179 protein-coding genes, 3 tRNA genes and 6 pseudogenes (2 of these 188 cut by a window edge) are annotated in these 230,686 nt (G+C 62.0%); 87 read left to right on the top strand and 101 right to left on the bottom strand.

Translation table 11 applies throughout. The annotated features are described in order from the left end of the window. Nucleotides 1–3,477 carry the 5' portion of a hypothetical protein gene (locus ABEG21_RS01835; protein ID WP_347555587.1) on the bottom strand. It extends 399 nt beyond the left edge of the window, so the window shows 3,477 of its 3,876 coding nt (coding positions 1–3,477); it begins with the start codon at nucleotides 3,475–3,477; its stop codon lies off the left edge, out of view. Nucleotides 3,478–3,746: 269 nt separating this feature from the next. Between ABEG21_RS01835 and dapF the strand changes: the two genes are divergently transcribed. The 7 genes from dapF (at nucleotide 3,747) to hslU (ending at nucleotide 11,086) form a co-directional block, all read left to right on the top strand. Continuing rightward, entirely contained in the window at nucleotides 3,747–4,712 is a 966-nt protein-coding gene (gene dapF / locus ABEG21_RS01830) for a diaminopimelate epimerase (protein ID WP_347555586.1), read from the top strand. Nucleotides 4,713–4,741: 29 nt separating this feature from the next. Beyond that, nucleotides 4,742–5,794 carry a DUF484 family protein gene (locus ABEG21_RS01825; protein WP_347555585.1) on the top strand — a complete coding sequence of 351 codons (1,053 nt, stop codon included), beginning with the start codon at nucleotides 4,742–4,744 and terminating at the stop codon, nucleotides 5,792–5,794. Nucleotides 5,795–5,912: 118 nt separating this feature from the next. Further along, complete coding sequence (locus ABEG21_RS01820; protein WP_347556577.1) at nucleotides 5,913–6,956, top strand: tyrosine recombinase XerC; 1,044 nt, start codon at nucleotides 5,913–5,915, stop codon at nucleotides 6,954–6,956. A gap of 127 nt (nucleotides 6,957–7,083) precedes the next feature. Continuing rightward, complete coding sequence (locus tag ABEG21_RS01815) at nucleotides 7,084–8,160, top strand: GTP-binding protein (protein WP_347555584.1); 1,077 nt, start codon at nucleotides 7,084–7,086, stop codon at nucleotides 8,158–8,160. Between the two features lie 292 nt (nucleotides 8,161–8,452). Continuing rightward, nucleotides 8,453–8,872, top strand: coding sequence for an RNA polymerase-binding protein DksA (gene dksA / locus ABEG21_RS01810; protein WP_347555583.1), 420 nt, complete (start codon nucleotides 8,453–8,455; stop codon nucleotides 8,870–8,872). Nucleotides 8,873–9,182: 310 nt separating this feature from the next. Continuing rightward, nucleotides 9,183–9,731, top strand: a complete 549-nt coding sequence (gene hslV, locus ABEG21_RS01805) for an ATP-dependent protease subunit HslV (protein ID WP_347555582.1) — start codon at nucleotides 9,183–9,185, stop codon at nucleotides 9,729–9,731. A gap of 14 nt (nucleotides 9,732–9,745) precedes the next feature. Next, a complete protein-coding gene (hslU, locus tag ABEG21_RS01800) occupies nucleotides 9,746–11,086 on the top strand; it encodes an ATP-dependent protease ATPase subunit HslU (protein WP_347555581.1) in 1,341 nt (446 codons plus the stop codon). 124 nt (nucleotides 11,087–11,210) lie between these two features. Here the strand turns inward: hslU and ABEG21_RS01795 are convergent, their stop codons facing one another. Next, entirely contained in the window at nucleotides 11,211–11,753 is a 543-nt protein-coding gene (locus tag ABEG21_RS01795; RefSeq protein WP_347555580.1) for a response regulator transcription factor, read from the bottom strand. Further along, the gene (locus ABEG21_RS01790; RefSeq protein ID WP_347555579.1) at nucleotides 11,746–13,068 is read right to left on the bottom strand and encodes an ATP-binding protein; all 1,323 of its coding nucleotides are present in this window, start codon (nucleotides 13,066–13,068) and stop codon (nucleotides 11,746–11,748) included. The genes ABEG21_RS01795 and ABEG21_RS01790 overlap by 8 nt, the downstream gene beginning before the upstream one ends. 166 nt (nucleotides 13,069–13,234) lie before the next feature. On the opposite strand from ABEG21_RS01790, the gene argB reads away from it, so the two are divergent. Beyond that, the gene (argB, locus tag ABEG21_RS01785) at nucleotides 13,235–14,134 is read left to right on the top strand and encodes an acetylglutamate kinase (RefSeq protein WP_347555578.1); all 900 of its coding nucleotides are present in this window, start codon (nucleotides 13,235–13,237) and stop codon (nucleotides 14,132–14,134) included. Between the two features lie 113 nt (nucleotides 14,135–14,247). Beyond that, nucleotides 14,248–15,057: a pyrimidine 5'-nucleotidase gene (locus ABEG21_RS01780; RefSeq protein WP_347556576.1), complete on the top strand. Its 810-nt coding sequence runs from the start codon at nucleotides 14,248–14,250 to the stop codon at nucleotides 15,055–15,057. Nucleotides 15,058–15,091: 34 nt separating this feature from the next. Here the strand turns inward: ABEG21_RS01780 and ABEG21_RS01775 are convergent, their stop codons facing one another. Beyond that, nucleotides 15,092–16,645, bottom strand: a complete 1,554-nt coding sequence (locus ABEG21_RS01775; RefSeq protein WP_347555577.1) for a methyl-accepting chemotaxis protein — start codon at nucleotides 16,643–16,645, stop codon at nucleotides 15,092–15,094. 439 nt (nucleotides 16,646–17,084) lie between these two features. Here ABEG21_RS01775 and ABEG21_RS01770 point away from each other — a divergent pair, with 439 nt between their 5' ends. From ABEG21_RS01770 to ABEG21_RS01755, 4 genes are all read left to right on the top strand, one after another. After that, entirely contained in the window at nucleotides 17,085–18,332 is a 1,248-nt protein-coding gene (locus ABEG21_RS01770; protein WP_347555576.1) for a homoserine O-acetyltransferase, read from the top strand. Between the two features lie 101 nt (nucleotides 18,333–18,433). Then, a complete protein-coding gene (metW, locus tag ABEG21_RS01765; RefSeq protein ID WP_347556575.1) occupies nucleotides 18,434–19,051 on the top strand; it encodes a methionine biosynthesis protein MetW in 618 nt (205 codons plus the stop codon). Nucleotides 19,052–19,063: 12 nt separating this feature from the next. Beyond that, nucleotides 19,064–20,338, top strand: coding sequence for an AmpG family muropeptide MFS transporter (locus tag ABEG21_RS01760; RefSeq protein ID WP_347555575.1), 1,275 nt, complete (start codon nucleotides 19,064–19,066; stop codon nucleotides 20,336–20,338). Then, entirely contained in the window at nucleotides 20,335–21,711 is a 1,377-nt protein-coding gene (locus ABEG21_RS01755; protein WP_347555574.1) for a M48 family metalloprotease, read from the top strand. The genes ABEG21_RS01760 and ABEG21_RS01755 overlap by 4 nt, the downstream gene beginning before the upstream one ends. A 102-nt stretch (nucleotides 21,712–21,813) precedes the next feature. Here the strand turns inward: ABEG21_RS01755 and ABEG21_RS01750 are convergent, their stop codons facing one another. The 4 genes from ABEG21_RS01750 to gatC form a co-directional block, all read right to left on the bottom strand. Beyond that, nucleotides 21,814–22,590 carry an exodeoxyribonuclease III gene (locus ABEG21_RS01750; protein WP_347555573.1) on the bottom strand — a complete coding sequence of 259 codons (777 nt, stop codon included), beginning with the start codon at nucleotides 22,588–22,590 and terminating at the stop codon, nucleotides 21,814–21,816. A gap of 119 nt (nucleotides 22,591–22,709) precedes the next feature. Further along, nucleotides 22,710–24,197, bottom strand: coding sequence for an Asp-tRNA(Asn)/Glu-tRNA(Gln) amidotransferase subunit GatB (gene gatB, locus ABEG21_RS01745; protein ID WP_347555572.1), 1,488 nt, complete (start codon nucleotides 24,195–24,197; stop codon nucleotides 22,710–22,712). A gap of 4 nt (nucleotides 24,198–24,201) precedes the next feature. Next, nucleotides 24,202–25,710: an Asp-tRNA(Asn)/Glu-tRNA(Gln) amidotransferase subunit GatA gene (gatA, locus tag ABEG21_RS01740; protein ID WP_347555571.1), complete on the bottom strand. Its 1,509-nt coding sequence runs from the start codon at nucleotides 25,708–25,710 to the stop codon at nucleotides 24,202–24,204. 99 nt (nucleotides 25,711–25,809) lie between these two features. Further along, complete coding sequence (gene gatC / locus ABEG21_RS01735) at nucleotides 25,810–26,109, bottom strand: Asp-tRNA(Asn)/Glu-tRNA(Gln) amidotransferase subunit GatC (RefSeq protein ID WP_347555570.1); 300 nt, start codon at nucleotides 26,107–26,109, stop codon at nucleotides 25,810–25,812. Between the two features lie 606 nt (nucleotides 26,110–26,715). Here gatC and ABEG21_RS01730 point away from each other — a divergent pair. The 5 genes from ABEG21_RS01730 (at nucleotide 26,716) to rodA (ending at nucleotide 32,860) form a co-directional block, all read left to right on the top strand. Next, nucleotides 26,716–27,759, top strand: coding sequence for a rod shape-determining protein (locus ABEG21_RS01730; protein WP_024903450.1), 1,044 nt, complete (start codon nucleotides 26,716–26,718; stop codon nucleotides 27,757–27,759). A gap of 73 nt (nucleotides 27,760–27,832) precedes the next feature. Further along, nucleotides 27,833–28,969: a rod shape-determining protein MreC gene (gene mreC, locus ABEG21_RS01725; protein WP_347555569.1), complete on the top strand. Its 1,137-nt coding sequence runs from the start codon at nucleotides 27,833–27,835 to the stop codon at nucleotides 28,967–28,969. Next, the gene (gene mreD / locus ABEG21_RS01720; RefSeq protein ID WP_347555568.1) at nucleotides 28,966–29,478 is read left to right on the top strand and encodes a rod shape-determining protein MreD; all 513 of its coding nucleotides are present in this window, start codon (nucleotides 28,966–28,968) and stop codon (nucleotides 29,476–29,478) included. The genes mreC and mreD overlap by 4 nt, the downstream gene beginning before the upstream one ends. A 12-nt stretch (nucleotides 29,479–29,490) precedes the next feature. Continuing rightward, nucleotides 29,491–31,662, top strand: coding sequence for a penicillin-binding protein 2 (gene mrdA, locus ABEG21_RS01715; RefSeq protein WP_347555567.1), 2,172 nt, complete (start codon nucleotides 29,491–29,493; stop codon nucleotides 31,660–31,662). A gap of 49 nt (nucleotides 31,663–31,711) precedes the next feature. Next, nucleotides 31,712–32,860, top strand: a complete 1,149-nt coding sequence (gene rodA / locus ABEG21_RS01710) for a rod shape-determining protein RodA (protein ID WP_347555566.1) — start codon at nucleotides 31,712–31,714, stop codon at nucleotides 32,858–32,860. A 50-nt stretch (nucleotides 32,861–32,910) separates the two neighbouring features. On the opposite strand, the gene ABEG21_RS01705 is transcribed toward rodA, so the two are convergent. The 5 genes from ABEG21_RS01705 to ABEG21_RS01685 all read right to left on the bottom strand — a co-directional run bounded on the left by ABEG21_RS01705 (nucleotide 32,911) and on the right by ABEG21_RS01685 (nucleotide 35,916). Continuing rightward, complete coding sequence (locus tag ABEG21_RS01705) at nucleotides 32,911–33,405, bottom strand: DUF3005 domain-containing protein (RefSeq protein WP_347555565.1); 495 nt, start codon at nucleotides 33,403–33,405, stop codon at nucleotides 32,911–32,913. Continuing rightward, a complete protein-coding gene (locus tag ABEG21_RS01700) occupies nucleotides 33,405–33,692 on the bottom strand; it encodes a hypothetical protein (RefSeq protein ID WP_347555564.1) in 288 nt (95 codons plus the stop codon). The genes ABEG21_RS01705 and ABEG21_RS01700 overlap by 1 nt, the downstream gene beginning before the upstream one ends. A gap of 183 nt (nucleotides 33,693–33,875) precedes the next feature. Then, a complete protein-coding gene (gene queD / locus ABEG21_RS01695; RefSeq protein ID WP_347555563.1) occupies nucleotides 33,876–34,331 on the bottom strand; it encodes a 6-carboxytetrahydropterin synthase QueD in 456 nt (151 codons plus the stop codon). A 35-nt stretch (nucleotides 34,332–34,366) separates the two neighbouring features. Continuing rightward, nucleotides 34,367–34,999 carry a 7-carboxy-7-deazaguanine synthase gene (gene queE, locus ABEG21_RS01690; RefSeq protein WP_347555562.1) on the bottom strand — a complete coding sequence of 211 codons (633 nt, stop codon included), beginning with the start codon at nucleotides 34,997–34,999 and terminating at the stop codon, nucleotides 34,367–34,369. After that, on the bottom strand, nucleotides 34,996–35,916 hold the full coding sequence (locus ABEG21_RS01685) for a 7-cyano-7-deazaguanine synthase (RefSeq protein WP_347555561.1): 921 nt from the start codon (nucleotides 35,914–35,916) through the stop codon (nucleotides 34,996–34,998). The genes queE and ABEG21_RS01685 overlap by 4 nt, the downstream gene beginning before the upstream one ends. 346 nt (nucleotides 35,917–36,262) lie before the next feature. Here ABEG21_RS01685 and surE point away from each other — a divergent pair, with 346 nt between their 5' ends. From surE to ABEG21_RS01655, 6 genes and pseudogenes are all read left to right on the top strand, one after another. Then, nucleotides 36,263–37,156, top strand: coding sequence for a 5'/3'-nucleotidase SurE (gene surE, locus ABEG21_RS01680; protein ID WP_347555560.1), 894 nt, complete (start codon nucleotides 36,263–36,265; stop codon nucleotides 37,154–37,156). Continuing rightward, entirely contained in the window at nucleotides 37,153–38,397 is a 1,245-nt protein-coding gene (gene argE / locus ABEG21_RS01675; RefSeq protein WP_347555559.1) for an acetylornithine deacetylase, read from the top strand. The genes surE and argE overlap by 4 nt, the downstream gene beginning before the upstream one ends. Before the next feature lie 117 nt (nucleotides 38,398–38,514). Next, nucleotides 38,515–39,033 (top strand): DUF4123 domain-containing protein, encoded by a 519-nt coding sequence (locus tag ABEG21_RS01670; protein ID WP_347555558.1) that lies wholly within the window; start codon nucleotides 38,515–38,517, stop codon nucleotides 39,031–39,033. Nucleotides 39,034–39,045: 12 nt separating this feature from the next. Then, entirely contained in the window at nucleotides 39,046–40,056 is a 1,011-nt protein-coding gene (locus tag ABEG21_RS01665) for a capsular polysaccharide synthesis protein (protein ID WP_347555557.1), read from the top strand. 86 nt (nucleotides 40,057–40,142) lie between these two features. Beyond that, nucleotides 40,143–41,009, top strand: a pseudogene (locus ABEG21_RS01660) (PAS domain S-box protein); the annotation flags it as partial. A 39-nt stretch (nucleotides 41,010–41,048) separates the two neighbouring features. Continuing rightward, nucleotides 41,049–43,070: an ATP-binding protein gene (locus tag ABEG21_RS01655; protein ID WP_347556574.1), complete on the top strand. Its 2,022-nt coding sequence runs from the start codon at nucleotides 41,049–41,051 to the stop codon at nucleotides 43,068–43,070. Nucleotides 43,071–43,165: 95 nt separating this feature from the next. On the opposite strand, the gene ABEG21_RS01650 is transcribed toward ABEG21_RS01655, so the two are convergent. The 9 genes from ABEG21_RS01650 to def all read right to left on the bottom strand — a co-directional run bounded on the left by ABEG21_RS01650 (nucleotide 43,166) and on the right by def (nucleotide 53,027). After that, nucleotides 43,166–43,241, bottom strand: a tRNA-Phe gene (locus ABEG21_RS01650). Nucleotides 43,242–43,358: 117 nt separating this feature from the next. Then, nucleotides 43,359–44,165, bottom strand: a complete 807-nt coding sequence (locus ABEG21_RS01645) for a response regulator (RefSeq protein ID WP_347555556.1) — start codon at nucleotides 44,163–44,165, stop codon at nucleotides 43,359–43,361. Beyond that, the gene (locus ABEG21_RS01640; RefSeq protein WP_347555555.1) at nucleotides 44,166–46,775 is read right to left on the bottom strand and encodes a PAS domain-containing sensor histidine kinase; all 2,610 of its coding nucleotides are present in this window, start codon (nucleotides 46,773–46,775) and stop codon (nucleotides 44,166–44,168) included. Next, complete coding sequence (locus tag ABEG21_RS01635) at nucleotides 46,765–47,322, bottom strand: DUF4390 domain-containing protein (protein WP_347556573.1); 558 nt, start codon at nucleotides 47,320–47,322, stop codon at nucleotides 46,765–46,767. The genes ABEG21_RS01640 and ABEG21_RS01635 overlap by 11 nt, the downstream gene beginning before the upstream one ends. 200 nt (nucleotides 47,323–47,522) lie before the next feature. Further along, nucleotides 47,523–48,971 carry a 16S rRNA (cytosine(967)-C(5))-methyltransferase RsmB gene (gene rsmB / locus ABEG21_RS01630; RefSeq protein WP_347556572.1) on the bottom strand — a complete coding sequence of 483 codons (1,449 nt, stop codon included), beginning with the start codon at nucleotides 48,969–48,971 and terminating at the stop codon, nucleotides 47,523–47,525. Between the two features lie 516 nt (nucleotides 48,972–49,487). After that, a complete protein-coding gene (gene htpX, locus ABEG21_RS01625) occupies nucleotides 49,488–50,348 on the bottom strand; it encodes a zinc metalloprotease HtpX (protein ID WP_347555554.1) in 861 nt (286 codons plus the stop codon). A gap of 188 nt (nucleotides 50,349–50,536) precedes the next feature. After that, the gene (locus tag ABEG21_RS01620) at nucleotides 50,537–51,259 is read right to left on the bottom strand and encodes a LysE family translocator (protein ID WP_347555553.1); all 723 of its coding nucleotides are present in this window, start codon (nucleotides 51,257–51,259) and stop codon (nucleotides 50,537–50,539) included. Between the two features lie 111 nt (nucleotides 51,260–51,370). Beyond that, nucleotides 51,371–52,390, bottom strand: coding sequence for a methionyl-tRNA formyltransferase (fmt, locus tag ABEG21_RS01615; RefSeq protein WP_347556571.1), 1,020 nt, complete (start codon nucleotides 52,388–52,390; stop codon nucleotides 51,371–51,373). Between the two features lie 133 nt (nucleotides 52,391–52,523). Beyond that, nucleotides 52,524–53,027: a peptide deformylase gene (gene def / locus ABEG21_RS01610; protein ID WP_347555552.1), complete on the bottom strand. Its 504-nt coding sequence runs from the start codon at nucleotides 53,025–53,027 to the stop codon at nucleotides 52,524–52,526. A 314-nt stretch (nucleotides 53,028–53,341) separates the two neighbouring features. Here def and ABEG21_RS01605 point away from each other — a divergent pair, with 314 nt between their 5' ends. The 3 genes from ABEG21_RS01605 to ABEG21_RS01595 all read left to right on the top strand — a co-directional run bounded on the left by ABEG21_RS01605 (nucleotide 53,342) and on the right by ABEG21_RS01595 (nucleotide 58,451). Beyond that, the gene (locus tag ABEG21_RS01605; RefSeq protein WP_347555551.1) at nucleotides 53,342–55,153 is read left to right on the top strand and encodes a DNA-processing protein DprA; all 1,812 of its coding nucleotides are present in this window, start codon (nucleotides 53,342–53,344) and stop codon (nucleotides 55,151–55,153) included. Continuing rightward, the gene (locus tag ABEG21_RS01600) at nucleotides 55,140–55,502 is read left to right on the top strand and encodes a thioredoxin family protein (RefSeq protein WP_347556570.1); all 363 of its coding nucleotides are present in this window, start codon (nucleotides 55,140–55,142) and stop codon (nucleotides 55,500–55,502) included. The genes ABEG21_RS01605 and ABEG21_RS01600 overlap by 14 nt, the downstream gene beginning before the upstream one ends. 234 nt (nucleotides 55,503–55,736) lie before the next feature. Further along, a complete protein-coding gene (locus tag ABEG21_RS01595; protein WP_347555550.1) occupies nucleotides 55,737–58,451 on the top strand; it encodes a DNA topoisomerase III in 2,715 nt (904 codons plus the stop codon). Between the two features lie 110 nt (nucleotides 58,452–58,561). Here the strand turns inward: ABEG21_RS01595 and ABEG21_RS01590 are convergent, their stop codons facing one another. After that, complete coding sequence (locus ABEG21_RS01590; RefSeq protein WP_347555549.1) at nucleotides 58,562–59,599, bottom strand: LysR family transcriptional regulator; 1,038 nt, start codon at nucleotides 59,597–59,599, stop codon at nucleotides 58,562–58,564. Between the two features lie 579 nt (nucleotides 59,600–60,178). Between ABEG21_RS01590 and ABEG21_RS01585 the strand changes: the two genes are divergently transcribed. Continuing rightward, the gene (locus ABEG21_RS01585; RefSeq protein ID WP_347555548.1) at nucleotides 60,179–61,186 is read left to right on the top strand and encodes a D-2-hydroxyacid dehydrogenase family protein; all 1,008 of its coding nucleotides are present in this window, start codon (nucleotides 60,179–60,181) and stop codon (nucleotides 61,184–61,186) included. A 30-nt stretch (nucleotides 61,187–61,216) separates the two neighbouring features. On the opposite strand, the gene ABEG21_RS01580 is transcribed toward ABEG21_RS01585, so the two are convergent. Beyond that, nucleotides 61,217–61,723 carry an OsmC family protein gene (locus ABEG21_RS01580; protein ID WP_347555547.1) on the bottom strand — a complete coding sequence of 169 codons (507 nt, stop codon included), beginning with the start codon at nucleotides 61,721–61,723 and terminating at the stop codon, nucleotides 61,217–61,219. Nucleotides 61,724–61,849: 126 nt separating this feature from the next. On the opposite strand from ABEG21_RS01580, the gene ABEG21_RS01575 reads away from it, so the two are divergent. From ABEG21_RS01575 to ABEG21_RS01555, 5 genes are all read left to right on the top strand, one after another. Continuing rightward, nucleotides 61,850–61,925 (top strand) — tRNA-Lys (locus ABEG21_RS01575). 164 nt (nucleotides 61,926–62,089) lie between these two features. Next, entirely contained in the window at nucleotides 62,090–63,169 is a 1,080-nt protein-coding gene (locus ABEG21_RS01570) for a site-specific integrase (protein WP_347555546.1), read from the top strand. Between the two features lie 201 nt (nucleotides 63,170–63,370). Further along, the gene (locus ABEG21_RS01565) at nucleotides 63,371–64,759 is read left to right on the top strand and encodes an ATP-binding protein (RefSeq protein ID WP_347555545.1); all 1,389 of its coding nucleotides are present in this window, start codon (nucleotides 63,371–63,373) and stop codon (nucleotides 64,757–64,759) included. Continuing rightward, nucleotides 64,756–65,703, top strand: a complete 948-nt coding sequence (locus ABEG21_RS01560) for an O-methyltransferase (protein WP_347555544.1) — start codon at nucleotides 64,756–64,758, stop codon at nucleotides 65,701–65,703. Before ABEG21_RS01565 ends, ABEG21_RS01560 begins: the two co-directional genes overlap by 4 nt. 60 nt (nucleotides 65,704–65,763) lie before the next feature. Continuing rightward, nucleotides 65,764–66,837, top strand: coding sequence for a DNA cytosine methyltransferase (locus ABEG21_RS01555; RefSeq protein WP_347555543.1), 1,074 nt, complete (start codon nucleotides 65,764–65,766; stop codon nucleotides 66,835–66,837). An 894-nt stretch (nucleotides 66,838–67,731) separates the two neighbouring features. Here ABEG21_RS01555 and ABEG21_RS01550 read toward each other — a convergent pair. Further along, nucleotides 67,732–68,803, bottom strand: a pseudogene (locus ABEG21_RS01550) (IS3 family transposase). A gap of 173 nt (nucleotides 68,804–68,976) precedes the next feature. Then, nucleotides 68,977–69,501 (bottom strand): DUF2501 domain-containing protein, encoded by a 525-nt coding sequence (locus ABEG21_RS01545; RefSeq protein WP_347555542.1) that lies wholly within the window; start codon nucleotides 69,499–69,501, stop codon nucleotides 68,977–68,979. Between the two features lie 240 nt (nucleotides 69,502–69,741). Between ABEG21_RS01545 and ABEG21_RS01540 the strand changes: the two genes are divergently transcribed. Both ABEG21_RS01540 and ABEG21_RS01535 read left to right on the top strand, forming a co-directional pair. After that, entirely contained in the window at nucleotides 69,742–70,986 is a 1,245-nt protein-coding gene (locus ABEG21_RS01540; protein WP_347555541.1) for a cation:proton antiporter, read from the top strand. A gap of 21 nt (nucleotides 70,987–71,007) precedes the next feature. Beyond that, nucleotides 71,008–71,748: an aspartate/glutamate racemase family protein gene (locus ABEG21_RS01535; RefSeq protein ID WP_347555540.1), complete on the top strand. Its 741-nt coding sequence runs from the start codon at nucleotides 71,008–71,010 to the stop codon at nucleotides 71,746–71,748. On the opposite strand, the gene ABEG21_RS01530 is transcribed toward ABEG21_RS01535, so the two are convergent. The 4 genes from ABEG21_RS01530 to ABEG21_RS01515 all read right to left on the bottom strand — a co-directional run bounded on the left by ABEG21_RS01530 (nucleotide 71,736) and on the right by ABEG21_RS01515 (nucleotide 78,597). Continuing rightward, nucleotides 71,736–72,857 (bottom strand): porin, encoded by a 1,122-nt coding sequence (locus tag ABEG21_RS01530; RefSeq protein WP_347555539.1) that lies wholly within the window; start codon nucleotides 72,855–72,857, stop codon nucleotides 71,736–71,738. The two genes, ABEG21_RS01535 and ABEG21_RS01530, sit on opposite strands and share 13 nt — an antisense overlap. A gap of 97 nt (nucleotides 72,858–72,954) precedes the next feature. Continuing rightward, the gene (locus ABEG21_RS01525; protein ID WP_347556569.1) at nucleotides 72,955–74,022 is read right to left on the bottom strand and encodes a HoxN/HupN/NixA family nickel/cobalt transporter; all 1,068 of its coding nucleotides are present in this window, start codon (nucleotides 74,020–74,022) and stop codon (nucleotides 72,955–72,957) included. A 137-nt stretch (nucleotides 74,023–74,159) separates the two neighbouring features. Beyond that, complete coding sequence (locus ABEG21_RS01520; protein ID WP_347555538.1) at nucleotides 74,160–77,801, bottom strand: hypothetical protein; 3,642 nt, start codon at nucleotides 77,799–77,801, stop codon at nucleotides 74,160–74,162. Between the two features lie 292 nt (nucleotides 77,802–78,093). Beyond that, the gene (locus tag ABEG21_RS01515; protein ID WP_347555537.1) at nucleotides 78,094–78,597 is read right to left on the bottom strand and encodes an Hsp20 family protein; all 504 of its coding nucleotides are present in this window, start codon (nucleotides 78,595–78,597) and stop codon (nucleotides 78,094–78,096) included. 395 nt (nucleotides 78,598–78,992) lie between these two features. On the opposite strand from ABEG21_RS01515, the gene ABEG21_RS01510 reads away from it, so the two are divergent. After that, the gene (locus tag ABEG21_RS01510; RefSeq protein WP_347555536.1) at nucleotides 78,993–79,496 is read left to right on the top strand and encodes a hypothetical protein; all 504 of its coding nucleotides are present in this window, start codon (nucleotides 78,993–78,995) and stop codon (nucleotides 79,494–79,496) included. Nucleotides 79,497–79,586: 90 nt separating this feature from the next. Here the strand turns inward: ABEG21_RS01510 and ABEG21_RS01505 are convergent, their stop codons facing one another. Further along, nucleotides 79,587–80,264: a DUF6314 family protein gene (locus ABEG21_RS01505; RefSeq protein WP_347555535.1), complete on the bottom strand. Its 678-nt coding sequence runs from the start codon at nucleotides 80,262–80,264 to the stop codon at nucleotides 79,587–79,589. A gap of 132 nt (nucleotides 80,265–80,396) precedes the next feature. On the opposite strand from ABEG21_RS01505, the gene ABEG21_RS01500 reads away from it, so the two are divergent. Further along, complete coding sequence (locus ABEG21_RS01500) at nucleotides 80,397–81,431, top strand: hypothetical protein (protein WP_347555534.1); 1,035 nt, start codon at nucleotides 80,397–80,399, stop codon at nucleotides 81,429–81,431. 67 nt (nucleotides 81,432–81,498) lie between these two features. On the opposite strand, the gene ABEG21_RS01495 is transcribed toward ABEG21_RS01500, so the two are convergent. Both ABEG21_RS01495 and ABEG21_RS01490 read right to left on the bottom strand, forming a co-directional pair. After that, nucleotides 81,499–82,944: an ATP-binding protein gene (locus tag ABEG21_RS01495; protein WP_347555533.1), complete on the bottom strand. Its 1,446-nt coding sequence runs from the start codon at nucleotides 82,942–82,944 to the stop codon at nucleotides 81,499–81,501. A 52-nt stretch (nucleotides 82,945–82,996) separates the two neighbouring features. Then, a complete protein-coding gene (locus ABEG21_RS01490; protein WP_347555532.1) occupies nucleotides 82,997–83,719 on the bottom strand; it encodes a response regulator in 723 nt (240 codons plus the stop codon). Between the two features lie 223 nt (nucleotides 83,720–83,942). Between ABEG21_RS01490 and ABEG21_RS01485 the strand changes: the two genes are divergently transcribed. Continuing rightward, nucleotides 83,943–84,674 carry a response regulator gene (locus ABEG21_RS01485; protein WP_347555531.1) on the top strand — a complete coding sequence of 244 codons (732 nt, stop codon included), beginning with the start codon at nucleotides 83,943–83,945 and terminating at the stop codon, nucleotides 84,672–84,674. Between the two features lie 9 nt (nucleotides 84,675–84,683). Here ABEG21_RS01485 and ABEG21_RS01480 read toward each other — a convergent pair whose 3' ends face one another. Both ABEG21_RS01480 and ABEG21_RS01475 read right to left on the bottom strand, forming a co-directional pair. Beyond that, nucleotides 84,684–85,397, bottom strand: coding sequence for a flagellar basal body L-ring protein FlgH (locus ABEG21_RS01480; protein ID WP_347555530.1), 714 nt, complete (start codon nucleotides 85,395–85,397; stop codon nucleotides 84,684–84,686). A 135-nt stretch (nucleotides 85,398–85,532) separates the two neighbouring features. Continuing rightward, nucleotides 85,533–85,724 (bottom strand): DUF6726 family protein, encoded by a 192-nt coding sequence (locus ABEG21_RS01475; protein WP_347555529.1) that lies wholly within the window; start codon nucleotides 85,722–85,724, stop codon nucleotides 85,533–85,535. A gap of 615 nt (nucleotides 85,725–86,339) precedes the next feature. Here ABEG21_RS01475 and ABEG21_RS01470 point away from each other — a divergent pair. After that, the gene (locus ABEG21_RS01470; protein WP_347555528.1) at nucleotides 86,340–86,978 is read left to right on the top strand and encodes a peroxiredoxin; all 639 of its coding nucleotides are present in this window, start codon (nucleotides 86,340–86,342) and stop codon (nucleotides 86,976–86,978) included. Between the two features lie 100 nt (nucleotides 86,979–87,078). On the opposite strand, the gene ABEG21_RS01465 is transcribed toward ABEG21_RS01470, so the two are convergent. Further along, nucleotides 87,079–88,053, bottom strand: a complete 975-nt coding sequence (locus tag ABEG21_RS01465) for an MDR family oxidoreductase (protein ID WP_347556568.1) — start codon at nucleotides 88,051–88,053, stop codon at nucleotides 87,079–87,081. 233 nt (nucleotides 88,054–88,286) lie between these two features. Here ABEG21_RS01465 and ABEG21_RS01460 point away from each other — a divergent pair, with 233 nt between their 5' ends. The 7 genes from ABEG21_RS01460 to ABEG21_RS01430 all read left to right on the top strand — a co-directional run bounded on the left by ABEG21_RS01460 (nucleotide 88,287) and on the right by ABEG21_RS01430 (nucleotide 96,451). Further along, nucleotides 88,287–89,072 carry a queuosine precursor transporter gene (locus ABEG21_RS01460; RefSeq protein ID WP_347555527.1) on the top strand — a complete coding sequence of 262 codons (786 nt, stop codon included), beginning with the start codon at nucleotides 88,287–88,289 and terminating at the stop codon, nucleotides 89,070–89,072. Between the two features lie 111 nt (nucleotides 89,073–89,183). Then, nucleotides 89,184–90,179: a DnaJ C-terminal domain-containing protein gene (locus tag ABEG21_RS01455; protein ID WP_347555525.1), complete on the top strand. Its 996-nt coding sequence runs from the start codon at nucleotides 89,184–89,186 to the stop codon at nucleotides 90,177–90,179. A gap of 51 nt (nucleotides 90,180–90,230) precedes the next feature. Next, nucleotides 90,231–90,506: an acylphosphatase gene (locus ABEG21_RS01450; RefSeq protein ID WP_347555524.1), complete on the top strand. Its 276-nt coding sequence runs from the start codon at nucleotides 90,231–90,233 to the stop codon at nucleotides 90,504–90,506. Nucleotides 90,507–90,979: 473 nt separating this feature from the next. Then, entirely contained in the window at nucleotides 90,980–92,143 is a 1,164-nt protein-coding gene (locus ABEG21_RS01445; RefSeq protein ID WP_347555523.1) for a glycosyltransferase family 9 protein, read from the top strand. A 200-nt stretch (nucleotides 92,144–92,343) separates the two neighbouring features. Then, complete coding sequence (locus ABEG21_RS01440) at nucleotides 92,344–94,041, top strand: Na+/H+ antiporter (RefSeq protein WP_347555522.1); 1,698 nt, start codon at nucleotides 92,344–92,346, stop codon at nucleotides 94,039–94,041. A 110-nt stretch (nucleotides 94,042–94,151) separates the two neighbouring features. After that, nucleotides 94,152–95,150 carry a glycosyltransferase gene (locus ABEG21_RS01435; protein ID WP_347555521.1) on the top strand — a complete coding sequence of 333 codons (999 nt, stop codon included), beginning with the start codon at nucleotides 94,152–94,154 and terminating at the stop codon, nucleotides 95,148–95,150. Next, nucleotides 95,147–96,451, top strand: coding sequence for a hypothetical protein (locus ABEG21_RS01430; RefSeq protein WP_347555520.1), 1,305 nt, complete (start codon nucleotides 95,147–95,149; stop codon nucleotides 96,449–96,451). Before ABEG21_RS01435 ends, ABEG21_RS01430 begins: the two co-directional genes overlap by 4 nt. Here ABEG21_RS01430 and ABEG21_RS01425 read toward each other — a convergent pair whose 3' ends face one another. Further along, entirely contained in the window at nucleotides 96,452–97,006 is a 555-nt protein-coding gene (locus ABEG21_RS01425; RefSeq protein WP_347555519.1) for a YggT family protein, read from the bottom strand. Between the two features lie 166 nt (nucleotides 97,007–97,172). Continuing rightward, nucleotides 97,173–97,793 (bottom strand): 2'-5' RNA ligase family protein, encoded by a 621-nt coding sequence (locus ABEG21_RS01420; protein WP_347555518.1) that lies wholly within the window; start codon nucleotides 97,791–97,793, stop codon nucleotides 97,173–97,175. A 286-nt stretch (nucleotides 97,794–98,079) separates the two neighbouring features. Here ABEG21_RS01420 and cysT point away from each other — a divergent pair, with 286 nt between their 5' ends. The 3 genes from cysT to ABEG21_RS01405 all read left to right on the top strand — a co-directional run bounded on the left by cysT (nucleotide 98,080) and on the right by ABEG21_RS01405 (nucleotide 101,326). After that, on the top strand, nucleotides 98,080–99,090 hold the full coding sequence (gene cysT / locus ABEG21_RS01415) for a sulfate ABC transporter permease subunit CysT (RefSeq protein WP_347555517.1): 1,011 nt from the start codon (nucleotides 98,080–98,082) through the stop codon (nucleotides 99,088–99,090). 74 nt (nucleotides 99,091–99,164) lie between these two features. Then, nucleotides 99,165–100,133 (top strand): sulfate ABC transporter permease subunit CysW, encoded by a 969-nt coding sequence (gene cysW / locus ABEG21_RS01410; protein ID WP_347556567.1) that lies wholly within the window; start codon nucleotides 99,165–99,167, stop codon nucleotides 100,131–100,133. Nucleotides 100,134–100,141: 8 nt separating this feature from the next. Then, complete coding sequence (locus ABEG21_RS01405) at nucleotides 100,142–101,326, top strand: sulfate ABC transporter ATP-binding protein (protein ID WP_347555516.1); 1,185 nt, start codon at nucleotides 100,142–100,144, stop codon at nucleotides 101,324–101,326. 100 nt (nucleotides 101,327–101,426) lie between these two features. On the opposite strand, the pseudogene ABEG21_RS01400 reads toward ABEG21_RS01405, so the two are convergent. The 4 genes and pseudogenes from ABEG21_RS01400 to ABEG21_RS01385 form a co-directional block, all read right to left on the bottom strand. After that, nucleotides 101,427–102,548 (bottom strand): annotated as a pseudogene (locus ABEG21_RS01400) (phosphotransferase); the annotation flags it as partial. A gap of 165 nt (nucleotides 102,549–102,713) precedes the next feature. Next, nucleotides 102,714–103,253: pseudogene (gene pnuC, locus ABEG21_RS01395) on the bottom strand (nicotinamide riboside transporter PnuC); the annotation flags it as partial. A gap of 40 nt (nucleotides 103,254–103,293) precedes the next feature. Then, entirely contained in the window at nucleotides 103,294–105,486 is a 2,193-nt protein-coding gene (locus tag ABEG21_RS01390; protein WP_347556566.1) for a TonB-dependent siderophore receptor, read from the bottom strand. A 181-nt stretch (nucleotides 105,487–105,667) separates the two neighbouring features. Then, nucleotides 105,668–106,612 carry an AEC family transporter gene (locus ABEG21_RS01385; protein WP_347555515.1) on the bottom strand — a complete coding sequence of 315 codons (945 nt, stop codon included), beginning with the start codon at nucleotides 106,610–106,612 and terminating at the stop codon, nucleotides 105,668–105,670. A gap of 108 nt (nucleotides 106,613–106,720) precedes the next feature. Here ABEG21_RS01385 and ABEG21_RS01380 point away from each other — a divergent pair, with 108 nt between their 5' ends. The 4 genes from ABEG21_RS01380 to ABEG21_RS01365 all read left to right on the top strand — a co-directional run bounded on the left by ABEG21_RS01380 (nucleotide 106,721) and on the right by ABEG21_RS01365 (nucleotide 111,532). Next, nucleotides 106,721–107,647 (top strand): LysR family transcriptional regulator, encoded by a 927-nt coding sequence (locus tag ABEG21_RS01380; protein ID WP_347555514.1) that lies wholly within the window; start codon nucleotides 106,721–106,723, stop codon nucleotides 107,645–107,647. A gap of 321 nt (nucleotides 107,648–107,968) precedes the next feature. After that, a complete protein-coding gene (locus ABEG21_RS01375) occupies nucleotides 107,969–108,937 on the top strand; it encodes a glycosyltransferase family 2 protein (RefSeq protein WP_347555513.1) in 969 nt (322 codons plus the stop codon). Between the two features lie 127 nt (nucleotides 108,938–109,064). Then, nucleotides 109,065–110,669 carry a hypothetical protein gene (locus tag ABEG21_RS01370; RefSeq protein ID WP_347555512.1) on the top strand — a complete coding sequence of 535 codons (1,605 nt, stop codon included), beginning with the start codon at nucleotides 109,065–109,067 and terminating at the stop codon, nucleotides 110,667–110,669. Between the two features lie 146 nt (nucleotides 110,670–110,815). Next, entirely contained in the window at nucleotides 110,816–111,532 is a 717-nt protein-coding gene (locus ABEG21_RS01365) for an SDR family NAD(P)-dependent oxidoreductase (protein WP_347556565.1), read from the top strand. A 31-nt stretch (nucleotides 111,533–111,563) separates the two neighbouring features. Here the strand turns inward: ABEG21_RS01365 and ABEG21_RS01360 are convergent, their stop codons facing one another. After that, nucleotides 111,564–112,235, bottom strand: coding sequence for an SDR family oxidoreductase (locus ABEG21_RS01360; protein WP_347555511.1), 672 nt, complete (start codon nucleotides 112,233–112,235; stop codon nucleotides 111,564–111,566). Between the two features lie 110 nt (nucleotides 112,236–112,345). On the opposite strand from ABEG21_RS01360, the gene ABEG21_RS01355 reads away from it, so the two are divergent. Then, a complete protein-coding gene (locus ABEG21_RS01355) occupies nucleotides 112,346–113,233 on the top strand; it encodes a LysR family transcriptional regulator (RefSeq protein ID WP_347555510.1) in 888 nt (295 codons plus the stop codon). Between the two features lie 15 nt (nucleotides 113,234–113,248). Here ABEG21_RS01355 and betA read toward each other — a convergent pair whose 3' ends face one another. The 3 genes from betA to betI form a co-directional block, all read right to left on the bottom strand. Continuing rightward, nucleotides 113,249–114,934, bottom strand: coding sequence for a choline dehydrogenase (gene betA, locus ABEG21_RS01350; protein ID WP_347555509.1), 1,686 nt, complete (start codon nucleotides 114,932–114,934; stop codon nucleotides 113,249–113,251). Nucleotides 114,935–114,952: 18 nt separating this feature from the next. After that, nucleotides 114,953–116,422, bottom strand: coding sequence for a betaine-aldehyde dehydrogenase (gene betB, locus ABEG21_RS01345; protein WP_347555508.1), 1,470 nt, complete (start codon nucleotides 116,420–116,422; stop codon nucleotides 114,953–114,955). 282 nt (nucleotides 116,423–116,704) lie between these two features. Continuing rightward, the gene (gene betI, locus ABEG21_RS01340) at nucleotides 116,705–117,295 is read right to left on the bottom strand and encodes a transcriptional regulator BetI (RefSeq protein ID WP_347555507.1); all 591 of its coding nucleotides are present in this window, start codon (nucleotides 117,293–117,295) and stop codon (nucleotides 116,705–116,707) included. 270 nt (nucleotides 117,296–117,565) lie between these two features. On the opposite strand from betI, the gene ABEG21_RS01335 reads away from it, so the two are divergent. The 3 genes from ABEG21_RS01335 to ABEG21_RS01325 all read left to right on the top strand — a co-directional run bounded on the left by ABEG21_RS01335 (nucleotide 117,566) and on the right by ABEG21_RS01325 (nucleotide 120,076). After that, nucleotides 117,566–118,036, top strand: a complete 471-nt coding sequence (locus ABEG21_RS01335) for a YbaK/prolyl-tRNA synthetase associated domain-containing protein (protein ID WP_347556564.1) — start codon at nucleotides 117,566–117,568, stop codon at nucleotides 118,034–118,036. Between the two features lie 361 nt (nucleotides 118,037–118,397). Continuing rightward, nucleotides 118,398–118,715 carry a helix-turn-helix transcriptional regulator gene (locus ABEG21_RS01330; protein ID WP_347555506.1) on the top strand — a complete coding sequence of 106 codons (318 nt, stop codon included), beginning with the start codon at nucleotides 118,398–118,400 and terminating at the stop codon, nucleotides 118,713–118,715. 101 nt (nucleotides 118,716–118,816) lie between these two features. Further along, nucleotides 118,817–120,076 carry a HipA domain-containing protein gene (locus ABEG21_RS01325; protein ID WP_347555505.1) on the top strand — a complete coding sequence of 420 codons (1,260 nt, stop codon included), beginning with the start codon at nucleotides 118,817–118,819 and terminating at the stop codon, nucleotides 120,074–120,076. A 614-nt stretch (nucleotides 120,077–120,690) separates the two neighbouring features. Here the strand turns inward: ABEG21_RS01325 and ABEG21_RS01320 are convergent. The 7 genes from ABEG21_RS01320 to ABEG21_RS01290 all read right to left on the bottom strand — a co-directional run bounded on the left by ABEG21_RS01320 (nucleotide 120,691) and on the right by ABEG21_RS01290 (nucleotide 130,592). Continuing rightward, nucleotides 120,691–122,520, bottom strand: coding sequence for an AAA family ATPase (locus ABEG21_RS01320; protein ID WP_347555504.1), 1,830 nt, complete (start codon nucleotides 122,518–122,520; stop codon nucleotides 120,691–120,693). 587 nt (nucleotides 122,521–123,107) lie between these two features. Further along, on the bottom strand, nucleotides 123,108–125,324 hold the full coding sequence (locus ABEG21_RS01315) for a xanthine dehydrogenase family protein molybdopterin-binding subunit (protein ID WP_347555503.1): 2,217 nt from the start codon (nucleotides 125,322–125,324) through the stop codon (nucleotides 123,108–123,110). Then, entirely contained in the window at nucleotides 125,321–126,325 is a 1,005-nt protein-coding gene (locus ABEG21_RS01310; protein ID WP_347555502.1) for a xanthine dehydrogenase family protein subunit M, read from the bottom strand. The genes ABEG21_RS01315 and ABEG21_RS01310 overlap by 4 nt, the downstream gene beginning before the upstream one ends. 9 nt (nucleotides 126,326–126,334) lie before the next feature. Next, nucleotides 126,335–127,009, bottom strand: coding sequence for a 2Fe-2S iron-sulfur cluster-binding protein (locus tag ABEG21_RS01305; RefSeq protein WP_347556563.1), 675 nt, complete (start codon nucleotides 127,007–127,009; stop codon nucleotides 126,335–126,337). 440 nt (nucleotides 127,010–127,449) lie between these two features. Continuing rightward, entirely contained in the window at nucleotides 127,450–128,343 is an 894-nt protein-coding gene (locus ABEG21_RS01300; RefSeq protein WP_347555501.1) for a CocE/NonD family hydrolase, read from the bottom strand. A 531-nt stretch (nucleotides 128,344–128,874) separates the two neighbouring features. Continuing rightward, nucleotides 128,875–129,360, bottom strand: a complete 486-nt coding sequence (locus ABEG21_RS01295) for a DUF2778 domain-containing protein (protein WP_347555500.1) — start codon at nucleotides 129,358–129,360, stop codon at nucleotides 128,875–128,877. Nucleotides 129,361–129,569: 209 nt separating this feature from the next. Then, a complete protein-coding gene (locus tag ABEG21_RS01290; protein WP_347555499.1) occupies nucleotides 129,570–130,592 on the bottom strand; it encodes a LacI family DNA-binding transcriptional regulator in 1,023 nt (340 codons plus the stop codon). 216 nt (nucleotides 130,593–130,808) lie between these two features. On the opposite strand from ABEG21_RS01290, the gene ABEG21_RS01285 reads away from it, so the two are divergent. The 5 genes from ABEG21_RS01285 (at nucleotide 130,809) to ABEG21_RS01265 (ending at nucleotide 137,366) form a co-directional block, all read left to right on the top strand. Then, on the top strand, nucleotides 130,809–132,035 hold the full coding sequence (locus ABEG21_RS01285; RefSeq protein ID WP_347555498.1) for an ATP-binding cassette domain-containing protein: 1,227 nt from the start codon (nucleotides 130,809–130,811) through the stop codon (nucleotides 132,033–132,035). Between the two features lie 8 nt (nucleotides 132,036–132,043). After that, entirely contained in the window at nucleotides 132,044–134,023 is a 1,980-nt protein-coding gene (locus ABEG21_RS01280) for a beta-galactosidase (RefSeq protein ID WP_347555497.1), read from the top strand. 301 nt (nucleotides 134,024–134,324) lie between these two features. Beyond that, nucleotides 134,325–135,542, top strand: a complete 1,218-nt coding sequence (locus ABEG21_RS01275; RefSeq protein ID WP_347556562.1) for an ABC transporter substrate-binding protein — start codon at nucleotides 134,325–134,327, stop codon at nucleotides 135,540–135,542. A 39-nt stretch (nucleotides 135,543–135,581) separates the two neighbouring features. Beyond that, nucleotides 135,582–136,484, top strand: coding sequence for a sugar ABC transporter permease (locus ABEG21_RS01270; protein WP_347556561.1), 903 nt, complete (start codon nucleotides 135,582–135,584; stop codon nucleotides 136,482–136,484). 30 nt (nucleotides 136,485–136,514) lie between these two features. After that, nucleotides 136,515–137,366 (top strand): carbohydrate ABC transporter permease, encoded by an 852-nt coding sequence (locus ABEG21_RS01265; RefSeq protein ID WP_347555496.1) that lies wholly within the window; start codon nucleotides 136,515–136,517, stop codon nucleotides 137,364–137,366. A gap of 67 nt (nucleotides 137,367–137,433) precedes the next feature. Here ABEG21_RS01265 and ABEG21_RS01260 read toward each other — a convergent pair whose 3' ends face one another. The 10 genes from ABEG21_RS01260 to ABEG21_RS01215 form a co-directional block, all read right to left on the bottom strand. Beyond that, a complete protein-coding gene (locus tag ABEG21_RS01260; RefSeq protein ID WP_347555495.1) occupies nucleotides 137,434–139,068 on the bottom strand; it encodes an FGGY-family carbohydrate kinase in 1,635 nt (544 codons plus the stop codon). A gap of 4 nt (nucleotides 139,069–139,072) precedes the next feature. Further along, entirely contained in the window at nucleotides 139,073–139,801 is a 729-nt protein-coding gene (locus ABEG21_RS01255; protein ID WP_347555494.1) for an SDR family oxidoreductase, read from the bottom strand. A gap of 24 nt (nucleotides 139,802–139,825) precedes the next feature. Further along, nucleotides 139,826–141,079 carry a sugar ABC transporter permease gene (locus ABEG21_RS01250; RefSeq protein WP_347555493.1) on the bottom strand — a complete coding sequence of 418 codons (1,254 nt, stop codon included), beginning with the start codon at nucleotides 141,077–141,079 and terminating at the stop codon, nucleotides 139,826–139,828. 2 nt (nucleotides 141,080–141,081) lie between these two features. Beyond that, nucleotides 141,082–141,909 (bottom strand): ATP-binding cassette domain-containing protein, encoded by an 828-nt coding sequence (locus ABEG21_RS01245; RefSeq protein WP_347556560.1) that lies wholly within the window; start codon nucleotides 141,907–141,909, stop codon nucleotides 141,082–141,084. An 82-nt stretch (nucleotides 141,910–141,991) separates the two neighbouring features. Continuing rightward, nucleotides 141,992–143,056: a sugar ABC transporter substrate-binding protein gene (locus ABEG21_RS01240; protein ID WP_347555492.1), complete on the bottom strand. Its 1,065-nt coding sequence runs from the start codon at nucleotides 143,054–143,056 to the stop codon at nucleotides 141,992–141,994. 850 nt (nucleotides 143,057–143,906) lie between these two features. Continuing rightward, nucleotides 143,907–143,982 (bottom strand) — tRNA-Ala (locus ABEG21_RS01235). 55 nt (nucleotides 143,983–144,037) lie between these two features. Continuing rightward, nucleotides 144,038–144,388: a c-type cytochrome gene (locus ABEG21_RS01230; protein ID WP_347555491.1), complete on the bottom strand. Its 351-nt coding sequence runs from the start codon at nucleotides 144,386–144,388 to the stop codon at nucleotides 144,038–144,040. Between the two features lie 136 nt (nucleotides 144,389–144,524). After that, complete coding sequence (locus ABEG21_RS01225; RefSeq protein ID WP_347555490.1) at nucleotides 144,525–145,385, bottom strand: BON domain-containing protein; 861 nt, start codon at nucleotides 145,383–145,385, stop codon at nucleotides 144,525–144,527. Nucleotides 145,386–145,448: 63 nt separating this feature from the next. Further along, the gene (locus ABEG21_RS01220) at nucleotides 145,449–146,036 is read right to left on the bottom strand and encodes an SIS domain-containing protein (RefSeq protein ID WP_347555489.1); all 588 of its coding nucleotides are present in this window, start codon (nucleotides 146,034–146,036) and stop codon (nucleotides 145,449–145,451) included. Nucleotides 146,037–146,475: 439 nt separating this feature from the next. Further along, nucleotides 146,476–146,895: a YraN family protein gene (locus tag ABEG21_RS01215; protein WP_347555488.1), complete on the bottom strand. Its 420-nt coding sequence runs from the start codon at nucleotides 146,893–146,895 to the stop codon at nucleotides 146,476–146,478. Nucleotides 146,896–147,113: 218 nt separating this feature from the next. Here ABEG21_RS01215 and rsmI point away from each other — a divergent pair, with 218 nt between their 5' ends. Continuing rightward, the gene (rsmI, locus tag ABEG21_RS01210) at nucleotides 147,114–148,040 is read left to right on the top strand and encodes a 16S rRNA (cytidine(1402)-2'-O)-methyltransferase (protein WP_347556559.1); all 927 of its coding nucleotides are present in this window, start codon (nucleotides 147,114–147,116) and stop codon (nucleotides 148,038–148,040) included. 111 nt (nucleotides 148,041–148,151) lie between these two features. On the opposite strand, the gene ABEG21_RS01205 is transcribed toward rsmI, so the two are convergent. Further along, nucleotides 148,152–148,727, bottom strand: coding sequence for a septal ring lytic transglycosylase RlpA family protein (locus ABEG21_RS01205; protein WP_347556558.1), 576 nt, complete (start codon nucleotides 148,725–148,727; stop codon nucleotides 148,152–148,154). 1,393 nt (nucleotides 148,728–150,120) lie between these two features. On the opposite strand from ABEG21_RS01205, the gene ABEG21_RS01200 reads away from it, so the two are divergent. After that, the gene (locus tag ABEG21_RS01200; RefSeq protein WP_347555487.1) at nucleotides 150,121–150,771 is read left to right on the top strand and encodes an exonuclease; all 651 of its coding nucleotides are present in this window, start codon (nucleotides 150,121–150,123) and stop codon (nucleotides 150,769–150,771) included. Nucleotides 150,772–150,798: 27 nt separating this feature from the next. Beyond that, complete coding sequence (locus ABEG21_RS01195) at nucleotides 150,799–152,238, top strand: dienelactone hydrolase family protein (RefSeq protein ID WP_347555486.1); 1,440 nt, start codon at nucleotides 150,799–150,801, stop codon at nucleotides 152,236–152,238. Between the two features lie 3 nt (nucleotides 152,239–152,241). On the opposite strand, the gene ABEG21_RS01190 is transcribed toward ABEG21_RS01195, so the two are convergent. Further along, nucleotides 152,242–152,835 (bottom strand): DUF4337 domain-containing protein, encoded by a 594-nt coding sequence (locus ABEG21_RS01190; protein ID WP_347555485.1) that lies wholly within the window; start codon nucleotides 152,833–152,835, stop codon nucleotides 152,242–152,244. 285 nt (nucleotides 152,836–153,120) lie between these two features. Here ABEG21_RS01190 and ABEG21_RS01185 point away from each other — a divergent pair, with 285 nt between their 5' ends. The 3 genes from ABEG21_RS01185 to ABEG21_RS01175 all read left to right on the top strand — a co-directional run bounded on the left by ABEG21_RS01185 (nucleotide 153,121) and on the right by ABEG21_RS01175 (nucleotide 157,143). Continuing rightward, complete coding sequence (locus ABEG21_RS01185; RefSeq protein ID WP_347555484.1) at nucleotides 153,121–154,119, top strand: glycosyltransferase family 9 protein; 999 nt, start codon at nucleotides 153,121–153,123, stop codon at nucleotides 154,117–154,119. A 114-nt stretch (nucleotides 154,120–154,233) separates the two neighbouring features. Continuing rightward, complete coding sequence (locus tag ABEG21_RS01180) at nucleotides 154,234–155,766, top strand: FAD-binding oxidoreductase (protein ID WP_347555483.1); 1,533 nt, start codon at nucleotides 154,234–154,236, stop codon at nucleotides 155,764–155,766. A gap of 90 nt (nucleotides 155,767–155,856) precedes the next feature. Beyond that, nucleotides 155,857–157,143 (top strand): aspartate carbamoyltransferase, encoded by a 1,287-nt coding sequence (locus ABEG21_RS01175; protein WP_347555482.1) that lies wholly within the window; start codon nucleotides 155,857–155,859, stop codon nucleotides 157,141–157,143. Nucleotides 157,144–157,165: 22 nt separating this feature from the next. On the opposite strand, the gene ABEG21_RS01170 is transcribed toward ABEG21_RS01175, so the two are convergent. The 3 genes from ABEG21_RS01170 to ABEG21_RS01160 form a co-directional block, all read right to left on the bottom strand. Beyond that, nucleotides 157,166–158,569 carry an amidase gene (locus ABEG21_RS01170; RefSeq protein ID WP_347555481.1) on the bottom strand — a complete coding sequence of 468 codons (1,404 nt, stop codon included), beginning with the start codon at nucleotides 158,567–158,569 and terminating at the stop codon, nucleotides 157,166–157,168. A gap of 226 nt (nucleotides 158,570–158,795) precedes the next feature. Then, the gene (locus ABEG21_RS01165; protein ID WP_347555480.1) at nucleotides 158,796–159,017 is read right to left on the bottom strand and encodes a hypothetical protein; all 222 of its coding nucleotides are present in this window, start codon (nucleotides 159,015–159,017) and stop codon (nucleotides 158,796–158,798) included. Nucleotides 159,018–159,020: 3 nt separating this feature from the next. Continuing rightward, nucleotides 159,021–159,296, bottom strand: a complete 276-nt coding sequence (locus tag ABEG21_RS01160; protein ID WP_347555479.1) for a hypothetical protein — start codon at nucleotides 159,294–159,296, stop codon at nucleotides 159,021–159,023. Nucleotides 159,297–160,490: 1,194 nt separating this feature from the next. Between ABEG21_RS01160 and ABEG21_RS01155 the strand changes: the two genes are divergently transcribed. The 3 genes from ABEG21_RS01155 to ABEG21_RS01145 all read left to right on the top strand — a co-directional run bounded on the left by ABEG21_RS01155 (nucleotide 160,491) and on the right by ABEG21_RS01145 (nucleotide 164,324). Further along, nucleotides 160,491–161,393 carry a phytanoyl-CoA dioxygenase family protein gene (locus ABEG21_RS01155; RefSeq protein ID WP_347555478.1) on the top strand — a complete coding sequence of 301 codons (903 nt, stop codon included), beginning with the start codon at nucleotides 160,491–160,493 and terminating at the stop codon, nucleotides 161,391–161,393. Between the two features lie 202 nt (nucleotides 161,394–161,595). Further along, complete coding sequence (locus ABEG21_RS01150) at nucleotides 161,596–163,056, top strand: glycosyltransferase family 4 protein (RefSeq protein ID WP_347555477.1); 1,461 nt, start codon at nucleotides 161,596–161,598, stop codon at nucleotides 163,054–163,056. Beyond that, entirely contained in the window at nucleotides 163,053–164,324 is a 1,272-nt protein-coding gene (locus tag ABEG21_RS01145) for an acyltransferase (protein WP_347555476.1), read from the top strand. Before ABEG21_RS01150 ends, ABEG21_RS01145 begins: the two co-directional genes overlap by 4 nt. Before the next feature lie 154 nt (nucleotides 164,325–164,478). Here ABEG21_RS01145 and rfbC read toward each other — a convergent pair whose 3' ends face one another. The 20 genes and pseudogenes from rfbC to ABEG21_RS01045 all read right to left on the bottom strand — a co-directional run bounded on the left by rfbC (nucleotide 164,479) and on the right by ABEG21_RS01045 (nucleotide 191,924). After that, nucleotides 164,479–165,036 carry a dTDP-4-dehydrorhamnose 3,5-epimerase gene (rfbC, locus tag ABEG21_RS01140; protein WP_347555475.1) on the bottom strand — a complete coding sequence of 186 codons (558 nt, stop codon included), beginning with the start codon at nucleotides 165,034–165,036 and terminating at the stop codon, nucleotides 164,479–164,481. Nucleotide 165,037: 1 nt separating this feature from the next. Next, nucleotides 165,038–165,916, bottom strand: a complete 879-nt coding sequence (gene rfbA / locus ABEG21_RS01135; protein ID WP_347555474.1) for a glucose-1-phosphate thymidylyltransferase RfbA — start codon at nucleotides 165,914–165,916, stop codon at nucleotides 165,038–165,040. A 137-nt stretch (nucleotides 165,917–166,053) separates the two neighbouring features. Further along, a complete protein-coding gene (rfbB, locus tag ABEG21_RS01130; protein ID WP_347555473.1) occupies nucleotides 166,054–167,115 on the bottom strand; it encodes a dTDP-glucose 4,6-dehydratase in 1,062 nt (353 codons plus the stop codon). Nucleotides 167,116–167,198: 83 nt separating this feature from the next. Beyond that, nucleotides 167,199–168,257 (bottom strand): glycosyltransferase, encoded by a 1,059-nt coding sequence (locus ABEG21_RS01125; RefSeq protein ID WP_347555472.1) that lies wholly within the window; start codon nucleotides 168,255–168,257, stop codon nucleotides 167,199–167,201. 105 nt (nucleotides 168,258–168,362) lie between these two features. Then, nucleotides 168,363–169,832: a flippase gene (locus ABEG21_RS01120; RefSeq protein ID WP_347555471.1), complete on the bottom strand. Its 1,470-nt coding sequence runs from the start codon at nucleotides 169,830–169,832 to the stop codon at nucleotides 168,363–168,365. Between the two features lie 83 nt (nucleotides 169,833–169,915). Then, on the bottom strand, nucleotides 169,916–172,318 hold the full coding sequence (locus ABEG21_RS01115) for a hypothetical protein (RefSeq protein ID WP_347555470.1): 2,403 nt from the start codon (nucleotides 172,316–172,318) through the stop codon (nucleotides 169,916–169,918). 58 nt (nucleotides 172,319–172,376) lie between these two features. Then, nucleotides 172,377–173,144: a hypothetical protein gene (locus ABEG21_RS01110; protein WP_347555469.1), complete on the bottom strand. Its 768-nt coding sequence runs from the start codon at nucleotides 173,142–173,144 to the stop codon at nucleotides 172,377–172,379. Continuing rightward, on the bottom strand, nucleotides 173,141–174,376 hold the full coding sequence (locus ABEG21_RS01105) for a glycosyltransferase family 4 protein (RefSeq protein ID WP_347555468.1): 1,236 nt from the start codon (nucleotides 174,374–174,376) through the stop codon (nucleotides 173,141–173,143). Before ABEG21_RS01105 ends, ABEG21_RS01110 begins: the two co-directional genes overlap by 4 nt. Before the next feature lie 227 nt (nucleotides 174,377–174,603). Then, nucleotides 174,604–175,767, bottom strand: a pseudogene (locus ABEG21_RS01100) (glycosyltransferase family 4 protein); the annotation flags it as partial. After that, the gene (locus tag ABEG21_RS01095) at nucleotides 175,713–176,693 is read right to left on the bottom strand and encodes a glycosyltransferase family 2 protein (protein ID WP_347555467.1); all 981 of its coding nucleotides are present in this window, start codon (nucleotides 176,691–176,693) and stop codon (nucleotides 175,713–175,715) included. The gene ABEG21_RS01095 and the pseudogene ABEG21_RS01100, both read right to left, overlap by 55 nt. Nucleotides 176,694–176,751: 58 nt before the next feature. After that, nucleotides 176,752–177,888 (bottom strand): glycosyltransferase family 4 protein, encoded by a 1,137-nt coding sequence (locus ABEG21_RS01090; RefSeq protein WP_347555466.1) that lies wholly within the window; start codon nucleotides 177,886–177,888, stop codon nucleotides 176,752–176,754. Between the two features lie 213 nt (nucleotides 177,889–178,101). After that, on the bottom strand, nucleotides 178,102–179,253 hold the full coding sequence (locus tag ABEG21_RS01085) for a glycosyltransferase family 4 protein (protein ID WP_347555465.1): 1,152 nt from the start codon (nucleotides 179,251–179,253) through the stop codon (nucleotides 178,102–178,104). Next, complete coding sequence (locus tag ABEG21_RS01080) at nucleotides 179,250–180,947, bottom strand: glucose-6-phosphate isomerase (RefSeq protein ID WP_347555464.1); 1,698 nt, start codon at nucleotides 180,945–180,947, stop codon at nucleotides 179,250–179,252. Before ABEG21_RS01080 ends, ABEG21_RS01085 begins: the two co-directional genes overlap by 4 nt. An 8-nt stretch (nucleotides 180,948–180,955) precedes the next feature. Then, nucleotides 180,956–183,157, bottom strand: a complete 2,202-nt coding sequence (locus ABEG21_RS01075) for a polysaccharide biosynthesis tyrosine autokinase (RefSeq protein ID WP_347556557.1) — start codon at nucleotides 183,155–183,157, stop codon at nucleotides 180,956–180,958. Between the two features lie 195 nt (nucleotides 183,158–183,352). Then, nucleotides 183,353–184,540 (bottom strand): polysaccharide biosynthesis/export family protein, encoded by a 1,188-nt coding sequence (locus tag ABEG21_RS01070; RefSeq protein WP_347555463.1) that lies wholly within the window; start codon nucleotides 184,538–184,540, stop codon nucleotides 183,353–183,355. After that, complete coding sequence (locus ABEG21_RS01065; RefSeq protein ID WP_347555462.1) at nucleotides 184,534–184,974, bottom strand: low molecular weight protein-tyrosine-phosphatase; 441 nt, start codon at nucleotides 184,972–184,974, stop codon at nucleotides 184,534–184,536. Before ABEG21_RS01065 ends, ABEG21_RS01070 begins: the two co-directional genes overlap by 7 nt. A 19-nt stretch (nucleotides 184,975–184,993) precedes the next feature. Then, a complete protein-coding gene (locus ABEG21_RS01060) occupies nucleotides 184,994–186,415 on the bottom strand; it encodes a UDP-glucose/GDP-mannose dehydrogenase family protein (protein WP_347555461.1) in 1,422 nt (473 codons plus the stop codon). Between the two features lie 146 nt (nucleotides 186,416–186,561). Then, the gene (locus tag ABEG21_RS01055) at nucleotides 186,562–188,007 is read right to left on the bottom strand and encodes an undecaprenyl-phosphate glucose phosphotransferase (protein WP_347555460.1); all 1,446 of its coding nucleotides are present in this window, start codon (nucleotides 188,005–188,007) and stop codon (nucleotides 186,562–186,564) included. Nucleotides 188,008–188,061: 54 nt separating this feature from the next. Then, on the bottom strand, nucleotides 188,062–191,163 hold the full coding sequence (locus ABEG21_RS01050) for a YjbH domain-containing protein (protein WP_347555459.1): 3,102 nt from the start codon (nucleotides 191,161–191,163) through the stop codon (nucleotides 188,062–188,064). A 119-nt stretch (nucleotides 191,164–191,282) separates the two neighbouring features. Continuing rightward, nucleotides 191,283–191,924, bottom strand: coding sequence for a hypothetical protein (locus ABEG21_RS01045; RefSeq protein ID WP_347555458.1), 642 nt, complete (start codon nucleotides 191,922–191,924; stop codon nucleotides 191,283–191,285). A 1,268-nt stretch (nucleotides 191,925–193,192) separates the two neighbouring features. Between ABEG21_RS01045 and ABEG21_RS01040 the strand changes: the two genes are divergently transcribed. After that, a complete protein-coding gene (locus ABEG21_RS01040; protein ID WP_347555457.1) occupies nucleotides 193,193–194,695 on the top strand; it encodes a mannose-1-phosphate guanylyltransferase/mannose-6-phosphate isomerase in 1,503 nt (500 codons plus the stop codon). Nucleotides 194,696–194,855: 160 nt separating this feature from the next. On the opposite strand, the gene ABEG21_RS01035 is transcribed toward ABEG21_RS01040, so the two are convergent. Both ABEG21_RS01035 and ABEG21_RS01030 read right to left on the bottom strand, forming a co-directional pair. Then, a complete protein-coding gene (locus tag ABEG21_RS01035) occupies nucleotides 194,856–196,160 on the bottom strand; it encodes a cation diffusion facilitator family transporter (protein ID WP_347555456.1) in 1,305 nt (434 codons plus the stop codon). A gap of 353 nt (nucleotides 196,161–196,513) precedes the next feature. Next, nucleotides 196,514–196,831, bottom strand: a complete 318-nt coding sequence (locus ABEG21_RS01030) for an H-NS histone family protein (RefSeq protein ID WP_347555455.1) — start codon at nucleotides 196,829–196,831, stop codon at nucleotides 196,514–196,516. Between the two features lie 485 nt (nucleotides 196,832–197,316). On the opposite strand from ABEG21_RS01030, the gene ABEG21_RS01025 reads away from it, so the two are divergent. Further along, complete coding sequence (locus tag ABEG21_RS01025; protein WP_347555454.1) at nucleotides 197,317–197,691, top strand: DUF883 domain-containing protein; 375 nt, start codon at nucleotides 197,317–197,319, stop codon at nucleotides 197,689–197,691. Between the two features lie 198 nt (nucleotides 197,692–197,889). Here the strand turns inward: ABEG21_RS01025 and ABEG21_RS01020 are convergent, their stop codons facing one another. Next, a complete protein-coding gene (locus ABEG21_RS01020; protein ID WP_347555453.1) occupies nucleotides 197,890–199,047 on the bottom strand; it encodes a branched-chain amino acid ABC transporter substrate-binding protein in 1,158 nt (385 codons plus the stop codon). Nucleotides 199,048–199,721: 674 nt separating this feature from the next. Then, nucleotides 199,722–200,900, bottom strand: coding sequence for a response regulator transcription factor (locus tag ABEG21_RS01015; protein WP_347555452.1), 1,179 nt, complete (start codon nucleotides 200,898–200,900; stop codon nucleotides 199,722–199,724). Nucleotides 200,901–201,040: 140 nt separating this feature from the next. Between ABEG21_RS01015 and ABEG21_RS01010 the strand changes: the two genes are divergently transcribed. Continuing rightward, nucleotides 201,041–203,146, top strand: a complete 2,106-nt coding sequence (locus tag ABEG21_RS01010) for an ATP-binding protein (RefSeq protein ID WP_347555451.1) — start codon at nucleotides 201,041–201,043, stop codon at nucleotides 203,144–203,146. 58 nt (nucleotides 203,147–203,204) lie between these two features. Here the strand turns inward: ABEG21_RS01010 and ABEG21_RS01005 are convergent, their stop codons facing one another. After that, nucleotides 203,205–203,834: a response regulator transcription factor gene (locus tag ABEG21_RS01005; RefSeq protein ID WP_347555450.1), complete on the bottom strand. Its 630-nt coding sequence runs from the start codon at nucleotides 203,832–203,834 to the stop codon at nucleotides 203,205–203,207. A gap of 474 nt (nucleotides 203,835–204,308) precedes the next feature. Between ABEG21_RS01005 and ABEG21_RS01000 the strand changes: the two genes are divergently transcribed. From ABEG21_RS01000 to ABEG21_RS00985, 4 genes are all read left to right on the top strand, one after another. Beyond that, entirely contained in the window at nucleotides 204,309–205,055 is a 747-nt protein-coding gene (locus ABEG21_RS01000) for a hypothetical protein (protein ID WP_347555449.1), read from the top strand. Between the two features lie 32 nt (nucleotides 205,056–205,087). After that, on the top strand, nucleotides 205,088–205,888 hold the full coding sequence (locus ABEG21_RS00995; protein WP_347555448.1) for an endonuclease/exonuclease/phosphatase family protein: 801 nt from the start codon (nucleotides 205,088–205,090) through the stop codon (nucleotides 205,886–205,888). A gap of 201 nt (nucleotides 205,889–206,089) precedes the next feature. Continuing rightward, nucleotides 206,090–206,860, top strand: a complete 771-nt coding sequence (locus tag ABEG21_RS00990; protein WP_347555447.1) for a ferredoxin--NADP reductase — start codon at nucleotides 206,090–206,092, stop codon at nucleotides 206,858–206,860. 524 nt (nucleotides 206,861–207,384) lie between these two features. Continuing rightward, nucleotides 207,385–208,449: a glycosyltransferase family 4 protein gene (locus ABEG21_RS00985; protein ID WP_347555446.1), complete on the top strand. Its 1,065-nt coding sequence runs from the start codon at nucleotides 207,385–207,387 to the stop codon at nucleotides 208,447–208,449. 118 nt (nucleotides 208,450–208,567) lie between these two features. Here ABEG21_RS00985 and ABEG21_RS00980 read toward each other — a convergent pair whose 3' ends face one another. Further along, nucleotides 208,568–209,011 (bottom strand): MarR family transcriptional regulator, encoded by a 444-nt coding sequence (locus ABEG21_RS00980; RefSeq protein ID WP_347555445.1) that lies wholly within the window; start codon nucleotides 209,009–209,011, stop codon nucleotides 208,568–208,570. Nucleotides 209,012–209,493: 482 nt separating this feature from the next. Here ABEG21_RS00980 and ABEG21_RS00975 point away from each other — a divergent pair, with 482 nt between their 5' ends. Further along, nucleotides 209,494–209,802, top strand: a complete 309-nt coding sequence (locus ABEG21_RS00975; RefSeq protein WP_347555444.1) for a hypothetical protein — start codon at nucleotides 209,494–209,496, stop codon at nucleotides 209,800–209,802. A gap of 66 nt (nucleotides 209,803–209,868) precedes the next feature. Here ABEG21_RS00975 and ABEG21_RS00970 read toward each other — a convergent pair whose 3' ends face one another. Both ABEG21_RS00970 and ABEG21_RS00965 read right to left on the bottom strand, forming a co-directional pair. Further along, entirely contained in the window at nucleotides 209,869–211,161 is a 1,293-nt protein-coding gene (locus ABEG21_RS00970) for a hypothetical protein (RefSeq protein ID WP_347555443.1), read from the bottom strand. Between the two features lie 487 nt (nucleotides 211,162–211,648). Then, a pseudogene (locus ABEG21_RS00965) lies at nucleotides 211,649–213,124 on the bottom strand (NADH-quinone oxidoreductase subunit M); the annotation flags it as partial. A gap of 568 nt (nucleotides 213,125–213,692) precedes the next feature. On the opposite strand from ABEG21_RS00965, the gene ABEG21_RS00960 reads away from it, so the two are divergent. Further along, nucleotides 213,693–214,547, top strand: a complete 855-nt coding sequence (locus tag ABEG21_RS00960; RefSeq protein ID WP_347555442.1) for a GntR family transcriptional regulator — start codon at nucleotides 213,693–213,695, stop codon at nucleotides 214,545–214,547. Nucleotides 214,548–214,572: 25 nt separating this feature from the next. Here ABEG21_RS00960 and ABEG21_RS00955 read toward each other — a convergent pair whose 3' ends face one another. Beyond that, complete coding sequence (locus tag ABEG21_RS00955; RefSeq protein ID WP_347555441.1) at nucleotides 214,573–216,498, bottom strand: tannase/feruloyl esterase family alpha/beta hydrolase; 1,926 nt, start codon at nucleotides 216,496–216,498, stop codon at nucleotides 214,573–214,575. 490 nt (nucleotides 216,499–216,988) lie between these two features. On the opposite strand from ABEG21_RS00955, the gene ABEG21_RS00950 reads away from it, so the two are divergent. The 5 genes from ABEG21_RS00950 to ABEG21_RS00930 all read left to right on the top strand — a co-directional run bounded on the left by ABEG21_RS00950 (nucleotide 216,989) and on the right by ABEG21_RS00930 (nucleotide 222,438). Beyond that, a complete protein-coding gene (locus ABEG21_RS00950) occupies nucleotides 216,989–217,327 on the top strand; it encodes a putative holin (protein WP_347555440.1) in 339 nt (112 codons plus the stop codon). Between the two features lie 248 nt (nucleotides 217,328–217,575). Continuing rightward, nucleotides 217,576–218,553 (top strand): DUF3034 family protein, encoded by a 978-nt coding sequence (locus tag ABEG21_RS00945; protein ID WP_347555439.1) that lies wholly within the window; start codon nucleotides 217,576–217,578, stop codon nucleotides 218,551–218,553. Nucleotides 218,554–218,555: 2 nt separating this feature from the next. Further along, entirely contained in the window at nucleotides 218,556–219,038 is a 483-nt protein-coding gene (locus ABEG21_RS00940; RefSeq protein ID WP_347555438.1) for a group 1 truncated hemoglobin, read from the top strand. Between the two features lie 81 nt (nucleotides 219,039–219,119). After that, complete coding sequence (locus ABEG21_RS00935; protein ID WP_347555437.1) at nucleotides 219,120–219,836, top strand: methylamine utilization protein; 717 nt, start codon at nucleotides 219,120–219,122, stop codon at nucleotides 219,834–219,836. 43 nt (nucleotides 219,837–219,879) lie between these two features. Then, nucleotides 219,880–222,438 (top strand): EAL domain-containing protein, encoded by a 2,559-nt coding sequence (locus ABEG21_RS00930; protein ID WP_347555436.1) that lies wholly within the window; start codon nucleotides 219,880–219,882, stop codon nucleotides 222,436–222,438. A 146-nt stretch (nucleotides 222,439–222,584) separates the two neighbouring features. On the opposite strand, the gene ABEG21_RS00925 is transcribed toward ABEG21_RS00930, so the two are convergent. Beyond that, nucleotides 222,585–223,424, bottom strand: coding sequence for an oxidoreductase (locus tag ABEG21_RS00925; protein WP_347555435.1), 840 nt, complete (start codon nucleotides 223,422–223,424; stop codon nucleotides 222,585–222,587). A gap of 9 nt (nucleotides 223,425–223,433) precedes the next feature. Next, a complete protein-coding gene (locus tag ABEG21_RS00920; RefSeq protein WP_347555434.1) occupies nucleotides 223,434–224,576 on the bottom strand; it encodes a porin in 1,143 nt (380 codons plus the stop codon). A 572-nt stretch (nucleotides 224,577–225,148) separates the two neighbouring features. Here ABEG21_RS00920 and ABEG21_RS00915 point away from each other — a divergent pair. Further along, a complete protein-coding gene (locus ABEG21_RS00915) occupies nucleotides 225,149–226,045 on the top strand; it encodes a transcriptional regulator (protein WP_347555433.1) in 897 nt (298 codons plus the stop codon). Nucleotides 226,046–226,691: 646 nt separating this feature from the next. Next, nucleotides 226,692–228,221: a methyl-accepting chemotaxis protein gene (locus tag ABEG21_RS00910; protein ID WP_347555432.1), complete on the top strand. Its 1,530-nt coding sequence runs from the start codon at nucleotides 226,692–226,694 to the stop codon at nucleotides 228,219–228,221. Between the two features lie 49 nt (nucleotides 228,222–228,270). Here the strand turns inward: ABEG21_RS00910 and ABEG21_RS00905 are convergent, their stop codons facing one another. Together ABEG21_RS00905 and ABEG21_RS00900 are read right to left on the bottom strand one after the other, a co-directional pair. Then, nucleotides 228,271–229,569: a cytochrome c gene (locus tag ABEG21_RS00905; RefSeq protein ID WP_347555431.1), complete on the bottom strand. Its 1,299-nt coding sequence runs from the start codon at nucleotides 229,567–229,569 to the stop codon at nucleotides 228,271–228,273. Between the two features lie 12 nt (nucleotides 229,570–229,581). Further along, nucleotides 229,582–230,686, bottom strand: the 3' portion of a protein-coding gene (locus ABEG21_RS00900; protein ID WP_347555430.1) for a GMC family oxidoreductase. 668 nt of this gene lie beyond the right edge of the window; the window shows 1,105 of its 1,773 coding nt (coding positions 669–1,773); its start codon lies off the right edge, out of view; the stop codon is at nucleotides 229,582–229,584.

Raw genomic sequence — 230,686 nt, 5'->3', positions numbered from 1 at the left:
AGCGGCGCTTGCCGTCGTCCCACCGTCTGCCGCCACGACCGGCAGACGCGGGATATCCAGCAACGCCAAGGCGGCCCGCCCCGCCATGGTCAGCGTGCGGCGATCGATACCGAGCGCGGCCGTACCATTTCGCGACACGGGCATGATCTCCTCCGCCAGTCGCCGTAACAGCGTCTGGCGTCCGACGTCGACCGTCGGACTCGCCGCAGCCGCGGCGAGATCGGCACCGAGCGCGGCGGCCGAGGTGCCCGCAGGCAAGCGGCCGCTGACGGCCCAGCCTGCAAACAACTCCCAACTGGCCGGGACGCTGGTGAGCGCGCGCATGCCGTCCGGCTCACGTCGTGGCCGCCCCGCCGCATTGTGCGGCCGCTGCGGCAGCACCGCGCGCACCTGAAACTGCGGGCTGTCCTTCAGCTCGAATCCCGCCTCCTGTAAATTCGGCAGCAGTTCGTTACGCACCATATCGGCAGACGTCGCGCCGCTGAGATCCAGCAGCTTGCCGGTCGCCCAGGCATCGATCAACAGTACGGATTCCTTATTAGTTAAAAGCCAATCGTAAAACTCGGCCTCGGAAAACGTCGGCCGCGTGTGCTGCACCTGCACGTCACGAGATGCCAGATCGACGAAGGCTCTCAAGGTCACCGGGCGTTCCGCATAGACGAGCATCACGTGCGTGCCTTTGACGCCGCGCCGGTCATATAGCGCTAGTTCCATCAAATGGCTGCGCAACTTCGGTTTGATATTGATCAAGCCACTCAGGACGACGTCGGCGATTTCATTGCAATAGCCACTGAGACAGGGCCACATATCGCCGGCCGCCTCTTTGTAGGCGACGCGGATCATGTGCGCCACTTCCCGCTGCTTTTCCATCAAGGTCATGCCGTACCATTGTTTCGCCGACGGATACAGATCACGCAGACGATGCCGCAGGCTCAGCACCTTGGGCACCATCGCGGCGCGTATCTCCGGCTCCATACGGTTGACGGCCACCATCGATGTGGCGCGCAATCGTTCGAAGGTCAAACGCAGCCCATGTCGTAGTCTATTGCGAGGGCGGAGCGATTCACCGGGATGCCGACGCGTGAAGAACGGGAAGCGCTTGAGGTTTTCGGCATAGTGCCCGAATAGCGCGAACTCCCGTTCGAGCCCGGTTTCCCGCGAGGCGTATAGGGGGAAGGGCGGACTGCTCCCCGACTCGTCGGTGTTGCCGGAAGAGACGGAAGTTTCGCGAGAATCGGATACCGAATCGTCGAACTCGTCGACATCGGCCGAATCGCCTCTTTCCAGCGGCGAGGACGGGGACAGCCCGCTCGGCTCCGATAACGGCGCCCTGCCCGCCTGCAGCGCCTGCGTGCCCGAAGTCATGCCGGCCTCTTCTTCCCGCGCCGCCGCGCCTCCTGGCTCGCTTGGCTCGATCGCTTCGATCGCGCTTCCGCGTGCTTCGACATCGCCCTCCAGTTGCTCCGCCATCTGCCGATAACCGACCGCCAGCATGTCCTCATAGCCGCTGTGTCGTCTGCCGACCAGCGCCGTCCACCGATGCCGCCGTGCATCGAAATCCACCAGCGCGCGGCGCGGCGCGGCGTCCGGACCGATATCGCCGGGCTCGGTCACATAGAACTCTCGGAGCCGCAGATCGTACCGCAAGCGGTAGTACCCGTATTCGCCTTCGATCCATCGGCTGCCGTCACTTGACGTGATGATCTGCATCGCATCCGATCCCACCACCATGTCCGGCAAGGGGCGCGCGAAATCGGAGATCACGTGCTCGCCGTCGATGCGCCGCAGGGAGGCCTCCACCCGCATGCCATCGATCTCGACAAACTTCCGCCCATGATGTCGGATATAGCCATCGACGCCGACCGCCGCATCATGCACGTCCGGCACGTCCTCCCAATGCGGCCGGACCACGGTCAATCGGAGGCCCCGTGCCCGCAACGGCAAGGGCGGCAGCCGATGCGCGGCGCCGCCGGCGCCCATCGGCCGATGGTGATTGTCCACGACCCACCAGAGGCCGGGGAGCAACTCCCGCACCGCCAGCGCATGACCGTCGAGATAGACATAGGTATGCCCCTCCACGACGAAGCGCTCGCCATCCGCGCGGCCGGTCACATCGATGCGGCTCGCCGCGTATTCCGCCAGGGCAAAGGTTTCCCATTGCGGCTGCGGCCCGCTTGTACGCCGCACCGGTACGGTTTGTACCTTGGTCCACTGCAAGGAGGCGGGGCGTATCACCGACGCGATCTGCTGCATCGCGGCGTCTTCGGCATCAAGTGGCGCCGGCGCGATGACCGGCGGCGCAGCGCCGCGCGGGATCTCCTCGACGCTCCCGACCGGGGACGGCCCTGCTGCGGCTTGTTCGATCGGGCTGGTGCCACCCGCGGCCGCCCGATCGAGCGCCCCGTCTGCGCGCGGATCGGCATCGACGCCGTCCGCGGGCGCGCCCGACAATACGTCACCGGGCTCCTGATAGAACAAATCCAGCGAGGTCAATGCGGTCTCTTCGAGATCGAAATCGACATCGCGCGCGGCTGGCAAGGGTGCCATCTTCGATGCATCGGGGCCCGATCGGGCAAAGCCGCCCCCAGGGAAGGGATCCACGGCGCTTTCACGCGCTTTTGCCGCCTCCGGCAGCGCGGTCTCGCGCGCGTGCAACGGCACCGCCATACGCTCGATGGACACCAGACTGCGGCTCAAGATATTGATGTCCAATACGTCGTTGGGCGTCATCGGCTTTCCTTCGAGCAGATTCGCCGCGATACCGAACATCTTGCAAATACTCTGCAGATAAAACACCGAGGGCGCCATCCCGGACACGCGGTCCGCCACAACCGCCGTGTCGCGCAGCGTTTCGCGGCGCTCCGCGGTGAAAGCGGGGTTATCCGACGCGGCGAAAAGGTCATCGGCCAACTGGCTCGCATGGCTGAACGGCGCGCTGCAACTGCTCAAGGCACGCGTCGCCTCCGCCAGCGTGTGATGCGTGCGAACGCGCCATTGGCGCGGCACGGGCTCCGAGACCACCTCCGGGACGCTATCGTCGTCGGCACGAGGATGCCCATCGGGCTGCAGTGCGGGCTGAGGTGCCGCCTCTCGCGACGCCCCCAGTCCGCGACGGCTCCGCGCAAGAAACGCGGCCACGACCGGCAGGCTATCGGGCGGCCTCCCCGCATGTTCCGCGCTCGGCACGCCGGGGGCGGAACCGGGCGCGGGACTGGAAGCAGACCTCGACGCCTGCGATGCCAGCGGAATGCCCGCGCCCACGTCAGCGCACGCCATCGCGCGCGGCGCGATACTCCATCCTTCACGCTCGGCCGTCTGCAAGGCATCGTGCCATTGTCGCGACGCCGCGCGCGTGGCGTCCGCGCGATAAGCCGCCGGATCTTCGGCGTGCGGCCCGCCAGGATAGGCGGGCCGCGCGTTCGAACGAACAGACATCGGACCGACACAGGAGGCTGCTGCGTTCGCGATTTCATTCATGGCGATTATCCGCGTTGGCGAGTGGTCAATGTAAAGCGCGACGCCCGGCGCGGACATGGCCGACACAACGGTTTGACCGGGCGGGCGAGGTTTGCGAACAACGCTGCACCCTTTTCGCGCGCCACGCGGTTTGGCGTACAATCTGCCGATACGGCTATGCATTTAGTCGGTCTGGCGTATCGCCCGATGGCGCTGCTGCCCGCCTGATGGGCGGCAAAAACGCCGGACCGGTCGCGCCCTTTCCCTCGCCCCCTTTTCGCCTCACCATCGTGAAACTGCCTTTCAGCAAGATGCACGGCGCCGGAAACGATTTCGTCGTTTTCGACGCGACCCGCGCCCCCCTCTCTCTCAGCGGTGCACAGATTCGCGCGATCTCGGACCGACATTTCGGCGTGGGCGCGGACCAGGTCCTGTTTGTCGAACAGCCGACCATTGCCGGCGTGGACTTCCGTTATCGCATTTTCAATAGCGACGGCGGCGAAGTGGAACATTGCGGCAACGGCGCCCGTTGTTTCTATCGCTTCGTGAAGGACCACGGGCTGACCGACAAGGACCAGATCCGCGTGCAGGTGCAACGCGGCGTGATCGCGTTGACGATGCGCGAGAATGGCGACGTGGTGGTGGACATGGGCTCGCCGGAACGCCATCCGGCCGAGGTGCCGTTCGAAATTCGTGACTTGCTGGCACGTCCGTCCGTTCATGACGTGCTGTGGCCGCTGGATATCAATGGCCGCGAAGTGGAGGTGTCGGTCGTTTCGATGGGCAATCCGCATGCGGTGCAGGTGGTCCACAATGTCGAAACCTTCCCGGTCGACATAGACGGTCCGACCATCGAGTCGCATCCGCGCTTCCCGGCGCGCGTCAACGCCGGCTTCATGGAAGTCGTCGATCGCCAGTCGATCCGCCTGCGCGTCTACGAGCGCGGCGCGGGCGAAACGCTGGCCTGCGGCACCGGCGCGTGCGCCGCCGTGGTCGCGGGGATTTCCCGCGGTCTGCTGGATAGCCCGGTGACCGTCCATACCCATGGCGGCCAATTGACGATTACCTGGGAAGGCCCGAACGTGCAGGACGCGCATGTCTTCATGGCGGGTCCGGCCATCACCGTTTTCCAGGGCGAGATCGACGTCGACGCCGTCGTCTCCGCGCCGCATGTCGCCACGCCCGCCGCGCCGGCAGCGGTCGAACCCGCCGCCGATGCTTCATCGGAGGAAGCCACCGCCTCCTCCGAGCGCTGATTTACGTCTCCGTCGAACCTGGTATGCCGATGAACGAATCCGACGTCACCGATTTCCTGCTGGCCAATCCGCAATTTCTCGAGCGACACCCGGACGTGCTGGCACGCCAGCAATTGGGCAATCCACACGGCGGACGGGTGGTCTCGCTCGCACAGCGTCAGATCGAGATCGTCCGTGAAAAGAACCGGCAGCTGGAACGACGCTTGAACGAGCTGGTCCGCTACGGCCACGAAAACGACGGGTATGCGACGCGGCTGGACCGCCTCGCCTGCCAACTGCTGCTCGCCAACGATCCCCACACCTTGCCGGAGATTGTCCGAGACGGGCTGCGCAGCGGCTTCGACGTGCCGTCGGTCGCCGTGCGGATCTGGCCGATATTTTCGTCCAAGACCGCGTCGGGGCATACCGCGGCCGACAATGGCGCGCGGGGCACGCCGGCCGCATGGCCGACCGCTGGCGCTGGCGCTGGCGCGGCGCCGGATGCCGGCGAAGACGGCACCGTCACGGGCTATAGCAGCTTCCATATGCCCACGGGCTGGTCGGCGCCGGTGGACAACACGATTCGCGCGTTCGCCAGCGGGCTCGGCAAGCCGTATTGCGGCAAGAATACCGGCTTCGCAGCCGCCGCCTGGCTGGATGCGATCGCCCCGAGCGCGCCGTCGTCGGCGCCTGCCGTCCCTTCCACGAACGCCTATCTGCAATCGATCGCCACGGGCAGTGGCGGCCTGCCCACGGACGATACACCGCCCCCCTCCGGCGGCGATCGCCAGACGCCTTCCGTTTCGATCGTGCGCAGTATCGCGCCGCCGGGTAGGTCTGTTGCCGACGGCCGCGCCGACGCGGACGCGACGACGACACCCGCCGAGCCGACGCTGGCCCCGGGCGGTATCGCATCGATTGCGATGATCCCGCTGCGCGCGCCGAATTCGGATGGCTATGTCGATCCGGACGCGGAAGCGTTCGGCTTGATCGTGCTGGGCTCCGCGGACCCGCAACGCTTCCATTCCGCGATGGCCACCGACCTGCTGTCCCGCATCGGCGCCCTTGCAGGCGCCGCGCTCAGCCGTGTCAGCGTCCGCTGATCCCGCGGTGGAAAAGGCCAACGTCATCGACACGACCGACGTCGGCACAACGCCCGAAAGCCCGGAGGTGCCGTTCGTCGCGGCCGATCCGCACGACCGACTGGCCCTGCAGACCTATATGACGATGTTGGCGCGCGAGCGCCAATACTCGGCCCACACGCTGCGCGGCTATCAACACGAACTCACGCAACTCGCCACGCTGGCCGCGGGAAGGCTGTTGAGCACGCTGAGCGCGATCGATATTCGCGGGGCCGTTTCTCGCGCGCATGCGGGCGGGATGCACCCCCGCTCGATCGCCCACCGGCTGTCCGTATGGCGGGGCTTTTATAAATGGCGGGCACTGGACGGCGATCTCAAAACCAATCCGGTGGACGGTATCCGCGCGCCCAAGCAGGCGCGCACATTGCCGAAAGCCTTGTCCGCCGACGATGCCGCGCGCCTGATGCAGGCAGTGCCGGCGCCTGCACGGCGGCACCGTGACGGCGCCGATAGCGACATCGGCGCAGACGCCGAAGACGAAACGATCGCATCCGCCGCCCCGTCGAAGCCCGCCTCTGCCTCCGCCGTGGCGGCATCGGCCGACGGCCAGCCGCTCCCGTCCACGGAAGACCCGGTGACGCAGGCGCGTGACCGGGCCATGCTGGAATTGCTGTATTCGTCGGGATTGCGGCTGGCGGAACTGATCAGCCTCGATCACCACTACATGGAGCGGAAAGACTATCGTTCGATCAGTTGGCTGGATTTGCCGCAGGCGGAAGTGATCGTCACCGGCAAGGGCGGCAAGCGGCGCGGCGTCCCGGTGGGCCGCAAGGCGATGGACGCCCTGCGCGACTGGATGACGATCCGGGGGCAATGGATCAAGGACGATTCCGACGCGTTGTTTCTGTCAGCGCGCGGGCAACGCGTCTCGCCGACGTTGGTGCGACGCGTCGTCAAAGCGGTCGCGCTGCGCGCGGGCATTCCGACGAACGTCCATCCGCACGTGCTGCGGCACTCCTTCGCCACCCACTTGCTACAGTCCAGCGGGGACCTGCGGGCGGTCCAAGAAATGCTCGGCCACGCGAGCATCGCCGCAACGCAGGTGTATACGTCACTTGATTTTCAGTATTTAGCCAAGATATATGACGCCGCACACCCCCGCGCCCGCAAAAAACCAGACTGAAAGTCCGGTCTGGGGGGCGGGCAGACGCTTAGGCGCATTTTGTGCTTCAATGGGCGATTCGCCGCGTGCGGGCGCTCCGCAACGCGATGCGCAGTCAAACTGTATCGATTAGAGGCAACGCATCATCATGAATCAGATTCCCGTCACCATCCTGACCGGTTTCCTGGGTAGCGGCAAGACGACGCTGCTGAATCGCATCCTGCACGATGCGCACGGTATGAAAATCGCCGTCATCGAGAACGAATTCGGCGAAGAAAATATCGACAACGATATTCTCGTGCGCGACGAAGGCGAGGAGATCGTCCAGATGAGCAATGGCTGCATCTGCTGCACGATCCGCGGCGATCTGTCCAATGCATTGACCGACCTCGCGGAACGCCGCAAGGCGAAAGCCATCCATTTCGACCGCGTTGTCATTGAGACCACCGGCCTGGCGAATCCGGGTCCGGTCGCCCAAACCTTCTTCATGGACGACAAGGTCGCCGAGCATTTCCTGCTCGACGCCGTCATCACGCTGGTGGACGCGAAGCACGCGAGCCAGCAGCTGGACGCGCACGAAGTGGTGCAGCGTCAGGTCGGTTTTGCCGATCGTCTGTTCATCACGAAGGCCGACCTCGCGGACGCCGATGCGCTTCACGCGCTGAAGCACCGCCTGGTGCAGATGAATCCGCGCGCACCGATCGCCGAAGTCAATTTTGGCGAGGCGTCGATCAAGCAGGTGTTCGACCTGCGCGGCTTCAATCTGAATGACAAGCTTGAAATCGATCCGGCCTTCCTGGAAGAGGACGATCACGATCACGACGCCTGCGACCATGATCACGGCCATTGCGAACATGATCACGACCATGCGCACGACGGCGGCCACGATCACGGCCATGCGCATCATCATCACCATGCGCACCACGACGACAAGATCAAGAGCTTCGCGTTCCGCAGCGACAAGGCGTTCGATCCGCGCAAGCTGGAGGATTTCCTGGGCGGCGTGCTGCAGATCTACGGCGAGCAGCTGCTGCGCTACAAGGGCGTGCTGTGGATGAAGGGCGTCGACCGTCGCGTCGTGTTTCAGGGTGTGCACCAAATGATGGGGACAGATCTGGCCACGCGCTGGCTGCCGTCTGAAAAGAAGCATTCCAAGATGGTTTTCATCGGTATAGACTTGCCGCAGGATTTGATTACGGACGGTTTGGAACGCTGCTTGGTGTAAAGCAGTACGCTAAATGAGTGCTTAGTGTACGAAGCACGCGCACTGTCGGCATTTGCTGCGGCGGCGTGGCGAAACGAAGGCTCACTCACAGGCCCGTCCGGGCGCGCTATGTCGCTGAATCAAAAAAGATAATGCGCCCGGAACGTTAATTCACTGGAGTGCGTCGGTGTTTCAGTTACAATACTTCGCCGCTTGAATCGACGCAGAACGCGACCCCATAGCGCCACCCGGATCTGCACAGCCGTTTTGCAGGAGTCGGGAGCCCTCTCCCGCCACGAAGACAGTACGCCAGATGACGACGACACCAATCTTGACTGAAGAAGAAATCCTTGCAGCAAATGACAAGGATTATATGAACGATGCGCAACTCGCGTTCTTCCGGGATCGGCTCGAGAAATTGCAGGCGGAAATCCTCCATAACGCCGGCCAGACCACCGAAAACCTCCGTGAGACCGTGATCGTGCCTGATCCGGCCGACCGCGCGACGATCGAGGAAGAGCATGCGCTGGAACTGCGTACGCGCGATCGGGAACGCAAGCTGCTGAAGAAGGTTCAGCAGTCGCTGGCACGGATCGAAAGCGGCGAATACGGTTGGTGCGAAGAAACCGGCGAGCCGATTGGCGTACCGCGCCTGATCGCCCGCCCGACGGCCACGCTGTCGCTGGAAGCACAGCAACGCCGCGAACTGCGCCAGAAGCTGTTCGGCGACTGATTCGACAAACACCCCGAGATGGGTCCACCGCGCCCTCATTCGCGGTGCCCATCCCGGGGGCGTTCCCGCATCCGCTTCGCGCATTTTCCCGCCTGCCCGCGTCGCTCCGACGTGGCGTTGTCACGCCTAGGCCGCCCACACGGGCAGCCTTCCTGCCTCACCCTGTTCCCCCCTCTGTCGCGGCAATTTCGTTTTTCACCTTGATTTCTGCCGGTACGCGCTCATATAACGACGAATGGCGCCCGCGCTTTGTCGGCCTGTGCGCGTCGGCCCCGTTTCCAGCGGGCGCCCTGACTTCTAGAGGAATCGTATGGAGCAATATCACGGCACGACCATCGTCTCGGTCCGTAGCAAGGACGGCAAATCGGTCGCCCTGGGCGGCGATGGCCAGGTGACGCTCGGCAATATCGTGATGAAGGGCTCCGCGCGGAAAGTGCGCCGGATCTATCACGGCAAGGTGCTGGTCGGCTTCGCCGGCGGGACCGCCGATGCTTTCTCGCTATTGGACCGCTTCGAAGCCAAGCTCGAAAAGCATCAGGGCCACCTGACCCGGGCCGCCGTCGAGTTGGCGAAAGACTGGCGCACCGACCGGATGCTGCGCCGTCTCGAAGCGATGCTGATCGCGGCCGATGCGGAAGCCACGCTGGTGATCACCGGCAATGGCGATGTGCTCGACCCCGAGGGCGGCATTTGCGCGATCGGCTCGGGCGGCAGTTATGCCCAGGCCGCCGCCACCGCGTTGGCCGAGAACACCGAGATGGACCCGAGCGAAATCGTCGAAAAATCGCTGAAGATCGCGGGTGATATGTGTATCTACACGAATCACAGCCGCATCATCGAGACGATCGGTTTGGAATGATTTCAGGATAAGACATGAGCAATATGACCCCTCCCGAGATCGTCTCGGAACTCGACAAGCACATCATCGGCCAACACAAGGCGAAGCGCGCCGTAGCGGTGGCCTTGCGCAATCGCTGGCGCCGTCAGCAGGTGGACGAGCAGCTGCGCCACGAAATCACGCCGAAGAACATCCTGATGATCGGCCCGACCGGCGTCGGCAAGACAGAAATCGCACGACGCCTCGCCAAGCTGGCAGATGCGCCATTCATCAAGATCGAGGCAACCAAGTTCACCGAAGTCGGCTATGTCGGCCGCGATGTGGACAGCATCATCCGCGACCTGGCGGAAATCGCGATCAAGCAGACGCGCGAATCGGAAATGCGCAAGGTCCGCGCGAAGGCGGAAGACGCCGCCGAGGATCGGATCCTGGATCTGTTGCTGCCGAATACCCGCACCGCCTATTCGGCGGAAAACGAGACGCAGGGAAGCACCGATACCGCGACGCGCCAGACCTTCCGCAAGCGTCTGCGCGAGGGGCAGTTGGACGACAAGGAAGTCGAGCTCGATATCGAAGCGCCCACGCCGTCGATGGACATCATGGGCCCGCCCGGCATGGAGGAAATGACCGAGCAGATTCGCGGCATGTTCGCCAATATCGGCAACGGCAAGAAGACGCGTCGCAAGGTCAAGATCAAGGAAGCCTATAAGCTGCTGATCGACGAAGAGGCAGGACGCTTGTTGAATCAGGACGACGTCAAGACGAAGGCAATCTCGAATATCGAGCAGAACGGCATCGTCTTCCTCGACGAGATCGACAAGATTGCCGCGCGCAGTGAAGGCGGCGGTGGCGGCGAAGTCTCGCGCCAAGGCGTGCAGCGCGACCTGTTGCCGTTGGTGGAAGGCACGACCGTGAATACGAAATACGGGATGGTCAAGACCGATCACATCCTGTTCATCTGCAGCGGCGCCTTCCATCTAGCCAAGCCGAGCGATCTGATTCCGGAACTGCAAGGGCGCCTGCCGATTCGCGTCGAGCTGGATTCGCTGTCGGTCGACGATTTCGAATCGATTCTGGTCAGCACCGATGCCAGCCTGACGAAGCAATATCAGGCCTTGCTGCAGACCGAAGGCGTAACGCTCAGCTTTACAAAGGAAGGGATTCGTCGGATGGCCGAGATCGCCTTCTCCGTCAACGAGAAGACCGAAAACATCGGCGCGCGCCGACTCTATACAGTGATGGAAAAGCTGTTGGAGGAAGTCTCGTTCACCGCGGGTACCACCGGCGATGGCGCGGTCGAAGTCGACGCCGCCTATGTCGATGCCGCGCTGGGCGAAGTGGCCGGTAACGAAGACCTGTCCCGCTACGTGCTGTAAGTCAGGCACTAGCGACAAAGGGCAGCGAGGGACGATTTCTCCGTTACTCGCTGCCCTTTGTCATTTTTGCGACGCAATCTACGCCAGCACGCCAGTGCGGCGCGCCGGCCGCCTGGCCCAACCGTCAGCGCCCCACCGGACGCTTGCCGAGCTTGCGCTGCAGCGTGCGGCGGTGCATGTTCAATGCCCGCGCCGTGGCCGAGATATTGCCTTCGTGTTCGGCCAGCACGCGCTGGATATGTTCCCATTCGAGACGCGCGACCGACAAGGGCGCCGGATTTTCCAGCGCCGCATCGGCCTGCTCCAGCGTCGCGTTTTCATTCATCGCGGCGAGGATCGTTTCGACGTTCGCCGGCTTCGACACGTAGTTGTCCGCACCGTCCTTGACCGCCTGCACGGCGGTGGCGATGCTCGCATAGCCGGTCAACACCAGGATCAAGGCATCGGGCTGCAGTTCGCGCAGCTTGGACACCAGCGTCAGGCCCGAATCCTGGCCCAAATGCAGGTCGACCGTGATACGACCGAAGTCCATCTCGTCGGCGATCTCGAGCGCACGCGCCGCGTCGTTCGCCTGGTGGACGGTATAGCCACGGCGCGTCAGTGAACGGCCAAGAATATCGGCGAACGTCGTATCGTCGTCGATGATCAGGAAGTTCTGGTTACTCATCTGGAGCCTCGGCCCGCATTGCGGGCAATGTCAAAATCGCGCGGGTACCGCGCTCTGGCGCATCGCCGATATCAATCGTGCCATTCAAACGCGCCGCCGTCACGAACGCCAGATACAATCCGACGCCCGCGCCGCCCTGGGTGCTGCGCACCGGGGTCGCGCCGATCTGGCCACGTAGCGCGGCGGGAATCCCGGGGCCATGATCGGACACGGTAAAAGCGATCGTCGCCGCGCGGGCGCCGCTCGACGCCGCGATGGACGACGCGCCCCGATCTTCCGGATAACCGAAATCCTGGACCGCGAACGTCACATGGCGCTGGCTGGCGCGTGCCGCATTGTCGAGCAGAATCGTCAGAATCTGTCCCACGGCGACGGTATCCTCGATCACCGTCGCCTCGGACCCCAGAGAGCCCGTTTCCAGACCCGCCTGCGGATGACGCAGGCGCCACTGTTCGATAAAGCTCTCCAGCCAGGGCTTCAGGCGTCGGCGATTCGGCGATGCCGCACGCGACTGTAGCCGCTTCAACGCTTCCTTGCAAAGCGTGATCTGCTGCTCGAGTACCGTGAAATCGCCGCGATACGGCGCCAAGGACTGATCGGCGGCCGCACTCTCCCGCAACTCCTCGGATAACAACGCAATTGTCGAGAGCGGCGTGCCCATTTCATGCGCGATACTCGCGGCCTGGGCGCCCAATGCGACGACTCGCTCGTCCCGGAGTAGACGTTGCTGCGCCTCGGCCAATGCCGCTTCCCTGCGACGCAATGCCCGCGACATCCGCGCAACGAACCAGGCGATCAAGGCCACACTGATCAGGAAGTTGATCAGATTGCCGGTGCGGTAGAGGTCGAACAACGCACTGGCGCGATGGCCTCCCGGTAGCGCGCGCACTTCCAGCGGCCAGGAGTAGACGGTCAGCAACAGATAGCCGAGCACCGCGAGGCCGGCTAGCACCAGCGCGGAACGCAGCGGCAGCACCGCCGCGCCGATCGCCAAGGCGGGCAGATACAGCGAAAAGAAGGGGTTCATCGTGCCGCCGGACATGATCAGCAGCGCCGTCAGTGCGCCCAGATCCACGCACAGCTGGCCGAACAGTTCGCCGTTGCTTTCGCCGCCCGGCCGCGCGATGCGCATCAGTGTCGCGGCGTTGAAGGCGATTTCGAGCAAGATGACGGCGGCCATCGGCAACAGCGGCAGCTGGATGTTCAGCCCCACGTCGGCCACGATGATGGCGAGCGCTTGTCCTGTAATTGCAACACAACGGAGCCAGAATAAATGGCTCAGGTTCAAATGCCCGGTTTGTGTAATGTCGTTCATGGGCAGGAGTGTAGCGCGTTCCTGTACAATTCCGCGTTAGCAATGCGTAAATGCATCGGCAGCGCACCGCTGGCTCCACAGCGGCTAAAACCGTCGTCACCGCCGCCAGCCCATAAGACCCTCGCGGCGATGTTTCTGCACCTCGTTTTCGGATTTTCAGGCCGCCATGCCCGACTCCCTCGATATCTCGCAACTTGCCCCGTCGCTCAAAGCCGAACTGCTTTCGGAGGCGTTGCCTTATATCCGCCAGTATCACGGCAAGACCGTCGTGATCAAATACGGCGGCAATGCCATGACCGAAGAGCGCCTGAAGCAAGGCTTCGCGCGCGATGTGGTTTTGCTGAAACTCGTGGGTATCAACCCGGTGATCGTCCATGGTGGCGGCCCGCAGATCGACCACGCGTTGAAGAAAATCGGTAAGCAAGGCACGTTCATCCAAGGGATGCGTGTCACCGACGATGAGACGATGGAAGTGGTCGAGTGGGTGCTCGGCGGCGAAGTCCAACAGGACATCGTCATGCTGATCAATCACTTCGGCGGCCAGGCCGTGGGCTTGACCGGCAAGGACGGCGGCCTGATCCATGCGCGCAAGATGATGATCCCGGACCGCGATCAACCGGGCAATTTCCTCGATATCGGCCATGTCGGCGAAGTCGAGGCGATCAATCCGGCTGTGGTCAAGGCGCTGCAGGACGACGCCTTCATCCCGGTGATCTCGCCTATCGGCTTTGACCGCAACGGCCAGTCTTACAACATCAATGCCGACCTCGTGGCCGGCAAGCTCGCCGTCGTCCTCAATGCCGAGAAGCTGGTGATGATGACGAATATCCCGGGCGTGATGGACAAGGCAGGCACGCTGCTGACCGATCTGACGGCGCGCGAGATCGATGCGCTGTTCGAAGACGGCACGATCTCGGGCGGCATGATGCCGAAGATCGCGTCGGCGCTGGATGCGGCAAAGAGCGGCGTGCACTCGGTGCACATCGTCGACGGCCGTATCGAGCACTCGGTGCTGCTCGAAATTCTGACCGAACAGCCGTTCGGCACGATGATCCGTTCCTACTGATGACGCCGCGCCGCCTCGGGCGGCCGCAGCCCCGTGCGCGCGGCGCCCAGCCGCTGCACGACGTCACCGCGCCCGTCTCGCCCCGCGCGCCCGCTTTCCGACGGGTCCGCCGGATGCGTGGCAGTCATGGGACGATCGGACGTCGGCGCACGGGACCGGTCTGGCTGTTCGATCTCGACAATACCCTCCATCACGCGTCGCACGCGATCTTCCCGCATATCAATCGGGAAATGACCGCCTATATCGAACGGACGCTGTCCGTCGATCGCGACACGGCGAACCGCCTCAGAGTGGTCTATACGCGTCGCTATGGCGCGGCTTTGCTCGGTCTGGTGCGACGCCACGGGATCGATGCGCACGCCTTCCTGCGCGAGGTACATCCGTCTGATTCGCTGTCCGAGATGGTGCGTGGCGAACGCGGCCTGCGACGCACCTTGTCGCAATTGCCGGGGCGCAAGGTGGTGCTGACCAACGGCCCGTCGGACTATGCGCATACGATTCTCGATGCACTGGGGATTCGGGGGTATTTCGAGCGGGTCATCGCCATCGAAGACATGCGGCGCGGCAGCCATTGGCAGGCCAAGCCGGAGCGCACGGTGATGCGACGCGTGCTGCGAAAGGTCGGCGTGCCGCTCGCGCAGGCGTCCCGCGCGACCTTGGTCGAGGATACGCATGGCCATCTGAAACGCTATCGCCGCCTGGGCATTCGCACCGTGTGGATCACCGGCTTCATTCCGGTGCGGAACACGGCAGCGCGACAGGCGTCGCAGGCAGCATTGACGGCGTCGAGCACGGAACGCGCGGCGCCGGCCAGCGATCCCTTGCTGCGCCAGCAACTCGTGGCGCCGCCGAGAATCACCGCCAGCCGCCCGCATTACGTCGATCACCGCGTGCGGACGCTGTCCAAGCTGCCGCGACGGTAAGGCGACCACGCGGGCGCGGATGCCTGCGTGACGATCACGGCAGTTTGAAGATATCCACGGCCTCACGCAGCACGCGCGCCTGCGATTCCATCGATTGCGTGGCGGCGGACGCTTCCTCGACGAGCGCCGCGTTCTGCTGCGTGACTTCGTCCATTTGCGTCACGGCCTGGGCGACCTGATCGATGCCCTTGCTCTGCTCCTGCGACGCCGTCGCGATTTCTTCCATGATATGGGTGACGCGGGAGATGCTCTCCGCGATCTCGCCCATCTTGGCGCTGGCGTCCCCCACGAGGCGACTGCCGACCTGGGTCTTTTGCACCGACGCGTCGATCAAGGTTTTGATTTCCTTCGCGGCGCTCGACGACCGTTGCGCCAAGGTCCGCACCTCGCCCGCCACCACCGCGAAGCCACGCCCCTCCTCGCCTGCCCGAGCCGCTTCGACCGCCGCGTTCAAGGCCAGGATATTCGTCTGAAACGCAATGCCTTCGATGATGGCGATGATGTCGGCGACCTTGCTCGCGCTGCCGTCGATGTCCTGCATCGTGCTGGTGACCTGGCCGACGATCTGACTCCCCTCCGTCGAGTTGCCACGTGCCGTGGCCGCCAGGGCGTTCGCCGCCGACGCATTCTCCGCGTTCTGCTTCACCGTCTCGGTCAGCTCGGCCATGCTCGCCGCCGTTTGTTCGAGCGCGGCGGCCTGCTGTTCAGTACGCGACGACAGATCCAGATTGCCCGCGGCAATTTCCGTGGCGGCGCTGGCAATCCCTTCCGCCGACCGCCGGACCGTGGCCACCGTGCCCGCCAGCATCTGCTTCATATCGGCCAATGCGCGCAGCAGCCGGCCCATTTCGTCGTCCGAGCTGACGTCCACCGGCCGGCGCAGATCGCCCTGCGCCACTTCAGAGAAATGCTGGATCGCCGAGCCGAGCGGCCGCATGATCGCCGACAGCAGATTGCGCACGGTGATCAAACCCGCCACGATCGCCACCAGAATGCCGATATAGATAAGCGCGCGGAACGTCGTGTAACGCTGCGACGCCTCGTCGTACAGACGCGCCGACTCCGACGACTGATAGGCCTTCAATTTGTCGTTGGCCTGACGATATGGGCTGTAGGCGTCGCCCACGACGCTGGCGGCGGCGAGAACATCGACCGGACTGCCCCCGGCGCGGATCAGGCTGCGCCACGCATCGATCTTCGCGAACAAGATGTCACGGTTACTGGCAACGGCATCCGCCAGTTGCTTCTCGTCGGCGTTGCTGGGAAGCGCCGTGTATTTGGCCCACGCGGCGGTCGTATTGTTTTGGAATTCGCTGGCGCGGGTCACCACGGCCTCCACGGCCTGCTTGTCGTCCGGCTTGGCGCCGAGCGTCATCGCGGCTCGGTCGAGCGTGGTCCGAATTTGCAGCGTGTTGGCTTCTGCCAGACTGAGGGCCTGCGTACCGGCCATGCGATTCGTGTAGATCTGATTCAGGCTGTCGACGGCGCGCCCCATGCCGTATTGCCCGAGTAGGCCAAGTATGGCAATCAGCAGCACCAGAAACGCGATGGTCGCGATGAGACGGGTCCGAATGGAGAGCGAGCGCATGAGGCGGGGGTCCGGTTACAGGGCAATGACTGATGTCTCCTTGGATAACGGCCCCGCCGGGAGCGTGCTGAAGGGCCCCGCCTGTTTTATTTGCGACAGTACGTCGCGGCTCGCCGCGATTCGCGCGCCACGAAGCGCGCCTTCCGTGAACGCCGGTGCTATACTGGCGTCCTTTCTGACGCGCCGATTTGCTGACTCGATTGCGGGCGCGCGAGCCTGTGCCGGAATGTCCCTGACGCGGGTGCCGTCTGGTTTTGCGAGCGTCCTCGCGAAGCCGGCGCACCCTCCCTGAGAGACAATCCGGCGCGGGTTCACTATAAATCCGGCTAAAGCGGTCGTCAGCGTAAGTTGTCTCGGTGCTCGGCGAGGAAGGTTGCCCCTCCCACCATGCTTCCGATGACGCGCTCATGCCGACCGTTTCGCCACCCTTGGTGGATTCATGAAATCGCTCGGCTTCGTTACACCGGTCACGTTGCACTTCGACCAACCGCTCGCCCTCGACAGTGGGCAAACGCTCCCCGCCTACGACCTGATGGTCGAAACCTACGGCACGTTGAATGCCGACCGGTCGAATGCGGTGCTGATCTGTCACGCGCTCAATGCCTCGCATCATGTCGCCGGCATCCATGCGGACACGCAGGAAGTGGGCTGGTGGGACAATATGATCGGGCCCGGCAAGCCGCTCGACACGGACCGCTTCTTCGTCATCGGCGTCAATAATCTGGGATCCTGTTTCGGCTCGACCGGGCCGATGAGTCCGGACCCGGAGACTGGCGCCCCCTACGGCGGCCGTTTCCCGCTGGTGACCGTCGAGGACTGGGTCCGCACTCAGGCGCGCGTCGCCGACCACTACGGCATCGCGCGCTTTGCCGCGGTAATGGGCGGCAGCTTGGGCGGCATGCAGGCACTTGCATGGAGCCTGCTCTATCCCGATCGGCTCGGCCACTGCATCGTCATCGCGTCGACGCCGAAGTTATCGGCTCAGAACATCGCGTTCAACGAGGTCGCACGCTCGGCGATCCGCTCCGACCCGGATTTCCACGGCGGCCATTACTACGCCCACGACGTCAAACCGCGCGGCGGCCTACGCGTCGCACGGATGATCGGCCACATCACCTATTTGTCCGACGACGACATGGCCAGCAAGTTCGGCCGCGCCTTGCGTCGGGCCGAAGACCAGGGCCAATCGCCGCTGGCGGCCGTTGCCGCGGCGGCGGCGGAAATCGATCCGGCCGCCGCCAGCGAAGAGAGCGCTGCCGCCATCGCGGCCACGGTAGCGGCCTCGACGGCCGCCTATCGCTATAGCTTCGATGTCGAATTCGAGGTGGAATCCTATCTGCGCTATCAAGGCAATAAATTCGCCGAATATTTCGACGCCAACACCTATCTGCTGATCACGCGCGCGCTCGATTATTTCGATCCGGCCAAGGCGTATGGCGGCGATCTGACCGCGGCGCTGGAGAAAACCTGCGCGAAGTTCCTGATCGCCTCCTTCACGACGGACTGGCGTTTTGCGCCGGCCCGCTCGCGTGAGCTCGTGCGTGCGCTGCTGAAGTTGAAGCGGGACGTCAGCTATGCCGAAATCGACGCACCGCACGGGCACGATGCCTTCCTGCTAAGCGACGCCCGTTACCACAATCTGATTCGCGCACGCTTCGGCCGGATCGCCGAGGAGATCCAGGCATGAGCACCGCTTTCCCCGATAGCCGCACGCCACACGCCGTCGAATCCGCCGAGCCCGCGCAGGCGTCGGTTGCCGCCACCCGCGCACCGCGTCAGCCGGCCGTGCTGCATGCGCAGTCGGCGTCGCTGGCCGACCACCTGTCGGGCCGCGAGGATTTCCGCGCCATTGCACGGTGGGTCGAGCCCGGCGCCAGCGTCCTCGACCTGGGCTGCGGCGACGGTGCGCTGCTCGCGCTGCTGTCGGACGAACTGGACGTGCAAGGCTATGGCATCGAGATCGACGATGCCGGCGTCCTGTCCTGTGCGCAGAAAGGCGTGAACGTCATCCAGCAGAACCTGGAAGACGGCCTGAAACTGTTCGACGACCGCAGCTTCGATTTCGCTGTCCTGTCGCAAACCTTGCAGACGATCCACGAAACGACGGCGATTCTGCGCGAGACGGTGCGCGTGGCCAAGCAGGCGATCGTCTCCTTCCCGAACTTCGGCTATTGGCCGCATCGGCTATCGGTGTTGCGCGGCCGCATGCCGGTTTCCACGTCCCTGCCTTATCAATGGCACAACACGCCGAACGTCCGTGTGCTGACCATCGCCGACTTCGAAGCGCTGGCACCCGACGTTGGCATACGCATTCGCGAACGTGTGGTGCTGCGCGAGGGCCAGCCGATCCGTTGGGGTGCAAACTGGCGTGGTAGTCTTGCGGTTTATCGGGTTGAAAAGCGCTGACAAGACTGACTGATGCACACACCAACGGAGGAGCCGGCTGCGGGAGGCTGGCGCGTTTATCTGAACACGCGGATGCTGGTCTGCGCGTTCCTCGGCTTCTCGTCGGGTCTGCCGCTGTATGTGCTGATCACCTTGGTGCAAGCGTGGTTGCGCACCTCGGGCGTGGATCTGAAGCAGATCGGGCTATTCGCGCTGATCGGCATCCCCTACACCTGGAAATTTCTCTGGGCACCGTTGCTGGACCGTTTTTCGCCCGCCTTGGGGCGCTGGCGGCCGGGCCGACGACGCGGCTGGATGTTCATCGCCCAAATCATGGTGGCACTGGGCATCGCGGCAATGGGGTTCCTGCAACCGCAGTTGTCCTTGGGCAGCGTGGCCACGCTCGCCTTCGCCCTCGCCTTCTTCAGCGCCAGCGCCGATATTTCGATCGACGCCTACCGCCGCGAATTGCTTTCCGATGCGCAACAGGGGCTCGGCACGGCGATTCACGTCAATGCCTACAAGATCGCGGCGCTGATTCCGGGGTCGCTTTCCCTGGTGCTCGCCGATCATCTGCCGTGGTCCTCGGTTTTCGCGATCACCGCCGCCTTCATGCTGCCCGGCATCATCCTGTCGCTCTTCGCGCCCGCGGCGACGGTGAGCGGCCCGGCGCCGCGCTCGCTCAGCGATGCGGTGGTGCTGCCGTTCCGGGAATTTGTCGCCCGCAGCGGCTGGCGATATGCGATCTTAATTCTTGCCTTCATCTTCCTGTATAAACTCGGCGACAGTATGACGACTGCGCTGGCGACGCCGTTCTATCTGGATCTGGGTTTTACAAAGACCCAGATCGGACTGGTGGCCAAGGTCAGCAGCCTGTGGGCAAGCGTCGCCGGAGGTATCCTTGGAGGGATATGGTTGGTGCGTCTGGGGATCGCGCGCGGACTATGGGTCTTCGGCATCGCGCAGATCGCCTCGACGCTGACTTTCGCCTGGCTGGCATCACGTGGCGCGGATGCGACGACGTTCGATCTCGGCTGGGCGATCGCGGCCGAATCGTTTGGCGCAGGCTTGGGAACGGCGGCGTTCACCGCATTTATCGCGACGACGACCGATCCCCGCTACACGGCCACGCAGTTTGCCCTGTTCACCAGTCTGGCATCGGTCCCGCGGGTTTTTATCAATGCGGGAACCGGCTGGATTGTCGACCGATTGGGATGGTTTGATTTTTATCTGTTATGCGCCGTGCTGGCCCTTCCCGGCATGGCGTTGTTACTGAAAGTAGCGCCCTGGAACACGCGAACACGATGACGCCTCACGAAAGGACCCGCCTGGCCGCGCTAGTTGCCGTCTCGGCGGTGTCTGCCCTCTCGCTTACGCTGACGTTCATCGCCGGTCATGCCGGCGCGAGCGCGCCGATGGGCGCCGGTAAAGACGCCGTGCGGATCAATCCGCTCGAAGCGTCGGCGGCGCAGGAGGGGACGCTTTCGGCCGGAGATCCGGCCGCGCCGGTGCCGGGGTCGAGTGCGTTGGATGTCGGGGCGGTATCGAGTCCAGCCGGTCCGATCGCCGGTTCGGCCGGCGGCCCTTTGACGTTCCGCGCCATGGTGCCGTCCGATTGGCTGGAAATCCAGGGGGAGCTGGCCTACGAACATGCGCTGGCCATCGCCGCGCAACAGGGCCAATGGCTCCCGGACGACGACCCCAAGGTCGTGCAGGCGCGTGCGATTCTGGCCAAGCTGGAACCGTTCGCGATGAAGTGGAACGATCGGGCGAAGGGGTGGAAGTGGGAGCTCAGCGTCATCCACTCGCCGGACCTTGATGCCGTCTGTCTGCCGGGCGGCAAGGTGCTGATCAACGATGGACTGATTGATCGCCTCGGATTAAACGAGAATGAAACGGCGCTGCTGATCGCCCATTTGATCGCGCATGCGCTGCGCGAACACGCGCGCTCGAAAATCGGTGAGCAGATCGGCAGGAACGAGGGCGGCGCGGCCGGCAACGGCGTGGCCGTGGCCGCGGATGGCGCGGAGCCGCCGGCAGCATCGTCGTCCTTGCTCGGGTCGCAGGGACTCGCGCAAGCGGACACCCGACCGAGCACGGTCGGGACCGGCGCCAATCGAAACGCTTCCGCATCGGCCACCGACAGCGCGCGACGCGCCGTACCGGGTACGCCGATCGTGGGAGCGCCGGGCGCGGCGCCGGTCAATGGCCTGGCCTTGGCCGGCACGAACCTGAACGTCGTCTCGGCGCTGCTGAATCTGCGCTACGAGGCCGCCGATGAAACGGAAGCCGATGTCATCGGCGCCGATATGGCGTCGCGGGCCGGATTCGATCCGCGCGCCGGACTATCGCTGTGGGAAAAGGTCGATACGATGGCACGCTGGAAGCCGACGCTGCCCTTCGTGCTCGAACATCCAATCAGCGAGAAGCGTCTTGCCGATTTGAAGAAACGGCAAAAAGACATGTTGCCGCTGTACGCGCGATCGCTCGACCTGACGGTCGACGATCTGCCGCCGTACAAACCCGGTCGCTGGAACCCCCCGCGTCTGCAGCGCGCGCGGGACGACGATGCGGAATCGACTGCGCCGCAGCGCGAAGTGCGCAAGAAGGAGCCGGAACACACGACGCCGCTGTCTTTCCTGTCCAGCCTGCCGCACCGACTCGCCGAACTGTTCAAATAAGCGGGCCGGGCGTCCCGGGCCGCCTCCATGGCCCGATGCGGCGCCCGACGCACGCAGCAGATCGCGCCGCGTACGGCTCGCCGTGCAGCGCGTATCGCCGGCTTATTTAAGGGCGTAGTCGTAATCGATCGTCAGCGGCGCGTGGTCGCTGAACTTGATGTCCTTGAACACCTCGACGCGCTTTGCCGTGGCGGCCACGCCCGGCGTCGTCAAGTGATAATCGATACGCCAGCCGACGTTCTTCGCGTAGGCCTGTCCGCGCTGACTCCACCAGGTGTATTGTTCCGGCCGGTCATCCAGCGTACGGAAGACATCGACATAGCCGACCTCGTCGAACAAGGTGGTCAGCCAGGCACGTTCCTCGGGCAGGAATCCGGAATTCTTCAGATTGCCCTTCCAGTTCTTGATGTCGATTTCCTTGTGCGCGATGTTCACGTCGCCGCACAAGATCACCTCGCGCCCTTCGGCCTTCAGCGCCGCCAGATGCGGCATGAACACGTCCATGAAGCGGAATTTCGCCTGCTGCCGCTCCTCGGAACTCGAGCCCGACGGCACATACACCGAGATCACCGACAGCTTGCCGTAACGCACCTCGACATAGCGCCCTTCCGCATCGAATTCCTCGCTGCCGAAGCCGATGATGAATTCGTCGGGCTTGTGTCGCGTGTACAGCCCCGCGCCGCTATAGCCCTTCTTCACCGCATGCTGGAAATAGCCGGTGTAGTCGTGCGGCGCCAGCAGTTCCGGCGTCATGTCGTCCTGCGCGCACTTCAATTCCTGCACGCAGACGATGTCCGCGTCCTGCTTGCCCATCCATTCGAAGAAACCTTTCTTCGCCGCCGAACGTACTCCGTTCAGGTTCGCCGAAATCACCCGCATCGTGCGCCGCCTTTGATTGTCACTTTCCGTTGAACCGCTCTACACGCGCCGGACCGCACCGCGCAACCGCCGCCGTCAATGCCCCTGCTTTAGACGCAATTGACGGCGCCAGCATGCGCTCAGCCTTGCAGCTTCTTGCGCAGCAGATCGTTGACCTGCGCCGGGTTCGCCTTGCCCTTGGTCGCCTTCATCGCCTGACCGACCAAGGCATTGAACGCCTTTTCCTTGCCAGCGCGGAACTCTTCGACCGACTTCGCATTGGCCGCGAGTACCTCGTCGATGATCGCGTCCAAGGCGCCGGTATCGGAAATCTGCTTCAGGCCTTTCTCGTCGATGATGCGATCCGCCGCCTGTTCGTCGGTTGCGCGCGACTCCCACATCAACAGGAAGACTTCCTTCGCTAGCTTGTTCGACAACGTACCGTCGGCAATCCGCGCGATCAGCAGCGCGAACTGCCCCGGCGTCAGCGGCGCCTGCGCCACATCCAGGCCGTCGCGATTCAGTTGCGACGCCAACTCACCGACGACCCAGTTCGCCGCGGTTTTGGCCTGTGCCTCGCCGGCCTTTGCGACGATCGCCTCATAGTAGGCGGCCAATGCGCGCGACACGGTCAGTGTGATCGCGTCTTGCTTCGACAGGCCGTACTGCGTGATGAAGCGCGTCTGCATCGCTTCCGGCAACTCCGGCAACTCGCCACGCACGCGCTCGACCCAGGCCGACTCGATGACCAGCGGCATCAGATCCGGATCCGGGAAGTAGCGATAATCCTGCGCGTCTTCCTTGCTGCGCATCGACCGCGTCTCGCGACGATCCGGATCGTAGAGGCGCGTTTCCTGCACGACGGTACCGCCGTCCTCGATCAGCTCGACCTGGCGCGTGATTTCGTATTCGATCGCCTCTTCCAGGAAGCGGAACGAATTCAGGTTCTTGATCTCGGCACGGGTGCCGAATTCCTTTTGCCCAACGGGACGCACGGACACGTTTGCATCGCAGCGGAACGAGCCTTCCTGCATATTGCCGTCGCAGACGCCCAGCCAGACCACCAGCGTGTGCAGCGCCTTGGCGTAGGCGACCGCCTCGGCCGAACTCCGCATCACCGGCTCGGTGACGATTTCCAGCAGCGGCGTGCCGGCACGGTTCAGATCGATACCGGTCATCCCGGCAAAGTCTTCATGCAGGCTCTTGCCCGCGTCTTCTTCCAGATGCGCGCGGGTCAGCTCGACCGTCTTCTCGTACGGGGCGGCGTCCTTCGCCGCGCCCGGCACCAGCACCGTCAGGCTCCCGCCCACCACCACCGGAATCTCGAACTGGCTGATCTGATAGCCCTTCGGCAAGTCCGGATAGAAGTAGTTCTTTCGCGCGAAAATGCTGCGCGGCGACACGGTGGCACCAATCGCCAGACCGAAGCGGATGGCGCGCTCGACAGCGCCGCGGTTCGGCACCGGCAAGGTGCCGGGCAAGGCGAGGTCCACCGGCGCGGCCTGCGTGTTCGGCGCGGCGCCGAACGACGTCGGCGCGCCGGAGAAGATCTTCGACGCAGTCGACAACTGCGCGTGGGTTTCCAAGCCGATGACGACTTCCCAGCCCGGATGTTTTTGATGGGCCATGTTCTTATACTCCCGCCGGCGCGCGCAGATGCCAATCGGTGGCGCGCTGGAACGCGTGCGCCACCTGGAGCATCCGCGCTTCGTCAAAATAGTTTCCGATGATCTGCAGCCCCACCGGCAGACCGCCCGCACCGAAACCGGCCGGCACGCTCATGCCCGGCAAGCCCGCCAGGCTCGTCGACAAGGTGTAGACGTCCGCCAGATACATCGCCAAGGGATCGTCGGTCTTCTCGCCCAGCTTCCAGGCGACGCTGGGCGATACCGGCCCCATGATCACATCGCATTGCGTGAAGGCCTGCTGGAAGTCCTGCGCGATGATGCGGCGAATCTTCTGCGCCTGCAGATAGTAAGCATCGTAATAGCCATGCGACAGCACATAGGCGCCCGTCAAAATACGACGCTGCACTTCGTCGCCGAACCCTTCGGTACGCGACTTTTTGTACATGTCGGCGAGGTCCTTGTACGTGGCCGCGCGATGCCCGTAACGCACGCCGTCGAAACGCGACAGGTTCGACGAGGCCTCGGCCGGCGCCAGCACGTAATAGACCGGAATCGACAACTGCGTCTTCGGCAGCGACACCTCGACCAGCGTGGCGCCGAGCTTCTTGTACTCGTCCAGCGCAGCGTCGATCGCCTGGCGCACGTCCGCATGCAGGCCGTCACCGAAGTATTCGGTCGGCAGGCCAATCCGCAAACCGGCAAGCGGCGCGCCGCGCGCCGCATCCGACGCACTTGCCGATGCGTTCCACGGCTTGCCGAGATGGGCGGTGAAGTCCTCGGCATCGCGCTCGAGACTGGTCGCGTCACGCGGATCGGCGCCGGCCATGACGTTCAGCAGCAGAGCGCAGTCTTCCGCCGAGCGTGCCATCGGACCCGCCTGATCCAGCGACGACGCGAACGCGATCATGCCGTAACGCGACACGCGGCCGTAGGTCGGCTTGATGCCGGTGATGCCGGTCAAGGCCGCCGGTTGGCGAATCGAGCCGCCCGTGTCCGTCCCAGTAGCCGCAGGCGCCAGACGCGCCGCCACCGCCACCGCGGAGCCACCGGACGATCCGCCCGGCACCGTCTGCGTGTCCCAGGGATTGCGCGCCGGGCCGAAGAACGAATTCTCGTTCGACGATCCCATCGCGAATTCGTCCATATTCGTCTTGCCCAGACAGACCGCGCCGGCCTCGGCCAAACGCGCGACGACCGTCGCATCGAACGGGCTGCGGTACGTTTCCAGCATTCGCGAACCGGCCGTCGACGGCCATTCGCGCGTCACGAACACGTCCTTGTGCGCGAGCGGGATGCCCAGCAGCGCCGCGCCGCTCGAATTGCCCTCGCCATTCGCCAGACGCGCATCGGCCGCGCGTGCGGCCGCCAGCGTTGCCTCGCGATCGACGCTGATGAAGGCATTCAATGCCGCCGCCGCCTCGATACGCGTCAGATGAAGCTCCGCCAATTCCACGGCGGAGGTGTCGCGCGCATCCAGTGCGGCGCGTAATTCGGTCAGGCTTTTGTCATGCATCTCAGGGAGTTTCCCGAATAATTCGCTCGATCGGATCTCAAACAGCCTTTTGTCCGCCATCGGGACAAGGCCGGCGGGGGCCTGTGCCGCGTGAACCGTTTACTCGATCACGCGGGGCACCAGATACAGCCCGTCCTCGGTCTTCGGCGCCGAGCGCTGATTCGCCTCGCGGTCGATGGTTTCGCTGGCGGCATCGTCGCGCAGGCGCAGCGCGATGTCCTGGATCGCTTCGATCGGGTGCGCGAGCGGTGCCACGCCGGTCGTATCCACCGCCTGCATCTGCTCGACCAGGGCGAAGAATTCGTTCAGCTGCGCCACCATCCGCTCACGCGCATCGGGAGCCAGTTCGAGCCGCGCAAGGTGCTCGATCCGTTGTACATCGGTCAGGGTCAGGGACATTCGCTAGGAGCGGTTGCAAAAACACGGAAAAAGGGCGAAAAAGGCGCAAAAACGCGGCATGCCGCGTAGCGCAGCCATCGCGCGGAAGCGCCGAATCCGCGAGAATCGGCACGAAACCTGCACTGCATCCAGCCGACATCGACGCCGCTCGGAAAGGGACATCAGGCGACGCTGTCCGGTCGGCACCGGATTTTCGGACGATCGGCCGAAAATCCGCGCTAAAACAAAGGACTGAACACGTCTTCGGTCACGTTTGGTAACACCGTTTTTGGTGCAGGCACCCGCGAATTATAAGGTATCATTACGCCTCAGCCCAATCTGGGTTGATCGTCCGCCGTCGCGCTGCCGGCCGCTTGGCCTTTGAGTTAGGCATGCCTACGCATGCGGCATGGTAATCGAGGCAGAGGTGGCCTGGCTGAGGCCAATGCCTGAGCCAAGACCAACGCCGCGGCCGACCAAAGCAAATTCCTCCAGGCAGCTTCGCGCGCGGAAATTTGCGTGCCGCCTTGTCGTTTCGGCATTCGAAACCGGGCGGCCGCGTGCTTGGCTGTTATTTTTTCGCTGCCCCGGCTGCCCGCCGCGTGGCGCTAAGCGACAGGATCCTGAATGTTCGGTTTTTTCCGCAGCTACTTTTCCAACGATCTCGCCATCGATCTGGGTACGGCCAATACGCTGATTTACATGCGCGGCAAAGGCATCGTTCTCGATGAGCCGTCCGTCGTCGCCATCCGCACCGAAGGCGGTCCGAATGGCAAGAAGACGATCCAGGCGGTCGGCAAGGAAGCCAAGCAAATGCTTGGCAAGGTGCCGGGCAATATCGAGGCGATTCGCCCGATGAAAGACGGCGTCATCGCCGATTTCACCGTCACGGAGCAGATGATCAAGCAGTTCATCAAGATGGCACATCAGTCGCGGATGCTGCGACCGTCGCCGGCGATGATTGTCTGCGTTCCGTGCGGCTCCACGCAGGTGGAGCGTCGTGCGATCAAGGAAGCCGCGCATGGCGCTGGCGCCTCGCAGGTGTACCTGATCGAGGAACCGATGGCCGCTGCGATCGGCGCCGGTCTGCCGGTCTCCGAAGCCACCGGCTCGATGGTCGTCGACATCGGCGGCGGCACGACCGAAGTGGGCGTGATCTCGCTGGGCGGCATCGTCTACAAGGGCTCGGTTCGCGTCGGTGGCGACAAGTTCGACGAGGCGATCGTCAATTACATCCGTCGCAACTACGGCATGTTGATCGGCGAACAGACCGCTGAAGCGATCAAGAAGGAAATCGGCTCGGCTTTCCCGGGTTCCGAAGTCAAGGAAATGGAAGTCAAGGGGCGTAATCTGTCGGAAGGGATTCCGCGCAGCTTCACGATCTCGAGCAACGAAATCCTTGAAGCGCTGACGGATCCGCTGAACCAGATCGTCTCGTCAGTGAAGATCGCGCTGGAACAGACACCGCCGGAACTGGGTGCCGACATCGCCGAACGCGGCATGATGCTGACCGGCGGCGGCGCCCTGTTGCGCGATCTGGACCGTCTGCTTGCCGAGGAAACCGGCCTGCCGGTTCTGGTTGCCGAAGATCCGCTGACCTGCGTGGTGCGCGGCTCCGGCATGGCGCTCGAGCGTGTGGACAAGGTCCGCAGCATTTTCTCCTACGAGTAAGCCTCACGGCGGCGCGGCGCTGCCCGCCCGGCAGCGTAGCCCTTTCGCATTTTTCTAGGCCGGGACGCCGTTTATGGATCACAGTCCACCGCCGCTCTTCAGGCAAGGCCCTTCCGCGCTGGTTCGCCTCATCGTCTGCGTGGCGATGTGCATCGGCCTGCTGGTCACCGATGCGCACTTCCACACGCTGACGCTGTTCCGCCAAGTCATCGCGACCGCCTTGTATCCGCTGCAACGCGCCGCGTTGGCGCCGCGCGACATGCTGACCGATGCGCTATCATTTGCCGTGTCAAATGAGTCCTTGCGCGCCCAGGTTTCGCAACTGCAGGCGCGCAATCTGCAATTGGGTCTGGCGGCGTCGCGCGCGGCCGAAATGCAGGTGGAAAACTCGCATCTGCGCAGCCTGCTGCAATTAGCGCAGCGGGCGCCCATCGCGCCGATTCCGGCGGAAATCCAATACGACACCCGAGACCCGTTCTCGCAGAAGGTCATCATCGATCATGGCCTGCAGGCCGGTGTCGAGAACGGTGCGCCGGTGATCACCGAAGACGGCTTGATGGGACAGGTCACGCGGATCTTCCCGCTGCAATCGGAAGTCACGCTGCTGACCGACCGCGACCAGGCCGTGCCGGTGCAGATCGTTCGCACCGGTGTGCGCAGCGTGGTCTATGGCAGCGCCGACACCGGCCTGCTCGATATGCGCTTCGTACCCTCGGGCGCCGACGTGAAGGTGGGCGACGAGCTGGTCACCAGCGGACTCGACGGACTGTATCCGCCGGGCTTGCCGGTCGCGCGGATCGTGCGCGTGGAAAAGCAGTCTGATTCGGCATTCGCGAAAGTCATGGCGGCGCCGATTGCGAAGATCCGCGGCGTGCGGCAGCTGTTGGTGTTGCATTATCGCGAGGCGCTGCCGCCCAATCCGGTGGAAGCGGAAAAGGCCGAGCAGGCGAAGAATGGGAAGGGCGCGAAGAAAGGCAAGGGCGCCGGCAACGTCAAAGCGGCAGCCGATGCGACAAGCGGCGCCTCCGGCGCCACCGCCGCGAGCGGTGCATCGGAAGCCGCCGCGGCGATGACGCCGGCGGAGGCGACTGCCGCCGCGCTGGCCGCGTCCGGGCGCCCGGCCAGCACGGTCGGTGCCTCCGAGGCGGCAGCGGGATCGAAGGACACCGCAAAAACGGCCGCCGCCGGCAAGACGAACCGTAGACGATGAATCCTCCGCAATACATTCTGCAGCCGGTCCGCCCCTGGTTCATCGTTGTCAGTCTGGTGGTCTCGCTGTTCCTGAACATGATGCCCTGGGGACGCCTGCCGGGCGTCCCCGACTTCCTCGCGCTGACGCTGCTGTACTGGAACATCCGCGCGCCGCGCCGCGTGGGGATCGGCTCGGCTTTCCTGCTCGGCATTCTGATGGATGTCAACGACGCGGGTCTGGTCGGCGAGCATGCCCTGGCCTACACGGTGATGTCCTATACCGCGATCATCCTGCATCGCCGGATTCTGGCTTATCCGTTGTGGTCCCAGACTATTTATATCCTGCCGCTGCTGCTGGGCGTCGAGTTGCTGCCCTTCATCGCCCGCTGGGTGGTGACCGGCGACCTCCCGGCCTGGGGCTATTTGAGCAACGGCCTGGTGGGCGCGCTGATCTGGCCGATCGTGAGCATCCTGTTGATCGCGCCGCAAAAGCGCGCGGTCGATCCGGACGACACCCGGCCGATCTGACGGAATAGCGGGATGACCGACTTTCATAACGCCGAAACCGAAGCCCGACGTTTCCGCCTGCGCATCTTTGCCGCGGCGGCCTTCGTGCTGATCTGTTTCGGCCTGCTCGCCAGCCGTTTCTTCTATCTGCAGGTGATGCGCTATCCGCATTACGCGCTGCAGGCGCGGGAGAACCGGATCTCGGTCGCGCCGATCGTGCCGAATCGCGGCATCATCACCGATCGTAACGGCGTGATCCTGGCGCGCAACTATTCCGCCTATACGCTCGAAATCACCGCCTCGAAACTCGACCGCCCGCTGCCCGAGGTCATCGACGAACTCGCCGCATTCGAGCCGATCGATGCGCGTGCGCGGCGACGCTTCCGCAAGCTGCAGGAAGACTCGAAGAATTTCGAGAGCCTGCCGATCCTGTCGCGCCTCAGCGACGACGACGTCGCGCGCTTCGTCGCCCAGCGCTACCGCTTCCCCGGCGTGGAAGTGCGCGCGCGGCTATTCCGGCAATATCCGCTTGGTCCCACGGCGGCACACGTGATCGGTTATATCGGCCGGATCTCGCAACGCGATCAGGAACGGATCGAACAGCGCAGCGAGGAAAACGACAGCGATCCCGATCACTACGATTCGCGTCTGGACGCGAACAACTATCGCGGCACCGACTATATCGGCAAGATCGGCGTCGAACAGAGTTACGAGACGCAGCTGCATGGCACCACCGGCTTCGAGGAAGTCGAGGTGACCGCCGGCGGCCGGCCGGTGCGCACGCTGTCGCGCACGCCGGCCAAGCCGGGCGACAATCTCGTGTTGTCGCTCGATATCGGCTTGCAGCAAGTGGCCGAGCAGGCCTTCGCGGGACGGCGCGGCGCGCTGGTGGCGATCGAGCCGAAGACCGGCGATATCCTGGCCTTCGTGTCCGCGCCCAGTTTCGATCCGAATCTGTTTGTCGACGGCATCGACCAGCAAAACTGGGACGAGCTGAACAACTCGCCGGACCATCCTCTGCTGGATCGCCCCTTGCGCGGGACCTATCCGCCCGGCTCGACATACAAGCCCTTCATGGCGCTGGCGGCGCTCGCGCTGCACAAGCGCACGCCTGACTGGGGCTTCCAGGATCCCGGCTTCTATATGCTGGGCGGCCATAAGTTTCGTAACGACGTGATCACGGGCCAGGGCTGGGTGAATCTGCGCCGCGCGCTGGTGGTGTCGAACGACACCTACTTCTTCATGCTGGCCCATGATCTTGGCGTCAATGCGATCGCCAATTTCATGCGGCCGTGGGGCTTCGGCCAGAAGACCGGCATCGATATCCAGGGCGAGGCCACCGGCGTGCTGCCGTCCACCGACTGGAAGATGAAGGCCTATAAAAAGCCGGCGCAGCAACGCTGGTATGACGGCGAGACGGTGAGTCTGGGCATCGGCCAGGGCTATAACTCGTACACGATCCTGCAGATCGCGCATGCCGTCTCGACGCTGGCGAACAACGGCGTGCTGATGAAGCCACACCTGGTCAAGGAGATCGAAGATCCGATCACGCACCAGGTGACGCTGACGGTCCCGACATCGAGCGGCAAGATCGATCTGCCGCAATCGGACTTCGACATCGTCAAGAGCGCGCTGGAAGGCGTCGTAACAGAGGGCACCGCCAAAGACGTGTTCAAGGGCGCGCCCTACACCGCGGCGGCAAAGACCGGCACGGCGCAGGTGTTCACCGTGGCGCAGGATTCGAAGTACAAGGCGCATATGATCCCGGAACGGCTGCGCGACCACGCGCTGTTCGTCGCCTATGCGCCAGCCAAAAATCCGCAGATCGCCCTTGCGCTGATCGTCGAGAACGGCGGCTGGGGCGCGCAAACCGCCGGGCCGGTTGCCCGCAAGGTGCTGGACTACTATATGGTTGATCGCTTCAAGCCGGGCGCCGAAGCGGCCGCGGTGATCGCGGCGGCTTCCGCGACGGTCGGCGGGACCACGCCAGTGATCGGCGGCCAGGAAGAATCGCCGGCCGCGGCCGCCTTGCCGGCATCGCTGGCGGCGACGTCGGCGGCGTTCAACCTTAACGCGGCATCGGATGCCGCGGCGCTGTCCGCCGCGTCCGCAGCCGGCGAACATGGCGCCGCCCAGCGACCGAACGAACCGCCGCCGGCGCCGCCGAAGCCGGCGGAACAGAAACCCGAAGGCGTTGCCGACTGAGCAATGTCACGGCGAGGCTTGCGCCTTGCCCACCGTGAGGATTCCGCGCATGTCCCCCGAAGTCCGCGCCTGGTTTGAACGCGGTTGGCGTTCCCTGATGGCTTTCGACAAGCCGTTGGCGCTATTCGTCTTCCTGCTCGTCTGCACCGGCCTGGTGACCTTGTACAGCGCCAGCATCGACGTGCCGTCGCGCGTCACCGATCAGGTGCGCAACGTCCTGCTGACCTTCATCCTGATGTGGGCGATCGCACACGTGCCGCCGCAGACGATGATGCGCTTCGCCGTGCCGCTGTATTCGTTCGGCGTCGCCCTGCTGGTCGCCGTCGCCTTGTTCGGCCTGACGCGTAAAGGCGCGCGACGCTGGCTCAATGTCGGCGTGGTGATTCAGCCGTCGGAATTGATGAAAATCGGCATGCCGCTGATGCTGGCCTGGTACTACCAGTTACGTGAAGGCGCAATCCGCTGGTGGGATCATGGCGTCGCCTTGATCTTGCTGGCGTTGCCGGTCGCGCTGATTGCGAAACAGCCGGATCTGGGAACGGCTATGCTGGTGTTCGCCGCCGGCCTTTTCGTTATCTATTTCGCGGGCTTGAGCTGGAAGCTGATTCTGCCGGTGATGCTGGTGGGCGTGATCGCCATCGGCGCCGTGCTGGTCAACGAGGAGCGCATCTGCCAGCCGGGCGTGAACTGGCCGATGATGCACGACTATCAGAAGCACCGCGTCTGCACGCTGCTGGACCCTACCTCCGATCCGCTCGGACGGGGCTTCCATACGATTCAGGCGGTGATTGCCATCGGCTCCGGCGGTCCCCGTGGCGAGGGCTGGCTCAAGGGCACGCAGGCGCACCTGGAGTTCATTCCGGAAAAGCACACCGACTTCATCTTCGCCGTCTATTCCGAAGAATTCGGCTTGCTGGGCGGCATCTTGCTGCTGACGATGTACACGCTGCTGATCGTGCGCAGCTTGATCGTCGCCTCGCGTGGGGCAACGATGTTCGGGCGTCTGCTCGCCGGCGCCTTGTCGCTGACCTTCTTTACCTATGCCTTCGTCAATATCGGCATGGTCAGCGGCATCCTGCCAGTGGTCGGCGTGCCGCTGCCCTTCATGAGTTACGGCGGGACGGCATTGGTCACGCTGGGGATTGCCGTCGGCATGGTGATGAGCGTGGCAAACCAGCGGAAAAATATCCGGCGCTAAGACGGCACCCTGCGTGCCGGCAAAGCATCCTGGCGCGCCGCCGCTCGGCCTCAGTCGGCGCCAGCCGACCCCTTACCTGGCTCGATGCGGATGTGATGCCCGACCCGCGTATGGTTGGCGGGGGTGTGCTCCTTGTGCTTGATATCGCTCTCGACCGGATCGGTATCGGAATCGTCGCCGGCGGTCTCGTATAAGCCCGCCTGCTCGACAAACCCCACATCCACGACGCGACTGCCAGGCTCCGCCAGCACTTGAGGGCGCGCACCGTATGGCCGGCTATCGATACCCGCCAGCCCGGACGGCGGCGTCACCACCGCGTTCGACAACGTCGCATTCGAAACCACTTCGTTGTCGTTCAATCGATCGAGGCCGCCGCCCGCGCCGGGCGCTGCGCCCTCAGCCTGGCGACGCGCGTCGCGGGCCTTGCCATCGGTATCGACGGTGCTGTCGCTGCCGACATCGTTATCCACATCGACGCCGCGCGGCGTCAGATCCTCCGGGAGCGCCCCCGGCACGCGCGACGGATTGGGCTCGGCGGGGCGCATCAGCTGCTCCGTGGCGAGCCTTTCCCCGCCGTTTTCTCTTCATCGTGACGTGGCTTGCCCTTCTCCTCGCCACCACTGCCGATCTTGGTCACTCCGCCCGTCGAGGGGGCATCGCTGGCCGGGAAGGTCTCTTCCAGGTCCTTATCCAGACGATGGTCCGCATCCAAGCGGTCGCGGTCCGGGTTCTCGTGCTTGTGCGGGTCTGGGGTATGGCTGGTAGCGCGCAGAGACGGTGTCGTATTGCGAGCGTCGGCCTGCTTCGTCGATTGCGTCGTCGAGTAGGTCATGATTGCCTCCTTGGGTTAGCACAAGATAGCAAGCACGGCGCATGCCCGAGACCGATGGAATCGCCGCGAACGCGGCGGCGCCCCATCGCCGGGATCCGGGCCCGTCAGCGACGGCGATCCGAAAACACGCAATGGAACCGGTTTTTTGTCGGTATTGCGTCGTCGATGTCGCGGAAAAGCGGTTTAGCCTTCGAGCGACGGACCGGCATCGGCCCAGCAGTTTGGCGTTTCATAGAGGCGCACGCGGATCAGACGCAGCGCGCGACCGTAGTGGCCGTCGTACACGGGCGCGAGCGTTTCGTACGCCCACTGCGCCAGATTTTCCACCGTCGGAATCCGGTCGATCACCACCGTTTTATGCCCTGGCAGCGTTTCGAGGAAGCGCATGACCGCTTCGTCGCCTTGATAGACGAGGAAAGCGTGGTCCCAACGGTCGACCAGATGTTCGTTTGCCAGCGACTTGACGTCGGCAAAGTCCATCACCATCCCGCATTCGGGCGATCCGGCCTCCTCGACCACGTCTCCTTGGAGCGTCAATTCGAGGACGTAACGGTGCCCGTGCAAGTTGCGGCACTGGCTGCGATGATCCGGAATGCGATGACCGGCATCGAATTCCAGACGGCGTGTAATTCGTATCACGATCTGTTTCCGTTCATGTCCTGGGCAAAGAGCGCTCAGGCGATATTCAAGTATTTGTGCGTTTGCATCGACAGCCACCATTTCGGATGTCGCTTGCACCAATCGATGGCCAGGCGCGTATTGATATCGCGCGACGGACCATCCATCGGTTGGACAAGGAAATAGCGGAAGTCCAGCGTGGCGTAGTAGTCGAGCGCTTGATTCTGCTGCGGGATCACGACCTTCAGCTCGTCGCCGCGCGTAACGACCAAGGTCGATCCCATCTTCGGGCTGACGCAGACCCAATCGATCCCCTCCGGCACCGGCAGCGTGCCATTGGTTTCGATCGCGATCGTGAATCCGGCCTCATGCAAGGCCGCGATCAGCGGCGCGTCCAGTTGCAGCAGCGGCTCACCGCCCGTGCAGACGATGAAACGGTGCGCCGCATCGTCGGGCCAGAGACTGAGCACCTGCGCCACCAGCTCGGCCGGCGTCCGGTACTTGCCACCGTTCTCGCCATCGGTGCCGACGAAATCGGTATCGCAAAACTGGCAGACCGCATCGGCGCGATCGGCTTCGCGACCGGTCCATAGATTGCAGCCGGAAAAACGGCAGAACACCGCGGGACGGCCGGCGTTCGCGCCCTCGCCCTGCAAGGTGTAGAAAATCTCTTTGACCGAATACGTCATTTTTTGGCCTCTGTTACGGCCGATGCCTGCGGTGCCGACGGATCCTGCGATTCGCCCCGATACGCGGCATACCCATTCGCGCGCAGATGGCAGGCCGGGCATGCGCCGCAGCCATAGCCCCAGGGATGGAAATGCGTCCGATCGCCGACGTAGCAGGTATGCGTATGATCGCGCACCAGATCGACCAGGGTCGCGCCGCCCATTTGCTCCGCCAGCCCCCATGTAGCTGCCTTATCGAGCCACATCAGCGGCGTTTGCAGCACCATCCGGCGGTCCATGCCCAGATTCAAGGCCACTTGCAGCGCCTTCAAGGTGTCGTCGCGACAGTCCGGATAGCCCGAATAATCGGTCTCGCACATGCCGCCCACCAGCACGCGCAGCCCGCGCCGATAAGCGACGGTCGCCGCCACGGTCAGGAACAGCAGATTGCGCCCCGGGACGAAGGTGTTTGGCAAACCGTCGTCGCGCATGGCGATCTCGATCTCGCGCGTCATCGCGGTGTCGCTGATCTGTCCGAGCAGCGACAGATCGATCATGTGGTCGGCGCCCAGGCGGCCGGACCACGCGGCGAACGGCGCGTCGGCGCCCAAGGCGTCTTGGGCGAGCGCGCCGTCCGCGACATCGGACAGGGCGGCGTCCGCGCGATCTTCCCGCACCCCCGCCGCGAGCAATTGCGCGCGAAACGCGTCGCGGCAGGTCAGCTCGATCTTATGGCGTTGACCATAGTCGAAGCCGATCGTCTCGACCCGCGCGAATCGCTGCAACGCCCACGCCAGACACGTGGCCGAGTCCTGGCCGCCCGAAAACAGCACCAGGGCGCCTTCGCCGACAAGGCCGTCGGTGCCGCGGACGGGGCGCGTGGCCGACGTAGGCGCAGCGGACGGGCGCGGGGCGGGAGCAGTCTCGGTGTTCGGCATGGGTATCGGTGTGCGTGCAGTCCAGGACCCGATCCGCCGCGGCGGAAAATCAGCAAACGCAGGCAGAGGCAGGCGAAAACGGGCCCGGCAATGTCGCCGCGAATCGACGGGCGATACGGGACGTTCGAGAGGCGTGGAGCGGGAAGCGAACCCATAATTATAGGGAAATCCTGGCTGATTTCAAATGTTTAGCGCGCGATGGCGGACGGATGGCCGCGCCGCTGCGGTAAAATGCCGACACAACGCTCCGGACACGGCGCGGGAATGCGGCTGATCACCCGTGCACGACCTGACGTTGCGCTGTATCGCTTCTTGCATCGTCCCTCTTCCCGATAAGGCTGGTCCCATGCCCGATACGTCAGTCCCCTCCCCCTCCTCCCCCGTCGTCGCCAGGCAATCCGACCCGGCAAACGCGCGCGCCCCGTCGCCGGCGCCTCGCCTGAAGTGCGTGCTGCTGACGAACGACGACGGCATCGACGCGCCGGGCCTGGAAGTCATGGCCGAGATCGCCGCGCAAATCGCCGAAGAAGTCTGGATCGTGGCGCCGGAGACGGATCAGAGCGGCACCTCCCATTCGGTCAGTCTGCACGGACCGCTACGCGCCATCCCACGCGGCGAACGGCGCTTCGGCGTGACGGGCACGCCAGGGGATTGCGTCGTCATGGCGCAGGCGCTGATGGGCGATGCCACACCGGACCTGGTGCTATCGGGCGTCAATCGCGGCGGCAATCTGGGCGTGGAGACGGTGTTTTCCGGGACCGTCGGCGCGGCGATGACGGCGACGCTGCTGGGCCAGCGCGCCATCGCCATGAGCCAGACCTATCGGCAACCGAACCCGCTGAATTGGGAAACGGCGCGGCAATTGGGCGCCGATGTCGTCCGTCGACTGCTGGCCTCGCCGGTGCAGCCGGGCGTCTGTCTGAACGTCAATTTTCCTGCCGTGCCGCCGGAACAGGCGAAGGGCATTCGTCTAACGCGCCAGGGCGCCGGCCTGGTGCGCAGCATGGAAGTGGACGCGAAGCAGGATCCGCGCGGCGTGCCGTATTACTGGCTGCGCTTCCGCCGCGACGGCGCGGACGCGATTCCCGATAGCGAGACGGCGGCCGTGCTCGACGGCTATGTCTCGGTCACGCCGCTGCGCTTCGAACGCACCGATAGCGCGGCGCTCGATCAACTGCGCCATGCGTTTGCCGAAGGGCAGACGTCCGGTTTCAACGATAACGCCTCGGTACCGCAATGAGCCTCTCTCAGCACGCTTCCCTCGATCACGCCGACACGGCAATGTCGGCCGCGGTTGGCACCGGCGAGATCGCCGACCGCGCAAAGCAGATCCTGCGCGATCTGATCGCGTTTCCCACCGTCAGCCGACAGCCGAATCTCGATCTGATCGAGTACATCCGCTCCTATCTCGACGATCACGGCATCGTCAGTCGCCTCGTGCATCACGCCGACGGGACGCGTGCGAATCTGTACGCGACGATCGGCCCGAGCGACCGCGGCGGCATCTGCCTCTCCGGGCACGCCGATGTCGTCCCGGTGACGGGTCAGCCCTGGACCAGCGATCCTTTCAAGATGGTCGAACGCGATGGCTTGCTGGTGGGGCGTGGCACCGCCGACATGAAGGGTTATATCGCCTGCGTGCTGGCCTGCGTGCCCTTCTTCAAACGCACGCTGAAAGCGATCCCGCTGCATATCGCCGTCAGCTATGACGAGGAGATCGGCTGCGTCGGCATCCGCGATCTGCTCGCGCAATTGGCCGAGGACGACGCGAAACCGATCGGCTGCGTCATCGGCGAACCCACCAGCATGCAAGTGGCAATGGCGCATAAAGGCAAGCACAGCTATCGCTGCGGCGTGCGCGGACTCGCCGGCCATTCGTCCCAGCCCGAGAAGGGCGTCAACGCCATCGAATACGCGGCGGAGCTGGTCGCGCATCTGCGCGGCATCGGCAGCGGCATCCGGCGCGACGGTCCGTTCGACGACGCCTTCTCGCCGCCCTATTCGACGATCCAGACTGGCACGATCCGCGGCGGCGTGGCGGTCAACGTCGTGCCGGATCAATGCGACTTCGATTTCGAGATTCGTTATCTGCCGCAGGATAGTGCCGATACGCACGTCGCCGCCTTGAAAGCCTACGCACTGAAGCAGGTGCTCGCCGAGATGCAGGCGACCTACGATGGCGCCGATATCGCCTTCACGCAGATGTCGGCCTACCCCGGCCTGCGCAACGACGACGATGCGCCTGCGCGACACCTGAAGACATTGTGTTCGCACGCATTGGGTTTGGCGGACCTGGCCGATCACACGGTCGCGTTCGGCACCGAGGGCGGGCTGTACCAGGAGATCGGCGTGCCGACGCTGATTTGCGGCCCCGGCTCGATCGACCAGGCCCACAAGGCCGACGAGTTCATCGCGGTCTCGCAATTGGAAGCCTGTTGCCTGTTTCTGCAACGGCTGGCAAGCGGGCTGGCGCAGGACTGACGGTGTGCTACATTGGAAGGATAAGGCTTTAAACATGCCGCATCCTCCGTCGCGCCAAGGTGAGGCGGTGCATACCGTACCGCCCTGCCCCTCTTGCCTGCCCACGACTCTCGAGACATGCTAGACGCGATAAATCAGCGCCTGTTCGACCTGTATTCCCGCGAGCCTCGCGCGTTTTGCCTGTACGCGCTGGTGGCCGGTACCAGCGTGCAGGAAGTGACCGGCAGCGTGCCGGCACATGATGCGGGGAGCGTCGCCTTATTTGATCGCACGGTCGATACGACGATCGCCGATGCCGGTCCTTGGCTGCTGAAGATCGATCAGGTGTCGGCCCCCAATCTGGCGCTGTTGCAGCAACTGGGCGAGACGGCCATCGGCATGGTCTGGCTGATCAGCGTCCGCGCATTCGACGACTTGCTGGAAGACCTGACCTCGCGCCTCGACGTCGCGCTGCCGGACGGCTCCATTTCCCTTTTGCGATACTACGATCCCACCTGCTTGCTGGATCTGGCGAAGTCCTTGCTGCCGAACCAACGCGCGGAGTTCTTCGCGCCGGCGCATGAATGGCTGGTCTACCGCGATGGCGCACTGACCGTGGTGCATGCCGTGGAAACGCCGCCCACCGATCACAGCTGAGAGGCTCGGACGATGTCGACGGCTCAGCCCCCTCAGCCGCCCTCGGCGCGCGTTGCCGGCGCGACGACCGTCAACACGCCGGCGTCCGCGGCCAGCGCGCAGACGGTGCCGCTGCTGCTCTGGTCGTCCGAGCGCGATAACGCCCCGCCGCGCGCGCCGCGACCGATTCCGCCGCTGTTCTGGACCTATTGGGACGACGCAGCATTGCCGCTCGTCGTGCGTGCTTGCTTGACCAGCTGGCGCGACCATCACCCCGAGGCACGAATCACCGTCCTGCGCCCGGATGCCTTGCCTGCCGACATGGCGTCACCGCCGCCGGGCTTTGCGCGATGGACGCCGCAAGTGCAGTCCGACTGGGTAAGGCTGGCGGTGCTGGCGCGCTTTGGCGGCGTCTGGATGGATGCGAGCACCGTGCTACACGCGCCCCTGCACTTCATCGACGTGCTGGCCGCACGGCATCAGCCTGATCTGATCGGTTATTACAATCGGGAGCGTACGCAGGATGCGGCGTTTCCGATGCTGGAAAACTGGTTTCTCGCCGCGCCTCGCGAGAGCGCTTTCATCCGGCACTGGTTCGCCACCTTCGATCGAATACTGCAGGCGGAAGGTCAGGCTGACGTGGCCGCGCTGGTATCGGACGACCTGCCGTTGAACGCGCTATTGCAAGGTTTCAGTTACGCGGCGGACTACTTCGCCTGCCATGCTGCAGCGCAATATGCGTTACGCCAGGCGGTGGGCCACGCCGATGTCGATGTCGCGGCCGACGCGAATACCCACGCCGACCATCGCGCCGATTATCGCCTGGCGCTGATGCCGGCGGAACTCGATGCTTTCCTGGAGGCGCATTCGCGAGGCTGGGCGCCGGAACGCGTCAGCGCCTGGCTTTGCGAGACGACGGAGGGACGTCAGCCCGTCGCCGCGCGCCTGACGAAGCTGATCGGGCTGTTATGGCGTCCGTTGGAGGCACGTTTGCAACGCGGCGAGGTGCATCCGGCCTCCATCATCGGTCAGTTGTTGCGATGACCCACCGCCGCGCGCATTGCCCAGTACACTTGATAAGTCGACGCACTCGTCGCTCAGGCGCCTTGCCTGAAATACTATTCACATAAATGACAGACGCAATCGATTTCGAGGCGCGACGCCTTGCCGCTCTCGCACGCTACGACGTGTTGGACACCCCACGCGAACAGGCCTTCGACGAAATCGCGAGCGTCGCCGCGGCGATCTGCCGGACCCCGATGGCCGTGGTGAACTTCATCGCCGACGGGCGCCAATTCTTCAAGGCGGAAGTCGGACTCGGAGTCCGCAGCACGCCCCTCGAAAGTTCCTTCTGCGCCAAAGCACTGCTCGAAGAGGACTTCCTGACCGTCTCCGACGCCACGCAGGATCCGCGCTTCGACTGCAATCCGCTGGTGATCGGCGACCCGCACCTGCGCTTCTACGCCGGCGCGCTGCTGAAAACTCCCGATGGCCTGCCGATCGGCACGCTCTGTGTACTCGATCAGACACCGCACACGCTCGACGCGGTCCAGGAGCAAGCACTGCGCACGCTGGCGCGACAGACCATGGCGGCGCTTGAGCTGCGTCGCGCGGCCTTGTCGGCAACAGTCGAACAGGCACGGCACCGTGCGATCGTCGACAGTGCCAGCGACTACGCGATCATCGTCACCGACATCGCGGGGCGGATCACCGACTGGAGCGCCGGCGCGACATCGGTCTTCGACTGGAGCGAGGACGAGATGATCGGCGCGCCGCTCGCGACGATTTTCACAGAGGAGGACCGGGCATCGGGCGCGCCGGAGCGCGAGATGGCTGAGGCGATCGGCTCGGGACATAGCAAGGGCGAGCGTTGGCATATCAAGCGCGGCGGCGATCGATTCTGGGCCAGCGGTGAGATCTCGCCGCTGCGCGACAGCGCCGGACAGCATCGCGGCTATGTCAAAGTGCTGCGCGACCGGACCACCGAACATACCGCGGCACGCGCGCTCGACGTCGCCGAAACGCGCTACCGGACGCTGTTCGATTCGATCGACGAAGGCTTCTGCATCATCGAGTTCTTCGACGGCCCGCATGGCCCGCTGACCGACTACAAGCATATCGAAGTCAATGCCGGCTATGAGCGGCATACCGGTCTGGGCGGCGTGCTCGGCAAGACCTTGCGGCAGATCGATCCCGTCGAAGCCGACCGATGGATCGAGCTCTACGGCAGCGTCCTGCACACCGGTCGCCCGATCCGTTTCGAGCGGTACTTCAAAACGGCCGGACGGCATATCGAGGTCTCCGCCGTGCGCGTCGAGCCGCAAAGCGCGCGGCAAGTATCGGTGCTGTTCCGCGACATCTCGGCGCGCAAGGCCTCGGAGGAAGCGCTGCGGGCCAGCGAGGCGATTGCCCGCGAGAATATCGAACGGGTCAAGCTGGCGCTCTCCGCCGGCGCGATCATCGGCACCTGGTTCTGGGATCTCCCGAACGATCGCTTCAGCGTGGACGAAGCGTTCGCCCATGCTTTCGGCTTGGACCCCGCCCTTGGTCGCACTGGACTCAGCCAGGCGCAGATCACCGCGAGAGTACACCCTGACGACATCGATGGCCTGGAAAAAGCGATCGAAAAGGCGATCCGCCAGGGTGGCCCGTATGCGCATCAATATCGCGTCAAACGGCGCGACGACGAGCAATATCACTGGATCGAAGCCAATGGCCGCGTCGATCATGGTCCCGACGGGACACCGTTGCGCTTCCCCGGCGTCTTGCTCGATGTTGGCGAAAGACGTGCCGTGGAGGAGGAGCGCGATCGCGCCGCCGCCTCGTTGCGCGCGTTGAATGAAACGCTGGAGCAGCGTGTGGCCGAGCGCACGGCCGAGCTGATGCACGCGGAAGAACAACTGCGGCAGTCGCAGAAAATGGAAGCTGTCGGGCATTTGACCGGCGGCCTCGCGCACGACTTCAACAATCTGCTTGCAGGCATTTCGGGCTCCTTGCAGATGCTGCAGATCCGCTTGAGCCAGGGTCGCGTCGCCGACGTCGACAAATACGTCGTCGCGGCACAGGGCGCGGTACGACGCGCGGCGGCTTTGACACATCGGCTGCTGGCCTTCTCGCGCCGGCAGACACTCGACCCGAGGCCGACCGACGTCAACGCGCTGGTCAACGGCATGACCGATCTGATTCAACGGACGGTCGGGCCCGGCATCGCCATCGAAGCCGTGGGCGCCACCGCCCTGTGGCCGGCGCTGGTCGATGCCGGTCAGCTTGAAAACGCGCTGCTGAACCTCTGCATCAATGCACGCGATGCCATGCCGAACGGCGGGCGGATCACGATCGAGACCGCCAATAAATGGCTCGATCGCAACGCGGCACAGACGCACGACATGCCCGAAGGCCAGTACCTGTCACTCTGCGTGACCGATACCGGCACCGGCATGACGCCCGATGTCATGGCCAAGGCCTTCGACCCCTTCTTCACGACCAAACCGATCGGCCAGGGCACCGGCCTGGGCTTGTCGATGATCTATGGATTCGCGAAACAGTCTGGCGGCCAGGTACGGATCTATTCGGAAGTCGGCCAGGGCACGACCGTCTGCATCTATCTGCCGCGACTGTACGGCGACGTCGTGGAAGATGCCGTCGTCTCGACGGACGAGCCGATCGAAGGCGCGGAAGCGGGCGAGACGGTGTTGATCGTCGACGATGAGCCGAGCATCCGCATGTTGATCACCGATGTCCTCGACGATCTGGGCTATACGGTGATCGAAGCGGCAGACAGCGCGTCCGGGCTGAAGCTGCTGCAATCGAATGTTCGCATCGATCTTCTGGTCAGCGATGTCGGTCTGCCGGGCGGTATGAACGGCCGTCAGATGGCCGACGCGGGACGCCAGACGCGGCCCGACCTGCAAGTGTTGTTCATTACCGGGTATGCGGAGAACTCGGTGATCGGCAACGGCCACCTCGAGCCGGGCATGCAAGTCATGACCAAACCGTTCACCGTCGAAGCCCTGGCCGCGCGCATCCGCGAAATGGTGGGAACGAGCGCGAAGGGCTGAGCCTGCACAGATTGCACCGCCAAAACAAAAACGGCGGCTCCGAAAGGAGTCGCCGTTTTGTCTTTTGCCCGTTAAAAGCAGCATCAGAAATTCTGTGGTGGCCTGGGGCGGAATCGAACCACCGACACGCGGATTTTCAATCCGCTGCTCTACCAACTGAGCTACCAGGCCACGAGAGAAAAGATTATATGCGCAACACTGAGAATCGTCAAGGACTTTCGACGGACTATTTCACTTAGCGGCGGCCGACGTGCTTTACGTCGGGTCTGCCACCAAAGAACGGTCGGCTCAGTCCTGGTTGCCGCTCTTGTTGCGCGACAGGTCCACGCCGAGATGGCGCATCTTGCGATACAAGTGCGTGCGTTCCAGCCCGGTCTTTTCCGCCACGCGCGTCATGCTGCCGTTTTCGCGCGCCAGATGATATTCGAAATACGCCCGTTCGAACGCGTCGCGCGCCTCACGTAGCGGAATATCGAATGTCATCGCCGCCAGCCGCGTCTGCTGCGGCGTCAGCGGCTCGCCGTGCAACAGCGGTGCGCCCGCCGAGATGCCGTTACCGCCAACAGGCGCCGGTGCCGCGCTACCCGACAGCGTATGGCTCGCGCCATTGCTCGACAACGAAGACGTTGCCGGCGTTGGCGCCGCGGGCGCATAAGACGGCGTCGCCGCGGCAAAGGACGGTACAGCGGGCGCCGCCGCAGGGGCCGCAACCGGCGCGGGCGCCGGCGCTGCACCACGGGCCAAGCCCTGCTCCACCGCCTTCAGCAGCTTCTGCAGCGCGATCGGCTTTTCGAGGAAGTTCAGCGCACCAATCTTCGTCGCTTCCACCGCCGTATCGATCGTTGCATGACCAGACATCATGATGACCGGCATCGTCAACTGCCCTTGCGCCGCCCACTCTTTCAGCAACGTCACGCCGTCCGTATCGGGCATCCAGATGTCCAGCAGCACGAGGTCCGGCGCAGACTTTTGCCGATACAAACGTGCTTGCTGTGCATTCTCGGCTTGCTCCACCGCATGACCTTCGTCACCGAGAATCTCCGAGAGCAACTCCCGGATACCCATTTCGTCATCCACTACCAGAATGGTTGCCATTTACCCTACCTTTGTATGCGCAATTGCTTTCGCCTGCGATGCATGCCCATCCTCACTACCTTGCTGCCCATGATGCTTGGGGTCAGTCGCGGCATCCTCCAGTTGCAGGAACAGGATCGACACCTGAGCACCTGCCACACCGTCTTGCCCCATCCGACCGCGATTGCGAATATCGATACGGCCGCCATGCTCGTCGACGATCTTCTTGACCATCGCCAGGCCCAGACCCGTGCCCTTCGCCTTCGTCGTGACATACGGTTCGAACGCACGGGTCAGAATACGGGCGGGAAAACCGGGGCCGTTATCCGAGACTGCAAGTCGTACGGCCATCCTGCGTTTGCCATCCTCGTCCGCATCACCATATTCTACCGGTCGCGTCTCGATCGTGACTTGCGGTCGCGTCACATCGGCCACCGCATCCTGCGCGTTCTGCAATAGATTATGAATCACTTGCCGAAGCTGCGTTGCATCGCCCTTTATAGCAGGCAACTGCTCCAAAGACACGGCGATCGTTCCTTTGCCGTCATCGACGCCATATAGCGTCATTACTTCGGCAACCAGATCGTTCAATTGAAGCGGTTGCAACACTGCCGGTGGCGTACGGGCGTATTCCCGGAAGTCGTCCACCATCCGCTTCATCGCGGCGACCTGATTCACGATCGTCGTGGCACCGCGCTTCAGGACATCGGCATCGGCCTGCTCCAGCTTCGGCGACAGCTTCATCTGCAAGCGCTCGGCCGACAATTGAATAGGGGTCAGCGGATTCTTGATCTCATGCGCCAGACGCCGGGCGACCTCACCCCATGCCACCGAACGCTGCGCCGAGATGACATCGGAGATATCGTCGAACACGACGACATAGCCGGCGGTCGCCGCATTGCCCAGTGCGCTCAATAGCCGCGTACCGCGGACCAGCAGCGTCAACGGCTCGCTCTCGCCGGCGACCGGTATCGCGAACTGCTGCTGCCAGTGTCCGACCGGCCCGCGCGGGTCCATGCCGACGCGTGGTCGATCCGTTCCGGCGGCCATCGATAACGCCGCGGCCGTCGCGTCCGGGGTCAGGCCGTCGACTTCACCTGCCTGCAGATGCGGCGCATCGGCATCGCGCATTGCCGTATCGCCATCGTGTCCATGGTGTCCGTCGTCGCGCTCGACCGCGACGCGATCGGCCGCTTCACGATCGGCAAACGCCTTGCGCACCATGATGCCGAAATCGGAGAGACCTTCGATCTCGAATAGTGTCTTGCGCAGTTGTTCCTGGAACGGCTTACGGAAGATCCGATCCGCCCCGGGGTTCGCCGTCGTCAAGCGGAACTGCCAATCGAATACGAACACGCCCGCGGTCAAATTGGCCAGGATACTTTCGAGATAGGCCTTCGACTCTTCCAACGCGAGACGATTGGCTTCCACGGCGCCCTGCGCCTCGGACAGCTGTCGCGTCATTGCATTGAACATCTGCGTGAGGAAGCCCAGCTCATCGTTCGATTTGATCTCGCGTTTGGGCGTGTAGTCGCCGCGCGCCACTTCCTCGGTTCCCCGGGCGAGCAGGAACAGCGGGCGCGCCAGCTGATTCCCCAATACCAGCGCCAACATGATGCCGATGAAGGTGGCGAGGAACAGCGCCAAGGTCAGCGTTCCGATATACATCTTGCGCAGCCCGGTACGGCCCAGCGCTTTTTCCTGATATTCGCGGTAGGCCCGCTGCACCGCTTCGGCATTGCGCGCCAGAGAGGGAGAGACCGGTTGGATCAATTGCAGATAGCGTTCGTCGCCTTGCGCCTGATGCTGGTAATACGGGATGCGCATCAGTACGCGCATCCGCAGCACGCCCTTCTCGCTCACGGCATCGATATCGCCTTCGGTCGCGGCGTAGACCTTGCCGCTGGCCACCACCGCCAGCATCTGTTGGTTCGGAAGTTCATCGACGCGCGGCGGCTGGATGGTCTGGTTCGCTTCGGCCAGAATCCGCAGATTGGGCTGCTGCGTGTAATGCAGGGAGAGCGGCTGCGACAACTGCAGCTGCTGCGTAAGCATCGGCGTCGACGTCGACATCGGCACGCTGCGGGAGATCACCTGCGCCTGCTGGATCGCGAACTGATCGCGCAGGCGCAGCAGCGTCAGCGTCGTATTCGATTCACCGGCCGATGCCAACTGATCCGCCATCGTGCGACCCTTCGCCTGAAGGTCGCTGAGGGAGTTGTCCAACATCCCGCGTCCCAGGGCGAGGCCGGAATCCAGCGCCGTCTCGACGTTGACGTCGAACCAGGATTCGATACTGCGCGACGCGAATTGCAACGACACCAGATAGATGATTCCGCCCGGAAGCACCCCGACCAAGGCGAAAAAGATCGCGATCTTCGCCAAAAGCCGGGTGCCGAACTTGCCTTGCCGCAGACGCACGACGATCAGGCCGACCAGCGCCGCCGTCACGACGAGGAACACGAAAGCGACCGCGACGTTGGCCGTGTAGAGCCAGGAATAGTAGCGATCGAAAAATTCGGTGTTCGCGCTCGCCAGCGCCAGCAGCACGAGCAGCAACGTGGCCGTCAACGCAACCGTCGTGACCAGGACCCGGACCAGCACCGCACGGAGATCGACGCTACTTTTCATGGTCGGCCGTACTGAAATCGAAGCGTGACCAGTCCGAGGACAGGTTCCAGTCGCTGTTGTTCACCGCGTCGATCTGGAAAGGCTTCGGCATCTGCGAGATATCCAGTTCCATCTTGACCGCGGCGACGTAATGCTCGCCCGGCGAGATAGCCCGTGGGTCGATTACACGCCAGGCAACCACATGCTTGATAACGGAGAGCGCCTGGTCCAAGGTCGGCAGCGACAGGTACAGGCTGCCGCCGGTGGTGGAGACCCGGTATTCGCGCGTCAGCGGTTGGAACGACAGTCGCACGGTCTGCGTGACGTTGATCGCTTGATCGTCGAACCAATACCAGCGCGGGCGCGTCAACGTGAACTCGGTACGGAAATACAGCGGAATGCCCTTGCTGACCGCATCCGACAGGCTATTGTTCAACGTGAAATCGAAGCGCGCATCGAGGTTCCAGCCATCGGTCGCCTCGGCTTGCAGCGAGGCGCGCTGGACGGAGATGCCGGCCGCATGCGCCGATGCCGGCACGACCACGGTGAAACCGAGCACCCATACCATCGACGCGGACGCGAGAAACGGCACGGCGCGACCCAGCCAGCGCCGACGCGCGAACGACATCGCCACCGGGTCCGGACGTGACGATGCCGGCGCCGTTGTCGGCACCGAAGCGCCGGATTGCGCGGTAGGCGAGCGCGCGGGCAGTGCCGCGAGGGCAGCCCAAGCGCCGCGCGCTTGACGAAGGAGAACGCGGAAAAAAGTCACCGTTTTCGAAAACGAGCGTAGAAAAAACCGTCATGATCCGCGTCGGCCCCGGATGCCGCGACATGCGGCGTCAACTGCCCGGGGGCATCCAATCGTACCGCATCTTGGCAGGCGCCTTCAAACCAACGTGCCTGCTCCTCGCCTTCCTCCGGGAAAATCGAACACGTGACATAGAGCAACTCGCCGCCCGATGCCACGGTCTTCCATAATGCGTTCAGGATGCGACGCTGCGTCTGGACCAGGGCCGCGATATCGGTCGAGCGACGCAACCAGCGAATATCCGGATGCCGACGCACGATCCCCGATGCCGAACATGGCACATCGGCCAAGACGCGATCGAAGGGCTCGCCATCCCACCAATCGTCGAGACGGGCGGCATCCCCGATACGGACATCGGCCTGAAGCCCAAGCCGTTGCAGATTCTCGGTGATGCGTGGCGCGCGACTCGCATCGCTTTCCAGCGCGACCAACGAAATGTCGGCCAACTCCAGCAGATGACCGGTCTTGCCGCCCGGTGCCGCGCAAGCATCCAGTACACGCATCCCGTCTTTGACATCCAGCAGCAGCGCCGCTTGCTGTGCCCCTGCATCCTGCACGGAAACAATCCCTTGCGCAAAGCCTGGCAAACGGCCAACCGGCAATGCCCGCGCCAAACGCACCCCACACGGTTCCACGGTGAACGCGGGTATGCCGGCTTCGGTCAGCGTATGGAGATACGTTTCCGGTGTCGCATGGCGTGCATTGACGCGAAGGGTCATCGGCGCGGCTTTGTTTCCAGCCTCGAGGATGGCCTCCCACTTAGTCGGCCAGGCGCGTCGCACCGCATCGATCCACCATTCCGGATAGCGCCATCGGGCGACCGGCTGATTCGCTAGGCGCTGCAGAAGGGACTCTGCCTCGCGAAGGAAGGTGCGCAACACGGCATTGACCATCCCGCGCGCAAAAAGCGTGTCCTCCGCAGCCGCGGCCGCGCGAACCGCCTGATCGACGACGGTATGCGCGGCATAGGGCGCGGCGCGAAGCGCGGGAGCGGCGTGCGGCGCCGCATCGGCTTCCGTCGCGCTCTGCGACGCGTCGCTCGTCGACGTCGGCGTACTGGTCTCGACGGCGGCGACCAATAAGGTCAGCGCACACGTTAGTAGATCTCGCACCGATGGCGCAGGCGGTTTCGAGACCATCTCGGCAATCAAGGCGTCGGTGAGACCCAAAGCGCGGATGGACCGATACGCGATGTCCTGCGATGCCCCGCGCCAATCGCCTGTCGCGTGCTCGGTCGATGCGCTCGATCGTGCCGACACATCGCCCCGGGCCTGAAATGCCGCCTGGAGCGCTGCGGGCAAGGCGACGCCCTGCCGTACGGCACCTACCGCACTGGCGGCGACATCGAGCGCGAATGCCAGCGAATCTGCCGGCAAGCCTTGCGCGTGAACTTGCCGCACTTCCATCTGCGGCACCGCGGCGGGAGCATGGGGGCGTTTGGACGCAGGCGATTGCGCCGCAGCGCGCGGCTTGCCTGCGGCGTTTGGCTTACCTGAGACACTCGGCTTGCCAGCGGCGCTCGGCTTACGAAAAGGAGGCGACACGCCAGAAACGTTCGGCTTGCTCGTGGCATGCGAATCGCCGCTCCTGGCGGATTGACCGGCTGCAGGGGCAGCGCCAGCCCCACGCGGCGGCGCGGTCGTTGCGCCAGGCCTACGCGGGCCACCGGGCCGTCCTTGGCTTGACGTGCCAGGCTTGGACGACCGGCTAGGGCCGCCGCGATCTGCTTTGTTTGCGTCGGCGAGCCGGTCGGACCGGACACCAAGCGTCTTACGTGCAGGTCGTGGCGAGGCGGGAGAACGTTCGGTCATCGGGAGCCGCGATCTATGATGCTGAAACCGCGCATTCTACTCCGGTCCCCGACACCCGTACCCCCGACCTGCTGAGACCACGTCGCCAGTCCGAGTTATCGACCAGCGATCTCAGGCGGGATATTGACCCGTCTGCGCCATATGCATCAACTTCGCGACCCGCTCTTCGGTCGCGGGATGCGTCGAGAAAAGCTTCGCTACGGAGCTACCGGACAGCGGATTCATGATCATCATTTGTGCCGTCGCCGGATGCGCTTCGGCGGTCTGGAACGGCACGCCACTAGCGTAGTGATGGATCTTTTCGAGCGCCGATGCCAACGCCGTCGGATCGCCGGAAATTTCCGCACCGCCCCGGTCGGCCTCGAATTCACGGGCACGTGAGATGGCCATTTGAATCAACGACGCCGCGATCGGCGCGAGGATGGCCACCGCGATCGAGGCGATCGGGTTCGCCGGCCGCCCCTGTTCGTCCCGCCCCCCGAAGAACATCGCGAAATTGGCCAACGCCGAGATCGCGCCCGCCATCGTCGCGGAAATCGTCGAAATCAGGATGTCCCGATGCTTCACGTGCGCCAACTCATGCGCCATGACCCCGCGCATCTCCCGCTCGGATAGCACGCGCAGGATGCCCGTGGTCGCCGCTACCGCCGCATGCTCGGGATTACGCCCGGTGGCGAAGGCGTTTGGCGCATCCTCGTTAATCAGATAGACGCGGGGCATCGGCAGCTGTGCGCGACTCGCCAGCTCGCGGACCATCCGATAGAACTGCGGGGCCGTCGATTCATCGACCTCCTGGGCGTTGTACATGCGCAACACCATGGAGTCCGAGAACCAATATGAGAAGAAATTCATCCCCAAGGCAATCACGACGGCAATCGCCATGCCGCGCTGCCCGCCGATCAAGCCGCCCACCACGACGAATAGCGCCGTGATGCCCGCCATCAATGCGGCCGTCTTCACCCAGTTGAACATGGTTCCGCTCCGAAATTCACGCCCCGCGGGCGCTCGCTGCCGTGTCGGCAGGACAGGCACAAACCTGCCTATCACCGACATCCGGCTCCGTCATTGTAAGGTTATTGTTAGATATGGACGAAACGGAAAATTTCAATCCTGCCGATCGCGCGACCGGGAGCAGATGAACGGCGTCGGCCTGGGACTGCTCAGCGCGTGACCAATGCCAGGCGCACGCCCAATCCAACAAATAGGCTGCCGACGGCGCGATCGACCCAGCGCTTGATTTGCGGATTTGCCTCGACGCGACGCGTCAAACTGCCGGCCACGACCGCCAGCCCCGTATTCCACACCAGCGATATCGAAATAAAGACGAGGCCGAGCGCCAGAAAGGCAAGACGCTTGTCGCCCAGCCCTGGCTCGACAAACTGGGGGAAGAAGGCGACGAAGAACAGCACGACCTTCGGATTCAACAGATTCGTCACGAAGCCTTGCCAGAAAAGTCGCCGCACCGAGACAGCCGCGCCGCGGTCGGCAACCGCCGGCGAGGCAGGGGACGTCGCACCGACGCTCATCAGTTCGGCCGCGCCGCGGCGCGTATCGGCGGTCGGCGACGCCGATGTGGTCGCGCTAGCTCGCGCGGCCTGACGCGTGATCAACATGCGGATGCCCAACCAGATCAAGTAGGCCGCACCGACCCACTTGACGATTGTGAAGGCTTGCACCGATGCCGCTAGCAACGCCGCGAGTCCCAGCACCGTCAGCGACAGATGGACACAGCAACCGGTGATGATCCCGAGCGCGGACGCCAGCCCGGCGCGCTGGCCGTCGCTGACGCTCCGCGCGACGATGAAAGCGGAGTCCGGCCCCGGCGTCACCGACAAGGCGATGCATGAAAGAACAAACAATGAGAAATGGGTGATGCCGAACATGAAACCTCCACGGACGCAGCGCAAAGCCGGCTGGTCAATGCAATTCTACGACGTGCCCGACGGCGCGGCAATTCAGCCATTCGGCTGACTACCGTGACGTGGCAGCGTCGCTTACGATGGGTCGACTTCGAATCGCTGACCGATGGAGATTGGAAACCCCGTGAGAAATTCGCGAATTCCCAAGCGTTTGCCGCCGGGCTTCTGGCAGGCCAGCAATCGCAGCGCCTGTTGGGCACCGCACGCAACGACCACCCCTGAGGCGTCCGACTGTAGGACGGTGCCCGGCAGTGCGGTTGCGCTTTCGGCGGGGCGCGCCGCAGGTTCGGCGGACCACACTTTCAGCGTCGCCCCATCGCGTACCGTAGAGGCGCCCGGAAAGGGATCAAAGGCAAGGATCTGGCGGGTCAGCGCATGAGCGTCCTTCCGCCAATCCAGGGCACTTTCCGTCTTCGCGATCTTCTCGGCGTAGGTCACCCCCGCCTCGGGCTGGGGCGTCGCCGCCAAGTGTCCGTCCCGCTCCAACGCGATCAAGGCCGCGACAATGGCGGCCGCACCGGCGTCGGCCAAGGCATCGTGGAGCAGCGCGGTCGTGGTACGCGGCCCGATCGGCACAGTGACGCCCGAGATCATCGCGCCGGTATCGAGCCCCGCGTCCATCTGCATCAATGTGACGCCGGTCTCGGCATCGCCCGCTTCGATCGCGCGCTGAATGGGCGCCGCGCCGCGCCATCGCGGCAGCAGCGAGGCGTGAATATTGATGCAGCCATGCGGCGGCAGGTCCAATACCCATTGCGGGAGGATCAAGCCGTAGGCCGCAACCACCATGACATCGTGCGGCGTCTCGCGCAGCAGTGCTTCGGCAGACGCGGCTTCGTCGGGATAACGGCCATCGAGTCGCAACGACGTCGGCTGCGCCACTGGCACGCCACGCGCCAGTGCTTCGCGCTTCACGGCGCTGGGACTCAACTTCATGCCGCGTCCGGCGGGACGATCCGGCTGCGTCAACACGAGCGGCACGACAAAGCCCGCGTCGCAAATGGCAGCCAGCGCTTGCGCCGCGAATTCGGGCGTCCCGGCAAAGATCACGCGCAACGCACGCGTGCCGGCCGCAACGGCGCCACCCAAGGCCATTGCCTTCGGAGAGCCGGACGTCGGCACTTGACCGACATCCCCTGAAGCGAGGGAAGGAGACGTTTGAGACATGGAACAGGCATCCGGGCAACGTAAAACGGGCACATCGCCCAGGGAACACGCGAGCGTGACGTCAGGCGTTCGCGGCCTGCTTCTTCAACTTGGTGCGAACCCGATTCTGCTTCATCGGCGACAGATACTCGACAAAGACCTTGCCGAGCAGGTGATCCATCTCGTGCTGGATGCAAATGGCCAGGAGACCTTCTGCTTCGATCTCACGCAATTGGCCGTTTTCGTCCAACGCCTTCACGCGCACGCGTTCCGCACGCTCGACATTGTCATAGATGCCGGGAACGGACAGACAACCCTCTTCGTTCAGTTTGCGTTCGTCGCTCGCCCAAACAATTTCGGGATTGATCAGCACGAGGAGGTCGTCACGCGCCTCGGAGACGTCGATCGTAATGACCCGCTCGTGCACGTCGATCTGCGTCGCCGCCAAGCCGACGCCCGGCGCGTCGTACATCGTCTCGGCCATATCGCGGGCGAGAGTCTTGATCCGGTCGTCGACGACCGCAACCGGCTTCGCCACTTTGTGCAGTCGCTTGTCCGGGTATTTCAATATATTCAACAACGCCATGATGTCATCTGCCTCAGCAACGCCTTCACCGGCCGGTCTATCGACTCCGTATTGGACGGTCTGTGGCCCCGCGTCAACTATCGCGTTATTCAGACCTTGATACAGACCGCGGTGCGCGCTTTTTGCTCGCCTTTCGAATCATTCAGTTTACCATGCCGCCCGTCGCATTCATGCAACAGGCCTAGGGGGGACGCGGTCTGCGAGCATCATGCCGCCCAGCATCCCCCGGTCCCGTGGCGCAAAGGAAACACGACACCGCTAAAGCGAAATCGACATCGCCGAAAAGCCATCAGTGTCACCAAGGGGCGATCCTGATGCGCAGAGAACCACGATCACCCTCGGCCCCGAATCGAACGGATCCGGCATTCGGGAATGGCTGGCGTCCGGACTCGCTCGAATGCACGCGAATCCCTCGCATCGACACAGACCAGACCGCAATCGCGCCCCACGATGCGGTCGCCCATCACACGAGCGACGTTCAGCTCGCCGCCTGGCTCGATGTCGCGGCGCTCACGCTGCAACATCGGCGCGCATTTGCGGTGGACTGCCGTCGACTACTGGCACTGCCCGGCGAAAAAGCTCCGGAACCGCCCGATGACGACAGCGCACGTGGAACGGGCGAAGCGGGTGACAGCAGTGCACAGGCGATCGCTTTACGCTGCGCCGCGGCCGCGGATTTCGCGCGGGAATGGCTTGCACGGAACGGACTACCCTCATCGTATCGACGCGAACCGCCAATGGATCTCCTCTCGGAGGCGCAGGAGCAGGGACAGTACGGTAAGACCCGCGTGGCGGCGCTACGCGAGTGGTTGCGTGTGCCGAATCGGCATCTATTGACCTTGCTGGACCACCATTACCCCACGCGCCTACGCCATTTGGACGATCCGCCGCCAGTGCTCTATCTACAAGGGGCGATCGAATGGGTGCATCGCCCGATGCTCGCGATCGTCGGCAGTCGACGCGCAACCGCCCAAGGATATGAATCGGCCGCTTTCCTCGCTGCCGAGCTGGCCGGGCGCGGCTGGTCGATCGTTTCTGGACTGGCGGACGGGATCGATGCCGCCGCGCATCGGGCGGCCTTGTCCCGCAGGTCGCATCGCCCCACGCAGGACCGAACGGCCCTCGGCCAGCCCGCGATTCCGAACGGGTGTCCGCCCTTCGATACCCGCTCAGACGAACCCGCGTCGCGGGACGCGAGCACCATCGCGGTGATCGGGACAGGGATCGATCAGACCTACCCCGCATCGAATACGGCCTTACGGGATGCCATCGCCCGACACGGGGCGATCCTGTCGGAATGGCCGCTGGGCACGCCGCCGAAAGCCGCGCATTTTCCGCAGCGCAATCGGCTGATCGCCGCATTGGCGCAGGGTGTCGTGGTCGTCGAGGCGGCGCTGCGGTCTGGCTCCCTGATCACGGCGCGGCTGGCGAACGAACTGGGCCGCGAGGTCTTCGCCCTCCCAGGGTCGATCTTTTCCCCGCAAGCGCGAGGATGCCATGCGCTGATTAAGGACGGAGCGACGCTCGTAGAGACCGTCGACGATATCCTCGACGGTCTGCCGCCGCACGCCGCAGCGGACAGCCAACCGGGCAACACCCTGGCGACCTCAGCCTCGGACGCCGCACCAGCACCAGCACCAGCACCCGCCTCCGGCACGGCGGCCACGTCCCTCGTGCCGGCGCGCGCGACGACACGGCTCGGCGCATCGACCGTGCCGGCATCCGTCGCGCAAGCGCGTCCGCCCCACGCCGCGCACGTCCATGCGCCCCCTGATGCGCCAGAGGAAGAACTGGTCCTCGTCGCATTGGGACACGACGCCGTCGCCCTCGATGTGGTCTGCGCACGCACGGGCCTGCCCGCCAGCACGGTAGCCGCGCGCCTCGCCGCCTATGAGATCGATGGCCTGGTCTCCAGCGTCGGCGGACGCTTCACGCGCCTGCAGGCTCGGGTACCGCGCACGATGCCGAGGAACGTGCTGAAATCAACGTTGAGCGAGGAGTACGCCCGAGGAACGGTCAAGGGGCCAATTCGGGCGTCCACGGGAAACGTGGTAGAGTCGGCGGCAGATTCCGCCCCACGAGAGACCGAGGCAGACGAGCGTGTTATTCGACCTGGACAACCCTGACGACGAGTCGTCGATCCGCAAGCGGCTCGACGACGGCGCGGCCTTAGTGGCCTGCCTTTGCGCGCAATGGTGTGGTTCGTGCCGAGAATACCGCGATGTGTTCACGGAACTGGCACGCCAGTTCCCGCAGTATTGTTTCTTGTGGGTCGACGTAGAGAACCAGGCGGACCGCGTGGATGTATTCGATGTGGAGAATTTCCCCACGATCGTGATTGAAGACGCGGTCACGACGCGTTTCGCCGGAACGCTGCTGCCGCAACGCGGTATCCTCGAACGGCTATTGAACGAAGTGCCGCAGTTGCCGGGAAATGGCGCCGAGCCGCTGTTGCGCGCCGCCCTGGAAGCCTGAAAACGGGCGCCGGCGGCGCGACGCGGCGGGCCTCCCGGCGCGGTCTCCGGCCGCGACGACCGGCCCGCGGTTTAGGCACAAGTCGCAAAGAAGATGCAGTGGCGACTGTTTTGGTCACCGCTGCTTATGTTATAAAGCGTCGAAATGGTGTGACCCCATGCCGTCGCGGTACCGGTATCCTGCGTCCCGGCGCAGCCTCCCCGGGTCAGCCCTGTATACAGAATAGCGTCCATCATGTCCAAAGCTCTGATCATTGCCGAGAAACCATCCGTCGCGAACGACATCGCTCGCGCGCTAGGCGGCTTCACGAAGCATGATGAGTATTTCGAGTCCGATGACTTCGTCCTGTCGTCGGCCGTCGGCCATTTGCTCGAAATTGCCGCGCCCGAGGAATACGACGTCAAACGCGGCAAATGGAGCTTCGCGCACCTGCCGGTGATTCCGCCCCACTTCGATCTGAATCCGATCGCCAAGACCGAATCGCGACTCAAGGTGCTGTCGCGATTGATCCGGCGCAAGGACGTGGACCGCCTGATCAATGCCTGTGACGCGGGGCGGGAAGGCGAACTGATCTTCCGCTACATCGCGCAACACGCGAAGGCGAAGCAGCCGGTTCAACGACTCTGGCTGCAGTCGATGACACAAGGCGCGATCCGCGACGGCTTTGCCCGCCTGCGCACCGACGAAGACATGATGCCGTTGGCCGATGCCGCACGCTGCCGATCCGAAGCGGACTGGCTCGTCGGCATCAACGGCACCCGCGCCATGACCGCCTTCAACAGCAAGGGCGGTGGCTTCTTCCTGACCACCGTCGGTCGCGTGCAGACGCCGACGCTGTCGATCGTCGCGGAGCGCGAGGAAAAAATTCGCCGCTTCGTGCCGCGCGACTATTGGGAAGTGCACGCGGAATTTGTCTGCGCCGCCGGCTTCTACCAAGGCCGCTGGTTCGATCCGAAATTCAAGAAAGACGAATTCGACCCGGAACAACGCGATTCGCGACTCTGGAACCTCGCCGCGGCGGAATCGGTGGTGGCCGCCTGCCGCGAGCGCACCGGCACCGTCACGGAAGAATCCAAGCCGTCGACCCAAATGTCGCCGGCGCTGTTCGACCTGACCACGCTGCAACGGGAGGCCAACGGTCGCTTCGGCTTTTCGGCGAAGAATACGCTGGGGCTGGCGCAGGCACTGTATGAGCGTCACAAGGTCCTGACCTATCCGCGTACCGATGCGCGCGCGCTGCCGGAAGACTATATTCCGACGGTCAAGACGACGCTCGAGATGCTGAAGGAGGACAACAACTACCTGACGCACGCACGCAAGATCCTGGACCAAAGCTGGGTGAAGCCGAACAAGCGGATTTTCGACAACTCGAAAATCAGCGATCACTTCGCCATCATCCCGACCACGCAGCCGCCGAAGAATCTGTCCGAGCCGGAGCAGAAGCTGTACGACCTCGTGGTCAAGCGCTTCCTCGCCGTCTTCTTCCCGGCAGCCGAGTTCCAAGTCACGACGCGTGTCACCGAAGTCGCCGGTCACCGCTTCAAGACCGAGGGCAAGGTGCTCGTCTCGCCGGGCTGGCTGTCGATCTACGGCCGCGAAGCGCAGAGCGACGACGCGAACCTGGTCCCAGTGGCAAAAGACGAGAAGGTCAAGACCGACTCCGTCACCGCGCAAGGCCTGGTGACCAAGCCGCCGGCTCGTTACAACGAAGCAACGCTGCTGTCGGCGATGGAGGGCGCGGGAAAACTCGTGACCGACGACGATCTGCGCGAAGCGATGGCAGGCAAGGGTCTCGGCACGCCGGCCACGCGCGCGGCGATCATCGAAGGCTTGCTCGCGGAAAAGTACCTGATCCGCGAAGGGCGCGAGTTGATCCCCACCGCCAAGGCATTCCAGCTGACGACGCTGCTGCGCGGCCTCGATGTCAAGGAATTGACGCAGCCTGAGCTGACCGGCGAATGGGAACACAAGCTCTCGCAGATCGAAGGCGGCCAACTGAAGCGCGACGCGTTCATGCTTGAAATCGCGCAGATGACGCAGACCATCGTCAAGCGGGCAAAGGAATACGACTCGGACACCATTCCGGGCGATTACGCGACGCTGTCGACGCCGTGTCCGCATTGCGGCGGCGTCGTGAAGGAAAACTATCGCCGCTTCGCGTGTACGAAGTGCGAGTTCTCGATTTCCAAGATTCCGGGCGGCCGACAGTTCGAGATCGAGGAAGCCGAGGAACTGTTACGCGAAAAGCAGATCGGACCGTTGTCGGGCTTCCGCAGCAAAATGGGCCGCCCCTTCTCCGCTATCTTGAAATTGGCGGAAGACAGCGAGACGAAGAACTACAAGCTCGAATTCGACTTCGGCCAGGACAATGGCGAAGATGGTGGCGAACCGCCGGACTTCTCCGATCAGGAACCGGTAGGCGCCTGCCCGAAATGCGCAAGCCGTGTCTTCGAGCATGGCATGAGCTATGTTTGCGAGAAGTACGTCGCTCAGCCACGCGCATGCGATTTCCGCTCGGGCAAGGTCATTCTGCAACAGGAAATGACGCGCGATCAAATGGCGAAGCTACTGGGGCCGGACGGTCGAACCGATCTGCTGACGAACTTCAAGTCGTCCCGGACGGGGCGTAACTTCAAGGCCTTCCTGGTACGGCAGAAGGACGGTTCGGTCGGCTTCGAGTTTGAAAAGAAGGATCCGGCGGCCAAGAAGGGCGCGGCACGCAAGACGTCGGCAGGCGCAGCAGCGTCGGCAGAGAACGACGGAGAGGAAGGCGCGGTAGCGGCAGGATCAGCGGCAGCGAAAAAAGCACCGGCCAAGAAAGCAGCAGCGAAGAAGGCCGTAGCCAAGAAAGCGCCGGCGAAGAAAGCCGCCGCCAAGAAGGTCGCCGCGACAAAGACGGTGGCAGCCAAGCGCGCAACGAAGTCGGCGGCAACCAGCGACGTCGAGTAAGCGCCCGAATCATCGACGGCCCGAAAGGTCGTCGATGGTTCACAGATGCGTCCCGAAGACACGGCGCATCTGATGAAGACCCGGAACAAGCAGGGCCTTGATGCAATGCTTTACTGCGTGGAAGCCGCTTCCACGTGCATACGCAGCGCATTGAAGCTACTGCTCCCGGCGATCGTCGACGCAACCGCGGCAGCATTATCGGCGCCCGTGAGCGACGCCGGTAACGCCTGCAGCGGCGCGCCCCACTTCTCCGACGGCGGCGCCTCTTCGAAGTGTGCAACCAGATGATCGATGAACGTCCGCAACTTGGCGGGCATATATCGACGGCTCGGGTAGACGACATGAATGTCGATGGGGGCCAGTTGATAGTCCGTCAGCAATGGCATCAACGAGCCTGCAGCCAAATCGCGCCCGATCAGATAGCTCGGCAACACGGCAATGCCCAATCCACGCAAAGCGAACTGGCGCAGCATCTCATAATTATTCGCGAGTAAAACGCTGGCGGGACGCACACGCGTTTCCCCATCCGGTCCCTGGAAGACGTATTCATCCTCGGAGACCGACGGGTTCAACGTCACGCAGGCGCGACCGGCCAGCGTCGACGGATGCTCAACCTGGCCGTGATGCGCCAGATAATCCGGCGAGGCACATACGACCAGCGAGCCCGTCGTCAAACGTCGGCTGACGACACTGGCGCTACGAATATTGCGAGCGATCGCGATGCCGACGTCGAAACCCTCTTCCACCAGGTCCACACTGCGATCGACCAAGGTCACGTCCGGCACGACACGCGGATAGCGCCCCGTGTAGTCGGTCAGCACCTGACCCAGGTTGTGAATCCCAAAAACCACCGGTGCCACCAGTCGCAACGTACCGACCGGCTCCTGCGTGCGCTCGAGCACCATCTGCTCAGCGTCGTCGAGTTCTTCGAGAATTTGTTTCGCGCGTTCCAGATAGACTTGCCCGGCTTCCGTCAGGGACAAGCTCCGCGTCGTGCGGTTCATGAGGCGCGTACCCAGGCGTCCTTCTAAGTCCGCCACGTGGCGAGTCACCACCGCGTTGGACATGTCGAGCTGGGTCGCCGCCCGCGCGAAGCTGCCTAGATCGGCAACTTTGACAAACACGCGCATTGACTGCAATTGATCCATAACCACTCCGATTCAGCGTTGCGCAACGGATGCGTACGCGACGTATCCCGACGATGAATCGGAATACAAAGCGAATTGTCCTCCTTCGCGGCAAACTTTGCTTGATTTAACAAGCGACGGCCCGACACGACAAGCACCCGGTAAATCTTTCGTAACATTTCGTGCGTTTTTTGCATCGTATTGGGCGCACCATGGCATAGGCCGGAAGTGCCCCATCGACGACGCCAAAGTGGGACGAATACACGCCACCCGCTTTGACCATTCGCACGTCTTACGCCGGCAAGCGATGTGTTTGGGTCGCAAGCTTCGCGCCAACGCGGGTTTGTCCACCAACAGGTGATCGACCCTGGCCGACGGTAACGTCCACGCGCGAGAATTCGGTGGATTAGGGGCATTTCCGCGAGAAAAGACAGCGTGATCCAGTACTTTCAGCCCCTTTTACGCGCCTTGCGACACACTGCCATATCGCAACTTCATGTAAAAGAAGTTGAATGGATTGCAAATATCGGCATCAATTACGCATTCTTTGATCTGACAAACAGCGCCGCCACAGCGGCCCGACTATTAGGAGACTTAGTCTTGAAAATTGCGATCCTCGACGATTATCAGGACGCCGTGCGCAAACTCGACGCATTTGCTTTGTTGGCCGACCACACGGTTTCGGTCTACAACAACAGTGTGCGTGGAGTGGGACATCTGGCCAGCCGTCTGGCGGATAGCGAGGCCCTGGTATTGATTCGCGAACGTACGAAGATCACGAAGCTGCTGTTGGACAAGTTGCCGAAGTTGAAGGTCATCGCACAGACTGGACGGGTTGGCAGCCATATCGATCTGGAGGCTTGCACGGAGCGCGGTATCGCCGTGCTGGAAGGCAAGGGCTCGCCCACCGCGCCGGCGGAATTGACCTGGGCGCTGATCATGGCCGCGCAACGCCGGATCCCGCTGTACATCGCGAATCTCAAACAAGGTGCGTGGCAGCAGTCGGGACTGCGCGCCGCATCGATGCCACCCAATTTCGGCATCGGCCGCGTACTGAAAGGACAGACGCTCGGTATTTGGGGATACGGCAAGATCGGGCAACTTCTGGCCGGCTATGGTCGCGCGTTTGGGATGAACGTGCTTGTGTGGGGCCGTGAGCACTCACAGAGCGCGGCGCGTGCGGATGGCTTCGACGTTGCCTCGACAAAGGAAGCCCTGTTCGAACAGGCCGACGTCTTGACCGTCCATCTGCGCTTGAACGACGAGACGCAAGGCGTCATCTCGCTCGATGACTTGTCGCTGATGAAGCCCGATTCACTCTTTGTGAACACGAGCCGTGCAGAGTTGCTCGAAGAGAACGCGCTGATCACGGCGCTGCAACGCGGACGTCCCGGCATGGTAGCGGTTGACGTATTCGAATCGGAGCCGATCCTGCAAGGCAATGTCCTGATGCGGATGGAGAATGCGATCTGCACGCCGCATATCGGCTATGTCGAACGGCAAAGCTATGAGCTTTACTTCGACTATGCCTTCCGCGCCCTGCTCGACTTCGAACAAGGCGGGAGCGCAAACATCGTGAATCCCGACGCGCTGATGCGGCGCCGTTGATCAGGCATCGCACGACGGATCATCGCGTTATCAGACGGTCGATATCTCGATGACCGGTTCGCAGCGCACCGGGAAGTTCACCGAGTTCGCCAGAAAGCAGGCGTGATGCGCATCGTCATGAAGTGCCGCCGCAAGTGCAACATCGCCGCCTGCGCCAATCGTCACACGCGGCCGCAACGTTACGTCGGTGAAGCGACCGGGTTGGCGCAGCGAGCCTTCGTCCATTGCGCCCTCGGCATCATCGACATAGCCCGTGACGACGATGCCCTTGACGGCCGCGAAGTGTAGATACCAGAGCATGTGGCAACTGGCCAGCGAGGCGAGAAACAGATCTTCGGGATTGTGGCGCGCCGGGTTGCCGCGAAAGGCGGGATCGCTCGAACCCTCGATTGCCGCCTTGCCCGCCACGCGAATCAGATGATCGCGCGTATAGGCATCGTACGACGACGTCCCGCTTCCTTGGTCGCCGGTCCAAATGATTTGAGTGCGATAAGAATGGATGGTCATCGTCCGCTCGCAGAGGTGGGGAAATGCCATTGTCGCGCGATCGTTCGCTGCCGCGTTGCAGAAATCGCACAAGCGATGAAAACCTCGGCTCGCTGAAAATTTTTTGCGGAAGGACTTGCACACCTCGAAAATCATGTGCATAATCTCGCTTCTGTTGGGGCGTTAGCTCAGTTGGTAGAGCAGCGGACTCTTAATCCGTAGGTCGAGTGTTCGAGTCACTCACGCCCCACCAACCGAATTCAGCTGTAGAAAATCAAGCACTTACGCGAAAGCGTCGGTGCTTTTTTTTCGTCTGACGTGGGCGCGTGCGAATTCAAAAACTGGCCTTTGCCGGAAATCTGCCGGAGTTCGAGAATCCAGACCAAGCGAAATCAATCTTTCGAATGGAGTCTAGGAATGGCGTATATCAGCCAACGAGGCGCGTACTGGCGCGCTGAAATTCGACGGCGTGGGCACAAGCCGTTGTATCGGTCATTCGATACGAAGCATCTAGCACAGCAATGGGCCCGAAAAATAGAGTCCGAGATGGACAGTGGTGTGTTTATTGACCGAATCGAAGCGGAGCGGACAACCCTCCGCTCCGCGCTAGAAAGATACCGACGCGAGATAGTTCCCGAAAAGCGGCATCAATATCAAGAAAATCAGCGCATCGCTCGCTGGATTGATAATCCACTATCGCATCGTACATTGGCCAACCTACGCGGCTCTGATTTTGCCAAATATCGTGATGCTCGACGAGCCGATGGGAAAGCAGAAAATACGATTCGACTTGAACTTCAAGTGATAAGCCACCTTTTCGAAATAGCTCGGAAAGAGTGGGGAATGGAGGGTTTGTTAAATCCTCTATCAAACATACGCAAACCGTCAGGAAGTCAAACACGCGATCGTCGGCTGCGGCCTGGCGAGTTCGAGAAACTGTACGCCGCCTTGGCTTCGAGCACAAACGCATGGTCGGCACCCGCCTTCGAGCTTGCAATCGCCACAAGCCTCCGCCAAGGCAGCCTCTTCAGTATCCAATGGGAATGGCTAGATCTAAATAACCGTATACTGAGATTTCCGCCGGAAGCGCGTGGAGCAGATAACAAGAGCGTTCCCGCAGTGCTACCTTTGTCGAGGAGAGCCGTCGATGTCTTCCGTTATCTAGCAGCATTAGCCGAAGGACAAGAACGCCGACTGCATAGATCACAGTTTGGCCCCGCCGACGTTACGCCTCAATCGCTTCGTGGCAGGGTATTCAGAGCAACGACAAATGCAGTAGTGTGCGTATGGAAACGCGTGATTAAGGCAGCTAGCGCTGATGACCCGGAGCTATCGAGCCTGCGATGGCACGATCTCCGCCATGAAGCAGCATCCCGCTTTTTTGAAAAGGGCTTGCATCCGATGGAGGTCGCTTCGATTACGGGCCACCGGAGTATGCAAATGCTCAAACGCTACACTCATCTCAGACCGGAAAGCTTACTTGCTCGCTTGGACTGAACACAATCGATGCCCCTGGCCTTCGGATCAACGGATCCAAAGGCCGCGCTAAAGCATCTCCGCACTGGGCTTGAGGCTATCGAGCTCGAAGGGAGCGACCGCTATGAGCGCACCACGCGCATTCGATAAAGTACCAAACGAAAAATTTTTTGACAGCAGCAGTCAATGTAAAATGAAAGGCGACCAAAATTTCCGAAAAATATGCCGACTCAAGCCACCCCGACAGAAAAGGCAAATGCCAACCCCTCAAAGAGCTTTTTCATAAAGATGCTCACGAGGGACATCGATCTCGTCGACTGCGTACTAGATTTATTAGATAACTCAGTCGATGGCATCAGTGAGTTAGCTCGAAGAGGGGGGGTGACTCTTGACGCATCGAAGCCTCTCGAAGGATATAGGGTTGATATAACTTTCGATAGAGAGCATTTCCGAATTAGCGATCATTCTGGCGGCATCCCCATAAATATTGCCAGGGAATATGCTTTTAGATTTGGCCGCCCGGATGACGCCCCTGATCTAAACGATTCCTCTATAGGCCTTTATGGGATCGGCATGAAAAGGGCCTTCTTCAAAATGGGGAATCTTGTAAAAATCTCCAGCAGCACCGGCTCTGAATCTTTTAAACTCGATTTAGATGTGGAAGAGTGGCGCCGTGATGGGCAACTAGTTTTTGAGGCGGAAAAACCAGAAGGTGCCGATGCTCCAATATTAGATTGGTCCTTCGAACTTTCAGATATAAAACGGAATACTACTGATGTTCCTGTAGGGACCGTAATTGAGATACGCGATCTTTACGAAACAGTTTGGCGGCAATTCGACAATCCTATTTTCCGCGAACGAATGATAAAAATCATTTCTCGGGATTATGCCTTTATTTTAAGCAAAGGTCTGACCGTTTCGGTAAATGGAACCTCTATCGCGGCAATGATGCCTTCGTTCCGAACGAGCGACGCTATTTCTCCATTTCAACATGTTGAGGAGATAGACGGTGTACGTATTGAAGTAACGGCGGGTCTCGCTGACCCTCCACCTGACGACACTTCTGCGACTGCTCGCACACCGGACGTCGCAGTTTACGGATGGTATGTAGTTTGTAATGAGCGAGTAGTCGTCAGCGCAGACAAAAGTGCTGAAACCGGTTGGGGACTCAAGCCCGTACCTGCGTGGCACCCACAATTCATTGGATTTATGGGGGTCATTCGCTTTGAAAGTAGCGATCCTCGTAAACTTCCTTGGAAGACAACAAAGCGTGATGTTGAATCGAGTAACGTCTTTTTTCAACGCATGTTGCCCACAATGATGCGCGCAACCAAACGAATTACTGACTACACAAATGCACGGCGCGCGGAAGCTAAGCGCCTGAAACGGATCGAAAAAGCAGCTCCAGTGAAACCAGTGGAGAAAGTCTCGGTCAACAAAGCCGCCGTACTCCCCTCGATAACCGTAAGCGACGTCGTTATGGTCGAGTACGCTCGGGAAAAGAAAGATGTTGACGCAGCAGCCGAGGCGCTGGGTATTGTTGGATCTTCGCCGGCCGAAGTCGGGATCAGAACATTTGAGTATTTTCTATCGAGGGAGGTCGCTCGATGAGTAAGCGGTCCTTCGAATCCATAAACTACATGCTTCGTCCGAACAAAAATGTCGAACGAAAATTGATCGCGTCTACTCTATTAAGAATTCAGGCGGAATTCTCAATACGAGATTATCGATACGTTGGATTCGGCTCTATGTGGTTTAGCGACTTTATTCTTATGCACAAAATCGTTGGCATATCAGATATGGTGACGATTGAAGGCGAAATCAGTCGTAGTAAGAGAGTTGAATTTAACAAACCTTTTGGATGTATCAATGTCAAGATGGGGAAGGCGGAGACCGTGCTGGGTGACGTAATTGATGAAAAAAATAGCGTGGTTTGGCTCGATTATGATGGTCCACTGAAAAGCGCTTTGACTGGCGACCTGGAAATAGCGATTGGTGCAATGTCACCTGGAAGCATATTTCTTGTCTCGGTGAACGCAATGGTCGATCAACTCAAAGGGCATATTGTCGATGAAAGTCCTTTATCGCCTGCAGAATATTTAGCAGAAATATGCGATTCAGATTCCATGCTAAGCCAGGCCTCACGCTTGACGCGAAATGATTTTCCTTCTTTGGTTGCCGAAATTCTTCATGATCGCGTCAAGGCGACTATATTATCGTTAAAACCAGGTTGCGAATACCAACCTATCTGGACGTTTTCGTATGCGGATGAGGCGCAAATGCTGACGATCGGGGGAATGATCGTCGACAAGTCATCGGCAGAGCGTCTGGCCCGTACGAATGTATTCGATCTACCTTATGCTTCTCGCGACGCAATATTTGAGGTTTCGATCCCAGTCCTTACAGAAAAGGAGAAACGAGCTCTTGATCGACATTTACCAAGTGAAAATAAGATATTGGCAAAAAATCTCGATTTCGAATTAAAGCAAAAAGAAATAGATGCTTATCAGGCATTTTACCTAGAATATCCAGTCTTTAATGAACTTGTCGCATAAAAATATTCCCACCAAGTTGCAAAACATCAGCTTACCCCTTAACAGAGATTTAAATAAGTAATGGCGTTAGTCGATCTATTTTGCGGATCAGGAGGTTTTTCTCTTGGTGCACATCGCGCCGGATTCGAGGTGTCTGCGGCTTTTGATATTGATTCGATCCTAACATCATCATTTCAAAAGAATTTTCCTGGAACACGCCTAGCGCTAGCCGATGTATCGACCCTGACCGGCGAGCAAGTCAAAGCAATTGCGGGCAACGACATTGAGGGGATTTTCGGAGGCCCCCCATGCCAAGGCTTTAGTGAAATTGGACGAAAAGACGTAAATGATCCGCGACGGAAGTTACTAGGTCATTTTTTCCGGCTGGTGGCCGAATTACAACCAAGATTTTTTGTAATGGAGAATGTTCGTGGACTTGCCCATAGCGACGCCCGCGAGGTTTTAGAGGCAGCGTTAAATTTTGTCACGAACGACTATCAGATCCTAGGCCCTCTCATTTTAGATGCTGCTGATTTTGGTGCCGCGACTCGGAGACAGCGTCTTTTTGTAATTGGCGTGCGAAATGACCTGAAAACAGCAATAACTTTGGCAGATATCGAGGCATGGATGCGCCCAGCGGCTACCGTAGAAGCAGCATTATCTGATTTGTCGGGCGCCATTTATGTTGGCGACACTGACGGACTAGATACGTGGAGAATCGCGAAGAAAGGACCACCGCACGCCTACGCTCGTACCCTTCGATCTTTGACGGGACAGTTCACAAGCCACCGCATCGTGCAACATAAAGCCGAGATCTCCGCCCGATTTGCCAAAGTCCCTCCCGGAGGAACAGATGCTATCGGCAGACACCCTCGCTTATCGTGGCACGGGCAATGCCCAACACTCCGAGCGGGCACAGGTTCGGATCGGGGATCGTATCAAGCAGTTAGGCCATTGCATCCCGAAGAGCCTCGGGTAATTACGGTACGCGAAGCCGCACGGCTTCAAGGCTTCCCTGACGATCATGAATTTCATCCGACGACATGGCATAGCTTTCGAATGATCGGCAACAGCGTATCTCCAGTTATCGCAGAGGCAATATTTGGTGTGATAGCAGCGAAACTGGGGCGACTGGGGCGGAAACTAGTTGCCTGAAAGACGGTAGATTGCGTGCCTATGGAGCACCGCTCGTGGTCAATGTCACATACGGATACATCCCCGATTTCACCGTGCGGCGTGTAGCACATGCGGTAAGCGATCACCTCCGTCTGTTCATCGAAAAAATTGTCACGACACACGCGACACAGCTTTTCCGTAGAGAAAGCCCGGTGTCTTCAGCTTTGGCGTTTTCTGGGATAGTCACCTCGGCTATAAAAAGACCATACCATATAGCACAGAAAGGTTATGGCTTGAGAAGTCCCGAAAGAATATCGAATGCGATCAGTCAAATATATAAGCTTTTACACAACCCACTTACTACCGTCCCAGTCTGCGCTTTAAGGCCAAAGCAGAGCGCTCATTTTCCAAGATAGCACGTCTCGCGTGGTCGGGATTTGTTGCTTGTTCAATAGCGGTAATCTCCGACGTTAAGCGAGCCATTTGCATGGAAACAGAGTCACGCCACGACTCCCACACCAAAGCGCAATCTAAAAAAGGTACGTCACGCGACATGTTCTCGCCGCTCCGCGAGATATAGGCAAAAACGTCATCAAGAGCAACATTCGATCTATCGGTAGACTCTCTAACCTCCTCGATCAACGCAAACCATTGGCTTCCTGCGGACATGCTCCCCCTTTCGATTTTGATTGGCTTCAACGCAAGTCTTTACCTAAAACTACTTCTCCACACCCCATCGATCTAAGTTCGCGTTAACAACAGCAGCAACCTTACTCCTGTGCTCGGTTAGCTCCCGTACCAGCTCTTTCGCAAAAACGTCTGTCAGCGGATCACAATGGTATCGGCCCTCATTCATTTTTCGTACGAGTTGATTGAGATTTCTCCCGATTGAAGGGTAATCCCCCCATATTTAAAGCGAGGCGGAAGTAGCGGCTATGCTGCGGCCGCGAGCCGCTGTTTCGGTGTGAATCCACCGAGGCCCATGTTCGGCCGTTCGTGATTGTACTTCCACATCCATTCTGTCGCGAAGTGCTGAACGTGGGCGAGGTCCTTCCAATAATATTGAGAGAGCCATTCGTCGCGCACCGTTCGATTGAAGCGCTCCACATAGGCGTTTTGTTGCGGGTGGCCAGGCTGAATGTAATTCAAGGCAATGCCGCGCTTCTGCGCCCATGCAGTGATGACATCACTCAAATATTCCGGCCCGTTGTCACACCTGATCGCCAGCGGTTTGCCGCGCCATTCGATGATCTGATTGAGCGCTCGGATGACCCGCACTGATAGCAGCGAGAAGTTAATCTCAATGCCAAGCGCCTCACGATTAAAGTCGTCAATCACGTTAAAAAGCCGAATGCTTCGGCCGTCGGAAAGTCCATCGACCAGACCGCATTGGGCGTCAACGGTACGACAAGCCGATCAGGAACCTCCCGCACCAAGCGCTTGCGCGGTTTGATGCGTAGGTTCAATTCGAGTTCGCGATAGATGCGATAAACGCGCTTATGGTTCCACTCGAAGCCTTTGACGTTACGCAAATACAGGAAGCAAAGCCCGAACCCCCATGTCCTGTTGTTGTCCGTCAATCGCATCAGCCAATCGGCGATTTGCTCGTTCTCAACGTCGCGCTTGGGCTCGTAGCGATAGCACGTCTGGCTCACACCAAACGTCTCGCATGCAAGCCGAATCGATACACCTCGTCGCGCCACAGCATCCTTGGCCATCTCCCGGCGAGCAGATGGCCTCAATCTTTTTTTGCGAGTGCCTCCGAGATGATCTCAGCCTTGATCTTCTCTTCCACATACATCTTGCGCAGCCGGACATTCTCCGCCTCCAGCTCCTTCATACGGGCCATCAGCGACACGTCCATGCCGCCGTACTTCCCACGCCAGTTGTAGAAAGTGGCCGTGCTGCCCCCCAGTTCCCGGCAGATCTCCGGCACCGCAACCCCAGCCTCGGCACGTTTGAGCGCATCCATGATCTGGCTGTCTGTGAACTTCGACTTCTTCATGCTGTAGAACTCCCTTTGCTGGAATATTCTACTTTCACTCTCGCTTGCCGGGTGGGGGTATTACCCCCCGAACGCCCGCCACATCGCGCAATACCGAGGCAGAGAAATGCAAGCCGGCAAGACGGTGACGCGTGCCACGTGACGCGATACACACCCCACGCCATATCACGCCATCAAATAAACGACTTCGCGTGCTGCAGCACGTAGTCGCAAGCTTTGTGCTTCACATTGCCCTTCACATTATCGAGATTCAACGACGTGCCATTGCTGCCTTGCAATAGCCCGGCAGCGCCTTCCCGATAACCGTTATCTTTCTGCGCCGAGCCGTTGTTAAGTCCGACCTTGCTCAGCAGCTTGTCCTTCACGTTCTGCGCGTTCGACGCGCTCAGATAATTGTTTTTCACGCAGTAGGCCAAGACGCCGGCTGCATTGCTGCCGGTGCTGCCGCTCATCGCGGGGAGCGCCATCCCGCCCAAGGCGCCGGACAAGGCGCTGCCGCTGTTGGCCGCGCCGCCGCCGGACGTCGCGGCACCGGCCTGCTGACCGCCGCCCAATCGCTGTTGGGCCTGCCCCTTCAAGTTATCCAGAAAGTTCTGCGCGTGTGCCGGACTCGGCAGAAGTGCCGCGCTCGCCGCCGTCACGGCAATCGCGAACGCCGGACGCGCGCGGAACGCGAAAGAGAAAAGGCTTCTCGTCATCTCGATATCCTCCTTTGGTACAGGTCAGTGCGCACATCGCGACGTTGGGAACGATCGCATGGCACCACTTCATTCTCCCATACGCCGATTCCCCAGCCGCTGATGCCGTCGGATTCCTCGGCCCGCGAAGCGAACCCGCTCCCCCACGCCCCTATCGCAGCAGGCATATTTGTCGCCATGGTATAACTTGTCACTTCAATTCACTTTGGCACCGCCGCGTGCCACGCTGGCGCTTACCCCATGCCATCCGTACTGCCGTTTCTCTACGACATCGCGCTGTTTATCGGGTTACCCTGGGTCATCTGGATGGCGCTACGCCGCACGATTCCCCTGGCGGTCGTGCCCATCCTGCTCGGCCTGATTCTCGCCACGGCGCGCGTACCACTGAAATCCATCGGGCTGCCCTCCGCATTGGGCGACGAAATCGGCTTCATCGGCGTCATCCTGCTCGCCTTTACGGCCGGTCTCGAAACACGCCACCCGCCCGTCATCACCAGTAAGGACGGCCGCAGCAAGACGGTCCCCATGCCGACGCTGAAGCCGCTACGCATCGTGAGCGCCGCCGCCCTGGCACTGGCGCTGCCGTTCGCGGCCGGCGCCTTGATCAGCCGCTTCCGTCTGCTCGATAACGTCGCATGGCTGCCCCCGCACGGCGCCAACTGGGTCAGCGCAAGCGCCATCGGCCTTTGCATCGCTGTCAGCGCGCTGCCGGTTCTGGTCGGCCTGCTCCGCGAGCTGACGCCAGAAGAACAGCCGCTGGGCTTTGTCGCCCTCAGCGTGGCCCTGATCGACGACGCGGTGCTATGGCTGGGACTGGCCGCCATCCAGTTAGCCGCCGACGTCGGCACCAATCTGCACTGGGGCAGTACGCAAGCGCTAGCGATCGCGTGCCTGATCCTGTTAGGCGCGATGGGCTGGCTCGCGGAGCGTTACGAGAAGCCAGTTCATCCGCTGCTCGCATGGACCATCGCTGCCGTATTTCTCGTCGGCGGCGCCTGGTGCAGCGCCCGGCTCGGGATTCACGAATTGATCGGCGCCTTCGCGGCGGGGGCTTTGCTGCCGCCGCGCTGGATGCGGCGGATTCACATCGAACGCCTGGGCCAGATCAGCCTGATCGCGATGGCACCGCTGTTCTTTGGACATAGCGGCTTCAACGTCGACGGCCGCGTGATGGGCTGGGCCGCGATCGGCGCGGCGCTGCTGTTGCTGGTGGTGTCGGCTGTCTCGAAAATGGGCGCGCTGCTGATCCTGCCGCCGGTCGCGGGCCTCGCGCCGCGAGAACGTTGGGGCATCGGTACGCTACTGCAATGCAAGGGCTTGATGGAAATCGTTGCGGCAACCGTGCTGCATAAGCAGGGCCTGCTGTCGGAGTTCGCCTATGCGGCGTTGGTCACGCTCGCCGTTATCTCAACCACGCTGACGAGCCCGCTGTTCCGGCTGCTGATGCGCAAGCGAACGGCGCCCCACGGCCGGGTAGCGTCGTAACGCGTTCCAGGATGCGCTGATATGAAAATCAATGTCGTGAATCCGAACACCAGTGCGTCGATGACGCAGACGATTGCCGACGGCGCGCGGCGCAAGGCGGCGCCCGGCACCACGTTACGCGTGGTCAACCCCGATGCCGGCCCCCCATCGATCGAAGGCTGGTACGACGATGCGATGGCGATACCGGGCCTGCTCACCGAGCTGAAACGCGGCGAAGCGGAAGGCGCGCAGGCGCACGTCATTGCCTGCTTCGGCGACCCGGGGCTGTATGCCGCCCGGGAATGCGTGCGGGGACCCGTTCTCGGCATTGCCGAGGCGGCGATGCATGTGGCAAGCCTCGTTGCGCCCAGCTTCACGATCGTTACCACGCTGAGCCGCGTCCGCGATATGACCTGGCATCTGGTGGATCGGTACGGCATGCGCGGTTTCTGCCGTAATGTGCGGGCGATCGATGTCGCCGTGCTGGCCCTGGACGAACCCGGCTCCGACGCCCGCGAAAAAGTATTGCAGTCATGCCGCGACGCGCTGGAGGAAGATCATGCGGAGGCCATCGTGCTGGGCTGCGCGGGCATGGTCGATTTCTGCGCCGAGCTGGAACAATCGCTCGGCGTACCGGTCATCGATGGCGTCACCGCCGCGGTCAAACTCGCCGAAGCATTGGTCGGCCTGGGCGTGCATACCTCCAAACGCAGCGGCTTTGCGTTCCCGCTGCCCAAGGCCTATAGCGGCACGATGGCGCCGCACAGTCCTCAGAAATCATGACGCACGCCAGTGGCGAGAAGCCATTGATGGCGGCCCGAGGACGCATCGAAACCGTTCAGGATCGCCCGCTGCCCCGCCGATGCCCGCTGTCCGACCCATTCGATATAGACATTCGTCCTTGGTGACAGCGTGTAGATCGCCTGCGTGCCACCCTGCCACCAATACGCCTTTCCGGCCCGGGTATAGGCCAGCATTGCCGTCAACTGCAAGGCGCTGTTGGCCTGATAGCCGGCGCTCCATTCGATATTCGTGAAGCCGATGGACGGCGCCGGCGCGCTGCCCTCGGCATCCGCATCGGCGACGCCGGTATAGACGGCACGCGAGAACGCCAGCGCTGTCGTGACCTCACCAATGTCGTATCGGATGCCGATACCGAAGGTCCGCTGACGCCCGGCACTGGCGTTGCCATAGTTCGGCACGATACTGTCGCCCTCGCGCGTCGGCATCAAAGGCAACGGCTGCGCGGCATAGGCACCCGATGCATTGCGGCCCAGGCCGTCCACCTGGAGATACGCCCCGCCGATCTGGAAACGACCAATCGCGTAACGGGCGCCCACACTAAACGCACGGTTCCGTGCCATGCCGCCAGCGGTATTCGAGAACGCGACCTTGCCGCCGAACGTAAAGCCATCGATCTCGGGACTGGTGTACTTGATCGCGTTCGATGCCAGGTAGGAGTTGTTCGCGTTGTCGTTATCGAAAGGACGCGAGAACGCCGTGCCGCCGCTATTGCCGGTCAGCGTAAAGGGCGCGAAATAGTCGAAGAGCGAATCGTATTGATAGCCCACCGTGATCGCGCCGAACCGCTCGCTGACAAGGCCCAGATATTTGTGATGGTCGTTGATCGCGGAGCCGTCGGTCGACGAGAAGCCCTGCTCCAGCGCGAACACGGCGCGCAAGCCGCCGCCCAAGGGCTCGCTGCCGCGCAGACCGATGTAGGAACCGTCGATGACGCCCTGCGTCAGGCGTAACGCGGATTTTCCGGCGGGTTGATGCAGATAGCCGAAACCGGTATCGATTTCGCCGTACAAGGCCATGCCATGGCTCGTCGACGTATCATCGTCCGGCGCCGCGAAGGCGGCCGTGGCCTCGAAGCCCAATACGCTCAAGGCAATCTGCGTTAGCGCGGCGCGGCGACTTCGAGTGGTTCGCCTGGGGCGTATGCCAAAATGACTTCGACAGGAGAACGGAATAATCCTTTTCTCGTTAGTCTGATTCAGCGCCTCCCGCGCCCAGCCTGTCCAATTTCGCATAACCACACCATCTGTAGACCAACATCGACAACAACCAACCGCCGACGAAGAGTGCGACGGTCGCATAACCCAACATTCCGAGATGATCGCCGAGCGACGCCATGGCATCCCAGAAACGTCCTTTCAGACCCAGCTTGTCGCCGATCAGCGACATCGCTTCGATACCGCCGATAAACAGTGCCACCGCCACCGAAAGCGCGGTGACGGTCAAGTTGTAGTAGAGCTTGCGTATCGGGCGCACGAAGGCCCAGCCGTAGGCGCGCACCATGAGCAGCCCGTCGGTCGTGTCCACCAGGGTCATCCCGGCGAGGAACAGCGCGGGAAAAACCATGATCGACCACGTGGACAGGCCCTGCGTGGCGCCGTTCGCCGAGAGCCCGAGCAGCCCGACTTCGGTGGCCGTGTCGAAACCGAGGCCGAACAGAAAGCCGAGTGGATACATATGCCAACTGCGCGTGACGAGCCGGAAGGCCGGGCGCAAAAGGCGCGCCAACAGCCCTCGGCCGGCCAACACCTCGTCGATTTCCGCCTCGCGGTACGGCAGGCCACGGCGGGCGCGCCGGAAAGCGCGCCACACCGATCGCAAGATCACCAGATTCATCAGTGCGATGACGATCAGGAAGATCGCCGACACCGTCGTGCCGACGGCGCCGCCGATATCACGCCAATAGGCAACTCTCACATCATCGAAAAAAGCGCCGCGCATGGCATGGATCGTCAACGCGATCAGCGCGGAAGCCAGCACCACGATCGTCGAATGACCGAGCGAAAACATCAGTCCGACGGTGGCGGGCCTGCTGCCGTCCTGCATCAGCTTGCGCGTGACGTTGTCGATCGCGGCAATGTGATCCGCATCGACAGCGTGCCGCAGACCGAAAGCGTAGGCAAGGGCACTGGTCGTAAGAAGCAGCGGATGCGCATGAAACGCGGCAACGGCCCACAGCCACGCAGCGATATTGCCCCCCACGAGCAACAGGTAGACCCCGCACACCTTGCGGCGGAACGCGCCATCCGGCGACATCGAGGGCCGGGGCGCGGACGACAGGCGTGAAAGCGATTTGAACATTGCCACGAGCGTGACCTTTTCCCGTTTTTTGCACGGCGTCGTCGACGCCAGATGCCATACCAAAAAAAAGGATCATACAACGTTCGAATAGATCAGACCCGCGGGGGATCCGCCGGCCGCGCATGGCGGCGCGTCGGGTCGAGCCGCTCCTGCGCGGAAAAGGACGCCGCCTCCGAAAACAATTCGCGCTCGCCGGCCGCGCTGGTGGTCGTATTCCACTGCAGCGCGAAATTGACGCCCGGCGAGCGGGATTGCCGCGAGCGCTCCTTCCCCTTCTCCTCGATCGGAATCCACGAGTCGGGATCGTCCACCAGCGCGTTGATCGCATCCTGGAAAGCATTGTGCGCTTCCTGTGCGGCGATGAATCGCGGGTCCGGCGGCGCGCGCCGCTGCAGCCGCCCGTTTGCCGGACGCTGCGTGCCTTTCTCGATCGCAAGCGCTTCGGCCAACGCTTGCGTCGCCATCGCCGACAAACCGTCGATCTCCTCGGCCTTGTCCCGTCGCAGCCGCCAGCGGTGGAAATGGGTCTGGTTCGGCAGACTGTTTTTGACGACGTCGGCCAGATGCTGCTCGAAGCGACGGGCCGCCTGCGTGTGCGCGATATCCGGCGGCGTCCCCGGCGCGGCCTGACTCGCGTAGTAGGAGATCCATCGGGCCCGTTGCCGTTTCATCGCCATACAGTATGTTTTCACATCGGTATATTCGAGATCGACGAGGCAGGCGCGACTGACCAGTCGGCCGTTTTCCCGCACCAACTGCACCTTGGCCTGACGCGACCGATCCCGATACGCCACGTTGAGCGAGGGCGCATCCAGCGACACCACGCCAATACCAATCGCCTCGCCGGTGCCGCCGCTCGCTTCCGATGTGCCGCCGATCACGCCGCCCAGCCGCCCGATCAGCCGGTGGCCACTGCCAATGCGGTGTTGCGTGACCTGCATCCGTCCGCTGTGCTCGTCGCCGTGCAACCAGCGCCGCGACGTGTACTCGTAGGCCGCGCCCGCATTTGTCCCCAGCCGCAGCCAGGACGCAGGACCGAACATCCGGAACGATGGACTGATGTCGACGGAGACACCGTGCTTTTCCTGCCCGCTGCGACCATCGACCCAGCCAAGCGAGATGTCCGGATCGTCGATGACATGTCCGGCCAGGCGATTCCACGACGCATGCGCATCGCTGCCCGCGTCCGCCGCCGCGCCGTCGAGCGGCGCTTGCCCGTTCAGCCGCAACGATTCGTCGAAAAGATGCGAAACGAGCTGTTCGGCTTTCTGTAGCATTGGCGCGTCGTTATACCGATTGCCGTTCGCATCGACGCGTCGCGCCACGCGCAGCATCGCGCCGCGCGGACGCTGACGCGCGTCCGAATGCGCGGTGCCCTGCACCGTCACACCGGCGCGAAACTGCGCGAGCCCCACGTCGACATCGTATCCCACCAACACGCCGGCAGCGGCATGCGTCGTCGTCGTATCTGTCGTCCCGATAAACACGTCGACGCCCTGCGTGTTACGCGCCATCTCGACGACGGCTTCACGTTGACGGCTCGCCCGAAGATCCAGGCGCGGCGAAACGGGGATGCCGACGAGGCCCAGCGCGGTAGACACATTCGCCGATAAGCCCCGCGTACTGAAGCCGACGCGATGCCCATCCGCGAGCCGTAACCGAGAACTCGAAGGCAAGGCGCGCGCAACCGCCTGCAAGGTCCGGCGCGCCAGACTCACCGGATCGTCGGCGGTCAGCATCTGATGTTCGTCGGCAGCCTGTGCGTTCGCATCGGCCGCGTTCGCATTGCCTGCGTCGATCGCAGGCCTTGCGATACCGAGCGGAACCGGCGGCGCCGCCATCTCGCCCGGATGCGCGAGCGTGCGCACGCGCGTCAGCGCATCCTGAAATGCCGGCGTCGCGTGCGTGCCGGCGCGATCGGCCCAGTCCTGCAATGTCGCGATGGCCGCATCCGCCGGCATCGCCGGCAATGCGCGACGCGCCTCCACCGCCACCGCTTCCGGCAACGTCGCGATGACGGCGTCGATACCGGCCTTCAGGGCTTCGTGTTCGACCTTGATCGCTTTGCGCGGCACCCCTTGCGTCCCGAAACGCGGCAACGCCGACAACGGCGAGCGTCTTTTGCCGAACAGGCGCGGGATAAAGTTTTTCGATTGCGATTGCGCCGCGCGTGGAATCGTTTTTGCCGTGAACTTATGCAGACGGCCACGCGTCAGTGCGTAGTCGCTGCCGGGCCCGTCCTCTCGAAAACCATGTTGCCAAGCGACGAAATCGCCAACGGCATCCGGATGCAGCAGCGCCGCACTGCCGTTCGCGCGCAGCATCGCCAAGGCGGCTTCGCCACTGCGCCACGCCAGCGGCGCTTCGCGCCAACGCGCCATATCGGGATGCGCCGGATCGCCGATGCCCGCGGCGCGATGTCGCGCGATCACGGCGGCCGGAGAGGGATCCGGACGCGGTCCCGCTGCTGCCGGATCGAGGATACCGCCCGCGCGGCGCGCGGTGCCGTCCGCTCGCGCAGCACGCAAGGGCAATGCGTCCTCGGGCTCCAACCGTTCGGCCACCTGCAGCATGATCCGTTGCGCATCGCGACGATGCGCCTGCGCGGTCGGTACATCGATCAAGTCACCCAGCGGATTGCGCGCGCGCCGTTCACCCCGTAATTGCATCAATGCATCGAAGCCGGGCGTCGTCTGCGCCATGGCACGCGCGACGCGCCAGGCAGCGGCCGCGTCGGGCGTCGCGGCAGGCATCCGCGAGGGGTCCTCGAAGTCGAGGTTTCGCACCGCCTCCAGCACGGCGGCGGCCTCCTCCGCATCGGCGATGCCCAGACGGTGCAACGTCTGCACCGTCAACACGCCAGACTCCCGCGCAATCGGCGACGACGGCGGACCGAGTGCTCGCAACACATGACGAAGCCGCTCGCTCGCCGCTCGGTCGGCTTGCAACTGATCGAGGTCCGGCAACGTCGCCGCCAACGCGCCGCCGTCGGCACGGCGCGCATTGTGCGCCTCGCCGTGCGCGCGCGGCGGCAGTGCCAGCGTGATCCAACGCGTCCACGCGTCGGCACTGTGCAAGGCCGCGATGGCATGTGCCGGCGAACGATCCGGCAGCGCATCGCGTGGACCGAGCGCGATCTGCTCCGAAGCGGCACCCGTTGCCGCGTCAGGTTCATCGCGAGGCGATGGCTGTATCGCGCGCTGCACGGCGGACGCGAGGCGCTTGGGAGACAGCGTGGTGGCGAGCGATGGCCGACGATCGGTCTTCTGCTTGTCCGACACGCCGCCGATCCATTCGCTCTGGACCGCAACGGCGCGCGCCTTCTGCGCCAGCTTGTCCATTTTCTTATCGGGCGAGACGGCGTCTTGCAGCGCCTCCGCGCGCAATTGCGCCTGTCTTTGCAGACTCGCGTCGGCGCCTTCCCGCACGTCGTTGGCGGATACGCTGCCTTCGTTGAAATTGGCCGGATCGAGCGGTCGCCCGTTTCGCGACGAATGAAACAAGGCCGTGTTGACCTCGATCGATCGCGACAGGAATCGGGCCGGACGGGAATCCGCGATGCGTTTCTTCCCTCGCATCAAACGTCCGAGCGGCGATCCTTCATCCGGGCGCTGTAACGGCGGCACAGCAGTCGCCGCGGGACGTGCCGCGCGTTGCGGTACGACACCCCGTGCTTCGTCCTGGGCATCATCGGGCGGCATTGCCGTGCTACCGATTGCTGGCCGTGTTCTCATTACTGCGTCCTGTGCTTCCTCGGCCCCTCACGTTGACAACCGAATGTGACAGCACGAAGACGTACGCGAAGTGATGTCGCGTCATGCGAAACAGCGGTTCGACACAACACGCTGCGAGGCATTGCTTGCCAGGCATCTCGCAAATGACGACGCCCCCGTTTGCGACAAGGCAAACGGGGGCGTTTCCGAGACAGCGGACCGCGGACGATGCTAGCCGATCGCCATTGCGAATCGCTTCATCGAGCGAAGGGATTCAGGCAAAAGCGAGGCGACGCATCCCTCGCATGATGCCTTACGCGACGCGTGTGGCAACCGGTGCCGTCGACAGCGTGTCGGCAGGTGCCGCAGCGGTTGCGGCAGCATCGATCAAACGCGAACCGGCACCGATTTCGATACGACGCGGCTTCAGCGCTTCCGGAATTTCACGAACCAGATCGACACGCAGCAAGCCATTATCCAAACTTGCGCCGGTCACTTTCACATGATCCGACAACTTGAAGCGATGTTCGAAATCGCGTTCGGCAATGCCGCGATGCAAGAACGTGCGTTGCGTGTTTTCGGCACGGCGACGGCCGGTGATCTTCAGCGTGTTGCGTTCCGTTTCGATATCCAGATCACTGCGATCGAAACCGGCAACAGCCATCGAGATGCGGTATTGATTTTCTTCCACCAGTTCGATGTTGTACGGCGGATAGCTCGGCGACGCATCGCCACGGGAAGCATCATCGAGTACACGAGCGAATTCGTCGAAACCGATCACCGAACGAAACAGCGGAGCGAAGTCACAAGTACGCATGGTCATATCCTTTGAGAAGCAAGCGATAAAGTGGGGCAGGCCTCCGATGAGCACCTGCCTGTTACCGATATGCGCCTCGTCCAACGCTTTTCAAGAGTGCGTCTCGCGAATTTTTTCGATGCACGCGTCAACGTCGTTTTCATTTTCTTTGCGTGCTTCTGCTTTCGTTATGTCATGCGCGTTGCGCCTACGCTTCATTACCGTATTTTTCTTCACGCCAAGAACGCAAAGCCCTGATTGTGAAAGGACCTCTATATTTCCAGTGTCAAATTCAAACACTGCGTTCCATAAAAGAAAATTTCGATTGACAGACACGAGAGACACGATCAGGAAACATTGACAGTAACGGTAAAGAAGGCAACACTTCGCGGGTTTATCAACGAGGAGAAGAAAAAATGCCGAAGGGAATCAAGGCCACGCCGCTGGCTAAATTGGAAGCCACCGCTCTGAAGTTGGGCGAAGCAGCAAAGAAGGCCTTGGCGAAGACTGCCGAAGCGCGCAAGGATGCAGCGGAAAAAGTCGCGCTGTATGAAAAGGCAGTGAAGGCAGCCGTGAAGGAAGCCCAGGCAGTGATCAAGGCTGCACCGGCAGCACCGGTTGCTAAGAAGGCCGTTGCAAAGAAAGCAGCAACGAAGACTCCGGCGAAGAAGGCTGTTGCAAAGAAGGTCGTGGCGAAGAAGGCAGTCGCCAAGAAGGCAGCGCCGAAGCAAGCGGCAGTGAAGCCGGTTGCAAAGAAGGCCGCAACGAAGGCTGTCGTGAAGAAGGCTGCAGTGCTGCGTCGCGCCGCGAAGGCACCGGCAGCACCGGTCGTCGCGAAGAAGACCCGCGCACCGCGCAAGACCGCTGCTACGGCACCGGTCGCTGCACCGGCAGCAGCCGACGCATCGGCACAAGCGTAATTCATGCTTGTGTGTTTCAAGACGCGCGTTGTCGGCGCGTCGTCCGGTATGGTCATCGTGACCGGTGACCATACCGGAAGCAGACACGCTTCACGCCTCGATACGATCTAATATCGAGACGATCGCGTAGTCCTTCTTCGGTCCGCGTACGCGGGTCCGTTGCACGATGCGATGCCACAACGGCGATGCATTGTCGCCCTCCCGACTTTCCGCTTCATCCCCACGCTGTTTAATACGATCCCATGCAACGGCTTCCGCTCCAGGACGCGTATGCACCTTGCCGTTCCCATCGATCGTCTTATCGACAGACGTCATCGCACCATGCAACGTTTCGAATCGATATCGCACACGGTAACGATCGGCGCCACACAGATGCAGATCCTCTCCCTCGGCCGCGTCGCGTTCGCTTAGCGCGGGCCAGGGCAGTTGCACGAAGGGCAAGCCCGCGGACGGACCGTCGGCAAAATCGATCGCCAACTGCTGCTGTGATTCGCCAACCTCGCACCGATAGAGATAACGTCGCTTCGATTGCAATAGCGCGCCATGCCGCAGACGCAATACGCCCGTTTCTTCATAGTGCAACGCGATCGCGCTTTCCGCGGGATCCAGGCGCACCTCGCCAGTCAATCGCGCCTCCACGTGCGGCCATCCCGCCGCATCGGGCTGCGACGGCGCTGCCCAGACGAGAACGCAACGACGCAGGCGCCATCGCCCACGCAGCGCTGCGAACCAGGCCGGCGCCGTCGTTTCTTCGTTCCGATCGCTCATCTCTTTTCACCAGGTAAGAATTCGTAAGGACTCGACGTTCCGCTGTCCTTGCTCGGTATTTTGCCCGACACGAGATACGCGATCATCGCAACACTGACGAAGACCCCTATTTCGGGCGGACGGCACACGGCAATGAATGCAAAGGAGTATCGGCACCCCGCGGACGCGCAAGCATCCAGCGCGGCCCCCCAATCGATGGCCTCGGCGCGCGTCAGGCACGGACGCGTGCGTCGCGGACGCCTGGGCGCTTGGACGACGATCGCCGCAGCGGCGGCGGCCATGTCGTTGACGTCGGGCTGCGCCTGGACGCTGGTGTCGGCGGCGGATGCTGTCGGTTCGGTGACACAGGCCGGCTTCGCGGTGGCATCGCGCGTCTCTTCGCCGACCTACGTCACCGGCACACCGCTGCCCGTCAAGCACGTCTGTATCGAAATCAACAATCAGGTGAACCTGGCGGATCTCGTGCCGGCCTTGCGCGTCGCGCTGGCCTCGCGCGGGGTGACCTCGATGGTCTATAACGCGGGCAACGCCCCACCGGATTGCGAGTCGCGGCTGACCTATACGGCGTCGATGGACTACGGCCAGCGCGAATTCAGCGACGGTTATACCCGTTATCTGTCGACTATCGATCTGCGGCTGGTCCATGGCAACGAAATCGTCGTCGCGCATTACCAGACGGAAGGCTTGAACATCGATCGTTTCGCGACCACGTCGACGAAGATGCGTGGCTTGGTGCGTCAGATGGTCGTCCCGGTGCAAGACACCCAGATGGCCGCCGTCCCCTTGCAGCGTAGCAGCGGCTATACGATTTCGACGAATGGCGCGGCCAGCTATTCGAGCGCGGAAGTGATGGCGGTGCCGATGCAGGATCCGGGCGCGCAGCCGCTGCCGGCACCGGCGCAAGCGATGCCGCCGATCCAGGCGAATCCGTACAGCGCGATGCAGACGCCGGCCCCCGCCTCTCCGGCAAACGGCTATGTCTCGCCGTACACCGGCGCGCGGACGGCACCGGCAGGCAACGCGCCGGCCTATGCCGCCACGCAACCGGCGCAGGCGCCGTTCGCAGGCGATGCGCCAATGCCAGCGCCTGCCACCGCCCCCGCCAATCCGTACGGCACGCCGTCCACGGCATGGAAGCCCAAGGGCATCACGGCGACGTCGCCTTAAAGTCAGGGGCGCGCCGCCGCTCGTGGTGGCGCACCTTCTCTCGGGCGTACCCTCTAGCGGCGTTGCGTCAAACGGTGGCCGACGTCCGGTCGACCGAGGCATCGACAGGCAACAACACGCTGACCACCAGGCCGCCGTCCGGCGCATTGTGAATCCGATAGTGTCCGCGCCGCTTGCGCGCGAGCCGCGCGACGATGGCCAGTCCCAGACCGCAATGACCGTCGCCGCTGCGCGCCGGGTCCAACCGCGCGAAAGGCTTGCCCGCTTCCTCGATCAGCGCCTCGGGAATGCCGGGGCCATGGTCGCGCACTTCGAAGATCCAGTCCTCCCCTTCACGCCGCGTACGCAACTCGACCGGCGCGCCGCCATGCTCGAGCGCGTTATCCACCAGATTACTGGCAAGACGATCGATCAAGGTACGCGGCAACGTGAACGCCGGGCCCGCCGCCAGATGCTGGACGAACAGGGACTCCTCGCCAGTCTCGGGTGCCGAAAACTGCGCGCGGATAAAGGCATCGACGCTGATATCGGGGCCATCGGCCGGTTCCGAGCCGGCGAATTCGAGGAATTGCTGGACGATATGCGTTAACGAATCCACGTCGCGCGTGAACTGCAGACGCGCCTCGTCGTCGGCAAGCACGCTGGCGCGCAGCTTCATCCGCGTCAGCGGCGCCTTCAGATCGTGGGCGATCCCCGCCAGCATCAGGATCTTCTCATCCTCGTTCTGGCTGATCTGCTGCATCATGTGATTGACGGCGTGAATCAGCTCCCGCACTTCGCGCGGGCCTTTCTCGTTGACCAAGGCGGGGCGCTCGCCCTTGCCGAAGCGCCGCGCGACCTGCGCGACGCGGGCCATCGGCCGCTGCATCTGCCAGGCGGCGCCGATCGACAGCAGTACCGCCGCGATCAACATTGCCGCGGATTCGAGCAGGATCGGCGGCGACGGCGGCGGATCGAGCGTCAGCACGATCCAATTCGGTGGCGTCGCGTCGTCGCCGCCTGCCGGCGCATCGCTCGACGCCGCGTACCGTACCCACAAACGATAATGCGGCGGCGTGGACTGCATGGCGACGGTCGTGTTCGGCGGCAATACCGCACGTAACTCGCGCATCAAATGGCCCATCGGCCCAGGCATATCGGGCCGCCAGCTGTCATCGCGCGGGCGCGCCGAATCGGGCAGCAGATCGACGCCATTCACCGGGGATGTCACGCGATGGCGCGCCGCCTCGTTCTGCGAGGCCTGGATCACCATCGACAGTCCGCGTGCATAGCCGTTTGCCTGATTGTGCGGCCGCTGGATCGTCAACACGGCAAACCAGCCGGCCTGCACCGCAAACAAAACGAGGATCGCGAAAATGGCCATGCGGCCAAACAGCGTATCGAAGGGGCGCGCGCGACGCGCACCCGACTCGTCCGATGCCGCGTCGCCGGCGCCGCCCGCACGCGCCGTGACGTCGGCGGCACGGGCAGCGGCCTGACGCGCGTTTTTCAATAGCGTTAACGGATCCGCCACGATCCCATCCTGGCGGCAAGCCCGCGACGGCGGGCAGAAACGAGCGGACCGCTCATGTCGCTTCGATATTCGGGACAAAGACATAGCCCTTGCCGCGAACCGTCTGCAAATGGCGCGGATTCGACGGATCCTCTTCGATCAATCGACGCAGCCGCCATACCGGCACGTCGAAGCCGCGATCACGAAAGCTCAGCGCTTCACCGCGTAACAGATGATGCAAATATTCCCGACCCAGCACCTTGTACGGATGACGAACAAAGACATTCAGCAAGGCGAGTTCGCTGTCACGCAGCGGCAGCGGCTTGCCATTGGCGAAGAGGCGTCGCGTCTGGCTGTCGAAGCGGAATCGGCCAAAGGCAAACACTTCGGCCGATTCGGTCCGGCCTGCCGAGTGCGAAATCGGATTGGCGACTTCGCGGCGCAGCACGGAGTCGATGCGCGCCATCAATTCGCGCGGCTCGAAGGGCTTGACGATGTAGTCGTCGGCGCCCAATTCCAGGCCAGCTACGCGGTCGCCGACGCTGTCCCGCGCGGTGACCATGATCACGGGGATATCGTCGCCGCCCTCGCGCAGTTCGGCGAGCGTCTGCAGCCCGTCGATGCCGGGCATCATGACGTCGAGCACGATGATCGACGGGCGGCTTTCAGCCAGCCGGGCACGCAGACCGTCGCCGTCGGGCAAAGTGGCCACGGCATAGCCGCGGGGCGCGAGATAGCGGCTTAGCAAATCGCGCACGGCCGGATCGTCGTCAACAATAAGTACGGAAGTTTCCATGGTGCGATTCTAACGGGCAGCGGGTTTCCGAGCGAAAACACCCCCTCTTTTCAATATTACTCTCGCTTACGGCAAGCTGAACGTTCGGCGTGGATTCCCCGTGGCAAGGCGCGCATACCCGGTCCCGGCATCGCCTGCGCACGCCACGCCGATCGCAAGATTCGGAAAGACACTGATTGTCACGGGGCTCGCGCTTGCGCCTGCCGACTATTAGAATTGCGAGATGAACAATCATGTGCTCATCGTCGACGACGATCCGGTCGTGCGGGATCTGATCCGCGAATTCCTGCAACAGCGCGGGTTCGCGGTTTCGGTGCTGCATCACGGTGCGGGACTGCGCCGCCGCATCGAACAGGAACGCCCGGCCATCGTCGTGCTGGATGTCATGATGCCCGACATGGACGGCATCACGGCGCTGCGCGAACTGCGCGCGTCGGGCGACGACATCCCGGTCATTTTCCTGTCGGCACGCTCCGACGCCATCGATCGGATCATCGGCCTGGAGCTGGGGGCCGACGACTACCTGCCCAAGCCTTTCGATCCGCAGGAATTGACCGCACGCATCAAGACGATTCTACGCCGCCGCGGCGCGGCCACGCCGGGCTTGCCGGAAAGCCGGCCGCCCTATCGTTTCGGTCCCTTCGAGGTGGATTTCGCGGCGCGGGAACTACGCCGGGATGGCGAGCGGCTGCCGCTATGCGAGAGCGAATTCGCCACGCTGCAGGTGTTCGTGCGGCACGCGATGACGGTGCTGAAACGGTCGCGCCTCAGCGAATTGCTGCATGGGCAATCCGATGGCGTGCGCGACCGGAATCTGGACGTGTCGATCTGGCGTCTACGGCGCGTGATCGAAAGCGATCCGTCCGAGCCCAGCTATATCCAGACGGTCTGGGGCAAAGGGTATATCTTCGTGCCGGACCGCGAACTCGGTGCGGCCGAGCATCTGCCGCACTAAGGGTCGGGTTTAGTAGTTCGCCGCCTGGTTCTGCAGCCAGCCGGTATGGCTATTGGTGCGCAACGCGCCGCTGCCCTGCTGTTCGATCCGCGCATTGGCGACACGCGCGGACGACACGGTGTTACCCGGCTGAATGTCGATCGGGTTGACGATGCCGGAGAAGCGAACGAGCTGATTGTCATTGGCCGTCGCGATCATCCGGTCACCGGCGACCATCAAATTGCCGCTCGGCAGCACCGAAATCACCGAGACCGACAAGGTGCCGTTCAAGGTACCGCCGCCCGTGATCGAGCCCTTGCTGTTGAACTTCGAATTCGCGGTACCGACGTTGAAGATCTTGGCCAGCGTAATGGCGATCCCCGTGGTCCGGTTGTCGGCGACCTTGGCCGTGATATCGCTGCTGCGATTCAGGTCCATCTGCGCCGTATTCGATGTCTGGAAGTTCTCCTCCAGCTTCACCGTCAACAGATCACCGACGTGGCGCGCACGCGGTGACTCGTACAAGGCCATCGCGGTGCCCGGCTGATAAATGCCGCCCTGCTCCGCCAACTGCGTCTGCGGCGTCATCAAAGGCGGATAAGTCGGCACCTTGACGATCGACTGCGGCCCGGCACATGCCGACAAGGCCGCCGTCACGATCAAGGCCGACGCCGGGAGCGCAACTGCGCCTGCCGCACGACGGGAACGGAGAGAAAGGGAGCGAAGGGAACGTGGCGTCATCATGCACTTGGGTCGAAAGTCGCGCGGCGTCCGCGCAATCGCCTCGTTCCGCGAGGTCGTATCGCTGGCGTTATCGTACGGAGGTCGCGGCCGAACATCCTGCCGCCCACCTGCCACACGACAACCGGGATGGCGTGCTTAGTCGATCGCTGCGGCGCAACCATCGAACGGCACTGCCGCCGCATGGCCCACGCCCGGAACGATCTTCACCGTGGCCGCTACCGCGCGGCAGGGAAAGGCGAGCAAACCGCATCCCCCGACCTGCGACAACGTCACACCCACGAACACCCACAGTACAGCGCGCGATAAAAAACGCGGAACAAGTTTCATCACAGTCGAGCCAAAGACAGTTCTACCCAAGCCGGAAAACGTTCCGGCACGCAAGACGGCCATCCATGCCACCGTCCCATCCCACGAATTGCACGCCGCAGCATCCTGCAGCCGTGCAACCCGCGCTGCGCTCTTCGAGCTGCTCAGCCCGCTAGAGTCGCATCATGCCGCCGCCCGGCCACCCCCGATCACCTGAGGATACGGTAGATTTCGCCATTCCTTACGAATCCTTACCCGAAATCTTCCCGTGCAACACGATCGCATCAATTTCCCTTCGGAATCATCGACTTGCACGCACCGCTCACAACACGAGAAACGCCGAAATGACGCCATTCCGGTGCCGTTTTGCCACAATGACAGACTCTCGGGCGCTTTGACACGTTAACGGCGATTCGTAAGGAAACTTTCAGGCTTTTCTCAAGCGGAGAATCCACGCGGGAAGGAATGCTTATGACAATTGCCACCTAGCCGGCCACGGCGATCTGATAGCATGATTCGCCGTGGTACCGCGCCAGCATGCGGCCTGCCGACCTAGCCGGTCCCGTCGGGCACGCGCGTGAGCCGGTGCCGACCCGGCCCCGATTTGCAATATTCGACACAAACCTGGAGTGCGATATGAGTCTTTTTCTCGGTGACACCGCCCCCGATTTCGAACAGGATTCGTCCATCGGCAAGCTCAAGTTTCACGAATGGGCGGGCGATTCCTGGGTGATCCTGTTCTCCCATCCGGCCGATTTCACGCCGGTCTGCACGACCGAACTGGGCCTGACGGCCAAGCTGAAGCCGGAACTGGACAAGCGCAACGTCAAGGCGCTCGCCCTGTCGGTCGACAGCGCGGACTCGCACACGGACTGGATCAAGGACATCGAGGACACGCAGAAGACCGTCGTCGGCTTCCCGATCGTGGCCGACCACGACCGAAAGGTGGCATCGCTGTACGGCATGATTCACCCGAACCAGTCAGCAACCGCCACGGTGCGCTCGGTCTTCATCGTCGATCCGAAGAAGAAGATTCGCCTGACGCTGACCTATCCGATGAGCACGGGCCGTAACTTCGACGAAATCGTGCGCGTCATCGATGCGCTGCAATTGACCGACGGCTATAGCGTGGCCACCCCTGGCAACTGGCGCGATGGCGACGACGTGATCATCCCGCTGACGATCAAGGACGAAGCGGAATTGAAGCAGAAATTCCCGAAGGGCTATAAGGCCGAGCGGCCTTATCTGCGCGTGACGCCGCAACCGAACAAATAAGGTTCGGTGTCGCGGGAAGGGACCGTTCGGTCATCCTCCTCCGCGTGTCGCGCAACCCGCCACGGGTTGCAAGCAGTCGATGCGGCTGCCTGGGAATGGATCAGCGGTTGACGTCCACGACCAGGCGGCCGCGCACTTTTCCCGCCAGCAGATCATCGGCGGCGCCGATGGCCGCTTCCAGCCCGATCACCCGCGTCATCGTATCCAGCACCGCGGGATCGAGGTCTTCCGCCAGCCGTTGCCAGGCCCGCTGCCGCTTCTCGCGCGGCTGATAGACACTGTTGATCCCGGTCAGCGTCACGCCCCGCAGGATAAACGGCGCGACCGTCGAGGGAAAATCCATTCCCTGCGCCAGACCACAGGCGGTCACGATGCCGTTTTGGCGCGTGGCGGCACAGGCGTTCGCCAGCGTATGACTGCCGACGCAATCGACCACGGCCGCCCAGCGTTCTTTCGTCAACGGTTTGCCGGGCGCGGACAGCGTCGCGCGATCGATGATCTCGCCGGCGCCGAGATGCTTCAGATAGGCCCGTTCCTCCGGTCGCCCGGTGGATGCCACCGTCGAATAGCCGCGCTTGTGCAGCAACGCCAGCGCGATACTGCCGACGCCGCCGTTGGCACCGGTCACCAGAATGTCGCCATCGCCCGGCTTCACCCCATGCGCCTCGATCGCCAGGACACACAGCATCGCCGTATAGCCGGCGGTCCCGATCGACATGGCCTGGCGCGTATCGAACGCCAGCGGCAGCGGTATCAGCCAATCGCCTTGCACGCGGGCGCGTTGCGCCAGTCCGCCCCAATGCGTCTCGCCGATACCCCAGCCATTGACGATCACTTCCTCGCCCGGGCGGTAGCGCCCGTCTTCGCTCGTTTCGACAACGCCGGCCAGATCGATGCCCGGCACCATCGGGAATTGCCGCACAACCGCGCCCTTGCCGGTGATGGCCAGCGCATCCTTATAGTTCAGCGTGGCGTGGTCGATGCGCACCGTCACATCGCCGGGCGGCAATTGCGCGTCGTGCAATTGGCAGAAGCGTGCTTTCGCGCCCTGCTCCACGAATAAGGCGTTGAACACGCTGGACGTCTGGGACGGGTGTGACATCGACAACTCTCCTCGAAGGCGGGCGTTGCAACAGGAATCGACTTTGCGCCGCGCAAGCCTGCAGGATAAACGGATTGACCGTTCCGTGCCCCCGTCGGAAAAACCCGCGACGACGTATTTCGACTTCAGGCACAATGGCCAACCAACCGGGCCCCATCGCCCGGCATCCTGCATCGACCCTGCCCAGACTCCGTATCCGGCCTGCCATGCACACGCCCCCTCTTCCGACTTCGGACCCCGTAGACGACGCTGACAACGCAAAGCACGCGCGCCTCGTCGACGATGCGCCGGCGCGCCCCCGCTTTCGTTACTACGACCTGTTCCTCGGCGCCTTCGTCACCGTGCTGATCTGTTCCAATCTGATCGGCGCGGGCAAGGTCGCGGTGATCGATCTGCCGGGTCTCGGTCTCGTGTCCTACAGCGCGGGCGTCCTGTTCTTCCCGATTTCCTATGCCTTCGGCGATATCATGACCGAGGTCTACGGCTATGCGTATGACCGACGCGCGGTCTGGACCGGATTCGGGGCGCTGATCTTCATGGCCGTCATGTCGGCCATCGTGCTGGCGCTGCCGGCCGCGAATTCCGACTATATGCATGGCTATCAGCAGCATCTGGAAGGGGTGTTCGGCAATACGCCGCGCATCGTCGTCGGCTCGATCGTCGCGTTCTGGACCGGCAGCCTGGTGAATGCCTATGTGTTGGCCAAGATGAAAATCCTGACCGGCGGGCGCTTGCTCTGGCTCAGAACGATCGGCTCGACGGCGGTCGGCGAGGCCTTCGACTCGTCGCTGTTCTACGTGATCGCCTTCTACGGCATCTGGCCGACCAGCCAGGTCTGGCACGTCGCCTTGGCGCAATATCTGCTGAAGACCACCTGGGAAGTGCTGGCGACGCCGCTGACGTACTGGATCGTCGGCTGGCTCAAGCGCGTCGAGCGCCACGATCACTACGATCGCGACACGAACTTCACGCCGTTTCGCCTGCGTCCCTGAGCGCTGCCCTGGAAATCTGCGATCCCGCCCCCATATGCGCTCAGGATGCAGGACCTAACAGGCACGGCCGGGGGCAAACCCGGCACTTAACACAGCGGACGACGTAAGCGGATGAAGTACAAGGACTACTACGCCATCCTCGGGCTGAAACGCGCGGCGTCGGCGGACGATATCAAGGCCGCGTACCGGAAATTGGCCCGGCAATTCCACCCCGACGTCAACAAGGCGTCGGATGCCGAGGCGCGCTTCAAGGAAGTAGGCGAGGCCTATCAGGTCCTGAAGGACCCGGAAAAGCGCGCCGCCTACGACCAGATGGGCAGCAACTGGCGCAATGGCCAGGATTTCCAGCCGCCGCCCAACTGGGGCAGCGGTTTCGACTTCGGACGGCGCGGCGCCGACAGCGGCGGCACGGGCGGCGGCCAGCACGGGGAATTCGGCGAATTCAGCGATTTCTTCGAATCGATGTTCGGCGGCGCCACGCGTCGTGGACCCGGCGCGGGTTCGACCGGCCCGGGCGCCTCGCGTCGCCGTGGCGGATCGGCGCCCGGACAGGACCATCACGCCAAAGTCAGCATCGATCTGGAAGATTCCTATCGCGGCGCGAGCCGCACGATCACATTGCGCATTCCCGCGGTGGATGCGCTCGGCCGCGCGTCCACACAGGAACGGACACTCGATGTCACGATCCCGAAAGGCGTGAAGGAAGGCCAGCACCTGCGACTGACCGGCCAGGGCGCACCGGCGCCGGGCAGCGGCAAACCAGGCGATCTCTACCTGGAACTGTCCTTCGCGCCGCATCGGCTGTACAAGGTAGATGGGCGCGATGTGTCGCTCGAGTTGCCGCTGGCGCCGTGGGAAGCGGCGCTCGGCGCCACCGTGTCGGTGCCGACGCCGGATGGCTCGGTGCAACTGACGATCCCGGCGAACACCGCCGCCGGACGCAAACTGCGCTTGAAGGGCAAAGGCATACCGGGCACGACGCCTGGGGATCTGTATGTGCAGGTTCAGATCGCCCTGCCTCCCGCCGGCACGAATGCAGCGCGCAATGCCTACCTTGCGATGGAGCAGGCGATGCACTTCGATCCGCGCGCGCACTGGACCGTTTGAGTACTCTGACGCGTCTGTCGTTCTTCATCGACGGCAGCGCTTTCTATACGCATGGATATTGAAACCTATACGATTCGGATCACCGGCCGCGTGCAAGGCGTCGGCTATCGCGCGGCCACCGTGCGCCGCGCCCATTTGATCGGCGTGCGCGGCTGGGTCCGCAACGTCGGCGACGGATCCGTCGAAGGCATCATCCAGGGCTCGGTCGATCAGGTCGACCGCATGTTGGAATGGCTGCGGCAAGGACCGCCGATGGCAAGGGTGGAATCGGTCGAAAGCGATCGCATCCCTGACGACCGTCGCTTCGGTCATTTCGAACAACGCTGAAACAGCGGCACGGCGCGCCGCGCCACGCGACCGGCCTCCCCACGCGCCGGCACGTTTCCTATAAAGTCCCGACGCGCTTCTCTCCGCGCCTTTCATCGTTCAGGCAAACATTCACGATTGACGGTATATTATTGGATCGTTGTCATGGCCTGCATGTCTGGCGCACTGCTCGGAGCGGGCGTGATGCAGCGCCACGAAAATATCGCTGATATATATGCGATATGTGCTGGATCCATCGTCTCATGTACGACGCGCCGGTCACCGGATCGGTCAGCCAAGTCCATGTCTACACGAGCAAATCGGAGAGTGCCTTGAGTACGATCTGCCGCGAGTCGCCCCAGAATAATGCCGCACGACGTGAAGGCCTGCGTACGCATGGCGTTCGCGTGCCGCGCGGCGACCTGTCCGGGGATGCATCGCGCGCCGCAGGTTCGGCAGCGTGCCCCCGGCGGCGTGGAGAGGGGGTGCGGTAGATGTCGTTCAGCGCAAATCGCACGTTTGCTTTCGTGATGTCGCCTCGACTTGGCGACGCGCTGCTGTCGATGGTCGTGGTGAACAACCTGACCCGGCACGGCTTTCAGATAAAAGTGTTCAGCAACCAGATCCACGCCTTGCGTGACTGGTTTCCCGGTTTCGATATCGCGCCGGGCCTGGCAACGCACGAAGCGTCGGCCGCGCTGTCTCCGTACGACGTCATCCTGCACGCCTACCATGCCGACAAAGTCTTGCCGGCCGGTGACCCGCACCCAAATATCGTCGTGATGGACGACTGGCCGACTTATCGGCAGGTTCGGAACATGGTCGACATTCAGCTCGACGTCTGTCGCGTCCATTTCGGACTGGCCGATGTCGTGCGGGAAAACGGCATGACGCTGTCGCCGCTGTCGCGCCAGAAGGCGGCCCCGGCGCCGACCTCGCTCGCGATGGACCCGGCGCTCGTCGGCATCCCGACCCAGACCACCGCCGCGCCCCCGCTTTCGGCATCGACGTCCTACGGCGCCGCAACGGCGACGCTGACGCCACGCAGCGATATGCGCCGTGTGGTGATTCATCCGGTTGCGAGCGATACGCAAAAGAGCTGGCGACCGAAGCGCTTCGTCGCGCTGGCTTTGCAGCTGCGGGCGCGCGGCTTCGATCCGGAATTCCTGCTGCCGCAATCGGCGATGGAAAACTGGCGCTGGCTGCAGTCCTACGGTTTGCGCGCGTGCGCCTATCCCAGCCTGAGCCTCGTCGCCGAGCGGATCGTGACGGCGGGCTGGGTGATCGGCAACGATTCCGGCATCGGTCACCTGGCATCCTGCCTCGGCGTGCCGGCCGTGTCGTTGGCGATGCGGCCGAAGATCGCCGTCCGCTGGCAACCGGGTTGGGCGCCGTCGGAGATGGTGCTGCCGCTGCCGATCGTGCCGGGCCGCTTCCTGAAAGAAAAATGCTGGAAGTACCTGGTGTCGCCGGCGCGGGTGCTGCGCGCCTTCGATACGCTGCGGCGTCGCTGCGGCATGCCGATGCCGCTGCACAATTCGCAACATGGCGGCGGGTACGCGACCTACACCGGCGGGAGCGCGCCGCGCGGCGTCGGCCCGATCGCCCATCCCGGCACTGGCGCCGAGACGAGCGCGGACGTGCGACACGCCGGCTGACACGATCGGTATTTTCGGTCGTCACCATCGCGTTGCAATGTTGCCGTAAACTAGAGAGCTGTCGGAGAGGTATTCCCGACGCTGCCCCGACGGGCAGACGATCTCTGCCGGCCCCCCGCCCTGCATGCTTTTTTCAACCCGCACTGACTGGTTCGCTCCAGCCGGATGCGACGCTTTTGCGAGATGCCGATCCTCCGCTGATGCAAACCGTTTTCACTGTCCTCATCCTTTTGCTGGCGGTCGCGCTGTCCGGTACCGCCGCACGCCTGATTCGCTTCCCGGTCCCGCTGCCGCTGATCCAGATCGCCATCGGCAGCGCCTTGGCCTGGAAGCGCCTCGACCTGCACGTCACCTTCGTGCCGGAAGTGTTTCTGCTGCTCTTCATTCCGCCGCTGCTGTTCGCCGATGGCTGGCGCATGCCGAAGCGCGAGCTGTTCCAGCATCGACGCCCCATTCTGATGCTGGCACTCGGCTTGGTGTTCTTCACCGTGGGCGGCCTCGGCTATTTCATCCATTGGCTGGTGCCGGTGGTGCCCTTGCCCGTTTCGTTCGCGCTCGCCGCCGTCTTGTCCCCGACCGATGCGGTGGCGCTGTCGGGCATCATTCCGCGCGGTCGCCTGCCGCTGCAGTTGAAACACATCCTCGAAGGCGAGGCGCTGCTGAACGATGCATCGGGTCTGGTGGCCTTCAAGTTCGCGGTGGCCGCCACGCTGACCGGCACCTTCTCGATGTGGCAGGCCTCGATCAGTTTCGTCGTGATCGCCTTGGGTGGGCTGGCGATGGGGGTCGCCTTGACCTGGCCTTTCAACTGGCTGCGCCAGAAGATTGCCCGCCTGTCCGACGACGACGACCCGGGCGTGCAGATCATTCTGATCCTGTTGCTGCCGTTTGCCGCCTACCTGCTGGCGGAACACCTGGGGCTGTCGGGCATTCTGGCGGCCGTGGCGGCCGGCATGGCGATGAACTTCACGACCGATCTCAGCACCGAAAGCGTCGCCACGCGGATGCGCGGCGCCAGCGTCTGGGCCATGATCGAACTGATCTTCAACGGCTTCGTTTTCATCCTGCTCGGCCTGCAGTTTCCGTCGATCATCGGCAGCGCGCTGCTGGAAGCGCATCGGCTGCATAACGGCGAGCTGGCCGCGCTGGTCGGCCACGTGCTGGCAATCGCCTCGGCGATGTTGGTATTGCGCATGGTATGGGTGTGGTCGTTACGCTGGCTGTCGAGCCGGCGCATTGCACGAATGGGTATCGACAACGCGATTCCGGGCTTGCGCATCGCGGCCATCACGTCGCTGGCCGGGGTGCGCGGCGCGGTGACGCTGGCCGGTGTGCTGTCGATTCCGCTGACGATGAACGATGGCACGCCCTTCCCCGCCCGCGATCTCGTCGTCTTTCTGGCGGCCGGCGTCATCATTTTCTCGCTGGTGGTCGCCACGATCGGGCTGCCTTTGGCGCTTGGCCGACTGAAGGACCTGGGCGGCGAACGCGAGAAGCGGGAAGAACGGGAGGCGCGGGCAGCGGCCAGCGCCGAAGCCCTGAAGGCGATCGACGCCGAATATGAGCGGATGCGCACCCTGCGCGCCGAACGCGGTGACGAAGATGACGGTCTCGCGGCCGATATCGCCTCGCAAGTCTCCGCCGTCTACAAGCGACCGCTCCATACGCACGCCGAGGGCGGTGACATCGACGAATCGCTGCGCGATCGCGCGCGTCGCTCGGAGAAGATTGCGCGCCGCATGCACATTGCCGCGCTGCGCGCGGAACGCAGCGAATTCTTCCGGCGCCAGGCCAGCAACGCGATCAACGACGAGACCTTGCAACGACTGCTGCGGGAAACCGATCTCGCCGAATCGGCCGTCATGCTGCGCGGCGGGCGCGGCACCAGCGCACACTGAGGCAGGCCAGGCTGGCTGACAGACTGTAAACTGCCTGCCAGGGCAGGCATAAAAATTGCAATATCCGGCAACCAAACGTTATTCAGTCTCTGAGCGACGGAGTTGCCGCAATGCCAGCCGAATCGGACGATTCACGCCAACACACGACTTTGTCGGACGACGCCCCGTCCGCGATAGCGCCCGCCTCCGCGGACGTCGCGCGGGTCTTTGTCGGTTGCGATCCGAACAATTGCGACCTGGAACAAATGATGGTGCTGGAGTACAGCCTGCGCCGTCATGCGTCGATTCCGGTCGAGATTCACTGGATGCAATTATCGCGGGACCCCGCCAGCCCGTGGTATTCCGAGCCTGAAAAGGGCCTTGGTTGGCGGACGGACCTTTGGGTAACGCCTTTTTCGGGTTTCCGCTGGGCGATTCCGGCACTCTGCAACTATCAAGGTCGCGCGATCTACATGGACGCCGACATGGTCGTCCTACGCGATATTGCCGACCTGTGGCGCACGCCGCTCGCACCGGGACAGGCCCTCGCCGCGACCAAGCGGAAGAAGAAAAGCTGGCGTTATTGCGTCATGGTCTGGGATTGTGCCGAGGCGAAGACGCACCTGCCGTCGCTGGAAGCGCTGCGCGGCGCACCCGGCGCGCACGCCGACCTTATTCATTTTTTCAACGACCATCCGGAATTTACACACCGGCTGCATCCCGATGAAAACAACGTCGACGGCGAAAATCGGCCGTTGAAAGACATTCGTATCCTGCATTACTCGGATATCGGCACCCAATTCACGCACAAATACGCCTTTCCCCGTCTGGCCGCGGAAGGCGCCCGGCATTGGTTCGACGGCGATGTGCTGGCGCATCCGCGGACCGATCTTCAGGCTGTGTTCGATCAATATTACGCCGATGCGCTCGCCGCCGGCTATACGCTCGAGGCGTACCGAAACGCCCATCCCTTCGGACGGATCGTCAAGGCCAGTCAGGCCCACTACACCGGCAATAAGCGCACGCGACGGATGTCGCTCTGGTCGCGGATCAAATGGCGCTTGCGCGGCGGCAGCGTGCCGACGCATGCCGCCGGCGCGCTGTCCACGTCGCAGGAGATCGGCAAATGATCGGTGCCCATTTCGCCCGCCCCTTTGGTAAAGGCCGCCAAAACGCGCCTGCGGAAGCAACCGTCAGCCCGCGCGCGGCAGCACATCGACCGTCGCAGACGCCCCAGGCTCAAGCAACCGACCGCGCCGCCGATGTTCCCTATGCCCAAGGGCGCAGCCGCCTGGACCGTGCGTGGCGACGCGTCTACGCCGCCGTACTGAAAACAGTATTCCGGGCGACGCATTCCGCCGAGCAACGCCACAGCGAACGGCTCTGGCCGCATGCGCGGGTGATCCGGGATGATGCGGGGCGCGTCACGCGCTTCGTCGTGCACGGTCGGGATTTCCCGCTCGCGAATGCCGATGCCTCGATCCGCCAGGGCGCCGGAGCCGCGGGCGCGCAAGGCGAAACGAACGTCCCCGGCCAGCCCACGCTGCCGCCGCTCCACCTGATCGCCTGCGGCCCGTCGGTTGCCCAGATCGACTACCCGGCGTTGACCGCCGCCACGCCGACACACAAGCGAATAGGCGTCAACGGCGCGGTGGCGTTGACGCGGCAGTACGGCATGCAGTTCGACTACTACTGCATCACCGATAACGGCTTCATCCGGCATCGCGAAGATCTGGTCGCGCATCTGATCGCGCAGGATCTGGTCTTGTTCACGACCCCGATCTGCCTGTGGACCATCCTGCAGCGCTTCCCCCAATCGGCATTCCGCTGCCGCGTGTTCCTGATGGAGCGCGTCGGCCAGCAGGCCCTGCGTCCGAAGGAATGCTATGCCGATGTGGTGGCGCGCTCGAACGGGACGATGGCGCACTTCGATACGGCGATGCCGCTCGGCTTCAGTCATGACATCGCCCGAGGCGTCTTTCCCGGTGGTACCGTCGCCTTCGAGGCGTTACAGGTGGCCGCGTGGTTGGGGCACGGCGATGTCTATCTGCATGGGCTCGATCTGGGGAATGCCGCGGAAAAGCCGCGCTTCTACGAGAGCCCGGAAGACAAGCTGCCGACGATGATTCATCGACAGTTAGAAGGCGAAATCCTGCCCTCGTTCCAGCATGCCGCGCCTATTTTGCGGGCCAAGCGGGTGAGGGTGACGAATTTGTCGATGGAAAGCGCACTGGACCGCTCGGTGTTCCCGAAGGTCGATTGGCGCATGCTGCCGTGCATGTTGGCCTACGCCACGATCGCGCGGGCACACCGCCGGACGGAACCGGAGCGGAAGCCGGATGCGGCTGAATCGGAGCAATCAGCGCAATCGGCACGCGGCAGCAGCCCGAGCCGACGCGGCGACTGGCACCACCACTCCGCCGCCGCGTGATCAATAACCGAGGCTCATCCCGAGGCGGCTGATCACCATCAGCAGGATCTGCGTGATCACGAACAAGGCCAGCGGCGACAGATCCATGCCGCCGATCAGCGGCAGCACGCGACGCAGCGGGTTCAGGAACGGCGCGGTCAGGATGTCGAGCAACACCATCGTCGGCGCGCGCGGATTGAGCCAGGACATCAACGCCATCAACAGCGTCGCCCACATCACCAGCGTGACCGCCCACTTCAGCGTGGTCAGCAAGGCAAACGCAAGCACCATCGGGAACAAACTGCCCGGATCGCCGCCCGCCACCAGGACCACCAGCAGCAGGTAGACAAGCGCGGTCAGCCAGGCCGCCAGCAGGCAGGCCCAATCGATACCACCGGTGCCCGGCAGCACGCGCCGCAACGGCACGACCAACCAATCGGTGATTTGAAACACGCCCTGCGAAACCGGGTTGCGGGGCGGCATCCGCACTGCCTGCATCCATGCGCGCAACAACAAGGCTGCGCCGAACAGCGTAAAAACGATGTCGATGAGAAAACGGGCGATATCGCCGAACATGCTGACTCCTGAATCCATTCAATGGTGACGCACGCCGAGCGAGGGAAACCGCGCCACAGAAGCCGCGGCCCGGACCCGTTGCCGGATCGATCGGCCGTACCGACGCGCCACGGGATTGTCGCACGACACAAGGGCCGTCGACACGACACGCCAAGACTGTTGTTTGTTATCCCGGCTGGCCCGACAGCGCGTCGCGCGGCACGTCCAGCGGTGAACGGGCTAGCTCGACGTAGCGATGACGGCCACCGGTCGGTTCGGATGCCATTAGCGCAATGCGCTTATAGGACCAGTCCACCGGCGCTAAAGAGAGCGAAGCGACGGCACCACCGAGATCGGACGGCGTCGCATCGCGCAGCAGACTGACGTGCGGGCGAAACGGCTCGTCCTTGATCGGCAGGCCCGCCACGGTGATGCGCTCGACCAGATCGCGCTGCAACGCCAGCAGGTCAGTCAGGCCGCTGGCGTCCTGTGCCGCGGCAACGTCTTCCTCCGAGCGTCCACTCCCGACACCGACGCCATCGCCGATGCCGGCCCAGACGATCCGGCGGCGGGCAAACGCGCCGAAACGGGCAAACTGCAAGGTCCCGGGCGGCACGCTGTAGGCCGTCGTCATCGCCGCCAGCATCGGCAGCCGATCCGTCGGTACCTGTCCGAGGAACAGCAAGGTCAAATGCAGCGATTCGGTCGGCAGGCGTCGGCCGCCGCAGCGGCGCTGGACCTGCAACGCCCGCCGCGCCAGCGTTTCACGGACGTTATCATCGGGCAACAAGGCAAAAAATAAGCGCATCTGCTGTCTCCACTGAGACTCGATGCTGCCCTGCCGCCCCTTGCCTCGTCAAGCCGGGCGCCATGGCGGTCCATCGACGGCGGGCTCCGCGACCATATGCTCATAACGAAAAAGTCGAACCGATTCAGTCCGTTTCACGCCATTCGACCTGTTTTGCGCCAAAGCGGGTCTTTATAATGGCCCGTTTGTTCCCAGACATTTGCCGGGACGGCATGACCTCGCGCCGGCGTATCCTGCTGTTTTCTCCGGCATCATTCAACGCAGCGAAGCCGCAACGCTCGACCGTATGGCCTTATCCGCATCCCGATCCGCTCCTCGCGGCGCGCACGCCGTCTTTTCCGACGTGCCTGCTGCTGCCCACGCCGCCGTTGCGCATGGCGCCCCGTCCGAGACGTCTCGCGGCGATGGCGGCGCGCGACCGCCGTCCGCACCGATCGCGCCACCGCCGCCGGCGCCGGGCAAGCCGCGCAAATCACGGCGCGTGCTGCCGGGCTTCGGCCTGACGCTGGGCTTCAGCCTGTTCTATCTGTGCCTGATGGTCTTCGTGCCGTTGTCCGCCTTGTTCTTCCGGACGGCGGGACTGGGCTGGGACGACTTCGTCACCGCCGTCGCGGCGCCGCGCGTGCTGGCGACCTATCGCGTCACGTTCGGCTGTGCGCTGATCGCGGCACTGATCAATCTGGTATTCGGTCTGCTGATCGCCTGGGTGCTGGTGCGCTACCGTTTCCCGGGCAAGCGCATCGTCGACGCGCTAGTGGACCTGCCGTTCGCGTTGCCGACCGCCGTCGCTGGCATCGCGCTGACCGCGATCCTGTCGAACAACGGCTGGCTGGGCCAATATCTGGCGATGGTCGGCATCCACCTGGCCTATAACCCGGCCGGCATCGTCGTGGCACTGACCTTCATCAGCCTGCCGTTCGTCGTTCGTACCGTGCAACCGGTGCTGGAAGACAGCGAGGCCGAACTCGAAGAGGCGGCGGCCAGCTTGGGCGCGACGCGTTGGCAGATCTTCTCGAAGGTGATCCTGCCTGCGATTTCGCCGGCGCTGCTGACCGGTTTTGCAATGGCCTTCGCGCGTGCGGTCGGCGAGTACGGCTCGGTGGTCTTCATTGCCGGCAATATGCCGATGGTGTCCGAGATCACGCCCTTGCTGATCATGGTCAAGCTCGAGCAATTCGATTACGCCGGCGCCTCGGCCGTTGCGGTCGTCTTGATGATCACCTCCTTCATCCTGCTGCTGGCCATCAACGGACTCCAAGCCTGGCAACGTCGCCTGCTCGCGGGAGGCCGTAAATGAGCGCGTCCTCGACCAGCCGGCCACAACGGCCCGCCAGCCCGCCCGGCGCGCCCACGCCGCGCAACCAGCAGCACATGTCGCAAACCGCACGTATTCGGCGTGGCACCGAGGAAGCGCCGTGGGTGCGTCGTCTGTTGATCGGCATCGCGCTGCTGTTCGTCGCGCTATTTCTGGTATTGCCGCTGCTCACCGTCTTTGTCGAGGCGTTGCGTAAGGGCGTGGGCGCCTATCTCAGCGCGTTGACCGATCCCGACGCGTGGTCCGCGATCAAATTGACGCTGCTCGCCGCCGCCATCAGCGTGCCGATGAATGTCGTGTTCGGCGTTGCGGCAGCCTGGGCGCTTGCAAAGTTCGAGTTTCGCGGCAAGGCCGTGCTGATCACCTTGATCGATCTGCCGTTCTCGGTATCGCCAGTGGTGGCGGGCCTGTCCTACGTACTCGTGCTGGGGGCGCAGGGCTGGCTCGGCCCCTGGCTGATGGACCACAATATCCAGATCGTCTTTGCCGTGCCGGGCGTGGTGCTGGCCACCGCCTTCGTGACCCTGCCGTTGGTGGCGCGCGAACTGATTCCGTTGATGCAGGCACAGGGCAGCGACGAGGAACAGGCGGCCATCGTATTGGGCGCCAGCGGCTGGCAGACGTTCTGGCACGTGACCTTGCCGAATATCAAATGGGGCCTGCTGTATGGCGTGATTCTGGCCAACGCCCGCGCCATGGGTGAGTTCGGCGCCGTGTCCGTGGTCTCGGGCCATTTGCGCGGCGAGACGATCACGATCCCGCTGCAGGTCGAGATTCTGTATAACCAATTCCAGATTCAAGCCGGCTTCGCGGTGGCATCGCTGCTCGCGTTGCTGGCGCTCGTCACGCTGCTGATCAAGTCCGCGGTGGAATGGCGCCACGAACGCGAGATGAAGCGGCTGGCCGATCTGCCCAGCGAGCATCCGGGCACCGATGTCGTCGTCGATGCCCACGCCAATGTGAGTGGGGCGGCCGCGCACGGCGCCGCTGCTTCCGATGTTTCCCGCGCCAATCGGCGTGCCTGAGGTTTCCGATGAGTATCGAAGTTCAACACGTGAACAAGCGCTTCGGCGATTTCCAAGCGCTGAACGACGTCAACCTGCATATCGCGCAAGGCGAGCTGATTGCGCTTCTCGGGCCGTCCGGATGCGGCAAGACCACGTTGCTGCGCATCATCGCGGGACTGGAAACGCCCGATAGCGGGCAGATCCTGTTTTCCGGCGAGGACAGCACCGACGTCCACGTCCGCGAGCGCCAGGTAGGTTTTGTGTTCCAGCACTATGCCTTGTTCCGGCATATGACCGTTTTCGACAACGTCGCGTTCGGCTTGAAGATCCGTCCGCGCAGCGAGCGGCCATCGAAAGCCGATATCCGCGAGAAAGTGCATGCGTTGTTGAAGCTGGTGCAACTGGATTGGCTGGCCGATCGCTATCCGTCGCAATTGTCCGGCGGTCAGCGACAGCGTATCGCCCTTGCCCGCGCGCTGGCCGTGGAGCCGAAGGTCTTGCTGCTCGACGAACCGTTCGGCGCGCTCGATGCCAAGGTCCGCAAGGAGCTGCGCCGCTGGCTGCGACGCCTGCACGAAGAACTCAACGTCACCAGCATCTTCGTCACGCACGATCAGGAAGAAGCGCTGGAAGTAGCCGATCGCGTGGTGGTGATCAATCGCGGCCGTATCGAACAAAGCGGCTCGCCGCTGGATGTGTGGCAGCGGCCCGCCAGCCCCTTCGTCTATGGCTTCCTCGGCGATGCGAATCGCTTCCAGGGCACGGCGCGCGACGGTGAGATCCAGTTGGGCGAATATACCTTCCACGCGCCATCGTCATTGCACGCTGCCGCGGGTGACAGCGCGTCGGCACCGGCTTCGGCGGCCCTGCCCGCGACCGGCGAAGCGGATGCCTTTATCCGACCGCACGATTTCGTCATCTCGCGTCCGTCCCCCGGCCATCATGGCATTTCGGCGCTCTTCAGCCGCGCCGTGGTGATCGGCGCGGTGGCCAAGCTCGAATTGCTCGCGCGGGCGGAGACGGTTGGAATGGCACCGACGGCGGGCGCCGGTGCCGGCATCGCCGTCATCGAAGCGCAATTGCCGGCCCAGCAGTTCCTCGATCTCCAGTTGCAGGAAAACGAGGAAGTGCTGCTGTCGCCGCGCCGCGCACGGGTCTTCGTTGGCGACAGGACCATCGATATCGGCAGCCCCGCAACGGCTGAGAGCTAAGCGCGCGCGAGGCTGGCGACGCGTCGGCCCCCGGCGCTCAGCTGCCTGCGGGTCCGCGCCAGGCGCGCAGATGGGCCAGTACAGCGGCACCGTACGGCGTGCCGAACCAGCGCGTGTGCCCGAGCAGATAGTCGTCGTAGGCAACGGCAGCGGCTTCGGCAAGGCCGAGCACGCCAGCGAAATAGCCCACTTCGGACAGCGCGAATTCCGTATGAACGATCGGCAATAGCGCGACTATCGCGGCAAGATCCGCCTCGGTCAACGGCGTCACGCGGTGATAGCCGCCCAACAATGCATCGATCTGGTCCAGATGAACCGGTCGCGCATCGGACTGCACCAGCCATTCGATCGTATTGCGCTCGATCGCCAGCGCCAGATCCATCACCGCACAGGTCCGGTCCGCGAGACCGAAGTCGAGCACCGTCCCGACATCGGGGACGGACGATCCCGGCGCCCCGCTGCCGCTGACGCTGCCGCCCTTCGACCACAACAGGTTCGACGCATGCCAGTCGCCGTGCGTCCACAACGGGGTCAGGCCAGGCGCGGCCGGCGCGCCCTCGGCTTCCAATAGCGGGACGAACTGCGTGTGCCAAGGACCGATCGCCGCGACGATCTCCTCGCGCCAGGGCCGCATCGCCAAGGCCTGCTGCAACAAGGGTTGGGCGGCGACCCAATTCTCCAGTGCCGGCAGCAAGGCCGACGCGCCGATCACCTGGTAACTCGACAGCAGCAGACGCGGCGGACGAGCCGGCGCATCATAGCCGCGTGCCGCACGATGCAGGCGCGCCAGCGCGGCGCCCGCCGCAAACGCATGCTCGACGCGCGCGAACGGCTCCCAGGACATGACGTCGCGATACAGATCCTCGCCATCGCCGACGCCATGGACCTCGTAGGTCCATTCACCGATCTGGATCGCCGTGCGTCCCAGGCGATCGCCCAGGACCTGCACCACCGGAAAACCTTGGCGATGCAGGTGGGCGATGAAGCGATGCTCCTCCGCCAACGCCGCCACGTCCCGCAGCCGCTCGTGATGACGCTTTACGAACACCGTTTCCCCGGTGGTCAGCGTAACGAGCGCCGCCGCCGCGAAGGGGCGCGGGCTATGCCAGGAGATGACGTCGATTTCACCGGCGATCCGGTAAGACGACAACACGCTCGCCAGTTCGCTGACGATCATCAGCGGCCAGTCGCGCTCGGCCTGCTGCCCGTGGACGCCAAATTGGCCAGACTGGCCGAAGGGGCGCCCGGTAGGGCCAGCCGGTTCGGCGGCGGCTTCCCCGACGAGGTTCGGGGCCCGACCGGCCGCCGCACGTCCGACGGCACGCGTGCCGCTCGGCGACGGTGCCGATGGGACATGCGCGCCGCGCATCAGCACGCGTCGCCAACTGCGCCACCCGATCACGGCCAAAACGACGAAACCGGCATAGAGCAACGCGGTGGGATAGAGGTCTTTGTAGAGGAACATACCCACATAGATCAGGTCGAGCACGACCCAGAGACGCCAGGAAGCGATGAAACGGCGCGCGGTCCAATACTGCGCGACCAGACTGAAAGCGGACAATGGCGCATCCAACCACGGCACGGCGGCGTTCGTCCAGACCGACATGATCAGTCCGAGCACGGCGCTGCCCGCGGCGCCGATACCCAAGCCGGACAACAGCAGACCCCAGCTCGGAACGCGGACATCGACACGATTGTCGTCGACCTGAGCGCCGTCCCGATGGCGCCACTGCCACCAGCCGTAGAGCTGCATGGCGGCAAAGGCGCCCTGCAGCAACATATCCGAATACAGCCTGGCGTCGCGGAAGATCCAGGCATACAGCGCGACCGACAGCAGGCCGACCGGCCAGCACGCCCGATGACGACGCGCGGTCAACCAGACTGCCAGCGCGCTGACCAGCACGCCGGCGATTTCAATTGGTGACATCGTGATCCCTACTCTTGCCTGCCCGAGACGGCGGCGGTCCTCAGAAATCGTACGTCAAGGACAACCGTGCCGTACGCGGGGCGCCCAGGAACAGATAGGCATCGCCCTGTTGTTCGCCCGCATCCTGCCAATAATACTTGTTGAACAGGTTGTCGACGGCAAGCCTGATCGTCGTTCGATGTCCGCCGATACGAGTCTCATACCGTGCGCCTACATTGAACACGAAATAGGCGGGCACGCTAGCCGTGCCTTCTTCGTTCGCCGTCTTGCTGCCGCTGAACACCACGCCGCCCAGCAGATGCAGGCCCGGAAGCGGATGCACCGCGTAATCGCCATAGATCGTGGCGCGCAGTGCCGGCACATTGATGACCTGATGGCCTTCGTAATCGGCGGTGCCGGTCCCCGAGGCCCGCGCGCGGATCGCGGCCAGACTGCCGTTCAGCGTCAGGTCGCGGCTCGCACGGCCCGAGACGTTCAGCTCGACGCCGGTATTGCGCTGCGTGCCGTGCTGAACGAAGGTGTAGCCGGCGGCGCTGTCGTCGGGTGCCGCGAATTCGAACGGTTTGTTGATCGTAAAGACCGAGAGGCCCACGCTCAAGGCCTCACGCCAATCGTATTTGACGCCGCCTTCGAACTGCGTCGACATCAGCGGCGGCAGGAAAGCATAGGCATTCGTCGCACGGAACGGCGCCTGGGAGCCCAGGGACAAGGCCCTGCTATACGACGCATACACGGACACCGGCGTGATCGGTTTGTAGACCACCGCCAGTTGCGGCAGGAAGGTCGTGCGGTCCGTATGCGTGGCCGCCGTATCGATATCGCTCCAGCTACGCTGTCGCAGGAACACCTCCCGACCGCCGCCCAGCACTTGCCAATGCGGGCCGATCGACACTTTGTCGGTCGCGAACACGCCGTATTGCCAGGCATCCAGTTGCGGATAGGACGGACCGGCCTGATTCGGCGACGGATCGAACGTCAGGTCCGGGCCATAGATATTCTCGCTGCCGACATAGTCGTTGACCGCCGTCGACATGCTGACGATGCGCCGCTGGATATCGATGCCGACCGATAGATCATGCCGAACCGGCCCGGTATTGACGCTGCCGACCAAGGCGCTGCGGACTTCGTCATTGCGCCGGTATTCGCCGGGACTGCGGAAATCGTAGACATCGAAATCGCCGTTCGTGCCGAAGAAATACGGCGACGACCCGTCGCTGTTGCCATAGGCGAAGGCGACGTTATCGTCGATCATCGTCCGGCTGCGGCTGACGGCGACATAGGCGCGCCAGTCGTCGTTGAACTGGTAGTCGAAGCGACCATTCAGGTTCAGCGCATCGGTGGTCGTCGGCTTGGCCCACGGCTGGGTGCCGAGCAACTTGCTCGTCGAGGCCGCGGACGGCACGACGGTGCCGCCGAGCAACTGATAGCCCGACACCGATTTCTGCGTCAATTGCTGAAACTCGGCATCCAGCTGCAGGCTGGCGCGCGGCGTCAGATTCCAATCCAGTGCGACCGAGCCGAAGGTGCGGCGGCCGTTGGCGCCGTCCACATAGGAGTGCGTGTTTTCTTGCGCCGCATTGACGCGGAAGCCGAACGCATTGTCCTGCCCGAACCGCCGTCCTAGGTCGACGGCGGCAGACGTCGATCCGCGACTGTCCGTGCCGACGGTGACGCTCTGGACGTTCTCCGGGCGCTTGGTGACGAAATTAACGATGCCGCCCGGCGCGACCACGCCGCTTTCGATCCCGGCCAGACCGTTGAGCACCTCGACGCGCTCCTTGTTTTCGAGACCGAATTGCTGCTCGCCGGACGCGGCCATGCCATTGACCTTGATCGCGCTGGCGAGGTCGATCGGAAAACCGCGGATCGTGAAGTCCTCGTAATAGCCCACGGGCGCGTAGGCATTGCCGACCGAGGCGTCGTTGCGCAGCACGTCGCTGAGCCGCTTGGCCTGCTGGTCCGCGATCAGCGCCGAGGTCATGACGGTCACCGATGCCGGCGTATCCCGTAAAGGCGCGTCATCGCTGCCGGTAATCGAGGACGTCCGCGCGCGGTAGCGATCCGCCGTCGTAGCGCTGCCGGCGCCGGGCGCGGTCACCGTCACCGCGGGCAGCGCTTTATCGCTAGCGGTGGTGGCCGCAGGCGTGGCAGCGTCCGATGGCGCGGAGGCGGAAGCCGGCGCGGCAGCGGGCCTGGCATCGACCACCGCCTGGGCCAGCACGATATGCGGCATTGCCGTCAAGGAGAGGCCCACCATCGTCGGTACGACCGGCACCCCCGCCAGCGATACCAAAAACACAGCCGCGCGCGTCTTTTTCATCTGTCCCACATATTTTCGAACCGTGGCGCATAGTAACGGCAGCCGGACGATCCGTAAATTCCGCGACAGCTTCGCTGCAGTGCAATATGTGGCGTCAGTGCGGCACGTGCCCCATCGCCACGAGCAAGACCGTCAAAGTCAGCAGGGAGCACACGGTGGTAAGCAGAATCACCTGGGACGTCACCACCGCTTCGCGTTTGTAGAATTCGGCGAGCATGAAGGGCCCGGTGCCAGTGGGCAATGCCGCCAGCATGACCGTGATGCCGAGGAGATCGCCGGACATGCCGAACCAATGCCCGGCGATCCACCAGGTCAGCAGCGGCTGGCCGATCAGTTTCAGCGCCACGAGAATGACGGTGGTGGGACGCAGGCGCCCGGAGGGCCGGTCCTCGGCCAGGAACAGGCCCAGGCTGATCAGCGCGCAGGGGCTTGCCGCGTCGCCCAGCAGCTTCAGGAACATCTCCGCGCTCTGCGGCACGCTCAGATGCACGGCGGCCACCAGCCCGCCGGCGATCGGCGAAACGATCAGCGGATTCTTGGCCAGCGACTTCACGACCTTCCACGCCAATTTAAGCGGCTGACGCTCCGTTTGCACGCCGATCTCGATCAGGACGATCGCGCCGGCGAACAACACGCAGGCGACGATAATCGTCGCGATCGTCGCCAGCATATGACTTTGGGCCCCGTACAGCACCATGCCGAGCGGGAAACCGATATAGCCGGTATTGGGATAGGCGGCGGCGATCGCGTCGATACTGGCATCGGCGAGATGCCGGCCAGCCCGCATCCGCCAGATCAGCACCACCAGAAAGATCGCCACGGCGACGAGCGCGAAGGCGGCGATAAACGCCGGCTGGTCCATTTGCGTCCAGGTGGCGTGCGCCATCACATCGAACAGCAAGGCCGGCAGCGCCAGCCAGACCACAACCTTATTCAGCTCCGACGCCGCGGTGGGCCCCATGATCCGGCGTTTTCGGCACAGGAAGCCCGCCAGTATCAGCGCGAAGATCGGCAGCAGTATTTCAACGGTAGTCAACATCGGGGCGCGCGGCAAGAGCTTGGAATATTAGGACAGCCGCGAGCATAATCCGCTGAATTGATACAATCCAATATCGATTTCCTTTCACTTTGATACCTTTTTCGCATCATGATCGACGTGAAGCCGCTGCGGTATTTCGTGGCCCTGGCCGAGACGCGCCACTTCGGCCGGGCGGCCGCGGCGCTGCATCTATCGCAACCACCGCTGAGCCGCCAGATCGCGGCGCTGGAAACCACGCTCGGCGTGACCTTGTTCGATCGCGAACCGCGCAACGTGACCCTGACGGCTGCCGGCGAACGGTTTTATCAAGACGCCGTCGCGATCCTGGCATCGATCGAACAGGCCGCGAAAAATGCGCGGGCGGCGGCCCGCGGCGACCTCGGCGCGCTGTCGATCGGCTTCACCATGTGCGCGTCATACAGCGTCATGCCCCGTTTTGCGCGCGCGTTCGGTGCCGCGCATCCGGATGTCTCGCTCCGCCTGCGCGAAGTGGTATCGAACGATCTGGCCGCACAGGTGCTCTCCGGTCAGATCGATGCGGCCATCATGTTCCAACAGGTCTTGCCCGACAGTCTGGTCGCACGCGTGGTCGTCGACGAGCCGCTCTGCGTCGCGCTCGGACGAAACCATCCGCTTGCCAGCAGCGCATGCGGCACCAATCCGGCGCCGTCGCTGAAGATCGCGCAACTGGCCGGCGAGCCCTTCGTATTGGCCGCGACGGAAGTCGCGCCGCGGTTGCGCGATACGATCGTCACGCATTGCCGCGCCGGCGGCTTCGAACCGACGGTGCGCTTCGAGGTCCAGTTGCAGCAAACGGTGCTGAGTCTCGTCGATGAGGATGTCGGTGTCGCACTCGTGCCGGACTCGATGCGCAAGGCAGCCTTGCCCGGGGTGGTTTTTCGGGCGCTTGCCGACGCACCGACGATCGAGCAGATCCTCGTCTGGTCGCCGACCAATCGCAACCCTTGCCTCGCTCCGTTTCTTGCGCTCGACGGCATGCCACGCGCCATCGTTTCGGGTGATAATCGGCCCTGACGCATTCCGGCATGATCCGTCGTGAAACGGTCGTTTAAAAAGACCCGTCGACAGAGACCGACGCCGATCCCGTCGTCCTGCCTGCGCCCGTTTGCGGCGCAACCATTCAGCATCCCGAATTTTGATCCGTCGTATGCTGAATTGCGCCGAAGTGTGTAAGCTGTCTCAGCCACTTTACAGATTTGTCTCGTCGGTCGCGTAAAGTGCGACGTTTTCGTCCGTCGGACGGCTCACTGCTCCGCTTCTCCTCTGTGACCCATGGGTGACAACGCGATGACCACGCCTTCTTTCCTGCCGCCTGGAGTGGCCCCGCAGCTCCTGATGCCCCGGGAGCTTGATCCCATTCACAAGCCATTGCTGTCGCTGGTCGTACCGTTCTATAACGAAGGCGAAGTAATCGATGCTTTTTTCGCCGCAGTATTGCCGCAACTGGAAGCGCTGAGCGAATTTCGTTTCGAGATTGTCTGCATCAACGACGGCAGCCGCGACACGACGCTGCAGCAACTGCTCACGTATGCCGCAGCGGATCCACGCGTGGTGGTCATCGATCTGACGCGCAATTTCGGCAAGGAATCCGCACTGTCCGCCGGTCTCGACGAAGCGCACGGCGATGTCATCGTGCCATTCGATGCCGACCTGCAGGATCCGCCGAACGTGATCCCGCTGATGATCGAGAAATGGCGCGAAGGATATGACGTCGTCGTCGCGAAGCGTGCCGACCGCAGCACCGATTCGATGATGAAGCGCAAGACGGCCGCGATGTTCTACCGCTTGCACAATCACTTGTCGGACGTGCCGATCCCGGAGAACGTCGGCGACTTCCGCTTGATTTCGCGCGTGGTCGTAGATGCATTGACGCAATTGCCCGAGACACGGCGCTTCATGAAAGGCCTGTTCGCATGGGTCGGCTATCCCACCGCGACGGTGGAATACGCGCGCGAGGCACGGGTGGCCGGCGACAGCAAGTTCTCGGGGTGGCGTCTGTGGAATTTCGCCCTGGAGGGTTTCACCAGTTTCAGCACGCTGCCCTTGCGCGTGTGGACGTATCTCGGCGTCGTCTTCGCCATCTTTGCGTTTTTGTATGCGTTTTTCTTGATAGCACGCACCGTGGTATTCGGTGTGGCAGTGCCTGGTTATGCGTCCATTCTCACCGTCGTACTGATGCTCGGTGGCATGCAACTGATCGGCATTGGTGTGTTGGGCGAGTACGTTGGACGGATTTACTTCGAATCTAAACGCCGGCCAATCTACCTCGTCAAACGACGCTATGAACAACGTCCACGCGGCTGATGCGCAAAACGCGCAATCTCTAGGGTCCCGTTCACTCCAGGCGCAAATGCCCGCGCCGGCGGAGGGTCCGACGGACATTCCCCCTCTATCGACAAGTCGAACGGAAAGCGCCGTACCGCTGCCGCGCGTGCACAGTCGGCAATTCACCGCCGCGGTGTGGGCGATCGTCGCCCTCGCCGTGGCGATGCGCTTGCCGGAGCTTTCCAGTCGTTCCTTCTGGACCGACGAAGCCTATAGCTTCTGGTTCTCCAGCCTGAGCTGGCACGACCTCTGGCATACGACGCCGCAATACGAGACGCATCCGCCGTTTTACTACTCGATCCTGAAACTGTGGATGGGCGTCGTCGGCAGCAGCGAGGCGGCGATGCGAACCTTGTCCGTAATCGCCAGCGTCGCGACCATCGCCCTGGCCGCGAATGCGCCCCGCTGGATCAAGCCCGGCGCCCGCGCCGAATATATCGGCCTGATCGCAGGCGGGCTGCTCGCGATCAACGCCGGCAGCATCGAGTACGCGCAACAGGCGCGCCCCTATGCGTTACAGGGCCTCAGTTGCGCCGGCATGTTGCTGCTCTCCTGCCTTTACCTCCAGCGCCTGTTCGCGTTCCGCGGGGAGCTGAACGCCGAGGCGGTGGCGAGCAGCGCATGGTCGCCCGAATTGGCGCCTGTCGCGAACCACCGGCCCAGTACGCTGACGATCTGGCTGGGCCTGGGCGTCTGTGCCGGCATCACGTTGTGGCTCCACAATACGAGCCCGGTCATCATCATGGCCGATTGGCTGGCCATGGGCTTAGTCATCGTGCTGTACGGAAAGGGTCAGCGCATCGCGCTCCTGTGGGCCGTCGTCAAACCGCTGCTCCTGGCGCTGCTGATTTGGGCGCCGTGCGTGCCGATCCTTCTGGAAGAGTCGCGCACGGTCCATTCCGCATTCTGGGCGGAGATCTCGCCGGCAATGCTCGCCTGGCCGTTGACGCTGACGACCGGTGGCCGCCTGGCCTCGATACCGGTGCTGCTCCTGCTGGTCTACGGCGCCGTGCGGCTATATCGGGCCGAACGCGCATGGGGGCCACTGGTATTGCATGCGGTCATCGCGATCTTCCTGCCAATGACGCTGCTATTCGTAGTGTCCTATCTGTTCAAGCCGATCTTCGTCACGCGTACGATGGCGTGGATGATGACGCCGATGATCGTGCTGACGGCTGTCGGCATCGCCTTCGTCTCGACGGTCGCATGGCGGCGCCATCTGGTGCTTGCCGTCGTCGTGATCCTGTCCTTGTTGGGCGCGCGATCCTATTTCGTGAAGCCGACCGAAAATCTGCGCAAGGTCGAACAGACGCTGATGCAGCAAGTGCGCAAAGACGATGTGCTGCTGATCTATCCGAACGAGGTGGCGGTCGGCTTGAACTATTACACGCATCGCTTCCACGATGCACTGTCGGCCATCCAGATTCCGGCGGACTACCCGGCCCTGAATATGCCGCGCGACTATCTGAGCAGCAACAAGGGCGAGCCTGCGGTGATTGCGTCGGACATCCCGCGTATCAAGGCGTTGATCAGCGGACATGAAACGGTCTGGTTCGCGCGTCGCACCGCCGTCGAACGCGGTCATCCCGACCTCGTGCGCTCCGCGCTGGAGGCTGATCGTGGACAGCCGGTCACGAGCTGGAATTTCGGCAGTATCGAGCTGCTGCGTTTCGATGCCAATAAGAACGACGTCGCGGGGATTGCCCGCTAGGCAGCGTGCGGACGTAATCGACGGTGCGGCGACATCCGCGCCGCTGACAGCGCGTCTCGTGCAACGATAAGATGCATCTGGTGCGTCTGGCGCCCTCCGAGCGCTTGCGTTAGGCTTGATTGATCCCCTCTATCGAAGGAGTCATGATGCCAAGCACGCTCGAAAATAATGCAGTCGGAACCGTCCTCCTCGTCGGCGCCTCGCGCGGCATCGGCCATGCCATGGCCGCCGAGTTCCTGAAACAAGGCTGGAACGTGATCGGAACGGTGCGCGGCACGCATCGGACCGGTCTGCACGACTTGGCCGAAACGCACGCCGGACGCGTCGAAATCGCCTCGCTCGACATCACGCGCGAAGAGGAGATCGCGGCGCTGCGCGCGCGCTTCTCCGGACGTCGCGTCGAGATGCTGTTCGTCAATGCGGGAACCACGAACGCCAATCCCGACGACACTGTCGCGAACGTGTCGACGGAAGACTTCACGCACACGATGATCACCAATGCGTTAAGCCCGATGCGCGTGATCGAAAGCCTGCGGCATGTCGTGACCGCCGACGGACTGATCGGCATCATGTCCTCGGGTCAAGGCAGCATCGCGAACAACACGAATGGCATGCGCGATATTTATCGCGCCACGAAGGCCGCGCTGAATATGTTCATGCGGAGCTATGCCGCGCGTCACGCAGACGATCCGCACGCCTTGGTCTTGATGGCGCCGGGATGGATCCGCACGGAACTGGGCGGCCCCAGCGCCGCCTTCACGTTGGAAGAGACCGTCCCCGATATCGTGGGCACGCTGCTGTCGCAACAAGGCAAGCCGGGCCTGCGATACCTGGATCGCGAAGGAAAGACCGTACCCTGGTGAAGAGATGGCAGGTTGGGCGAGAAACCCGGACTTAGTTGATGAGGCCGCCGCCTTCTATATCGATCACGGCACCGGTCATGAAGCCGTTATCGATCGCAAGCAGATAACCGGCTGCCATATCTTCCGGACGACCGGCGCGGCCCACGGGCAGGCTCGCGGCGGCGCGTTCGAACATCGCGTCCCGCGCACTCGGATCCATGCCGTGGTGCGACTCGGTGTCGGTCAGTCCGGGGCTGACGATATTGACGCGGAGCGGCGCCAGTTCCCGCGCCAGCATTTTCGCGGTCGCTTCGAGCGCCGCATTCATCGCCGTCTTCACAAAGGTTCCGGGCACCGTGCGGCGCGCCAGGAAACCCGATGTCAGCGTGATGGTCCCACCCGGCCGAATGGTTTTTGCGGCCGCCTGCACCACGGCGATACTCCCCCAGAATTTGACGTCGAACGCCGCCTTGGCGGCCTGCAGGTCGAGGTCGACGATCTTGCCACCCGGCGCTTGCGAACCGGAGGTGATCACGAGGTGGTCGATCGGGCCCAATGCCGCGAAATAGCGCGCCATCGCATTGGCATCCTTGACGTCCAGACCGCTGCGGCGGCTGGCGCTGACTACCTTGCCCGGACGCTCGCTCAGTGCTTGCGCGACGGCGCGACCAATACCGCTGGTGCCGCCTACGACGAGGGAGACGGTGTCGTCGGTGAAATGCATGAAAGGACCTCGCTAGTTTTTTGAGAAAAAGGATGGGATCGATTTTATGCCTTGCGGAATACCCTGATAATTGCTCTAATTCCTGAAACTTATTTCGGGTAATTCGAAAAGTGTACGACAACCTTCGCGTCTTTCTCACCATCCTCGAAAGGGGTGGCCTCTCCGCTGCCGGGCGCGAACTGGGGCTGTCGCCCGCGTCGGTATCGGAAAGGTTGGTGGCGTTGGAGAAACATTACGGCGCCAGCTTGTTGACGCGGACGACGCGCTCGATCAGCGTGACCGATGAGGGGCGGATCGTTGCCGAAGGCGCGCGCCGCCTGCTTGCGGAAGCGGAAGAACTGGAGAGCCGGGTCAGGTTCGGTACCGAAAAGATCTCCGGCCCGATCCGATTGACCGCCCCGGTCGATCTCGGGCAGACCCGTATCGTCCCGATCCTCGACCGCTTCCTGGGCGAGCATCCTGATGTCACCATCGACTTGAATTTGACGGACAGCTTTGTCGATTTGGTCGGGCAAGGCGTCGATTTCGCGGTGCGATACGGCACGCATCCCGATAGCAACTTAAAAGCGAAGGTCATCGGTGAAAATCGCCGGTTGATTTGCGCGTCCCCGGATTACCTCCGGCGACACGGCATCCCAGAACATCCCGATGCACTGCGCGATCACGAATGCATTCGGATGCGCTTCGCATTCGGGCTCGACCACATCTGGTCGTTCCACGTCGATGGGCAGCCTTACGACGTCACGGTTGACGGGCAGCGTGCGGCCAATAACGGCCAACTGATCAAACGATGGGCGCTGCAGGGATTCGGCTTGTGCAAGAAGTCCGTCTGGGACGTGCAGGACGACTTGGCGATGGGCAGATTGATCGAGGTCTTGAAGGCGTTCGCGGTGGAACGCACCGCTCTACATATCGTGTATCCGCCGGCACGCGTACAGCCTCGCCGCGTCAGAGCACTGATCGACAGAATCGCGATGGACCTGAATACGGGACAGTGATTTTAGTACGCCGCGTCAGACCGTCCGGGCAGGCGCCCCGCTCGCCTTGAAATAAGGCGCATCGCTCGGCGCCAACGGCACGCGCCCACGGATGAGATCGGCGATCTTCTCCGCGATCATGATCGTCGGTGCATTCAAATTACCGGTCACCACTTGCGGCATGATCGAGGCATCGACAACCCGCAACCCCTCCACGCCATGCACACGCCCGTGCCCATCGACCACCGCCAGAGGATCACTCGCGTCGCCCATCTTGTTCGTACAGGAAGGGTGATAGGCCGTCTCGGCGTGCTCGCGCACAAAGTTATCGAGATCGGCATCACTGACCCGATGCTTGCCCGGGGAAATCTCGGCCCCGCTGTAAGGCGCGAGCGCCGGTTGTCGGAAGATATCGCGCGTGATGCGGATAGCCGCGCGAAACTCGCGCCAGTCCTGCTCGTGTGACATGTAGTTGAACAAGATGCTTGGATGCTCACGCGGGTCGCGCGATGTGAGATGAACGCGTCCACGGCTAGGCGAACGCATCGATCCTACGTGCATCTGGAAACTGTGCGTCTTGATCGGGTTCGATCCGTTGTAGTGAATCGCGACGGGCAGAAAGTGATACTGCAAATTCGGCCAGGCGAAGTCGTCGTGGCTACGGATAAAGCCGCCCGCTTCGAAGTGGTTGCTTGCACCTATTCCTTTTCCCGCAAAGAGCCAGGTCGCGCCGATCTTCGGCTGATTCCACCATTTCAATGCGGGTGCGAGCGATACCGCTTGCTTGCACGCGTACTGCAGATACATCTCTAAATGGTCCTGCAAGTTCGCGCCCACGCCCGGCATGTCACGGACGACGGGAATATCGAACGACCGCAGCAAGGCGGCCGGCCCGACACCGGAGCGCTGCAGAATCTGCGGCGAGGCGATGGCCCCGCTGCACAACAACACTTCGCGACGCGCATACGCCATGTGCGCTTGCCGTGCATTACCGACATACCATTTCACGCCTTCGGCCCGTGTCCCGTCGAACACGATGACATCGGTCAGCGCATGGGTAACGATATCGAGATTGGGGCGGTTGCGTGCCGGATCCAGATAGCCGCGCGCCGTGCTGCTACGACGCCCCGTCGGCGTGACCGAGCGATCCATCGGGCCGAAGCCTTCCTGTTGAAAGCCGTTCAAATCATCGGTTTTGGGATAGCCCGCCTGCACGCCGGCTTCGACCATCGCGTCGAACAGCGGGCTGCGATCGGTCTTCGGCGTCGTCACCGATAAGGGACCATCGCCGCCGTGATAGGCATTCGGGCCGATATCGCGGCGCTCCGCTTTACGGAAGTACGGCAGGCAATGCGCGTAATCCCATTGCTCGAGTCCTTTCGTCTCGGCCCAATGATCGTAGTCCATCGCATTGCCGCGGATGTAGCACATCCCGTTGATCAGGGACGACCCACCCAGCCCCTTGCCGCGCCCGCAGTCCATGACGCGATGGTTCATGAACGGTTCGGGATCCGTTTTATATCCCCAGTTATAGCGCCTTCCTTGCAAGGGATAAGCCAATGCCGCCGGCATCTGCGTTCTAAAGTCCATCCGATAGTCCGGGCCACCGGCTTCGAGCAGCAGCACGGTCACATCGGCATCCTCGGTCAGCCGCGCCGCCAAGGTGTTGCCGGCCGAACCGGCACCGATGACGATGTAGTCGTATTCTCGCTTTTGAGACATGGTGTTTTCGAGATCCGATCAGAACACGCTGTGGAAGGCACCCAGCTCCACCTGGATCGATTTCAATCGCGTGTAGTGGTGCAACGACGCGAGCCCGTTCTCTCGTCCGATGCCAGATTGCTTGACGCCGCCCACCGGCATTTGCGCAGGCGACTCGCCCCAGGTATTGATCCAGCAAATGCCGGCCGCCAGGCGATGCGCGACGTCGTGCGCGGCGGCCACATTCGGCGTGACCACGCCGGCGGCCAGACCGAAGGGCGTGTCGTTGGCCCGCGTGATCGCCTCCTCGACGGTGTCATACGGCAGGATGCTCATGACCGGACCGAAGATTTCCTCGCGGACATGGGTCATGTCGTCGCGACAGTCGGTGAAAACGGTCGGCATTACATAGGCCCCCTTGGCCCGCGCGACACTCCGGTCCCGATCTCCACCGATCAATAGACGGGCGCCCTCGCGTTTTCCCATTTCGATATAGGACAGCACTTTCTCGCGATGCGCGAAGCTCGTCAGCGGGCCGAAATTGGTTTCCGGCGCCATGGGATCGCCAATACGAATGCGCGCGACGCGCGTTACGACCGCTTCTTCGAACGCCGTCTGCATCGATCTAGGAACGAAGACGCGGGTGGCGTTCGTGCAGACCTGTCCCGAACTGAAGAAATTCGCCATGACGGCGATATCGGCCGCTAGCGCAATATCGGCATCCGGCAGAATCAGCAACGGCGACTTGCCTCCCAGCTCCATCGTGACGTCCTTGAGCGAGGATCGGGCTGCCGTGGACATCACCGTCTTGCCGGTTTCCACACCGCCGGTGAAGGAGACTTTCTGGACGACCGGATGCGCGGTCAGCCAGGCGCCGACGTCGGCGCCAGGGCCCTGCAACACGTTGAACACGCCATCGGGTAGACCGGCCTCGGTATAGATCTCCGCCAATTTCAGCGCGGACAAGGGCGTGACCTCGGACGGCTTGAAGATCATCGCATTGCCCGCGGCCAAGGCCGGCGCCGACTTCCACAACGCGATCTGAATCGGGTAGTTCCAGGCACCAATGCCGACCACGACGCCGAGCGGTTCACGCCGCGTATAAAAGAACGCCGTATCGCGCAGCGGTTGCTGGATGCCCTCCTGCACGTCGCAAAGGCCGGCATAGTATTCGAGCACGTCGGCGCCGGTGACGATATCGACCGCCCGTGTTTCCGAGATAGCTTTGCCGGTGTCGCGCGTTTCCAGTGCCGCCAATGCCTCGTTCCGATCGCGCAGCAGATCCACGGCCCGGCGCAGGACGCGTCCACGTTGCACCCCCGTGAGTGCGGCCCATTGCCGTTGACCCCGCACGGCGCTGGTCACGGCCGCCTCGACATCCGCACGCGACGCACACGCCACGCGCCCGATCACACTGCCGTCGGCCGGGTTGATCGTCTCGAAATAATGATCGGCGGCGGCCGCTGCATAGCGGCCGTCGATATACGACTGAAAAGTGGGCGTGGACATGACGGACTCGTCGAGCGGCTTGTCAGGCCTGAAGGATTGTTGATTGAACGTTCAATCAACATAGATTACCATTTTACGCCCCGAGCCGGAAAGCGCGAACGAGTCGAACGTCGTTTATGCGACGTGTCAGGGGGCGCCTACGGCTTCGTCCGAGGCGGCAGACGGGTGTCGGTTGCAGGGACGTGTACGCAGATCCGACGTCGAGAAACCGTCGGCGGGGCATGAAAACGGGGGGGAACAGAAGCAGAGTAGAAGCGCGCGGCAGCGGGTAGCGCGCGGCAATTACGTACCGTGTCGACCTAGCAAGGCGTCGACGTACTCCTGCGTGATGCGTAGCGCCAGCTTCGTATTGATCGGCCCGCCGGACAGGGCCCCGCGCAGCCATAGGCCGTCGATCAGCGCGGCGAGCCCGGTCGCAGCCCGTCGCGCGTCGAGACGCGGCATCACGCGAGCGAATTCCGCCGTCAGGTTCGACAGCAATCGACGCGTATTGACCCGTTGCAGTCGGCGCAGGGACGGATCGTGCATGCTTTGCGACCAGAACGACAGCCAGGTCTTCATGACCGGGCCGTTGATCTGCGAATCATCGAAGTTCGCCGACACGATCGCCCGCAAGCGCTGTTGCGGTTCGTCGGGCGCCTCGGCACGGCAGCGAGCCATCGCTTCGGACAGGTCGCGCAACACGTAGCGCATCGTAGTCTCCAGCAGACCGCTCTTGTCGCCAAAGTAGTGGCTGACAATGCCGACCGAGAGACTCGCCCGCTGCGCGACGGACGCCAGTGTCGTGCTGCTTAGACCGACTTCGTCGATCGATCGCAGCGTCGCTTCGATCAACTGCTTACGGCGGACTTCACGGATGTCGAGGTTGGGCATGAGGGCGATGTGGAGCGATGTTTCGTCGCGATGTTGAACAGTTTATCAATAAAACATTTCGCGTATTAAGGCTGTTCCGACGACATCGCATTCGCAGCCCATGCATAAGCGTGACGCGCGTTGGCGATATGCGTTGGCACATTCCACTGTCGCACTACCTTCGGAGATGCACCGTATGATGCGTATTGATGGCAAATACGATGTATGGAAGGCCATGCGCCCCACCGTTGCTATCGACGCTGCACGAGCCTATCTTCGCGAGACCGCCCCATGATATTTGCAAAGCTTGTTGCCCTGCTCGAACATGAGCATGCCCAATTCCGCATCATCGACCATCCTGCGGAAGGACGCTCCGACCTCGTCGCGGCGATTCGCGGAACAGCCCCCGGGCAGGGCGCGAAAGCAATGCTATGTAAAAGCAAGCACGACGACGGCACGTTGATACTGGCTATCTTGCCCGGCGACAAAAAGTTGGATTTTAAGAAAGTCGCCGCCGCCGTCGATATCAGAAAGGCGACGCTCGCGTCACCCGATGAAGCCCAACGTGAAACAGGCTGCGCAATCGGCGCGATTCCGCCCTTCACGTTTTCACCGCATATCCGCTTGGTCGTAGACGCCGAGCTGGTAGAGCAATTTCAAGAAATCGCGTTCAACGCCGGGCGCCTCGACAAATCGATCGTCCTGAATTCAAGCGACTACCTGCGGATCGCACGGCCCCTTCTTACGTCGTTATGCGTTTGAGTTGCGGCATGGGGCGGTTTTGAGATGGGAAGGATTACTCCGTTGGCCTGAGCGGTCATTCGTAGGTATTTCCGGGACCGTCCGGAATAGAACGAGAGAGGGCCGCTGTTGCGTATTCGGCCTGTACATGCCTGACCATTGCGTCGAGCGCGGCTCGGAGTGATTTCGCGCTCGTTGGATCGGTTGAGCAACGTGCGTCGACTCGCCCTGGAACGCCAGTCGACAAACGAAGGCTGGATGCATCATATAAATTACAAAAGTGATCTATATGTAAATTGTATGTGTTTATTGGCGCGAATATCTTCAATTTTGTATCATTAAATTTACAGAAATCAACTTCTTGTCTACTATATGATTCACCATGGTCAAGAAATCGCAACCCACCTTTCCGTCCGTCGCGATGCAGCTCAAAGCGCTGGGTGAACGTATTCGCCTGGCGCGAATGCGCCGTGAGCTCACGGGCGAACAATTCGCGGAGCGGGTGGGCGTTTCGCGCCCCACAATGCTACGTGTGGAAGCCGGTGAGCCAACGATCGCTGTGGGCACCTATATGCGCGCACTTCGCGTCCTGGGTCTGGACGGTGACATCGATTTACTCGCCCGTGACGACGAGCTCGGTCGAAAGTTGCAAGACTTGAAGCTGAAGCGACCGCGCCCAAGAGGTCCGCAGGCAAAATAATTTTGCTTGATAGGAATCCGCGCATTTTCTAACGGCGAGATTACGGCTGCCTTCCTCTACGCTAAGCTGCTTCTCCCGGCAGTTGACGCATAGGAGCCACGATGTCCAGAAAAAAGCAGCGCTTGCGCTACGAAGTGCATTTAGACGCACCCGAGCTGGGCGCATGTCAACGCGTCGGGACGCTATTCCCGCATGAGGCGATGACGCAATTGGCGCCGGCTTTTGAATACGATCCGAGCTGGCTCGAAAGCAAAAACAAGTTCATGCTGGATCCTCGGCTGGATCTTTGGCGCGGCGAGCAACATCCGCCATCCGGCGCCTCGGCGTTTGGCATCTTTATGGATTCCGCGCCGGACCGTTGGGGGCGCGTATTGATGGAGCGGCGCGAAGCACTGTCTGCAAAAAATGCGATTCCACCAAGGAAAATACGCGCGCTGCAAGATTTCGACTTTCTACTCGGTGTGTACGACGAGACCCGCATGGGCGGCCTACGCTTTCGCCTGCCGGAAGGTCCATTTCTTGACGACAGTGAAAACTCAGTGCCCCCAGTAACCAGGCTAAAAGAGTTAGCGCATGTCAGTCGCCTCGTCGACGGAGGCAACGAAAATATGCCCGAGTACGAAAAGTGGCTCGCGATGTTAATCGCGCCTGGGAGTTCCTTGGGCGGCGCTCGACCCAAAGCAAACTTTCGTGACGAGGACGGCAGTCTTTGGATTGCGAAGTTTCCGGCTAAGGACGACCGATACGACGTCGGTGCGTGGGAATACTTGATGCACGTATTGGGGAGAAAAGCCATGATCGAACTTCCCCAAGCACGGTGCCATAAGTTATCGAATGACTACACAACCTTCTGTGCTTCCCGATTTGATCGAGCCGGTGCCGGCCGGAGAATGTATGCATCGGCGATGACTTTACTGGAGCGCCGCGACGGCGACACAGGCGCCAGCTATATCGAGCTCGCCGAATTCATCTCTGGCAATGGCGCTCAAGGGTACATCGATACAGATCTCAAACAGCTCTTTCGTCGCATCGTGTTCAATGTCTTAGTTGGCAATCGCGACGATCACTTACGCAATCACGGTTTTATACGCGAACCGTCAGGCTGGCGATTATCCCCAGCATTCGATATCAACCCAAACCGCAGCAAGGGTGAGCACGCGATAACGATCGATGGATATGATGCTTCGCCAAATATCCAAGCGGTAATGGCAACGGCCGAGTTATATCGGCTGACAAAATTGGAAGCGGCAAGCATCAAAGCGGAAACGATAAAGGCCATCGTTGATTGGCGCAGCGACGCCGAGCGACTCGGCTTGTCCAGCCTCGAGATCCGGCAGATGGAAAGCGTCATCCAAGCCTGAATTAACACCGCACATACCGAAAGCGTTCACCACGGTAGCTTATTCATGATCAGCTCAAGTGAATCCGGGTTGCGGAGATGCAGATAACAGTGTGTCGAGGACGTGCAATAGTAACGTGAGACAATTTATCTCATCTCAGCGAGCTGATTTTTATCTACTTTATTTTTACTTCGCAGTACGAATCGATTTATCGGCATCGAGAAAATTTGAGCATGCAGGAATCGCACTGGCAGCGGCGTTGCAAAGCCTCTGCTTCTGCGTCAACGCAGACCGACGCGGCGGCTAGGACATGGACCCCTGAATCTCGGTGGTGACTTTTTTTGTTCCCTGGGTTTTTGATGCGGCCTCCTGCGCTTGGCCGCGAGAAACTCAGATTCGGCCGAGGCCGGCATTCGGCGCCGACTCCGCCGATGACCGCAGCGCGCGGCAGAGCGGACGTTATCGAATGTGAGTAAGCAACGTTGGCATGACGGTCGGATATCGACCCGTTCCGGAAAGTCGATTTCAAGAATTGGCTGCGCTAAACCGGACTTCGCGCCTATGCAAGTAAAAGCCAACTTCGCATAGAAATAGACGCAGCCTATCACTGCCATAGCGATGCAAACTCGGATACGTCATGGGGCAGGTTGGACTAAATCTGGACGAATCCAATCTGCGGATCTTGGAAGACCAACGAACAGGGCGAGTTTTTCAATAATCGGCTCGAACTTTATGAAATCGTTAAATTTTCCACGATGACATATATAGTCGCAAAGCACAACCTTGTTTAATTTTTTTATCGTAATTTCATCGTCGGATGTGTTTTTGGACTTGGAGGTCACGTAAAACTGATCCTCGAATACGTCAGGCGGGAGCAAATTTTCAATGCCACCGCTTCGAATCGTATTATCTGCGTTGCGGGGTAAGCTTATTACAAGGAGGTTTTTTTGGCTGTGGTCCTTCCCCGGTTTATCGCAGTCATAGATCAGCGCCAAAGGCACAGATACTAGATTCGGGTTACTTTTGAAGAGTTTCACCGCGTTATCTAACGATCCATAACCGCCATTTTTTGCCGCACCACCTTCCTTTGTTCCGATCCAGTCGAAGACGACATTCTCAGCAAATTCAGAAAAGCCGAGAATCTCTGCTGCGCGCTTTAGGTAAAGAGGGTCGGTCTCACCTTCGCAGATTATCGTGGACTGCTTGTCAGCACCGACTGCTTCCTGCATCTGCGTTTCGAATGCTTTGGTTTCGGCAAAATATTCAAACGACTTCTGGAATTCGCTAAATCGCTCGCAGCTGATTGTCAAGCCAGAAGGCAGATCAATCAAGCTAAATCCTTGAGATCCGAATTCGCGATCCATTCCGATTGCAAACAGCGGAGCATGGGAAGTGGCAACGAACTGGACTTGCGGGAATAGTCTCATCAATCGCGGCAAGACGTTTCGTTGAAGATCCGAATGCAGATGCGCATCAATCTCGTCAATGATCGAGATTCCTGTAATATCGCTTAGTAGAATACCTGGCCTGCCCATATCCGCGTACCTGAGGATATTCAGAAAGATCGTCGCTAGCGCAGCTTGACCGGTAGATAGTGAGTCGAGACTTTTCAAAAAAATAGCGCCGCCCGCGTCTCTGAGGAATAGTTTGGAGGACGCCGCACCTCGCCCGCCGCGCGTTAAATATACAGGCTGGTCTAGTATTACGCTCAGAATATTGTTAATGGCGGCAAGCGTCCCTTGCTGCACTCGCGGAGCCAGATATTCGAACAATTCGGCATGCGATCTCGCGAGAAGCTGCAGTGCGTGCGGCGCATCTATTGCTTGATCAAGCACTACATCCGCGAGCCAAGGTTTCAGGCGTCCGAATGAACTTGCTAGAACAAGAGGTCTGGACAATTCGGCGCTAATTCGCTGGGCGAATTTCACTTCTTCAGGCTGGTCGGAACGTAGGCTTTGCCACCAAGCATCCTCATTGCGATTGACTGGGAAGAACGTAAATGATTCGTTGCTGAATATGTTTTTCAGTTGCGTAGCGTCCCCGATCACCTCTTTGTTTTGTACTGCGTCCCAGAGGGGAAATGGGGTGATTACTCGTAGCCTCTCCAGAGCTGCCTCTTCGGGTACCGCTCCAGATTTTGCTCTATAAAAGTAGCTATTTTCTGCCTGGGAGAATCTGGCCGCTGACACCTCAAATTGCTGATTTGAAGTGGTCGTCGCGCCCCCGAGCATGCGGAAAAAATACCGTTGTCCAGATTTATTGTTTGGAAGTATGTCCTGAAAGCCAGCTTGAACTTGAAGCTCAAGGATTGCATCTGCAATCGTGGAAAGCAAATTCGTCTTGCCAGCTCCGTTACGGCCTACGATGACAAGTGGCTTTGGTGTTCCATCTGCATTGAACTGCGGTTCTAGATCGAGCTTCTGCGTGGGTCCGCTGTTAAATATCAATAAATTTTTCAGATACATGAAGTTTGCTCGTATTTTCTAAAGGGGCGACATCTTCAACGGCTTGCGCTTAGTACTTTAATCGAATGAACAAAAGAATTGAACATCGGCGGCCATCAGCGGCTCGGAACTTTTTCTCGTTCGACTGGCTTTACAGTTTTTTGCCACTGGCGAAGGAATGCGCCAACGCCTCGTGATAGCTTCCGTCAACCCAGGCGTGCCAACTCGAGAGGCGTGCATCACAACATCGGGTTTCCACGGATCCGTGCCGACGCATAGCCGGGTAGCGGTTAGCCTATTCGGAAGCGCACAGTCACGACCGACCGGTTCTGGCCGATAGCCGACACTAGATCGAACCCCCAATCTCTCCGCCCGGCTATGTCAGCTTTGTGACTCGTTTCGGTCATTCGCTGCCAGGACGCCGATCGGCCGATTTGACCGAAACCCCGGCGTTAACAGCCCCCTCTCGACACCGCAACATCGCCCGAACCAGGCGCACGTCAGCGAGCGCGCAACTATCAAAAAAAGCCCGCACTCAGCATCCGTTCAGACAACACGCCAACCAGTAGCAGGCAGCAAAGCGCACGCCGACTCACACGCCCCCACCCTCACCCCATCACCTTATCCAACGTTATCGGCAGATCCCGCACGCGCACACCGGTCGCGTGATACACGGCGTTCGCGATCGCTGCAGACACCCCCGTGATACCAATCTCGCCGATACCGCGTACGCCCAGCGGATTGATTTGCGGGTCGCCGTGGCTGAGCATCGTGAGGTCGATCTCCTGGACATCGGCATTCACCGGCACGTGATATTCCGCGAGGTTCGCATTCGTATAGCGGCCAAAGCGCTCGTCGAGTTCGCTTGCCTCGGTCAATGCCGCGCCGATGCCCCAGACGATGCCGCCCATCAACTGACTGTGCGCGGTTTTCTCGTTCAATATCGTACCGACGTCATACACGCCCACCACCCGCGCGACGCGCACAGTGCCGAAGTCCGGATCCACGCGCACCTCCGCGAACACCGCGCCGAAGGAGTGAAACGCGTACTCTTTCTTCTCGCCCCCGGGCGCAACGTTGGCGGTCGCCTCGATCGGCTTGCCTTCGTTGCGCGCGACCACCGCAGCAGCCGGCTCGCGCTTGTTAGCATCGGACGTGCTGACCAGCCAACCGTTCTCGACAGTGACATCGCTCGGCGTCACCCCATGCAAAGGCGAGCCGCTATCGCCCACCGCTCGTGCAATCAAGGCATCCCGTGCGGCCAATCCCGCGGCACGGACGGCGGGCGAAACGCTGGCAGCCGATTGCGAGCCGCCCGACGAGGGCGCGTGCGGCAGGTGCGAATCGCCCAATTGGAATTGCACCTTGCTCACCGGAAAGCCCAAGGCGTCGGCGGCGACCTGGGCCATCACCGTGTACGTGCCCGTGCCGAGCTCCTGCGTGCCCGACGCAGCCACCGCCGTGCCGTCCGGCAGAATCCGCACCAACGCCGATGCGCCACTTCGATTCGCAGGATAGGTGGCCGTTGCCATGCCCTGCCCGATCAACACATTGCCGTCGCGCATCGACCGAGGCGCTGCGACACGGCGTGACCAACCGAACCGTTCCGCCCCTACCCGATAACACTCGTCCAGGTGCTTCGACGACCAGGGCAGATGCAGTTGCGGTTCCATCGGCGCGTCATTGTGTCGGCGCAGCGCCAAAGGATCCATCGACAGGCGATACGCCACTTCGTCCATCGCCGATTCCAGCGCAAAGGTGCCGGTGGCCTCGCCCGGCGCACGCGTAAACGTCGGGGTGCCGACGTCGAGTTTTACCAGCTTGTGTGTCGTCGCCTGGTTCGGCACCTGATACAGCATCCGCGATGCAATAGCCGATGTCTCGGTCCAGTCCTCGAACGTCGAGGTCACCGATACCGTGTCGTGCCGCATACCCGTCAGCGTGCCATCCGGCTGCGCGGCAACCTGCATATGTTGACGCGTCGGAGGACGATTACCGATGGGGCCGAACATCTGCGGCCGCTCCAATACGAGTCGTACCGGACGTCCGACCTGACGCGCGGCCATCGCGGCAAGCACGGTGTGCGACCACGCAGACCCCTTGCAACCGAAACCACCGCCCACGAAGGGACAAACCACGCGCACGTTCTTGACGGGAATCCCCAATGTGATTGCTACCGCGTTTTGCGTCGCGGAGATCCCTTGCGTGCTGTCGTACAGCGTCAAGTCCGGGCCATCCCAACGCGCCATCGTCGCGTGCGGCTCCATCGGATTGTGATGCTCGTACGGCGTGGTATAGACGGCGTCGAGATGCGCACTTCCCTGCGCAAGTCCGGCAGTCACATCGCCGCGCTGCGAGTTCACCGGACGGCCCAGCATCACCGGCGGCGGGTAGGCATGCGCCATCGCTTCGTCGAACGACGTATCCGGCTTATCGGCACGGTAGACAATGGCCCGCTGCAACGTATGCGCGGCATCGGTCGCGCGCTCCAGAGTTTCGGCGACGACCACGGCAACCGGCTCGTTGGCATAGCGTACGCGGTCGTCCTGCAGCAAGGTCAGCCGACGGACGGCGGGCGGCTGCGCGTCGGGCACGCCACCGTTCGGCAAACGCATCGCCGTCAGATGCGTCATGACAAACAGCACCCCGGGCATCGCCTCGATGCCGCGCGTATCGATCGACGCGATCGTGCCGCGGGCGATGGTACTGGTGACCAGTACCGCGTACGCCATTTTGGGTTCGACAACATCGCCGGAGTATTTTGCTTGCCCGGTGACTTTTGCATAACCGTCGACACGATCGATCGGCTGGCCCATGGCGATCATGCGACACCTCCCGCCGTTTTTACCGCGCGGACGATGGCGCGTTGCGCGAGGGCTATCTTGAAACGGTTTCCGGGATAGGCGCGCGCATCGCGTACCGCAAGTGCGGCCGCTTGCGTCAACACGTCATCGTTCAACGGTTTGCCGATCAGTGCCTCTTCGGTCGCCGTGGCACGCCACGGTTTTGCGGCCACGCCGCCCAGCGCGATACGCGCTTCGCGTATCAAAATACTGCCATCGCCGCTGCGTTCGGTCCTCAGCCCGACCGCGACCGATACCAAGGCGAAGGCATAACTGGTGCGATCGCGAATCTTCAAATACGTGGCGTGATCGGCAAAACGGGGGGCGGGCAGATCGATGGCGGTAATCAGTTCGCCGGAAGCGAGAGTGTTGTCATGCTCCGGCGTATTGCCGGGTAGACGATGAAATTGCGCGAACGGGATGGTGCGTTCGCCCGCCGGTCCTTGCACTTGCACCCGCGCCTCGAGCGCCGCCAGCGCGACGGCCATGTCCGACGGGTGCGTGGCAATGCACTGCTCGCTCGCCCCCAGGATGGCATGGATCCGATTGTGCCCTTCCAGCGCCGCGCATCCGCTACCGGGCGTGCGCTTATTGCATTGCGTGAAGCCGACGTCGTAGAAGTAGTAGCAGCGCGTGCGCTGCATCAGATTACCGCCCATCGTTGCCATATTGCGCAACTGGGCCGATGCGCCGGCGAGAATGGCCTCGCTCAACAAGGGATAGCGTTGGCGGATGAGCGGATGATTCGCCGCATCGCTGTTGCGCACCAGAGTGCCGATGCGCAAACCGCCATCCGGCAATTCGACGACGGTGCCGAGGCCCGGGACGTGATTGATATCGAGCAGGATTTTCGGTGTTGCCACGCCACCCTTCATCAAGTCCAGCAGGTTCGTCCCGCCGGCAATGAAGGTCGTGCCGGCACGACGCCCGCCCTCTAGCGCGGCAGGCAAGTCGCGCGCGCGTTCATATCCGATGGCTTGCATCTGACGCTCCTAGCTTTGCCGGATGGCGATGGTACGGATCGCGGCAACAATATTGGGATAGGCGCCGCAACGGCAGAGATTGCCGCTCATGCGTTCGCGGATTTCGGCATCGGACACGGCGTTTGTGGGCTGACGGACATCGGGCGTCACGGCGCTTGCGTCCCCCGCGCGTAGTTCGCTCAGCAACGCACTTGCGGAACATAGCTGGCCTGGCGTGCAGAAGCCGCACTGAAACGCATCGTTTTCGATAAAGGCCTGCTGGATCGGGCTGGGGATATGCTCGTGTGCCAGTCCTTCTACCGTCGTGATGTTTTCACCATCGTGCATGACTGCGAGACTCAAGCAGGAATTGACCCGGCGCCCGTCGGCGATCACCGTGCACGCGCCGCATTGACCGCGATCGCAACCCTTCTTCGTTCCGGTCAAGCCGGCATATTCGCGTAGCGCATCGAGCAAGGTCACGCGCGCTTCGACATGCAGTGCGTAAGGCCGTCCGTTCAGGTTCAGCGTAATGGCGTGCGGCGCGAGGTACGTTGCCGGGATCGGCGGGGCGAGTGGGGCGTTCCCTGTTGCTCCGCTCGGACCGCTCGCCGCGGTGGTGCCATCCGGCGCCTTATCGGTCGCCGAACGGGCGTCGGCGTGTTGCGCCAGCGGCAACGTGGACGACGCGCCCACGACTGCCATCACCGATGTTTGTAGAAAGCGACGCCTGGATCCATCGGGCTTGAACGGCGTACTCGGCGCATCGCTTGGTGCCGAATCGGCGTTCGGCAACGGCGCCTCGGAAGTCTTGTCGCATGACATGCTGCGCGCTCCTCGAATGCGTCGATCTGCCGACGCGGGCGTGGTAGTAGGGCTTATGTAATTTTGAGATCGCGTCCTGGATCGCTGTTCACCATAGCATGCGTTTTAAGCGGATTGCGAGACGGCGAATCGTAATCTCGCGGCGAAGCGCCAACTGTGATCGTCACGTTCGCGGCGCATGAGGCGAAGGGATGATTGTGCTTTCGGGTTAGCCCTTAGCCGGCGTCGCAACTCGCGGAGCGACGAACGCAAGCGAACGCGACTCCCTTACAAAAGCCTTTACGAGATGCATTGATTGGCACGTTCGCAAGACCGCGCGCTCACTGCTCGATCGGACTGACAAACACCTTTGCTTCGATCGCGGCCTTGACCGCTTTCGCATCGTCGAAAATCACTGCGGAGGGAAGGCCGATCTGGTCGAAGAATTGCCAGAGCGGTTTTTTCCAGGCGTAATAGCCATCTGGGCTGAAGAAGTAATGCGAGTTGCCCTTGGCAAACATCCCTTCATCCACGTAGGCCGAATTCGGGTTTCCCGCGTGGTAGGCGGCGAAGAACTGCTTGGAGAGTGTGCCATCGCCCCAATAGCCGTCGTTGTCGCCATAGAAGAAGATGGTTGGAACCGTCGAGTCCGCGCCATACGCTTTGTAGGTATCGACCAGCCCGCGCTCCCAACCACCGCAACTCTCGTTGCGGCTGCCGCCGGCAAAGTTGACGATCCCGAGGACGCCAGGCAAGTTACGCTCGCCTAATGCAACGGACGTGATGCCGCCTTGTGACTGACCGAAGACAACGATCTTTTTGCTATCGATTTCCGGGCGTTGACGCACATAATCGATCGCAGCCTGGATGCTGTCCGCCCACGTCCGCGCGAGGTATGTCACGTCACAGGTACTTCGGTAGCCTCCGGTCGATTTACCCAGCCCCTCACGATTCGGCACCAACACAGCGTAACCGCGCGCGAGAAAGACGCGTGCCTGCCATTTGAATGTGGCATCGGGCTGCATCGATCCCGGCGACTTGCCGTGGTTGATGACAACCAGCGGGAACGGGCCGTTACCTGGCGGCAAATAGAGATAGGTCGAGAGATGGACGGTGAAGATCCCGTGCTTCATCGGCACGTTGAAATGCTCGAAGCGGACAACGTCATCGGCCGCGTGGGCAGCGGAGAGGGTGAGGAATGCCGAAAGAAAAACGATCAGTAAACGATGCAGCATGATTCCCCGTTTTATTCTTTTTGTACTCCGTGAACGGTAAGCGCGTCGTCACGCGTCGCGGGAATTATAATTTGGAAATTAAAGACTTTTAAGATGCCAAACTTCTTATCAAACGTTGAGGAATCCGTCCGACGAAACACTGGAGAAAGACATCCCCGAAAGCTATGCGGAGCGCGAACACGGAGAGCGCTGTGTCGGCCGCCGAATATTAACCCGTTTAGCGTCTGCCTCCGATGGCACGCCCCCCGTTAGCGTTTCTCGTTATACGCTTTGCTCGGAGACGATTCGTAACCCAGACAGCAAGGCCGACTGCGATCCAGCAAAGGCAGAGATAGAGCAGTACGACGATTGTTTCCAGATCGTCCGTGTTGGCCAATTCGTCATGGCCAACGATGTGCAAGCCCCAACGTATCGCTATATCGATCGGGTAGGGCAAATTAATCGTCCACAGATTGATCGTCCAGCTGAGGCACCAGCCACCCACGATTGTCACGATGACGTTCAATAACCAAAGCGAAACACGGCCCGCTCTCATTGCACGACTACCGTGGCGTACGCCTTCAACGGGGAGCCAGGAACAGGAATACCAGGTTTCTGTGCCCGCAGAAAATCTGCCAACCTGTTGAATGTCGCTGGATCGACGACGGTAATGCACCCTTCGCTTAGCTTCATGCGGCCCATCGGATGCAGCCGGAAACTGCCGCGCCATACGCCGTTGACGAATGTGGAATCCCCAGACGCTGGATTCCACAACATAAACCACTTCGTGTGATCCGTCGTACCGACGCCGTACTTGGACCAGAGGTCATAGAGGAATCCAAGTACACCGCCGGATTGGCGATCAACAAGGTAGTACCGCCCTCTTGGTAGTGGGCCGATGCTGGCGATAGCGGTCGCGGCAGGGTTATCCCTTCCGCTTTTCTGCCCCGAGAAAGCAGCCACTGCCCCAAAGCCAGGGCAATTAAAGATCGATGTTGCCTTCCCGTTCAGCGCAAACGTACACTGCAGACCGGACATACGCAGCCCCCAAACCATAACGATACAGAGAAGTATCATAGTGCAGATTTGCTGAATATACACATGCCGTGACTGGATCGGACATTGCCTTCAATTTTCAGTCGCTCGGGCAAATCATCGACCAAATAAGCAAAATCCGAGTCGAGCGCAACGCGCCCTGGGAATCATCGCGAATCGTTCGGCATCGCTGCATACACGCAATGCAATCGTCAGACTGAACGTGTCGCACAAGGCCCTGTCGTATCGCGCGGCATCAATACTGGTGGTGGCGCGACACGCATCTTGTTCGGTATCGCGTCGCCGAACAGCACCAGTTCGCTCAGTAACGCGACAGCAAGATCCGCTGCCGCGACCGTCGGGATCGCGACACTCGTCAACGCCGGGCGCGACTCTCGCGCAAGTTGAATGTCGGTGATGCCGATTATCGAGATATCGCGCGGCACGGACAGGCCCATGTCCGTCGCGGCCGAAATAGCGCCCAGCGCCGGCAAATCATTGGTCGCAAAAATCGCCGTCGGACGCGGTTCCGCACGCAACAATGCCTGCGCCGCGACGTACCCACCTTGTATCGAATCGACGGTAAACATCACATCGCTATCCGACAACGGAACGCCCGCAGTGCGCATTGCGGCTTGAAATCCCTCGAAGCGCGCCGCGTGAATACCGGTGACTTCGCTGCCCACGATCGCGCTTATGCGCCGATGCCCGAGTGTTAGCAAATGGTCTGTCGCAAGCACCGCAGCGGCAAAAAAATCGACGGCGACGCAGGGAAGCTCCGGCGGTTGATCCGGCCGCTCCCACATGCATAGCACGACCGGTGCCGCATGCTTCTCTCCTCGTAACGACGCCACGTCCAGCCGGCTATTCATGACCAGCATGCCTTGCGCGAGCGTCCCGGAAATCTGGTTGAAATACGCACGCCCGATCTCCGGATCTTCGTCCGTATTACAAATGAGCAGAAACTGCCCCTGTCGCCGCGCCGCGCGCTCGGCAGCCAAAGCAAATTCGGGATAAAACGGATTGGCAATGCTAGTCACCATCAACGCGATCGTCGGCGGACGACCTTCCGCCAACGCGCGCGCCATCAAGTGAGGGCGATAGCCCACGCGCTGAATCGTATCGAGCACACGGGCGCGTGTCTCCTCCCCCACCTTGCCCCTGCCTCGAAGGACATTCGAGACGGTTGCGGCGGTTACTCCGGCGAGCCGCGCCACTTCTGCAAGCGTTGCCATAGTCATCTCTCAATTCAACGAAGATCCACAACTTCCTGTTTGCAAATTCGCAGGGAACGAGCTAAATTCATCCAAAAGCAGGACATAAAAGCATTCGGAGACGACGATCCAAGGTGTACCGGATTACCCTTAAGGGTAAAGACGTAAACATCTAGAGTCGTTAGGTTAAGCGCTTAACCTCGTCAGTTCTCCGGATTTAAACACGGAGACGGCAGCATGGCGAGTATCGCGTTGCAATCTGTTCAAAAATCCTACGGCGAGAACGCGCCCGTGATTCGCGATGTCGATCTGGAAATCGCCGAACACGAGTTCTGCGTCTTCCTGGGACCATCCGGTTGCGGCAAGTCCACGCTCCTCCGGATGATCGCCGGACTGGAAGATGTCAGCGACGGCACGGTGCGGATCGATGGGAAAGTCGTCAACGACATTCCCGCGGCGCAACGCGGTGTAGCGATGGTGTTTCAGAGCTATGCCCTGTTCCCCCACATGACCGTGTATCAAAACATGGCATTTGGCCTGACCCTGGCGAAGACACCGAAGGCGGTGATCCATAGCAAGGTCACGGAAGCAGCGCGCATCTTGCAACTCGAACCCTTGCTCGACCGCTTGCCGAAAGCGCTTTCTGGCGGACAGCGACAACGGGTGGCAATCGGTCGGGCCATCGTACGCAATCCCGGCGTCTTCTTATTCGATGAACCGCTGTCGAACCTCGACGCGACGTTGCGCGGGCAGACTCGTATTGAAATTGCGCGACTCCATAAGCAATTCACCAACGCCAGTGTCGTGTACGTCACGCACGATCAGGTAGAAGCCATGACGCTTGCCGACAAGATCGTACTGCTACACGCAGGCGCGGATACGGCGGCGTTCGGCAGCATCGCGCAGGTTGGCTCACCGCTCGATCTGTATCACCGCCCGCGTAGCCGCTTCGTCGCCGGATTTATCGGTTCACCACGGATGAATTTTCTGTCCGCTCACGTCAGCGAGCTTGGCACCGACTATGTCGTGGTCGCGCTGGACGGCGCCCCTGAGCGCCTCCGCGTCGAATTCACATCGGAAAGACATCCGCAGGCCGATAGCGCCTCCGGGCCGCGCCATGCCGCCGCCAACGCGGCCACGCCGTTGCACATCGGACAGCACGTGACGCTAGGCATTCGCCCGGAACATCTGCATCCAGTTCTCGACGATGCGCAACCGGCGGTTGATCGTCCCCGCGACACGAACCGAATCGATCGGGTCATGACGCTGGTCGAACAGCTCGGCGAACACTGCTATCTCCATCTGGAGAATGCCGACAGTACTGCGCTCATCGCCAAAGGTCCCGCCAACTGGTCGAAGGGTCGGGGCAATCGCTGCACATTCACGGTAACGCCGGACGCGTGCCATTTATTTGGGGACGACGGTCTTGCCGTGGCCCTCACCCCCGCTCATCAATTCGCGTAGGAGCCTCCATGCATATCGGCGTTTGCTATTACCCGGAACATTGGCCCGAGTCGATGTGGCGTGACGATGCGGCACGCATGAAAGCGCTGGGCATCGATCGCGTGCGTATCGCGGAATTCGCGTGGAGTCGAATCGAGCCGGCGCCAGGGGAGTATGACTGGGGATGGCTCGACCGGGCGGTGGACGTGCTCGGTGAGGCTGGCTTGGACGTCGTCATGTGTACGCCCACGGCGACGCCGCCGAAATGGCTGATCGACCAGCATCCGGACATTCTGGCGATCGGCGCCGACGGTCGACCCCGCGCGTTTGGCTCGCGTCGCCACTATGATTTCTCTTCCCCCGCGTATCACAAGGCCGCCGCCAAAATCTGTCTGGCCGTAGCAAAGCGCTATGGCAACCACCCAGCGGTGGCGTTTTGGCAAACCGATAACGAATACGGCTGCCACCACACCGTGGTGAATTACTCACCGGCTGCGAGCGAGGGTTTTCGTCGCTGGTTGAAGCTGCGCTACGGCGACATCCAGACCTTGAACCGCGCCTGGGGCACGGTGTTCTGGAGCATGGAATATCGCGACTTCGACGAAATCGATCCTCCCATAGGGACCGTTACCGAAGCCCATCCCTCGCATCGACTCGACTACCGCCGCTTCGCATCCGATGAAGTCGTGCGCTTCAATCGCATGCAGGTCGACATCATCCGCCAAACGTCGCCGGATCGACCGATCGCACACAATTTCATGCAACTCTTCACCGAGTTCGATCACTACCGCGTTGCCGACGATCTCGATATCGCAACGTGGGACAGCTATCCGCTGGGTGCTTTAGAGGAGCAATGGTTCGATCCCGAGATAAAAGCAAGATGGCTGCGAACCGGTCATCCCGATCTGGCCGCATTCAACCACGATGTCTATCGCGGCATGAGCAAACTGCCATTCTGGGTCATGGAACAGCAACCCGGTCCGGTCAACTGGGCAAATTGGAATCCCGCTCCACTACCGGGCATGGTTCGCCTATGGAGTTGGGAAGCCTTCGCCCACGGTGCAGGATGTGTCTCTTATTTCCGTTGGCGGCAGGCTCCGTTCGCGCAAGAGCAAATGCATGCGGGCTTGAATACGCCGGACAATCGTCTCGACATCGGGGGCAATGAGGCCCGACAGGTTGCCGAGGAAATCCGTGCCGTGCAGCGCCACTTGGAGAACGCCGGTAGCACGAAACATTCGCGCGCCAAGCGCGTCGCCATGGTCTGGGACTACACGTCCAAATGGGTTTTTGAGATACATCCGCAAGGGCAGGACTTTCATTACCCGCGCTTCGCATTCGAGTACTACAGCGCATTGCGCAGTCTCGGACTGGATGTCGATATCGTACCGGTGGATGCCAAGCTCGACGGCTATCCGATGATCGTCATACCGCCGTTGCCCATCGTACCGGACGACCTTGCCGTGCAACTGAAACGACTGGCCGCCACGTCGACTCAGATCGTCATCGGTCCGCGTACCGGGTCTAAAACCCAGAGCTTGACGATCCCTGCGGAACTGCCACCGGGGAATCTGCGCGCCCTCTTACCCATTCGCGTATGGCGTGTCGAATCGATCCGACCCAACGTAACCGAGACAGTGGACGGGGGAACGGCCCGACACTGGCGAGACTTCGTCGAGGCAGGCGCGGACGTCGATGTCGACGCACGCTTTTCCGACGGCCTTCCCGCAGTGCTCCGGCACGGCAACATACGCTATCTGGCAAGCCTCTTCGATGCGCCGCTGACGCAGTCAGTGTTTCAACAAGCGGCTGCCGCGGCTGGCCTCGATACGACGCCCTTGCCCGAAGGGGTGCGTATCAGCCATTGGGGCCCGCTGACGTACGTCGTCAACTATGGCGCTACGCCGTATGACATTCCGCTCGCCGACAAGGCTGGCATTGACATCGTTATTGGCGAGCGCTGCGTGGCACCGCAACAGCTTGCCGTCTTTCGTCGAACAGCAGCCTAGCCCCGCCTGCGCGTTCGACATGTCGGCGATATAGGCGGGGTGCAGGCAGATAGCAGTAAAGGCATCCGTATTCAGTAGAAATATTCGATAAAAAACAGGATATCTGGAGACAAGCAAGATGAACTTACCCCTCATGTATCGCCATGACGCTTCAGGCGGTGCGGATCGCGCCGTCGCAGCCCCTGTGTCTGTCGCAACCGCGCGCATCACGCCACGCCCTGCAGCGCTTCGCCTCGGCAATCTCTTTTCGCTGATCGGCAACCGCTTTTCCGCACGCAAGGTGGTTGGCGCAGCGACCCTGATGATAGGCGCCAGCATCTTGAATTTCGGGATAGCGCCCGCCGCCCAAGCGTCGACCCTGACAATCAATGTCGCATTCAAAGGCGCCAGTCAACGCGCCGTCTGGCAACACGTGTTCGACGAGTTTAAAACGGCCCATCCTGGCATTGACTTGAAAGTCTCGTTCGTCGATGAGGAAGCGTACAAAGTGCAGCTTCCAGGATGGCTGTCGACCACGCCGCCCGATGTCGTCACTTGGCACAACGGCGAGAGAATGGCCTATTACGCGCAACGTAATCTGTTCGATGATCTGAGCGCGGATTGGGCGAAGAACAATTGGAACACGATGTACGCGTCCACCAAGGACGCATCGTCGTACAAGGGGAAGCAATACGCGGCGCCCACCGTGTACTACTCATGGGGCATGTTCTATCGTAAGGACCTGTTCGCGAAAGCCGGCATCACGAGCGAGCCGAAGACCTGGGATGCGTTTCTCGACGCCTGCAAGAAATTACAGGCAGCCGGCATCACCCCCATCGCCGTCGCGGGCCGGGATGCCTGGACGCTTGCCGGCTGGTTCGACTACCTCGATCTCCGCATCAACGGCAATGCCTTCCATCAACAGTTGATGTCGGGGAACATCCCTTACACCGATGCCCGCGTAAAAAAGGTGTATGCGGCGTGGAAGCAATTGATCGACGCGAAGCTCTTTATCGACAACTCGCTTTCTTACGACCTCGATTCCGTTCAGCCTTTCCTGTATCAAGGCAAGGCGGCAATGATGTTGATGGGCACCTTTATCGCGGCCGGCTTTCCGGCCAGCGTGAAATCCGAGATGGGCTACTTCCAATTCCCCATCATCGATCCGAACGTGCCGACGGCGGAAGATGGGCCGGTTGAATCTCTCCACATTCCGTCAAAAGCGAAGAACAAGGCCGACGCCCACACCTTCCTCGCTTTCGTGGAAACACCCAAGATTGGTGCCGAACTCGCGGACGGGCTGGGATCGCTGTCGGCGAATAATCAATCTCCGCCGCCGGTCGAGCCCATCTCTAAAATCGGCTTTCAGATTCTGTCCGATACGAAGGGCGGCATCGCGCAATTTTACGATCGGGATATGACGAAGGAGATGGCCGATATCGGAATGGAAGGCATGCAGCAATTCATGTCGAACCCTTCTCAGATCGACTCGATCCTCACGCGCCTGGAAGCGGCACGTAAGCGTATTTATCATAAATAGCGCGCAAGGAGCATCCGAATGAAAGTGGAGGCCATGAAGATGTCCAAGGCCGCGACCAACCGCCCCGTGAAGCGCGCCCGCACCACGAGCGCGGTAACGCGGCAACAACGGCGCGCCGCATTTTTGTTCCTGGCGCCGGCATGCATCATGGTCGCCATCTATGTTGTATGGCCGATCCTGTCGTCGATCGCGCTGAGTTTCTACAACTGGGACGGCATGTCGCCGAAGGTATTCGTCGGCGTGGCCAACTACACCGAACTCTTTCATACGGACACGTTCTACACCGCGCTTAAAAACAACCTGCTCTGGCTGGTCCTGTTTCTGCTCGCCCCACCGATGGGGCTGGCAGTTGCGCTCTACCTGAATCAAGCGGTCACCGGCATCCGCTTGGTCAAATCGCTGTTCTTCGCACCATTCGTCTTGTCCGGGGTCGTGGTCGGCTTGATGTTTTCATGGTTCTACGACCCGACGTTCGGCTTGCTGAAAGTGTTTCTCGGACAGGGCATCCCGATATTAGGGGACGCCCGCTATGTAACGTTCGGCATCATCTTCGCCGCGCTATGGCCTCAAACCGCCTACTGCATGATCTTGTATCTGACCGGTTTGACGTCGTTGAATGCCGAACAGATCGAAGCCGCGCGCATGGAGGGCGCACAGGGATGGTCGATGCTGTGGCACGTGATACTGCCGCAACTACGGCCCACGACATTCATGGCAGTCGTGGTCACGATCATCGGCGCACTGCGCAGCTTCGATCTCATCGCCGTGATGAGCGGTGGCGGTCCCTACCAAAGCTCGACGGTGCTCGCCTATTACATGTATGACCAGGCGATCAAATACTATCGCTTGGGTTATTCCGCCGCCATCGCCGTAACGCTGTTTGCGATCATGATGGTTTATATCGTGTTCCATCTGCGCCGCTTGCTGCGCCAGGAACGCTGACAGTCGATCCCTTCTTGGATGGAGAACACGATGTATCCGATACCGATTGCCAAATGGCGCCCACGCTATCGTTTGATCTACAAGCTGTCGTTGCCGATAACGCTGATTATCTGGTTGCTACCGCTCATCGCCGTCTTGGTGACCTCGGTGCGATTGTCGGACGAACTCGCTGAGGGCAACTACTGGGGTTGGCCGCGGCACTTCGCGATGATCGATAATTATCGCGAGGCCCTGACCACATCGCCCATGTTGCATTATTTCTGGAACAGCGTGTTGATCACGGTACCGTCCGTCGTCGGCGCTATCACGCTGGCGGCGATGGCGGGGTTCGCTTTGGCAACCTATCCGTTTCGCGGCAACACCGCCTTGTTTGCGACTTTCGTCGCAGGCAACTTCGTTCCGATTCAGATTCTGATGATTCCGGTCCGCGACCTATCGATGCAACTGGGCTTGTTCAATACCGTCGGGGCGCTGATCCTCTTTCATGTCTCGTTTCAGGCTGGGTTCTGCGCGCTGTTTTTGCGAAACTTCATCAAACAGTTACCGTTCGAATTGACCGAAGCAGCGCGTATCGAGGGCGCGAACGAGTGGATCGTATTTTATAAAATCATCCTGCCATTGATACGGCCAGCACTGGCGGCGCTGTTTATCCTCGTATTCACGTTTGTCTGGAACGACTATTTCTGGGCGCTGTGCCTGACCCAAGGCGACGACGCCGCGCCGCTGACGGTCGGCGTCGCTGCCTTGAAAGGGCAATGGGTGACGGCATGGAATCTCGTTTCCGCCGGCTCCATTCTGGCCGCGCTGCCATCGGTCCTGATGTTTTTTGCGATGCAACGGCATTTCGTCGCCGGCCTAACGTTCGGCGCGACCAAAGGATAAGGCAGCACGACAAGGCGGCGTTTGGTATCGGTCCAGCGGGCGCGCCGGACCGTCTTGAAATGAAGCGCTATTGATGGATTTCGCTGGCAACGCTTTGCAAGCGCTTGAATGCCTCGAATCGCGCCATGTGCAGCGTGGCGATTTTGCCGGCCGACGGTTCGTATCGCGTTTTGACCTGGGACATCTGCCGCATCGCCACACGCAGTTGATCGAACTCCCCCGCCGCGACCGCGCCCAGCATCGCCGCCCCTAACAACACCGGCTCGTCCGCTTGCGTGGCCAAGACCGGCTTGCCCGTGGCATCGGCCAGCAATTGGCGGATCAGATCCAATCGGCCCGCGCCGCCGCTGATCACGATCCGATCGACAGGCGCGCCGGCCGCTGTCTGCACGTCGATAATCTGCCGCAGACCGTAACCAATGCTACAGATCCCGGCGATGTAGAGGGCAATCAGGCTATCCATGTCTCGTTCCATACCGAGACCGGCGATCACCGCCCGCGCGTGCGGATCCGCCATCGGCGCACGGTTTCCTAAAAACTCCGGGACGATATGCACGCCTTTCGCCAGCAACACTGTTTCGGACAGCCCGCCCGCCGACGCTTCCGCCTGGTGCGCCAGCGTCACCATCAGCGGAACCCCGCTCTGTGCAGCCCGATCTTGCGCCGCGGCGGTTGCGGGATGCATCAATAGCAATTGTTCGATGGCAGCGCCGGCGACGGATTGTCCGCCTTCATTCAACCAGGTCTCGGGCACCATCGCGGAAAAATACGGCCCCCACACGCCCGGCACAAAAACCGGCGTTGCCGTCGTGGTCATCGTGCAGGACGATGTCCCAAAAACATAGGCGAGACAGGACTCCGGATCGCCCGCGGCGCCCACCGTGCCGATCCCGCCCGCGTGCGCATCTATCGCGCCTGCCGCGACGCGTGTGCCTGCCATTAGGCCCAACGCCTCCGCCGCGCTGGCGGTCAGCCCCTCGCCAAGCGCGGTCCCCGGCGCGACAGCCCGCTGACCAATCCGCACGAAGTCTTCGTCCGCTAGAACGCCCAGGCCGACGGCGTGGAAATAGCTGTCGTCCCAGCGGTTCTCGTGGGCGAGATAAGTCCATTTACACGTGACGGTGCACGTCGAGCGAGATAAGCTGCCACTCGCGCGCCACGTCAAATAATCGGTGAGATCGAAGAACTGCCAGGCGGCGTCGAATACCTCGGGCTTGTTCTCACGTAACCAGAGCAGCTTGGGCGTTTCCATTTCCGGAGAGATCTTGCCGCCGACGAATTGCAGCACGTCGTGCCCGATCGCATTGATGCGGTCCGCTTGACCGACCGCGCGATGGTCCATCCAGACGATGATGTCTCGCGCCGCATCGCCCGATGCGCCAACGGGCAATGACCGCCCTTCCTGCCCTACGACGACCAAGGAACACGTCGCGTCAAAGCCGATCCCGACGATCGCCTCTGGCGCCAGCGTGCTGTTCGCGAGGGCATCTTTGACTGCCCAGCACACCGCATTCCAAATTTCGGCACTGGATTGCTCGGCAATCGAGCCGCTTGCTTGATACAGCGTGATGTCGCGCTTCGACAGGGCGACCATTTGCCCCGCGAGATCGAATATGGCGGCACGCGCGCTGCCCGTTCCGACGTCGACGCCAATCACGTAACGTGCGTCCGTGCCCGTGGCGGCAGGAGGTAATGACGTCATGGTGTCAGAGATCCACATTCGTCGGCAGAATGACCAGATCGCGAATCGTCACATTGCGAGGCCGTGTCAGCATGAAAAGAACCGACTCGGCGACTTCCCTGGCCTGCATCAGACTGCCAGCCGCCAATGCCTCTTCCATCTTCGCTTTAGGCCAATCGTCCAGCAGCGCGGTGACGACCGGACCCGGCGCGACTGCGCCCACGCGTATGCCATGCTTGAACAACTGTCGCCGAAGGGTATGCACAAAGGCTTGCACGGCAAACTTGGACGCGGTGTAGACGGGCTCCCATACCACCGGCACGATGCCCGCGATCGAGCTGGTGAAGATAATATCGCCCGATTGCTGCGCAATCATATGCGGCAAGACGGCATGCACGGAACGAAACGCCGCATTGACGTTCAGGTTCAATACGAGATCCCACTCATCGGGATTGCCCGCTGCCACGTCGCCTCCCACATAGGCACCTGCATTCGCGTGAAAAACATCCAGGCCGCCGGCCAGCGTGAGGATGTTCGGCAACAGCGCCGACACGGACCGCGGATTCAGCAAGTCCACGACCAATGGCAATGCGCCGGGGCCGAGTTCCTGACAAAGCTGTGTCAGCTTATCGGCCGCGCGATCGATTAGGACGACGGTCGCCCCTGCGGCCAGAAACGTGCGCGCGCATTCGAGGCCGATTCCGGAAGCCGCGCCGGTAATAGCGACCACCTTTCCTTTTAGCGATTCACTCATCTTTACATTCCGTCGAGCAGTGGATTAGGAACGACCGTGAGACACGCGAGATCGCCGAGCAAGGGAGTCGACAATCACGGCGATGGCGAGGACCGCACCGGTGATCATGAAGCGCAGCGAAGAAGAAAGGTTCAACAAGGTCAAACCGCTCGCGATGGACTGAATGACGATGATGCCGAGCACCGCGGAATACGCGCTTCCCCGTCCCCCGAAAAGACTGGTTCCACCGATCACCGCCGCTGCGATGGCGTTCAGATTGACATCGCCGCTTCCCGCCTGTTGGCTCGCGGAGGCGAGGCGGGCAGCGGTGAGGACACCGCCAAGGGCAGCCAGACTGGCACACAACACAAACGCGCTGGTGTAAATCGCACGGACATTGATACCGGCGCGTCGCGCGGCCTCGTGGTTGCCGCCCACCGCGTTAATGGATCGTCCCCAGCGTGTGCGCGTCAAGGCATATTGCATGACGACGGACAGTCCCAGAAACAAACCGAACATCAAGGGGACGCCGCGGCCTTTATTGAGATAGAGCACGAAGGCTTCCAGCAATACCGTTATCGCCAGACTCTTGATCAACAGTCCCTTTACCGACGGTGCCGACAGATGCATGGAGCGTCGACGCTGCCCGTTCCGGATACCCACGGCGAGGATCACGGCACCCGGCGCCAGCGCCAGTAAATACGAGATAAGGGCCGGAATAACGATCAATTGCCCCAGGCTCACCAGGGTCGAATCATACGGCAAATTGATCGATCCGCTCGTTCCCAGCACATAGAGTTGCAGACCCAGGAGGGCCAGCAGGCCGGACAACGTTGCGACGAAACTCGGCATCCCCAGCCGGTTGAACAGCACGGCGTACAACGCGCCGACGGCTGCGCCAACCGCCACCGCGGCGACGACGGCCAACAATACGGGCCAGCCTTCGTTGACCCACAGTACCCCGACCAATGCCGAGGCAAAGCCGCTGATGGAGCCAACGGAAAGATCTATCTGGCCGACCATCAGCACGCAGACAATGCCTAGGGAGATGACGCCCACGGTGGAACAATCGAACAGCAGATTGACGAGGTTGTCGGCAGATAAAAAGACGGGATTAAGCGAGGTGAATACGGACCAAATAATGATCAGCCCTGCTACCACCGGCAAGGAGCCCAGATCGCCGGATTTAACGCGCGCGAGGAAGGCAAGCACGCTGCTTTTAAGGCCGCTGGCATGCTTGACGCGGACGTCGCTACGATCGAGTAAAGGGGCCGGCGTGTTTTGATTGTCGTGGCTCATGGTCATTCCCTTACCGCCGTGCTGAGGTCTGCGCGTTCCGTCTCTGCCTGGCGCTTTCCCGCGCGCCGCGAAACCGCATTTTCGGTGGCGCCCGTAATGGCCGCGACGAGCTCTTGATTGGAGGAGTCTGGATAAAAAATGCCATTGTTGCGGCCCAGCCGCAGCACGACGATCCGATCCGCCACCGCACGTACATCCTCCATGTTGTGGCTGATCATGATCACCGCATGACCGCGATCACGGACCCGTTCGATCAGATTCAGGACCTCGGCGGTTTGCGCGACGCCTAACGCTGCGGTGGGCTCATCAAGCATGATGAGTTTCGGGTCCAGCAGCAGCGAACGTGCGATCGCCACCGTCTGCCGCTGGCCGCCCGATAGCGATGCCACGACGTCGCGTACGCTGGGAATACGCGCGGACAGCTCGTTGAGCAGCGTCCACGCGCGCACCTCCATCGCCACTTCGTCGAGCCGAAGCGCGTTCAACTCGCGCCCTAGATAAATATTGGCAACCACATCCAGGTTCTCGCACAGCGCCAGATCTTGAAATACCGTCGCGATCCCCAGATCGAGCGCCGCGCCAGGCGTGGACAAAGCGATCTCTTTGCCGTCGAAGTGAATCGTGCCTGACGTCGGCTGATGCACGCCCGCCAGGATCTTTACCAGCGTCGATTTTCCCGCGCCGTTGTCGCCGACGAGGGCCACCACTTCACCGGCGTGCACATCGAGGTCGATATCCGTCAACGCAGAGACGGCACCGAAGTTTTTCGACACCCCGCGCAGGCTTAGAACCGGCGTCGCGGTGACGGAGCGTTTGTCGTTATCAGTCATAAGACGGGATCTCATTATGCGAAAGAAGCGGCTCAGCTTATCGAGCCGCTTCGCGCCTTTCGGCAAGGCATGTCACGGACAATCAGTGCGCGATGCCCAAACTTGCGCAGCCCGCAGCGTATCGCCCGGTGCACAAGTCTTTCGCCGATGCGATCCCCTTATCCACGACCTCCGTCTTCAAATTCTTGGCCGTGATCACGCTGGGCGTGAAGAGTTGGGAGGGCGTTTTGAACAGCGTCGTTTCCGCCTTTGGCGTCTCGCCGGAGAGATAGGCGACCGCAACCTTCGCCGCAGCGGCAGCCACGACCTCGCTCGGTTTCAAGATCGTGTTGTATTGATCGCCCGAGATGATCAATTGCAAACCGGCCAGCGTTGCGTCATTTCCTGTGACAGGCGGCACCGGGTTCACGCCCGCGGCCTTGAACGCCGCAACGGCGCCGCCGGCGGTCCCGTCGTTCGCCGCCACCACGCCCACGATCTGTGAACCAAAGCGGGTGATCTGGCCGCTCACCCACTGCTGCGCCTTTGGCGGAGCCCATTCCGGGGTGTCGTATTCCGCCAGGGTTTTATAGCCGCTGCCTTCCAGGCCCGCGTGCATCCCCTTTTTGATCAGTCCGGCAGCCGCATCGGTCGGGGAACCGCCCACGGCGAGAATGCCCCCCTTGCTCGCCGGTACGCCGGTGTCTTTCAAATGCTGAACGAGCGACTGCGAAATCAGCTTACCGATCCCCTCGTTGTCGAACGAAATATAGTAATTCGCGGGCGTGGTCGGAACGGGCCGATCGTAGGCGATCACTTTTATGCCTTGCGCCTGCGCCATCCGCACCAGCGAGGCTGCCGCCGTCGAGTCAACCGGGTCGAGCACAATGACCTTGGCGCCCTGCGAAATCACTGAATTGAATTGCTGCTGCTGTTGCGCGACATCGGCATTCGCGTTTTGATATAAGACCTTGCATGCGGGGCACAGCTTGGACATCTCGGCTTTGAAACCCGGGAAATCGTGCTGCTCATAACGCGTGGAAGCCTGGTCCGGCATCAGGAACGCCACGGTGCCGCTGGGGGCCGCGTGTGCCGCAGTCGCGCCGATCAAGCTTACGGCCAGGCTTAGCGCACGAACCGCATTCAGGCTGTTGAACATCCTCTTCATTGCATGTCTCCGTTTTTCTTAGAAATCCCGGCGTTTGCGGCCGTGGCTCATCGGTGCTACCAACAGCGATTCTCTTTTTTATTTCAGTGCTGATATTTTTCGCGACATATGACGATGGCATTAATACGTTTTCCCAAATATTGGGATGGGATTGACGCTGCATCGCGATGCTGTCTCGGCGTACAACGATACAACAAAATTACCGGGTTTATCAGTAATCAATTACTGAAAGCTGTGGCAATTGTCTGCCGCAGCTTTTGTACTAGGGTTAATACTTAAGGTCGTCGACAAGAAATCGCAGCTTCTTAAATTAGATCATTAAAAAAGGCACAATCCTTACGATCTCATTCGATAAGAGTGCGAGACAGGGCCGGCGCGACCGACTCAATAGGGATCAGACACGTGCCTGCAATGCGGGCAATGGTCTTGTCACCCGCGACTTTTCCACATGGCAGCGCCCGCTCCTTTTTACGTATGGTGCGCTTAGGGGCGATAGGAGAATGCCTTCTAATATCTTTCCCTTCACGACTGCCTTTGCTTGAAATATATTTTGGATGGCTAATTATTAATCCACGTATGATTGCCTATTCGATAGTATATCCACCGGGAATTAGAGGGCCATCGACTAACGCCGAGCGGCAAACGACGTCAATTTTGTCATTTTTGACTGAGTGGCGGGGAAATGTCGCGAGGCGCTCTTCGAGCATAAGCGAAAGGCACACCATGACCGGCGACCGATGCCATAAAAACACAAACGCCGACTAGAAAGTCGGCGGTTTGCTTTGAAACGCTTCGGACCCACGCTGCGGAAGTAGATTTTGCTCCCCGAGCAGCGGACACCTATATACCGTGGTGGAGAGGAGGAGGATCGAACTCCCGACCTCCGCATTGCGAACGCGGCGCTCTCCCAGCTGAGCTACCCCCCCAACTGAAAACCAGTCTAGCAACAACAATATGCGATGACAAGCCGGGGCGGGCCCCTTACTTATTCGGTGCGCCTTCCAACACCCACTGCACTATCGTATGCGCATCGGCCTGGCTTAGCCCCGGATGCGACGGCATCGGCACCATCCCCCACACGCCCGCGCCGCCCTTGATCACCTTCGTTGCCAGCTTGTCTTCTGCTGTCGCGTCGCCCTTGTACTTCTTGGCGATGTCCTGAAACGACGGCCCGACCATCTTCCGGTCGATCGCATGGCAGCCCATGCAGGAATTTCCCATCGCCAGCATCATGGCCGAGGTCGCATCCACCGCGGCCATCGCCGGCGCTGCCGCGACCATCAATATGGCCGCACCCGTCGCGGCACCGCACTTCAAGACGAGCTTCTTCATATCCGATCGATTCTGTAAAGAGAGAGGGCGTGGCGGTTATCACTCCGCCATCGCATAACGCGCATCGTTAAATGCCACGGCAGCGAAGATAGGCTATCTCTAAAAAAAATCGCTATCTCGCCCGGGCTTGATCTTTTTACGGCAACTTGGTGGTCTTTGGATTACCCGATACCGGAGAATGTGCTTCGCCCACCGGCGCCGGCGCCTGCTGCTGCAACGGCTGCGACGTCACGCCCATGCTCGGAATCGCGCCAGTCGTGACGCCGGCCGTATCCGCGCTGTTGGGATCCGCGCTCGGATCGCCCCCCGGCGTGGCCGAGGAACTATCCGGCCCTGCCGTCCGGTCCGGCGCCGTCGACATGAAGGCATCGTCCGTCGTCTTCGACGGCAGGATGTATTGATACGCCTTCACGACCTGCGTCACGCCCGGCACGCGGCTCGCGATGTCCGCGGCGCGGGCGCCCTCAGCACGCGTCACCAAGCCCATCAGATACACGGTGCCGCGCTCCGTCACCACCTTGAAGTGGTTCGCCGACAAATCCTTCTCGGCGATCAACGACGACTTCACCTTGCTCGTGATGAACGTGTCGTTCGAGCGCGCACTGAGCATGCTCGCCGGCTGCACCGCCAGCTCGTTCACGATGCTCTCGACATCGGCCACATTGCGAATGATGGCCGTCGCATATTCCTTCGCTGCCGGCGTCGGCACTTCCCCCACCACCAGCACGCGACGATTGAACACGGCCACATCGGCGTGCGAACCCTGCGGCAGATCGCCCGACAACTGCGCGGCGGAACGAATCTGGATCTCGCGGTCGTCGGCCTGCGTGCCCACGGTCCGACGATCGGTCGCCACCAAAGCGCCCCCGCCAGCACCTGCCGCCGCACCGATCAACAGCAGCGGACATCCTTGCAATGTCGCGGCAATGCCGAACGCGAACAACGCACTTGTCACTCCCCGAACCACCCATCCGCGTCTGCCGCGTGTTGCCGTCATCTGTGCATTACTCCCAGTTTTCGTTTGTTGTTGCGCCGCCGTGCCCTGTCGCCAAGTCGTCGGTCAGTCCTCGCCCAGCAGCATCGTGTCGATGCCGTCGCACAGGCAGTGAATCGTCAGCAGGTGGATCTCATGCACGCGCGCGACCCGCTGGGTGCTCACGCTCAAGTGCACATCGGTATCCGTTAGCAGGTCGAGCATCGTGCCGCCATCGTTGCCAGTCATCGCCACCACCAGCATGCCGCGCTCATGCGCGGCCACCACGGCCGCCATCACGCTGTCGGCGTTTCCGTCGGCCGTGATCGCCAACAGCACGTCGCCGTGCTGTCCCAGCGCGCGCACTTGCTTGGCATAGAGCTGATCGAGATCGCTGTGACCGCCCACCGCATACAGCAGCGAGGCGCTCGTCGAAAGCGACACGGCAGCCAGACCCGGCCGCTCGCGCTCGTAGCGGTTCACCAATTGCCGCGCGAAATGATCGGCAATGGCCGCCGATCCGCCATCGCCGCAGACCAGCACCTTGTGGTTGTCGACGAGCGCCGAGAACAGCGTGTCGACGGCCGCGCAGATACCGTGCGCCAGTCCGTCCAGCGCCGCCTGCTGCGCAGCGGCGCTTTCATTGAATTGCTTCTGTATGCTTTCTATCGACATGCCGCCACAATTCCCGCATAGCACACGTGCGTGGCTCGGCACCGGCAGTCTCACGATGCATCGACGCGGCTTGCGCCGTCCCCGTCATCGCTTACGCACCACCGTTTTTTGCCAAACCGTCGGATACCGCGGGCCACCGCATCGCGTGGATGCGCGCCGCCCAGGGCAATCGCCGTGCGTTTCTTGTCCGATGCAACGTTGCACCGGTAATGTCCTGCGTCACGGGATACGGCGCAGCATACTGCATGCGTCACCGCCGTGCCCCACCCGTGCGCCACTTTTAACGAAACAGCGCGCGCTGTTTTGTATCAGCCCGTAACCGCCACGGGCCGTCTGCTGCCGCGCGAACCCACCCGCCGCCGCGCGACACGCCTGACACGGCATCCAACGCCCACTAAAAAGGCGACGACACTCGCGCCTCGTGAGTGTACCGCACGTTTCAATCGCTTTCGTCAAATGCGGCCGGCAGCCAGGTGAGTCGGTCGCCCTCGATCGCGATCACATCGAACCGACAGGGCGGTGCGCCGGTGCGCCATCGCAGCATCCACGCCGAGGCCGCGCGCCGTATCCGCTGCCGCTTGCGCCAATCGATACTGGCCGCCGCGCCACCAAATCGCATGCTGGCGCGCGCACGCACCTCGATGAACACGACCTCGCCGCGTCGGTCGTCCGCCATGATCAGATCGATCTCACCGCCACAGAGCCGGACATTTCGCGCCAGCAGGCGTAAGCCTCGCCCCGTCAAATAGTCGCAGGCGCGCGTCTCGTACATCGCGCCGCGCGCCGTTTTCGACATCCCGGCATCGGACGAGGTCTGATTCGACGCGGCGGTCACCGGCCGCTGTTCCTTACGTTCCATTTGCCTTCCCCCTCCGCCAAGCCCTCCTGACGCCGTGCGACAATACGCGGGCAATACCGCATTCGCGCCCACGCGCCTCTTAGGAATTCCTCCCGGTGCCCGATATCCACTCGCCTGCCTCCTCGCCCTCCGGATCGCCTGTCGCTGCCTCACCGGCCCCCTCGCCGGTCGCCGACACGCCGACCGCGGCGACATCGTCCGGCGCCGTCTCGACCGCGTTGTCCGACGTCAATCGCCTCGCGCAGGGACAGGACTATCCGGCTCCGGCCCTCTATATCGTCGCCACCCCGATCGGCAATGCCGCCGACATCACGTTTCGCGCACGCCATCTGCTCGGCCTCTGCGACCGGATCGCCGCCGAAGACACGCGCAACACCGGCCAATTGCTGACGCGTTACGGGATCTCCAAACCGTTGATCGCCGCGCATCAGCACAACGAGCGCGAAGCCGCCGAGCGCATCCTGTCGCATCTCGCGGCGGGCGAACGCGTCGCTTTCGTCTCCGATGCCGGCACGCCCGGCATTTCGGATCCGGGCGCCCGCCTCGTCGAGGCCGCTCGCGCGCAGGGCTATCCGGTCGTACCGCTGCCCGGTGCGAGCGCCGCGATCACCGCACTCAGCGCGGCAGGCGCTTGGGCCGAGACCTTCACCTTCATCGGCTTCCTGCCATCGAAGCCGAAGCAACGCGCCAGCGCGCTGCAATCGCTGGCGCACCATCGGCATGCCCTCGTGTGCTACGAAGCCCCGCATCGGATCGACGACATGCTGGCCGCGGCGCGCGACGCGCTGGGCGGGGAGCGCCGTGTATTGATCGGGCGGGAATTGACGAAATTACATGAGAGCCTGCACGTATGCACGCTAGCCGAAGGGCCAGATTGGCTGGCTGCCGATGCAAATCGGCGGCGCGGTGAGTTCGTTTTGGTGATCGAGGGCGCATCGGCCGATGCCGAGGAAGGCGGTCTGGACGCACACGATCCCCTGCTACGCGCGCTGCTGGAGGAGCTGCCGGTCAGCGCAGCGGCACGCGTCGCGGCAAAAGTAACGGGCGCGTCGCGCAATGCGCTCTATACACGCGCGTTGTCGTGGAGCAGTGCGGCGGCAGAGGATCAGGAAGAAGACGACGGGGAAGAAGACGGGGCGGAGTGACCGCCAGTAAGGGCGCGACGGTCTATCGGGCGATCACCGACTGGACGATGGCCATCCAGCCAGGCCCCGCTATCGGACGCTGGCTGAGTGGCCAGCCGATCCGACAGCGAATCAGTTCGATGCGAGCATCGGTTGCGTCAAGGCCGCGCGGGCCTCGGACGGCGACATACCGACAATTTCCACCTTGCCGGTACCGCGGTTCTGCATGCCCAAGGCCGCAGCGGCCGCCGAGGACAGATCCAATACGCGATGACGGCTGAACGGACCGCGATCGTTGATCTTGACGATGACCGAGCGGTGATTCTGCGTATTGATCACGCGAACATAGCTCATCAGCGGCAGGCTGCGATGCGCCGCCGTGAATTCATGCATGTCGTAACGCTCGCCGCTAGCCGTCTTGCGCCCGTGGAAGCGGGTGCCGTACCACGAGGCATTGCCGGTCTGGTGGAAGTTCGACGTATCGGGAATATCGGCCGTGATCGGGGCTGCATTCGACAGCGCGCCATCGCGGCCCGCGGCATCGTCGGATGCGGTGGTCAGATCATCGTCGTCGTCATTGCTCGCCAGCGCGGTCGAATCGGCAAGATCCGCCAATTGCTGCGCGATCGACCCTTGCTGGCCGGGCACGGCACAGTTCGGATGGGCGCGCTTCGCCGGTTGACCGGCGGTTTCCACGCAGGACGTCATCGCATAGCGATCCGCCACGCCGGCCGTCAGCGGCGGCACCTTCATCTCGGCCAAGGTATGGCGCAAGGAGTCGGACAACAGCGCATTGCGCGTTCCGGCAGCGGGCGCCTCGGACGTGGCATGGATCGTGCGGATGCCATCTAGCCGAAGCGAGTTCTGGCTGATCGTGTCGCCGTCGGGCTGCGTGGCGCAACCGGCCACCACCAGCGTGGCCAGGATGCTCACGGCAGCTTGTCCCATCAGGGAAAAGCCGACGCGGCGGGTCAGTCGTGCGTTCATAGACGTGCCGTTCACCTATGGCTGAGCGGTCCATCAAACGACGACGGGACGCTCAGGGTGGCCGGCACGACGGCAGATGACCGCGGTAGGGTCGTCCATGAAACGTAGGGACGACACCGCCACGGCAAGGGAGGGCCATTGCGCAGTGCATCACGACTCGTCAGGAGCCGAATGCGCTGTGCAATGCGGACAAGTCACGCGTCCCCTCGCGATGCAACGCATCGCGCCAGGCGCGTGAACCTGCCCGTTCCACTTCTCTGCTGAAGCACCGGTAACGGCTCTATGACCGTCTCCACCCGGTTATTTTCACGTCTGGCGCAACCGCATATCGGTCGTTATCACCAGACTCCAACGCGTTGTCTCCGACGACAGGACGGGATGACGGCCTACGCCCTCCCGATTCCGCATCGGCGGTGTGGATCGCAGACTGGTTTGATCGAACACGGAAACGCTCATACAGAACGCACCGTCCGCCAGCTGTCACCACACCACGACAACGCTTGGCTCCCCCGGACGACGTGTCAGGTGACACGCAGCAAGAACTGTCTCGTCAATCGTCGGCACGCATGCCGCGTTGCAACGAGCCCGGGTGGAACGTGTTGCACCGACACAAGGTCGGCGCGGGAAACTCATCGCCGCCGCGCAGAACTGCCGGATCGTCGACTGGCCGGATATCGCTAGGCTAAAAACGCGATATACCGGCAGCGTAAGATCCGTCTGCGCAACGGCAACTGATGCTTGGCTGTTCATCAGCCGGCACGCTCGTTCGCGCCGTTTGATGGACAAAATGAGAACACGCACGCAGCGTGTGAACGGATTATACCCGAACTCATTCCTCAGCCGCTTTTGACGGCCGATTAACGGTGAAATCGGCAACTATTACGCGCTTATTTGCCACGATTAGACCGAAAACAGCAAAAACGAGGCTGAATAATGCTTGTTCATGCCCCTTAACCCGCACGCGGCTGCGGGAAATAAGACCGCCCGCCCCACGGATTGCGCTACTTTAAGACAGCCGTGCGGCTGTGCATGTTGTCGTTACAATGATTTGCAGTTCCTGCACTTTTTGAAATACGCAGTAAACCCTAGACCGTAACCGATGGAGCATTGCCCGATGAGCGAAGAGATCTATGTCAGCACCGATGTCGAGGCGGACGGACCCATCCCCGGCCCCCATTCGATGCTGAGCTTCGCATCGGCCGCCTACACGGCGGACAAGCGATTGATCGCCACGTTCTCGGCCAATCTGGAAACGCTGCCTGGCGCCGACGCCCACCCGACGCAGGCGGCGTGGTGGAAGACCCAGCCGGACGCGTGGGCGGCCTGCCGCACTGACCTCCGCAAGCCGGAGGATGTCCTGCCGGCCTATGTCGAATGGGTCGAGGCCTTGCCCGGCAAGCCGGTATTCGTCGCATTTCCCGCCGGATTCGATTTCACCTTCATGTTCTGGTACATGATGCGCTTCGTCGATCGCTGCCCTTTCTCCTGGTCTGCGCTGGACATCAAGACCCTCGCCTTTGCGATGACCGGCCTGCCATTCCGCAAGAGCATCAAGCCCCGATTCCCGCGTCACTGGTTCGACGACCTGCCGCATACGCATATCGCGCTCGACGACGCGATCGAACAAGGCGCGCTGTTCTGCAATATGCTGGCCGATCTGCGCAAGGAACATGCGGCACGCGAACAACGCGAGCCGCGCCTGGCCGATCCGCTGGACGCCCCCCGCGACGGGGATGGGCGCGTCCATCCGGATGCGCGATACTGAACGCACGAAGCAAGAGGGAGAAGGCCGATGGCCTCCGAGTACATTACGATTCCGTCGAAAGACGGCGGGCATTTCCGCGCCTATCTGGCGCTGCCACCGCGTGGCACGGGCCCCGGCCTCGTACTCTGCCATGAGATCTTCGGCGCGAACGGCACCATGCGTGAACTGGCCAATATCTACGCCGAGGAAGGCTATGTGGTGGCTGTGCCGGACCTGTACTGGCGCGAAGAGGCGGCACTCGAATTCGACTACACCAGCGGCGATTGGCAGCGCGCCTATCGCCTGAGCCAGGCCTACGACTTCGATCTGGGCGTCGACGACATCGCGGCCACGCTGGAAGCGCTGCGCGGCCGCCCCGAAGTCCGCGATGAGACGACGGCATCGGTCGCCGCCCGCCGCGATCGAAGCGATCGCAGTGAGCGCAGCGATGCGCCGACGGAAGCGCCGCGGGAATCAGGCCGTGGTCTGCTCAGCGCCGGCGCGGCATTATGGCGCGGCCGTCGCGGCACTGCGGCAGCGAGCCTGGACAAAGACGCACGACACGATACGGCGCCGGTCGGCCCGAACAAGGGCGAAGCGCCCGGCGGCCTGTCGGTCGTCGGCTATTCGCTCGGTGGCCGGCTGGCTTATCTGGCCGCCTGCCGGCTCGAAGGCGTCGGGTGCGGCGTGTCGTATTACGGCACCGGCATCGAAGAACATCTCGACGAAGCGGATAAGGCATCCGGCCGCTTGGTGCTGCATCTGCCGGACAACGACAAATTCGTCACCGATACCGACCGCGATGCCATCGCGGCGCATTTCGCCGCGTCTCGTAATGTCGAGGTCTACGTCTATCCGCGCGCCGAACGAGGCTTTGCGCGTCGGGGCACGGACTCGTACAACCGTCCGGCCGCGACCATCGCCCACCAGAGAACGATGGGCGCGCTGAAGCGCGAGATGGGACCGTACTTCGATCTGTCGCTGCTATGGGATACCCATGTGCGCCAGACGATGGACGAGAAGGATGTGGACGCGATCATGGAGGGACTCGTCGATGCGCCCTATCTGAATCACGTACCCACGCGCACGGGCGGCGCTGGCCGGGAAGGCGTGGCGGCGTTCTATCGCGACCATTTCGTCGGACAGATGCCGGCCGACACGCGGATGCTGCCGTTGTCACGCACCGTCGGCGCGACGCAGCTGGTCGAGGAGGCCTTGCTGTCGCTGACGCACAGCAATGTGATCGATTGGTTGCTGCCGGGGGTCGCCCCCACGCAGCGCTATATTGAAGTCCCGCTGGTCTGCGTCGTGACCTTCCGCGGCGAGAAGATTCATCGACTGCAGACCTACTGGGATCAGGCGAGCGTGCTGGTGCAGATCGGTCGAATGGCCGCCGATGCGCAGCCGGTGGCGGGCATCGAATGCGCCCGCAAGATCGTCAATGAAGATTTGCCATCGAACGAACTGATCGACCGTACGCCTTCCTAGGCCTTAATGCGCGAACAGCGCGATGCAGCCTGTTGCAACGCCGACCGCCGCGACGCCGACGGAGAGGAAACGCATCCAGCGGCGCCGCGTCAACAACGCGACAGCGGCCAGACCGATCGAGATCTGAATCGCCGTGGTCGCCTGCGCCCACCGATGATGGTGATGCATCAGCGATTCGCTGCGCTCGTCATCGATCTTGACCTGCTTCTCGATCGCTTCCGCATTCGCGCGGATCGGCTGCTTCTCCGTACGGTACTTCTGCACATCGGCCTGGAACTTCGCCAGCATCTCGGGATTCGACGCCGTCAACGCCGCGCCCAGTTCGGCAAGGTTCTGCTTCTCGCCCTTGGCCTGGTAATAGGCCCACTGATTCGATGCCTCGGTCTTCCGGATCGCGGCTTCGTTCTTGTAGTACAGCGCCTGATTTTCGTTCGTGCCGCTCTGATACGAAAAAATCGCGCCGACACTGGCCAGCACAGCCGTCATCACGGCCATCCACGCGGCGCCACGATCCTGCTCATGACCCTCGGCATGGGCATGGCCGGCGTGCTCGACCGCATGATCGTGCGGCCCGTGGATCTCGTACTCTTCAGACATGACGTTTTCGATAGAAAAGGGGATGGCGGACGACGTCCGGCCCGTTCGCCCCGCTAACCGTTGGACGGTGCACGAAACGAGCAATCTGCATAATCTCAAAATTCTTCCCGAGACAACGCGCCGTGGCAGCGACCGGTTGACACCGGCGCCCGCTGAATCGGCGACGCCGTCTACCCGCGTTGCCAACGCCGCCGCTTCGTTGCTCCGGCCAATATCGCGATAAACTCCCGTCCAGACAGCCATTTACCGACGAGAATGCAGAAAGCAACGCGTATCGGAGTCGTCATGCCGCATGCCATCGGCGACTCGATGTACCTGATGGTCCTGCTACGCGATTTGTTGCGTCAGGGCGACGATTTGACGCTGATCGGCGGCGTGATTTATCCGCTCCGGCACTGGTTCCCCGATATTCCCGCGGACCGCTATCTGCCGGATCCGATCGACGACGCCGCCCGCGATGTCTTGCTCGGCAGCTTCGCCCGGATCGTGCAGATGTTTCCCCGACCGATGGCCGGCCGCCTGTTGGCCGACGATCCGATCGCGGCCCCGCGTCTCCTGCGTCTGGTCGAGCTCCCCGGCTTTTATAGTCGTGCGCACGTCCTGTTCGCCTTGATGGCGGCGGGACGGACCCATCTCGGCCTGCGCGATACGGCGGCGGACAGCGCCGGCGTCGCTCGGCCGCTGGGTAATGGCATGCGCCCGCCTGGCCCGCTGCACCATCGCGAGCATGCCAGACGTGTCGTGATTCACCCGGTCGCCAGCAACACGTTCAAGACCTGGGACGCCGCCAAGTTCGTGCGCCTCGCGCAAGGCTTGCAGCGTCGTGGCCTGCAACCGTGTTTTGCCGTGCCTCCGGACGACGCGGACGCCTGGCGTCGGCGCGCGGAGGGGATCGACGTGGCCGCGTTTGCCGCATTGCCGGACCTGGCCAGCTTCCTTTACACGTCGGGCTGGTTCATCGGCAACGACTCCGGTATCGGCCATCTCGCATCGGCCCTCGATATCCCCACGCTGTCGGTATTCCCCCGCAAGGGACTGGCGCAACGCTGGCATCCGCGCCGTCACGCGGCCGATAGCACGACGCGGGCAGACGCGGACAGGCGCCCCGACGCCCTCCTCGCGCCTGCTGCAACCACGGCATCGAACGCCTACAACATGGTCGTCCTGCCCATGCCGCTGCTGCCGACAACGAAATGGAAGGAGCGCTACTGGCGCGGATTGATGCCGGTTTCGCGTGTCCTGGCAGCGTTCGATCGCCAACGGCGTACAATCGAAACGCCATGAGCGTCCCGGCCTACCCGCCGACCGCGCTTCTGTCACGCCGCCGCCGGAATCCCGGAGTCGGCGGTCCGCACCGCCGACCCGCTTCCGTTTTTCGCTTATTGTCCTGATGTGGTCATGAACGATTTACGCACGCCGTCCCCCGCCGCCGCCCCGCATTGCGCCGAACCCGATGCCGGCTTCCTGTCCTGCCTTGTCGATGCCCTGGGCAGCGACGTCGTGACGACCGACCCGGCGCTCCTTGCCCCCTGGCAAAGCGATTGGCGCGGCCTCTATCGCGGCGATGCGCAGGCGCTGGTTCGCCCGCGCACCACGGCCGAAGTGTCCACCTGCCTGCGCCTCTGCAATGCCGCGCACGTGCCGGTCGTACCGCGCGGCGGCAATACCGGCCTGTGCGGCGGCGCGGCGCCGGAGTCGGCAGCCAAAGCCGGCGCGGAAGGCCGGCCGCTCAGCGTCATCCTGAGCCTGGACCGGATGAATGCGGTGCGCAGCGTCGATACCATCGCGAACGTCGTGACCGCGGAGGCCGGCTGCATCCTCGCCGATCTGCAGCGCATCGCCGCCGATGCCGAGCGCCTCTTGCCATTGAGCCTCGCGGCCGAAGGGTCCTGCCAACTCGGCGGCAATCTGTCGACGAATGCCGGTGGCGTCAATGTGGTCCGCTATGGCATGACACGCGAACTGGTGCTCGGTGTCGAAGCGGTGCTGCCGAACGGCGAAATCTTCGAAGGCCTGCGCACGCTGCGCAAGGACAACACCGGCTATGACCTGAAGCAGTTGTTGATCGGTGCCGAGGGAACGTTGGGCATCATCACGGCGGCATCGCTGCGGCTGTATCCGCGCAACGGCGTAAGAACCGTCGTGCTGGCCGCGGTCGAAACGCCGCAACAGGCGCTCGACCTTTACTCCCTGGTGTTCAAGCGATGCGGTCAGCGCGTCCAGGCCTTCGAATATTTCACGCACCCTTGCCTCGAACTGGTGCTGCGCGAGGTCGAAGGCGTACGGGCGCCGTTCAACGAAGCGCATGACGGCTATGTGCTGCTGGAACTGGCCGATACGGCCGACGAAGGCGCCCTGATCGCGCTGGTCGAGGAGGTCGTGGGACAGGCACTCGAAGACGGCCTGTGCCAGGATGCCGCCGTCTCGGCGACCTTGGCGCAACTGGCGGCGTTCTGGCGCCTGCGCGAGGAAATCTCGGAGGCACAGAAGCGTGACGGCGCGCATTTGAAGCACGACGTGTCGGTGCCGATCGAAGCGTTGCCGGCCTTTCTCGATGCGGCCGGCGCCCGTCTCGCGCAGACGGTACCGGACCTGCGCCTCTTCGTCTTCGGCCATTTCGGCGACGGCAATCTGCACTACAACGTCTCTCGCCCTGCTGGCGCGCCGACCGACTTCTTCACGCAGGCGGCATCGCACGCAGGCAACGATGCCAATGCATCGACCTCCCACACGCAAGGCGATCTCGTCACCGACGCGGTCCTGGAGGAAGTCGCGCGCTTCAACGGCAGCATCAGCGCCGAGCACGGCATCGGCCAATTGAAGCGCTCGCACTTCCTGCAGCACAAGTCGGCACTGGAGCAGCGATTGATGCGCGACATCAAGAAACTGTTCGATCCGAACGGCATCATGAATCCGGGCAAGCTTCTGTAACGTTTTTCGCAAAGGATTTTGCATCCGACGCTTGACGTTTCATCTCCATCGACTAATATACGCATCGCGTACAGACGATCGGAGAGCCCTATGAGCGTGCCGCAACAAACCTTCCTGCGCGATGCCATGCGTCGCTTGAACATGACCCGTGAAGCGTTCGCCAGCCGGATCGGCGTTTCGCGTCGCGCGTTGGATACGTGGTTGCTGCCGGCGGAATCGGCGGAGTCGCGCGGGATGCCGGAAATCGTCGAGCGTTTCGTCAACGAGATCCTGACGCGACCGGCCGACGGCCAGGCTGCGCAAAGCGCATACCCGGGCAGCGGTTGCCCGATCCAATTCGAAGGCCGTCCGCAATTGCTGTCGGTCGACCAGTTCTCGCGCGAAAGCGCCGAAGACCTGTTCCGCCTGGCCGACATCATGCAGCCGATCGCCCGCCGCCAGAAGATCAGCCGCGTGCTCGAAGGCGCCGTATTGGGCAATCTGTTCTTCGAGGCCAGCACCCGGACGCGCGTCAGCTTCGGCGCGGCCTTCTCCCGTCTGGGCGGCTCGGTCTGCGACACCACCGGTTTCACGTTCTCGTCGATGGCCAAGGGCGAGTCTATCTACGACACCAGCCGTGTGATGGCCGGCTATGTCGATGCGATGGTCGTGCGTCACCCGGAACGCGGCTCGGTCGAGGAATTCGCGCGCGCCACCAATATCCCGGTGATCAATGCCGGCGACGGTCCGGGCGAACACCCGAGCCAGGCGCTGCTGGACCTGTACACGATCCAACGCGAATTCTCGCGAATCGGCAAGATCGTCGACGGCGCCCATATCGCCATGGTCGGCGACTTGAAGTACGGTCGGACCGTGCACTCGTTGAGCAAGCTGCTGGCGCTGTACAAGAATCTGCGCTTCACGTTGATCTCGCCACCGACGCTGGAAATGCCGGCCTATATCGTCGAGAAGCTGGGCGAGCGCAATCACACGGTCGTGCAAACGACGGATCTGCGCGAAGGTCTGCGCGGCGCCGATGTCGTCTACGCCACCCGCATTCAAAAAGAGCGTTTCACCGACGAATCGTTCGAAGGCTATACGCCCGATTTCCAGATCAACCAGGCATTGGTGGAATCGGTCTGCGGCCCGGACACGATGATCATGCACCCGCTGCCGCGCGATGGCCGGCCCGGCGCCAACGACCTCAGCACGGACTTGAACCACGATCCGCGCCTCGCCATCTTCCGTCAGACCGATAACGGTATTCCGGTGCGCATGGCGATCTTCGCTACGCTGATGGGCGTCGAGAATCTGGTGGGCCGCTCGATGCGCGATGCCAACTGGAAATCGCCGGCCTATATCGGCGTCGATGACGCCGTCTTCCACGGCATCGACTGACAGGCCGGAACGGCCTTGCCGTTCAGCTCAGCAGGCCGGCCTCGATCGCATCGCCGAGCGCCAGGATCGACGCGTCTTGCCCGTGCAAACCGGCCACCATCAGACCGACCGGCGCGTCGTCATACGCCGGCGCCGGGACCGACAGCGCACAGCCGTCGATAAAGTTGATGATGCTCGGGTTGCGCAGCGCCCGACCGTTCGCGGCGAAGAAGGCCGCATCCTGCTTCAGGTCGTCGATCTGCGGCGGCAGCATCGGCGCCGTCGGCATCAGGATGGCATCATAGCCTTCGAATGCCTTCGCCGCGTCGGCGATGACGCCGCGACGTGCCGCCAGCAAGTCCAGATAGTCGGCGGCCGTTGCGGCCTCGCCCGCGCGGATCCGCGCCAACACGCGCGCGTCGTACGACTCGGCACGCGTCGCCGTCCATGCGCGGTGATACCACCACGATTCCATCGGTGAAAAGCCGAACTTGTTGATCGCGGCCAGCCGATCCAGCGTATCGAAACGCATATCGACCAATTCCGCGCCCAGATTGCTCAAGCGCGCCAGCGCCGCTTCGAACGCGCGCTCGACTTCCGGCTCGACCCCATCCATGACGACATTGGTGAGGATGGCGAAACGGCGACCGGCGATGCCAGCTGCGCGCTCAGCCTTGCTCGCACGACCTGCCGCCGACGACACCGCCAACGCGGCCGCCTGCTGCGGCGCGCCTGCCAGAATCTGGTCGACGATGGCACAGCACTGCACGGTCGGCGCGATGGCACCGAACGAGTCCAAGGTGATCGACAGCGGGATGCCGCCCTGCGTCGGAATGCGATTGGCGGTCGGCTTGAACCCGGTCAGTCCGCAGAAGGCCGCCGGGATACGCAGCGAGCCGCCGGTATCGGTGCCCAGCCCGTATGCCGCCATCCCGGTCGCGACCGATGCCGCCGCGCCCGACGAGGAGCCGCCCGACACGCGCCGCTCCTCGGGCCGCCACGGCGACAGCGGCGAGCCGAAATGCGGGTTGATGCCCAATCCCGAAAAAGCGAACTCGCTCATGTTCGAGCGACCGATCAGCACGGCGCCGGCCGCGCGCAAACGCGTCACCACTTCGGCATCCTGCGTCGCCGGCGCGGCGTCCGCCAACACGGCCGAGCCGGCGCGCGTCGGTTGACCGACGACGTCGAACAGATCCTTGATCGATACGGGCAAGCCGGCCAACGGCGACAGCTCGGCACCGGCCTTGCGTTGCGCGTCGATGGCATCGGCTTGCGCCCGCGCACCGTCGGCATCGACCGAAATGAAGGCATGCCCCCCATTGCCGCCCGCTTCGGCGATGCGCTCCAGCGCGGTTTCGGTCAGCGCGCGGCTGGTGAGGGTTCCTTGCGCAAGCGCATGCGCCAGTTCAGCAAGGGGCGTCTTGGGATCGAAGGCGGTCGTCATCGGCTAGTGTCGGCAATCGGATACGGGTGTGATCGGCAATGCCGACAATGCGACGACGGCACCCTCTCAGTCCAATCGAGATCACATCGACTGGACGAAGCAGCGCCGGCACCGTCGCCATTGTCGGCGGCGTCACATAATAGCAAGTCAGAATGAGATTTCGACGCGATCCGTCAAACAGAAAGGCGGTTTCCCACGCGACGGGAACCGAAAAGAAGGCACCCGGCTAGGACTGTATCACTGCGTCCGCGGCCCAGCTCGCAAAGGCCGTCACCATCCATAGGTTGGAAAACAGCAACGCACTGTCGCGACGGCCTTGTCGGGGACGGCGCGTGGCGGCCGTGCCGACGGCTGGCCTGGGTCTGGCCCACGGCAGCAGGCAGGCAAGGCCGATCATCAATCGCGCGGCAACCGAGATCCAGGCGGCGGTGGCGAATAGATGATCCATCGATCAAACGAACCGGGTGCACAGCGCCGACGTGCCCAGCACGACGACGGCGGCCAGCGCGACACGGCGTAATAGCATCAGCATCCGCAGACTGCGTGGCGCCCAGTCGCCGAATGAGCGCAACAGCGGCGTGCCGGCTTCCTGAAGAACGAAAGGCTCCCCCCGCCGATGCGCGGAGGCAGCCATCCCGAACGAGTACGTCACATAAATCAGAATCACCAACACCGCAGCGGTCTGCACATACTCCACGGATACCCCCGGTCGCGTGCAACGGCGCATGCCGCTGCCATTCGATAAAACGACATGGTTCAACGCGGATACGTCGAACCATGTCTATCGATAAATTATGAGGAAATTACGAATACAACGCAGGCACGAATAGCAGTGTCACCCACACGAGCAAACCGGCTATCGCGGCCCACCGCAATCCAATCAAACGCCGATATTGCCTTGGCGCCCATTCTCCGAAACTGCGCCATTTTTTACCGGCAAATTCGACATGCACATATCGGCTATGTACAAAATACATTCGCAATGCCGAGCCTACCGATATCACCAAATAAATCATGACGACCAAAGCCGCCAACCGCCCAATCATTTCGACCATTACCGTTCTCCATTGTGTGTAATGGCGGCATTGGCCGTGTCACCAGAAAGTGTCTCCGGTCACGCAAGTACCTGGACACGCGACGTGACGCACCTTGGCGCCTTGGTCGCATGGATCCCCCGATCCCTTCATTCCCCGGTCATTTCCACGGCGCACGTCCTGCCGCGAGGCTCGGTTTACCCCGGTAAGACCGGCAGCGCGATAGATCGCGCAGCGTCGGCCCCACCCTTTTTTGGGCGTTCCAAACTCTTTTAACGCAAATACCGACAATATTGTCCACACCGGAAAAAGAAACCGATGTGGCTGCGGTTTCGCGCATAGTCGGGAATTTATTTCCGAACATGCGACCGCTTCAGTCAAAAAATTCTATCAAATTGTAAATCCTTGGGAAGCGATAAATTGTAACGATCCTGATACACCTTCTTGGGCCCGCAAAGTCGCCACCATCGGTTCTTCCAAATCGGAAAACCTCGCCTGTCCTCGCAATTATCATCTCATACATTCGTTTGAATTACCGAAATAGGCACCATAGTTACGAACAGGTATTTTTGTCGCCACCCGTATCATTTGCAACAAAATGTATCAAATCCCCGCAGCTGTAATACTGAACCGTCTATTACCGTTCGAAGTCATTCGCATAGCCATAATTTCCGATGCCGGAACAGGTAAGGCGTAGCAAGTTCCTTGCTTTGGCATGAATTATGCGGTTATTCGACGCACTTACAAACGTTTGTATATTGATAACAATCTGGGAAACAGAGAATGCATCCTAACCGCCGGGGAACGGGAGACGCTGCGTGAGCACATGACGCCAGCGCGTTCGATGCCGTTCCCGACCGGTAACGAAAACTCGTACGGACGACATCATGAATCCAATCGCAATGGACGAACGCGGCCTCGACGACGCCAAGCTGCGTTTTTATGAAGACAACGGCTTCCTGCCGTTGTCCAACATCGCGGCGCCCGAGGAAATCGACGAAATTCGCCACTATCTGGAAGGCATTCTGGCGCGAAAGGCTGGGGCCGAGGAAGGGGCGCTATTCGACTTCGTCGGGGGAGAGGCGCTGACCAAGTCGGCGCTGACGCAGATGTTGCATCCGAGCAATCACGAGCCCCGTCTGCGGCGCACGGCCTACCGCCAGCGCCTGAAGACCTTGGCGCGACAAGTTCTGGGGCCTGGGGCGCGATTCAGCGGCGACCACATCTTCTTCAAGCCCGCGCACGACGGACCCGTGACGCCCTGGCATCAAGACGAAGCGTTTCGCGATCCAAACATGGAGTATCGCGAAGTCAGCTTCTGGCTGCCGCTACAGCCGGTGGACGAGGAGAACGGCTGTCTCAAATTCATTCCCGCCTCGCATCGCCTGTCGGTCTTGCCGCATCGTCGTCAAATCGGGCAGCATGGTCTGGAATGCGCGGAAGGATTCGATCCTGACACCGCCGTGGCCTGCCCGCTGCCGGTAGGCGGCTGCACCTTGCATCACGGCCGGACCTTGCATGGTGCGGGGGCCAACGACACCGCGGTCGATCGATACGCCTATGTCGTGCATTTCGACCTGCCGCGCCAAGCCGCACGCACCAAGCGCATTTTCGATTGGCAGCAGCGCAAGTCCCCGCGGGAGGTGCAGGAGCAGCAATGGCGCAATGGGCGAGGACGTCTGGTACACGCCTATCGCCGTCTGCGTCAGTTGAACTTCCTCGACCCCTATCGTTTGCTTTCCGCATGGCGCCGGTATCAGGAACGCAGCGCGGGGCGACGCGCGCTCTGAGCCGGGCAGCCACGGCGCGCACGTCGTCAGACAGTGCGCGCCTCGCACCACGCCGCCATGCCCCTCGTCATCGGCGATCCACTTACATTCAGTAAAAACCCCGGTTTCTTTTCTTTGTTATATTTTTTTTAGAGAAACAAGACAACCAGACCTATCCGGGCGCATCGATGCCACAGTGACACCGGATTAACGGATAAAAACGATGCCTACTACACCGAACACCCCGACCTCCGCGTCGGACGACGATCGCAAGAAGATATTGGTACTGGACCAAAGCGGCGTCATGGGCGGAGCCGAGCTGTCGCTGCTGGAGGTCTGCAAGCGCATCCGTAGCGCGTGCAATGTCGTGCTGTTTACCGACGGGCCGTTCCGTGAACGCCTGCAGGAAGCCGGCGTCGCCGTCTCGATCCTGGGCGACAGCACGCTCAACAATATGAAAAAGGATGGCGGCCGTGCCTTGTCGTTCGGCACCGTCAAGTCGGCGTTGAATCTGTCCTGGCAATTGGTCAAGCAGGCGCGTTCGCGTCGCCTGGTCTATGCCAATACGCAGAAGGCGATGGTCATCGGCGCGGTGGTTGGATTCCTCGCGCGCCGACCGGTGGTTTGGCACCTGCGCGACATCGTGTCACCCGATCACTTCGGCGCGGATCGGCTGCGCGTGATTCAGTGGTGCTCGAAACTGTTCCTGACGCATGTGATCGCCAATTCCAAAGCGTCCGCCGATGCCTGGCTTGCACTGACCAAGCTGCCGCGCGATCGCGTCAGCGTCGTCTATAACGGGATCGATGCGGCCCCGTTCGACGTCGTCAACGCGACCCCACGCGCGGAGTTGCGTGCGCGATTCGGTTTGCCGGCAGACGCGTTTCTCGTCGGCACCTTCAGCCGCCTGGCGCAATGGAAGGGGCAGCACGTCCTGCTCGATGCTATTGCGAAAACGCCGAACGCGCACGCGGTGCTCGTCGGCGCGGCCTTGTTCGGCGAGGACGCCTATGAAGCGCAACTGAAAGCGCAGGCGCAGAAACTCGGTATCGCCCACCGCGTGCACTTTCTCGGCTTTCAGCGTGACGTGCCGGCGGCCATGAGTGCCATGGACGTGATCGCGCATACGTCGATCGCGCCGGAACCGTTTGGTCGAGTGATCGTCGAAGCGATGCTGGCACGTCGGCCGATCGTTGCCGCCGCCGCTGGCGGCGCGCTCGAAATCATCACGCCGGAACAAGACGGCATCCTGATCGAGCCGAATCGCGCCGATCTGCTGGCCGAGCAGATCGAAAAGCTTCGCACTACGCCGGAAGTCGCCCATGGCTTGATCGAGCGCGGCTACGCCAGCGCCCGCGCGCGCTTCGATCCGGACGTCTATTGCCACAATGTCATGAAGAAACTCGAGGTCGTCGGCGGATTCATGCTGCCCGAGGACCCGCTGCCCGCCGCGACCTCCATCGCGGCTCAGACGGCCCATCTCGCGGCGACGTCGGGAAGCGGCAGCGCTGTTGCGACGGAAGGCGTCACCTTACGCGGCGCGACGTTTGCACCCAACGGCGGTCAACCGGTACGCCCCGCGGCGCAAGTCGCATCCGTCGACATGCCGGCCAGCTCGGGCGTGTCCTCGCCGGCGGCACCCGGCACGACGGCTGAAGCGGCAAGCGCCGCAACGCGCCAATGAGGGGTATCGCGGGCTGGCTGCGTCGATTGACTTCGGCCGGCCAGCACTCCGTCGTCCCCAGCCAGACCGGTGCGCGTCACGCCGACTACGATGTCAGCCAGGCCGCCCCCCCTTCCCACACGCATCCGACGCGCGAATCCGCCCTACCGAAGGTCGCGGCCGCGAGCAAACGCATCCCGTCCCTCGATGGTTTGCGTGCCATCTCGATCTGCCTCGTCCTGATCGGCCACGCCATGGGTACCGTACCGGAGCATGGGGCGCTGACTAAATGGTTCGCCACGCTCTTCGGCAACGATGGATTCGGCGTATTGGTGTTCTTCGTTATCAGTGGTTTTCTGATCACGCGCCTGTTGATCGCGGAGGACGATCGCGGGCATGTGTCGATGGGGGACTTCTATCGGCGCCGTATCTTTCGTATTGCGCCGGTGGCCCTGCTGTATGTGGCGGTGGTCGCGATATTGCGCGCCACCGATGCAATCGACATCACCTGGCCTTCCCTGCTGCGCGGCCTGTTTTTCATGAAGGATTACGATTCGCTGTTCGCCGATTCGCGCCTGAAAGCCGGCAATTGGTTTGTCGGCCATATGTGGTCGTTGAGCATCGAGGAACAGTTCTATCTATTCTGGCCCTTCATTTTCCTGGCCTTGAACCGACGCCACGCCAAATGGTTCGCCCTTGTCGTGATCGTCACCGGCCCGCTGATCCGGATCGCGCAGTACGCCGCCTTCGACAATCTGCACCTGTTCGTCTACTTCATGCTGCACACGCGGATGGACAGCCTGATGATGGGATGCTTCATCGCCCTCTGCTATCACGACGCATGGTTCGAACGGGCACTGGAAACAGCACTCCGCTGGCGCCTGCCCTTGCTGGCGATCCTCTACGCCTTCCTGATCTCGCCGATCATCACGCACTACCTCGGCGGCAAATATCAGCTAACAGTAGGTTGGTCTCTGGAAAACCTGTGTGTGGCGATGCTGCTTCTATGGGTTGTACGGTGCCCGGAGACGCCACTGGGCCGGTTCCTGAACCTCCGATGGGTCGCGGGCCTCGGCGCGCTCTCGTACAGCCTCTATATCTGGCAGCAGATGTTCCTGACCGGACACAACCACACGTGGAGCGGGCAGATGCCGATCAGCTTGCTCGTCGTCTTCGTCGTGGCCCTGTGCTCGTATCACGGCTTTGAAAAGCCGATGATTCGCCTGGGGCGGGCATGGGGACGCCGCCATCACGCGCCGCAGGTCGAGCCGAATACGGAAGACCGGTGAACGGCGCGCGTGACCTTACCGGTGCGCGGCTGCCCTGGCGTGGGAGCGCTATCCAATAAAAAAAGACACCGGCGTCTCGCGACGTGCGGTGTCTCTTTTTGAGGACTCGCTCGGGCGTCGCCTGCACGACGCCGCCGTCCTTACATGCGATGCATCAGGCGAACACTTCGGCGTCGGCCAAGACCTTGCCGGCCTGGTCCTTCGCCGCCAGCAACGGCGCCACGCCTTCCGGCACCGGCCATTGCACGCCCACGCTCGCATCGCTCCACAGCAGGCTGCGCTCGAACTCGGGAAACCAGTAATCGGTCGTCTTGTAGAGGAACTCGGCCGACTCGGACACCACGACAAAACCGTGGGCAAAGCCTTCGGGCACCCACAGCTGTCGCTTGTTTTCCGCCGACAGCGTCACGCCCACCCACTTGCCGAAGGTCGGCGAGCTCTTGCGCAGATCCACGGCGACGTCGAACACTTCACCAGCCACCACGCGCACCAGCTTGCCTTGCGGATGCTGGATCTGATAGTGCAGGCCACGCAGCACGTGCTGCGCGGACTTCGAGTGATTGTCCTGCACGAATTGCACATCGCGGCCGATCGCTTCCGTGAATTCGCGATGGTTGAAGCTCTCGTAAAAGAAACCGCGTGCATCGCCGAACGACTTCGGCTCGATGATCTTGACGTCCGGAATGGCGGTCTGAGTGACGGTGATCGGCATATCAGAAAGACTCCATCAGCAGCGATTGCAGGTACTTGCCATACGCATTCTTCATCAACGGCTTGGCCAGTTCCTCCAGCTTGCCGGCATCGATCCACTTTGCACGGAACGCGATTTCTTCCGGACAGGCCACCACCGTGCCCTGACGCTTCTGCAACGTGGCGATAAAGGCGCCGGCATCCAGCAGCGAGTCATGCGTACCGGTGTCCAGCCACGCAAAGCCGCGGCCCATGATCTGCACGTTCAGCTTGCCGTCGCTCAGGTAGCGCGAGTTGATATCGGTGATTTCCAACTCGCCACGCGGCGACGGCTTGATTTCAGCCGCGATGTCGCAGACCTGGTTGTCGTAGAAGTACAGCCCGGTGACCGCATAGTTCGACTTCGGCTTGACCGGCTTCTCTTCGATCGACAAAGCCTTGAACTGATCGTCGAAAGCGACCACGCCATACCGTTCCGGATCCGTCACGCGATAGGCGAAGACCGTCGCACCATCGTCCTGCTGGTTCGATGCGACCAATTGCTTGACCAGATCGTGCCCGTAGAAAATATTGTCGCCCAGGATCAGCGCCGACGGATCGTTGCCGATGAAATCCTTGCCGATGATGAACGCTTGCGCCAGGCCGTCCGGCGAGGGCTGCACCGCATACTGCAGATTCAGGCCCCAACGGCTGCCGTCGCCGAGCATCGCTTGGAAGCGCGGCGTGTCTTCCGGCGTCGAGATGATCAAGATGTCGCGGATCCCGCCGAGCATCAACGTCGATAGCGGATAGTAGATCATCGGCTTGTCGTAGACCGGCAGCAATTGCTTCGATACGACGTGCGTGATGGGGTGCAGTCGGGTACCCGAGCCACCTGCCAGAATGATGCCTTTACGTGCCATCGCGGCCTCCTTATGGGCGCTGTGTTCGCTTCTGCGCGGCCGCCTGCTGGCGACCGCGGGAGTGTGTGGTGTGGAGCAAGGTCTTGCATGGCGTGCCGCACGAAGCGCCCGTCTCGCGGAAACGGGCGCCTTGTTGCTTACACGCGGGCGGCGTAGTTCGTATCCACCCAGTTGCGGTATTCGCCGGACATCACGTTCTCGACCCACGGCTGGTTATCGAGATACCAGCGCACCGTCGCCTCGATACCGGTTTCGAAGGTCTGCGCCGGACGCCAGCCCAGCTCGCGCTCGATCTTGCGCGCATCGATCGCATAGCGACGATCGTGGCCCGGCCGGTCCTTCACGTAAGTGATCTGGTCTTTGTACAGGCCGGCTGCCTTCGGCTTGATCTTGTCCAGCAAGGCGCAGATCGTATGGACGACGTCGAGATTGGTCTTTTCGTTCCAACCGCCGACGTTGTACACCTCGCCCGGCGCGCCCTTCTCGACCACGGCGCGGATTGCCGAGCAGTGATCGCCCACATACAGCCAATCGCGGATATTGCTGCCGTCGCCGTAGATCGGCAGCGGCTTGCCCGCCAACGCGTTGGCGATGACCAGCGGGATCAGCTTTTCCGGGAATTGGTAGGGGCCGTAGTTGTTCGAGCAATTCGTCGTCAGCACCGGCATGCCGTAGGTGTGATGGTAGGCGCGCACCAGATGGTCCGAGCCGGCCTTCGACGCCGAATACGGGCTGTTCGGCTGATACGGCGTCGTTTCGGTGAATGCCGGATCGGTCGGGCTCAGCGAGCCGTAGACTTCGTCGGTCGAGACATGCAGGAAGCGGAAATCGGACTTGGCCGCACCTTCCAGCGTCGACCAGTACGCACGCGCGGCTTCCAGCAGCGTGAACGTGCCGACGACGTTCGTCTGCACGAAGGCGCCCGGGCCGTGGATCGAGCGATCGACGTGGCTTTCGGCCGCGAAGTGCACGACGGCGCGCGGCTTGTGCTCCGCGAACAGCGCATCCAGGGCCTCACGGTTCAGGATGTCCGTGTGCGAGAACACGTGGGCCGGATTGTCGTGCAGCGACGCGAGCGTCGCCGGGTTGCCCGCATAGGTCAGCGCGTCGACGTTGACGATGGGTTCGCTGGAGGCCTTGAACCAGTCAAGGACGAAATTGGCGCCGATGAAGCCGGCTCCGCCGGTGACGAGAAGCATAGCGAATCCTTAATGAAGGGCTAAATAATATTCAAGAAAAAACAAAACCGCGGCGATGACACGCATCGCGTCGCCGATCGGAATCAGGACTTGGCGGTTTCGTTCGCCGTAAACAAACACACATACATGTCTTTCAAGAAAGCCTTGCCGCCCAGCCCGGCCTGGCGCTTCGACCGGTACCCGAGCGTCAATGCCATCGTGCCGACGCTCGCCAGGCGTTGCCAACGCGGTGCCGCCGCGCTATACACCGCGGCCCGTCGCGTCAGACTAGCGGACAGCCGACGATAGTAATCGGCCGCCCGTCGCGCATTATCGCGCAGTTCAGGCGCGGTAACGCCCTCGAAGACGGCGGCCCGCTGCGCCGAGCACTTTGCCATCAATAAATACTGCGCCTGACCGGCCGCCAGCGTCCGCAGCAAATTCTCCCGGCGATTCCGACTCGCCGGCGCGCCAACGGTATTCGTCTCATGCTGCCGATACAGCGCCAACTTTTGCGGCACCGCCACCAGTCGACCTAAGGCAGTGCCCATCGCCCAGGCCCATTCGTCGTGCGACATCGTCTCCGTCGGCCAGGTGTGATCGGTCGGACGATCGGTCACCTTGAGTGCCGTGAAGACCACGCGACGAACCAGCGCGCACATGCCGAACAACAGATACCACGGGTCCGGCTGCATCGCCTCGTAACGGCCTTCATAGGCCCAATGCTTCGCATTGGCCGCCGGCAGCGGTGCCAGCGTCTGATTCACGACCTCGACGTTGTGCATGGCAACCATCACCTTGGGGTCGTCGAAAAGCGGCACCATGACGGCCAGCTTGTCTTCGGTCCACACATCGTCCTGATCACAGAAAGCGACCACTTCACCGCGGCAGAGACTGATCGCCTTGAAAAAGTTGCCACGATAACCAAGCCGTTCGACGTTCTTCTCGTAGCGCACCTCGAACGGCGCCGATGCCGCGAAACGCGTGACCACGTCGCCCGTCAGATCATTGGGGCTGTCGTCGGTGACAACGACCTCGCGCGGCAATACGGTCTGCCGCGCGATGCTTTCGAGTTGCTCCAGGATGTATTGCTCACCCTTGTACGCCGCCAGCGCGACCGATACGTCCGCTTTCTTGATCGATGTGTTCACTGTTTGATTCATTGCATCCCCCGCTGCCTTACTTCACGCCGTTCGCGCCGTTTGCCCGGCGTTGTCCGCCGGTGCACCTTGCTGCCGTCCGACCCTGTCCGGGTCGATGCCATCGGCTCAGCCCGCCCGCCTCGCGCGCCAGCCCAGGCGGCCGGCGATCTTCGACGTCACCGTACGAAGCCGTTCCTCGACGCGCCAGGCCCAGATCAGCGACAACGCCGTCAGGACGATGCCGGTGATCGCCGTCAGCAGCAGCGAATGCACGGTGAACTCGGCGACGATGTACGACACGAGCAGCAAGGCGATGGCCGGCAGGATCTTGCGCACCATCTCCCAACTGGTCTTTGCCGCCCAGAAAAGCAGCACGCCATCGATCAGCACACGCAGGCTCCACGCGGTGGCGGCACCGGGCAGGCCGAAGTAGTGCGTGAACGCGTACAGAATGCCGAGGAAGGGCAACAACTCGACCACGTGGAAAATCGCGATCACATTGGGCCGCCCCACCGCCTGAAGATAGGTGGAGGGGATAAAGGCCAGACTATTGATCCAGACGCCCAGCATGATGATTCGCCCGATCGGCGCCGACGCCATGGCGAAATCCGGATTGACCCAGACCGACATGAACGGCTCCAACACGAACAATCCGAACACGACGCAGGGCGTCATGAACGCGGACAGGGCCTGAGCGGTCTGGACGAAGAAACGCGCCGAATCGGTCTGTTGCAGGGCCGACATGCGAGGAAAGATCGTACGCGCGACCACGCCCGGAATGATGCGCAGCCGAATCGCCAGCGTGTAGGGGACGTTGTAGTACGCCACCGCCTTTGTGCCGAGCAGGCTGCCGATCAGGAAGCGGTCCGATGATTCCAGCAAGGGACTGGCCAGATTCGTCACCGTCACCCACGCACCATAACCGAACAACTCACGTCCGAGCTTCAGGCTGGGACGACCGCGCAAACGCAGCGGGAACTGGAAAATGTTGGTGATGAACAGCAGCACGATCGCCGTCGAGCCGGCGATAATCGTGGCCGGAATCATGTAATTCAGCTTCACGCCAAACGCAAAGGACGCCGCCAGCGGCAGGGTCTGGAACAGAAACGTGTTGAAGACCTGCACGCTGTTCAATACGCCGAAGCGCTCCCGCCCCTCCAGACAGCCCGTCAACGCACCGCTGATCGTCGTCACCGGAACCGATGCCGCAATCCAGGGCATGACCATCATGACTTCGTTCTTCAGCTCCGCATCCATCTTGAAAAAACGCACCATCAGCGTTTCGCCAAGGATATAGAGCACGACCGCGCCGACCAGACCGAACAAGGTGTTCAGCATCAACGCGGTCCAGAACACGGACTCCCGCTGTTCGTCGGTGGCATCGCCCAGCTTCGCCACCTGATTCGCCGTCGCGCGTGACAGGCCGAAATCAAAGAAGCCGAAATAGCCTTGCAGCATCCAGACGATCGTCAACAGCCCATAGCGGGCACTGCCCACATGATGCAGATACATCGGGACCGTAATCAACGAGACCGCGATGGGGAGCACGCTCCCCATCAGGTTGTACAACGAATTGCGTCTCAGATTCCCTGCCATGCTCTGTACTCTCCGGATGCCCGCGTGCGACGCACGTCAGTCCTATTGTTTCTCTCGTGGCGCCGGGCGCGCGACTGCCGGCCTCAAGGGTGCCAGCGATACATCATCACCTTGCTGCGTGCGTCCTCTTCGACGAACACCACATACTCGCCGTTCGCCCGTTTGATCGCGCTCATCCCCATGGTCAGATCGACCCAACCGGAGACATTGCCGACATCGGCGCCCGGCCCCATCGTTCCTACTTCCTTGCCGCTGCGCATGTCGTAGACATGAATCTTCGCGGTCACGGACTCGGCGGTGAACAGATAGTCCCCTGCCACCGACATCGAAATCGTCGAAACCAGCGGCTTACCCGTGGGGTTCCACGGCATATCGATCGTGAAGCGTGCCTTGCGGTTGCCCTTCGACCAATTGTCATAGCGTGCGAAGACGGTCCCGGCCTCCTTCCACAACTTCGGGTCGGCCGGCTTGTCCGCCGTATAGCCCGCGACATACATCGTGTCCGTCGCGGCGTCGTACTGCACGCGCTGGATTCGCGTGAATGGCGCCGGAACCGCCGTGTTCTGCGCCTGGTCGTAGCGGTAGATCGGGGCGCCGTGCGCGTCCAGGCCGCCGAACGCATAACGTCTGAGGCCATCCGGCCCCATCGCCGCCCAGACATTACCCTGCGTATCGATCCACCAGCCCGCGCATCCGGCGCGGTCGTCGCCTGAATCGCTGACGTATTCATCGGCGCTGAAATGCGCATCGCCATTCGCGTCGCGCCAGATCCAGCCGCCGCTCTTGCCGCCGGCGCCCTTGGCCGGCTGGCCCGGCGGCGCGCCGTTATTCATATGACCGCGCGAAATGATCGTCGCTGGCGTGGCGATCGTGCCGCCGTCCTGCCCCAGGCGATAAATCGACAGCTGCGACGAATACATATCGGTCAGCGCCAGGAAGGGCTTGCCTCCCATATGCACCGCTTCCATCGCCGTCATGAAGGGGTGTTTGGCCTGCAAGCGCGGATCGTCGGTGTACTTAAATCGGTTCAGCGTGGTGGCGTCGTAACGCGCTTCCTGACCGGCCGGCCGGTTGTAGTCCATCTCATACCGCGAGGACTGCGTGTAGACGTGCGCCGGATCGCTCGGATCCGGGACCGCCACATCGGCGAAGGTCAGACCCTGTACTTGCCAGTTCTGCTTCTGCCAACCGCTGCCCGAGGGGGCATAACTCTGCAATTGCGAGCCGAGCGTTGCCGCACCGTCCGGGCCCCGGCCATTCATCGACACATACAGGTTGCCCTTCGCATCGGTCGACACGCCGGTCAGGCCGTTGAAGCGCAGCGGCCCGGCCTCGCCCGAGGGCGCGGACAGCATGCCGCCCTTGACGCCGACCGCCGTGCCCTCCGTGTACTTGCCGTCGCTTCCCTTCGCATAAACGAGGATCTGCTGACCCGGACCATTGTCGGCAACCAGCAAGCGGTGCTGCGCATCGACGTGCAGATCGACTGGAACGACCTCGTCGGCCAGCGCGGCAATGCCCGGTAGTGGCTTGCCGTCGGCAGTGAAATGCAGGATCGCAGGATCGCCCAATGTCTGCGGCGTGGACGACGTGGCGTTCGGTGCCACACCGCCGGATTCATTTGGCGTCGCGGTTTTCTGCCGCGCCGCGAGTGCCACGCGTGGGCGACGGATCACCGGCGGATTCGAGCCAGTCCATTGCTTGCCCGACTCCGCGATGACCCACACGCTGCCGTCCGAGGGATCCACCGCGATCCGCCCCGGACTATCGACAGCCCATTCCCGCTGCTTCTCCATCGTCTCGGCGTCGAGGGCGACGATCTTGTTGTCGGTCGCATCCGAGACGAACAGCGTGGACTCCGATGCGGCAAGCCCGGTGACGTTCCCGCCCTGGTCGGTCGTCTCGCTAATCAAGGCAAAGCTGTTCTGCATCGGGCTCAGACGATTGCCGCGCCCCAACGCGAACGCCGCACCGGCATTCAATTGCTTCAGCGGCCGACGCGTGACGCCATACCAAAAATGGCCACGTTCCGGAAAGTTGCCCATCGTCGGGCCGGATCCCGGGCTGCCGATGCCGGCACCGGTATAGAGATAGCGGCTATTGCCGGCGATCGCGATGCCACCGGCATTGCCGGAGCCATGTGTATGATCGCCGCTCATGACCACCTGCCCATCGCGATAAGCCGTCACTTCATGGCCGCCCTCGTCCCAGATCGTATTGGCGTAGACGGTGCCATCCGGCGCGACATAGAGGGACGCGATGTTGTTCTGCACCCAGCCCACACGCCCTGGAAAGGAATTGCCAAGCCAGGACGTCTTTGCCGGTAGCGTGGCGCCGCCCGCCGCGCTCGTCGATTGCGAAAACGCATCGGGCACGCCGCTTACGCCGAACACCGTCACAAGCGCCATGGTCAACAAAGTCGGCGCGACGAAACGCGTCGTGGACAGGGTGCGCGCTTGCTTCGGTTTGGACGTCGGCGTAGTCATAGGCGGTTGCGTTCCTTTTCGAAGGTTCAACGGCGCAGCGTCAGCATGCGCCGATCGATCAAATCCAGAGCCAGGGGGTCACGACGCGCAAGGTCTTGCGCAGCATGAACTTGTAGCGATTCTTGCCGGAGTGGTAACCCTTCGCGTCCGCGCCGCGCACGCCGATCAATTCAGGCGTGGCGCGCAGACGGCACGGCCCCTTGAAACCACGGGCGTGCAGGCGGCGGCGCACGAGGTGCTCCGCGACGACCAGGCCGTCCGGGCTGTCGATCAGCTCGTGATAGACCTGATCGAGATATTGATCCCAACCTTGGGGCGTCCACGCCACCAGATAGAGATCCATCCATCCCTTTTTGGGATAGTCGCGATAGTTACAGTACACCTTGAAGTCGCTCGGCGCCGAGTCGATGATGTGACGCAGATTCGAAACGATATAGCGTCCGGTGATCTTCCAGATCACCGTATCGGTCGGCGAAGAATGACGGATGAAGCGGGAGTTTTCCATCGCGTACTGAATCAGCTTGAACTCGCCGTAGCCGCGGCCATTCGACGGCGGGAAGTCGTTGCCGAAGAAGCTCAAGAACTCGACGTTCTCTTGCGCGCCATGCTCGGCTACGACCTTCTGTAATTCGCTCAGGTCCGAGCCCGAGTTCTCGCAGAACACCAGGCGTTCATTGGCCTTCATCTGCGACAGATAGAACGTCAACGCTTTCGCGTATTCGCGCAGACGCGCCTCGGGATCGATATGTCGCAGATTGTCGATGCCCCGCAGCGGGTTGATCGTCGCGGTCAACAGCAAGATCTGTTCTTTATGACTTTTTTTCATCGCCCCAATCCTTTTGCCAATGATGCAAACAACGACAACTGCTGCGCTGCGATGCGCTGCCACGAGAAGCGCTCGCAGGTTTCCAGTGCCGCGTGATGCAGACGCCCCCAGAGCGCCTCGTCTTCGATCAGTCTGGTGAAAGCGTCCACCAACTGCGTCGTATTTCGCGCTTCGACCAGCAAGCCATTACGTTCGTCCGCGATGTACTCGGTCGGCCCCGGAATGCGCGAACACACCGGCACCAGACCACTGGCCATCGCTTCCACGCCGACCAGCGAAAAGCCCTCGCTGATCGACGTCAATCCCAGAATCCCATAACCTTCCAGCAGTTCTGGCAAGGCATGGTTCTGATAACGCGGGATAACCGCTATTCTCGAATGGAGCGCAGCCGGGTAGTCTTTCAAGATGCCATCAGTCCCGGTCTTCTCACCGGTCCCGATAAAGGCGACCCGTATATCAGGATACCGCTGCATGATCTGCAGCGTCGCCGCCTTGAAATACGTAATGCCCTTGCGGAAAATGTTGCTGCCGATAAATGCAATATGACGCGGTCTGGCCGCGATGGCAGAGCCGGCAGGTGCCGCGACGCCTGCGGCCAAAGGCGCGGCAGTAACGGCATCCGATACGGCGGTCGAAGTTACCGCGTCATGCGCCTGCAATGCGGTAAGCGTTGCCGCGGCGCGTGCGACGAAAATGCTATCGACACCGTTCTCCACCAGGATCGCTTTGTCGCGTTGCACGCCTAGTTTCGTAATGGCGTACTCGCGATCCGCTTGATTCAAGAACAAGCCCGCGTCTGCATGGCGAAAGGACATCGCCACTTCCCACAAGCGGTATCCACCGTGATAGATAGGATACTTCCAGGATTTTTTCTGTTCGCCCTTTTTACAATTTTCAACAAATTGCTCGTGCACCACGTGCTCGAGACCGTGACTGCGTGTCACGCTGACAGTCTTCTTTCGCCAACCGAAACGTTTCAACACATTGACGACCCAGCCGTCACCGGATGAAAGATCGAGCACCTCGTATTCCGGATGCCGCATCACATGCAGCAGCACGGACCACGGGAAGAGAATCGCACCAAACTGCGAAGCGCGCTTCCCCAGACTATCGAACGAAAACATGTCCACTTCGTGACCCTGCTCGCGAAACGCTTGCGCGAGTTTATAGGTCACGCCCGCCGCGCCTGCATGTTTGTCCATCGTGTGATGGATCGACATCAGGATCTTCATACGAGCGCGTCCGATGGATGTGTCGCGGCAGCACCGGGCTGCGCCGCCGAGGGCGCGGAAGGGCCGGCGGTGTCGGCCGCCGGATGCGGATCGGGCGCTTGTGGCAGCGCCGGGGTCGCCGGGGCTAGCGGGGTCGCCGTCGTGCCCGCGCTCGACGACGCGTTCCGACGCAACACCACCGGCTCGCCATTGCGCAGCGCGGTGGCCGCGGCACGTCGTGCCGACCATGCCGATTCGACCGCCTCGATGAACTGTTCCCGGAACGATTCGTTCGAGAAACGCAGTGCGTTTTCGCGGCAAACGTTCGGATCGAACCGGTCGCGATTCGCTTCGAATTTATCCACCGCGGCGACAATGCTATCTATCGATTGCTCGTCGAAGAACACGCCGGTGGGTCGACGCGGCGCCGGCGCGTCGAGATCGACCACCGTCTCCAATGCACCGCCCTTGCCGAACGCGATCACCGGCGTTCCCGACGCCTGCGCTTCTACCGGCGTGATGCCAAAATCTTCTTCCGCCGCGAAGACGAAGGCTTGGGCACTCCCCATCTGACGCTTCAGTTCGCTGAACGGCTGATAGCCCATCACCTCGACATTCGGCCCCGCGTTGGCGCGGATCTTTTCGAGATCGGGCCCGTCGCCGATGACCTTCAACTTGCGATGGGGCATCGCCGAGAAGGCCGCGACGATCAAATCCATCTTCTTGTACGGCACCATTCGCGAAGCCGTCAGATAGAACGGCTCCTTGTCCGTCTGCAGCGAGAAGGCGTCGACATCCACCGGCGGATACAGCACATCGGCCTCGCGTCGATAAACCTTCCAGATGCGCCGGCGAATGAAGTCCGAATTGCAGAGGAAGTGATCGACGCCATTGGCGGTGCGCACATCCCAGTTCCGCATATAGTGCAGAATTGCTCGCGCGATCCAGCCGCTCTTCTTCTTGTCGAGACCGCTTTCGCGCAGATACTGATGCTGCAGATCCCAGGCATAACGAATCGGTGAATGCACATAGCTCAGATGCACCTGGTCCGGCCCGGTGATCACGCCCTTCGCCACCGCATAGCTGCTGGATACGATGACATCGTAGGACGACAGATCCAGTTGTTCTATCGCCAGCGGCATCAGGGGCAGATAAGCACGGTACTTCGACTTCGACATCGGCAGGTTCTGGACGAACGTCGTCGTCGCCCGCTTGCCTTTGAGGAAGCCGCGTTTCTCGTCGTCGAGATGGTCGACGGTGCTGAAAATATCGGCCTCCGGGAAGCAGTTGATCATCTGCTCCAGAACCTTTTCAGCACCGGCATACACCACGAGCCAGTCGTGAATGATCGCGATCTTCACCGATGAACCTCCGCCGTTGGCGTGGCATGGGGCGGATTGGTCGGCCCCGATGCATTGTCCCGCATGGCATCCGCAGCACCCTGGCGAGTGGCGCGGAACCGCGTCATGATGTGTTTGTCGCCACGCAGCCATTGGCGCAGCACCTGGACATAGCCGGGCACGTCACGCGTGCCCACCATGCGATACCAGTTGCAGACCTGCGGACCACGCGCGCCGAAGTGATCGAGCATGATGCGATGCAGGTTGTAGGCAGCATTCGTCAACGCGGCAACGCTCGGCGCGTTGCGGCCGTCTTCGTCGAAACGTTCAGCCGGATAGTGATTGACCTGCACCTGTGGATCGTAGATCAGCTTCCATCCGGCACGACGCACGGACAAGCTCATCGACAAATCGTTATGCACTTGCGCGCCGGTCCCACGCAGACGCCGGTCGAAACCGATCGCCTTGATGACCGCCGTGCGATAGCTCATGTTCGCGCCCTTCAACACGTCGACCTCGCGTGCGGCGCCGGCGCCCAGGTGATGGTTGCCGATCACGCGCCCCGTCGGCTCGACCACGCCGACGCGATCGCGCGTGCCGGTCAAGGGCTGGCCTCGGTGATGCACCCAATCCCGCCCACCGACGCCGCCGACCTTCGGATCCGCGGTGAAGTGCGCGACGATCCGTGCGATCCAGTCCGGATGTGGCGTGGCGTCGTCGTCGGTGATGCAGGTGATGTCGTACTGGCTTGCTGCAAGGCCCGCGTTCAAGGCGGCCACCTGGCCGCCCACTTGCACATCGACGATGCGCAACGGCAAGGTGGCGGCGATCGTACCGTTGGCGAGCGCTGTGGCGACGGCATCGCGGGTTTCGTGATCGTCGGTGCGCGCGATCACGAGCACCTCGTCCGCCGGACGTTGCTGCGCCTGCAGTGCGCTCAGGCATTTCAGCAGATCCGCCGGGCGGCGATAACTGGGGACTAGGACCGTGACTTTCATAATGACTCTCTCAATCTTGCGCTGACGCCCTGTCGGGCGTGGACGACGCGTGTTCCGTTCACGCAGCCGCGCGCTCGTAGACTTCGCGCGTACGCTGGGCGATAACTTGAACGTCGAAATGCGTGCGGGCATAGCTGCGACAGGCCTCGCTGTCGGGCAACTTCAAGCGGCCGCTCATCACGTCGTCGATAGCCGTCGCGATCGCGCCGCTGCCGGTGGCCGGCAAGACGAGATCCGGCGACAGGCCACTGACGGCATCCGGCAGGCCGCCCACCGGCGTCACCATGACGGGCGTGCCGCAGGCCAGCGATTCGATCGTGATCAAGCCGAAACCTTCCAGGGCGACGGTCGGTACGATGCTGAAATTCGCCGATTGATACACCAGCGGCAGATCGGCATCGGGCACATAGCCGAGCAACTTCAATTGCGCGCCGATGCCCTTCGCCTCCGCCCGCGCCCGCAATTCTTCCGAGAGCGGGCCCTTGCCGGCAATCACCAGCAGCAGATCCGGCCACTTCTCGCGCAACTGCGCCACCGCATCGACCAAGTCTTCCAAACCCATGCGGCGCACCAAGCGACGCACCGCGACGATGATCGGGCGGTCCGTCGGCAGACCCAGCTTTTCCCGCGCCTGCCGTTGCGTTAGCCCCGTTTCATACGATTGCGTATGAATACAGCCCGGCACGATTTCGATCTTGTCGCGCGCCATGCCGTACTGCTCTTCCAGCACCGTGGCAAACGCTCGCGACAAGACGATCTGGCGTTGCGAGCGCTTATAGACGGACTTCTCCAGATGCGCCTTGATCCCATGCGTCAGGCCGGTGGGATTCTCGAAGCCGCTCTCGCTCGCCCACGGACCATGAAAATGCATCACCGTCGGTGTATCGGCCAGATATTGCATCCCCGGCATGGCATACAGCGCGAAGTGAATGGCGACATTGTCCGGACGGAACGCCCGGACTTCCTCGCGGATGGCCCGACGGCTCGCCAGCAAGCGGCGCGCTATCGACTCGTCCTTTCCAGCGAAACTGCGGATGCGGCCACCGGTATCGCGTTCCGCCTGCCCGTTGCCGGCCACCAGCCCGTGCACGTTCACGCCCGCATCCGGCAGCGCGTTGAACAACGTGTAGTACATGCGATCCAGGCCGCCCGGGCGCTCCGGGAACCAGTGCATGCCAAGTTGTAATGAGTTCATCTGGGACCCTCGATTCTCTGCACGTCGGCGTCATATCCCGCCTGACACATCATTCGATCAATCGGTCCGGTTGGCCCCGCCGGACAGTCGCATTACGCGGGGAGATGGTCGGTCTGCCCGCTTGCACATACGTGATGCACGACGCCCCCGGGCGCGTGCGATCTGAGCGCGCGGCGATTTTCGCTCTGCTGCGCTCCTTGCCCCAGCGCGACGTCAGCGCGCGGCTTGGGGCTCGCCTCGCTGCTTTTCAGCCAGCGTGCGTTCATAAACTGCCAGATAACGATCGGCCATCGCCTGCCAGGAGTTGCGCTTGACCGCCTCCCTGCCGCGGGTCCGCATCGTGGCGCGTAACGACGAATCGCCCTGAATCGTCTTCACGGCCCGCACCATGCCGTCGACGTCGTCGGGATCCTGCAGCACGACGCCGGCATTGCCGAGCAGCTCCGATGCCCCCGCACGCGCCGAGGCGATGACCGGCAATCCGGCCGCCATCGCCTCGGGGATCACCAACGCCCACGGGTCATATCGAGACGGGAAGACGAAGGCATCGCACGATGCCATCAACTGCGGCGTCGCCGTCACGTGCCCCAGGAAGTGCACGCGATCCGCGATGCCGAGATCCTGCGCCATTTTGGGATGCGCGCTGCCGCGCGCCTCGCCGCCTACGGCGAGTTCGATCTCGGGCGGCAGCTTCGCCATCGCCCGGAGCACGGTATCGAGGTTCTTCCGCGAGTTACGGATATCGCCGACGAACAGCAGCAGGAACTTGTCCTCGGGCAGTTTGAACTGCGCACGATTGCGCGGCACGTCGGTAAACGCGTCCACCGATGCACCGTTGAAGATCACATCGGTATCGCCTTCGATGCCCGCCTGTTTCAGTTCATCGCCCACGCGCTTGGATACGGCGATGATCGTCCGCGCGCGCTTCAGCGCAACACGTTCGAGGCACATGTTCAGCCGCGTATAGAAGTACTGATAGGCCGAGCGCAGCCCGCCGAACGGCGAAAAAGGATAGAAACCGCTGCGATACCAGCCCCGATGCACAAAGTGCACCGCATTCACATCGGCCGATGCCCACGTGATGAAGCCGTTCGCGTGCAGGATATCGAACTCGCCGCGATGCTTGCGGATCGCCTGCAGGCTGCGCCAGGCAAACACCTGATAGCGCAGCATATAGGTCGGCAGCTTGCCGTAGTCGATTCGGATCCAGGTGAGATTCGGGTGATCGGCGAAATCGGTTTTCAATTCCGCCGCGAACAACAACACCTTCCAACCGCGCGCGAGCGCCGCGCGGATCACCTCGAGGTTCACACGCCCTTGCCCGTCGTTCTCCCGGATCACATGTTGGACGACTGCCAATCTCATATCGCCCCCTTCTTGCTGATAATGCGTTGATGCACGCCGCCGGATGGCCGCGGTGCGCGGTTGACGATCGTGCCGGTGCGCGCGATGGGACGTTGCACGGTCGGCGCCGGCGCGGTTGCGGCGGCCGCCGACGGCACCACGGCGGACGCGTCGGTCACCGGCGTGGCAACGACGTCGGTGGGTTCGACCGGATCAGGGACGCGCGGCAAAGCGCGGCGACTTTGGTAATACCGATGCGCCATCAGCGGAATCGTCACGCCGATCATGTACAACATGCCGTCCAGAGCCACGAGCGTATTGACGAAGACGATCTGCGCCAGCACGCCGATCGAGATGGCATACCAGACCATCACGAACCGGTCGCGACGGTACTTGATCGCCAGCCGGGTGGCGCGCGCCAGGGAACTGAACAGACCGATCAGGAACAACAGCACGCCGGGCCAGCCGAGCGTGTAAGGCAGCTCCATGACGCCGCTGTCGAACGACGCCGTCAGCGCCGCATTGGCACCCCCGCCGTTCAAGCGGGCGCCGGTACCCACGGCCCCCATCCCCTGCCCCGCCACGTCGCCGAGCGCGGTGGAAAGGAAGCTCGAATAGAACTGTGTCCGCGCCGCGAAACTGTTGTCGTTGCTGATATCGCCCACGGTGTCGACGCGCTTGCTCAACTGGCCCGACACCAAACTGCTGGTGAACACCGGCACCGACAGCATCGCGACGATCAGCACCCCAAAAATGACGCGAATCTTCGTCTTCGCGTCCAGCACCGTCAGCAACAAGATAATCGACAGCGCCATCCCGCCCCAGGCCGACCGCACCAGCGTCAGGCCCAGGCAGATCACGCCGAGCGCCGCCGTTAGCCAGCGCCACTTATAGCCGGGAACCAGCGACAGCAGCAGTCCCGCCGAGATCATGCCGGCGAAGGGCCCGGTCGAATTGAGCGGCCCGAACATCCGCGAGGCGAAGGGCACCGGATCGCCCAGCGAGCTGGTCAATCCGGACAGGGTCATCCACAGCGCGTCCCAGGGCGGCATGATCGCGTACTGGATGATGCCGTAGATGCCCATGAAGATCGTGCCCGACAGCCAGGTCCGCATCATCATCCGCTGGAACTGCGGATAACGTTCCGACAACGAATAAGCATGCAAGGCCATCAGGATCGGATACAGCCATCCTGAAAAAGCATAGATCGCCGAGAACAAGCCATTGGTGACGATGCCGACGGCAAAGCTATAGAGCGTGCCCGCCAGCATCAACAAATAGGGCATGCCACTCTTGGTACCGAGGAAGCGGCCATGCCGCATCAGGCTGAATAGCGCCAGCATCGCCACAGCGAGCGGGGCGACCTGAATCGGGCTCGTCGGATTGAACGTCCCGTGGAAAAAGTCGGTCAGCCGCCGAATCTCGGACGAGGCGAACCACAGCCACCACGAATAGCCGACGTAGTAGACCGGGTAACGCTTCAGGAACCACGCGCCGATCCCCACCGACATCAGCGGGAACACGAACTCCAGCAGCGTCCCCTGATGCGCGACGATCAACAGCAACGTAATGACGATCTGCGCAACGGGCAGCGCCCAGAATTCCTTCGAGCTGGTCCGGCGCGCGCCGCCCTGCCGCTGCCCGGGGCCGCCTGCTTGCGCAGGATCGGCCGCGGGGCGCGGTGGCAGGGACGGGGCGGAACTGAGCGAACTCATCGGCGCACTCAATCCTTACTATCGTACTGATAGACGTAGTGGTAATTGCCGCCGCCGTACTTGCCGTACTTCGCGACGCGGCTCGGGATCGCATTGAAGATCGCGCCCACCACACGGCCACCCGACTGCGACAGCTTCTTGATCGAACCGGACACTTCGCGCTCCGCGTGCATGCCGTGACGGAACACCAGGAAGGAACTGCCAGCGAAGCTGCTGATGATCGTCGCATCGGTCACCGCCAACACCGGCGGCGTATCGATGATAACGATGTCGTATGCGTTGCTCAGCGTCTCGAAAATGTCGCGTGTTTCGGGCGACATCAGCAGTTCGGCCGGATTGTCCGGGATCGCACCGGTCCAGATCGTGCTCAAACCGGCGATATCGGTCTGGTTCACGACCTGCTCGACCGGCAAGGTCCCCGACAATGCTTCGGAAAGACCCGGGAAGCGCGGCTGATTGAAGTATTCGTTCAAATGGCCGCGGCGCATGTCGGCGTCCACCAGCAGGACGCGTTTGCCGGCTTCCGCGAGCAAGGTCGCGATATTGACCGAGACGAAGCTCTTGCCGGTACCCGGTACCGGACCGGACATCGCCAGCAGATTGTTCGGCGCATCGGCCAGCGCGAATTGCAGCGAGGTCCGGAAGCTCCGCAGCGATTCGACCGACGGATCCTTCGGCAGGGACTTCGCGAGAATCGCGCGACGACCGTCGCGGGCCCGCTTGTAGCTCTCGTCCCAACGCACCTGAACGGCGTTCAGCGGCACGGCGCCCATGACCGGCAGCCCCATCGTGCGCTCGATGACGTCCGGATCTTCGATACCGCTCGACATTTGCTTGCGACCGAACACGAACAAGGCGCCCAGGATGATCCCGAGGAACACCGAGGCCGCGACGATCATGCCCTTCTTCGGCTTGATCGGCGTTGCCGGCGGCATCGCACGGTCGAGAATCCGGACATTACCGGTCGTCCCGGCGCGCTGGATCTGCAATTCCTGCACGCGGTTCAACAACAGCACGTAGATATCTTCCGAGACCTTCGCATCGCGTTGCAGACTCAGCGCATTGGCTTCGTCGATCGGCATGCTCTTGAAACGTTCCTGAAATTTGTCGCGTGCCGCCGTGATCTGAGCGATCTGCTGCTCGATCGACTTCACCATCGGATGCTCACGCGTATAGCGTTGCAGCAGGTCCGTTTCCTGCAACTTCAAAACGCCGATCTGACGTTCGTAGTCGATGGCGCCTTGCAGATAGACGTTCGCTTCTTCCGACGGCTTGAAGGTCCCCGACTTCTGCTGGAACGCGCTCAAGCGTTGCTCGGCCTGCTCGAGCTGCACCTTACGCTCCGGCAGTTCCTGATTCAGGAAGTTCAGCATCAAGCTGGCGTCTTCCTGCTTGCGCTGGATATGTTGCCGCAGATAGGAGTCGGCCACGGCATTCGTCAGCGCCGTGATGCTATCCGGGCTGGCGCCCGTCATCGAGATCTGGATAACGCCGGTCTGCTTGCCCTGCTCGGCAACCGCCACGCCCGCGCCGAAGCCCTCGATCGTTTCCAATTCGTTCTGGCGGGTCACCGTGAAACGGCAGCCAGGATTCGCCACCAGGCCCTTGACCAGGATCGACACGCCATTGCCGCTGGCCGGCTGCCCGACCGTGCCTTTCAGCAGCAGGTTGCCGGACGGATCGCGGAGTTCATACGTGTTGTTCTTGCCGGCGGTCAACTGCAGCGGCATGTTCTCCATCCGCTCCGGCACGGTGATGTCGTCGATGTCGAGACGCTCGCCGCCCCAGGCATAGCCCTTCAGGCCAAACCACGGACGCGACAGCTGCCCCTTGGAACCGAAGAGATGCGCGAGCTTGCCCAGGACCGGAAAGGTCACCGGGGCGACACCGAACTGCATCTTGAATTGATGCACGACCGGACCGAGCACGTCGCGACTTTCGATCACCTGGATTTCCGCCGCCGTGGGCAGCGTCGTGCCGGACAGGCTGCTTAGCGCATTGGCCTGCTGGGCGAGTGGCGACGAAGTATTGTCGGGCTGCTCGACTTGTACCAATGCGTCCACCGAATAAATCGGCGTGGCGATCTGGACATAGACCAAGGCGGCCGCCACGACGACGACGGTGATGCCGACGATCCACCAGATCTGTTCGATGAACAGACGGACCAGGTCTCCTAATACGAGACCCTCCTGTTCGCCGCCTTGGGCCATCTGCCCGACGTTGTTAGCTGGGGTATTCAAATTCTCTCTGCCGGTCGATTCAACATTCCGCCCGTTCTGTCCTGCAACGGGCCCCGAGGCGCGTGTGGCCGGCCGGAGCCGGGCAACACGCGAGGCGTGGCATGGGTTACGCGAAGGCTTCACAGGGAGGCGACACGCGCACCGCGCGCATCGCCCTGCCGCGTGTTACTTCGACAGCTGCTTCAGGTAGAACAGTGACGACAAGGTCGGCGTCACGAGAGCCAGGACGCGGTTGAAACGTACGCCCTTTGCGGTGCCCACATAAACAACGTCCAGCGGATCCATCTGGAATTGCGCGGCCAGCAGCAACGAGCCCGGCTGCGTCATATCCAACTGATAGATCTGCGGTTCGGTTGGATTGTCCCGTCCACCACGGAACACGAACACCTCGCGGACATTGGCGGCCGTGTTGTCGACCCCCTGCGCGCCGGTGACGGCATCCGCCAGCGTCAGCCGGCCCTTGTTCATATACAGCGTCGTCGGCTTGATGACCTCACCCAGCACGAAGACACGGCTGTCGATCTGATCCGGTACATTGACGACGTCGCCCCCCTGCAGCAGCACGTTTTGCGAAACGTCGCCCCTGTCGAGCAGCGCATAGGCATTGACGATCGTCGTCTTGCCGTCGCGAATCAGGCGCACCCGCTGCAGATCGCCGGTATCGCTGGCGCCGCCGGCACGGGAGATCGCATCGGCCATCGTCAGCGGATGGTCGGTGATCGGCAGCGTGCCGTTGGTCTTGAACTGGCCGGTCAACTGCACCTGCTGGCTGCGGTAAGCGAGAATCCGCACCGTCACCTGCGGCATATTGATATAGCGCGACAGTGCGCGAACCAATGCATGCTGCACGTCGTCGGTGCTTCTGCCACCCACCGACACCGTGCCCGCGTACGGGAAGAAAATGGTGCCGTTCGGCTGGACCGTGTACCCGGTCGGATCGTTCTGCATGCCGCCGCTGGCGGTCTGCGAGAACGGCGTCGCCATGCTGGTGCCGCCGGTCGGCCCGCTCATCGTCGAGCCCAGCGAGCTACCGCTCGCGAGCGACAATTCGGGATGGTCCCAGACGGTGATCGACAGGATGTCCTGTGGCTCGATCTTATAGACGTAATGCTTGGGCGCGCCCACCGGAACATCGATATGGGCATCGGCCGCCTTGGCGGCCTGCTTCTGTGCCAATCCTTGCCGCAGCACCACTTCAGGAGTGATCGGCTGCACCAGATAAGACTCGTCCTCGGTACTGACGACGTTCGCCTTCGTCATGCTGGACGTATCCAGGTAACTCCCTGGCGCCCACATGCAGCCACCCAATGTGGCCACTCCGAGGCAAGAAAAAAGCACTGCGCGACTTAGCATATTTTTTTGATCCAGTTTTCGACTGACTGCTCCACAAGTTCGGCACTGCCGCGATAGACCGATTCCGCTTGTTTGTAGGGGTCGTAGATTTCAACGTTGAGCCACTTGCCGAGCAAGTGCACCTTGCCGCGCGAGGAGGGATCCACCTCGGCGACCTCTCGAATCTGCCGCTCCTCCATCACGAGCACCAGCTGGGCTTCCTGCACCATTTCGGCCGTGATGAGCCGGGAACGATGCGCACTGATATCGATGCCCTGCTCGGCCAGGAGGCGGGTCACGACGCGATCCGCTTCGTGTCCGTCCCTTGCGTGCAGTCCAGCCGAATGCACGACGATCCCGCGCGTACGAATCTGTTCATTCGCGCGAAAGAGTGCCTCGGCCATGGGGCTTCGACAAATGTTCGCATGGCAAACGATCAGTATGTTATTAAACATCGTTGGATCGTCTGAAGGTTCAGGCCGTCTTCGGCGAGGACTGACCCGTCACACCGGCTGCCGGTACGAAGGGACGTCCGATCGCTTCATAGCGAAGGCCGAGTTCCGCCATCGACGACGGTTCGTACAGGTTACGACCGTCAAAAACAGCGCGTGCGTGCAGTTGCTTGATCAGCTTACCAAAGTCCGGGCTTTTGAATGCGGTCCACTCTGTAACAATGATTAACGCATCGGCCCCTTCAGTTGCGGCATATTGCGCATCGACGAAAGACAGACGCGCCAGGGCTTCCGGATCGCTTTCGAAATCAAGTGCGAAGACGCGCTTCGCTTCTGCCTGCGAGACCGGATCGTATGCCTGCACTTTCGCGCCGCGCGCCAACAGTTCGGCCACCAGCGGACGGCTCGGTGCTTCGCGCATATCGTCGGTGTTCGGCTTGAATGCCAGGCCCCATACGGCGAATGTCTTGCCGCTGAGGTCTTCGCCGAAGTGCTTCGTGACCTTGCCCACCAGCACGCTTTTCTGCGTGTTGTTGACCGCTTCCACGGCGTTCAGGATCTTCAGGTCATGGCCGTACTCGGAGGCCGTGCGGATCAGCGCCTGCACGTCCTTCGGGAAGCAGGAACCGCCATAGCCGGTACCGGCATACAGGAAGCTATAGCCGATGCGCGGATCAGAACCGATCCCACGACGCACCGCTTCGATATCGGCGCCGACACGATCCGCCAGATTGGCCATTTCGTTCATGAAGGAAATGCGCGTTGCCAGCATCGCATTGGCCGCGTATTTCGTGAACTCCGCCGAGCGCACATCCATATAGCGCGTACGCTCGTGGTTGCGATTGAACGGTGCGTACAGGTTCTTCATCATCTCGCGCGCACGCTCGCCCGGCGCGTCGTCGTCGACGCCCAGCACGATCCGGTCGGGCCGCATGAAGTCTTCGACCGCGGCGCCTTCCTTCAGGAATTCCGGATTCGACACCACGGAGAAACCGTACTTGTCGCCTTCGCTGCCGATGCCGCGTGCCGTCAGCGCCGCGCGGATCGTATCGGCAACGCGACCGGCCGTACCCACCGGCACCGTCGATTTGTCGACGATGACCTTGAAGCCTTCCATGTGCTCGCCGATCTTCTTCGCGGCAGCCAGCACATACTTCAGATCGGCCGAACCGTCTTCATCGGGCGGCGTACCCACCGCGATGAATTGCACGTCGCCATGCGCGACGCTGGCGGCAATGTCGGTCGAAAACTGCAGCCGCCCGGCGGCGCGGTTGCGGGCAATGATTTCCTTCAGCCCCGGCTCATGGATCGGGACACCACCATCGTTCAGGATCGCGATCTTGCGCGGATCCACGTCGAGGCAGAAGACGTCGTTGCCGATCTCTGCCAGGCAGGCGCCCGTGACCAAGCCTACGTAACCAGTGCCAATAATGGTGATTTTCATAATGTCGTATCTATCGTGTTGCGGTTGTCAGGCAATGCGTTCGACAAGGCTGCGCCGGCTGCAAGGCGCGTCGTCGACGTCACCAGGATAGGCCATCGAACAAACGCGTGATGTTCCATGAAAGACAACGGTTCTACCGTCATCGATCAATATGCGTTCGATCCGATGAAGCCCTTGACGATCGTGAGCAGAACAATCTTCATGTCGAACCAAAAGCTCCAGTGCTGAATATAGTACAGGTCGAATTTGACGCGTGCCTCCATCTTCTCCACACGATCCGTCTCACCGCGGAATCCATTGACCTGCGCCCAGCCCGTGATGCCCGGCTTGATGCGGTACCGGTACATATAGCCGTCCACCTGGTCCTTGTAGAGATCGTCATGTGCGATGGCATGAGGACGCGGTCCCACCACCGACATTTCCCCGCGCAGCACATTGATGAACTGCGGCAGTTCGTCCAGGCTCGTGCGGCGCAGGAAGGCGCCGACCTTCGTAATCCGCGGATCGACCTTCTTCGCCTGCGTGATCACGCCAGCAGCCTCCGTATGCACTTTCATCGAGCGGAACTTATATATTTCGAACTCCCGCCCGTCAACGCCCTTGCGTCGCTGCTTGAAGAAGACCGGTCCATGCGACGACATCTTGACCGCGATCGCGATCGAGATCAGCAGCGGCGACAGCATCAGCAACACGACCGCGGCGAACAGTCGATCGAATATCAGCTTCGGCAACACCTGCAGCTCGGCCACTTCATTGCCGGTGAGATTGATGGCGGGCAAGCCGAGCAGATCGATGATGGAGTGATTGAACAGGCTCAGGCTGCGCACATCCGGAATGAAGCGGATGTTAACGAAATCGTTCCGGAACTCGCGCATGTATCGCATGATGTTGCGCTCCTCGGACAGCGGCAGCGCCAACCAGATTTCATGGACACGGCGCTGTCGCACCATCCGCACCAGTTCGTCGAAACTCGACAGCACCGGCACGCCAGCGATCTGCTGCGGCGGCTGCAACGCTTCCGGCGCCCTTGCATAGGCGGCATCGATCGGCGTGAACTCGGCGCTGTAAATATCACGCGACGGATCTTCCTCCAGCACGCAGACGGCCCGAAAACCCGCTTGCGGGGCGGTACGGATACGGGACAGCACCGCACGGCAATAGCCGCCAGAGCCGACAATCACGACGGCGCGCTGGTTCAAGCCCTGGCGCCGGATGTTTTTCAGCAAGGCATAGAAGCACGATTTCGACAGCACCAGCAGAATGCCGCAGGTGACGAACCAGGTGCCTACCCATTCCCGCGACAACGAATGCGTGCGCTGCAGGCCGAAGACCACAGCGACGGCGAATACCATGACGACCAGCCACGCGAACATCACGCGCACCAGCAATTCGCCAATCTGCTTGCCACGCCACGATTGGTAGATATTCAGTCCCGGGAACAGCAGCACGACACCCAGGCTGTTGAATACCAGCATGAAATAGTCGACGTTCGACCACGGATGGTGGCCGTTGCCGCCGAAAACGAGGTGCGTCACGATGCCGCTCAAGGCGACAACGAGTATATCGATCAGCCTGGCCATTAATGGAAGCATGTTGTTCTTTCTCCTCCCAGGGGCTCGCGGTGTCCGGCACGCGCCGGACCTCCGTCACTGGCGATTGACATCCGCGCCAGGTTGATACCAAAGATTCTTCGGACTACGCTCGTCGGTCAGGTCATACAACTGGAACTGTCGATCGAGCTTTGCACCGCCATCCCGTGTCAGCGGCTCCCAATTCAAGTTCGCTATCCCGCCGGTCGAACGACTGAGCAGCGCATCGAACGGGATCTGCACATAGACACCCTTGTCGAAGCTACCTTCTCCAAATTGCGCCGACGTAATGTTCGTCTTCGTCGCATACGCGCCGATCAACACGCCGTTACGGAAGCGGCGTGAAATATCGAGCGTGATGCCCTTGTCCTTCGCCAGGTACTGACCGACGCTCGCCTTGACGAGCACGTCGTTCCAGCCAGTATCCCAATACGCGGTCAGGTGACCGGTGAAGGTCTGATAACTGCGCATCGAGAAGTCGTCGTTGTACCCGCGCTGCTTCACTTCGTTGACGTCGACACCCACCGCCAGCGGACTGTTCGATGGGCGCCAGAGCCATTCGGCCCCGACACCGGCGAACATCGGCTCCAGCAGACCGCCGTACAGGCTGTAGTATTGGTTTGCCGTCAGCTTGCCGATATGCGTCATCTGCAGATACGGGATCGTCAGCCGCGACGTCGTCATGTAGTGCCGGGCTTCCGTGCGCACATGCGGCAGCGAGCTGGGCGCGTCATAAGTGAAGTTCGAATAATTGTCGAACAGACGATAGCTGAGGCCGCCCGCGAGCCAGGTCGACTGCGTCAAGCGGAATGCGGCGTTCGCCTGCGCCGAAATGCTGTACAGCACGAAGCCGTTCGGTCCGCCCAGCGATTGCGAATAGCCCGGGCCGAACGCGTAGTAGAAGCGCTGAATCGGCGCCTTGTACAGCGCCGGGCTTTCGTCGACCTGCGCGTTCGGCGGCGGCGCGCCTTCGAGAATCGTCGGCGTCTGATCGGTGACCGGCACCGCCTGCGTCTTGCTCTGCACCCACGCGGTACGACGGACCGTGTAGGAGCGCATCGTCTGACCTTGCAAGACGGTGACGATTCGGAACGTATCGATGTCGGCCGGCGCGTCGCGGTGCAAAACGGTCGCGATCTGATCGAGCAGACGGCGGCGGTAGAAGGCCTGCGGGCTGTCGAACACGATCACGAGGGTCTGGCCATGCGACTGGATGTCGAGCACCTTCCAACCGGTCTGCGCTTGGACATCGGCAACCGTCTTGCGCCAATCGGGAGCGGGCGCATCCGGTGCGGGCCGCTGGGGCGAGACTGGCAGCGGCGCCGCCGCGCTCACCTTACGCGTGCCGAGGTTCGACAAATTGCCATGCAGCGTCGCGCCGAACATGAAGCGGTTGCCACGTTCGAAGCCGACGCTGAGGTCGAGGTTTCGGGTTGCGCGATAGACCAGTCCGACATTGATCGGCAGCTTCGCGTTGGCGTCATACCCGAACGGTTCCTTCTTGTAGTCGTTGCCGTCGTACTCGAGCTTGACGATCAACGGAATCGTCGGGAACTGGTACTGGACGCCGCCAAAGAGGGCGGTGCGGCCGCGGAAAAAGGATTTTCCGATGCCACCGGCCGTCGACGCGCCATTGCCGTTGGGACGCGTATCGAACTTGCTGCTGAAGACCGAGAACGGATTGCTCAGATCGCCGCGCGAACCGAGATACCCCCAGCCCAGACCTAAGGACCAGTCGAATCCACCGGTGCGTTTGCTGGCCACGAGGTACTCGCTGGAAAACAGGCCGGTGCCGCCGATGTCCATCATGCCGAGGGCGACCTGCGGCACAAAGGCGGACTCCTTCCAGAGCCGGACCTTCGCATCGATCGATTTATCCTTGTATGACTGGTCCCCGCTCAGGGCCTCCGCGCCGTACAAGTGATTTTGAATATTGGTATAGCGGAACCCGAACTCGAGCCAGTCGAGCGGATTCATCATGATGTTCACGCGCTGATACGGATTCACATCGGTGAAGCTGATCGATGCACTCCCTGCTGGCGACATCCGCGCCGACGGCGTCTGCAACAGCCCCTCACTGCCGAAATCGTTGCTGGTGACCTGCAAGTCGTCGTCGCGATCCTTGGCCCAGCGGTTGGCTCTCGCAAGGTTGGCGTCGCTGACGTTCGGCTTGATCAACTCATCAGGCGTGGCCGACTGCGTCAACGCCCTGGCGTCGGTCGTCGCGGCGACGTCCGATGCGGCCATCGGCGCGGCGGCGCGCTGCGTACCGCCGCCGTTCGACGACAGCGCACCGGCAGCGGCGGGATTTTGCTGGCTGCTCGATACCGGCGCCGGACGACGCGCATTGCCACTGGCGGAGTTCACCACGTCCGGACGGATCGACGTGGCGTCCACGGCGGTCGCGTTGTCGCTACCCACCTCGGCATCGTCGGCTTGCGTGACGGCAGCGTGGGGCGTCCGAATACCGGAAGGGGGTTGCGTCGCAAGGAAGGCGGCGATGCGATCCGACACTTGTTCCGGCCAGCCGCTGCGACGACTCGGCGCCCAGATCCAGGCGCCCGGCGCCACCGGCGTTTGCTTCTGCGCATTCCACAAGCCGATCCCGACCTTCTGAACCGTGGCATCCGGCTGCGCGACCCAGGCGATGTCGGCCCGGATGCGCGGCGTGCAGGCCTGGATGTAGTAACTCGCTTCAGCATCCGCGCGATAAGGCACCGTGCAAATGGCACCGTCTTCCAGAATGATGCTGACCGTATTAGGACGCAACGGCACGGTCACCGTATCGCCCGGCGACAGCTTCGGATCCTGCTGCGGATTGGCCTGGAGCCAACGACCGTCACCGGAGCGGACCGGCAGACGACCGGTGGGTTCCATGGCGGACAGCCGGGCGTACAGACCGTCCCGTACACGCGCCTTGATACGTCGCGTGCCGGGGCGATATTTGATCTGCGTCAATAGCGCGCGCCAGCGCGCCTCTTGAATCAGGCGATCGAGGGGCCGCGTCCAGATGAGCGCGCGAGTGTACAGCGGCGCCGGCGCACGATTCGTCGCCGCGTTGCTGTCAAACCCCGCCTCTTCGATATGACGTTGCACGAGCCAATCACCCAGATATGTGGACTGATCGATCGTCGCCGACACCTGCGACCATGCCTTCATCGGCACGCCGCACAGCAGCAGACACGACAACAGATACCGCGCGCTTTGGCCATGTGACCGTCGTGCCTCACGTAACCTCGGCGCTCCCCGCGTCCCCCATTTATGCATCGACGCTGCCCTTATGTTCTGTTGGGCCAGCGCTGCCAGGAGAAGCACAAGCTTCTCGACAGACACTGTTCCCCGTAAACCACTTCGCTGTTTTGACCGTCGAAACGCACCGCGTAGAGCGACGAGGGCAAAGCATTATTCCCCGACGACACTTCACGGAACCAATGCAGCGATGCATCTGGCGTACCGTAGAAGTGACTGCGGCGCGGCGCGGCGATCGGCGTCACCGTCAACGTGTCGGTCAGGCCGAAGTGGTAACCCGGCGACTCGTCGCGGCGACGTTCCAACGTCGCCTCGGTCCCGAGCGCCTGCCAATTCGGCTGTGCCGACAGGCGCACATCGGTCCATTGCACCGGCGTCCCGCTCGCGGACAACACCCTGCCGTTCTGCAGGCGCAGGACTTCTCCCGCACCGCTGTACCAGACACCTACCGGTCCGTCCGGGGCCGACTCCTCGGCGCCGCGCGCCATCAGGAACGACTTGCCCTGCACGGTGACCAATAGATAGTCATACCCCTTCGTCAAAGGCGTGCTCGCGACCGCGGCTTGCGACGTGCTGCGCTTGAACTTGATGTAATCCGACACGGCGGCCACCGGCGCCGAACAGGCGCTCAACAACACGGTCGAACAGACGATGAGACGCGCAATCTGCATAGTTCGCTTTTTGTTATGCCCCGAAGAATCCTGCAACGCCGCCCCCCGGCCGCGCGCGATGTCACACATGCATTGATGACAAAGGCTCCCTCGCCACCAACGCGGGGAGCCCATGGCATCCCAAAAATAAACCGCCCCTCCACTGGCAAGGCCTCGATGCACCGGGGAACACACAGGAACCCTGACTCGTCGATGCCGTTTGCAGTACAGATGAAACGTGAATCGTGCCGCGGATGCATCGCTCATCCGGCAAACGCGGATGGGTTGCGGCACCTGCTTGACTCTGCCGGCGCCACATAACGAGTGACTTGCGGAAACGATGCCGCTGGATACGGCGCGCTGGGCGGAACGTCGTGACAAGCGTCGCCGAACGACTGCGTGCCTTTCAACCTCGAAGCCACGCAGCGATTTCAAAAAGAGGGCAGGCATCCCGCGCGCTTCTCTTGCCGCTGCGACGCGAGGACCGAACACATTCTAGTGGCGAAAAATCGTCGTCTCAACAACGACCTTGTATCCAGACGTTTCCAAATGCAGCTTTCCGTTTATTACCCTGCGACACACGGTACCACCCGTCATCCGATCAATATCTCATGTCATTTTGAATTCTGCGAGACGAGTACGTGCATGCGATGAGGTCGATGATTTGTTAGTCGACATCATGTCGTCATACGTACGCGTCACACCGGACCGATCCCGCGCAGGCGTCCCGCACGGGATCGGTCCGGCTTCGCGCCCGAATCCCCCGATACACCGGCCCGGCCCGGAGGCAGACGCCGTTTCTGTTCTGGTTTTTGCACCTGCTGGACCAGGTCGGCAACGCCGCGAAATCGGGGACGTTGCCGCGCATCTCAGCATGGCTCTGAAACATTAAAGCATGCTCTGGGTAAACGCGTGTGACGGTGCGGCAGGCCACTTTGTCACGTATTTTTGCCTTATCAAATAACCGGGCGTGGTTTTGTAGGAATCCTCTTACAAAATCCCTGCCGCCCAAATAATATCGCTGCCATAATGAGGACAGTGGCACCCCGGGGAACAGGGTCCGTCATGTGCGCACATCGCCCTAAAATAAGAATTCCGGGGGCTGTGCGGCAAATTCGTAAAAGTTGATTTCGTCACGGACCGCGCCAATACGCTTCTGATAGCATGATCAGTCGCGTGTAAAACATCATTTATTGCCGCCCCGCGCTTGTGCACCGGATCCCCGGGATCGGTGCATGCATGCGGTCGCACCGCGAGGTGTTCGGCGGCCCAACGGCTTTGGAGCATTCATGAACCAGATCATCGATTCCGCATCCGTGACCGCTCCGGCTGTCGACGATGGGATGAGTATTCAGCAGGTCATTCTTGCCGGCGGTTCAGGCTCGCGCCTGTGGCCGCTGTCGCGCGAGCATTATCCGAAACAGCTTATCGGCCTGCTGGGCGAACAGTCCTTGCTCGAGTCGACACTGAACCGCATCGACGGCTTACGTGCGTCGACGCGTGTGGCGGCGGAAACGCTGCTGGTCTGCGGTGAAGATCACCGCTTCCTGACGGCAGAGCAGCTGCGCGCGCAAGGCCGCGCGGCGCGAATCATTCTGGAGCCGGTCGGCCGCAATACGGCACCCGCGCTGACGGTGGCGGCACTGGCGGCGACGCTGGACAACAATGACCCGGTGATGGTCGTGATGCCGGCCGACCACGCCGTCGCTGACCAGGACGCATTCGAAAAAGCGGTCGCCCGTGCGGCGACGTATGCACAGAATGGCGCCATCGTGGCGCTGGGCATCGTGCCGAATCGCGCCGAAACGGGCTATGGCTATATTAAGGCCGGTACGTCCTTGGGCGACCACGGCGGTCATACGCTGGATCGGTTCGTCGAAAAGCCGCACCTCGAACTGGCCGAGCAATATCTGGCGTCGGGCGAGTACTGGTGGAACAGCGGCATTTTCATCGTCCGCGCCTCCACCTGGCTGCGTGCGATCGAGGCCTGCCATCCCGAAATTCACGCCGCTGTGACCGATGCGTTCACCCGCGGCAAGGACGACGGCGATTTCTATCGCCTGAACAAGACGGCCTTCGCCGCCTGCCCGTCGGACTCGATCGATTACGCGGTCATGGAACGCCTCGGCGATGGCAGCAACGTGACCGATATCAAGGCCGTCGTCGTGCCGCTGAACGCAGGCTGGTCCGATGTCGGCTCATGGGATGCCGTCTGGGATATCTCGGAAAAAGACACGGACGGGAATGTCGCCCGCGGTCGCGTGATGTTCGAAGGGACGTCGTCGACGTTCGCCCATTCGGATGGCCGCTTGATCGCCTGCGTGGGCCTGACCGACACGATCGTCGTTGAAACGCCCGATGCGATCCTGGTCGCCGACAAGCAGCATGTCCAGCACGTGAAGTCGATCGTCAACCGCCTGAAGCTGAACGGCGACCCGGAAGCGCAAAACCATCGCAAGGTGCATCGCCCCTGGGGCTATTACGATTCGATCGACATGGGCGAACGCTTCCAGGTCAAACGCATCGTCGTGAATCCGGGCGCGAAACTGTCGTTGCAAATGCACTATCACCGCGCGGAGCACTGGATTGTCGTCAGCGGCACGGCCGAAGTGACGTGCGGCGAGAATGTTCTGCTGCTGTCGGAAAACCAGTCCACGTATATCCCGCTGGGATATAAGCACCGTCTGGCAAACCCCGGCCGCGTCCCGCTGGAGATCATCGAAGTGCAGTCCGGGTCCTACCTCGGTGAGGACGATATCGTCCGCTTCGACGACACCTACGGCCGCGCCTGACCGCGCGGAGGCGATTGGGCGTCGACTTCGGCGCCCTGCCGCTCTCGCTCCAGCCCACGCTGCCGTTGCGGTTTAACCGCCCCGTGATGCGCGTATCGACATTGTCGGTACGCCGCCATCCGGGGCGGTTTTACTTTGGCGGCGCGGCAAACTGTCGCACTCAGGCGCCGGGCGCCGAATCTCGCGCGACGAGATAAGGACGCGCCCGCCGAACGCCGATGTCATGCGCGACTTTTACCCAGTCCACAAAGCGCCAATCGGGGCCGTCCGCGCCGCAAAGGGCAGTCTCCGCCGTTACATCACTTGCATTCAGATACAACTCCGCATCCACGCCCTGCCCCAGATAATGCAATTCGAGCCTGACCAATGACAAGCCATACGGCGCAAGTGCTGCTCGCGCTCGCGGAAGCAGCGTTTCGCGCGATGGGAGTGGCGGCACGGTAACCGGCATGCTGTCGTCATCCTCCGGATCGATATGAATCAGCGCATCGAGGATGGGGAAGGCTTCAGGCGGCGCGGGCTTGGCGGTGGTTGCAGCCGGCAACGCACCGGTCGGCGTGGCGCCTTCCTCGGCGCGATGCGGCGCCTGCTCGCGTTCGGCATCGCTTTTCTTCCCCGCGACACTTTTGGACGCTGACCGATTCAGGCTCAGCAGGCGTGCTCGTGCCGTTTCGGCGATGAAATGCCCCTCGGAGACGCTGATCCGCGGATCGACCAGCAAGTGTGCATCGACGACGGCACTATCGCCCATCTTCCGCGTCCGCAATGCATGCACGGCCCGCACACCGGGCGTCTCGGCGAGCACTTGCCGCACCTGAGCGACGGTGTCATCGTCGACCGCACGATCCGACAGATCCTGCATCGCGCCCCAGGCGAAACTCCAGCCCATTCGCCCCACCAGGAAGCCGACGATCGCCGCCGCCAGCGGATCGAGAAAGGGAAATCCGAGCAGGCTGCCCAGCACGCCGAGCGAGACGACCAGGGACGAGGCGGCATCCGAACGCGCGTGCCAAGCGTTGGCCACCAGCAGGCTCGAGCGAGCGCGCTCGGCTTGCCGCAGCATGAAGCGGAACAGCCCTTCCTTGGCCACGACGGCGACGGCCGCGACCAGCAAGGCGGCCAGATGTACCGGTGGCGCATCCGCCAGATCGCTCATGCGCGCACCGGCCCGCCAGAGCATGCCGACCCCGACGACGACAAGTAGTGCGCCGAGAAACAACGACGCCACATTCTCGTATCGACTATGACCATAGTTGTGGTCTTCGTCCGGGCGGGCATCGCTGCGTTGGTTGGCGAACAACACGACGCCGTCCGCCACCAGGTCGCTCAAGGAATGTATGCCATCCGCGATCAGCGCCTGGGAATGCGCCAGCACGCCGACGACGCACTGGAGGACGACCAGCACGGTATTAACGCCGATACTGACCCAGGTCGAATGCTGCGCGATTTGCTGGCGATTTGTCATATTAAAGAGAACGTTTAAAAGCCTATCACGCAAAGATTATCATATGACGTTACGCCGATTAAGACGAAGAGAAAGCCGTCCGAAAGGCAGGGCATTATCGTTTCGGACCGTACGGTCAACTCCGGGCGAATCGGTTCACGCTACATTCTCGCTGTATGAGATTGCACTCTCATTATTGCAGCGGGCAACTTCCCAAAATCACCCGGTATTAGTGAAGCATTGCCACGCGCCGAATCGCGCCGGTAAAACGAAATGCAATCGGCCCCCACCCGCGCTAAGAAGGAGGGGGCCGACACCGACAGGATCGTACCGCGCGCTGACCGTTCTACGCCGCACCAAATGCGGCGGAAGCGTCAGATCAAGAAGCGGGAGCGATCTTCTTCGCCCGCGATCCACTTCGGCGGCTTGCCGCGGCCAGACCAGGTCGCACCGGTTTCCGGATCCCGGAACTTCGGCGCGACGCTGGCCCGCACTTGCTGTTGCTGCTTGGCGGGGCGGCCACGACCGGCGAATCCGAGTTCGGCGGCGGTCAGGTCGAACAACGCAATTTTCTCGCGTGCGTCACGCAGAGCATCCGCGCGCAGACGCTCTTTCATTTCGTTGATTTGACGATCCAACTCGTCCCGCTGGGCCTTCAACGCACCCAATGTATCGTCAGCTGCTCTCGCCATTACATTCTCCTTTTTCCGAACGCTTATTCGTTGCCATGCGTCCCGTCTTCCTCACCAATAATCGCATCGATGCAGACTGCCAATTTCCAGATCGTATGATCGGAAACTGAAACGCACTCGAATACTACATGAGAATGGCGCTTTCGATAAGCCGTTGATTATTTCTTCGTACCATTTATGTAAACGTTTTTACTGACTCGACAATAAAATCCCGTCACGCAGCAGAGTTTGTCCGCTCAAATGATATGGAGACATAGCGCGATTATCAAAAATAATCGTACACATCCTATTTGCCCCTCTCCCGCGCATGCACGGGTTCTTCGCGCGCACCTGTGGCTGCGTCGTTTCCGCAGGCACGTCGCCTGCTACGTCACTCGACGGTCAGCGGGAGGCAGTCTCGGCGCCATACCCGACGGCCACAAATTTGGTAAGGTAAAAGATCGCGCCCTTCGACGACGACAACGGACGATAAAAGGAGCAACACAATGAATGCATTCGATAAGACGAGTGACGCGCTGGCGGATGTGGCATCGGAAGGTGCCAAGACGGGTCGCCGAATCGGCCGCCAGGTTGCAAGCGCTGGAGATAGCGCAGGGTCCGATATCCGGGCACTGCTGAAGGATTTGGAAGCGTCACTGAAGGAAGGCAAAGACGACGACGTCGGCGCATTGCGCTCGCGTCTGGAAGCCCGCCTGGCCGATGCACGCGCAACGTATGACGATGCGCAGTTCTCGATCCGCCAGAAGATTCAAGCGGCGGCGGAGACGACCGACGGCTTCGTGCGCGATCGGCCGTGGGAGACGATCGGCGCTGCTGCCGGTATCGCTTTCTTGCTGGGCGTGATCATCGGTCGCGGCTAAAGCCCGCCGCTATCGCGGATCGCGCGACGGCAAAAAAAACATCGCACGCGTGCGATGTTTTTTTTGGTCCGAACCCTGCGTAGGGAAACGCCGGTCGGACAGACCGCTGAGTGGATCTCACCCTTGCCGGACCGGCTGCTTCGTCGTCGCCGCGGAAAGCGCGCCGGCGACGAGCAAAGGGCTAAATCGACAGTCCGATTAGGACGGTGCCTTCATCGACACGGTGTCGAGCAGCGTCTTCTTGCTAGCCTTGTAGTCGTACAAGGAGATCACCGGGTTTTGCACGTCGCCGTTCTTCGTGAACTGGATACGGCCCAGCACGCCCGTGTAATCCGTCGCCGGCATCGCCGCGAGGATCTTAGCCTTGTCGATCGAGTTCGCACGCTTCATGGCATCGGCGATCACGTAGACAGCGTCATACGTGAACGGCGCGTAGATCTGAATCGGCTGACCGAAACGCGCTTGATAACGCTTGGCGAAATCCGCGCCGCCAGGCATTTTTTCCAGCGACATACCGGCTTCCGAGCAGATCACGTTGTCGGTCGCATCGCCGGCCAGCTGCGAGAGCTGTTCGGTGCAGACGCCGTCGCCGGCCAGAATCTTCGAGCGAATGGCCAATTGACGCGCTTGCTTGGCGAACGGGCCGCCGGTGGCATCCATACCGCCGTACATGATCACGTCCGGACGTTCCGATTTGATCTTCGTCAGAATCGCGCGGAAGTCGACGGCCTTGTCGTTGGTGGCGTCATGCGACAGCACCTTGATACCCAGCGCCTTGGACTTCTTCTCGAACTCGTCCGCCAGACCTTGACCGTATGCGGTCGCGTCGTCGACGATGGCAACGCTCTTTGCCTTCAGCGTCGTGCCGGCGTACGTCGCCAGCGCCGGACCCTGCTCGGCGTCCGTTGCCACAACGCGGTAGGCCGTCTTGAAGCCTTGCTGCGTGTAGGTCGGGTTCGTTGCCGACGGCGAGATCTGAACGATGCCTGCGTCGCTGTAGATCTTCGATGCCGGGATGGTCGTACCGGAGTTCAAGTGGCCCACGACCGCAACGACCTTGTCGTCCACCAGCTTCTGCGCTACTTGGGTTGCTTGACGCGGGTCACCTGCGTCATCTTGCGCGTCCAATTGCAGCGTGATCTTCTGGCCGTTGATCGTCAGACCCTTCTTGTTGATCTCTTCGATCGCCAAGCGGGCGCCATTCTCATTGTCTTTGCCCAAATGAGCGATGCCGCCCGTCAACGGCGCAACGTGGCCGATCTTGACGATTTCGTCGGCGTTCGCAACGCCTGCGCTAGCAGCGAATGCCAACGTGGCAGCGGCCAAAGGCAGCAATTTAAAAGACACATTACTCATTTAAAACGTCTCCGGTTTCCGGTTCAAGCAGAGTCAGCGCCGAATGATTGAGCGTGAGGCTGTTCAGTCAGGTCTTGGGTAGCAGCTAAGACCGTGCGAGAGTGTACCGTTCCAAAAAAATTCGCCACTAGTATTTGTTCTGAAGAAAAGCTCTATTTGAATTTATCTCAGAAATATGTCAGTAAAACGCGCCAACCGCGTGGCGAATTCCCTCAGCTCCACGCCCCCTTCGACCCGTCATATCCCGCAGAACCCCCGTGCGCTGGGCATTCGCGCGTGTTTGACAGGTCTATTGAGGAAGCGGGTCGACGTGACATTCGAATACCTGGGAGCGCATCCTAAAAAGAAGTCTTTCTCCCCACTCGCGCGCTCAGAATACGCCAATAATGCCCTCGGACTGACATATTTGTAAAATACATCGCCGGTGCCGTGACGCCGGAGACACATCTGCATCGGTCGCGCCTTTCAATGGCCTGACGCGAATGTCGCGGAACCGTTTTCAACCCACTCCAGCCAATGCCATCGCTCGCCAATGGTTTGGCGTCGCGCGACGGTATGACGATGGGGACATACGCCGACGCGACAGCGCTTGGCAGTGCGCGTCTGGCGGCATAGCGGGACAGCGATCGGCAAGGGATCCGCGCCGTCCCCGATCAAAGCCACTTCGATGCGCATCACGTCAATCCGGCTTCGATCGCAAAGCGCAGCAGATCGATGTCGGAATGCAATCCCAGCTTCAACATGGCCGAGCGCTTTTGATTGCTGATCGTTTTGGCGCTACGCCCCAGATACGCCGCTACCTCTTTCAGCGATCGGCCATTGGACAACAGGCGCACAATTTCGGTTTCCCTCGGCGATAGGCGGGTCAGCGAAAGGCGATTTTCCAGCCATACTCCGCGAGTGCCATTGGACGCCGAATTCGCCAACACATCCGGGCAACGGATCAGCGCGTCATACGGCAGCGTGGGCAATGGCGACGAAAAGAATGGCAACGCTGGCGATGTCGCGCCGACCGCCGCGCCCGCGTGATAGCCCGAGGGAAGGGTGGGTTGCGCCAATCGCCTTGTCAGGGCCGCCGCCGCGCCATCGCTGCTCGCACCGGCCGCTTCCGCCGACGACGATGGCTCCGACCACCGGGATGCCGCCACATCCGCTTCGCCGCCACGCTCCCACTCCCGCAGCGGCAACGCCTCGCCAGTGGCGCGATTGCGCACAGGCGAGGCGAGCGGGGCGCCCTGTCCGCAGCGGCCGAATGGCTCCCGCGCCGACATCCGCGACAACGGACCGTCGCGTGTCCGCGGCAGCGCGCGCGCTGCCTCCGCAGCCTCCGGCGATGCCTGATGCGCACGGCCACCCTCGCCCCAATTCGACGTGACCGCCGCGACCGACACCGCCGCGGCATTCCGCTCCGCCGCTAGCGGCGCCGTATCTGCACACACGCGACTCGCGGGCGCGATGCGCATACTGCCACTCGCCAGCACCAGAATCGTTTTCGTCAGGACATCCAACGGATCGCGCTTGCAGAGCACCGCATCGGCCCCCATCGCAATAGCAGACTCGCGCAATCCGTCTCGATTCACGCTCGTATAGAGAATGGATCGAACGGTCGGGTGACTTACCCGAATTTGACGCAGCAGGTACAATCCATCCGGATTACCGCAGTCGTCATCCGATATTATGTAATCCATAATGATTACATCGCAATGGGTTGCTCCTAGCGCAGCGAACAGTTCATCGGGTGACGCCACCGCCCCGACAAAGACCATCGATTCGGTCCGGCCGATGATGGATCGCAAACCCTCGATGATGATCGGTTCGTCGTAAACCGCCATGACCCGGATAGCCTCAGGCATGTCATGTCTCCTTCAGCATTCACTTATATAAGTCATGTTAATACGTCTAACTAAACGAATGCATCCTACCCATTCGGATTACGCGCTATTCGCCTAGCCATTGGGATGTATGAAACACTACCTACCTAAAGGTTTGCACCATGCCGCTACCGCTGATCGACGCTGCTCCCACGCCCACCCCGCCGCAAGGCCATGCATGGCGCGAACGGCATGACACCCTCCCCGCCGCTGCCGCGACATCACCGTCAACGGCCACGCCGGAAGACGATAGCGTGACACACAGCGTCTCAGCGGACGACCTACCCGTGTGGCATGCGACCGATACCTTGCCACTCACGGCTGCGATCGCCCATGAACTGCGCACTCCGCTGCACGGCCTGCTGGGCACCTTGGAACTGTTGCAAAAAACGTCGCTCACCACGCATCAACACGCGCTGCTGCGTGTTGGGAGCGATGCAACGGCGGCGCTGATGCGCATAGCGAACGACGTCCTCGACTTCACGAAACTTCGTACGACGCAACCGTCGTTGCGTGTGGAGCCGTGCGATCTGCGGCGCCTGATCGACGATCTGATCATGTTGTTGGATGCGCAGGCGCGGCGCGCCGGCGTGCTGCTGGAAAGCCAGGTCGACGCGATGCTCGCGCCGAGCGTGATGACCGATCAGGTGCGATTAAGACAAGTTCTGCTCAACCTCATGACCAATGCGCTGAAGTTCACAGACGTCGGTCGAATTCTGATTCGCGTCACGGTTTCAGCAAATGACGCGACTGCGGAACCGTCTCGTGCGCCACCGATCGCGACAGTCCGGACAACGCCCCCAAGTCTCAACGCCGCCGCCACAGCACGCGCCGCGGAGGCATCGACACCGCCGCCGGCGATGCCCTCCTCGATGCAGCAGTCGATCGTCATCGAGGTCATCGATACCGGCATCGGCATCCCGGCGGCGGCATTGGCGGCGATCTGGCGGCCTTTCGTCCAAGTGGATGCGCATGTATCCCGCAATCGCGAAGGGAGTGGGCTCGGCCTCTCGATCGCGAAATTGATGGCGTCGCGATTGGGTTGTACCTTGACGCTCGACAGCGAGGTGGGCGTGGGCACGACCGCACGGCTGTCGGCCCGCTGGCCTGTCGGCGCACAGCCATCGGCACCGATCCACGATGCCCCCGCATGCGGGCACGACCACGTCGCGCCCACCGAAAGCAAGGGGCCGGCCGCACGCGACGCCACGCTGCAAACCGTTTCGGTCGCGCCGATCAGCGCACATATTCTGGTGGTCGATGATCACCCGACGACGCGTTTGATTCTCCGCGCGCAGTTAGGGGCATTGGGACATCGCGTCCGCTTGGCCGAAGATGCCGAAGCCGCGCTCGCCTTGCTGCGACAGCGGCGCTTCGATCTGATGCTGACCGATTGCAAGATGCCCGGGCGCGACGGGCTGGCGCTGGCGGCGGCCTGGCGACATGCCGAAGGGGTTGGCGCCTTGCCGATGCGGGTGGTTGGACTGACGGCCAATCCCTTACCCAATCTGGCGTTGCAGCAACCCGCCGCGGGTTTCGACGCGTGCCTGGTGAAGCCGGTCACATTACAGACGTTGGAACGCCTGTGCGATATCCGTCCTTCGCCGACCCGCCCTCCAGCCGGGATAGGCAACGACGCCGAACGATCGTCCGCCGCACTGGACCCTGGCGAACGATCGATCTTCGCCGCCGCGCGCGCGCATCGACCCAGCACGCCGCGGCGGCCGCCCCTCGATCTACCGCGCATTGCCGAGATGTTCGGCTGCGCCGCCACGCTCGACCGCGTACTGACATCGTTCGCGACCGCGACATTGGAAGATCTGCGCAAGATCGACACCGCCTTGCGCGACAATCGCCCCGCGATCGCCTGCCAGCGTCCCTTGCATCGCCTGACCGGGGGACTGCAGGTGCTGGGCTGCCATGCGCTGGCCAACCTCGGCGCCATGCTGGAGCAAGCGCTGGTGACGCCGATCGGCCGCGCCAGTCCGGCCGCACGGGAACGTGTCGGCGGACGCGGCGCATTGGGCACGTTTGGCGGCAGCGCGCACGCGACCCCGCACCGGAAGCGCAACGCCGCGAACCACACCGCGGCGTTATCGATGGCGGACGGCGCGGGCGGCGCGGCCGTCGATTCCCCGCACGACAAGCGCTTGAAGCGCCGGCTACACGCCTTCGGCGTGCAAGTCGCCCTGTGCCTTGACTGGCTTGCGCGCCAACGTATCCGGTAACCCCGAGCAGCTAGCCGGATGCCCTGTTGTTTCGTCGGCACCGGCGCTGCTGCAACGGTCAACCCAGGCCGTGTAATTGCGCCATCTGTGCCACGTCGATCGCGCTCTCACAGCACAGTTTTCGCAGCAGATTCATCTTGTGGACGGCCACCGTCTTCTGACTGATCGACAACTGCTGGGCGATCATACGATTGCTATTGCCCTTTGCGATCAGCATTGCCACCGACAACTCACGGTTCGAGAGCAAGTCGAAAGGGTTATCGCCGTTGCTAGCGCCCCCGCAAGGCTTCACGTTGAAGCCTTGCGCGACAAGGCCGATGGCCGCCCCGACCTTTTCCATCGCTTCGAATTTATTCAAGAAGCCCGAGATATGCATCGCGTTCAAACGGCAGGCGAACATCTCGTAGCGTTTGGCGGTGTAGACGAAGATTTTGACTTCCGGATGCAGCTGCTGAACGATCCGAATGAAATCGACGCCTGCCATATCGGGCAGATCGAGATCGACGATCACCAACTGGAACTTCTCGTCCTCGCCGCTGTACCGCACATCGGCCAGCGCGGCACGGCCCTGTCGCGCCGTCATCACATGTTTCAACTTCCCCGTGACGCCGCCCTTTCGGCAAGCCACCTCGATTGCTGCGAAGACGCAAGGATGATCGTCGACGACGAGAACATTGCAAGGCGCCATGGTCCCCTCGGTACTATCGGACGGATTCCCTGTCGTAATCTGTTTAGCTTGGTCCACGCGTATCCCTTCGTTGTCCCAATGAAGCACGGCCTGTCCAAGGACACACCGCAATGCGCCGGAACGGCATGCAACATTTAACGGCTAACGTCCGCATTGTGCCCGCTTCCGGCGATGCGTCCCACTGCCCTTGCTTTATCTTCATACGGTCAATGCCTGTCCGGTGGCAGGATAACGACTTATCCGAATTAAATATCTACGTCCTGTCTTAGGTATCGGACAGCGACACCCGGTGCGACGCTAAATCGGATACGTCTGAGTCGCTTCGGAGACCATCAGCACGCGCACGCGGGGCACATGGCACAATGACTGCATGACTCACTTAAGGGGCTTCGGCCTTGCGATGCCTGCGCCAGTGTTGCAATGCGGCAAAGGCACACGACCGCGTCTCCGCCTCTTCTAATTAAGCGACCTTACATGGCTGCCCCGTTTTCGACATCGCGCACGCCGGGCCGACACCCGGCCGTGCCGGCTTTTGCTGCACTGCTGCTCGCGGCCTGCCTACCGCTTCAGGTATCGGCCCAGGATCGGGATACGCCCGTTCGCCGCTACACGCCGCCGCCGCGCATCGAATGGGAGCTTACCGTCCTGACCGATGGCAAGCAGACGGACCGCTTATCCGGCAATACCGCCGTCGGCCAGTCGGCAACGGTGACCCGCCACTGGGACGTACGCCATACGGTCGGATGCGAAGGGGCCGAGACACAGCCGCTGACGTTTACACGCACGTTGACGCTATCGCCGCTCGGCGTGGACAGCCACCAGGTCATCGGTTTCTCGGTCGACACGCAGGAGACGATCGACGACGACGCACAGCCGACGGTTCGCTCCGACGGCTGTGCGCTGCCGCCCACGCCACGCGTCATTACGGCCCACCATCCCGAGTGGGATCTGACCGCGGGACAAACGGTGTCATGGACGATCGTGCCGCACCATCCGACACTGGTTTATCAGTTGACGGCCCACGTCGTCGATAGCACCGCGGGCGGCGCTGCCGGTCCCGCATCCGATGCGCGCCCGACGACGGCCGTCGGCAACGCGCCGAGCGGTGGAGAAGCGGTCTCGCTTGGCAACAAGACTGAGACTAGATCCGGCATCGACGCAGGCGCCTCTGCGACAGCAACGTCGCCCTCCGGAACGGTCCCGGGACAGGGGGCGCGGTAGCGCGAAACGTGCGCCGCGAGTAAGCTATTTCCATGAGACATCCGCAAGCACTGGCAAACGACGACGACTTCACCGCGGTGAGTTGGAACCTGCACAAGGGGCGCTCCCCGCTCGGGCTACAAGTCTGGAAACCGATGCGGGATTGGCTCGCGGGCAGTGGGGCGGACGCCTGTTTCCTGCAGGAAGCAATGGCCAAACGCCTGCCCGCGGCGCTGACGCCCGCGGGATTCGGCGAATCGATGGAAGATCCGCCGGATGCGCTTTGGCATTGCCAAGCGACGGAAATCGCCGCCTCGCTGAACATGCAGGTGACGCTCGGACCCAATGTCTTCAAGCCCTCGTGGCGGCACGGTAATGCCATTCTTTCGCCGCACCCTCTCGATCTGAGCGGGCGCTGGGATATTTCCGCGCATCGCTTCGAACGGCGGGGACTGCTTGCCGCCCGAATGACCTATAAAGGGCAGGTCATTACCTTGCTCTGCGCGCATCTGGCGCTGACTCGCAGCGCTCGCCTGCGCCAGATGCGATGGATCGCTACCTGGATCGCCACGGGGGCGCCGGAAGGCCCTCTGATTCTGGCAGGCGACTTCAACGATTGGAAAAACGACTCGCCGGCGATTTTCGCCGATGCCGGCCTGATCGAAGTCGCGGGCGCCCTGGGCGTCAGCGGCCGCACCTTTCCCGCATTCTCGCCGGCCTTGGCGCTGGACAAGATGTTCGTCCGCGGCCTCACGCCCATTAGTTGGGTCGCGCCGGATTCAAAGGCCTCCTGGCTGTCGGATCACCTCCCCTATGTCGCCAAGTTGCGGCTGAACCCGAACACTGCGGCGTAAACACCGCAGTTTCGCGGGCGATCGCGCCGCTTTTTGGCGAATTCCGATCAATATCCGGTCGGGGGACAGGTCATTTCTGCTGTGCCTGGGCGCATCAGGTAAAATACCGAGCTATTTTTGTGGAATTTGGGACAGGCCGGGTCGGCCCTTCGCCCTTATTGCGCCGTCGTGCCTATGGGTGGCGCCTTTTACGGACAAGAAATGAGTAATCTGAACCAGGAAACCGTCCTGAGCGTGCACCATTGGACGGACACGCTTTTCAGCTTCAAATGCACGCGCGACCCGTCCTTCCGCTTCCTGAACGGCCAGTTCACGATGGTAGGACTGCCGGTGGAGGGCAAGCCCCTGCTCCGCGCGTACAGCCTGGCCAGCGCCAATTACGAAGAATCGCTCGAGTTCCTGTCGATCAAGGTCCAGGACGGCCCGTTGACCTCGCGCCTGCAGCATTTGCAGCCTGGCGACACGGTGATGATCGGCCGCAAGCCTACCGGCACGCTGATCGTCGATAACCTGCTGCCCGGCAAGACCCTGTGGATGCTGTCGACCGGCACCGGTTTGGCGCCGTTCATGAGCGTCATCAAGGACCCGGAAGTCTATGAGCGTTACGACCGTATCGTTCTGACACACACCTGCCGTTTCGAGCGTGAGCTGGCTTATCAGCAATACATCACGGAGACGCTGCCGGCAGATGAGCACTTCGGCGAATTGATCCGCGACAAGCTGGTCTATTACCCGACGGTCACGCGTGAAACGTTCCGGACGCAGGGACGCATCACCGACCTGATCTCGTCGGGCAAGCTGTTCACGGATCTGGATCTGCCGCCGTTCTCGGTCGAAAACGACCGCCTGATGCTCTGCGGTAGCCCGCACATGCTGAAGGACACGCGCGCCTTGTTGGACGCGGCCGGCCTCAAGGAAGGCAATCACTCCACGCCGGGTCATTACGTGATCGAGCGCGCGTTCGTCGACTGATCGCACTTGCCTGCCTGCCGCTTTTTTGCATCGGTGGCAGCCGGCATGCGACGACGGCGGAGCGGGCACGCTGCGTGCTCAACTAAATTCATAGCGGGAGTGTCTTGCCGTGTCTATCGGCAAGCGCCCTAGGCGACGTGTCGGATAATTGCCACGTGCGCACCCAGCTTACCGTCCACGTGGATCATCGGTGCGATATCGTCAAGCGCCGCGCCACCGCGCTTCGAGGGCGCCCCAGCGCTCTCGAAGCGACGCAAGTCATTGACTTTGAAATGTTTCTTGCTGTAACAAGGCGAAATTGTTTGCAAAGTCGATAGCGGTTTTAGGACGGATGTCGATAATGGGAACCAAGGGACGAGCGCGCAGGCACCATCCGTAGTGACGCGCCACCGTCAACCAGAATTCAGTCGTGTCATCCGCCATGGTGGCGGACGGCGACCGAGTTCGAGACGCCAAACGTTTCTGCGGCGGACCGCTTTTGAAGGCGGCAGGCACGCGAAACGCACAGACCAGGAGTTATCCAGATGCGCATCGCTCAAATTGCACCGCTGTATGAAGCCGTTCCGCCGAAGTTTTACGGTGGCACCGAACGCGTGGTTTCCTATCTGACGGAAGCACTGGTCGAGCAAGGACATGACGTCACGCTGTTCGCCAGCGGTGACTCGCAGACCAGCGCCAAGCACGAGGCAGTGTGGCCGAAGGCATTGCGTCTCGATCCGTCGATCCGCGATGCGAACGCGCCGCATGCCCTGCTATTGGAAACGGTGCGTCGTCGTGCGCATGAATTCGATGTGCTGCACTTCCATCTGGACTACGCGCCGTTCGCCCTGTTTTCGCAAATGGACGTGCCGTTCGTAACGACGCTGCATGGCCGTTTGGATCTGGTCGAGCTGCAGCCGGTTTTTAACGCGTTCCCGAAAGCCCCGGTGGTCTCGATCTCCGATTCGCAGCGCGCACCGCTTCACGCTAACTGGATGGACACTGTCTATCACGGTCTGCCGAGCCAGTTGCTGACACCGCGTCAAGACATCGAACCGGAATATTTGGCCTTCCTGGGCCGTATCTGCCCGGAAAAGCGCCCGGATACGGCGATCAAGATCGCCGCGCAGACGGGCATGAAGTTGAAGATCGCGGCAAAGGTCGACAAGGTCGACCAGGAATACTTCGAGCGCGAAATCGAACCGCTGCTGAAGACGGCCGACGTCGAATTCATCGGTGAAATCAACGAAGCGCAGAAGCCGGCCTTCCTGTCGGGCGCCAAGGCGTTGCTGCTGCCGATCGATTGGCCGGAGCCCTTTGGCCTGGTTATGATCGAAGCAATGGCATGCGGTACGCCGGTGATCGCGTTCAACCGCGGTTCGGTGCCGGAAGTGATCGATCAGGGCGTCACTGGCTTCATCGTCGAGGACATCTACGGTGCAGTGGCGGCGGTGGACCGCTTGAAGGAACTGCCGCGCCGCGCGATCCGTGCCCGTTTCGATGAGCGTTTCACGGCCGATACGATGGCTAGCAACTACGTCAAGGTCTACGAGCGTCTGATCGGCGAGCAAGCCGCAACGCAGCGTCCGGTACTGCGTCAAGTCAGCTAAACGCTGAATCGACCGAATAGACTGTGTCAAAAACCCTTCCGGATGACGGAAGGGTTTTTTTATGGCCTGCCGAGGCCGAGACTTCTCGCGCGAGCCCGCCGGCTCGCGCAAAACGGCATCAGCCGTTTTCGAGCATCCGTGTCAGCAGCCCTTCGAGTTGCGTCGCTTCCTCTTTCGTGAAGCCCTGCAGCAGTTCGTTATACACGCCGACGATCAGCGGCAGGATTTCGGGAAACAGCGCGCGACCTCGCTCGGTCAGCTCTAGGCTGACCGAGCGGCGATCGTCGGTGCTGCGGGTACGACGGACGATGTCCTTCTTCTCTAGACGATCGATCAGACGCGTCATCGCGCCCGGATCATAGTCGAGAAGACGCGACAGCTCGGCCGGCGTCGATGCCGTGCCCTCGGCCAGGGTCACCACGACCCCCCACTGCGCGGCCGTCAGGTCCAGTGTCTCCAGCCGTTCGCTCACACGTTCGAGCAGCAAGTGCCGTACACGCGTGAGCAAGCGACCAACCGCCCGTTTGTAATCGAAATTCTCAATCGAATAGATGTCTGTCATAGGAGCCTTGAAAACGCTAGGCAAAGGGTTGGGTTAGATGATTTTTATTGCCATGTCGTTCATTGTCAACATCAAAGATTGTTCGCTCATGCGAATCGCTCCGAAGACCCTGCCGACGGCTCAGTATGGCGCGCAAAACCGACAGTATTCTGAAAGCTTTCTTGCTTCTGGTGTATACCGCTGGCGCCGTCGGCGAATGTGCGCTAGCCGCCAAACATCGCCAAACTACCTCATTTTCCCCCTCGAAGCGGACGCTCGATACGACGACGCAAAGCGCGAAAAAGCGGTCGTTCGATCATCGAGGGGCGCGTCCGACGCCCGTTTGCTGCGTCAGCAACGATCGGCCGGGAACGGTATAGTCAAACAGACGTATGCACGCTGTCCCCTACGCGGCACAGCGTAGGGAAGAAGAATCTGGCATCGTCTTACATACGCTGGTAGATGAGACCACGCGTCAGACCAGAGCAAAAAAGAGGGAAACGATGAAGATAGACAAGACCGATTTGCCGGTCGATGCCGCGTCAAGCGGTATCGGCCGCACGGTGTGGCACGCGATTGGTAAATCGCTTGCCGTGGTCGCCTTGAGCGCGGCCAGCCTCACGGCAATCCAGGCACACGCCGCCGGCGTCAATATCGGCGTGAATGTGGGCGGCCCCGGCTACGTCGGCGGCCCCCCGCCTCCGCCGCCGCGTCGCTGGCATCGACGCCATTGGCATCGTCCGCCGCCCCCGCCGCCGCGTCACTGGCGTCATGGGCCGCCGCCGCATCGGGGCCCCGGCTGGCACCCTTAAACGGCAGCCGACATCTCACGCGCGCGTCGGTGCGACGCCGCCCGGTCGAACCCGCCGCTGACGTGTTTAACCCTGTGGTTGCCTGATCCAGCCCTGCGCCACGCGCAGGGCGCCAGCGGCGGCATCGCCCGCCGCTGCTCGCAGCCGTGCTTTATGACGGTTCGCCAATGCCCCTGCCAGCCAGGGCGCCACACTTCCCGCCAAGACCACCGGTAGCGCCATGCCCGGATCCAGCGCATCGATCATCGCATCGACGTCGGATGCGGCACGCGCGCGCAAGGCGCGAACCGTCGGATGATCGGGAAAATCGACGACCACGCGCATCAAGGCCGCGTAATCGGTCTGGTTCGCCGACGTCAACCACGCCTGCAAACGGTCGCGACCGTCCGGCAGACTTGCATGATGTGCCTGCCCGGGCGCCGTCGTGCGTGGGTCTGATGGGCCGGGCGCCGTAGCCGCTCCGAGCGCCGGTGCTGCCTTGCCGATTCGATCCGAGGGCACCATCACATCGATTAATGCGCGCGCAAAGGCGTCGATGGGCACGCGCCCGTCCAGGGCCCGCTGCGCGTAACCTGCCGCCTGCAAGCCGAACCACGCACCACTGGCCTCGTCGCCCGCCGGAAAGCCGAAGCCGCCAACGGTGCGCCAGCCCCGCTCAGCATCCATCGCACAACCGATGCTGCCCGTTCCAAGTGCGATAACCACCCCGGCGATGATCTCGCCGTCGCCGGCCATCCGCGCGCGCGCGCGCCCCCGCCGGTCGCGCTCCGCCGCCTGAGCGCAAACTCGCTGTGCCGCGCTCTTGGGACGCGGCGCGGCGGCCGGTGTCGTGCTGTCGCCGAGCGCACCGGCCCATGTCGTAAACGCGTCGCTGAAGACCGACAGGGACCGCAGCGGCGGCGCACTCGCAATGAACGCATCGCGCCATGGCACGTGATTGACGCCGGCGAGTCCGCACGCCATCACGCACTCCGACCACTGCCAGTCGAGCTTCGCCGCCGCGAAAGCCTCGGTGCAGGCGTGCTCGATCGCCGCCCAGGCACGCTCGATACCCAGCCCCAGGCCGGACGGACCGGCAACGCCGCGCAATGGCCAACTGATCGGCATGGCCCCAGCGCGCAGGCCCTGGCCGGGCGGCTGGCCTTCTTGCCCGGCACCGTCGACACGGTGTTCCGCGGCCCCCGTCACGTCTTCGGCGAGATGCCCGGGATGCGCTGCGATAAGCACCCGCGTGCCGGAACCGCCGCCATCGACGCCGATGTAAAACCGGGCTGAAGCCGACGCGTTGACCGCTTCCCCCGACTGAGTGGAAGCAAGCGAAAAATAGGTATCGCCAGACCCGCTGTTCTTGTTTGACATGGGTTATCCCAAAAGGCGAAGAGTCAATGGCACGCGTTGGCTAGGCGTCTGCCGTCCCCCGACGGCATCCATCGAACCCACGGCCGAATGACCGCTTGCCGATGTCGGCGCAGTCGCTGCAATCCGTCGCAGCCCCGCCGCGCTATCTGCCAACACGACGATTCTATCGCTGTCCTGGCGATCGGCTCAAAAACCGCTGACGATACGACCGCCGCCACGTCTGCTCGGCTGCGCGTATCGATGGCAGCGTACGCCGAAAAGCACAACGCCCACCGCATGCGCTTGCATGGGGTGGGCGTTGGCAATGTCGGGTGACGCGGCACGGAAACGCCGCGTCACCCAGCCGGCGTCACAGTCCGTTGACGGCGGCCCGACCGGCGGTGGCGCTGCTCACGATCCGGCCGGTGGGGACGCCTTGCACCGCCACCCCCGTCGTCGATCCGCTCGGTGTGGCCGACAGCGCCAAGGCGGGCGCCGTCTCCAGCGACGCGACGGCGATCTTCGAACGCGTCGCTTGGGCGAGCACCGTTGCGGTCGACGGGTCGATACCCTTCGTAAACGGATGCGGATAGACACCGATGACCATGACGACGAGTGCCATCGCGCCCAGCACCGTTATCTCACGCAGCCCCAGGTCCTTCAACTTGGCCACACGCTCGTTCGCCACCGGCCCGAAGATCACGCGCTTGTACATCCACAAGGTGTACGCCGCGCTCAGCACCATCGTCGATGCCGCGCCCAAGCCGATCCAGAAGTTGTACTTGATCGCGCCCATGATGACCATGAACTCACCGACGAAACCGGACGTTCCTGGCAGGCCGACGTTCGCCATCGTGAAGACCATCATGAAGACGGCGAAGCGCGGCATCGTATTGATCACGCCGCCATAGGCATCGATCGACTGCGTCTGCATCCGGTCGCTCAGCACCCCCATGCAGAGGAACATCGCGCCCGAGACGAAACCGTACGAGATCAATTGGACGATCGCGCCGACGACACCGATCTGGCTGAAGATAAACAGGCCGAGCGTCACCAAGCCCATGTGCGCGACCGACGAATAGGCGATGACCTTGCTCATATCGGTCTGCGCCAATGCGACGAGGCTGGCGTAGACGACGGCGATCAGCGACAACGCGATCAGCACCGGCGCGAAAAAGTGGCTGGCATCCGGCGTGATCGGCAGCGAGAAGCGCAGAAAGCCATAGGCGCCCAGCTTCAACACGCTCATCATCACCGATGCACCGATCGGCGCCTCCAAGTGCGCGTCGGGCAGCCAGGTATGCACCGGCCACATCGGCACCTTGACGGCGAAGGCCGCGAAGAAGGCCAGGAAAATCCAAATCTGTTGCGACAGCGACAGCGGCATCGACGACCACGTCGCCATGTCGAAGCTATGCGAGACCTTGTACAGATAGATCAGCGCGACCAGCATCGTCAGCGAGCCGATCAACGAGAAGAAGAAGAACTTGACCGCCGCATAGACCCGATTCGCCCCGCCCCAGCCGCCGATGAGCAGATAAAAGGGAACCAGCGTCGCCTCGAAGAACACAAAGAAGAGCAGGCCGTCCTGGGCAGTAAAGACACCGATCAGGAAACCGGACAGCAGCAGAAAGGCCGACAGGTATTGCGGTACTCGAATCGTCGAGCGCCACGACGCCAGCACGATGACGACGGTCGTGAATGCGGTGAGCACCACCAGCCAAAGCGAGATACCGTCGATCCCGAGGTGATAGGTACTGTTCAATGCCGGCAGCCAGTTGGCCTGCTCGACGAACTGCTCGGCGCCCGACGTCGCGTCGTAGCCGAAGACCAGCGGAATGGTCAGCAGCAAACCCAGGATCGAGCCGATCAAGGCCAGCCAGCGCGCGGGCGTGGGCTGCTTCGATGAACCGACACACAGAATGGCGACGCCGAAAACGATGGGGACCCAGATGGCCAGGCTAAGCAGCGGAAGTGATTGCATTGATCAACGAATTCGTTTTTAGCGCGGTGGGACGACGGACCCCGGCGACATGACGGACAGAGCGGACCCGGCGCAGGCCTGAATGGCCGACAGCGATCGGCAGCGGCACGTCCCGCGTCGACGTCCGGGCACGCCCACAGGGGCTGCGCGCGATGCGCGCAAGGGCTCCCCGGGACGCACCCCCGAAATCTGCGCCCAATTGTCGCAGCGAAACCTTGGCACCGCAATCTTTACCGCGCCTCGTGTCGTCGCACGCGAAGTATTTGGGTAAACGAGCATAACCGGTTCGTTCACTTTTTGCAGCACAAGCCCTTGGCGCAGCGGCGCATTTTCAGACGGGAGCCGTCGCGGGCGCGGGTCTGCGCTTGCACCGGGCAATAGTCCATTGTGGAAAATGGCAGACGCGCGACGCCGAACGGCGTTGGATAACGCGGCGTTTAGCGGCTTGACGTGACACGATCGTGATGGCAACGCGATTGGTAATTGCCCAATCGTATTGTTCTCATATACGATTTATTGGCGTGCCAAGATGGGATCATGCCCATGGCGCAAAACCGTCGGTCCAACGATGATCAGAACTACGCGCTTTCCACTTCAGTCCGGCCTCGCCGCCACCAGCGACATAGCAGGGGACGACGCCTCCGGTGCGTCCGGGGGCAGTGCACCCGGCGGCCCTATCGGCACACCCGCTGCCGGAGGTTCCTATGCCCATTTGCCGCTGTATGCCCAGATTCAGCGCTTTATCCGCGGCGAAATCGCCAGCGGGCGCCTGAAAGAAGGCGATCAGATCCCCACCGAGGCCGCGCTCTGCGAGCAATTCAAGGCGGCGCGTGCCACGGTCGCCCGTGCGGTTCAGCAATTGGCGCTGGAGGGATTGATCCTGCGGCGCGCCGGCAGCGGCAGTTTCGTCTCGATGCGCTCGATCAGCGCACCGCTCCAGTTGACCGAAGTCTCGTCCTTCGAGGACAAGCTGGCAATGGAAGGGGCCAGCGTCAGCTATGAAGTGCTGGGCTTTTCCACCCGCGTCGCGGGCGAGGAGCACGGCGCACTACTGGGCATCGATGCCACCGAACGGGTTTTCGAACTCCGTCGGCTGCGGATCATCGGCGACCAGCGTGCCAGCCTGGAGGTCCGGATCATTCCGCCGGCCATCGGCGGCGCGATCACCGTGGAAATGCTGCACAGTCGCTCGATCCACCGGATTCTCGACGAGTTGGGTTCGCCGGTGCGCCAGGTGGTCGGGAAAATCCGCGCCTCGATCGCCACGCCCGAATTGGCGGCCCAGCTCGACGTCGCCCCCGGCACGGCACTGCTGATCCGCGACTACACGCTGCGCGACGGCGCCGGCCGGCCGCTAATCAGCGGCGAGTCCTACTATCGCGCTGAATTCCATATCGACTACGTCGTGCAACAGATTGCTTGATCGTGGCGTGAAAGGGCCATGAGGCCTAGGGCATCGCGCAGGTAAAGCTGCCGGCGACGTCCGGATTGCCCCGGCCCGCATAGCGCGGATAGGCAGGATAGCGGCACATCGGGCGGGTCCGCCCGTTCGTGCCGCGCACGATATCGGCGCCCACCAGGGTCTCCGGCGCCTTGCCGGCCGTCACCCAATGATCGAGGGCCGTCAATTCGTCGAACGCCGGGATGAAGACGCCGTTGCCGTGCTGGAAGCCCGGGACCATGTACAGCCGTAGGAAGCCGTCGACGATCGGCTGACCATAGCGTTTCATCAACGTCTTGTAGTAGGCGATCGTTTCATTCGGGCTGATCACCTCGTCGGCGAGGCCATGCATGATGATGATCTTGCCGCCATGCGCGATAAACGCCGACAGATCCGGATTCATCGCGCCGACCACATCCGACAACGCCACCATCCGCGGCTGCCAGCGGCCGGGATGCGTGACGTCGAATCGCAAGGTATCGAACTGCATGTCGCGGGTCACGAAATACTTCATATACCCGTCCGCCTGCGCGAACAGATAGCCATTGGCATCGAAGCGAAGGGGGCGCGTCAAGACGGGCGAACTGCCCAGCCCCAGGCCGCTGGTGAAATCGACGCCGGAGAACACGTTATAGCCGTGATACCGCGTCACATCGTGCGCGAGCGCATAGGGCAGCGACAGACCGTCGCGCAGGATATCGAGCGTATGCATCTGCGCCGGCGTGGCGCAGACCCGGGCGCTCACCCAGTCCCGATGCTGGGCCGGGCAGCGCAAGGCCGCAATGATCTGCGGCTCGCGTTGCCGGCAGGCGGCCACATTCGAAACGATGCCATCGCGTAGCCCGTCCAAGTCGTCGCACTGCGACAGCACGATCTCGCGCACCCGCCGCTGCAGCATCGGCCCGACAAAACCGGGGGGGCGGGCCGCGGCGGTGTCGTCGTCCGTCGGCACGTGATTGGCGGCAACGGTCGCATCGCCCTCGGACGAAGTCGACGCCGTTTTACCCGCGTCGGTCTGCGGCGCTACCGGTACCGCGCTGCTCGGATCGGCCGGGCCGTAGGCGGACGCGCCCACCACCACGCCGATCAGCCGGACCCCGGAGAAATTCAGCGCCGGCGCATTGGCGATGATCCCGTCGTAGTCGTCGGGAAAACGCTGCGCCACCGTCAAGCCCTCACGCCCGCCGGTCGACCCCCCGGCGAAATACCGCTCCGTCGGCGCGCGACCATATCCCATCTTGATCAGCGTCAAGGCCACGTCGTGCGTTTTCTTCAGATGCCCGTAACCGAAATTGACGACTGCTTCATTATTGGTCGCAAAGTTCGCCAAACTGGCATTACCCACATGTCCGGAATCGGAGCCATAGGTCGCATAGCCTTGGAATAGTGGCGAGGCCGATGGCGCAAACGCGGTCGGCTCGGTGCCGGTCACCAGCACACCGCTATAACCGCCGCCGCCCATCTGCAAGGAGCGGCCATTCCAGCGCAGCGGCAGGTTGACCTCGAAACGGATATCCGGCGTCGTGTCGTGGGTCGCGCGAATCACGCCGACGATCCGACAGTAGGCACCGTTACGGTTGCCCTGTGCATCGGCGGCGATATAGGCCGCGTCGGCGATCTGCGCGCCGCGCGTGGGCAATCCTATCGACGCGGCCGGCACGACCGCTTTGTCGAGCCCGTTGCAGCGTGCGATGAATTCCGATGTAGCGCGCGACAGGCCCTGACGCGTACCGGTCGTGCGGCTCGCCTGGGACGTGGGCCGCGCAAAGCGATCGTCGTCACCCGGCGGCACGATCGTCGGCGCCGACGAAGGCGTCAGCGGTGCAGCGGCCGAAGCCGGTGCGCCGGTCGGCGCCGTGACCGCCGATACGCTCTCCCCTGAGGCCGCCGACATGGCGCCGTCGGCAGCCCACGTCACGGGCGTCGTCGACACGAGGACACAGAAAGCCGACAAGGCCGCACCGCACCGGCCTTTGCGGTGGATGTGCCAAGTCCCGCAGCGCAAGGCAGCCTGGACAGACGCGGTAACAGTGCGGAAAACCCGGGAAAGGCCTACCGGCGGGGAGCAGGTGGAATGGTTCGGCACAGACAAAAAGGCAGTCGCGTTACCGATGCGACCGCGGCATCGGATAGTCAACGTTCTAGGATACTTCCATCCTCTCACATCAGAATGCGCTGCGTTCGACTGTTGCGCGTGCGCCGCAGCGAGGACATCGTGCCCTAGGCACACCGGCGACGTGCTGTTGGCCTGGGATCCATAGGTCGCGATCCTAAGGATCGCGTCGGTCAGATCGGCCCGGCAGGCTTGTCGTACCCCATCAAGACGACATGACGCCTCCCGAATTTTGATCAACGATAGGAGGACCATCGCACCTTGCGTTGGCGTGACCGGCCTGCAGCTGCGCAGCCAAAGAGGCGATGCCATGACCCCTTCCTCCCCCGTCCCCCCGGACGCCGTCGAGTCCCTTCTCGCCGGCCTGCTACTCGCGCATCCGCTCGATGCCGACGCCTTGATCGGCGCCTTCGCGGGCGCGTTGCTCGTCGCGTCGCTATCGCGCAGCCGTTCCTTCGCACAGCGCATCTGTTCCGTTTTCGTGTCGCTGGTCGCCGGCTATTTCAGTGCGGCGGAGATCGTGCTGCAAACCCCGTTGACGAGCACCGGCGTCGCGGCTTTTCTTGGCGCATCGACTGCCATCGGCGTGACCTTGCGTCTCCGCCAGCGATTGAATAATGGTGCTTTTCCGCCGCACCGGGCACGGTAAGCCTCGCATTCTGCCAAGACTGCGCGCTATCCTCCGAAACAAGGGCGTCCCTCGGGCAAACCGGAAAGACGCGCCGCCTCGGCGCGCAAATAGACGCGCGGCCGGACAGCCGGACTATCGGCAATGTTTTCCGATCGTGATTTTATTCAAGATAGTCGCTCGGCCATCCGTTATCTAAAAGGCCCACAGCGCCGGACGCCCGACCCAGCGTCGTGCAGTCGTTTTTACCGCCCCGCCTGTACCGTACGATGATGCCTACGACATCCCTTTTCCCGATTGCGCTCGTATTGCGCGCAAGGTTGCCGCTACTGGCGGCAGCGCTGTTGCTTGCGACATCGCTCAATGCCGTGGCGCAAGTGCCGACGGCATCTGACGCATCGGATGCGTCCGACCATGCCGGCCTCACCGGGACTGCCGGAACGGCGGACTTCGGCGGCAAGTTGCTGCTGACCGGGGGCGTGTCCCAGATCGAAGGATCCGCCGGCGGCGGACTGACGCCCTGGGCCGTGATCGGCGGTTATGGCACGGCGAGCCAAGTAGGCGGCAATGCCCATGCCACATATGTGCAGACGCAGGATTTCGCGATCAGCAGCTATGGTGCCGAGATCGGCATTGCCAACCGCGTCGAGCTGTCGATCGCGCATCAGCAACTGAATACCCGCGCCGCGGGCGCCGCATTGGGCCTGGGCACTGACTACCGCATCAATATGGACACGTTCGGCATCAAGGTGCGCGTCCTCGGCGATGCGATTCTGGATCAGGACACGTGGGTGCCGCAGATTGCAGTCGGGATGCAATACAAGCACAACAACAATGGCGCACTGGTGAAGGCACTCGGCGCGCGCAGCGATTCGGGCACCGATTTCTATGTATCCGCGACCAAACTGCTGTTGGCGCAGAGTCTGTTGTTGAACGGCACGTTGCGCATGACCAAGGCAAACCAGTTCGGCATTCTCGGGTTCGGCGGCGACAAGTCGAATGCTTACAAGGCCGCGTTCGAAGCGTCGGCCGCCTATTTGTTGGCCAAGTCCGTCGCCGTAGGCGTCGAGTATCGGATGAAACCCAATAATCTGGGATTCGCCCGTGAGCAGGATGCGTATGACGCGTTTGTTGCCTGGGCGCCGACCAAGCATTTCTCCTTCACTTTGGCCTATGTTGACTTAGGCGACATCGCCACGTTCCGCCGCCAACGCGGCGTCTACGGTTCCGCCCAGGTAGGATTCTGACCATGCGCCGCGCATCCCTTTCCCTCTCGCGGGCATTTGCCCATCCGATGCCGCCGTTGCGAGCGCTGCTGTGCAGCGCCGCGGTCGTCACCGGTGCGATGGTATTCGCCCAACCGGCCCACGCCGCCGAAACGCTGTATCAGCAGTTTGGCGGGGAGGCAAACATGACGAAGATCATCGACGACTTCTATGCCAATCTGCTGGCCGATCCGCGCACGAAAGACTACTTCGACGGGGTGTCGCTTACGCGCGTCAAACGCTTGTTGGGCGAGCAATTCTGCATGTTGCTCGACGGCGGCTGCACCTATACTGGCCGTTCAATGAAGCAAACGCACGCGGGCGACGGCATCAATCGCGTTGCCTTCGATGCCACCATCGAAGATCTTCAGAAAGCGATGGACAAGCACGGTATCCCGTTCCGCTTGCAGAACAAACTGTTGGCCAAGTTGGCGCCGATGTACCGCGATATCCAGGATCGTCAGTAACCGTAAAGATTTTCAGTGCGCGACCGTTATCCGGTATGGACGCGCTCAATTCCGGGCGAAACGCCCGGAAGGACCGCCCCTATGTGCCCCCTTGCTCACTCGTCGTTTTTGCTGCCGGCGTCTCCGGAGCAATCGCCCGCACGCCGCACCGTGCGCCACGCAGGCGCAGGACGAACGCTGCTCGGCCTGACCCTTGCCCTGGCCTTGACCTTGGGTTTGACATCGGCGAACCGTGCTGCGACGGCAGCGACACTGCAGGTTAAGGTTGCCGATCAAAGCGGTGCCGCCGTCGCCGACGCCGTGGTCTGGGCGATCCCGTCCGGCGAGACCATGGCGCCGACCACCACCGGCACGGCAACGATCGATCAGATCAAGCGCAAGTTCGTACCGTTGGTGTCCGTGATTCAGACCGGCACATCGGTCACGTTTCCGAATAAAGACGATATCGAGCACGACGTCTATTCGTTCTCGGACGCCAAGCGCTTCGATTTGCACCTGTATCACGGCACGCACGCCAAGCCGGTCGTATTCGACAAAAGCGGTCTGGTGGTGATGGGCTGCAATATCCACGATCAGATGCTGGCTTATCTGATGGTGGTGGATACGCCGTATTTCGCGAAGACCGACAGTAGCGGTGTCGCGCAATTGAACAAACTGCCGCAAGGCGCCTATTCGCTGACCGCCTGGCATTACCAGATGACCGATCCGAACGGACGGGTGACGCAGCCGATTACCGCAGGCGCGGCCAACACCACGGGCAACGCCAGCCTGCGCGTGGAATTGAAGCCGTCGTCGTGACCTGCCCGGTCACGGGACACCGCAGCGCATCGAGGCGCCTGCCATGTTGATCCGCATGCCTTTCCATAGTCTTCGCGCCCGCATCGCGTTCATGATTGTCTTGTTGATGCTGGTCGTGCAGATTGCCGGCTTCTTCATCATCAGTTCCGTGATCAGGACGAACGCGTATTCCAATGCGAGCGCCGAACTCGCGGTAGCCGATCGCGTTCTCAATGAGGTACTGGACTCGAACGGTCAACGCCTGGTGGAAGCCGCCACCGTGGTATCGGACGACTTCGGTTTCCGGTCGGCCGTGGCGTCGAACGATATCAAGACGATCGGCTCGGCCCTGAAAAACCACGGCGACCGCATTCACGCCGATCTGACAATGCTGGCCGATACCAGCGGCAAGCTGATCGCCGATACCGCCGGCCCGGCGTTGCCAGGCGAGGTATTTCCGTTTCCGGAGATGATCCGCGACGCGGCGCGCGATGGCTCCGCCCGCATGATCGGCGTGCTGCATGGCCAGCTTTATCAGATCGTCGCCGTGCCGGTGAAGGCGCCGTTGACGATCGGCTATATCGGCATGGGTTTCGCGATCGACGCCGCCACGGCGAAAGAAATGTCGGCGTTGCTTTCGCTCGACGTTTCGTTCATGGCACGCGACGCGCATCACCACTGGGAGGCGCTGGCCAGTTCGCTCCCGGTCGCGCCGGCACAGGATGAACATGGCAAAAGCTCGGATGCGACCCGTTGGGATGGCGGGGACCGCGACTACGTCAGCCGGCTAGTGCATCTGCGCGATACCGGCTCATCGGCGCCGCTCGCCGTGCTGCTGCAACGCTCGCTGACGGACGCCTTGCAGCCTTTCCGCCGCCTGCAAACCGCGTTGCTCGGCATCACGATTCTCGGCCTCATCATGTCGGTGCTCGCCAGCCTGTGGACCGCGCGCAGCGTCACCCGGCCGATCGGCGCCCTGACGCGTTTCTCGCGACGCGTGGGCCATGGCGACTACTCGGAGCCCATCCAGATTCCGTACGACAGCGAGATCGGTCAGTTGGCGCAGGCGTTCAATACGATGCAGCAAGGCATTTCGGAACGCGAGCATCGCATCACCGACCTCGCCTACACCGATCGCCTGACGCGCTTGCCGAACCGCGCCCGTTTTGCCGAACGGCTCGACGCCGCGTTGCTGCCGGCCCGTACGATCGAACGCGGGCAAGCGGTGTCCGCTTCCGGCATTCAGCCGGAACATGGGGACGAGCCCTTGCCGGAAGGGTTCTCGATCGAGCAACTGCCGCCGTTCAGTCTGATGGTGATGGACCTCGACCGATTCAAATACGTCAACGACACGCTCGGCCATCATATCGGCGACGAGCTGTTGCGCGAAGCCGCCAGCCGGCTGCGCGATGCCTTGGCGCCGCACACCGATATGGTCGCGCGCCTGGGCGGCGATGAATTCGCCATCCTGCTGCCGGGCATGAACAGCGATGCCGCCGTCATCATCGCCGATCTGATTCTGAAAATGCTCGAGCAGCCGATCTTCATCGAGCAGCAGTTCGTCGACGTCGGGGCGAGCATCGGCATCGCCTCCTTCCCGAAGGACGGCACCGACGCGAGCGTGTTGCTGCGCCGCGCCGACATCGCGATGTATGTGGCAAAACGCGGCAATCTTGGGCGCATGGCGTTCGATGACAAGTACGACAAAAACCGTGCAGACCGTCTGTCGCTGATGAGCGAATTGCGGCAAGCGGTGGAACAGAACGAATTGATGCTGTTCTATCAACCGAAAGTGGACCTGTCGACGTCCGAAGTCAAATACGTCGAAGCGTTGGTACGCTGGGAGCATCCGGTCCGCGGCTTCGTCCCGCCCGACCAGTTCATTCCGTTTGCCGAACAGACCGGCTATATCAAGGCGATCACGAACTGGGTCATCGAACGGGCGATCTCGCAGTGCGCGGAATGGTTGTCCCGTGGCGTCGAGCTGGCGATCTCCGTCAATGTGTCCGCGCGCGACCTGATCCACACGTCCCTGCCGGCAAAGGTCACGACCTTGCTGGCGAAGTACAAAGTGCCGCCGCACCTGGTATGGCTGGAAATCACGGAAAGCGCGATCATCGACGATCCCGCCCATGCGATTGCCACCTTGGACAAGTTGTATGCGCTGGGCATCCGCCTGTCGATCGACGACTTCGGCACCGGCTATTCGTCACTGGCCTACTTGAAGCGGATGCCGGTGCATGAATTGAAGATCGATCGGACGTTTGTGATGGGGATGGCCGAGCATATGAGCGACGAAACCATCGTCCGCTCGACGATCGATCTCGGCCACAACATGGGCCTGAAGGTCGTGGCGGAAGGCGTCGAGAATGTCGAAGTGCTGAATCAGTTGCGCGATTTGAATTGCGACCTGGCGCAGGGCTATCACCTGAGCCGACCGCTGCCCCCCGATCGTCTCGAAGTCTGGTTGGCAGAGTGGGATGCGAAGCTGCAATCGGAAGCGGTGGTGGCTGCCGCCGTGCAAGCGGCGAGCAATGCCACGGCGACGCCGCATATCGCTTCGGCGAGCACGGTCGCACACGCCGGCATGCCACGCCACGAACAGGGTATCGAATCCATCTAACAGCGGGCGGGGCGGCGGCGCGCCCACGCCCACTCCCCTCAGGTTTCGACCAGGTGTCGAAGGGAGGCTTTAGTGTGAATATCGTGGCGAGATCGATGTCACGGTCATGGTGCCGGAAAGCCTCGGCTAAAACGCTGCCACACACCTTACTTCGGAAAGTCGGCGCTGATGCTGACCTCGGCCCAATCGTCGATTTCGGCTTGCAAGGCGACCAGGTGCTCACGCACCCGCGTCAGGCCCGACTCTCCGAGAATCAGATGCAAGGGCGGCTTCGGGCTATCGACCGCGGCGATCATCGCCTCGGCCGCACGCACCGGGTCGCCGGCCTGCGCGCCACTCGTCTTCTCCATGCCATCGATGCGGCGATGTACGGTATCCGCATAGGCATCGATACGCTTGGGTGCCGTCTTCAGCGAACGCCCCGCCCAGTCGGTCCGGAATGGTCCCGGTGCGACGACGGTGACCTTGATCCCGAGTTCCGCGACTTCCTTGGACAGTGCTTCCGAGAAGCCCACCAGCGCGAATTTGGTGCCGGCGTAGTAGGCGGATCCGATATTGCCCATCATCCCACCGACCGACGAGATATTCAGGATATGTCCGGCGCCTTTCGCACGCAGGCCGGGAAGCACGGCGCGCGTGACCTCGATCAGGCCAAAGAGGTTTGTCTCGAAAAGCGCGCGATATTCGGTCTCCTCCGCCTCTTCGACCGACGCGATATAGCCATAACCGGCATTGTTCACGAGCACATCGATCCCACCCAGTTCGCGGTCCGCGTAAGCCAGCACGTCTGCGATATCGCTCGCCGACGTCACATCCAGCTTCAGCGCGTGCGCATTGCCGTGACCCGCGACCAGATCCGATAGCGACGCCGGGTTCCGTGCCGTCGCGATGACCTGTTCCCCTTTTTCGATCAATACTTCGGCAAGGCTCCGACCAAGTCCTGTCGAGCATCCGGTAATCAACCAAGTACGCATAGGCGATGCCATGTCACGCTCCTAGTAACTGGCCTGCAGCTGCAGGCGCAGAAAGTGTCCGTTTATGAAGCTGTAAGGTCGGGTGCGAGCGTTCGTCCGTTGCACGCGAGAATAGGTCGTCGTTATTTCCACCGACTTGCACGGCTGCCATCGGGCACCCATCTCGATTTCATCGACGCGCATGGCGGGGCTGTTCGCCTCGAACTTCGACGCCCCGCGATACCTTTGCCATTTTACATAAGGGATCACCATAGCCATCGTGTGGCTTTGGAAGCGGTACATCAATTGAACGTAGCCGCCGTGCAAGCGCTGGCGCGTGATCAGGCCGCTATCCGACTCCAGTTGCGGCCCATACCCTGCGGTCCATTCCACTTGAATGCCGAAGGGTTGCGGATAGTAGATGAAATGCAGTGCAAGGCGTTGGTCGTTGTTGCGCTGCGCGGAAAAAACGTCGACCGGCGTCATGCGTTCACTGCCGAGAAGTAGCGTCCGTCGTCGTCCGGTGACAAAGCGCCCGGAATAGGCGCTGGCGCCTATCTCGATGTATTGTCCATTCGGCATCAGGAAGGGATAAGTGACACGAGCAGCCATGTGCTGACTACCGGCTCGCGCCATCCGATTCGCACCTTGCCCGTTGTAGACACCTACGCCGACAACACCAAAGTCGCCACTGCCTCCCAGCCCCGAGGCCAGCAGATGCGCGAAGCGTGCCCGAATCGCCGCGGGTACGTAGTAAAAGAACAGGCCGATGTCTCGCCCGTCTCGGCCGGCCGTATCGAGGGCATCGACACGGTCGAGCGCGAGTCGATTTTGACTGGATTGCAAGGTCTCCCAGCCATACGGCACGGACGATTGCCCGAGGCGAAACCGGAAGGTCTGTGCGTGGTTGAAATACACGTCGGCATAGGCGTCTCTGAATTCACCGATATTGGGGGCGCCCGATGGGCCGGGAAAGCTTGCAAAATCGGGCTGCAAATAGACCGACAGGTAGCGATGCACGTCGCCACTGAAAATGATGCGAGAACGACGAATGCCGAACCCTCTGTATGCAGCGATGTAGCGATCGTGTAATTCGTCATCTGCCGCGTGGTCGCGGATCGCGTTGAAACGAACCTGGGTATAGCCGCGAACGGTGACACGTTCATACCATTTACGGCGATTCATCGCGACGCGACGCGTGGATCGCAATGTTTTCTGCACGCCCCAAGGCGTAGGCGATGCGTTCTGAAAAGCGTCTGCAGTAAAGGCCTTTCGCCTTTTCTGCTCCGCGTCCATCTTGCGGTCGTATCCTGTGCGAGTCGATAGACGTCCCATGCGTGCGAGCCGTTTGCACCCATGGCAGCGTGATGCGACACGCGGCGGCGTCTTTCGTTGGACATAAGGCGTTACGGGCTCCGCGGCCAGGTCGTCCGGCATAACGGCCAGGCCGAGCAGCATCGCCATCGCGGGGAACCAGGTTTTTCGTGCCCGACGCAGGTTCCAGACAGAAGAGGTCACGCTTTGCATCCACGCTTTCGGCGAAACGATCCCCCACCGGCTGCGTTAGCGGCGAAGCACGTATGGGATTATCAATAGGGCAGCTCATTGCAATCCACGTCGTGTCCGGAGGAAGGCGGTGAGATGGGCTCTCGTATTTCAAGCACTACTGTAGAAAGCGCATATGGCGTTTCAGTGACGTTGCAGTCGTTTAAGACCGGTCGCCGTAACTTTCGGGGTTATTGACTGGAATGGGCCGAATGGCCTTTTCCCATATTTATCGTGCGCGGAAGGCATGTTTTAGGAGACGTCTGATTGTGGGGGCAACCGAGTCGGCGCTATCCTGCCCCATCGTAGTAAAAGCAGCGATCGGCGTCGTTGACCCGAAAAGTGCCTCCTTTACAGAGAAAACGCCAATGCACGCCGTTGTGAAGCACGCCCCCGTCCAACCTTCGCGCGGCGACGTGGCGCACGGCTCATCTATTTCCAGCGCTCTTTTCGGCACCAATATACCCAAATTAGGTATAATCAAACCCAATCTGGGTATAAAAGACTTTGCCATGGCTTCATACAGCGGGCTGGCGGACGCATTGTTTTCGGGAACAAAGCGGCAAGTCTTAGGATTGCTGTTTGGGCAAGCAAGCCGTTCCTTTTACACGACGGAAATCATTTCCCTCGTTGGCAGCGGAACCGGATCCGTGCAGCGGGAACTGGCAAATCTCGTGCAAAGCGGATTGGTAACGGTGAAATCGATCGGCAACCAGAAACATTATCAAGCGAATCCGAACACTCCGATTTTTGAAGAACTCCGTTCGATCGTGCAGAAAACCATCGGGCTGGGGGAGCCGCTGCGAAATGCGCTTGGTCCGCTACATGCCCATCTCATCGCCGCTTTCGTCTATGGATCGATCGCTAAAGCGAGCGACACCGCGAGTAGCGATATTGACTTGATGCTAATCAGCGACCACGTCACGTATGCGGATGTATTCGGAGCGCTTGAAGACACCGCCGTTCGACTCGGCCGGCCAATCAATCCGACGATACTTACGCGCGAAGCATTTACGAAACGATTACTTGCGCAGGAATCTTTTCTAACAAGGGTATTGGATCAACCAAAAATATGGGTATGGGGGGGCGCAGGTGACTTGCCCGCTTGAGAGTCTGAGCGGCCCCGGCAAGCCGCTGAAACCGGAGCGTGTCGACGCTAAGGAATTCGAAGGTTTAAAGCGCTCCGGCAACGCGCGATTGAAAGACGCACTGAACGCCTCACTCTCGATCGAGAGTCAATTCGATCTGGCCTATAACGCCGCGCACGCTTTGTGTCTTGCCGCGCTACGTTGGAATGGATATCGCTCAACGAATCGCTTCCTGGTATTTCAATTACTACCCACACTTTGGGACTGGGGCCGGAGGTTTGGCGGATCCTATCGAAATGTCATGACATTCGAAATGTAGCCGAATATGAGGGATGCTTGATTGTCGACGACAGAATCGTTAGCGACCTGCTGACCGCATGCCATGAAGTCAATATAAAGCTCAACGCGATCACCCATGCGACATCCAGTCGCACTCCAGCCACATAAATACGCAGGCCTTAACATCATATGAAAGACAAAATCACGCCAGAATAAGGCTTTCGGCACGCGCGCATGCGTCGCCTTCTCGGTCCGCCACCGCCCCCTGCCTTCACATCCCACGAGCCGTGACAATAGAACGCTCAAGGTTCAATCGCGTGTGCCGCTAAGCATCCCAGGCAGACCTACATTGCCGTTCTCGCACGCAACGCAAACGAACACCATGAAGATGAGCATGACAATCAAGAGCCGCATCGGGATAGCGATGGCCGTGCTCGCACTGCTAATGATCGCGATCGGCGGCCTCGGCATTTACGGTCTCTCGAACGCAAACTTTTCGCTCAAGAAAAGCAATAACGAGCTGACGCCGTCGATGATGGCCGTGGCGCATGCGGAAACCTCCCTGCTTCGCGAACGCATTTCCTTCGACCGCGCCATCATCACGATGGGCACGCCGACTGCCGACCTGGCCATCCAGCAATCACTGGACTCGCGTGTGTTGGCCGAAAAGTACTGGAAGGATTACAAGAGCCTCCCTCTGCTTCCGGGCGAACAGGCATTGGCCGACACGGCCTATGGGTATTACGCGACCTTGCACCAAATTCTCGATGCGGGCTTCGCCGCCGTGCGCGCGAAGGATTCGACCGCAGCAGCGGCCATCTTCGACAAACTGCCGACCGTCTTTCTGCAAGCGCTGAAAGCCGATGAGGCGCTTTCCGACTTTCAAAGTCAGGCTGCGACAAAGGGCTATGACGAGGCGGCGTCCTCGTACCGCCTGGTACGAAACGCGTCGATTGCCGCGATCGTGATCGGCTTGCTCATCGCCGTCTTCACCTGGGTGTCGCTGAATCGCGCGATCGGTGTACCGTTGGCCGACGCGCTGGCACACTTCGACGCGATCGCGGCAGGGGATTTGCGCCGCGAGGTCAAGATCACATCGAACGATGAAATGGGCCTGCTGCTCCGTGGCCTGTCGAAGATGCGGTCGAGTCTGGTGGACACCGTCCGCACGGTCCGTTCGGGCAGTGAAGCCATCGCCTCGGCGACGCAACAGATCGCCGCCGGCAACCTCGATTTGTCGTCGCGTACCGAAGAGCAGGCGGCGGCGCTGCAGGAAACCGCAGCGAGCATGGAGCAGTTGACCGGCACCGTGAAGCAGAACGCCGACAACGCATCGGCGGCCAGCAAGCTGGCAGAGAACGCCTCGCATATCGCGAACTCGGGCAGCGAAGTGGTGGCGAAGGTCGTCACGACAATGCGCGAGATCAACGATAGCTCGTCGAAGATCGCCGACATCATCTCGATCATCGAAGGTATCGCCTTCCAGACGAATATTCTCGCCTTGAACGCCGCGGTGGAAGCCGCGCGCGCCGGCGAGGAAGGGCGTGGCTTCGCCGTAGTGGCAGGGGAAGTCCGCACCTTGGCGCAGCGCTCGTCCGCGGCGGCGAAGGAAATCAAGGAATTGATCGATACGTCCGTCGATCGCGTGCAGTCGGGAACGGCACTCGTGGACAATGCCGGCCGCACGATGACCGATATCATCGGCGCCGTGCAGCGCGTGACCGACATCATGGGTGAAATCGCCGCCGCATCGAAGGAACAGAGCGGCGGCATCGACCAGGTTGCGTTGGCCGTGGGTCAGATGGACGAAGCGACGCAGCAGAACGCGGCGCTCGTGGAAGAGGCCACCGCCGCGTCACAGTCGCTCGAAGACCAAGCCGGCAAGCTGCGTGAGGCGGTGGCGGTGTTCCACCTGTAATCCGCGCTTTCGACGCGGGTCGGATGACCGCGCCGATCAAGGCGGGCGATTACTTTCCGCTCCACGCCTTGGCTTGAAGCTGCGAGCGAGCGGTTGCAACGGCCTGCTCGTCTACCGCCGGCGCCGCATTGCCCCAGGCATTGCGGACATACGTCAGCGCCGCGGCAATGTCGTCGTTCGAGAGCTTCCAGTCGAAACGCGGCATACCGGCGCCGGTCGGATTGCCTGCAGTCTGCGGCCCGTTGCCGCCCTTCAGTACCATCTGCAACAACGTCGACGGGTCATTGGCGTTGACGACCGGGCTGCCCGCCAGCGCCGGGATCATCCGACGGATGCCCTGTCCGTTCGACACGTGACAGGCAATGCATTGGCTCTCGTAGACAAGCTTGCCGAGCACCATCGTTTTTTCGGCCGCTGCCACAGGCGTCGTCCGATTGTCGGTGCTGGCTGGCAAGCTCGTCAGATACACCGCGATGGCATTCAGATCCGTATCGGTCAGATGCTGGGTCGAGTTTTCGACGGCCTCGGTCATCGGGCCGGAGGACACCGTCTTGTCGTTCGAGCCGGTCTTCAGATACGACGTCAGGTCCGCAACCGACCAGTTCCCCAACCCCACATGCGCGTTCGGCGTCAGATCCGGCGCGTACCAGCCTTGAAGCGCCCCCCCTTGGAGGAATGCCGGACTGTCGCCACCGAGGAAATTCTTGCCGGTATGACAGGCCGCGCAATGCCCGGGGCCGTTGACCAGATAGGCGCCGCGATTGTATTCCGCACTCTGCCCGCTCTCCGGCTGGAACGTCCCCGGATGGAAATACAAGGCATTCCACGCGGCGAGTGACCAGCGCTGGTTGAAAGGGAACGGCAGTTGGTTCTCGACCACCGGACGGTTCACCGCCGGTATCGTTCGCATATAGGCCCACAGATCGCGGATGTCGCCATCGCTCATCTTGGTATAGGCGGTGTAAGGCATCGCCGGATACAAATAGCCGTGCGATCCCTTGCCGTGACGCACCGCGCGATCGAACTGGCTCAACGTCCAGTTACCGATACCGGTTTCTTTGTCGCTGGTGATATTGGACGATTGAATCTCACCAAACGGCGTATGCAGCGCATAACCACCCGAAAAGGGCTTCTGTCCGCTAACGGTGTGGCACGCCGCGCAATCGGCGGCGTAGGCGACATATTTACCCCGTGCGATTTGCGCGTCCGTCGCGTCCTGCGCATCGGGTGCCTCGGTGATGCCGTCCTGGCGGTGCAGATCGTACGTGACGGCGGCGCCGTACGCGACGGCAGCGACAACCCCAAGTCCGACAACCGTCGCGCCGATACGCTTGATGTTCTTATTCATTTTTCCGGCCCCTTATCGTACCAGCGAGCCAGGCTGACGCAGGTAATCGTGAATGATGGCCTTTGCCGTCCAGAGCGTCAGTGCCGAGAGCGTGCCGGTCGGGTTATAGCCGCCGTTATTCGGAAACGAGGATGCGCCACAGACAAAGAGGTTGTGGTAATCCCAATGCTGCTGATACCGGTTGAGCACCGACGTCGCAGGGTCGAGGCCGATGACCGCGCCGCCGATGGTATGCGAGCTGTCATAGCCACGGAAAGGCGAGTTGGGCTGATCGGGAAAGGCCACGCTTTCGAACGACTTCGCACCGGTCGCACGACAGATATCGCTGATGCGATCCTTGATGAAGCGCGCCATCTTCCGGTCGTTGTCGTTGTAGTCGAAGGTCATGCTCAACAGCGGCTGACCGTTGCCGTCCTTATACGTCGGGTCCAAGGAAAGGAAGGCATCGTTATGCGAATACGATGTGCCCTGACCCTGAATCTTGCCGTAGTTCTGATAGCTCTTCTGAAATGCGCGCTTCCAGGAGGAGCCCCACATTTTCGTTCCCGGGGGCACGCGATCGGTCATGCCGATAGGCGTGCCTTGATCGGACAGCGCCTGGATACCGGCACCGCCCAGGAAACCCAACTGGCTGTGATCGAAATTGTCCGCATTGAAGTCGTCGATCTGCGTAGACAGTGCACCGGTCGAAATGAAGGGATTCATCTGTTCATTTTCGAAGTACATAAAGCCGTACGACATCGTCTGGTAGTTGTAGGCCCGTCCGACGACACCCTCGCGCGTTGCGGGGTTGTAGGGCTTGCCAAGCTCCGACAACAGCAGCAGGCGCACGTTATCCAATTGGTAGGCGGAAAACACGACGATGTCCGCAGGTTGGAAGCCGGTATTCCCGTCGCTGTCTAGAAAAGTGACACCGCTGACCGTCTTGCCGTCTTTCGCCTTTTCGGCCCGCATCACCGTGCATTCCGTCAGCAAGGTGAAGTTGGTGCGCGTCATCAAGGCAGGCACGGTACAGATATTCGGCGAGGATTTGGACCAGTTGCCGCAACCGTAAAAGCCGCAGAATCCGCAATACGTACACGGCGCCAGGTTGAGGCCGAGCGGATTCGTATAGGCC

It is taken from the genome of Robbsia sp. KACC 23696 (assembly GCF_039852015.1).
Classification (GTDB): Bacteria; Pseudomonadota; Gammaproteobacteria; order Burkholderiales; family Burkholderiaceae; genus Robbsia.
Note: the sequence above shows the minus strand (reverse complement) of the source record. Positions and strands in the feature narration are given on the sequence as shown.

Coding starts and splice junctions, on each gene's coding strand:
- ABEG21_RS01825 (WP_347555585.1), top strand. CDS start 4,742: ATGAACGAATCCGACGTCACCGATTTCCTGCTGGCCAATCCGCAATTT.
- ABEG21_RS01820 (WP_347556577.1), top strand. CDS start 5,913: ATGACGATGTTGGCGCGCGAGCGCCAATACTCGGCCCACACGCTGCGC.
- ABEG21_RS01815 (WP_347555584.1), top strand. CDS start 7,084: ATGAATCAGATTCCCGTCACCATCCTGACCGGTTTCCTGGGTAGCGGC.
- dksA (WP_347555583.1), top strand. CDS start 8,453: ATGACGACGACACCAATCTTGACTGAAGAAGAAATCCTTGCAGCAAAT.
- hslV (WP_347555582.1), top strand. CDS start 9,183: ATGGAGCAATATCACGGCACGACCATCGTCTCGGTCCGTAGCAAGGAC.
- hslU (WP_347555581.1), top strand. CDS start 9,746: ATGAGCAATATGACCCCTCCCGAGATCGTCTCGGAACTCGACAAGCAC.
- ABEG21_RS01795 (WP_347555580.1), bottom strand. CDS start 11,753: ATGAGTAACCAGAACTTCCTGATCATCGACGACGATACGACGTTCGCC.
- ABEG21_RS01790 (WP_347555579.1), bottom strand. CDS start 13,068: ATGAACGACATTACACAAACCGGGCATTTGAACCTGAGCCATTTATTC.
- argB (WP_347555578.1), top strand. CDS start 13,235: ATGCCCGACTCCCTCGATATCTCGCAACTTGCCCCGTCGCTCAAAGCC.
- ABEG21_RS01780 (WP_347556576.1), top strand. CDS start 14,248: ATGCGTGGCAGTCATGGGACGATCGGACGTCGGCGCACGGGACCGGTC.
- ABEG21_RS01775 (WP_347555577.1), bottom strand. CDS start 16,645: ATGCGCTCGCTCTCCATTCGGACCCGTCTCATCGCGACCATCGCGTTT.
- ABEG21_RS01770 (WP_347555576.1), top strand. CDS start 17,085: ATGAAATCGCTCGGCTTCGTTACACCGGTCACGTTGCACTTCGACCAA.
- ABEG21_RS01760 (WP_347555575.1), top strand. CDS start 19,064: ATGCACACACCAACGGAGGAGCCGGCTGCGGGAGGCTGGCGCGTTTAT.
- ABEG21_RS01755 (WP_347555574.1), top strand. CDS start 20,335: ATGACGCCTCACGAAAGGACCCGCCTGGCCGCGCTAGTTGCCGTCTCG.
- ABEG21_RS01750 (WP_347555573.1), bottom strand. CDS start 22,590: ATGCGGGTGATTTCGGCGAACCTGAACGGAGTACGTTCGGCGGCGAAG.
- gatB (WP_347555572.1), bottom strand. CDS start 24,197: ATGGCCCATCAAAAACATCCGGGCTGGGAAGTCGTCATCGGCTTGGAA.
- gatA (WP_347555571.1), bottom strand. CDS start 25,710: ATGCATGACAAAAGCCTGACCGAATTACGCGCCGCACTGGATGCGCGC.
- gatC (WP_347555570.1), bottom strand. CDS start 26,109: ATGTCCCTGACCCTGACCGATGTACAACGGATCGAGCACCTTGCGCGG.
- ABEG21_RS01730 (WP_024903450.1), top strand. CDS start 26,716: ATGTTCGGTTTTTTCCGCAGCTACTTTTCCAACGATCTCGCCATCGAT.
- mreC (WP_347555569.1), top strand. CDS start 27,833: ATGGATCACAGTCCACCGCCGCTCTTCAGGCAAGGCCCTTCCGCGCTG.
- mreD (WP_347555568.1), top strand. CDS start 28,966: ATGAATCCTCCGCAATACATTCTGCAGCCGGTCCGCCCCTGGTTCATC.
- mrdA (WP_347555567.1), top strand. CDS start 29,491: ATGACCGACTTTCATAACGCCGAAACCGAAGCCCGACGTTTCCGCCTG.
- rodA (WP_347555566.1), top strand. CDS start 31,712: ATGTCCCCCGAAGTCCGCGCCTGGTTTGAACGCGGTTGGCGTTCCCTG.
- ABEG21_RS01705 (WP_347555565.1), bottom strand. CDS start 33,405: ATGCGCCCCGCCGAGCCCAATCCGTCGCGCGTGCCGGGGGCGCTCCCG.
- ABEG21_RS01700 (WP_347555564.1), bottom strand. CDS start 33,692: ATGACCTACTCGACGACGCAATCGACGAAGCAGGCCGACGCTCGCAAT.
- queE (WP_347555562.1), bottom strand. CDS start 34,999: ATGACGTATTCGGTCAAAGAGATTTTCTACACCTTGCAGGGCGAGGGC.
- ABEG21_RS01685 (WP_347555561.1), bottom strand. CDS start 35,916: ATGCCGAACACCGAGACTGCTCCCGCCCCGCGCCCGTCCGCTGCGCCT.
- surE (WP_347555560.1), top strand. CDS start 36,263: ATGCCCGATACGTCAGTCCCCTCCCCCTCCTCCCCCGTCGTCGCCAGG.
- argE (WP_347555559.1), top strand. CDS start 37,153: ATGAGCCTCTCTCAGCACGCTTCCCTCGATCACGCCGACACGGCAATG.
- ABEG21_RS01670 (WP_347555558.1), top strand. CDS start 38,515: ATGCTAGACGCGATAAATCAGCGCCTGTTCGACCTGTATTCCCGCGAG.
- ABEG21_RS01665 (WP_347555557.1), top strand. CDS start 39,046: ATGTCGACGGCTCAGCCCCCTCAGCCGCCCTCGGCGCGCGTTGCCGGC.
- ABEG21_RS01645 (WP_347555556.1), bottom strand. CDS start 44,165: ATGGCAACCATTCTGGTAGTGGATGACGAAATGGGTATCCGGGAGTTG.
- ABEG21_RS01640 (WP_347555555.1), bottom strand. CDS start 46,775: ATGAAAAGTAGCGTCGATCTCCGTGCGGTGCTGGTCCGGGTCCTGGTC.
- ABEG21_RS01635 (WP_347556573.1), bottom strand. CDS start 47,322: ATGGTATGGGTGCTCGGTTTCACCGTGGTCGTGCCGGCATCGGCGCAT.
- rsmB (WP_347556572.1), bottom strand. CDS start 48,971: ATGGAAGTGCGGCAAGTTCACGCGCAAGGCTTGCCGGCAGATTCGCTG.
- htpX (WP_347555554.1), bottom strand. CDS start 50,348: ATGTTCAACTGGGTGAAGACGGCCGCATTGATGGCGGGCATCACGGCG.
- ABEG21_RS01620 (WP_347555553.1), bottom strand. CDS start 51,259: ATGTTCGGCATCACCCATTTCTCATTGTTTGTTCTTTCATGCATCGCC.
- fmt (WP_347556571.1), bottom strand. CDS start 52,390: ATGGCCTTGGGTGGCGCCGTTGCGGCCGGCACGCGTGCGTTGCGCGTG.
- def (WP_347555552.1), bottom strand. CDS start 53,027: ATGGCGTTGTTGAATATATTGAAATACCCGGACAAGCGACTGCACAAA.
- ABEG21_RS01605 (WP_347555551.1), top strand. CDS start 53,342: ATGCGCAGAGAACCACGATCACCCTCGGCCCCGAATCGAACGGATCCG.
- ABEG21_RS01595 (WP_347555550.1), top strand. CDS start 55,737: ATGTCCAAAGCTCTGATCATTGCCGAGAAACCATCCGTCGCGAACGAC.
- ABEG21_RS01590 (WP_347555549.1), bottom strand. CDS start 59,599: ATGGATCAATTGCAGTCAATGCGCGTGTTTGTCAAAGTTGCCGATCTA.
- ABEG21_RS01580 (WP_347555547.1), bottom strand. CDS start 61,723: ATGGCATTTCCCCACCTCTGCGAGCGGACGATGACCATCCATTCTTAT.
- ABEG21_RS01570 (WP_347555546.1), top strand. CDS start 62,090: ATGGCGTATATCAGCCAACGAGGCGCGTACTGGCGCGCTGAAATTCGA.
- ABEG21_RS01565 (WP_347555545.1), top strand. CDS start 63,371: ATGCCGACTCAAGCCACCCCGACAGAAAAGGCAAATGCCAACCCCTCA.
- ABEG21_RS01560 (WP_347555544.1), top strand. CDS start 64,756: ATGAGTAAGCGGTCCTTCGAATCCATAAACTACATGCTTCGTCCGAAC.
- ABEG21_RS01555 (WP_347555543.1), top strand. CDS start 65,764: ATGGCGTTAGTCGATCTATTTTGCGGATCAGGAGGTTTTTCTCTTGGT.
- ABEG21_RS01545 (WP_347555542.1), bottom strand. CDS start 69,501: ATGACGAGAAGCCTTTTCTCTTTCGCGTTCCGCGCGCGTCCGGCGTTC.
- ABEG21_RS01540 (WP_347555541.1), top strand. CDS start 69,742: ATGCCATCCGTACTGCCGTTTCTCTACGACATCGCGCTGTTTATCGGG.
- ABEG21_RS01535 (WP_347555540.1), top strand. CDS start 71,008: ATGAAAATCAATGTCGTGAATCCGAACACCAGTGCGTCGATGACGCAG.
- ABEG21_RS01525 (WP_347556569.1), bottom strand. CDS start 74,022: ATGTCGCCGGATGGCGCGTTCCGCCGCAAGGTGTGCGGGGTCTACCTG.
- ABEG21_RS01520 (WP_347555538.1), bottom strand. CDS start 77,801: ATGAGAACACGGCCAGCAATCGGTAGCACGGCAATGCCGCCCGATGAT.
- ABEG21_RS01515 (WP_347555537.1), bottom strand. CDS start 78,597: ATGCGTACTTGTGACTTCGCTCCGCTGTTTCGTTCGGTGATCGGTTTC.
- ABEG21_RS01510 (WP_347555536.1), top strand. CDS start 78,993: ATGCCGAAGGGAATCAAGGCCACGCCGCTGGCTAAATTGGAAGCCACC.
- ABEG21_RS01505 (WP_347555535.1), bottom strand. CDS start 80,264: ATGAGCGATCGGAACGAAGAAACGACGGCGCCGGCCTGGTTCGCAGCG.
- ABEG21_RS01500 (WP_347555534.1), top strand. CDS start 80,397: ATGAATGCAAAGGAGTATCGGCACCCCGCGGACGCGCAAGCATCCAGC.
- ABEG21_RS01490 (WP_347555532.1), bottom strand. CDS start 83,719: ATGGAAACTTCCGTACTTATTGTTGACGACGATCCGGCCGTGCGCGAT.
- ABEG21_RS01485 (WP_347555531.1), top strand. CDS start 83,943: ATGAACAATCATGTGCTCATCGTCGACGACGATCCGGTCGTGCGGGAT.
- ABEG21_RS01480 (WP_347555530.1), bottom strand. CDS start 85,397: ATGATGACGCCACGTTCCCTTCGCTCCCTTTCTCTCCGTTCCCGTCGT.
- ABEG21_RS01475 (WP_347555529.1), bottom strand. CDS start 85,724: ATGAAACTTGTTCCGCGTTTTTTATCGCGCGCTGTACTGTGGGTGTTC.
- ABEG21_RS01470 (WP_347555528.1), top strand. CDS start 86,340: ATGAGTCTTTTTCTCGGTGACACCGCCCCCGATTTCGAACAGGATTCG.
- ABEG21_RS01460 (WP_347555527.1), top strand. CDS start 88,287: ATGCACACGCCCCCTCTTCCGACTTCGGACCCCGTAGACGACGCTGAC.
- ABEG21_RS01455 (WP_347555525.1), top strand. CDS start 89,184: ATGAAGTACAAGGACTACTACGCCATCCTCGGGCTGAAACGCGCGGCG.
- ABEG21_RS01450 (WP_347555524.1), top strand. CDS start 90,231: ATGGATATTGAAACCTATACGATTCGGATCACCGGCCGCGTGCAAGGC.
- ABEG21_RS01445 (WP_347555523.1), top strand. CDS start 90,980: ATGTCGTTCAGCGCAAATCGCACGTTTGCTTTCGTGATGTCGCCTCGA.
- ABEG21_RS01440 (WP_347555522.1), top strand. CDS start 92,344: ATGCAAACCGTTTTCACTGTCCTCATCCTTTTGCTGGCGGTCGCGCTG.
- ABEG21_RS01435 (WP_347555521.1), top strand. CDS start 94,152: ATGCCAGCCGAATCGGACGATTCACGCCAACACACGACTTTGTCGGAC.
- ABEG21_RS01430 (WP_347555520.1), top strand. CDS start 95,147: ATGATCGGTGCCCATTTCGCCCGCCCCTTTGGTAAAGGCCGCCAAAAC.
- ABEG21_RS01425 (WP_347555519.1), bottom strand. CDS start 97,006: ATGTTCGGCGATATCGCCCGTTTTCTCATCGACATCGTTTTTACGCTG.
- ABEG21_RS01420 (WP_347555518.1), bottom strand. CDS start 97,793: ATGCGCTTATTTTTTGCCTTGTTGCCCGATGATAACGTCCGTGAAACG.
- cysT (WP_347555517.1), top strand. CDS start 98,080: ATGGCCTTATCCGCATCCCGATCCGCTCCTCGCGGCGCGCACGCCGTC.
- cysW (WP_347556567.1), top strand. CDS start 99,165: ATGTCGCAAACCGCACGTATTCGGCGTGGCACCGAGGAAGCGCCGTGG.
- ABEG21_RS01405 (WP_347555516.1), top strand. CDS start 100,142: ATGAGTATCGAAGTTCAACACGTGAACAAGCGCTTCGGCGATTTCCAA.
- ABEG21_RS01390 (WP_347556566.1), bottom strand. CDS start 105,486: ATGCCGCATATCGTGCTGGCCCAGGCGGTGGTCGATGCCAGGCCCGCT.
- ABEG21_RS01385 (WP_347555515.1), bottom strand. CDS start 106,612: ATGTTGACTACCGTTGAAATACTGCTGCCGATCTTCGCGCTGATACTG.
- ABEG21_RS01380 (WP_347555514.1), top strand. CDS start 106,721: ATGATCGACGTGAAGCCGCTGCGGTATTTCGTGGCCCTGGCCGAGACG.
- ABEG21_RS01375 (WP_347555513.1), top strand. CDS start 107,969: ATGCCCCGGGAGCTTGATCCCATTCACAAGCCATTGCTGTCGCTGGTC.
- ABEG21_RS01365 (WP_347556565.1), top strand. CDS start 110,816: ATGCCAAGCACGCTCGAAAATAATGCAGTCGGAACCGTCCTCCTCGTC.
- ABEG21_RS01360 (WP_347555511.1), bottom strand. CDS start 112,235: ATGCATTTCACCGACGACACCGTCTCCCTCGTCGTAGGCGGCACCAGC.
- betA (WP_347555509.1), bottom strand. CDS start 114,934: ATGTCTCAAAAGCGAGAATACGACTACATCGTCATCGGTGCCGGTTCG.
- betB (WP_347555508.1), bottom strand. CDS start 116,422: ATGTCCACGCCCACTTTTCAGTCGTATATCGACGGCCGCTATGCAGCG.
- betI (WP_347555507.1), bottom strand. CDS start 117,295: ATGCCCAACCTCGACATCCGTGAAGTCCGCCGTAAGCAGTTGATCGAA.
- ABEG21_RS01335 (WP_347556564.1), top strand. CDS start 117,566: ATGATATTTGCAAAGCTTGTTGCCCTGCTCGAACATGAGCATGCCCAA.
- ABEG21_RS01330 (WP_347555506.1), top strand. CDS start 118,398: ATGGTCAAGAAATCGCAACCCACCTTTCCGTCCGTCGCGATGCAGCTC.
- ABEG21_RS01325 (WP_347555505.1), top strand. CDS start 118,817: ATGTCCAGAAAAAAGCAGCGCTTGCGCTACGAAGTGCATTTAGACGCA.
- ABEG21_RS01320 (WP_347555504.1), bottom strand. CDS start 122,520: ATGTATCTGAAAAATTTATTGATATTTAACAGCGGACCCACGCAGAAG.
- ABEG21_RS01315 (WP_347555503.1), bottom strand. CDS start 125,324: ATGATCGCCATGGGCCAGCCGATCGATCGTGTCGACGGTTATGCAAAA.
- ABEG21_RS01310 (WP_347555502.1), bottom strand. CDS start 126,325: ATGCAAGCCATCGGATATGAACGCGCGCGCGACTTGCCTGCCGCGCTA.
- ABEG21_RS01305 (WP_347556563.1), bottom strand. CDS start 127,009: ATGGCAGTCGTGGGCGCGTCGTCCACGTTGCCGCTGGCGCAACACGCC.
- ABEG21_RS01300 (WP_347555501.1), bottom strand. CDS start 128,343: ATGCTGCATCGTTTACTGATCGTTTTTCTTTCGGCATTCCTCACCCTC.
- ABEG21_RS01295 (WP_347555500.1), bottom strand. CDS start 129,360: ATGTCCGGTCTGCAGTGTACGTTTGCGCTGAACGGGAAGGCAACATCG.
- ABEG21_RS01290 (WP_347555499.1), bottom strand. CDS start 130,592: ATGGCAACGCTTGCAGAAGTGGCGCGGCTCGCCGGAGTAACCGCCGCA.
- ABEG21_RS01285 (WP_347555498.1), top strand. CDS start 130,809: ATGGCGAGTATCGCGTTGCAATCTGTTCAAAAATCCTACGGCGAGAAC.
- ABEG21_RS01280 (WP_347555497.1), top strand. CDS start 132,044: ATGCATATCGGCGTTTGCTATTACCCGGAACATTGGCCCGAGTCGATG.
- ABEG21_RS01275 (WP_347556562.1), top strand. CDS start 134,325: ATGATAGGCGCCAGCATCTTGAATTTCGGGATAGCGCCCGCCGCCCAA.
- ABEG21_RS01270 (WP_347556561.1), top strand. CDS start 135,582: ATGTCCAAGGCCGCGACCAACCGCCCCGTGAAGCGCGCCCGCACCACG.
- ABEG21_RS01265 (WP_347555496.1), top strand. CDS start 136,515: ATGTATCCGATACCGATTGCCAAATGGCGCCCACGCTATCGTTTGATC.
- ABEG21_RS01260 (WP_347555495.1), bottom strand. CDS start 139,068: ATGACGTCATTACCTCCTGCCGCCACGGGCACGGACGCACGTTACGTG.
- ABEG21_RS01255 (WP_347555494.1), bottom strand. CDS start 139,801: ATGAGTGAATCGCTAAAAGGAAAGGTGGTCGCTATTACCGGCGCGGCT.
- ABEG21_RS01250 (WP_347555493.1), bottom strand. CDS start 141,079: ATGAGCCACGACAATCAAAACACGCCGGCCCCTTTACTCGATCGTAGC.
- ABEG21_RS01245 (WP_347556560.1), bottom strand. CDS start 141,909: ATGACTGATAACGACAAACGCTCCGTCACCGCGACGCCGGTTCTAAGC.
- ABEG21_RS01240 (WP_347555492.1), bottom strand. CDS start 143,056: ATGAAGAGGATGTTCAACAGCCTGAATGCGGTTCGTGCGCTAAGCCTG.
- ABEG21_RS01230 (WP_347555491.1), bottom strand. CDS start 144,388: ATGAAGAAGCTCGTCTTGAAGTGCGGTGCCGCGACGGGTGCGGCCATA.
- ABEG21_RS01225 (WP_347555490.1), bottom strand. CDS start 145,385: ATGACGGCAACACGCGGCAGACGCGGATGGGTGGTTCGGGGAGTGACA.
- ABEG21_RS01220 (WP_347555489.1), bottom strand. CDS start 146,036: ATGTCGATAGAAAGCATACAGAAGCAATTCAATGAAAGCGCCGCTGCG.
- ABEG21_RS01215 (WP_347555488.1), bottom strand. CDS start 146,895: ATGGAACGTAAGGAACAGCGGCCGGTGACCGCCGCGTCGAATCAGACC.
- ABEG21_RS01205 (WP_347556558.1), bottom strand. CDS start 148,727: ATGACGTCCTGCGTGGAAACCGCCGGTCAACCGGCGAAGCGCGCCCAT.
- ABEG21_RS01200 (WP_347555487.1), top strand. CDS start 150,121: ATGAGCGAAGAGATCTATGTCAGCACCGATGTCGAGGCGGACGGACCC.
- ABEG21_RS01195 (WP_347555486.1), top strand. CDS start 150,799: ATGGCCTCCGAGTACATTACGATTCCGTCGAAAGACGGCGGGCATTTC.
- ABEG21_RS01190 (WP_347555485.1), bottom strand. CDS start 152,835: ATGTCTGAAGAGTACGAGATCCACGGGCCGCACGATCATGCGGTCGAG.
- ABEG21_RS01185 (WP_347555484.1), top strand. CDS start 153,121: ATGCCGCATGCCATCGGCGACTCGATGTACCTGATGGTCCTGCTACGC.
- ABEG21_RS01180 (WP_347555483.1), top strand. CDS start 154,234: ATGAACGATTTACGCACGCCGTCCCCCGCCGCCGCCCCGCATTGCGCC.
- ABEG21_RS01175 (WP_347555482.1), top strand. CDS start 155,857: ATGAGCGTGCCGCAACAAACCTTCCTGCGCGATGCCATGCGTCGCTTG.
- ABEG21_RS01170 (WP_347555481.1), bottom strand. CDS start 158,569: ATGACGACCGCCTTCGATCCCAAGACGCCCCTTGCTGAACTGGCGCAT.
- ABEG21_RS01165 (WP_347555480.1), bottom strand. CDS start 159,017: ATGGATCATCTATTCGCCACCGCCGCCTGGATCTCGGTTGCCGCGCGA.
- ABEG21_RS01160 (WP_347555479.1), bottom strand. CDS start 159,296: ATGCGCCGTTGCACGCGACCGGGGGTATCCGTGGAGTATGTGCAGACC.
- ABEG21_RS01155 (WP_347555478.1), top strand. CDS start 160,491: ATGAATCCAATCGCAATGGACGAACGCGGCCTCGACGACGCCAAGCTG.
- ABEG21_RS01150 (WP_347555477.1), top strand. CDS start 161,596: ATGCCTACTACACCGAACACCCCGACCTCCGCGTCGGACGACGATCGC.
- ABEG21_RS01145 (WP_347555476.1), top strand. CDS start 163,053: ATGAGGGGTATCGCGGGCTGGCTGCGTCGATTGACTTCGGCCGGCCAG.
- rfbC (WP_347555475.1), bottom strand. CDS start 165,036: ATGCCGATCACCGTCACTCAGACCGCCATTCCGGACGTCAAGATCATC.
- rfbA (WP_347555474.1), bottom strand. CDS start 165,916: ATGGCACGTAAAGGCATCATTCTGGCAGGTGGCTCGGGTACCCGACTG.
- rfbB (WP_347555473.1), bottom strand. CDS start 167,115: ATGCTTCTCGTCACCGGCGGAGCCGGCTTCATCGGCGCCAATTTCGTC.
- ABEG21_RS01125 (WP_347555472.1), bottom strand. CDS start 168,257: ATGAATCAAACAGTGAACACATCGATCAAGAAAGCGGACGTATCGGTC.
- ABEG21_RS01120 (WP_347555471.1), bottom strand. CDS start 169,832: ATGGCAGGGAATCTGAGACGCAATTCGTTGTACAACCTGATGGGGAGC.
- ABEG21_RS01115 (WP_347555470.1), bottom strand. CDS start 172,318: ATGACTACGCCGACGTCCAAACCGAAGCAAGCGCGCACCCTGTCCACG.
- ABEG21_RS01110 (WP_347555469.1), bottom strand. CDS start 173,144: ATGAAAAAAAGTCATAAAGAACAGATCTTGCTGTTGACCGCGACGATC.
- ABEG21_RS01105 (WP_347555468.1), bottom strand. CDS start 174,376: ATGAAGATCCTGATGTCGATCCATCACACGATGGACAAACATGCAGGC.
- ABEG21_RS01095 (WP_347555467.1), bottom strand. CDS start 176,693: ATGAAAGTCACGGTCCTAGTCCCCAGTTATCGCCGCCCGGCGGATCTG.
- ABEG21_RS01090 (WP_347555466.1), bottom strand. CDS start 177,888: ATGAACTCATTACAACTTGGCATGCACTGGTTCCCGGAGCGCCCGGGC.
- ABEG21_RS01085 (WP_347555465.1), bottom strand. CDS start 179,253: ATGAGATTGGCAGTCGTCCAACATGTGATCCGGGAGAACGACGGGCAA.
- ABEG21_RS01080 (WP_347555464.1), bottom strand. CDS start 180,947: ATGAGTTCGCTCAGTTCCGCCCCGTCCCTGCCACCGCGCCCCGCGGCC.
- ABEG21_RS01075 (WP_347556557.1), bottom strand. CDS start 183,157: ATGGCCCAAGGCGGCGAACAGGAGGGTCTCGTATTAGGAGACCTGGTC.
- ABEG21_RS01070 (WP_347555463.1), bottom strand. CDS start 184,540: ATGCTAAGTCGCGCAGTGCTTTTTTCTTGCCTCGGAGTGGCCACATTG.
- ABEG21_RS01065 (WP_347555462.1), bottom strand. CDS start 184,974: ATGTTTAATAACATACTGATCGTTTGCCATGCGAACATTTGTCGAAGC.
- ABEG21_RS01060 (WP_347555461.1), bottom strand. CDS start 186,415: ATGAAAATCACCATTATTGGCACTGGTTACGTAGGCTTGGTCACGGGC.
- ABEG21_RS01055 (WP_347555460.1), bottom strand. CDS start 188,007: ATGCTTCCATTAATGGCCAGGCTGATCGATATACTCGTTGTCGCCTTG.
- ABEG21_RS01050 (WP_347555459.1), bottom strand. CDS start 191,163: ATGAAGGCATGGTCGCAGGTGTCGGCGACGATCGATCAGTCCACATAT.
- ABEG21_RS01045 (WP_347555458.1), bottom strand. CDS start 191,924: ATGCAGATTGCGCGTCTCATCGTCTGTTCGACCGTGTTGTTGAGCGCC.
- ABEG21_RS01040 (WP_347555457.1), top strand. CDS start 193,193: ATGAACCAGATCATCGATTCCGCATCCGTGACCGCTCCGGCTGTCGAC.
- ABEG21_RS01035 (WP_347555456.1), bottom strand. CDS start 196,160: ATGACAAATCGCCAGCAAATCGCGCAGCATTCGACCTGGGTCAGTATC.
- ABEG21_RS01030 (WP_347555455.1), bottom strand. CDS start 196,831: ATGGCGAGAGCAGCTGACGATACATTGGGTGCGTTGAAGGCCCAGCGG.
- ABEG21_RS01025 (WP_347555454.1), top strand. CDS start 197,317: ATGAATGCATTCGATAAGACGAGTGACGCGCTGGCGGATGTGGCATCG.
- ABEG21_RS01020 (WP_347555453.1), bottom strand. CDS start 199,047: ATGAGTAATGTGTCTTTTAAATTGCTGCCTTTGGCCGCTGCCACGTTG.
- ABEG21_RS01015 (WP_347555452.1), bottom strand. CDS start 200,900: ATGCCTGAGGCTATCCGGGTCATGGCGGTTTACGACGAACCGATCATC.
- ABEG21_RS01010 (WP_347555451.1), top strand. CDS start 201,041: ATGCCGCTACCGCTGATCGACGCTGCTCCCACGCCCACCCCGCCGCAA.
- ABEG21_RS01005 (WP_347555450.1), bottom strand. CDS start 203,834: ATGGCGCCTTGCAATGTTCTCGTCGTCGACGATCATCCTTGCGTCTTC.
- ABEG21_RS01000 (WP_347555449.1), top strand. CDS start 204,309: ATGGCTGCCCCGTTTTCGACATCGCGCACGCCGGGCCGACACCCGGCC.
- ABEG21_RS00995 (WP_347555448.1), top strand. CDS start 205,088: ATGAGACATCCGCAAGCACTGGCAAACGACGACGACTTCACCGCGGTG.
- ABEG21_RS00990 (WP_347555447.1), top strand. CDS start 206,090: ATGAGTAATCTGAACCAGGAAACCGTCCTGAGCGTGCACCATTGGACG.
- ABEG21_RS00985 (WP_347555446.1), top strand. CDS start 207,385: ATGCGCATCGCTCAAATTGCACCGCTGTATGAAGCCGTTCCGCCGAAG.
- ABEG21_RS00980 (WP_347555445.1), bottom strand. CDS start 209,011: ATGACAGACATCTATTCGATTGAGAATTTCGATTACAAACGGGCGGTT.
- ABEG21_RS00975 (WP_347555444.1), top strand. CDS start 209,494: ATGAAGATAGACAAGACCGATTTGCCGGTCGATGCCGCGTCAAGCGGT.
- ABEG21_RS00970 (WP_347555443.1), bottom strand. CDS start 211,161: ATGTCAAACAAGAACAGCGGGTCTGGCGATACCTATTTTTCGCTTGCT.
- ABEG21_RS00960 (WP_347555442.1), top strand. CDS start 213,693: ATGATCAGAACTACGCGCTTTCCACTTCAGTCCGGCCTCGCCGCCACC.
- ABEG21_RS00950 (WP_347555440.1), top strand. CDS start 216,989: ATGACCCCTTCCTCCCCCGTCCCCCCGGACGCCGTCGAGTCCCTTCTC.
- ABEG21_RS00945 (WP_347555439.1), top strand. CDS start 217,576: ATGATGCCTACGACATCCCTTTTCCCGATTGCGCTCGTATTGCGCGCA.
- ABEG21_RS00940 (WP_347555438.1), top strand. CDS start 218,556: ATGCGCCGCGCATCCCTTTCCCTCTCGCGGGCATTTGCCCATCCGATG.
- ABEG21_RS00935 (WP_347555437.1), top strand. CDS start 219,120: ATGTGCCCCCTTGCTCACTCGTCGTTTTTGCTGCCGGCGTCTCCGGAG.
- ABEG21_RS00930 (WP_347555436.1), top strand. CDS start 219,880: ATGTTGATCCGCATGCCTTTCCATAGTCTTCGCGCCCGCATCGCGTTC.
- ABEG21_RS00925 (WP_347555435.1), bottom strand. CDS start 223,424: ATGGCATCGCCTATGCGTACTTGGTTGATTACCGGATGCTCGACAGGA.
- ABEG21_RS00920 (WP_347555434.1), bottom strand. CDS start 224,576: ATGAATCGCCGTAAATGGTATGAACGTGTCACCGTTCGCGGCTATACC.
- ABEG21_RS00915 (WP_347555433.1), top strand. CDS start 225,149: ATGGCCTTTTCCCATATTTATCGTGCGCGGAAGGCATGTTTTAGGAGA.
- ABEG21_RS00910 (WP_347555432.1), top strand. CDS start 226,692: ATGAGCATGACAATCAAGAGCCGCATCGGGATAGCGATGGCCGTGCTC.
- ABEG21_RS00905 (WP_347555431.1), bottom strand. CDS start 229,569: ATGAATAAGAACATCAAGCGTATCGGCGCGACGGTTGTCGGACTTGGG.